General features: G+C 44.1%; 199 protein-coding genes and 15 pseudogenes (2 of these 214 cut by a window edge). 90 read left to right on the top strand and 124 right to left on the bottom strand.

The features are described from left to right. From ACT7WV_RS03500 to ACT7WV_RS03435, 14 genes and pseudogenes are all read right to left on the bottom strand, one after another. Window positions 1–1,323 carry the 5' portion of a restriction endonuclease subunit S gene (locus ACT7WV_RS03500; protein ID WP_445101563.1) on the bottom strand. The gene continues 126 nt to the left of window position 1, outside the view, so only the first 1,323 of its 1,449 coding nucleotides appear in the window; its start codon is at window positions 1,321–1,323; its stop codon lies beyond the left edge, outside the window. A gap of 128 nt (window positions 1,324–1,451) precedes the next feature. Then, window positions 1,452–1,846, bottom strand: a pseudogene (locus tag ACT7WV_RS03495) (PIN domain-containing protein). A 107-nt stretch (window positions 1,847–1,953) separates the two neighbouring features. Beyond that, window positions 1,954–2,187, bottom strand: a pseudogene (locus tag ACT7WV_RS03490) (type II toxin-antitoxin system ParD family antitoxin); the annotation flags it as partial. Between the two features lie 34 nt (window positions 2,188–2,221). Continuing rightward, on the bottom strand, window positions 2,222–3,673 hold the full coding sequence (locus ACT7WV_RS03485; protein WP_445101560.1) for a class I SAM-dependent DNA methyltransferase: 1,452 nt from the start codon (window positions 3,671–3,673) through the stop codon (window positions 2,222–2,224). Window positions 3,674–3,676: 3 nt separating this feature from the next. After that, entirely contained in the window at window positions 3,677–3,826 is a 150-nt protein-coding gene (locus tag ACT7WV_RS03480; protein ID WP_445101559.1) for a hypothetical protein, read from the bottom strand. A gap of 4 nt (window positions 3,827–3,830) precedes the next feature. Further along, on the bottom strand, window positions 3,831–3,986 hold the full coding sequence (locus ACT7WV_RS03475) for a hypothetical protein (protein WP_445101558.1): 156 nt from the start codon (window positions 3,984–3,986) through the stop codon (window positions 3,831–3,833). A gap of 4 nt (window positions 3,987–3,990) precedes the next feature. After that, a complete protein-coding gene (locus ACT7WV_RS03470) occupies window positions 3,991–4,146 on the bottom strand; it encodes a hypothetical protein (protein ID WP_445101558.1) in 156 nt (51 codons plus the stop codon). Between the two features lie 4 nt (window positions 4,147–4,150). Then, window positions 4,151–4,306 (bottom strand): hypothetical protein, encoded by a 156-nt coding sequence (locus ACT7WV_RS03465; RefSeq protein WP_445101558.1) that lies wholly within the window; start codon window positions 4,304–4,306, stop codon window positions 4,151–4,153. A 4-nt stretch (window positions 4,307–4,310) separates the two neighbouring features. Beyond that, the gene (locus ACT7WV_RS03460; protein ID WP_445101558.1) at window positions 4,311–4,466 is read right to left on the bottom strand and encodes a hypothetical protein; all 156 of its coding nucleotides are present in this window, start codon (window positions 4,464–4,466) and stop codon (window positions 4,311–4,313) included. A gap of 75 nt (window positions 4,467–4,541) precedes the next feature. Beyond that, window positions 4,542–7,901 carry a type I restriction-modification system endonuclease gene (gene hsdR, locus ACT7WV_RS03455; RefSeq protein WP_445101557.1) on the bottom strand — a complete coding sequence of 1,120 codons (3,360 nt, stop codon included), beginning with the start codon at window positions 7,899–7,901 and terminating at the stop codon, window positions 4,542–4,544. 155 nt (window positions 7,902–8,056) lie between these two features. Beyond that, entirely contained in the window at window positions 8,057–8,569 is a 513-nt protein-coding gene (locus ACT7WV_RS03450) for a universal stress protein (protein WP_445101556.1), read from the bottom strand. Window positions 8,570–8,777: 208 nt separating this feature from the next. Continuing rightward, window positions 8,778–12,023 (bottom strand): carbamoyl-phosphate synthase large subunit, encoded by a 3,246-nt coding sequence (carB, locus tag ACT7WV_RS03445; RefSeq protein WP_445101555.1) that lies wholly within the window; start codon window positions 12,021–12,023, stop codon window positions 8,778–8,780. 187 nt (window positions 12,024–12,210) lie between these two features. Continuing rightward, window positions 12,211–13,428 carry a (E)-4-hydroxy-3-methylbut-2-enyl-diphosphate synthase gene (ispG, locus tag ACT7WV_RS03440; protein ID WP_445101554.1) on the bottom strand — a complete coding sequence of 406 codons (1,218 nt, stop codon included), beginning with the start codon at window positions 13,426–13,428 and terminating at the stop codon, window positions 12,211–12,213. Between the two features lie 168 nt (window positions 13,429–13,596). Continuing rightward, window positions 13,597–13,806: a hypothetical protein gene (locus ACT7WV_RS03435; RefSeq protein WP_445101553.1), complete on the bottom strand. Its 210-nt coding sequence runs from the start codon at window positions 13,804–13,806 to the stop codon at window positions 13,597–13,599. Window positions 13,807–14,206: 400 nt separating this feature from the next. Between ACT7WV_RS03435 and ACT7WV_RS03430 the strand changes: the two genes are divergently transcribed. The 3 genes from ACT7WV_RS03430 to ACT7WV_RS03420 all read left to right on the top strand — a co-directional run bounded on the left by ACT7WV_RS03430 (window position 14,207) and on the right by ACT7WV_RS03420 (window position 15,552). Beyond that, window positions 14,207–14,365 carry a hypothetical protein gene (locus ACT7WV_RS03430; protein WP_445101552.1) on the top strand — a complete coding sequence of 53 codons (159 nt, stop codon included), beginning with the start codon at window positions 14,207–14,209 and terminating at the stop codon, window positions 14,363–14,365. Window positions 14,366–14,378: 13 nt separating this feature from the next. Continuing rightward, window positions 14,379–15,005: a TenA family protein gene (locus tag ACT7WV_RS03425; protein WP_445101551.1), complete on the top strand. Its 627-nt coding sequence runs from the start codon at window positions 14,379–14,381 to the stop codon at window positions 15,003–15,005. Between the two features lie 406 nt (window positions 15,006–15,411). Further along, the gene (locus ACT7WV_RS03420; protein WP_445101550.1) at window positions 15,412–15,552 is read left to right on the top strand and encodes an excalibur calcium-binding domain-containing protein; all 141 of its coding nucleotides are present in this window, start codon (window positions 15,412–15,414) and stop codon (window positions 15,550–15,552) included. A 771-nt stretch (window positions 15,553–16,323) separates the two neighbouring features. On the opposite strand, the gene ACT7WV_RS03415 is transcribed toward ACT7WV_RS03420, so the two are convergent. Beyond that, window positions 16,324–16,470 (bottom strand): isochorismate synthase, encoded by a 147-nt coding sequence (locus ACT7WV_RS03415; RefSeq protein ID WP_445101549.1) that lies wholly within the window; start codon window positions 16,468–16,470, stop codon window positions 16,324–16,326. Between the two features lie 257 nt (window positions 16,471–16,727). Here ACT7WV_RS03415 and ACT7WV_RS03410 point away from each other — a divergent pair, with 257 nt between their 5' ends. Next, window positions 16,728–18,038, top strand: a complete 1,311-nt coding sequence (locus ACT7WV_RS03410) for an HhoA/HhoB/HtrA family serine endopeptidase (protein ID WP_445101548.1) — start codon at window positions 16,728–16,730, stop codon at window positions 18,036–18,038. Window positions 18,039–18,150: 112 nt separating this feature from the next. On the opposite strand, the gene ACT7WV_RS03405 is transcribed toward ACT7WV_RS03410, so the two are convergent. The 4 genes from ACT7WV_RS03405 to rlmN form a co-directional block, all read right to left on the bottom strand. Beyond that, the gene (locus ACT7WV_RS03405) at window positions 18,151–19,077 is read right to left on the bottom strand and encodes an Npun_R2821/Npun_R2822 family protein (RefSeq protein ID WP_445101547.1); all 927 of its coding nucleotides are present in this window, start codon (window positions 19,075–19,077) and stop codon (window positions 18,151–18,153) included. After that, complete coding sequence (locus tag ACT7WV_RS03400; protein WP_445101546.1) at window positions 19,074–20,078, bottom strand: Npun_R2821/Npun_R2822 family protein; 1,005 nt, start codon at window positions 20,076–20,078, stop codon at window positions 19,074–19,076. Before ACT7WV_RS03400 ends, ACT7WV_RS03405 begins: the two co-directional genes overlap by 4 nt. Window positions 20,079–20,083: 5 nt before the next feature. Then, complete coding sequence (locus ACT7WV_RS03395) at window positions 20,084–21,061, bottom strand: glycosyltransferase family 10 domain-containing protein (RefSeq protein WP_445101545.1); 978 nt, start codon at window positions 21,059–21,061, stop codon at window positions 20,084–20,086. 121 nt (window positions 21,062–21,182) lie between these two features. Further along, window positions 21,183–22,289 (bottom strand): dual-specificity RNA methyltransferase RlmN, encoded by a 1,107-nt coding sequence (gene rlmN / locus ACT7WV_RS03390; protein WP_445101544.1) that lies wholly within the window; start codon window positions 22,287–22,289, stop codon window positions 21,183–21,185. Between the two features lie 246 nt (window positions 22,290–22,535). Between rlmN and ACT7WV_RS03385 the strand changes: the two genes are divergently transcribed. The 5 genes from ACT7WV_RS03385 (at window position 22,536) to ACT7WV_RS03365 (ending at window position 26,078) form a co-directional block, all read left to right on the top strand. After that, on the top strand, window positions 22,536–22,985 hold the full coding sequence (locus tag ACT7WV_RS03385) for a DUF4332 domain-containing protein (protein WP_445101543.1): 450 nt from the start codon (window positions 22,536–22,538) through the stop codon (window positions 22,983–22,985). Window positions 22,986–23,131: 146 nt separating this feature from the next. Then, entirely contained in the window at window positions 23,132–24,013 is an 882-nt protein-coding gene (gene lgt / locus ACT7WV_RS03380) for a prolipoprotein diacylglyceryl transferase (protein ID WP_445101542.1), read from the top strand. A 122-nt stretch (window positions 24,014–24,135) separates the two neighbouring features. Then, window positions 24,136–24,966 (top strand): precorrin-4 C(11)-methyltransferase, encoded by an 831-nt coding sequence (gene cobM, locus ACT7WV_RS03375; protein ID WP_445101541.1) that lies wholly within the window; start codon window positions 24,136–24,138, stop codon window positions 24,964–24,966. Window positions 24,967–25,123: 157 nt separating this feature from the next. Next, window positions 25,124–25,606 (top strand): flavin reductase family protein, encoded by a 483-nt coding sequence (locus ACT7WV_RS03370; RefSeq protein WP_445101540.1) that lies wholly within the window; start codon window positions 25,124–25,126, stop codon window positions 25,604–25,606. A gap of 118 nt (window positions 25,607–25,724) precedes the next feature. Next, window positions 25,725–26,078: a phenylpyruvate tautomerase MIF-related protein gene (locus tag ACT7WV_RS03365; protein ID WP_445101539.1), complete on the top strand. Its 354-nt coding sequence runs from the start codon at window positions 25,725–25,727 to the stop codon at window positions 26,076–26,078. 128 nt (window positions 26,079–26,206) lie between these two features. On the opposite strand, the gene ACT7WV_RS03360 is transcribed toward ACT7WV_RS03365, so the two are convergent. From ACT7WV_RS03360 to ACT7WV_RS03345, 4 genes are all read right to left on the bottom strand, one after another. Beyond that, window positions 26,207–27,004, bottom strand: coding sequence for an NYN domain-containing protein (locus tag ACT7WV_RS03360; RefSeq protein WP_445101538.1), 798 nt, complete (start codon window positions 27,002–27,004; stop codon window positions 26,207–26,209). A 596-nt stretch (window positions 27,005–27,600) separates the two neighbouring features. Next, window positions 27,601–28,056, bottom strand: a complete 456-nt coding sequence (locus ACT7WV_RS03355) for a hypothetical protein (protein WP_445101537.1) — start codon at window positions 28,054–28,056, stop codon at window positions 27,601–27,603. A 134-nt stretch (window positions 28,057–28,190) separates the two neighbouring features. Next, the gene (locus ACT7WV_RS03350) at window positions 28,191–28,493 is read right to left on the bottom strand and encodes a protealysin inhibitor emfourin (RefSeq protein ID WP_445101536.1); all 303 of its coding nucleotides are present in this window, start codon (window positions 28,491–28,493) and stop codon (window positions 28,191–28,193) included. A gap of 165 nt (window positions 28,494–28,658) precedes the next feature. After that, window positions 28,659–29,726, bottom strand: a complete 1,068-nt coding sequence (locus ACT7WV_RS03345; RefSeq protein WP_445101535.1) for a M4 family metallopeptidase — start codon at window positions 29,724–29,726, stop codon at window positions 28,659–28,661. Window positions 29,727–30,496: 770 nt separating this feature from the next. Here ACT7WV_RS03345 and egtB point away from each other — a divergent pair. Beyond that, a complete protein-coding gene (egtB, locus tag ACT7WV_RS03340) occupies window positions 30,497–31,777 on the top strand; it encodes an ergothioneine biosynthesis protein EgtB (RefSeq protein ID WP_463424141.1) in 1,281 nt (426 codons plus the stop codon). Window positions 31,778–31,892: 115 nt separating this feature from the next. Here egtB and ACT7WV_RS03335 read toward each other — a convergent pair whose 3' ends face one another. Next, window positions 31,893–32,636 carry a 4'-phosphopantetheinyl transferase family protein gene (locus tag ACT7WV_RS03335; RefSeq protein ID WP_445105568.1) on the bottom strand — a complete coding sequence of 248 codons (744 nt, stop codon included), beginning with the start codon at window positions 32,634–32,636 and terminating at the stop codon, window positions 31,893–31,895. Between the two features lie 81 nt (window positions 32,637–32,717). Here ACT7WV_RS03335 and egtC point away from each other — a divergent pair, with 81 nt between their 5' ends. Further along, entirely contained in the window at window positions 32,718–33,527 is an 810-nt protein-coding gene (gene egtC, locus ACT7WV_RS03330) for an ergothioneine biosynthesis protein EgtC (RefSeq protein ID WP_445101533.1), read from the top strand. A gap of 324 nt (window positions 33,528–33,851) precedes the next feature. Here egtC and ACT7WV_RS03325 read toward each other — a convergent pair whose 3' ends face one another. The 4 genes from ACT7WV_RS03325 to ACT7WV_RS03310 all read right to left on the bottom strand — a co-directional run bounded on the left by ACT7WV_RS03325 (window position 33,852) and on the right by ACT7WV_RS03310 (window position 36,969). Then, window positions 33,852–35,213: a 2Fe-2S iron-sulfur cluster-binding protein gene (locus ACT7WV_RS03325; RefSeq protein ID WP_445101532.1), complete on the bottom strand. Its 1,362-nt coding sequence runs from the start codon at window positions 35,211–35,213 to the stop codon at window positions 33,852–33,854. Between the two features lie 270 nt (window positions 35,214–35,483). Further along, window positions 35,484–35,984 carry a DM13 domain-containing protein gene (locus tag ACT7WV_RS03320; protein ID WP_445101531.1) on the bottom strand — a complete coding sequence of 167 codons (501 nt, stop codon included), beginning with the start codon at window positions 35,982–35,984 and terminating at the stop codon, window positions 35,484–35,486. 144 nt (window positions 35,985–36,128) lie between these two features. Beyond that, window positions 36,129–36,698 carry a Crp/Fnr family transcriptional regulator gene (locus ACT7WV_RS03315; RefSeq protein WP_445101530.1) on the bottom strand — a complete coding sequence of 190 codons (570 nt, stop codon included), beginning with the start codon at window positions 36,696–36,698 and terminating at the stop codon, window positions 36,129–36,131. Window positions 36,699–36,819: 121 nt separating this feature from the next. Beyond that, a complete protein-coding gene (locus tag ACT7WV_RS03310; RefSeq protein ID WP_445101529.1) occupies window positions 36,820–36,969 on the bottom strand; it encodes a hypothetical protein in 150 nt (49 codons plus the stop codon). Between the two features lie 123 nt (window positions 36,970–37,092). On the opposite strand from ACT7WV_RS03310, the gene ACT7WV_RS03305 reads away from it, so the two are divergent. Next, entirely contained in the window at window positions 37,093–38,007 is a 915-nt protein-coding gene (locus ACT7WV_RS03305; protein ID WP_445101528.1) for a LysR family transcriptional regulator, read from the top strand. A gap of 64 nt (window positions 38,008–38,071) precedes the next feature. Beyond that, window positions 38,072–38,267, top strand: a pseudogene (locus ACT7WV_RS03300) (DUF1822 family protein); the annotation flags it as partial. Between the two features lie 24 nt (window positions 38,268–38,291). Here ACT7WV_RS03300 and ACT7WV_RS03295 read toward each other — a convergent pair. Beyond that, window positions 38,292–38,657, bottom strand: coding sequence for a response regulator transcription factor (locus tag ACT7WV_RS03295; RefSeq protein WP_445101526.1), 366 nt, complete (start codon window positions 38,655–38,657; stop codon window positions 38,292–38,294). 1,795 nt (window positions 38,658–40,452) lie between these two features. On the opposite strand from ACT7WV_RS03295, the pseudogene cysC reads away from it, so the two are divergent. The 5 genes and pseudogenes from cysC to ACT7WV_RS03270 all read left to right on the top strand — a co-directional run. Then, window positions 40,453–41,049, top strand: a pseudogene (cysC, locus tag ACT7WV_RS03290) (adenylyl-sulfate kinase); the annotation flags it as partial. Window positions 41,050–41,088: 39 nt separating this feature from the next. Then, window positions 41,089–41,481 (top strand): VOC family protein, encoded by a 393-nt coding sequence (locus ACT7WV_RS03285; protein WP_445105567.1) that lies wholly within the window; start codon window positions 41,089–41,091, stop codon window positions 41,479–41,481. 139 nt (window positions 41,482–41,620) lie between these two features. Beyond that, a complete protein-coding gene (locus ACT7WV_RS03280) occupies window positions 41,621–42,400 on the top strand; it encodes a hypothetical protein (RefSeq protein WP_445101525.1) in 780 nt (259 codons plus the stop codon). Window positions 42,401–42,418: 18 nt separating this feature from the next. Continuing rightward, the gene (locus ACT7WV_RS03275) at window positions 42,419–42,985 is read left to right on the top strand and encodes a chromate transporter (RefSeq protein WP_445101524.1); all 567 of its coding nucleotides are present in this window, start codon (window positions 42,419–42,421) and stop codon (window positions 42,983–42,985) included. Beyond that, window positions 42,969–43,493, top strand: coding sequence for a chromate transporter (locus tag ACT7WV_RS03270; RefSeq protein WP_445101523.1), 525 nt, complete (start codon window positions 42,969–42,971; stop codon window positions 43,491–43,493). Before ACT7WV_RS03275 ends, ACT7WV_RS03270 begins: the two co-directional genes overlap by 17 nt. Before the next feature lie 421 nt (window positions 43,494–43,914). Here ACT7WV_RS03270 and ACT7WV_RS03265 read toward each other — a convergent pair whose 3' ends face one another. Continuing rightward, window positions 43,915–44,724 carry a class I SAM-dependent methyltransferase gene (locus ACT7WV_RS03265; protein WP_445101522.1) on the bottom strand — a complete coding sequence of 270 codons (810 nt, stop codon included), beginning with the start codon at window positions 44,722–44,724 and terminating at the stop codon, window positions 43,915–43,917. 690 nt (window positions 44,725–45,414) lie between these two features. On the opposite strand from ACT7WV_RS03265, the gene ACT7WV_RS03260 reads away from it, so the two are divergent. Then, complete coding sequence (locus ACT7WV_RS03260) at window positions 45,415–47,334, top strand: iron uptake porin (protein WP_445101521.1); 1,920 nt, start codon at window positions 45,415–45,417, stop codon at window positions 47,332–47,334. Window positions 47,335–47,505: 171 nt separating this feature from the next. Here the strand turns inward: ACT7WV_RS03260 and ACT7WV_RS03255 are convergent, their stop codons facing one another. The 13 genes from ACT7WV_RS03255 to ACT7WV_RS03195 all read right to left on the bottom strand — a co-directional run bounded on the left by ACT7WV_RS03255 (window position 47,506) and on the right by ACT7WV_RS03195 (window position 72,218). Next, window positions 47,506–50,940, bottom strand: a complete 3,435-nt coding sequence (locus ACT7WV_RS03255) for a hybrid sensor histidine kinase/response regulator (protein WP_445101520.1) — start codon at window positions 50,938–50,940, stop codon at window positions 47,506–47,508. A gap of 29 nt (window positions 50,941–50,969) precedes the next feature. Further along, the gene (locus ACT7WV_RS03250) at window positions 50,970–53,336 is read right to left on the bottom strand and encodes a methyl-accepting chemotaxis protein (RefSeq protein WP_445101519.1); all 2,367 of its coding nucleotides are present in this window, start codon (window positions 53,334–53,336) and stop codon (window positions 50,970–50,972) included. A gap of 221 nt (window positions 53,337–53,557) precedes the next feature. Continuing rightward, window positions 53,558–54,097 (bottom strand): chemotaxis protein CheW, encoded by a 540-nt coding sequence (locus tag ACT7WV_RS03245; RefSeq protein WP_445101518.1) that lies wholly within the window; start codon window positions 54,095–54,097, stop codon window positions 53,558–53,560. A gap of 8 nt (window positions 54,098–54,105) precedes the next feature. Continuing rightward, window positions 54,106–54,471 carry a response regulator transcription factor gene (locus ACT7WV_RS03240; RefSeq protein WP_445101517.1) on the bottom strand — a complete coding sequence of 122 codons (366 nt, stop codon included), beginning with the start codon at window positions 54,469–54,471 and terminating at the stop codon, window positions 54,106–54,108. A 120-nt stretch (window positions 54,472–54,591) separates the two neighbouring features. Then, window positions 54,592–55,806: a response regulator gene (locus ACT7WV_RS03235; RefSeq protein WP_445101516.1), complete on the bottom strand. Its 1,215-nt coding sequence runs from the start codon at window positions 55,804–55,806 to the stop codon at window positions 54,592–54,594. An 887-nt stretch (window positions 55,807–56,693) separates the two neighbouring features. After that, on the bottom strand, window positions 56,694–57,137 hold the full coding sequence (locus ACT7WV_RS03230; protein WP_445101515.1) for a chemotaxis protein CheW: 444 nt from the start codon (window positions 57,135–57,137) through the stop codon (window positions 56,694–56,696). A gap of 22 nt (window positions 57,138–57,159) precedes the next feature. After that, on the bottom strand, window positions 57,160–60,696 hold the full coding sequence (locus tag ACT7WV_RS03225; protein ID WP_445101514.1) for a hybrid sensor histidine kinase/response regulator: 3,537 nt from the start codon (window positions 60,694–60,696) through the stop codon (window positions 57,160–57,162). A 23-nt stretch (window positions 60,697–60,719) separates the two neighbouring features. Further along, window positions 60,720–63,194 carry a methyl-accepting chemotaxis protein gene (locus ACT7WV_RS03220; RefSeq protein WP_445101513.1) on the bottom strand — a complete coding sequence of 825 codons (2,475 nt, stop codon included), beginning with the start codon at window positions 63,192–63,194 and terminating at the stop codon, window positions 60,720–60,722. A gap of 172 nt (window positions 63,195–63,366) precedes the next feature. Further along, window positions 63,367–66,381, bottom strand: coding sequence for a methyl-accepting chemotaxis protein (locus ACT7WV_RS03215; protein WP_445101512.1), 3,015 nt, complete (start codon window positions 66,379–66,381; stop codon window positions 63,367–63,369). A 145-nt stretch (window positions 66,382–66,526) separates the two neighbouring features. After that, entirely contained in the window at window positions 66,527–69,361 is a 2,835-nt protein-coding gene (locus ACT7WV_RS03210) for a methyl-accepting chemotaxis protein (protein ID WP_445101511.1), read from the bottom strand. Between the two features lie 600 nt (window positions 69,362–69,961). Then, complete coding sequence (locus ACT7WV_RS03205) at window positions 69,962–70,513, bottom strand: chemotaxis protein CheW (protein WP_445101510.1); 552 nt, start codon at window positions 70,511–70,513, stop codon at window positions 69,962–69,964. A 16-nt stretch (window positions 70,514–70,529) separates the two neighbouring features. Then, a complete protein-coding gene (locus ACT7WV_RS03200) occupies window positions 70,530–70,895 on the bottom strand; it encodes a response regulator transcription factor (protein ID WP_445101509.1) in 366 nt (121 codons plus the stop codon). A 123-nt stretch (window positions 70,896–71,018) separates the two neighbouring features. Further along, window positions 71,019–72,218, bottom strand: a complete 1,200-nt coding sequence (locus tag ACT7WV_RS03195) for a response regulator (protein WP_445105566.1) — start codon at window positions 72,216–72,218, stop codon at window positions 71,019–71,021. Between the two features lie 671 nt (window positions 72,219–72,889). Here ACT7WV_RS03195 and egtD point away from each other — a divergent pair. From egtD to ACT7WV_RS03180, 3 genes are all read left to right on the top strand, one after another. Then, a complete protein-coding gene (gene egtD / locus ACT7WV_RS03190; protein WP_463424210.1) occupies window positions 72,890–73,900 on the top strand; it encodes an L-histidine N(alpha)-methyltransferase in 1,011 nt (336 codons plus the stop codon). Between the two features lie 418 nt (window positions 73,901–74,318). Next, a complete protein-coding gene (locus ACT7WV_RS03185; protein WP_445101508.1) occupies window positions 74,319–74,495 on the top strand; it encodes a hypothetical protein in 177 nt (58 codons plus the stop codon). 214 nt (window positions 74,496–74,709) lie between these two features. After that, window positions 74,710–74,997, top strand: coding sequence for a hypothetical protein (locus tag ACT7WV_RS03180; protein WP_445101507.1), 288 nt, complete (start codon window positions 74,710–74,712; stop codon window positions 74,995–74,997). Window positions 74,998–75,352: 355 nt separating this feature from the next. Here the strand turns inward: ACT7WV_RS03180 and msrB are convergent, their stop codons facing one another. Then, window positions 75,353–75,754: a peptide-methionine (R)-S-oxide reductase MsrB gene (gene msrB, locus ACT7WV_RS03175; protein ID WP_445101506.1), complete on the bottom strand. Its 402-nt coding sequence runs from the start codon at window positions 75,752–75,754 to the stop codon at window positions 75,353–75,355. A gap of 240 nt (window positions 75,755–75,994) precedes the next feature. Between msrB and ligA the strand changes: the two genes are divergently transcribed. Continuing rightward, window positions 75,995–78,061 (top strand): NAD-dependent DNA ligase LigA, encoded by a 2,067-nt coding sequence (gene ligA / locus ACT7WV_RS03170; RefSeq protein WP_445101505.1) that lies wholly within the window; start codon window positions 75,995–75,997, stop codon window positions 78,059–78,061. Window positions 78,062–78,217: 156 nt separating this feature from the next. On the opposite strand, the gene ACT7WV_RS03165 is transcribed toward ligA, so the two are convergent. Then, window positions 78,218–81,025, bottom strand: coding sequence for a PAS domain-containing sensor histidine kinase (locus ACT7WV_RS03165; RefSeq protein WP_445101504.1), 2,808 nt, complete (start codon window positions 81,023–81,025; stop codon window positions 78,218–78,220). 804 nt (window positions 81,026–81,829) lie between these two features. Between ACT7WV_RS03165 and ACT7WV_RS03160 the strand changes: the two genes are divergently transcribed. Then, entirely contained in the window at window positions 81,830–82,285 is a 456-nt protein-coding gene (locus ACT7WV_RS03160; RefSeq protein ID WP_463424140.1) for a DUF2358 domain-containing protein, read from the top strand. 42 nt (window positions 82,286–82,327) lie between these two features. On the opposite strand, the gene ACT7WV_RS03155 is transcribed toward ACT7WV_RS03160, so the two are convergent. The 4 genes from ACT7WV_RS03155 to ACT7WV_RS03140 all read right to left on the bottom strand — a co-directional run bounded on the left by ACT7WV_RS03155 (window position 82,328) and on the right by ACT7WV_RS03140 (window position 85,237). Beyond that, a complete protein-coding gene (locus ACT7WV_RS03155; RefSeq protein WP_445101503.1) occupies window positions 82,328–83,014 on the bottom strand; it encodes a rhomboid family intramembrane serine protease in 687 nt (228 codons plus the stop codon). Between the two features lie 61 nt (window positions 83,015–83,075). Further along, entirely contained in the window at window positions 83,076–83,843 is a 768-nt protein-coding gene (locus tag ACT7WV_RS03150; RefSeq protein ID WP_445101502.1) for a sulfite exporter TauE/SafE family protein, read from the bottom strand. A 79-nt stretch (window positions 83,844–83,922) separates the two neighbouring features. Then, the gene (locus tag ACT7WV_RS03145) at window positions 83,923–84,459 is read right to left on the bottom strand and encodes a rhodanese-like domain-containing protein (RefSeq protein ID WP_445101501.1); all 537 of its coding nucleotides are present in this window, start codon (window positions 84,457–84,459) and stop codon (window positions 83,923–83,925) included. 79 nt (window positions 84,460–84,538) lie between these two features. Further along, complete coding sequence (locus tag ACT7WV_RS03140; protein WP_445101500.1) at window positions 84,539–85,237, bottom strand: MBL fold metallo-hydrolase; 699 nt, start codon at window positions 85,235–85,237, stop codon at window positions 84,539–84,541. A gap of 421 nt (window positions 85,238–85,658) precedes the next feature. Here ACT7WV_RS03140 and ACT7WV_RS03135 point away from each other — a divergent pair, with 421 nt between their 5' ends. After that, window positions 85,659–86,966 (top strand): NAD(P)/FAD-dependent oxidoreductase, encoded by a 1,308-nt coding sequence (locus tag ACT7WV_RS03135; protein WP_445101499.1) that lies wholly within the window; start codon window positions 85,659–85,661, stop codon window positions 86,964–86,966. Between the two features lie 224 nt (window positions 86,967–87,190). Then, a complete protein-coding gene (locus ACT7WV_RS03130; RefSeq protein WP_463424209.1) occupies window positions 87,191–87,568 on the top strand; it encodes an ArsR/SmtB family transcription factor in 378 nt (125 codons plus the stop codon). On the opposite strand, the gene cbiE is transcribed toward ACT7WV_RS03130, so the two are convergent. The 3 genes from cbiE to ACT7WV_RS03115 all read right to left on the bottom strand — a co-directional run bounded on the left by cbiE (window position 87,565) and on the right by ACT7WV_RS03115 (window position 90,465). Next, complete coding sequence (gene cbiE / locus ACT7WV_RS03125; protein WP_445101497.1) at window positions 87,565–88,827, bottom strand: precorrin-6y C5,15-methyltransferase (decarboxylating) subunit CbiE; 1,263 nt, start codon at window positions 88,825–88,827, stop codon at window positions 87,565–87,567. The genes ACT7WV_RS03130 and cbiE overlap by 4 nt on opposite strands. 69 nt (window positions 88,828–88,896) lie before the next feature. Then, on the bottom strand, window positions 88,897–89,517 hold the full coding sequence (locus tag ACT7WV_RS03120; RefSeq protein WP_445101496.1) for a cobalt-precorrin-8X methylmutase: 621 nt from the start codon (window positions 89,515–89,517) through the stop codon (window positions 88,897–88,899). A 159-nt stretch (window positions 89,518–89,676) separates the two neighbouring features. Beyond that, a complete protein-coding gene (locus ACT7WV_RS03115; protein WP_445101495.1) occupies window positions 89,677–90,465 on the bottom strand; it encodes a DUF1868 domain-containing protein in 789 nt (262 codons plus the stop codon). A 123-nt stretch (window positions 90,466–90,588) separates the two neighbouring features. Here ACT7WV_RS03115 and holA point away from each other — a divergent pair, with 123 nt between their 5' ends. The 7 genes from holA to ACT7WV_RS03080 all read left to right on the top strand — a co-directional run bounded on the left by holA (window position 90,589) and on the right by ACT7WV_RS03080 (window position 97,216). After that, complete coding sequence (gene holA / locus ACT7WV_RS03110; RefSeq protein ID WP_445101494.1) at window positions 90,589–91,602, top strand: DNA polymerase III subunit delta; 1,014 nt, start codon at window positions 90,589–90,591, stop codon at window positions 91,600–91,602. 75 nt (window positions 91,603–91,677) lie between these two features. Beyond that, on the top strand, window positions 91,678–92,160 hold the full coding sequence (locus tag ACT7WV_RS03105; protein WP_445101493.1) for a DUF4168 domain-containing protein: 483 nt from the start codon (window positions 91,678–91,680) through the stop codon (window positions 92,158–92,160). Between the two features lie 355 nt (window positions 92,161–92,515). Then, a complete protein-coding gene (locus tag ACT7WV_RS03100; RefSeq protein ID WP_445101492.1) occupies window positions 92,516–93,079 on the top strand; it encodes a DUF4168 domain-containing protein in 564 nt (187 codons plus the stop codon). Window positions 93,080–93,105: 26 nt separating this feature from the next. Further along, complete coding sequence (ureE, locus tag ACT7WV_RS03095; RefSeq protein ID WP_445101491.1) at window positions 93,106–93,540, top strand: urease accessory protein UreE; 435 nt, start codon at window positions 93,106–93,108, stop codon at window positions 93,538–93,540. Window positions 93,541–93,583: 43 nt separating this feature from the next. Next, window positions 93,584–94,267, top strand: coding sequence for an urease accessory protein UreF (locus tag ACT7WV_RS03090; RefSeq protein WP_445101490.1), 684 nt, complete (start codon window positions 93,584–93,586; stop codon window positions 94,265–94,267). Window positions 94,268–94,876: 609 nt separating this feature from the next. Then, a complete protein-coding gene (locus ACT7WV_RS03085) occupies window positions 94,877–96,469 on the top strand; it encodes a pentapeptide repeat-containing protein (protein ID WP_445101489.1) in 1,593 nt (530 codons plus the stop codon). A gap of 300 nt (window positions 96,470–96,769) precedes the next feature. Further along, window positions 96,770–97,216, top strand: coding sequence for a nitrate reductase associated protein (locus ACT7WV_RS03080; protein WP_445101488.1), 447 nt, complete (start codon window positions 96,770–96,772; stop codon window positions 97,214–97,216). Between the two features lie 23 nt (window positions 97,217–97,239). Here the strand turns inward: ACT7WV_RS03080 and ureG are convergent, their stop codons facing one another. Beyond that, entirely contained in the window at window positions 97,240–97,836 is a 597-nt protein-coding gene (gene ureG, locus ACT7WV_RS03075; RefSeq protein ID WP_445101487.1) for an urease accessory protein UreG, read from the bottom strand. Between the two features lie 280 nt (window positions 97,837–98,116). Between ureG and ACT7WV_RS03070 the strand changes: the two genes are divergently transcribed. After that, on the top strand, window positions 98,117–100,807 hold the full coding sequence (locus ACT7WV_RS03070; RefSeq protein WP_445101486.1) for a CHAT domain-containing protein: 2,691 nt from the start codon (window positions 98,117–98,119) through the stop codon (window positions 100,805–100,807). A 128-nt stretch (window positions 100,808–100,935) separates the two neighbouring features. Here ACT7WV_RS03070 and ACT7WV_RS03065 read toward each other — a convergent pair whose 3' ends face one another. The 3 genes from ACT7WV_RS03065 to ACT7WV_RS03055 all read right to left on the bottom strand — a co-directional run bounded on the left by ACT7WV_RS03065 (window position 100,936) and on the right by ACT7WV_RS03055 (window position 104,659). After that, complete coding sequence (locus ACT7WV_RS03065; RefSeq protein ID WP_445101485.1) at window positions 100,936–101,760, bottom strand: DUF928 domain-containing protein; 825 nt, start codon at window positions 101,758–101,760, stop codon at window positions 100,936–100,938. 284 nt (window positions 101,761–102,044) lie between these two features. Further along, window positions 102,045–103,931, bottom strand: a complete 1,887-nt coding sequence (locus tag ACT7WV_RS03060; protein WP_445101484.1) for a sensor histidine kinase — start codon at window positions 103,929–103,931, stop codon at window positions 102,045–102,047. 56 nt (window positions 103,932–103,987) lie between these two features. Beyond that, window positions 103,988–104,659, bottom strand: a complete 672-nt coding sequence (locus ACT7WV_RS03055; protein ID WP_445101483.1) for a response regulator — start codon at window positions 104,657–104,659, stop codon at window positions 103,988–103,990. Between the two features lie 456 nt (window positions 104,660–105,115). On the opposite strand from ACT7WV_RS03055, the gene ACT7WV_RS03050 reads away from it, so the two are divergent. From ACT7WV_RS03050 to ACT7WV_RS03030, 5 genes and pseudogenes are all read left to right on the top strand, one after another. Continuing rightward, window positions 105,116–105,763 (top strand): bifunctional 4-hydroxy-2-oxoglutarate aldolase/2-dehydro-3-deoxy-phosphogluconate aldolase, encoded by a 648-nt coding sequence (locus ACT7WV_RS03050; RefSeq protein WP_445105563.1) that lies wholly within the window; start codon window positions 105,116–105,118, stop codon window positions 105,761–105,763. A 355-nt stretch (window positions 105,764–106,118) separates the two neighbouring features. Continuing rightward, the gene (locus ACT7WV_RS03045; RefSeq protein WP_445101482.1) at window positions 106,119–106,385 is read left to right on the top strand and encodes a Precorrin-3B methylase; all 267 of its coding nucleotides are present in this window, start codon (window positions 106,119–106,121) and stop codon (window positions 106,383–106,385) included. 130 nt (window positions 106,386–106,515) lie between these two features. Further along, on the top strand, window positions 106,516–106,725 hold the full coding sequence (locus ACT7WV_RS03040) for a 2-oxoisovalerate dehydrogenase (protein WP_445101481.1): 210 nt from the start codon (window positions 106,516–106,518) through the stop codon (window positions 106,723–106,725). Further along, window positions 106,697–106,915: pseudogene (locus tag ACT7WV_RS25795) on the top strand (type II toxin-antitoxin system HicA family toxin). Before ACT7WV_RS03040 ends, ACT7WV_RS25795 begins: the two are co-directional and overlap by 29 nt. Before the next feature lie 312 nt (window positions 106,916–107,227). Next, window positions 107,228–107,668 (top strand): L,D-transpeptidase, encoded by a 441-nt coding sequence (locus ACT7WV_RS03030; RefSeq protein WP_445105561.1) that lies wholly within the window; start codon window positions 107,228–107,230, stop codon window positions 107,666–107,668. 26 nt (window positions 107,669–107,694) lie between these two features. Here the strand turns inward: ACT7WV_RS03030 and ACT7WV_RS03025 are convergent, their stop codons facing one another. After that, the gene (locus tag ACT7WV_RS03025) at window positions 107,695–109,314 is read right to left on the bottom strand and encodes an Hsp70 family protein (RefSeq protein WP_445101480.1); all 1,620 of its coding nucleotides are present in this window, start codon (window positions 109,312–109,314) and stop codon (window positions 107,695–107,697) included. Window positions 109,315–109,349: 35 nt separating this feature from the next. Next, window positions 109,350–110,264 carry a hypothetical protein gene (locus tag ACT7WV_RS03020; protein ID WP_445101479.1) on the bottom strand — a complete coding sequence of 305 codons (915 nt, stop codon included), beginning with the start codon at window positions 110,262–110,264 and terminating at the stop codon, window positions 109,350–109,352. A gap of 438 nt (window positions 110,265–110,702) precedes the next feature. Between ACT7WV_RS03020 and ACT7WV_RS03015 the strand changes: the two genes are divergently transcribed. From ACT7WV_RS03015 to ACT7WV_RS02995, 5 genes are all read left to right on the top strand, one after another. Then, a complete protein-coding gene (locus tag ACT7WV_RS03015; protein WP_445101478.1) occupies window positions 110,703–111,038 on the top strand; it encodes a hypothetical protein in 336 nt (111 codons plus the stop codon). 75 nt (window positions 111,039–111,113) lie between these two features. Then, the gene (locus tag ACT7WV_RS03010; RefSeq protein WP_445101477.1) at window positions 111,114–111,422 is read left to right on the top strand and encodes a hypothetical protein; all 309 of its coding nucleotides are present in this window, start codon (window positions 111,114–111,116) and stop codon (window positions 111,420–111,422) included. 466 nt (window positions 111,423–111,888) lie between these two features. Further along, on the top strand, window positions 111,889–112,512 hold the full coding sequence (locus tag ACT7WV_RS03005; protein WP_445101476.1) for an alpha-ketoglutarate-dependent dioxygenase AlkB: 624 nt from the start codon (window positions 111,889–111,891) through the stop codon (window positions 112,510–112,512). 492 nt (window positions 112,513–113,004) lie between these two features. Beyond that, window positions 113,005–115,635 (top strand): chloride channel protein, encoded by a 2,631-nt coding sequence (locus ACT7WV_RS03000; protein ID WP_445101475.1) that lies wholly within the window; start codon window positions 113,005–113,007, stop codon window positions 115,633–115,635. A 185-nt stretch (window positions 115,636–115,820) separates the two neighbouring features. Further along, window positions 115,821–116,021: a hypothetical protein gene (locus ACT7WV_RS02995; protein WP_445101474.1), complete on the top strand. Its 201-nt coding sequence runs from the start codon at window positions 115,821–115,823 to the stop codon at window positions 116,019–116,021. Between the two features lie 11 nt (window positions 116,022–116,032). On the opposite strand, the gene ACT7WV_RS02990 is transcribed toward ACT7WV_RS02995, so the two are convergent. Genes ACT7WV_RS02990 through ACT7WV_RS02980 form a run of 3 tightly spaced genes read right to left on the bottom strand, consistent with a single transcriptional unit; the run spans window position 116,033 to window position 117,329 of the window. Then, window positions 116,033–116,473 carry an HNH endonuclease signature motif containing protein gene (locus ACT7WV_RS02990; RefSeq protein WP_445101473.1) on the bottom strand — a complete coding sequence of 147 codons (441 nt, stop codon included), beginning with the start codon at window positions 116,471–116,473 and terminating at the stop codon, window positions 116,033–116,035. A gap of 18 nt (window positions 116,474–116,491) precedes the next feature. After that, the gene (locus ACT7WV_RS02985; RefSeq protein ID WP_445101472.1) at window positions 116,492–116,893 is read right to left on the bottom strand and encodes a hypothetical protein; all 402 of its coding nucleotides are present in this window, start codon (window positions 116,891–116,893) and stop codon (window positions 116,492–116,494) included. Window positions 116,894–116,897: 4 nt separating this feature from the next. Next, on the bottom strand, window positions 116,898–117,329 hold the full coding sequence (locus ACT7WV_RS02980; protein ID WP_445101471.1) for a hypothetical protein: 432 nt from the start codon (window positions 117,327–117,329) through the stop codon (window positions 116,898–116,900). Between the two features lie 273 nt (window positions 117,330–117,602). Here ACT7WV_RS02980 and ACT7WV_RS02975 point away from each other — a divergent pair, with 273 nt between their 5' ends. The 5 genes from ACT7WV_RS02975 to ACT7WV_RS02955 all read left to right on the top strand — a co-directional run bounded on the left by ACT7WV_RS02975 (window position 117,603) and on the right by ACT7WV_RS02955 (window position 123,179). Then, window positions 117,603–118,271, top strand: a complete 669-nt coding sequence (locus ACT7WV_RS02975; protein ID WP_445101470.1) for a hypothetical protein — start codon at window positions 117,603–117,605, stop codon at window positions 118,269–118,271. Between the two features lie 405 nt (window positions 118,272–118,676). Next, complete coding sequence (locus ACT7WV_RS02970; protein WP_445101469.1) at window positions 118,677–119,765, top strand: histidine kinase; 1,089 nt, start codon at window positions 118,677–118,679, stop codon at window positions 119,763–119,765. Window positions 119,766–120,105: 340 nt separating this feature from the next. After that, window positions 120,106–120,948, top strand: coding sequence for a DUF2382 domain-containing protein (locus ACT7WV_RS02965; protein WP_445101468.1), 843 nt, complete (start codon window positions 120,106–120,108; stop codon window positions 120,946–120,948). A 414-nt stretch (window positions 120,949–121,362) separates the two neighbouring features. Beyond that, window positions 121,363–122,202: a YsnF/AvaK domain-containing protein gene (locus tag ACT7WV_RS02960; RefSeq protein WP_445101467.1), complete on the top strand. Its 840-nt coding sequence runs from the start codon at window positions 121,363–121,365 to the stop codon at window positions 122,200–122,202. A 194-nt stretch (window positions 122,203–122,396) separates the two neighbouring features. Continuing rightward, complete coding sequence (locus ACT7WV_RS02955) at window positions 122,397–123,179, top strand: histidine kinase (protein WP_445101466.1); 783 nt, start codon at window positions 122,397–122,399, stop codon at window positions 123,177–123,179. 184 nt (window positions 123,180–123,363) lie between these two features. Here ACT7WV_RS02955 and ACT7WV_RS02950 read toward each other — a convergent pair whose 3' ends face one another. Continuing rightward, window positions 123,364–123,555 carry a YqaE/Pmp3 family membrane protein gene (locus tag ACT7WV_RS02950; protein ID WP_445101465.1) on the bottom strand — a complete coding sequence of 64 codons (192 nt, stop codon included), beginning with the start codon at window positions 123,553–123,555 and terminating at the stop codon, window positions 123,364–123,366. A gap of 362 nt (window positions 123,556–123,917) precedes the next feature. On the opposite strand from ACT7WV_RS02950, the gene ACT7WV_RS02945 reads away from it, so the two are divergent. From ACT7WV_RS02945 to ACT7WV_RS02910, 8 genes are all read left to right on the top strand, one after another. Further along, window positions 123,918–124,313: a phage holin family protein gene (locus tag ACT7WV_RS02945; RefSeq protein WP_445101464.1), complete on the top strand. Its 396-nt coding sequence runs from the start codon at window positions 123,918–123,920 to the stop codon at window positions 124,311–124,313. 263 nt (window positions 124,314–124,576) lie between these two features. Beyond that, a complete protein-coding gene (locus tag ACT7WV_RS02940) occupies window positions 124,577–125,776 on the top strand; it encodes an alpha/beta hydrolase (RefSeq protein ID WP_445101463.1) in 1,200 nt (399 codons plus the stop codon). A gap of 124 nt (window positions 125,777–125,900) precedes the next feature. Further along, the gene (locus ACT7WV_RS02935; RefSeq protein ID WP_445101462.1) at window positions 125,901–126,119 is read left to right on the top strand and encodes a hypothetical protein; all 219 of its coding nucleotides are present in this window, start codon (window positions 125,901–125,903) and stop codon (window positions 126,117–126,119) included. A 492-nt stretch (window positions 126,120–126,611) separates the two neighbouring features. After that, window positions 126,612–127,406: a DUF1206 domain-containing protein gene (locus tag ACT7WV_RS02930; RefSeq protein ID WP_445101461.1), complete on the top strand. Its 795-nt coding sequence runs from the start codon at window positions 126,612–126,614 to the stop codon at window positions 127,404–127,406. Between the two features lie 44 nt (window positions 127,407–127,450). Next, entirely contained in the window at window positions 127,451–128,362 is a 912-nt protein-coding gene (locus ACT7WV_RS02925) for a metallophosphoesterase (protein ID WP_445101460.1), read from the top strand. A gap of 22 nt (window positions 128,363–128,384) precedes the next feature. After that, a complete protein-coding gene (locus ACT7WV_RS02920) occupies window positions 128,385–129,668 on the top strand; it encodes a DUF389 domain-containing protein (protein WP_445101459.1) in 1,284 nt (427 codons plus the stop codon). 43 nt (window positions 129,669–129,711) lie between these two features. After that, on the top strand, window positions 129,712–130,464 hold the full coding sequence (locus ACT7WV_RS02915; RefSeq protein WP_445101458.1) for a hypothetical protein: 753 nt from the start codon (window positions 129,712–129,714) through the stop codon (window positions 130,462–130,464). 65 nt (window positions 130,465–130,529) lie between these two features. Further along, on the top strand, window positions 130,530–131,105 hold the full coding sequence (locus tag ACT7WV_RS02910; RefSeq protein ID WP_445101457.1) for a DUF421 domain-containing protein: 576 nt from the start codon (window positions 130,530–130,532) through the stop codon (window positions 131,103–131,105). Between the two features lie 21 nt (window positions 131,106–131,126). On the opposite strand, the gene ACT7WV_RS02905 is transcribed toward ACT7WV_RS02910, so the two are convergent. From ACT7WV_RS02905 to ACT7WV_RS02885, 5 genes are all read right to left on the bottom strand, one after another. Then, window positions 131,127–131,495 (bottom strand): DUF2237 family protein, encoded by a 369-nt coding sequence (locus ACT7WV_RS02905; protein ID WP_445101456.1) that lies wholly within the window; start codon window positions 131,493–131,495, stop codon window positions 131,127–131,129. Window positions 131,496–131,736: 241 nt separating this feature from the next. Continuing rightward, window positions 131,737–132,558, bottom strand: a complete 822-nt coding sequence (locus ACT7WV_RS02900) for a DUF3153 domain-containing protein (protein ID WP_445101455.1) — start codon at window positions 132,556–132,558, stop codon at window positions 131,737–131,739. 554 nt (window positions 132,559–133,112) lie between these two features. Next, window positions 133,113–133,640 carry a hypothetical protein gene (locus ACT7WV_RS02895; protein ID WP_445101454.1) on the bottom strand — a complete coding sequence of 176 codons (528 nt, stop codon included), beginning with the start codon at window positions 133,638–133,640 and terminating at the stop codon, window positions 133,113–133,115. Window positions 133,641–133,713: 73 nt separating this feature from the next. Then, window positions 133,714–134,097, bottom strand: a complete 384-nt coding sequence (locus tag ACT7WV_RS02890; protein WP_445101453.1) for a hypothetical protein — start codon at window positions 134,095–134,097, stop codon at window positions 133,714–133,716. Window positions 134,098–134,523: 426 nt separating this feature from the next. Then, window positions 134,524–134,838 (bottom strand): urease subunit beta, encoded by a 315-nt coding sequence (locus tag ACT7WV_RS02885; RefSeq protein WP_445101452.1) that lies wholly within the window; start codon window positions 134,836–134,838, stop codon window positions 134,524–134,526. A 433-nt stretch (window positions 134,839–135,271) separates the two neighbouring features. On the opposite strand from ACT7WV_RS02885, the gene ACT7WV_RS02880 reads away from it, so the two are divergent. Beyond that, on the top strand, window positions 135,272–135,547 hold the full coding sequence (locus ACT7WV_RS02880) for a hypothetical protein (protein ID WP_445101451.1): 276 nt from the start codon (window positions 135,272–135,274) through the stop codon (window positions 135,545–135,547). A gap of 21 nt (window positions 135,548–135,568) precedes the next feature. Here ACT7WV_RS02880 and ureA read toward each other — a convergent pair whose 3' ends face one another. The 4 genes from ureA to urtA all read right to left on the bottom strand — a co-directional run bounded on the left by ureA (window position 135,569) and on the right by urtA (window position 139,626). Continuing rightward, window positions 135,569–135,871 (bottom strand): urease subunit gamma, encoded by a 303-nt coding sequence (gene ureA / locus ACT7WV_RS02875; RefSeq protein ID WP_445101450.1) that lies wholly within the window; start codon window positions 135,869–135,871, stop codon window positions 135,569–135,571. Window positions 135,872–135,953: 82 nt separating this feature from the next. Next, window positions 135,954–136,823: an urease accessory protein UreD gene (locus ACT7WV_RS02870; protein ID WP_445105560.1), complete on the bottom strand. Its 870-nt coding sequence runs from the start codon at window positions 136,821–136,823 to the stop codon at window positions 135,954–135,956. A gap of 219 nt (window positions 136,824–137,042) precedes the next feature. Next, window positions 137,043–137,648 carry a superoxide dismutase family protein gene (locus ACT7WV_RS02865; RefSeq protein WP_445101449.1) on the bottom strand — a complete coding sequence of 202 codons (606 nt, stop codon included), beginning with the start codon at window positions 137,646–137,648 and terminating at the stop codon, window positions 137,043–137,045. A 661-nt stretch (window positions 137,649–138,309) separates the two neighbouring features. After that, window positions 138,310–139,626 (bottom strand): urea ABC transporter substrate-binding protein, encoded by a 1,317-nt coding sequence (urtA, locus tag ACT7WV_RS02860; protein WP_445101448.1) that lies wholly within the window; start codon window positions 139,624–139,626, stop codon window positions 138,310–138,312. Between the two features lie 316 nt (window positions 139,627–139,942). On the opposite strand from urtA, the gene ACT7WV_RS02855 reads away from it, so the two are divergent. Continuing rightward, window positions 139,943–141,838, top strand: coding sequence for a sensor histidine kinase (locus ACT7WV_RS02855; RefSeq protein WP_445101447.1), 1,896 nt, complete (start codon window positions 139,943–139,945; stop codon window positions 141,836–141,838). Here the strand turns inward: ACT7WV_RS02855 and ACT7WV_RS02850 are convergent. From ACT7WV_RS02850 to ACT7WV_RS02840, 3 genes are all read right to left on the bottom strand, one after another. Further along, window positions 141,828–142,892 carry an anthranilate phosphoribosyltransferase family protein gene (locus ACT7WV_RS02850; RefSeq protein ID WP_445101446.1) on the bottom strand — a complete coding sequence of 355 codons (1,065 nt, stop codon included), beginning with the start codon at window positions 142,890–142,892 and terminating at the stop codon, window positions 141,828–141,830. The genes ACT7WV_RS02855 and ACT7WV_RS02850 overlap by 11 nt on opposite strands. Further along, the gene (locus ACT7WV_RS02845) at window positions 142,889–143,827 is read right to left on the bottom strand and encodes a LysR family transcriptional regulator (protein WP_445101445.1); all 939 of its coding nucleotides are present in this window, start codon (window positions 143,825–143,827) and stop codon (window positions 142,889–142,891) included. The genes ACT7WV_RS02850 and ACT7WV_RS02845 overlap by 4 nt, the downstream gene beginning before the upstream one ends. A gap of 239 nt (window positions 143,828–144,066) precedes the next feature. Continuing rightward, window positions 144,067–145,218 carry a HEAT repeat domain-containing protein gene (locus ACT7WV_RS02840; protein WP_445101444.1) on the bottom strand — a complete coding sequence of 384 codons (1,152 nt, stop codon included), beginning with the start codon at window positions 145,216–145,218 and terminating at the stop codon, window positions 144,067–144,069. A 223-nt stretch (window positions 145,219–145,441) separates the two neighbouring features. Between ACT7WV_RS02840 and ACT7WV_RS02835 the strand changes: the two genes are divergently transcribed. The 10 genes from ACT7WV_RS02835 to ACT7WV_RS02790 all read left to right on the top strand — a co-directional run bounded on the left by ACT7WV_RS02835 (window position 145,442) and on the right by ACT7WV_RS02790 (window position 160,165). Next, entirely contained in the window at window positions 145,442–146,992 is a 1,551-nt protein-coding gene (locus tag ACT7WV_RS02835; protein WP_445101443.1) for a ferredoxin--nitrite reductase, read from the top strand. Window positions 146,993–147,239: 247 nt separating this feature from the next. Next, window positions 147,240–148,772 (top strand): MFS transporter, encoded by a 1,533-nt coding sequence (locus ACT7WV_RS02830; protein ID WP_445101442.1) that lies wholly within the window; start codon window positions 147,240–147,242, stop codon window positions 148,770–148,772. A gap of 331 nt (window positions 148,773–149,103) precedes the next feature. After that, window positions 149,104–151,311, top strand: a complete 2,208-nt coding sequence (locus ACT7WV_RS02825; protein ID WP_445101441.1) for a molybdopterin oxidoreductase family protein — start codon at window positions 149,104–149,106, stop codon at window positions 151,309–151,311. Window positions 151,312–151,811: 500 nt separating this feature from the next. Further along, complete coding sequence (locus ACT7WV_RS02820) at window positions 151,812–152,159, top strand: hypothetical protein (protein ID WP_445101440.1); 348 nt, start codon at window positions 151,812–151,814, stop codon at window positions 152,157–152,159. Between the two features lie 489 nt (window positions 152,160–152,648). After that, window positions 152,649–153,476, top strand: a complete 828-nt coding sequence (locus ACT7WV_RS02815; protein ID WP_445101439.1) for a calcium-binding protein — start codon at window positions 152,649–152,651, stop codon at window positions 153,474–153,476. Window positions 153,477–153,565: 89 nt separating this feature from the next. Beyond that, window positions 153,566–154,306 carry a peptidylprolyl isomerase gene (locus ACT7WV_RS02810; RefSeq protein ID WP_445101438.1) on the top strand — a complete coding sequence of 247 codons (741 nt, stop codon included), beginning with the start codon at window positions 153,566–153,568 and terminating at the stop codon, window positions 154,304–154,306. A gap of 245 nt (window positions 154,307–154,551) precedes the next feature. Next, window positions 154,552–156,810, top strand: a complete 2,259-nt coding sequence (locus tag ACT7WV_RS02805; protein ID WP_445101437.1) for a two-partner secretion domain-containing protein — start codon at window positions 154,552–154,554, stop codon at window positions 156,808–156,810. Window positions 156,811–156,815: 5 nt separating this feature from the next. Further along, window positions 156,816–157,112, top strand: coding sequence for a hypothetical protein (locus ACT7WV_RS02800; RefSeq protein WP_445101436.1), 297 nt, complete (start codon window positions 156,816–156,818; stop codon window positions 157,110–157,112). Continuing rightward, window positions 157,070–158,176 carry a hypothetical protein gene (locus tag ACT7WV_RS02795; RefSeq protein WP_445101435.1) on the top strand — a complete coding sequence of 369 codons (1,107 nt, stop codon included), beginning with the start codon at window positions 157,070–157,072 and terminating at the stop codon, window positions 158,174–158,176. The genes ACT7WV_RS02800 and ACT7WV_RS02795 overlap by 43 nt, the downstream gene beginning before the upstream one ends. Before the next feature lie 228 nt (window positions 158,177–158,404). Then, window positions 158,405–160,165 (top strand): ShlB/FhaC/HecB family hemolysin secretion/activation protein, encoded by a 1,761-nt coding sequence (locus ACT7WV_RS02790; protein WP_445101434.1) that lies wholly within the window; start codon window positions 158,405–158,407, stop codon window positions 160,163–160,165. A gap of 209 nt (window positions 160,166–160,374) precedes the next feature. On the opposite strand, the gene ACT7WV_RS02785 is transcribed toward ACT7WV_RS02790, so the two are convergent. The 4 genes from ACT7WV_RS02785 to ACT7WV_RS02770 all read right to left on the bottom strand — a co-directional run bounded on the left by ACT7WV_RS02785 (window position 160,375) and on the right by ACT7WV_RS02770 (window position 164,385). Beyond that, a complete protein-coding gene (locus ACT7WV_RS02785) occupies window positions 160,375–161,172 on the bottom strand; it encodes a sulfite exporter TauE/SafE family protein (RefSeq protein ID WP_445101433.1) in 798 nt (265 codons plus the stop codon). Next, on the bottom strand, window positions 161,169–162,134 hold the full coding sequence (locus ACT7WV_RS02780) for an acetamidase/formamidase family protein (protein WP_445101432.1): 966 nt from the start codon (window positions 162,132–162,134) through the stop codon (window positions 161,169–161,171). Before ACT7WV_RS02780 ends, ACT7WV_RS02785 begins: the two co-directional genes overlap by 4 nt. Window positions 162,135–162,269: 135 nt before the next feature. Further along, window positions 162,270–163,436: an NAD(P)/FAD-dependent oxidoreductase gene (locus ACT7WV_RS02775; protein WP_445101431.1), complete on the bottom strand. Its 1,167-nt coding sequence runs from the start codon at window positions 163,434–163,436 to the stop codon at window positions 162,270–162,272. Between the two features lie 166 nt (window positions 163,437–163,602). Further along, entirely contained in the window at window positions 163,603–164,385 is a 783-nt protein-coding gene (locus ACT7WV_RS02770; protein ID WP_445101430.1) for a hypothetical protein, read from the bottom strand. Between the two features lie 433 nt (window positions 164,386–164,818). Between ACT7WV_RS02770 and ACT7WV_RS02765 the strand changes: the two genes are divergently transcribed. Together ACT7WV_RS02765 and ACT7WV_RS02760 are read left to right on the top strand one after the other, a co-directional pair. Next, the gene (locus ACT7WV_RS02765; protein WP_445101429.1) at window positions 164,819–165,328 is read left to right on the top strand and encodes a sterol desaturase; all 510 of its coding nucleotides are present in this window, start codon (window positions 164,819–164,821) and stop codon (window positions 165,326–165,328) included. A gap of 303 nt (window positions 165,329–165,631) precedes the next feature. After that, on the top strand, window positions 165,632–165,805 hold the full coding sequence (locus ACT7WV_RS02760) for a hypothetical protein (RefSeq protein ID WP_445101428.1): 174 nt from the start codon (window positions 165,632–165,634) through the stop codon (window positions 165,803–165,805). Window positions 165,806–165,822: 17 nt separating this feature from the next. Here the strand turns inward: ACT7WV_RS02760 and ACT7WV_RS02755 are convergent, their stop codons facing one another. The 6 genes and pseudogenes from ACT7WV_RS02755 to ACT7WV_RS02725 form a co-directional block, all read right to left on the bottom strand. Beyond that, the gene (locus ACT7WV_RS02755) at window positions 165,823–167,220 is read right to left on the bottom strand and encodes an AtzE family amidohydrolase (protein WP_463424139.1); all 1,398 of its coding nucleotides are present in this window, start codon (window positions 167,218–167,220) and stop codon (window positions 165,823–165,825) included. A 333-nt stretch (window positions 167,221–167,553) separates the two neighbouring features. Continuing rightward, the gene (locus tag ACT7WV_RS02750) at window positions 167,554–167,739 is read right to left on the bottom strand and encodes a DUF4089 domain-containing protein (RefSeq protein WP_445101427.1); all 186 of its coding nucleotides are present in this window, start codon (window positions 167,737–167,739) and stop codon (window positions 167,554–167,556) included. A 4-nt stretch (window positions 167,740–167,743) separates the two neighbouring features. Continuing rightward, complete coding sequence (locus tag ACT7WV_RS02745; protein ID WP_445101426.1) at window positions 167,744–169,318, bottom strand: metallophosphoesterase family protein; 1,575 nt, start codon at window positions 169,316–169,318, stop codon at window positions 167,744–167,746. 94 nt (window positions 169,319–169,412) lie between these two features. Continuing rightward, a complete protein-coding gene (locus ACT7WV_RS02740) occupies window positions 169,413–169,910 on the bottom strand; it encodes an ureidoglycolate lyase (protein WP_445101425.1) in 498 nt (165 codons plus the stop codon). A gap of 236 nt (window positions 169,911–170,146) precedes the next feature. Next, on the bottom strand, window positions 170,147–170,740 hold the full coding sequence (locus tag ACT7WV_RS02735; RefSeq protein WP_445101424.1) for a hypothetical protein: 594 nt from the start codon (window positions 170,738–170,740) through the stop codon (window positions 170,147–170,149). A 47-nt stretch (window positions 170,741–170,787) separates the two neighbouring features. After that, window positions 170,788–171,734, bottom strand: a pseudogene (locus tag ACT7WV_RS02725) (ABC transporter permease). Between the two features lie 377 nt (window positions 171,735–172,111). On the opposite strand from ACT7WV_RS02725, the gene ACT7WV_RS02720 reads away from it, so the two are divergent. From ACT7WV_RS02720 to ACT7WV_RS02705, 4 genes are all read left to right on the top strand, one after another. Continuing rightward, complete coding sequence (locus tag ACT7WV_RS02720; RefSeq protein ID WP_445101421.1) at window positions 172,112–172,495, top strand: response regulator transcription factor; 384 nt, start codon at window positions 172,112–172,114, stop codon at window positions 172,493–172,495. A 193-nt stretch (window positions 172,496–172,688) separates the two neighbouring features. Then, window positions 172,689–173,045 carry a late competence development ComFB family protein gene (locus tag ACT7WV_RS02715; protein ID WP_445101420.1) on the top strand — a complete coding sequence of 119 codons (357 nt, stop codon included), beginning with the start codon at window positions 172,689–172,691 and terminating at the stop codon, window positions 173,043–173,045. Between the two features lie 55 nt (window positions 173,046–173,100). Continuing rightward, entirely contained in the window at window positions 173,101–173,316 is a 216-nt protein-coding gene (locus ACT7WV_RS02710) for a hypothetical protein (protein WP_445101419.1), read from the top strand. 171 nt (window positions 173,317–173,487) lie between these two features. Then, a complete protein-coding gene (locus ACT7WV_RS02705) occupies window positions 173,488–173,793 on the top strand; it encodes a DUF1816 domain-containing protein (protein WP_445101418.1) in 306 nt (101 codons plus the stop codon). 75 nt (window positions 173,794–173,868) lie between these two features. Here ACT7WV_RS02705 and ACT7WV_RS02700 read toward each other — a convergent pair whose 3' ends face one another. Next, a complete protein-coding gene (locus tag ACT7WV_RS02700; protein ID WP_445101417.1) occupies window positions 173,869–174,021 on the bottom strand; it encodes a hypothetical protein in 153 nt (50 codons plus the stop codon). A gap of 75 nt (window positions 174,022–174,096) precedes the next feature. Here ACT7WV_RS02700 and ACT7WV_RS02695 point away from each other — a divergent pair, with 75 nt between their 5' ends. After that, entirely contained in the window at window positions 174,097–174,300 is a 204-nt protein-coding gene (locus ACT7WV_RS02695) for an RNA-binding S4 domain-containing protein (RefSeq protein WP_445101416.1), read from the top strand. Window positions 174,301–174,435: 135 nt separating this feature from the next. Here ACT7WV_RS02695 and ACT7WV_RS02690 read toward each other — a convergent pair whose 3' ends face one another. The 4 genes and pseudogenes from ACT7WV_RS02690 to ACT7WV_RS02675 all read right to left on the bottom strand — a co-directional run. After that, window positions 174,436–175,176, bottom strand: coding sequence for a dienelactone hydrolase family protein (locus ACT7WV_RS02690; RefSeq protein WP_445101415.1), 741 nt, complete (start codon window positions 175,174–175,176; stop codon window positions 174,436–174,438). A 249-nt stretch (window positions 175,177–175,425) separates the two neighbouring features. Further along, entirely contained in the window at window positions 175,426–175,596 is a 171-nt protein-coding gene (gene psb34 / locus ACT7WV_RS02685; RefSeq protein ID WP_445101414.1) for a photosystem II assembly protein Psb34, read from the bottom strand. A gap of 93 nt (window positions 175,597–175,689) precedes the next feature. Next, window positions 175,690–176,931, bottom strand: a complete 1,242-nt coding sequence (locus tag ACT7WV_RS02680; protein ID WP_445101212.1) for an IS701 family transposase — start codon at window positions 176,929–176,931, stop codon at window positions 175,690–175,692. 363 nt (window positions 176,932–177,294) lie between these two features. Beyond that, window positions 177,295–177,660: pseudogene (locus tag ACT7WV_RS02675) on the bottom strand (GMC oxidoreductase); the annotation flags it as partial. 127 nt (window positions 177,661–177,787) lie between these two features. Between ACT7WV_RS02675 and ACT7WV_RS02670 the strand changes: the two are divergent. Further along, window positions 177,788–179,029 carry an IS701 family transposase gene (locus tag ACT7WV_RS02670; RefSeq protein WP_445101212.1) on the top strand — a complete coding sequence of 414 codons (1,242 nt, stop codon included), beginning with the start codon at window positions 177,788–177,790 and terminating at the stop codon, window positions 179,027–179,029. A gap of 174 nt (window positions 179,030–179,203) precedes the next feature. Here the strand turns inward: ACT7WV_RS02670 and ACT7WV_RS02665 are convergent, their stop codons facing one another. The 18 genes and pseudogenes from ACT7WV_RS02665 to ACT7WV_RS02580 form a co-directional block, all read right to left on the bottom strand. Further along, window positions 179,204–179,581, bottom strand: a complete 378-nt coding sequence (locus ACT7WV_RS02665) for a hypothetical protein (protein WP_445101413.1) — start codon at window positions 179,579–179,581, stop codon at window positions 179,204–179,206. Window positions 179,582–179,760: 179 nt separating this feature from the next. Next, on the bottom strand, window positions 179,761–180,738 hold the full coding sequence (locus ACT7WV_RS02660; protein ID WP_445101412.1) for a quinone oxidoreductase family protein: 978 nt from the start codon (window positions 180,736–180,738) through the stop codon (window positions 179,761–179,763). Window positions 180,739–181,030: 292 nt separating this feature from the next. Beyond that, window positions 181,031–182,026: an alpha/beta hydrolase gene (locus ACT7WV_RS02655; RefSeq protein ID WP_445101411.1), complete on the bottom strand. Its 996-nt coding sequence runs from the start codon at window positions 182,024–182,026 to the stop codon at window positions 181,031–181,033. A 138-nt stretch (window positions 182,027–182,164) separates the two neighbouring features. Further along, window positions 182,165–182,446: pseudogene (locus ACT7WV_RS02650) on the bottom strand (alpha/beta fold hydrolase); the annotation flags it as partial. Between the two features lie 16 nt (window positions 182,447–182,462). Then, the gene (locus ACT7WV_RS02645; protein ID WP_445101212.1) at window positions 182,463–183,704 is read right to left on the bottom strand and encodes an IS701 family transposase; all 1,242 of its coding nucleotides are present in this window, start codon (window positions 183,702–183,704) and stop codon (window positions 182,463–182,465) included. 100 nt (window positions 183,705–183,804) lie between these two features. Beyond that, window positions 183,805–184,419, bottom strand: a pseudogene (locus tag ACT7WV_RS02640) (alpha/beta fold hydrolase); the annotation flags it as partial. 58 nt (window positions 184,420–184,477) lie between these two features. Further along, window positions 184,478–185,104: an MOSC domain-containing protein gene (locus ACT7WV_RS02635; RefSeq protein WP_445101408.1), complete on the bottom strand. Its 627-nt coding sequence runs from the start codon at window positions 185,102–185,104 to the stop codon at window positions 184,478–184,480. Between the two features lie 74 nt (window positions 185,105–185,178). After that, window positions 185,179–185,610, bottom strand: a complete 432-nt coding sequence (locus ACT7WV_RS02630; protein WP_445101407.1) for a DUF302 domain-containing protein — start codon at window positions 185,608–185,610, stop codon at window positions 185,179–185,181. A 172-nt stretch (window positions 185,611–185,782) separates the two neighbouring features. Further along, a complete protein-coding gene (locus ACT7WV_RS02625; protein ID WP_445101406.1) occupies window positions 185,783–186,298 on the bottom strand; it encodes a nuclear transport factor 2 family protein in 516 nt (171 codons plus the stop codon). A gap of 115 nt (window positions 186,299–186,413) precedes the next feature. Further along, a pseudogene (locus ACT7WV_RS25790) lies at window positions 186,414–186,545 on the bottom strand (SDR family NAD(P)-dependent oxidoreductase); the annotation flags it as partial. An 86-nt stretch (window positions 186,546–186,631) separates the two neighbouring features. Next, window positions 186,632–187,066, bottom strand: a pseudogene (locus ACT7WV_RS02615) (SDR family oxidoreductase); the annotation flags it as partial. 15 nt (window positions 187,067–187,081) lie between these two features. Then, window positions 187,082–188,293: an RNA-guided endonuclease InsQ/TnpB family protein gene (locus ACT7WV_RS02610; RefSeq protein WP_445101400.1), complete on the bottom strand. Its 1,212-nt coding sequence runs from the start codon at window positions 188,291–188,293 to the stop codon at window positions 187,082–187,084. 80 nt (window positions 188,294–188,373) lie between these two features. Further along, a pseudogene (locus ACT7WV_RS02605) lies at window positions 188,374–188,691 on the bottom strand (SDR family NAD(P)-dependent oxidoreductase); the annotation flags it as partial. A 65-nt stretch (window positions 188,692–188,756) separates the two neighbouring features. Continuing rightward, window positions 188,757–190,145 carry a mercuric reductase gene (locus ACT7WV_RS02600; protein WP_445101404.1) on the bottom strand — a complete coding sequence of 463 codons (1,389 nt, stop codon included), beginning with the start codon at window positions 190,143–190,145 and terminating at the stop codon, window positions 188,757–188,759. 24 nt (window positions 190,146–190,169) lie between these two features. After that, the gene (locus ACT7WV_RS02595; RefSeq protein WP_445101403.1) at window positions 190,170–190,685 is read right to left on the bottom strand and encodes an SgcJ/EcaC family oxidoreductase; all 516 of its coding nucleotides are present in this window, start codon (window positions 190,683–190,685) and stop codon (window positions 190,170–190,172) included. A 92-nt stretch (window positions 190,686–190,777) separates the two neighbouring features. After that, entirely contained in the window at window positions 190,778–192,376 is a 1,599-nt protein-coding gene (locus ACT7WV_RS02590) for a GMC family oxidoreductase (RefSeq protein WP_445101402.1), read from the bottom strand. A gap of 128 nt (window positions 192,377–192,504) precedes the next feature. Next, entirely contained in the window at window positions 192,505–193,062 is a 558-nt protein-coding gene (locus ACT7WV_RS02585; RefSeq protein ID WP_445101401.1) for a DsbA family protein, read from the bottom strand. A 265-nt stretch (window positions 193,063–193,327) separates the two neighbouring features. After that, window positions 193,328–193,957 (bottom strand): response regulator transcription factor, encoded by a 630-nt coding sequence (locus ACT7WV_RS02580; RefSeq protein WP_445105556.1) that lies wholly within the window; start codon window positions 193,955–193,957, stop codon window positions 193,328–193,330. Between the two features lie 106 nt (window positions 193,958–194,063). Here ACT7WV_RS02580 and ACT7WV_RS02575 point away from each other — a divergent pair, with 106 nt between their 5' ends. Beyond that, window positions 194,064–195,275 (top strand): RNA-guided endonuclease InsQ/TnpB family protein, encoded by a 1,212-nt coding sequence (locus ACT7WV_RS02575; protein WP_445101400.1) that lies wholly within the window; start codon window positions 194,064–194,066, stop codon window positions 195,273–195,275. On the opposite strand, the gene ACT7WV_RS02570 is transcribed toward ACT7WV_RS02575, so the two are convergent. Next, a complete protein-coding gene (locus ACT7WV_RS02570; protein ID WP_445101399.1) occupies window positions 195,270–201,287 on the bottom strand; it encodes an AAA family ATPase in 6,018 nt (2,005 codons plus the stop codon). The two genes, ACT7WV_RS02575 and ACT7WV_RS02570, sit on opposite strands and share 6 nt — an antisense overlap. A gap of 528 nt (window positions 201,288–201,815) precedes the next feature. Then, complete coding sequence (locus tag ACT7WV_RS02565; protein WP_445101398.1) at window positions 201,816–203,045, bottom strand: RNA-guided endonuclease InsQ/TnpB family protein; 1,230 nt, start codon at window positions 203,043–203,045, stop codon at window positions 201,816–201,818. 147 nt (window positions 203,046–203,192) lie between these two features. Between ACT7WV_RS02565 and ACT7WV_RS02560 the strand changes: the two genes are divergently transcribed. Both ACT7WV_RS02560 and ACT7WV_RS02555 read left to right on the top strand, forming a co-directional pair. Then, window positions 203,193–203,828, top strand: coding sequence for an antibiotic biosynthesis monooxygenase (locus ACT7WV_RS02560; RefSeq protein WP_445101397.1), 636 nt, complete (start codon window positions 203,193–203,195; stop codon window positions 203,826–203,828). A 112-nt stretch (window positions 203,829–203,940) separates the two neighbouring features. Next, window positions 203,941–204,879, top strand: coding sequence for a DUF5996 family protein (locus ACT7WV_RS02555; RefSeq protein WP_445101396.1), 939 nt, complete (start codon window positions 203,941–203,943; stop codon window positions 204,877–204,879). A 119-nt stretch (window positions 204,880–204,998) separates the two neighbouring features. On the opposite strand, the pseudogene ACT7WV_RS25785 reads toward ACT7WV_RS02555, so the two are convergent. The 7 genes and pseudogenes from ACT7WV_RS25785 to ACT7WV_RS02515 form a co-directional block, all read right to left on the bottom strand. Continuing rightward, window positions 204,999–205,811, bottom strand: a pseudogene (locus tag ACT7WV_RS25785) (ATP-binding cassette domain-containing protein); the annotation flags it as partial. Next, entirely contained in the window at window positions 205,802–205,963 is a 162-nt protein-coding gene (locus ACT7WV_RS02540; RefSeq protein ID WP_445101394.1) for an ATP-binding cassette domain-containing protein, read from the bottom strand. The pseudogene ACT7WV_RS25785 and the gene ACT7WV_RS02540, both read right to left, overlap by 10 nt. A gap of 130 nt (window positions 205,964–206,093) precedes the next feature. Further along, a complete protein-coding gene (locus ACT7WV_RS02535; protein WP_445101393.1) occupies window positions 206,094–206,744 on the bottom strand; it encodes a GIY-YIG nuclease family protein in 651 nt (216 codons plus the stop codon). A 277-nt stretch (window positions 206,745–207,021) separates the two neighbouring features. Then, the gene (locus ACT7WV_RS02530) at window positions 207,022–208,536 is read right to left on the bottom strand and encodes a TrkH family potassium uptake protein (RefSeq protein ID WP_445101392.1); all 1,515 of its coding nucleotides are present in this window, start codon (window positions 208,534–208,536) and stop codon (window positions 207,022–207,024) included. Then, entirely contained in the window at window positions 208,533–208,946 is a 414-nt protein-coding gene (locus ACT7WV_RS02525; RefSeq protein ID WP_445101391.1) for a potassium channel family protein, read from the bottom strand. The genes ACT7WV_RS02530 and ACT7WV_RS02525 overlap by 4 nt, the downstream gene beginning before the upstream one ends. Window positions 208,947–209,511: 565 nt before the next feature. Next, a complete protein-coding gene (locus tag ACT7WV_RS02520) occupies window positions 209,512–210,408 on the bottom strand; it encodes a metal ABC transporter permease (RefSeq protein ID WP_445101390.1) in 897 nt (298 codons plus the stop codon). A 150-nt stretch (window positions 210,409–210,558) separates the two neighbouring features. After that, window positions 210,559–211,293, bottom strand: a complete 735-nt coding sequence (locus ACT7WV_RS02515) for a metal ABC transporter ATP-binding protein (RefSeq protein ID WP_445105554.1) — start codon at window positions 211,291–211,293, stop codon at window positions 210,559–210,561. 163 nt (window positions 211,294–211,456) lie between these two features. Between ACT7WV_RS02515 and ACT7WV_RS02510 the strand changes: the two genes are divergently transcribed. From ACT7WV_RS02510 to ACT7WV_RS02485, 6 genes are all read left to right on the top strand, one after another. Further along, entirely contained in the window at window positions 211,457–212,464 is a 1,008-nt protein-coding gene (locus ACT7WV_RS02510; RefSeq protein ID WP_445101389.1) for a metal ABC transporter solute-binding protein, Zn/Mn family, read from the top strand. Window positions 212,465–212,557: 93 nt separating this feature from the next. After that, on the top strand, window positions 212,558–212,932 hold the full coding sequence (locus tag ACT7WV_RS02505; RefSeq protein ID WP_445101388.1) for a hypothetical protein: 375 nt from the start codon (window positions 212,558–212,560) through the stop codon (window positions 212,930–212,932). Between the two features lie 12 nt (window positions 212,933–212,944). Next, entirely contained in the window at window positions 212,945–214,261 is a 1,317-nt protein-coding gene (locus ACT7WV_RS02500) for a caspase family protein (RefSeq protein WP_445101387.1), read from the top strand. A 266-nt stretch (window positions 214,262–214,527) separates the two neighbouring features. Continuing rightward, window positions 214,528–215,175: a type I restriction endonuclease subunit R gene (locus ACT7WV_RS02495; protein WP_445101386.1), complete on the top strand. Its 648-nt coding sequence runs from the start codon at window positions 214,528–214,530 to the stop codon at window positions 215,173–215,175. Between the two features lie 312 nt (window positions 215,176–215,487). Then, window positions 215,488–215,865, top strand: coding sequence for a hypothetical protein (locus ACT7WV_RS02490; RefSeq protein ID WP_445101385.1), 378 nt, complete (start codon window positions 215,488–215,490; stop codon window positions 215,863–215,865). A gap of 187 nt (window positions 215,866–216,052) precedes the next feature. Continuing rightward, window positions 216,053–216,847 carry a helix-turn-helix domain-containing protein gene (locus tag ACT7WV_RS02485; RefSeq protein ID WP_445101384.1) on the top strand — a complete coding sequence of 265 codons (795 nt, stop codon included), beginning with the start codon at window positions 216,053–216,055 and terminating at the stop codon, window positions 216,845–216,847. Between the two features lie 100 nt (window positions 216,848–216,947). On the opposite strand, the gene ACT7WV_RS02480 is transcribed toward ACT7WV_RS02485, so the two are convergent. Next, entirely contained in the window at window positions 216,948–218,075 is a 1,128-nt protein-coding gene (locus tag ACT7WV_RS02480; RefSeq protein WP_445101383.1) for an ATP-dependent 6-phosphofructokinase, read from the bottom strand. Window positions 218,076–218,428: 353 nt separating this feature from the next. Between ACT7WV_RS02480 and ACT7WV_RS02475 the strand changes: the two genes are divergently transcribed. The 3 genes from ACT7WV_RS02475 (at window position 218,429) to ACT7WV_RS02465 (ending at window position 222,239) form a co-directional block, all read left to right on the top strand. Next, window positions 218,429–219,991 (top strand): protein kinase domain-containing protein, encoded by a 1,563-nt coding sequence (locus ACT7WV_RS02475; RefSeq protein WP_445101382.1) that lies wholly within the window; start codon window positions 218,429–218,431, stop codon window positions 219,989–219,991. A gap of 28 nt (window positions 219,992–220,019) precedes the next feature. Further along, on the top strand, window positions 220,020–221,750 hold the full coding sequence (locus ACT7WV_RS02470) for an ABC transporter substrate-binding protein (RefSeq protein WP_445101381.1): 1,731 nt from the start codon (window positions 220,020–220,022) through the stop codon (window positions 221,748–221,750). A gap of 279 nt (window positions 221,751–222,029) precedes the next feature. Continuing rightward, entirely contained in the window at window positions 222,030–222,239 is a 210-nt protein-coding gene (locus ACT7WV_RS02465; RefSeq protein ID WP_445101380.1) for a hypothetical protein, read from the top strand. Window positions 222,240–222,456: 217 nt separating this feature from the next. On the opposite strand, the gene ACT7WV_RS02460 is transcribed toward ACT7WV_RS02465, so the two are convergent. The 3 genes and pseudogenes from ACT7WV_RS02460 to ACT7WV_RS02450 all read right to left on the bottom strand — a co-directional run bounded on the left by ACT7WV_RS02460 (window position 222,457) and on the right by ACT7WV_RS02450 (window position 226,040). After that, complete coding sequence (locus ACT7WV_RS02460; RefSeq protein ID WP_445101379.1) at window positions 222,457–223,077, bottom strand: YHS domain-containing (seleno)protein; 621 nt, start codon at window positions 223,075–223,077, stop codon at window positions 222,457–222,459. A gap of 461 nt (window positions 223,078–223,538) precedes the next feature. Next, window positions 223,539–224,491 (bottom strand): annotated as a pseudogene (locus tag ACT7WV_RS02455) (transposase). Between the two features lie 313 nt (window positions 224,492–224,804). Next, window positions 224,805–226,040 (bottom strand): annotated as a pseudogene (locus tag ACT7WV_RS02450) (IS701 family transposase). Window positions 226,041–226,153: 113 nt separating this feature from the next. On the opposite strand from ACT7WV_RS02450, the gene ACT7WV_RS02445 reads away from it, so the two are divergent. Then, window positions 226,154–226,963, top strand: coding sequence for a glycosyltransferase family 4 protein (locus tag ACT7WV_RS02445; protein ID WP_445101377.1), 810 nt, complete (start codon window positions 226,154–226,156; stop codon window positions 226,961–226,963). Between the two features lie 32 nt (window positions 226,964–226,995). On the opposite strand, the gene ACT7WV_RS02440 is transcribed toward ACT7WV_RS02445, so the two are convergent. The 4 genes from ACT7WV_RS02440 to ACT7WV_RS02425 all read right to left on the bottom strand — a co-directional run. Beyond that, window positions 226,996–227,445 carry a hypothetical protein gene (locus tag ACT7WV_RS02440; protein ID WP_445101376.1) on the bottom strand — a complete coding sequence of 150 codons (450 nt, stop codon included), beginning with the start codon at window positions 227,443–227,445 and terminating at the stop codon, window positions 226,996–226,998. After that, window positions 227,442–229,742: an FHA domain-containing protein gene (locus ACT7WV_RS02435; RefSeq protein WP_445101375.1), complete on the bottom strand. Its 2,301-nt coding sequence runs from the start codon at window positions 229,740–229,742 to the stop codon at window positions 227,442–227,444. The genes ACT7WV_RS02440 and ACT7WV_RS02435 overlap by 4 nt, the downstream gene beginning before the upstream one ends. A gap of 22 nt (window positions 229,743–229,764) precedes the next feature. Continuing rightward, complete coding sequence (locus ACT7WV_RS02430) at window positions 229,765–230,289, bottom strand: FHA domain-containing protein (protein ID WP_445101374.1); 525 nt, start codon at window positions 230,287–230,289, stop codon at window positions 229,765–229,767. A gap of 93 nt (window positions 230,290–230,382) precedes the next feature. After that, a protein-coding gene (locus tag ACT7WV_RS02425) for a ShlB/FhaC/HecB family hemolysin secretion/activation protein (RefSeq protein WP_445101373.1) crosses the window boundary here: on the bottom strand, window positions 230,383–230,686 show its end. Its footprint extends 1,418 nt past the window's final position; 304 of the gene's 1,722 nt are visible here — the last part of the coding sequence; its start codon lies off the right edge, out of view — the gene reads right to left on this strand; the stop codon is at window positions 230,383–230,385.

The raw sequence follows: 230,686 nt of genomic DNA, 5'->3' as shown, positions 1-230,686 counted from the left end.
GACGGAGGCGGGTTCGTCGTTGTGGTTTTGGGGAACCAGTTCGCCTCGGAAGGCTTTGGCAAGGATGGATTGATTGAGTTTGTCTAGGCTGGCTTGAGCTTCTTGGTATTGCTGTTTAACTTTGTCTGCAATTTTGAATAGAGTTTGGACTCGATTAACTATTTCTCGTTGTTCAGCAATTGACGGAAACCACAACGGAAGAGCTAAGAACTTTTCTTGAGTGAGATTGACACCACTCTCGGATATGCCAGTTTTTAGTTCATCAATTAAGGAAATAGTCGAAGGGGAATTTAAGAAATATGCAAGATAGAGTGGGAGAACAGATGATTCTTTAGCACGAAACCTGTAAACTTTATCGCAGATCATTAATTTTGGGCGAACTGAAGTCACTAAACAGGTAACTCCTGCTCTAGCTCTTGGTCCAGCACGAGTTATTAGTAAATCTCCTTCAAAAAGCTCTAACTCAGGTCTAGGAGCTAGGTGTGACGGAAGCTGTTTATTCTCCCCTTCAACAAAACGAAGTGATTGAACGGCAGTTGTCTTAATTACTCCCCAAATATCATCAGAATGAGATGGGAAATTTTCACATTTAGGACTCCAGCCTTGTTTTAATCCCTCTACTACATCCCCTAATTGTCTTTTATTCCAAGTAGAAGGAAAATCGTAACTAAGAAATTCGTCATTATCCTGTATTCTCCAATCAGCGGTGAGCTCGCCACGGAAAGCGGCGGACAGGACTGATTGACGGAACTGGTTTAAGAGGGGGGCGATCGCCTCAAGTTCCTCCTTCACCCGCTGGCTGTGAGCCTTCAACGCCTCAATTTTGGCAACTATGCGGCGTTGTTCGTTGAGGGGTGGGAGGGGACAGGGATATTCCTTGAGAACAGTTTGACTAATATTTGGTTGTGCTCCACCTTGCCCAATGCTCTTTAAGTGTTCACGACGATTTAAAAAATAATAAAATACATAGGGAATAATTTCAGTCGTAAGACCTTTTGAAAGTAAAGCGGCACACGCTTGATTTGTTGCAGCAGATTCTTTGAGAATTCCAAGTTTTCCAATCGTCGCGCCGTACATTGCCACAATTAGGCTATTGTTTGGAAAAACTTTAGCTGAACTATTTGCTAACCCTTCCCAAGTAATACTTTCGTCAATTTCTTCGATTAAACCATCAGGTAAATTGCCTGTCTTAATCCAAGGAATATCGCCTCCATAGTATTCAGCATGGGAGCGTGAAGGTGTACCACCGCTCGACCATTCGCCTAACTGACCAAGAGTTATAAGCAACCAACCATGAGGAAGCTCAGTATTTTCATTGAACATTAAGTGATTTCCTCATCCTCCAACAACTCCGACAGCACCTCCATCTCCTCCATCACCGCCTGCAACCTCACACAATCAAGAGCCGCAATTTTAGAAGGCGATCGCATAACGGCAACAATTCCTATGACTCACCCCACCTCTTCCCAATCCTCAATTTGTAGCCCATTCACCCGACCGAATTCACCCGTATTGTGCGTGACCAATATTAAATTATTCACCAGAGCAATAGCAGCAATTTGTACATCATAGGGACCAATCGGCGTACCTAATGCCGCTAATTGGGCGCGAACTTGCCCTGCAACCCTAGCCGCTTGCTCGTCTAAAGGCAAACTAGAAAACTGACTAAAAAACCGTTCTAACAGCGCTAAATTTCGTTCCAGATTAGCACTGCGATACGCTCCATCTGCACAACAGTACACAGATAAATATTTTCTGGCTGTTGTGCCGTCAGCCGAGCTGTAACCGCTGGACTGGTATTATTTAACAATCGAATGCAAACATTAGTATCCAGCAGGAAAGTCAAAACATCTGCTCCCGCGTTTCATACTCTCCCTGCGGTTCTCGGACAAGCGGTTCTCCCACCCAACCCCCAATCACCTCTTCAAAAAAACCAGGCATCCAACCTTTGCTTTGTTGCAGTTGGCTGAAAACTATTTCACCATCAACAACTTCCCCCCGTTCAGACGCTTCAACACCAACCATAATTTCCTGCCTCAACTCCTCAAATCGCCCCTTGTAGATGCGTTCTTGCTCCTCAAACGCCCTAAGTGCCGCTAAGATAACTTCGTCAGGCGAGGCATACTTCCCGCTTTCTACTTGACTTTGAATGAACTGCTCAACTTCTGGAGTTAATGATACGTTCATTGATGCTTACTCTTTAGTCTTGTTAATCATCTTCCTATTCTAGAAGCGCAGTTTCAGTCTCTTCCTCATCCTCCAACAATTCCGACAGCGCCTCCATTTCCACCATCGCCGCCTGTAACCGCGTCATAATTTCTGCCGCAATTTCCCCCGGTTCTGGTAAATCCTCCCCAGATTGCAAACTCTCATCCCTTAACCAGGAAATATCTAAATTATTCCCCCGCTTGGTAATCTCCTCACGGCTAAAACAGCGCCATCGCCCCGTTTCCCCTTCATCTGTACGCGGACTCTTGCCATTGGGATCATCCCCATACGCCAACTCAAACTCCTTAAAATGCGATCGCGTCAGGGGTATCCGCTTCCCGAAACTGGGCATATTCGTCCGCAAATCATACACCCACACTTCCTTAGTATTGCCCTTCTCCGTCGTCCCCCGTTGGAAAAACAGCACATTCGTTTTCACCCCTTGGGCATAAAATATCCCCGTCGGTAAGCGCAAAATTGTATGTAAATTACACTTATCCATTAAATCAGCCCGAATACTATTCCCCTGTCCAGCTTCAAATAAGACATTATCAGGAAGCACAATCGCCCCTCGTCCTCCTGGTAACAAACCGCGATAAACATGCTGCAAAAATACCAACTGTTTATTAGAAGTGGGAAAAGTAAAATCATCTCGCGTCGGACTTCCCCCGCCCTTTTTCGTACCAAAAGGCGGATTAGTTAAAATGACATTCGCTTTCCCTAACCGCTGTCCATCCGGTGAGAGAGTATCTCCTAAAGTTACTTCCCCCTCAATACCGTGTAACATCATATTCATCAACAACAACCGATGGGCATCCTGCACCAACTCCATGCCATAAAACGCCTGCTGTCGTTGAAAAACTTGGTCAGCTTCTGGCAGGGTAAATAACTCATCAGTCTGTTTTTTAATATAACGGTCAGCCGCAATCAAAAACCCCCCGGTTCCCGCTGCTGGGTCTTGAATGAGTTCCCCTGGCTGGGGTTTAATCAGAGATACCATGCAATCAATCAGCGATCGCGGTGTAAAATACTGTCCCGCCCCTGATTTTTTCTCACTAGCATTCTTCTCTAATAAACCCTCGTATAAATCCCCTAATCCTTCCTCCCTAGCCGAATACCAGTCCAACTCATCAATACTAGTGACTAACTTACTCAAAATTCGGGGTTGTTTCAGCGCCGTTTGAGCATTAGCAAAGATTGCTTGTACTCTTGGTAATGCCGCTTTTGAACCTAATTCTAAAAGCAAAAAGCGATAAAATTTTAACTGTTCTATGCCCTCTTTTTCTGACAAATCACTCCAACGCATCCCTTGGGGTAATTTCTCTTCTACCCCCGTTTCCTGGGCCATTTTCAGAAACAGCAGGTAAGTCAGTTCGGTAACATATTGCAGGTAAGTAATGCCATCATCTCGCAGGACGTGGCACAGATTCCAGAGTTTTTGGACTATATCGGTCGTTGCATTCATACTTTAGAGATGCTGTGCGCTATCGCGCCCCGCTGCGCTAACGTTAACACTCAGCATGACATTCCTCCGCCATTGTGTCATTCTGAGTGCAGCAAAGCGGAAGGAAGAATCTCCCAGATGCTTCGTTTCCTCAGCATGACATTCCTCCGCCATTGTGTCATTCTGAGTGCAGCAAAGCGGAAGGAAGAATCTCCCAGATGCTTCGTTTCCTCAGCATGACATTCCTCCGCCATTGTGTCATTCTGAGTGCAGCAAAGCGGAAGGAAGAATCTCCCAGATGCTTCGTTTCCTCAGCATGACATTCCTCCGCCATTGTGTCATTCTGAGTGCAGCAAAGCGGAAGGAAGAATCTCCCAGATGCTTCGTTTCCTCAGCATGACATTCCTCCGCCATTGTGTCATTCTGAGTGCAGCAAAGCGGAAGGAAGAATCTCCCAGATGCTTCGTTTCCTCAGCATGACATTCCTCCGCCATTGTGTCATTCTGAGTGCAGCAAAGCGGAAGGAAGAATCTCCCAGATGCTTCGTTTCCTCAGCATGACATTCCTCCGCCATTGTGTCATTCTGAGTGCAGCAAAGCGGAAGGAAGAATCTCCCAGATGCTTCGTTTCCTCAGCATGACATTCCTCCGCCATTGTGTCATTCTGAGTGCAGCAAAGCGGAAGGAAGAATCTCCCAGATGCTTCGTTTCCTCAGCATGACATTCCTCCGCCATTGTGTCATTCTGAGTGCAGCAAAGCGGAAGGAAGAATCTCCCAGATGCTTCGTTTCCTCAGCATGACATTCCTCCGCCATTGTGTCATTCTGAGTGCAGCAAAGCGGAAGGAAGAATCTCCCAGATGCTTCCCTGCGTTCAGCATGACATTCTTTCTAACCCACATCCTGCCAAAGCGCCTGATTAATTTCCTCTAAAATCGCCTCTAACTTCCCATCAAACGCCTTATTAATCCTATTAAACCCACCTTGCGCCTTAAACTGACCCCTCTCAAACGCTTCCCGATCTACAATAACCTCAACCTTCAATTGCTGTCCTATCCTCTCCAACCACTTCCGCTGGGGTACAGTCCAACTGCGACTTGCCAAAATTCTCTTCATCGCCTTATCCACCCGTTCCCCATAAGGAACCAACCCATCCCCCAACGCCGCCTGACGAATAAAGCCAATAATTGACGCGGCGATATCCTCATTCGTCATCTCCCGCCACGCCACTTGCAACTTAGTTTCCGAGAACCCCGACGCATCTAATAACAACCGTAATTCCTTTAATTGCCCCCTTGTCAACTCACGGGGACGCTGAGTTACCACCAACAGCGCCGGAATTTTATTTAAATTCTCTCGCAAAAACTGATCAAAACTCTCTAAATAATCCTGGGGACGTTCCGCCTCTCCATATCCCCGTTCCACCCGCCTCAACATATCCGGATGGCGAGAAATCAGCACCCTTTGCATTCCTCCATCCCGCCTATCTAACATTTCGGCAATCTCTCGCCTTTCTTGCAACCACTGCGCCGCCTCACTAGGACTCAATTCGCGCAAATGTTTAACCATCTCTTCTACAGGCATTTGGGCTAGAGTTTCTATTGCTTCTTTGTTATCCTCAGAAAGCGATCGCTTTTTCGGCTGCAACTTCGCCACAAACTCATTGATAATACTCTCAACTGCTGCCGACTCCTGTACCTTCCCCAACTCCTCAACCAACTGGCTAAAGGAAATATTCGGCTGTTTAACCACAGGTTTCATCTCCGATACCTGGGAAATAGCACTATAAACATCCACCGCATCAAAAACCCGAAAGACTTCTTTGCCAATCTCATCACAAAGACGAGTTGCCCTTCCTAACATCTGTTCATACAATATCCGAGAATTGACCCGCCGCAGAAACACCAAATTACAAATTTGAGGCACATCAATCCCCGTCGTCAATAAATCCACCGTCACCGCCACCTTAGGATTTACCTCATTTTTAAAGCGGCGAATTAACTCCAAAGGTTTATCAGCATTCCCCGTAATTTTGGCTACCGCATCATCCTCAACGCTGCCATACTGGTTTTGCCAAGCTTGTTTCATTTGGTCAACGACAATATCGGCATGATCTGTATTAACGCAGAAAATTAGGGTTTTTCCTGGTAATTCTGGGTCAATATCCCTAGCTAATTGTTCACAAACCACCCGATTAAAAGGTTCTGTCATCACCCGCCGATTAAACTGTTCCACCTCAAAGCGCACAGTATCCGGCGCGTGAACTAAATCTAATTTCCCTGTTTTCGGGTCAAAAAACTCCATTTCCTCCCCAGCATTCCAAGTAATCCCCTCTGCTGATAATTCTGTAATAATCCGATAAGGGGGTTCATGGTCAACCAACCAGCCGTCAATTACTGCTTCGGGATAGCTGTAGGTGTAAACAGGTTCGCCAAATATCTGGGTGGTATGTAGTGCAGGAGTTGCAGTTAAGCCAATTTTCACGGCATCAAAATAATCCAACACCCGCCGATATTTAGAGATATAATCATTAAAATCCCGGAATGTTAGTTCCGTCTCACTCAATTCTCGATCCAGTAAATACCCCCGATGGCATTCATCTACAACAATGCAATCATACTGGTCAACAGTGGGGATAGTTGTTTCATCGGTGGGATATAACAACCGTTTGACAAAGCTTTGCACCGTGGCGATATGAACTTTCGTCTCTGTCTCAATCTCCCGTTCCCCTAATTCCTTAAGCTCAAAAATATCGGCAAACCTCTGAAGACTCTCCAGGCGAGTATCCTTAAAAGCATTCGCCGCCTGTTCCCCTAACGCTGTTCTATCTACCAAAAACAGCACCCGCCGAAACCGCTTCGTTTTTAGTAACCGATAAACTAAAGCAATACAGGTTTTAGTTTTCCCCGTCCCCGTCGCCATAGCCAGTAAAATTTCCCGTTGGTCTTTTGAAAGTGCTGCTTCTACCTTCTGAATCGCTTTAATTTGATAGTCCCGCAACTGCAAATTATAGTTAAAATCTTCCTGGGCTAACTTCCGATGTGCCGCCTCAATATCCTGACTCAGCAACTCGATCAACCCTTGAGGGGAATACCAAGCAGGTAAAGGACGGCGCAAATTATCCGGGCGGCGCAAATCGCAAAACCAAATCCCGCTTTTGGTGCGTAACTGCTGTAAAAACTCCCGTCCGTTGGTGGCAAAAACAAACGGCACTTTAAATTCACCCCAAGGACTACCCTTGGCTAAGCTTTGATTACCCTTAATTTGATAGCCGCGACTATACCGTTTTGCTTGGTCAATATCCCCAGAAACATCCTTACTTTGACGCTTCGCCTCTACTACCGCCACCACCTGCAACCCCACAAATAAGGCATAATCTGCCCTTCCGTTAGCGGTGGGATATTCGGCGATAGCTAAATTCTTTCCCTTTTGCGGACAAATTCCCTTATAATAATTAAGTTGCTCGGAGTCTGCCTCCCAGCCAGCCGCCCGTAACTGCACATCAATTAAACGGCGCGTTTCCCTCTCATCTAAAACAATTTCACTCCCTGCCTGCTGCACCCGACGGCGGGTTTCGGCAACAGTTTCGGAAGATTGATTAACAGCAACTGCTTGTAACTGTTCGAGGCGTTGTAATGCCTCCACTTCCCTAGCTTCTGCTTCTTGCAATAACTCTTCAGCCAACTGCCGCAATTGGGCCTCTTCTTGAGCAGCAGCTTGGGAAATTTCTATTGCCGAACGGCTTTCTTGGGCTTCTACTCGTAATTTATCTAACTCCTGTTTGAGAGTATCGGTTTCATCAACGGGGTTAGATGGTGGGATAAACGCACCTGCTTTAAAATTAGGGTCACGACCAAAACTTTTATGAAACCAAATCCCCAACTGTCGGGCATATTTGAGGTTACTCAATGCCGTGCGATGATTACCGGATAAGTCGTGGTTGGCATCATTGCCAGCAATGCGGAGTTCTTGAAAAAGTCGGTATACTTCACCGGGAAGATAGCCTCTATCTCGCAGACGGCGCAACAAATCAATTTGGCGTTCTGTTTCCTCTGCCTCGTAGAGTCCCCCAGAGGCGGCGACTAATTGCGCCAACAGTTCCCCAAACTGCCGTAATTTCATTAAACAAGTAATGGGGTCAGTGGCAAAATACTGTTCTGCCAGGGTTGCCAAACGGACTAACTGGGGTTCGTGAACAGCTAAAAAGGCAAAATTGGGTGATTTGAGTGAGTTGGCTTCTCGTGCTGTCATGCGTCTGGCTCCTCGCTGTGCTTGTCGAACGCCTGATGAACTAGATTCATCACATCATCTAGTTGTTCCAGAGAGGAAAAGCCAAACATCACAGACAAGGAATTTGGTTTTCGAGCTGTTTGCTCTCCTGTGTAAACTCTATAGCTTGATAAGGTTTAAAGGTTACGATACTGTTGGATTAACTGATTAACCCCTTGAATCACTAAAACCGAGCAAGGCGCGTGATGGACGACATAATTACTGACACTCCCCAGTAAAATTTCTGTTATACCCTCACGACCTCGACGACCAATAACAATTAAATCCGCGCCCCAGCTTTGGGCTACTTCACAAATCTTGACGCCTGGGTCATTCACCTGGCAATCTAATTCCGCAGCAACGCCCTGAGTTGTTGCCTGTTGGCAATAGGTTTGTAGCCAGTCTCTGCTTGCTTCAATTTCTTGTTGCAGTTGTTGTTGTTTTTGCTGCTGCAAACTGCCATACAAGTTGACGTCGCCTAGGGTGCCAATACCAAGAAAAGACCCGGTCGGCACCGGAGTTTCCTGAGTAACACAGTGAAGCAACCTGAGATTACTTTCTTGTTTTTGAGCAAGTTCTAAGGCTTGAGAAAAAACTGCTGCTGCTTGGGATGAGCGATCAATCGCTACCAAAATTTTGTTGAATACCATGATTTCTCCCTCCTTTGGGAGGCTCTGTTACCATGATATGCCTTTAAGGAGGCAGGGAGCAGGGGAAGTCCCCCCAAGCAGGGTTTTCTCCACAAAGGACTATTTTTCACTCCAACTGGATTGTCAATAATTGCGAAATCCTTTAGCGAGATTGTTCACTTACATTCACAATGACAATTCATACCCTGATTCAACAACGCCAAGAAGTCTAATAAATATAGTCTTGCAAAGCCTTCACACCCAGTGGTTCCGACTGCAAGGAACGAATTGCTGCTGCTGTCGCTTTAGCACCAGCAATGGTGGTAATGATGGGAATTTTGTAAGACAAAGCCGTGCGACGAATTAAACGACCATCGGCTTGGGCGTCTTCCCCAGAAGGTGTGTTGATAATTAGCTGAATTTGCTTATTCTTAATCGCATCCAAAACGTGGGGACGCCCTTCATGGAGTTTGAGTACTAACTCTACATCCAGTCCCTGGTCTTTGAGTGTCTGACGTGTACCCTCAGTGGCGATAACTTGGAAACCCAAATCTATTAAGTTTTTCACCACTGGTACTACACCGGGTTTATCGCGGTCACTCATCGAGACGAACACGGTGCCTGACAAGGGTAAATCCTGCTTGGCTGCTAATTCTGCTTTGGCAAACGCTTTACCAAATTCTGTGTCAATTCCCATCACCTCACCAGTAGAGCGCATTTCTGGGCCGAGGATGGTGTCTGTACCAGCAAATTTATCAAAAGGCAAAACGGCTTCTTTAACGGAAATGTGTTGGGGTTTTGCCTCTTCCGTGAAACCGAGACTTTCGAGAGTCTGCCCGGACATGACCCGAGAGGCTAAACCTGCTAGTGGTACACCTGTTGCCTTAGATACATAGGGAATTGTACGTGATGCCCGTGGATTGGCTTCCAGGATATAAACCGTCTCTCCCTGAACGGCAAACTGAATATTCATCAATCCCAAAACACCGAGGGATTGTGCTAGTTGGTGAGTCCAAGTGCGGATCTTTTCCACGGCTGCTGGAGCCAGGGAGGTGTAAGGTAAGGAACAGGCTGAGTCACCGGAGTGAATTCCGGCTTGTTCGATGTGTTCCATGATGCCGCCAATCACTACTTTGCCAGTGTGGTCAGCGATCGCATCTACATCCACTTCGATCGCATTCTCTAAAAACTTATCGATCAAAATGGGATGTTCTGGCTCTACTTGTACCGCAAACTTCATGTAGCGTTCCAAGTCAAAGTCAGAATAGACAATCTCCATTGCCCTTCCCCCTAGGACATAGGAAGGGCGCACCACTACGGGGTAGCTAATGCGCTGGGCTATTTCTAGGGCTTCTCCGTAACTCCTAGCAATACCATTGGCTGGTTGCTTGATGTCGAGTTTGCGTAAAATCTTGTCAAAGCGTTCCCGGTCTTCGGCGATATCAATCGAATCGGGAGAAGTGCCCCAAATTTTGGTGGGTATTGCTTGTTGGACTTCTGGACGGTTCAAGAATTCTTGTAAAGGAACCGCCAGTTTTAGGGGCGTCTGACCACCAAACTGAATAATGATGCCTTCCGGTTTTTCGGCTTCAATGATGTTGAGGACATCTTCTTTGGTCAGTGGTTCAAAATAAAGGCGATCGCTTGTGTCATAATCTGTCGAGACGGTTTCCGGGTTGGAGTTGACCATGATTGTCTCAAACCCGTCTTTGCTAAGGGCAAAAGCTGCGTGACAGCAGCAGTAGTCAAACTCAATCCCTTGCCCGATGCGGTTGGGGCCGCCGCCTAAAATCATCACCTTCCGCTTATCGGAAGGCATTACTTCTGACTCTTCCTCGTAAGTTGAGTAGTAGTAGGGTGTAAATGCCTCAAACTCTGCTGCACAGGTGTCCACTACTTTATAGACTGGTACAATACCCTTGGCTTGGCGATAGGCGCGCACCTTGTCTTCTGTCGTTTTGGTGGCAAAGGCAATTTGGTGGTCACTAAACCCTTGTCGCTTGATTTCCCACAACTGCTCTTTAGTTAGTTTCTCTAAGGAAGCGCGTTTGAGGAATTTTTCCGTTTCTAGTAATTCCTCTAACTTATCTAAAAACCAGGGGTCAATTCCGGTAAGTTCGTAAACTTCTTCTACCGTCATGCCCAGTTGCAAAGCGTGACGCACTGTAAAGATACGTTCTGGGTTAGGGGTTCTTAAACCTGAGCGTACTTGTTCTAAGGATGGTAATTTTTCTTGGCGATCGCAACCCCAACCAAAACGACCTGTTTCTAGGGAACGCAGGGCTTTTTGAAATGATTCGGCAAAGGTACGGCCAATCGCCATCGCTTCCCCGACTGACTTCATCTGCGTGGTTAGTACTGGTTCGGCACCGGGAAACTTCTCAAAGGCAAACCGGGGAACTTTGGTAACTACGTAGTCAATTGTCGGTTCAAAGGATGCTGGTGTTTTCTTGGTAATATCGTTGGGAATTTCATCTAGAGTAAAACCGACAGCCAACTTGGCGGCTATCTTGGCAATGGGGAAACCAGTCGCCTTCGATGCCAGGGCGGAACTACGAGAAACACGGGGGTTCATCTCAATCACAATCAGATCGCCAGTGAGGGGATTGATGGCAAACTGAATATTAGAACCGCCCGTTTCTACGCCAATTTCGCGGATAATTTTAATTGAGGCATCCCGCAGCCGCTGATATTCTTTATCTGTCAGGGTTTGAGCTGGGGCAACGGTGATTGAGTCTCCGGTATGGACACCCATCGGGTCAATGTTTTCAATGGAGCAGATAATTACTACGTTATCTGCCAAATCTCGCATTACTTCTAGCTCAAATTCTTTCCAGCCGAGGAGTGACTTTTCTACTAGAATTTGAGTTACTGGCGAGGCATCCAAGCCTACCTGTGCCATTTCTTCGTACTCTTCCTGGTTGTAGGCGATGCCACCACCAGAACCACCCATGGTAAAGGCGGGTCGAATAATTAAAGGATATTGCCCAATTTGTTCGGCGATCGCTCTTGCTTCATCTAGATTATTGACAATTCCAGAAGGGCAGACTCCTACGCCAATTTTTTCCATCGCTTCTTTGAACAGTTGGCGGTCTTCTGCCTTCTCAATTGCCGGCAGTTTTGCCCCAATCAGTTCAACGCCGTACTTTTCGAGTACCCCACTCTTGGCTAAGTCTACTGCCAGATTCAGGGCCGTCTGACCACCCATGGTCGGCAGTAGGGCGTCGGGTCGCTCTTTTTCGATGACCTTCTCCACAATTTCCGGTGTTAGTGGCTCAATGTAGGTACGGTCAGCGGTTTCTGGATCGGTCATGATACTGGCGGGATTGGAGTTCACCAGTACTACTTCGTATCCTTCTTCCCGGAGGGCTTTGCAAGCTTGGGTGCCGGAATAGTCAAACTCACAGGCCTGTCCGATGATGATCGGGCCAGAACCCAAGAGGAGAATTTTGTGGAGGTCGTCGCGGCGGGGCATATTCGTTTGTCTATTCGCTGACAGTTATTGAGACCAGATTATTTTAAAGGTTCTTCTTCAATGATTGCCGTCTAATTTGTTTTAGTTTTATGACTTTAGCTCCTGCTTCGGAAGAACCACTGTTTTTGTTTCTCCCTCGGCTAAACTTTTAATTATACCAAGGGAGGAACTCAATTGCCCAGAAGTTTTAAGGTTCTACCCAGCGATCATCCGCCTTAATTAAATTAATCAGTTCCTCAACTCCTTGGCTTTCCGGCACTTTTTTGATTTCTTCTCGACCACGATACAGGGAGATATAACCAGGCTGCTTACCTACATAACCGTAGTCTGCATCTGCCATTTCTCCTGGTCCGTTAACAATGCAACCCATAACCGCTATGTCTAATCCGGTTAAGTGTTTTGTTGCTTCCCGGACTTCGTGGAGCACTTCTTCTAAGTTAAACAGCGTACGACCACAGGAAGGACAGGCGACGTATTCCACCATAGTCTTCCGCAGTCCTAAAGCTTGCAGAATGCTGTAGCAGACAGGAATTTCCTTTTCTGGTGCTTCTGTGAGCGAGACCCGAATGGTATCGCCAATACCTTCCGCCAAAAGGGTGCCAATGCCAGCGGTGGACTTAATGCGACCATACTCGCCATCACCAGCTTCTGTGACACCTAAATGCAGGGGGTAATCCATCCCTAATTCATCCATGCGCTTAGCCATCAGGCGATAAGCCGCCAACATCACGGGAACTCGTGAGGCTTTTAGGGAAATTACAATGTTGCGGAAGCTTAAGGATTCACAAATGCGAATGAATTCCAGGGCAGATTCTACCATACCTTCTGGTGTGTCACCGTAGGTAAAGAGCATCCGTTCAGCAAGGGAACCGTGATTGACACCAATTCGCATTGCCTTTCCCTGATCTCGCAGCGAAATGACTAAAGGTTCCAAGGTTTCGCGGATTTTTTTCCCGATTTCCTCAAATTCGGCTTGGGTGTATTCGTTGCGGTCAGATTTTGGCTTTTCAAAGACATACAATCCGGGATTAATCCGCACTTTATCGACATGTTTGGCAACTTCCAGGGCAATTTTCATGCCGTTGTGGTGGACATCAGCCACCAGGGGTACGGTTTGGTAAGTTGCAGCTAATTTTTCTTTAATTTCTGCCAAAGCTTTGGCGTGAGCCATGCTAGGCACAGTAACACGGACAATCTCGCAGCCAATCTCATGCAAACGACGAATCCCGGCAACGGAGCCAGCGATATCTAAGGTGTCTTCATTAATCATTGACTGTACCACCACGGGATGACCACCGCCGATGGTAACGTTGCCAACCTTCACTGGACGAGTTTTGCGCCGATGGATGGTGGTGTCAATTTCTGGTGGTTTGGGCGCAGTTTGAGGGGTCGGAAGAGTTTGCATATATATTGCTTGCTGGCTGATGTCTGTCTGTATAGATATGTTTCCTCATTCTCTCAGATTGTTACAGTGATGAAAATTCTCCACTGCAACCTGCAATCTGCCAACGGATATTTGTCTAACTCTACTGTCTAAATGCGATCGCATCTGAGCAAACTAAAGTGATACTACTTATGTATCTTCAGGAAAGTCAGGAATAATCCACTTTGGTGGTTCCGTGAGTTTCTTCATTCGCGCTCTCTCGGCAATTTCCAGCATTTTATCCAGGGAAGTCTCTCCTATGAAGTTAGACGCTTCGGCAGCATATTCTTTGTGGGGGCATTTGTCACCCAGAATGCAGCCGTTGACGCAGGCTTCAGCGCAGTTCACGTTTGTCTCCACAGTGTCCTCTCTCCTCTAATGTTCTCCATGACAAGCCAAGTGCTTTTCTTTGATTTTTGACGGAAGGCACTGATTATTGAAATCTTTCTTTACAAATTGTAAGACTAGCTAGCTAATTAAGCAGTATTTCACTGCTTAAGCTGTCACGCATTTAAGTAAATTAGCTATAAGTAGCGACCAAGATAGTCGCACGACAAGGATTTAGCAATCTATTGACAATAAAGTTTAACAGCTCACTAGCAAAAGAAGAGCTTACCTGTCTATGAGCGATATCACTTAGCTTCTAGATAATTCTCACCAGTAATCATCAGCTTCTATCACCTGTCACTCGAAAGAAATGGGAGATATTGATAGTATCGGCTCTTAAGTATCAATTGAGTTGTGATTGGAGGAACGCGCGATGCTCGAAAAACTACTACTGGCCATCACCGTAACCTTCTCGGTCTATATCTCTGCCGGGGTTAGTGAGACTAACCCAAATCCGATGTCTTCAGCAGTGCAATCGCCAGTTATTCCTGCTCAGGCTGTGAGTTCAGTGGCGATAAAAAGCAATAATTAACTGCACAAAAATTATGACACTTAGCACAGACTTATGGAACTCTAATCAAGATCTAGCACAAGTCTGTTTGCAACATCCTTTTGTACAAGGCATCGCTACTGGTAATCTTGAGAGTGCCAAGTTTTCCTACTACGTTGGTCAAGATGCTTTTTTCCTAGAAGCCTTTGCTCGTGCCTACAGTATTACCGCAGCTAAGGCTCCCGACTGGGAAGCTTTTAAGACATTTCATACCCTAGCAGCAGGCGTTTTGCAAGAACTAAAACTCCACAAAAGTTATGCCGCTAAATGGGGAGTAGACTTGCATCAAATAGAACCAGCATCAGCAACGCGTCGTTACACAGATTTCTTAATGGCAACTGCTTGGGGTAGCGATGTTGGTTTAATCACTGTGGCGATGACACCATGTATGCGTCTTTATCGCTTTTTGGGTCAACAACTAGGTGAGAATGGCATTCCGGAACACCAATATGCAGAGTGGATTCGCACCTATAGCGATCAAGAATTTGAGCAGTTGACTCAGCAACTAGAGAGTTTAATAGACAAGTACACTAACCTTACTGCATCTGTAAAATCCAGCTATCGCTATGCCCTGTTGTGTGAGCGAGACTTCTTTGAGACGGCGTGGACAACTAAGTTTTAAGCAAAACTACATAGGTAAATAAGTGGACAAAAATCAACCTACTGTCAAATATTTATTCTCATATTTAAAAAAATAAATGTTTGCTAGCTTCTACCTAAAGCTAAAATAGAGGACAATCTAGTAATCCTCGATTAATTGTGAGAACTGCATATTTTAGCTCTATGCATCTCTTGTTAATCGGTGGTTAATTTTCTCATTAATTATTGAGATACGAATACTATTTCCTAGTCTTCCTTATTGGAAAATCACATAGAATTGCTATAGTCTTTAATTATTTACTTAATTCGGTGATCATGGGGGCGATATGAAACTCGATCAATCGATTATCTTTAGGATTATTCTTATTGGATGTCTAACAAGGATATTTGCTTTAAGATCTACACAGGCAAATAATTTCCCAGACTGTGTGAGTAGAGGCGATTGCAATTGCCAAGACTTTGCCACTCAAGAGGATGCCCAACGAGTATTAGATGCCTTTGAGGGCGATCGCTATGACTTAGATCGAGATAACGACGGTATCGCCTGTGAGTCGGGATTTCCTCAATAGACCTCTTGCAAAAGTCTAATAATTCTCAAGGTCATGCTGAGCGGAATGCAGTGGAGTGAAGCATCTCGCGAGATGTTTCGCGTTGCTCAACATGACATTTAAGCATTTATGCAAGAGGTCTAATCTACTAGTCCAGAGACACCACCGCCACCGATTGCTAGTCCAGAGACACCACCGCCACCAATTGCTAGTCCAGAGACACCACCGCCACCAATTGCTAGTCCAGAGACACCACCGCCACCAATTGCTAGTCCAGAGACACCACCGCCACCAATTGCTAGTCCAGAGACACCACCGCCACCAATTGCGGATAGTTCGCCAGTTAGTGAATCTGCTGACTCGATTAAGGCCTTTTGGTAATAGATCCAATATGATAATTATGAGTCTTGGCAAAGACGCAGAAAGCTTAGTTCTACCCTTGCTAATCTGACTGAGTGTGTAAGCCCTGCTTTTTTAGCTTCTGATTGGGTAAAATCTGGTATTTTGTGGTGACACGACGGACAAAACTAGTAAATTTTTTGTTGGTAGATGTGGCGCAACAATCGATTTGAGTAGCAACGACAATTATTGATGGTGTTCATGGCAATTAATTCTGTTATTACATCAGTAAGCCGTTGCTCAATCCTGCAATCTTGTCGCGCAGTTATACGGCTTGTGTGTTGCTAATAGTTTTGAATAACTTTTACTGTTCTTTATTGCTAATCTTTTGAAGAGGTTGCGCCGACCACGTGACTTCCTAAGTCAACGTGGTCATTGTTCTATGATTGAGGTTTACTTGTGTCGGCTCTCTTTCCAGGGTTCACCATCAAAAGGCTGGATACCTGTCAATGGATAAGTATCATGATTGGGACTAAACAGTTCTAAAGCAGCTTCGGCGATATATTCTAAGGTTTTTTCTAAACCAAAGTTAATAGACATCGCTATATTCCTCTGTTGTGAAAGATGTTGTTACTTTAGGCTCCCCTTGTGTCAGTCTTGTATCAGAGTTGTGATAATTGTGTGTCGATAAGTTTTTTCAATAGCTCTCTTTTTTCCTGAACGTGGCTCGATACCCCTTGGCGAAAAATCTTTATCAGATTGCCATCTCTCTGCAATATGAGTGACACAAGGAGTTACTAAATTAAATAGTGTCAGCTCTAAGTAAGACATAATTGCAACACGGTGAGGTGCTAACAATGAAAACTGAACCTCGTGAGTTCAACAACAATCAAGGGGAATCGAGCGATACTTTCTTCAGTGCTTGGAACTCCAAAGCTAATAAATCTAAGCGTTCTACTTGGCAAAAGCCTGCTAGTTATCTGTCGCTAGTGTTACTAGGCGCTGGTATTGCCACTACAGGAACCTACCTAGCCTGGAATCCACAGTCTCCGTTATCGGCTCAAGCTATTGCTCAAACTTCTCAAGGGTCAAGCAACTCAGTACAGCCAAGGCCATTCCTAGAAGCTTTAGCGACTCAAGACCCCAACTTTATCAGTAATGTGGTGCAACAAGTCGGCCCAGCAGTAGTCAGGATTGATGCTTCTCGCACGGTGACAAGTAAAGTCCCAGATGCTTTCAATGATCCTTTCTTCCGGCAATTTTTTGGCTCGCAGCTTCCCACACAGCCCAGAGAGGAGATTGTGCGGGGGGTAGGTTCTGGCTTTATTGTCGGTGCTGACGGCCGCATTATTACCAATGCTCACGTTGTAGATGGTGCTGATACTGTGAAAGTAACCCTCAAGGATGGTCGCACCTTTGATGGTAAGGTTTTAGGGAAAGACCCAGTAACCGATGTGGCAGTGGTCAAAATTGAAGCCAATAATCTGCCAACTGTTACCTTGAGTGATTCTAATCAAATCCAGCCTGGAGAATGGGCGATCGCAATTGGCAATCCTTTGGGTTTAGACAATACAGTAACCTCTGGTATTATCAGTGCAACAGGGCGCTCTAGCTCTCAAGTGGGTGTTCCCGATAAAAGGGTGGACTTCATTCAAACCGACGCAGCGATTAACCCTGGCAACTCTGGTGGTCCTCTGTTGAATGAACGCGGGGAAGTAATTGGTATGAATACTGCGATCATTCAAGGAGCTCAGGGACTCGGTTTTGCAATCCCGATCAATAGTGTTCAACGAATTGCCGACCAGATTGTGGCTAATGGTAAAGTAGAACACCCCTATCTCGGCATTCAAATGGTGAAGCTCACACCTGAGATAAAACAAAGCCTCAACAATAACCCCAACAGTGGCTTGAGTGTAGACGAAGATCAGGGTATTTTAGTTGTTAAGGTAATGCCCAATTCTCCCGCTGCTGAGGCTGGTTTGCGAGCTGGGGATGTGATCCATACAATCAATAATCAGTCGGTTACAGATGCCAATCAAGTACAGGAAGCAGTAGAAAACAGTCGCGTTGGTAGTGAATTAAATGTCGGAGTGCGACGCAATGGACAAGATTTAAATATGGTGGCGCGCTCAAGTGCATTTCCTACCCAAAATCAGCAAGAATCTTAAGAAGCCTAAATTTATAGCAGTTTTCCAGTTATCTACCAAGGAAACTTTAGGGGCAAAAGGCTGTTTTCCTCTAAGGTTACCTGTATTTCGCTAAAAGGCAAGCTGCTATCAATTACTCACTGCCGAGAGTACGCTTAACCTTAGCCCTAATTCTCTGCCAAAGTCTTTGATCTTGTTGAGTTAGTAATTTGTCAGAGGGTAAGGGTTCATTGAGGTAGCGATAATGTTTCCAGATATCCCAGTAAGGACACCCAGGCTGAATGCGAATGCCTGCCCAGTGTAGATATTCTAAGGGTTGATTAACCTTGGGATCGATAATTTGACTTCCTTGTCTTTGGAAATGTTTGCTACCTGCCCAACTTCCCGGTGCTCCACCTGCTCTTCTGACAAGATTAAAGCGACGTGGTATGTGTTTGAGAATTGTATAGTTGATAATGGGTTGGTCTGAAGTTTTTTGGGAAAAGTCAAAATATTCGGGGTGAGACGCACACTCAGCAAAACTTTTGTATAAAGTTTCTTCAGAAATAAGTTGTTTTTTAGAACCCCAAAAGCCTCCGTTGAATATATCTCCAAGTTCATCTAGAGTAAAGACATTATCTTCGATAACTCTAGAGGTAAAAACATTAGTAATTCCTCCTTTGTGTTGATAGTCATAACAAATAAAATCGTAATTATTGAGATAATTAATCGTTGCGGCGATGGCGATTTGGTTAAAAACAACAATATCAGTATCAATGTAGATAAACTGCTCAAAGGGGCCAAACCAGCAGGCTTGTTTGCGAAATTGATTTGGTCTAGCAAAAAAGCCCTCGCCAAAAATTTCATATAACTGATGAGAGAGACGGTCGATAAATTGTAAGTCTTGGTAGATTTCTACTCCATAATAAGTTGTTGATATCTGGGCTACTGCTTGATAGTTATCATCGTAAGGAATTAAAATAATCGGGGTATCAGCATCATAGAGGCGGATGCTCTTAAGCAGAGCGATTGCTTGGTCAATTACCCGGTCATTAGCAGTAATATAAATGCCGCGACTCATGACTGATGTAATCCTAATTTGTGTAATACTCTTGTGAGCAGGCTAGGAGGAGCATTGTAGGGTTTTGGCTTACCCTGGAACTTAGGTTGCTTCTCTGGTTCTCGTAGATAGCGATAGTGTAAGAAAAGGTCACGATAAGGGAAACCAATATTTCTGCCTTGGCAAACTTCCTGAAAAATCAAGGAGTTTAAACCGATATAATGCAAATAAGTTAAGCGGTTACCTTTATCAAATAAAACATGATTACGGTTCTCAAAATGTGGAGAGGTTACAGAATTTCCGGTTCTCTGGTTTTCAGGTAAATTTAAAGCAAAGTTATAGACAGGAATACCAGACCGCATAATTAGATAGTTGAGAACCGACTGATTGGGAGCAGACATATACAAAATATCTGCTTCCCCCTGGTTTAAATGAGAAATTAGCAGTTCTCTTTGTTTTTCTGGCAATAAGCCTCGCTTAGCCCCATAGAAGCCAGCACAAAAAATTTCTGACTGAAGACGCGACTGCTCAAATATATCATTTAATTTAGAAGATTGAAGATTATAAATATGGCTGGGGTCTTTAAACTGGAAGTCATAGACAACAAAATCACTATTGTTGAGTTGTTTAAAAATAAACTCAAGGGAATTGAAAACTAGTACATCAGCATCAAAGTAGATAAACTTTTCAAAAGGGCTATCGGGATCGAAGGCACAGTAACGGCGATTCATTCCTAGGCGATATACTCCTTGAATTCCCCGCGCTTGCCAAGTTGTTAAAGCCGTTGGATGGGTTTGCCAAATTTGAGCAGAAAACTTTTCCCAACGAGCAAAGATGGCTGAATCTTCTAGAAGGGTGACATTGCTTCTAGTTGCAATTTCTTGGCGTATTTTTTCTAATTTATCATCATAGGCAATTACGCAAACTGGAATATTTTCAGTATTAATTTCTATACTATTGAGCAATGCTACGAGTTGGTCATAAACAACATCGTTAGCTACTGTGTAAATACCATTTGTCATATAATTTATCCAATTTTATCAACTAAATTAGATAAGAAATTTAATAAATTTAGCTTGTGTAATATTATCTGACGTGCTTCTGCGATCGCACTTTTAGCTTCGTGCCAAGCATCAGGTGTGGCAATCACCTCTTTAATATAAGCTAAACCCTTTTCATCCTGGCTTGGTAGTCTAATAAAGCTTCCTGGCGGCAATAATTGATCAGCAGCAGCACCGCCATAGTAAATTGGCAAACACCAGGCTAATAAGGCATCCCAAAGTTTTTCAGTAACATACCAATCACTTTGATGATAATTCTCAATCGCTAGATTATAGTAATAAGGAGCCATCGCATGCCATTTACTAGTAACTTGCCCGTAGCCACCAGCCCAGTCAGGTAAACCACGTCCATAAAGGTCGAATTCTAAGTTACCCTCCCTTAACAGTTTCAGGAAAGCTAAACGCTGACGATGATTAGCAGTGCGAGCAATTCCTGAGGTAATCCAACTGCAAAACCTCTGCTTTTCTGGTGGTTGCATCTCCTGCAAATCTCGGAATGAATTAGCAAGATACCAGATAGCAGGCATATAGTCAGGAATTGGAGCAAATTCATCGGGCCCAGAAACATAGCCACAGTATGCCTTAGCCTGTTGATATTGCTCAATTCTTTGTTGTTGTTTTTCCTCAAAAGGTGGCTCCCGCACCAGAAAAATTATGCGTTCTTGAGGGACTCCCCGCAATCTAAGTTTTATATCTATTTCTCTATTATCTGGTTGTTTTATCAGCTTATCTAATAAGTTTGAGAAGCGACTTTCGGGAGATTTTAAGCTAGGAAATTCATGAAAATTGTATAGCAGTAAAAAATCTGGCTGCGGGTTTGGTGCTAGCATTTGGATGTTGTGCCAAACTCCAAATGCATCTGGTGTTTGCTTCCAAAGCCAATCTAGGGGACTGGGATTTAGTCCTCCATAGCTACTCACCATACCCACAGTCTTTTTGCTCATTTATTCACTTCCTTGAGCATTCCTCAATGATTGATCAGAAAAATTAACCACAGATGCACAAGAAATCAAACATTACAGTTTTCACAATTCATCTAAGATTGCTATTGCTGACTATTTACAGTTAAGAGATGGGAGTATTGTTTGATGCTCTCAGTTGTCCACAGGCGGCGTCTTTTTCTAAGCCACGAGAACGACGCACACTAACAGCAATGTGTTGCTTTTCTAGGACATCAACAAAGTCTTGTATCCTGCTAGAAGTGGGACGTTGATAATCAACTTCGTTAATCGGGTTATAGGGAATCAAATTAACATGACTTTGAAAACCTCGCAGGTGTTCTGCCAACTCAGCAGCATGTTCTGGAAGGTCATTAAGTTCGGCTAAAAGGATATACTCAAAACTGACGCGACGACCTGTTAAATTAACGTATTCCCGACAATCTTCTAATAAAGCTTCTAAGGAGTAGTGCTTGGCACTAGGAATCAGTTGTTCCCGCAGTTGCTGATTTGAGGCATGAAGACTGACAGCAAAGGTAGCTTGTAGTTGATATTGAGCCAATTCGCGGATACGCTGGGGAATGCCCACAGTTGAGATAGTTTGCGATCGCATACCAATCCCCACATCCTGATTAATTGATTTGACAGCAGCAACCACAGTATCCAAATTGAGCAATGGCTCTCCCATACCCATGAATACTACATTGCTGACTCGCTGACCAAAGTCTTCCTGAACGGTGAGAACCTGATCAACAATTTCGTGACGTGCTAAGTTGCGCGTGAATCCACCCTTACCAGTGGCACAAAAGTCACAAGCCATGGGACACCCTACTTGCGAGGAGACGCAAACCGTGAGGCGTTTAGCAGTGGGAATGCCAACGGTTTCGATAATTTGACCATCTGCTAGTTGCAAGAGATACTTGACAGTACCATCTGGGGCTTCGAGGCGATAGTCTAGGTTAGAGCGACCAATCGGGACATCTTCTAGGGCTTCTCGCCACTTTTTCGGGAAAACCGAAATTTCACCTAAGCATCGCGCCCCTTGTTGATAAATCCAGCCGTGTAACTGACGCCCCCGATAAGCTGGTTGTCCCTGCTGTTGCACCCACGTGGTTAACTCCGTTACAGAAGCGCCCAACAGGGGAGGTATTGGGATTATTGATGATTTAGTTGTCGCTGTTGAGGAATTTGGCTTGAAAGAGGTTCCCGAAGAAATACTCTGTATAGGGGACATAATCAATTATTTAGAGGATGCTCTATTTGAATCGTAGTGCGACTCGCCTTTCCCTGCGAAAATCATCAGTTAGGTATCATATTTTTGGCGTTGCCTAGTTGCGCGATGATTAGGGATTTTCGGTGATTCCTTTCCCCCTTGTTTCCCTTGTCCTTGATTCATCCGCTGATTGTGGAACGCTATTTTTTGATCAAACTGATGTTGTACCGTGATTAGCAAAATTGTCCTGCAAAAAAGAAATTAGTAATGGCACACTACATCAAAGAAATTGAAGGAATCGGCTCAACCTATGCTAGCAAGTTAGCAGAAGTTGGCATTACCACCGTTGAGGCGCTCCGGGAAAAGGGTGCATCTCCAGAAAGTATACAGGAGCTAGTACAAGCCACAGAAATCGATGAGGCAAGAATTATTAAGTGGATCAACATGGCTAATCTCTTCCAAATTAATGGTGTGGGAGAGGAATATTCTGAACTACTGCTAGCTGCGGGAATAGAGTCAGTTGAGCAACTAAGTAATAGTGTGTCTGAACTACTCTACGCCAAAATGGTGGCTCTTAATGAGAACAAGCATCTAGTGCGGCAAACTCCAGGATTAAGCCAAGTAGAAGATTGGATTAATCAGTCAAAGGCGATGCAGGAGAACCCTCAACAAGATCTCTCAAACGAGACAGAATGGTCTGTAGAGTGGTCTGATTAGCTTTCAATTAAAAATTCGTCCTCCCCTGTCTTCCCTGTCTCTTACCGCGAAACGTCCTAGACAAGGGGGGTACAAGGGCAACCTAAAATTAAACAGAAGCTCCAATCGCCCTCTATAAAGAGAAAGAGAATTCGATGCTGCACGCAATGTCCTCTCTCATCCTGGCGTTTCAATTCGCTTCTCCAGGACCAATTCTGTTCCAACTCGGGCCTGTTGCCATTCGCTGGTATGGCCTTTTAATTGCCTCGGCAGTGTTAATCGGAGTCAGTCTTTCTATGTACCTGGCAAGGCGGCGTAACGTCAACCCAGATTTCTTGGCTGATTTGGCAATCTGGCTGGTACTGGCGGCAATTCCCTGTGCCAGAATTTACTATGTTTTGTTTCAGTGGGAAGAATATGCCCAGCGCCCTGAAGACATTATCGCTATTTGGAAAGGTGGCATTGCCATTCATGGTGCCATCTTAGGAGGGGTTTTGGCTGCCATAGTTTTTGCTCGCCTGAAAAACATATCTGTCTGGCTACTGGCAGACTTGGTAGCTCCTTCTCTAATTTTAGGTCAGGCAATTGGACGCTGGGGTAATTTCTTCAACTCTGAAGCCTTTGGGCGTCCTAGCAATTTACCCTGGAAACTCTACATCCCTTTACGGCAGCGCCCTCTAGAATATATTAATTTTGAGTACTTCCATCCCACCTTTCTTTACGAATCCCTGTGGAACTTGTTGGTTTTTGGGTTACTCGTAACTTTGTTCTTCCGTGATTTACGAGGTAAACCGCGTCTGAAGGTAGGAACGTTGGCTTTAGTTTACATGGTGGGTTATAGTGCTGGCCGAGTCTGGATTGAAGGATTCCGCACTGATAGCCTAATGCTAGGGCCATTACGCATCGCTCAAGTTGTCAGTTTAGTGGAGATAACTTTGGGAGTTGCTGGTTTAGTTTGGCTATATCTAGCTAATCGCTCCTTGCCAGATGTAGTCCCGGCTGAAAATCAGCGGTGGGATCGTATCTCTGCTTCCCAGAGGAACAATTAAAGAAAAGAAAAAGCCCCAGAGTTAAACTCTAGGGTTGAACCAGGGTGCATCTACCATTTCTTTATTCCTTGAACGCTCAGCTAATCCGGAAAAGTTTCCTTAATTGCTCCCATTCTTTGTCTATGTCTCACTCAGCTGAACTTACCCAAGTGGAAAATTCGCTCTCTCCCTTAGCTCCAGCAGTCTACATTATCGGTGCTGGCCCTGGAGATCCAGATTTGTTAACCGTTAAGGCATTAAAAATTCTTCAACAGGCAGATGTCATTGTCTTAGCTGATTCCCTCGTACCCCAGCAGATCTTGCAAGATATCCGTCTTGAGGCAGAAGTTGTTTGCACCAGCAACAAAACCCTAGAAGAGATTCTGCCACTGATGATTGACAGAGTGCGATCGCATCAGTCTGTGGTTCGCCTACATTCCGGGGATTTGAGCCTATACAGTGCGATTCATGAGCAAATGCAGGCACTGGCAGCAGCCGGGGTTCCTTTTGAAGTCATCCCAGGAATCAGTGCCTTTCAAGCAGCAGCAGCCAAACTCAAGGTTGAGCTCACAGTGCCGGGATTAGTACAAACAATTATCCTCACTCGTGTCAGTGGCCGCGCTTCTGCGGTGCCACCCTCGGAAGAATTGGCATCTTTAGCAGCACATCAAGCTAGTCTTTGCCTCTACCTGAGTGCTCTTCATGTGAGAGCAGCGCAAGAAAAACTCTTAGAACATTACCCTGCTGATACACCCGTAGCAGTCTGCTTCCGCATTGGTTGGCCTGATGAAAAAATCTGCTTGGTTCCCTTAGAACAAATGGCAGCAGTAACTCAAGAGGAGCGTCTACTGAGGACAACCCTGTATTTGATTAGTCCGGCGCTGAAAACAGCTTTGGTAAATGAGAGTACTAGTGCAGCCCGTTCACAACTCTACCACCCTGAGCACTCCCATTTGTTTCGTCCTTCTCGCTAGAAGGGAGACAAGGGGGGATTTCGAGTTGGGGAACCCTGCAAGATAGGAATGCGGTTGTCCACTACGACTCTTTAAGCTTCTAACCTGGGGTGAATCAAAGATTTCCATAAACATTGGTAAACTGATGCGGTAGGTAAGGAATTAGGGAGAGGCACCTTTGCTAGACGAACAAGCAAAAAAAACAATGTTGCGCAAGATTCCCCACGGTCTTTATATTTGTGGGGTGAAAGACGGTGAAGAAATGAACGGCTTCACTGTTAGTTGGTTAATGCAATCTTCTTTCAAGCCCCCACTGGTAATAAATTGCGTTAATAAAGAATCTGGCTCCCACGAAATTATTAAAAAGAGTGGGGTGTTTGCCGTCAGCTTTCTGGATAGTGGGCAAAAAGATACGGCCGCTAAATTTTTTAAGCCTCAGAGTCGTGTGGGCAATAAGTTTGCCGATGTGGAGTTTTACCAGGGAGAAGCTACGGGTTGTCCGATTATTACCGATTCTCTAGGCTACATAGAATGCAAGGTTGTGGGCACAGTCGCAGAAGGTGACCACACGATCTATGTTGGTGAAGTTATTAGCTCAGGTGTTCACCGTGATGGTCAGCAACTGATTCTAGAAGACACAGGCTGGCAATACGGCGGCTAGAGAGGTGCACGATATGTGGCAGGATCTGGCTAATTGCCAACTCGATTGCCAATCCCTGGCACCTACTCCCTAAAACCAAAATCTTTTGCAGTCAGTGGTGAGATTTTAGACTATAACTATGCCTCTAATTAAAGTGCAAACTTCGGTTGATGCTCCAGAGTCGGCGGCGGTTGAAGGGATGCTCAAAACTCTTTCAGCTAAGCTAGCGCAGCACCTAGGTAAGCCGGAATCCTATGTGATGACTGCCTTTGAGCCAGGTGTTGCTATGACCTTTGCTGGCACGCTGGATCCCGTCTGCTACGTGGAAGTGAAAAGCATTGGCAGTATGAACTCAGGGCAAACTAAAGCCATGAGTCAAGACTTTTGCCAAGTGATTCAGGAAAAGTTGGGTGTACCCGTTAATCGGACTTACATTGAGTTTGCTGATGCTAAAGGTGCGATGTGGGGCTGGAACAGCTCGACGTTTGGCTGATACCTTACGGTTGCTCAAATAAAATAGACCTCTTGTCTTCGCAGCTTAATCAGAGATGTGCGTAAACACTAGCCCCGAAATGGGGTTCTCTTGTCTTGTTGCAAGAGGTCTATTGCTGAAGGCCTAAGTCAACGGGCTGACTTCAATTTAATGTGTAGTTCACGGGCAAGAGGATTATTTTTATGGGGTGTTTCTCTAACCTCAAATAGACCAACAGTTCTCATTAAATTTCCCAGTTTCGAGTATCCATAATTTCTGGTATCAAATGAGGGAGAAAGCTTTGTAAGTTGTGCGCCTAGTGTTCCCAAGCTAGCCCATCCATCCTCACCTGCGATCGCTTGATAAGCATTTTTAAGTAGCTTAACTAATTGTTTATTCTTTTGTAGAATTTTAGACTCATCGGCTTTTTTGTCATCTACTAGACGATTAGTAGATAGATTAATTTCCTCGTCTTCTGGTTCTTCTAAAATTTCTGTATAAATAAACTTATCGCAAGCAACTACAAAAGATTCAGGAGTTTTTTGCTCGCCAAAGCCATAGACAACTAAGCCATCTTCTCGAATTCGCGAGGCTAAACGAGTAAAGTCACTATCACTGGATACAATACAAAATCCATCGAAATTTTCTGTATACAGTAAATCCATCGCATCAATAATTAATGCACTATCCGTTGCATTTTTGCCAGTTGTGTAATTAAACTGTTGAATTGGTTGTATGGCTAATTTATTCAGTTTCTCTTTCCAGCAATTCAATTGGTTCTTTGTCCAGTCTCCATAAATGCGTTTGACGTTAGCAGTTCCGTATTTAGCTATCTCTCTCAGTAAAAGCTCAATTAAATTAGGATTAGCATTATCAGCATCAATTAAAATTGCTAATTTTGTCGATTTATTGTTAGTGTTTACTCCCATTCGTCTTCTCGCACTCATCTTGAGCGGTCTTGTTCACAAGAGCTAACCCAAAATCACTACATGGTAAAGTTTTCCCTAAAATATTTCTTCTTGCGGCATCAACTCTTACCTGAGAAAAAATCTCCTCCAATCCTCTTGATAGCTGTAGTCTCTCGCTGTCAATCCCAAGCTGTATGACTGCCATAAAGCATACTGTCATATTCAAGGGAGTAGGACGTTTAATATTCAGCTCAGCAACGAGCAGGGTAAAAGTGCTTCAAAAGACTAGCTCCACTGATTCTAACTAAACAAGCGCTGCCTAGTACACAGTGTACTTACGGATTTTGGAAAACTTGTGAAAAAAAAAGAGAGCCACGAACGCGACTCTCTCGATCATCAGGGTGCATCTACTAGTTAAATTATACACACCGGGGTGGGGGGTGTCACCCACTAACGCAAAAAAATATTTGTGCAGTTCTTTAAGTTGACGCTCTTTGCCGGAAAAGAGTCTGGTACTTAGATATCTGCCGTATTTAGCAGCTTAGCTTTTGCAAGATGCTAAATACGGCAGATAACAAAGCTGAACAGCCGATTGTCATCCCGTGAAGACAGAAAGCTGTTTGCCCTTACTCCTGCTAAATTTGGGAAACTGCTAAAGTAGCAATGTAGTGCAAAGTCTCTTTTGACTGAGTTGACATAGGGTAAGGCACCACATTAATTAACTGGATGGAATGCCCCTCAACGTTTGCCACTGCCAAATCTTCCTGTCCGGCTTTCAGAGTCAGAGGAAAAACACCTAGACTTTGACCATCACTGATTACACTAATGGTGGCTGTGACCTGACCTGCCCAAATGCATTGCACATCAGAAGGACACCTGGAATCTTCTATATTTAATAATTTAATTTCCAGACTTGCTGGTTCTAGAAAGAGTGATTCATCAACCCTCAGAGGGAACTGATTACCACCCGTAGTAACTGGGTGTCCTGATTGAGAACAGCCTTGAACTTGAGCTTTTGCCATTGACTGACTAACCAGAATAGTCAGTAAAACCACAAAAATTCCATAAAATATTCTTTTAACTGTCGTCATTCAATTTTTCTAGATAGAGGATTAATTAACAGGTATTTCTACTCGCCTAGATGAGGAACAGTATCAGCTTTAATCGATAAATCCTCCAAAACTACTAAGGTCTTGGAGAAGTTATCGGCAAGTTGAATTATCCTTTATTTTCGCTTTTCGTATTTAGCCAGTTGGGCAACACAATCAACTAACGCTTTAAGCTGACCAGGAACACTAGACCGACTCAGGTGAAGCTGATGCGAGCGCCCTTGCGATTCAACCGTGATCGAGTAGAGTTCTTGATCGGGCATGGTCTGACTAATCGGCTGAGGCACATCAAAGAATGAAGACTGATTCACCAACGATTTTAGCCGATCAGCTTCGTCAGTGGCGATTTGCTCAGTATCAATCTCGATGGACTTGGCTAGTCCTGCAAAACCACCAGTCTGTCGAAATTTAATTTTCATGCTACCTTGCTCCAGCCAGCTACTGAGGGCAAATAGACTTGGGAGAGTAATTAGCTATCTCCTCAGTACAACGATAGCGATAAATTACTCAGTTGTGAATGATTCCAACTAAAAACTGGGCTAAGTGGGAATCTAGTTGCTTTTTGTTGAAAAAAGTTTTCCTTGCTAGAGGACTTTTACCTCTTTCCAAGCTTTAGTAACTGCCTGTTCTTCCAAACTACCAGAGCCAAATACCTCACGGGAAACTTCAATAGTCGCTCGGGCTGCTCGTGAAAAGTTGGCATCTTGACGGAGTTTATCAGATAAAGTGCGATACCAAATTAAGCCGGCTTTTTCCCAGGCCTTGCCACCAAGTTCCAGCGCCGCTAGATAGAAGGCATAATTGGGAATTCCTGAGTTAATATGAACACCACCGCCATCTTCCCAAGGTGGTAAAGTGCGATAATCATCCATCGTTGCTGGCTGCGGATCATCGCCGATTATCGGGTGATTTTTATAGGCTGTACCTGGTGCTTTCATGGAGCGTAGCGCGTATTGCTCCCCAACCAAAACGTTGGCTCCAATCAGCCAGTCGGCTTCCTTGGCTTCCTGGTTGAGTTTTTTCTGCTTGACTAAGGAACCGAACACGTCTGAAAATGACTCGTTGAGCGCCCCACTTTGATAGGAATAAACTAGATTTGCTTCAAACTGAGTTACGCCGTGGGTGAGTTCGTGGGCAATAATATCTAGATCAATGGTGAATCGACTAAAAAGCTCTCCATCTCCGTCACCGTAGACCATCTGCTCGCCATTCCAAAAGGCGTTGTTGAAATTTTTGCCGTAATGTACGGTTTGATCGATGATCATTCCAGCATCATCGATGGAATTGCGCCCGTACTCCTCCATGTAAAAATCCCAGGTTGCTCCTGCCGCGTCGTAAGCTTCGTCAACAGTCACATCTCCTGTGGGCGGATCATCTTCACCGCGAACTAACACTCCCGGTAGTGTTTCTCCCTGTTTGGCATCATAAACGTGGCGAATTTTTTCAAAAGAATGAGCATCAGTACCAGTAGCTAATATTTCCCACAGATACTTGGGTCGCTGTTGGATGATCGTTCGTTGGCTTCGGAAATAATAAGATTGTTTGAGGATTCTATATGCTTGATTGCGGAGTTGCTCACTTCCATTTTCTACCACCTTTTCTAGCATGTAGGGTGGGACTATACACAGTATCGGATTATGTGTATTACACATGGCAATTATCTCCTAGTTGTCAGGTCAATAAGTAAACTCCTCGGCAAGTTACACTTTTTGCTAAATCTAGAGCTAATAACTCATCAAAATAACTTGCTGTTAAGAGTATTTTTCTGATTACTTCTCGGCGTGATTTTCTCCCTGATGACAATTAGATCAAGTAGGTAGGTAAAAAACAAAAATAATTTGTAGTGGCGGGTGAGAAGCACAAGATGTTGCTGCTGCTAGTTTCTCACTGCCAAGCAGACCTTACCGGGTGACATTTTTTGACGTCTACCTACTTACTACTCCATGGGATAATGGTAGGTCAACTTGGTGAAATTTTATGTCTTAACTTTGCCCAATATTATTATACAAGTGCAATTCCCCAGGATTTCAATAAAAAATGTTGCACGGTTTTAACGATAATCCCTCTTGAGCCAACCTCAAACATTAATAACAAATTGTTAGTTATAGTCTTGATGAAAACTTCTGGGTTCTGGAGAAATATCTGTAGTGATTATGACTTTTCTTTCAAAAAAGAAAATCAATCTTTAGTTCTATAATTGAACAGTTCAATTATACCGATGTGCGTACGAGAAAACATTGCCAGTCCTTAACCGTCTTCTTGTCAGTGACTCTGGTCATAGTATTTTAGTTCTCCCTATCTGTCTACTTAGGGATGACCTAACTGCCCAAACTCTGTAATTATTACTTCTGAACCTCTATTTACCAGAAACTGGAACCGTGTCCCGAACAGTAACATTTTCAGGGTGGGAAAAATCTTGAACTTGACATCAGTTACGTCAGTTACATCTTGTAGAAACTCAATACGTGATGCCCTGCATCAGTGCCGCACTGGCACCCTGGCTTTACTGCAAGGAATCGATGATGCTACCTTCCGTAGACAGGCTCATTCAGAATTTAGCCCCGTAGGCTGGCACCTTGGTCACATTGCCTTTATAGAAAGCTATTGGATACTAGAGCGCTGTGCTGGTTTCAAGCCAATGTTTCCCAAATATCAGCAGCTATTTGCTGCTGATGGCTTACCCAAGTCAGAACGCCAGAATTTACCAGCAATAGCAAAAATTTGTGATTATCTCGACATTATCAGAACCGAGGTGCTGAGCTATCTAGAAACTGCTCCCCTAGATAAGCAAGAGCGTTTGTGGCGCTGGTTAATTCAGCATGAGAGCCAGCATAGCGAAACAATCGCCCTTGTCTTGCAGTTACAACGCTCACAAGAGTCAAGGTTGGGAAGCTTAAAAGTTGACAAGTTGAAGGTTGAAAATTCCCATGAGACTTGTCAGGAACAACCGGCCAAGCCGAAGCTAGCAGAAATGCTCAATATCCCAGCTGGGGAGTTTGAGATGGGGAACGCATCGATTGACGCCTTAGATAATGAAAGACCCTGCCGCCGTGTATATTTGGATACCTACTGGATTGACCGCTATCCGGTTACTTGTAGAGATTATCGGGCATTTATCTACGCGGGTGGTTACCAAAATGACGCCTGGTGGTCAGTAGCGGGCTACCAGTGGCTTCGAGATAATCCCGTTGCTCACCCTCTGTACTGGTCGGCTGACTCAACCTGGGACGACTATCCAGTCTGTGGCGTTAGCTGGTATGAGGCCGAAGCCTATGCGAAATTTGTCGGCAAGCGACTACCTACAGAGGCAGAATGGGAAAAAGCTGCTAGTTGGAATCCTGCCACTGGAAATCGTTGTACCTATCCCTGGGGAGAAGCACCACCTAATCAACAACGCTGTAATCATGACAATGTTGTGGGACAAACAACCCCAGTAAATGCTCACCCGGCAGGTCAAAGTGCTTATGGCTGCTACGATTTGCTGGGTAATGTTTGGGAGTGGACATCAAGCTGGTTTGACGACCACAAGGGATTTGTCAGCTACCCTTACCGGGGCTACTCTCAAGCTTATTTTGACGGGCAGCACCGAGTGCTTAAAGGTGGCAGTTGGGCAACTCGCCCCTGGGCAATGCGTTCTAGCTTTCGTAACTGGTATTATCCGGATATTCGCCAAATTTTGGCAGGTTTTCGCTGCGCTAAGTAGGTTGCTTAGCTGCGCTAAGTAGGTTGCTTAGATGAAAGAGGAGTTGTTCTAATTAGGCTACGTTTCCCAATAGGGTCACGACATCTCGTGATCCTATACTATGGCGTAAGAAGAACTAGACCACACTCAAATAATGCAGATGCCAACCTTTTCCTTCTACCACTAAAGCGGCGGCGTAGTCAGGTGCTGGTGTTAGCTGATACATAGACCAGCAAGAGGCAGCCTCTGGGTTTCCTTGAATACTCAGCAGCGTTGCTGGTTCTGTCGGATTTAAAGAGACTTCTACCTGTTCGAGTCCTGCTAAGCCATCGCCTGTAGCTTTCAGGTAGGCTTCCTTACGAGTCCAACCGTTGAAAAATGCCTCCTGCTTGAGTTCTGGAGGAAGAGAATTAATGACGGCATATTCACTGGCACAAAAGAAGCGTTTTGCCAGTTTTTCGGCGTCAGGCATCGCACGGAGGTGTTCGAGGTCAATTCCCAAACGCTGCCCCCGTGTGACGGCATACAGCGCTAGTCCGTTGGAGTGAGATAAGTTAAAACAGAGTCCTCCACTGTTGTCGGTGTTAGCTAATGATGGCTTGCCACGGGAGCTATAGGAAAACTGTAGCTGAGTTGGTTCTAAGTTTAAATAGCGACTCAGAATAGCGCGCAAGAATCCGCGACCAGCGATAAAATGCTTTCTGTGCTGCTCAAAGCGAAATCTATTAGCTCTTTGCTGTTCGTCTGCTGAGAGGGTTTTTGTCAGTTGCTCAATCTGTCCTGCACTTAAATCGAGTTCAGCGCGCCAGATATGGACATCAGCATACGACAGCGCTAAGTCTGCTGGTGGAGGGTGCCATAGATTATCTGGTACTCTCATAAGTTCCAATCGGTTTCTCCTTAGTCTTGCTGATTTATTGTGCCTGTTTATTATTAATCATCTAGGAGCAAATCCCGTCCCATGTGTCGTTTACTTGGCTACCTTGGCCGGACTATTCAACTTGACCAACTGTTGTATAAGCCGGAACATTCGCTGATTGTCCAGAGTTACCAACCACGGGAAATGACTTCTGGAGTAGTTAACGCTGATGGCTTAGGCCTTGGCTGGTATCATCACGCCCAGCATACTGAACCTTTTATCTACAAAAATATACTGCCGATTTGGAATGATACGAATCTTCCTGAATTGAGCCGTTATGTCGAGTCAGGGTGTGTATTAGCCTACGTCCGCAGTGCTACTGTTGGTCAGGGGTTGGATTTGAGCAACTCTCAGCCATTTCGAGAGGGACGCCTTTTATTTATTCACAACGGTTTTATCAAAAATTTCCGCAAGACACTGTATCGACCCATACGCGATCGCCTTTGTGATCATGTCTATCAGTCCCTCCAGGGCACGACTGATTCTGAACACATCTTTGCTTTGCTAGTTAATCAGTTGCAGGCAGTTCCAGAGCAACCCATAGAAATAGCGTTACACCAAACATTGCTCACTGTAACTGAATTAGCTCAGTCCCATCAAGTCAGTTTTTCTGCCAACGTAATCATTAGTGATGGAAACCGTCTCATTGCCAGTCGCTATGCTCACGGCACTGCTACTCCTACACTTTACTGGCTCCGAGATGACCCAGCTTACCCGGAAGGGGTAATTATTGCTTCGGAACCCCTATTTGCGGGTAACTGGAATAGTGTGCCAAACGGTAGCATTCTTTGTGTTGAAAAGAACCTGGAAGTGCAAACTAACCAAGTTTTGCCTATAGCAATTTTAGACTAATTTTGACTTCTCCCCCCTTGCAAGCGGGGGAGAAGTCGCCAAGAGAAAATAGTTAATTTAAAATTGAGAATAAGATTCTGTAACTTCAATTTAAGCTTAGTGTTCCACTGCTTTTAAGCTCAACAGGTAGCTCTGCATTCTTGATTCAAAGGATATCCTCGATTAGCCAGCTTATCTGAGATAAATATTCTCTCACTACTGTTTGTTACAAGATATAGTGGTTCCCAATTAGATGAGATAAACTGTTGCTGCATTTAAGAAGATTTGCTCAAAGGGACAGGAAACAGATAATAAGTAAACGGTAAACTTCAACAATTAACTTGTTTAGAGATCGAGAACTATTTTTGAAGTTTTAGGTCGGGAAACACAGATTAGTACAGACCCAGGATCGGGAGTACCTGTCGGAGGTTCTTCGTAAACAACTTCTCCTTCTTTAATTTGGCACATACAGGTTAAACAAATACCCGCTCGGCAACTGAAATCAGGGTTAATACCATTAGCTTCAGCAAATTCCAAGATGGTGCCATCTTCAGGATGCCAGTTTAAGGTTTTACCAGACTGAGCGAAAACAACTTCTGCTACCCCAACCTTCCCATTGTTTAAAGAAACCGAAGTACTCTCAGATGTCGCTTTCTTACCATTGCCAAAGGATTCAAAAAAGACGCGATTATTCGGAACTTTACTTTCTTGAAGTCCTACTCGCAAAGATTCCAAAAAAGAGGGAGAACCGCACAGAAAATATTCTGCATCCGTAGAACCGTAAATTTTTTCTGGTTTAGGTGCAACTAATTCTTGAATGAGAGCAGCATCAACATAACCAGTACTGTGATAGTAACCTTCATCTTCTGCTTCGGGACGACTGTAGCGAAAATGAATGTGTAGATTAGGATTGTACTTTGCTAAGGCCATTACCTCATCTCGAAAGGCATGGTAAGGGCCATTTCTAGCACCATGTAAAAACCAGATGTGCTTATTTGGGTTGAGGCGACTACAAGCTTTTGCCATGGCAATCATGGGCGTAATGCCAACACCGTTACTGACAAGTACCGCAGGTAAAGGCTTGCTAAGTGTAATGAAAAACTTACCATTTGGAGGCTTAGCCGAAATTATCGACCCTTCTTGAACCTGGTCATGCATAAAGTTAGAAACAATACCAGGTGGAACATTTAACCCCTGAGGAGAACTTTCACGTTTAATAGAGAGACGATAGTATACACAAGGGGCTGTGTAGTCGGAAAGTGAGTAGGTGCGAATCACAGGTCTAGCCTGTCCGGGAATATTCAGTTTAATGGTTAAAAATTGACCCGGTTGAAAGTAAGGAAGTGTCTCCTGATCCTCTGGTTTAAGGTAAAAGGAGGTGATTTCTTGGCTTTCTTTGACCTTACGAACGATGACAAAATTGCGCCAATCTTGCCAAGCTTTGCCTTCATTAGCAGTCTGTTGACTACAATCTGGAGCAGATTCTTTTTTACTTTCTTTACTAGTACCGTAGATCACGCTTAGTAAGGCACCGCAAGCAGCACTGAGCAGTGAGCTATACACACCGAACTTATGTGCCGACTCATCTCTCGGCTTGGTAATTCCAATTGCCAGAGCGACAATTATTGTAACTATCGAAGATGCAGTTAGTGCTGCCGTAGTACTTCTGAGGAAAGGATTTTCAATTTTTCTCAGACTTGCAAACATGGGCAGTTTTTCACTCCCAAAGTCAATGTTTTTTAAGGATTAAAAATTTATCCGCAATCAATGTGTTGTAATCAATTTCTATTGTTATCGGCAGGCAAATTATTTAAGCTAAGTCAATTGTCTATTTTGTCCGTTTGGCGATAGAGAGTCGTCCTTTACAGTGCCCATGATTAGCATGAGCCGCTCCTGCACTGATGACTCATTCAGCTGACAAAAGGCAAACTAAATTAGAACCAGCCTTGGTTGATCTGTTACCAGAATTTCGCAAAACTAGAGACTGCCAGCAGGATTACCTTCTTGCAGCTTGGCATAGCCAATAGTTGCATTTGCCATCCGACACCAGATGACAACCGACTTAAAATTAGCCAGATTGATCGCATCAGGAATGGGATAGCGTTGTGCACCCTTAACTTTTTCTAGACGGCCTAAATTAACATAACCGCCAAAATTGGCATAAGTTTTCGGGGGCGTGGCATTTGGTTCGAGTAGGACGTGCAAATCAGGAGCCATATCTGTTGTGCTAAAGGCTGCATCGAGTTCTAAGTACCTTTGTCCGTCTTCAACAACAACACGAGCAACACCCGTTGTTGGTGCTTCTGCTGCGACAAACGTTCCTGACAGAAGAGCCGTGGGTTGCGCCGATACAACTGTTTTTTGAATGCCGTTTGAGTCAAAGATGGGAGCTGCAACCGCACTGATTACCCTACCTGAGATGGCGACCAAGCAGGCTGAAATGAGTCCGAGTTGGACTAACTGGTGATATTTCATCATTTCTTGATAAAGGAATATAGAGTTGGGGCGATGCAAGTTTTGTTTTTTTTGCACTTAATGAAGTGCCCAAGAATCTCGAAGCAATATTAAGGGATAATCACGAAACTTAAAGTGGCAAGCTTTACTAAACTCACTTGATTATAATCAAGCAGGTGATGAATCGTGCAAAGTAATGACTCCCTTGCAACGAGCAATTGTTCCCTCTTGTTCTAGTCGTGTTAAGGCTCGTGAGAGGGTTTCTGGTGTAAAACCTAACTCCGCGGCAATCTCTTTGAGGGGTCGATCAAAATTCACCATCTGAGAATTGTTGCTTTGGGTAAAGTAATGCAGATACTTAAGTAATCGCTGATCAGCAACCTGAATTTCCCGCAATTCCAGGTAAATTTTCAGGGATTTAATTTTTTTCCCTAGCATCATCAAAAACTTTTCTGTCAGCTCAGGATTATCCTGTAATGTTGATAGCAGAGAGGATTTTGGGTAAGCTATGACCTCTGAAGCCACTTCAGCAATCGCTGTACAGCCGTAAACCTCGTCAAGCAAAGCTGTTTCAGCAATACTTTCACCAGCTCTAGCCACCCCGAAGCTTACTAGTCGGCTGTTACTGGTGTAACGAACGATTTTCAATCTTCCAGTTTCAACAACGAAGATAGCCCGTGCTAAATCACCCTGATGAAAGAGTCGCTGTCCAGCTACAAGATTTCGTTTGGTAGTCACTTGGCTTAGGGTACAGGGAAGACTATCTAGTGTTGAAAAATCCATCCTCGTGTTCAACAATCCATCCATTTTCCCAAGTTCTGCTGCTGAAAATTTTGGAGGGCAGTGGCAGTGATACCCTCTAAAGTAAGACTAGATCAACACCTTCGTTGAGCAAGCGCTTCAGCTGCTGCCAGAGAGTAACGCTGGTATAACGTAATGTCCGGGTAGGTTGCTTTGCCAGTTGTCTGACCCTTTCCCAGACACGAGCTATGGCTACTTTTAAATCCATCGCTTTTGCTTCCAGTGTGGTGGCATGAGTTGTTCTATAAGTAATCGTTACTGATTTCCCAAAAACTGAGAAGACAGCAAAAAAGAATATAATTTATTCCAAATCAGAATAAATATAGCAACCATGGATCGCATTGCCTGCATGAAAAGTTTTGTGCGAACGGTTGAGACGGGTAGCTTTTCGGCTGTGGCAAGGGAACTGGAAACAACGCAACCAACGATAAGTAAGCAAATTGCTGCCTTAGAGGAATACCTAGACGTACAATTGCTCACTCGTTCAACAAGAAGCCTGAATCTGACTGATGACGGGGAACATTTCTATGATCACTGTCAACGAGTTCTGGAGGCTGTAGCCGAAGCAGAAGCTAGTGTGGGACGACGAAAAAGGCCTTCGGGTCTATTGCGTGTGAGCTGTCCTGTTTCTTTTGGACAGTTCCAAATTATGCCGCGTCTGAAGGCATTTATTGACGCTTACCCAGAGATCAAGATTGATTTGATGATGAAGGATTGCTTTGTTGATCTGGTGGAGGAGGGTGTGGATTTGGCGATTAGAATAGGTCAAGCGAAAGATACTTCCCTGATTTCCCACCAGATTGGCACAACTAGACGCGTGACTGTTGCCTCTAAAGCGTATTTTCAACAAGCTGGGGAACCCCAAAAACCCGAAGACCTTACTGAACAAAACTGCATTGTTTACACTCCCCTTTCAACTGGCAACGAATGGCACTTTCAAGCCCGAAATGGACTTGCGAAAATTAAGGTAACAGGAAATTTTAAAACAGATAGTTCTGTGGCTATCCGACAGGCGGTTTTGTCTGGTATAGGTATCGCGGTTGCACCAGTTTGGTTATTCAGTGATGAATTTCATCGGGGAACACTTCAGGTGGTTCTTCAAGAATATCAGCCAACACCTTTACCGATTTGTGCTGTTTATAAAAGAAGCCGCTTTCAGTCAGCCAAGGTTAGCTGCTTCATTGATTTTTTAGCTGACGAGTTTCGAGTCGATCCTTGGGTATCTGATTTTGGTCAATCTTGTTAATTGCTTGAAGTGGATCTAGATTTTTATTTACTTCACCAATTATCGCATATCTAGTGTTACCCCTGGTAGCCTTATACCAAGTGGATTTAAGCTTAAACTTTTGACCGAAGACTTACAAGAGTTTGAAAAAAAATCAAGATTTAGCTGTCACTGCTGTCGAGCTACTTTACGTCGAGGTATCCTTAGAAACTGGAGAAGGATTAGTCTGGAAAATTAAGCCAAATCCAGAAAACTACGACCGGGAAATTTTACGTTTTTAAACGGATTTTCTTTGATGGTTGCAATTAAGCTTTGAGCAGGTGTTTAACGGCGTCAATGAATTCTTCCTGATCAACAGGCTTACTCAGATAAGCATCAGCTCCCTGTGTCAGACCCCAAAATTTATCCATCTTTCCTCCTTTGGTAGAGCAAATAATTATAGGAATACTACTGGTGTGGGCCTGGGCCTTGAGTTCGCGGCAGATCTCAAAACCACTACGGTCTGGTAGTACAACGTCTAGGATTATTACATCTAGTTGATGGCGACTTACTGTTACCATAGCTTCTGTGGCACTGCTGGCAGTCAAGACCTGAAAACCTGCCTGCTGCAAATACTTGGCAAGGATTACTTGCTCAGTTAAAGAATCTTCTACGATAAGAACAGTGTTCACAATATTTTTTCCTTAACAGATAATTTAAATGAGTGTGGTTAATTGGTGAGGGATGCTCAATTTAAGAAATAATGAACACTCCAACCATAACAAAAAATAACAAACTCCTCTCGCTTTTCCCTGAGTCAGGCGTTGCAGAAATAAACCGCAATTCGCCGCAGAGTAAGCAGTTATTTATGAAGTAAAGATTAAGTTATGGGAGCAGTAGGGTAATTTAATGCGTAATGTTGCGGTCTATTACCAATTAGAGGATCTCTGCACAGTAACCCATCAGTTTTTACTGATGGGTTAGACTCAATTTAAGCAAAACTCTGCCGTAAAGCTGTCGATATAGTTGAGTTTTTCGGACGCGCTACGTGAACGACAACCCATAGCATCTCGAAAAGAAGGCTACACGCACCCTATCCGACTCAAGATTCACTCGATAAGTCAGCGTTTTCTGAAAGTGGAGTGTATGGGTTGCAGGGTGTGGTGTGCATGGTTATGCTTAGAACTCCCCGGCTAGCACTAGGTTGAGACTCTTCCCTCAAAAATCAGAAGGGAGTCAATTCCGGTGATTTTTTTTACAAAAAGTTATGCAGCCTACCTTCAGTCTCATTTAAATGGAAGACTAGCCACCGTAAATACACTGGTTTTTCGGTAAACTATTCTTTCTATATCAGTAGTTTCACTGTTGATTTACTGTTAAACTACGGTGATATTACCTCTTCCTTAGCTATTTTTGCCTCCAATGTCAGGATATGCTATGATTTTGAGCAACCTAGCCTAGCTAACTGACAAAAGCCTCAGGAAATTTACTGATTTTTGGAAATTTTGGTAAAGTTAGAGGTTTCCAATTTAAAGTTTCGGTAAAGTTAGCAGTTATAGCTAGACAAACACCCTGAAATTCGTGTTATTTTCTTAGGTAAGAGAAAATTTTGAATCAGGGTGCATTTGTATTAAGTTCAGAGACCAGACAAGAGTAAGATGTAGGGACAAAGTCTAGTAACCTACTGTAATTTATCTTGGATGAAGTTTCAATTCATAAAATGCTTCTCATTCAGATAACAGATCGAGACGCTACTTTTCTCTAGAAGCATTTTCTAAAATCAGGAGAATCGAATGATCAAACCCTATAGGCGACTCGAAGAGAGTTTTTTTTCTACGCAAATCTCTAGTCGTACAATCGGTTTAAATTGATATTAGCCATCTGCATAGCGTAAAGCACTAGCAATTTTTAGAGTTGGGCTGAAAATATGGAGCCACTACCCTTGAGAATTGCTCGATGATTAGTCCACAAGAAATGCGGTTAGTATTTCTCACCAAGGGCTACGGGCAGAAAGTTAACTCATTACACAGCGCAATTGTTGCAGTATTTGCCAACTAGTAATCATCCCTAACTGATTGCCAATAATTCATAGCAAGCTCATTACAGGCATCAAGACAAAAGCTGCCTCATGACAAAGCTTTACATAAGCCTCAACATTAGTATATTCTTTGTTGAGAGAATAAAAAACAGCTAGCCCTGAACTTGAGATTGTAGTAGTATCTCCTACTAAGTCTGAACTTGAGGTTGTAATGCGGTGCCCTAATTTATATGAGGCAAACCTACTTTTGGAAGAGCTGCCAAGGCGAAATAGAAAGCCCTTCCTCTGGGTGGCTATAACAACTTTGGTTGAAGTAGGCAGGTAATGTCAATTTCCTGGTCAAACAGTAAGCTGCGCAGGTGATTAACAAGCTAGAAAACAGCTTTCTTTGTTCTGCTTTCCCTTGTTGCTAACTACTTCTGGTAAACAGATTAGAGGATTGAATTTTAATGCCTACAGAAGCACAATTATTGCATGAAACTAGCTTTTCACGCAACCTAGACCTGATTAACCATGGGGAGCAAACAACTGGTGCGACTATCTGGTTAACTGGTCTGAGTGGGGGAGGTAAAACCACCATCAGTCGATTTGTCGAGCAGGAGTTGCGCTCGCAAGGATACCAAGTTGCCGTGCTCGACGGTGACGTGGTGCGTCAAAACCTAACTAAGGGTTTAGGTTTTAGTAAACAAGACCGGTACGAAAATATCCGTCGCATTGGCTTTGTTGCCGATCTCCTCAGCCGGAATGGTGTCGTTACAATAGTTTCAGCCATCTCACCCTACCGCGAACTTCGCGAAGAAATGCGACAGCGCATTGACAATTTTGTTGAAGTATACGTTAACGCACCACTAGAAGTTTGCGAGCAGCGAGACGTTAAGGGGCTATACAAAAAGGTACGATCTGGTGAGATTAGACACTTCACTGGTATAGATGACCCCTACGAACCGCCTCTTAACCCCGCAGTCGAATGCAGAACCGATCAGGAATCCATTTTTGAGAGTGCTAATAAAGTTTTAGCAAAGCTTAGGGAATTAGGCTATGTTCAAACTCAAAATAATTCCAGATGTCTTCCCTTCCATCTTTCGATGTGTGTCAACGATCTTGAGTCAACTAGACACTTTTATAAGAACATTATTGGTGTTGAAGAACGCCGAGCTTCCCAGTCATCAGTTCATTTCAATTTTTATGGTTGTCAACTTACCTTCCATGAAATGAAGGGATACAGCGCTAAGAGTGTTCAAAAAAAAGTTGAGGCTGAAGATGTGCCAGTTCCACACTTTGGAGCCGCCTTAACTTTTGGAGAATTTGAAAATACCAAAGAGCGCTTGATTGCTCATGGAATCAAGTTTATTAAACAACCGCACTTGCGATTTATTGGTAAGGGTCACGAACAATACGTAATGTTCATTAAAGATCCTTCAGGTCATGGAATAGAAATAAAGTCTTTTACCAAAGTATCTGTCGGAACCTGGGCTTGATTAAGACAAAATTTATCTAGCTCTGGCTTTCTCATCAATCCATTTACAAGACTACCTTAGAACATTACAAATGGCATTACCAACAATTAGATTGTTCATTTCTCCTTGTAGAAGTGGCAGTACAGCCTTTATGCAGTCCATGAATCAAAGCCCTCATGTACACTGCTTCTACCAACCAATGAAGGAAGGTATTCGGGAAGGAGAAAAAAAGCCAGACTACAGTATTTTTGATGGCTCTCATCCTGCTTTTACCAAACACTCAGCAGAAATCTTTTTCATCAAAGAAGTGCTGGGTCATGCCTACCAAGAAGAATGCTCCTTTGAATTATTTCCTAATCAAGAGGCAATTAAGTATTCCAGACCTCTCTTTCTTTTACGAGATCCCGTAGGAACCTGGAGTTCTTGGAAAAAATGTAAAGCTGCTGGTAAAGAGGGCTGGGAAGGTATCTGTGATTTGAACCTATTTAAGATTGCCTATCAGCATACTTACGATACTTTCATCAACGCTAAGCCTATTTCGGATCAAGTTACTTGTTTGACTAGAGAGCATTTACTTAAAGAGCCGCGACATGTATTTCAATTGATTTGTCGTCGTTGGGACATTCCTTTTACTGACAACATGATTAATTGGAGCAAGCCCTTTGATGTCAATAGTTTCAGTTGTGGAGAAAAGCAAAGAGAAACATCTAACGGCACGCAATACGACCATCGAGAAACCTTCAACAGAATACAACATCAGGATGTTAAACAGTCTATGGCTTTTTATGCTGTTGAAAACAATAAAGACAGATGGCAAGAATCATTGGTAACGCTGGAAGAACGGGAAGAAATTGAAGCTAGTTTAAGACCTTTGCATGACAAGTTTGCTGCCTGGAGTGAAGAGTATTATCCCCTAGAAACAAGTCTTCAGAGCGCTTAAAAGGTCAAAACACATTACATGAATTCACAGCAGAAAATAAGTTATTCTCCTCTGAGTGCTCTGATCATCATATTTGCCAAAGTGGGAGCAATGGCTTTTGGTGGAGCTGTATCTGCCTACCTTTTGCACCATCTGTTGAAGCATGGCATGTTAACAGAAAAGGAGTACCTGGAAGTCCTTAACTGGTGTCAGTCGTTGCCTGGTCCACTGGCAACCAATCTCTCAGCTTATTTGGGGTGGCACTTCAACGGAGCTTGGGGTGCATTCCTTGCTACGGTTGCTCTGCTGCTGCCGGGTGCTTCAGTAATAATGTTGGTATCTCAGGTCATCTCTGAGGCACCTGAGCAGCAAGTATTTCAAGGGATACTTTCTTCAGTAGCAGCAGCCGCAGTTGGACTCATTGCGGGGATGACATGGCTGTTGGCAAGGCGTTTAGATGATCGCAGTTGGTTACTAGTTGCAGCTATTATCTTTGTCCTGGTGGGTATTTTAAAGATAGCTGTACCTTTGGCTATTCTTTTCGTTGCGCCTCTCCTCTGGTGGTTGGTCAAAAAGAAAGGAGAAGACAATGAAAGTTCTACTTGATCTATTTTTTACCTTTGCTTACCTAGATCTGATTAGCATCGGTGGAGCACTAGCAATGGTTCCAGAGATGGAACGCCAAGTTGTTACTGTCCACGCTTGGATGAGTCATCAGGGGTTTGTTGACGCTATTGCCCTAGGTCTACTTGTACCAGGGCCAAATATGCTTCATGTACTTTACATCGGTAATCAGGTGGCTGGTTTCCTGGGAGCACTGGCTGCTGGTCTAGGCATGTTTGGCCCCACATCCTTTTTGCTCGCTGGTGTAGCGAGTTTTGCGGCAAGACCACGTCCTCCCCTGTGGATCAAACACTTTCATACTGCTTGTGGTCCTGTAACCATAGGTTTGATGACTGCTGCTGCTTGGAGTCTGGGACAGAACATGGCAGGGGATGTTTTTAGCATTGTTATCTGCTGTTTAGCGGCGCTATTAACTGCTCGGCGCTTACTTGACCCAGCTGGAGTGGTTTTGTTGGCGGCTGTGTTGGGCGCTATACGGACTATTTTTTAAGCTTGATTGTACTTAAGAGTTAAGCGCATTCCCAAACTAGACTCAGCTATGCCATTGAAGATTAATGCGATCGCAGCTAGTCTAGCATGTGATCTCACAAACCTAGCCGACAATTAAATTACGTTGAGCAGCAATTACTTTTATTCTAAGATTACTATGGAGTGTGTTTATCGAGTTGAACTGTCTTGCTCTTAAGCTACTACTATATATTTACAGACACATAAGTTACCACGAATATCCAAGATACTGCTGCATTTACAGATTCTCTTGTTGTCAGAATCTAACTTAGGAGAACACCTACAGGTGCAGTTATACATTATGAGATATGGATCAATTTAAAACCAAACTTAGATCTGCTTGATTTTCAATTGTAATTTGAGGGAGGCTGGTAATAGTCTCCCAGAAGTTTCTATAGATAGTATCAACTTTGCTCAGGGAGAACGTCAAAAGCCCAGTTACGTGCTACTGTGAGCTCAAATTTGGCATCGGCAGAAAGAGCTACCTCCTCTGATTTGTAGTACTGCAAAGCCCATTCTTTAAGTTCCTTGATGGCAACTGAGAAGATATCTTCAGGAATCTGCCAAGAAGAGCTATGCATTTTTTCTTCGTAGATGGTGAGCAATTCGCCAACAGTGCGCTCGCTCTGCCACTGAGCAGCAGTTACTGTTTCCAATATTGCTCCTTGCTCAATTAGTGCCTCCATGACTTTTTCTTTGGCCGCACCATACTCAGTAAGTTGAAATCCGTGTTTAGCAAGTATCATTTGCCATTCTCGGTCAAATTCCTTGTGATTACGGAGACCTGCATAGTTATAGCAATATAGAAAAACACCGTTTGGTTTCAACACTCGGTGTATTTCTGCAAGAGCCTCTCGCCAAGCAGGAATTAAATGTAGCAGATGTGCCGCCAGCGCCACATCAAAAGATTGACTACTAAAAGGAAGAGATGTCGCATCAGCCTGGAGCAGAGTAAGCTGGTTAGGTTCGCCTTGCAACTGCTGGCGAAGCTGATTCATCATCTTTTCAGAAATGTCAACACCTGTGTAAGAGTAACCCCTTAGCACGATTGGTATGGCAATTCGCCCCGTACCAATGCCCGGTTCAAAAAACTTAGTGTCTGGTGTAGCTGAGACAATACTAAGTATACAGTCTGCTATTTGCTCAGATACCTGTGGTGGCAGTCCTCTAGTAGCATCGTAGATGCCAGCTACTCGGTCAAAAGAAATACTCAAAACTATCTATCCATTAGTAGCTTCCTTGAAAGCTTACCATCTATATAAGAGTTTAGATAAAGGCTCGACAGAGCCAGACAAGATGATAAAGCTTTGCTATTCACAGAACTAAGTTTTGGTCAACCTAAGCGGATTAGAATACTTTGGAGAGTGACCAAAAAGCTCAGAGGCCAGAAAAAGCTACAAAGTTTAAACTTTGTAGCTTTTTCTGTACCTACTGGCGAGGAGTAAAGCAGAGCTTGTTGTTTATTTATCGCCATGGCCAACACTGTGACACCAGCATTTTAAACAACCTGGCTGTAGTCGAACCCAGTTGGCAGCCTGGGCAATGCTTAGGCTATGATGGATTGGCATATAAAGGGAAAAATCTGAATTGCCCTTGACCAACGAAACATCTCAGGGCATGCATCTGTCTACTATAGGAAAGCATCACCTAGAGTAGACAGTGGAAGTAAAAACCGCTACTGAGGCAGTTTTTTTTGACTAATTTGCGATAAATTAGTGGATTTGCTGTGAAAGCAACTCCCTCCCATCAAGTCTGACTGGCTGCCTCACAGATAAATCAGGATCTACCATCTCCTTTCGAGCAAAGGGGATTTATTCCGTTGCGTTTGTTGCTGACTCATCAAGCAACAGCACAGTTTTACCACCAAGAAATTATATCAATTAGTGTGAGGACGAATCAAGATAATGTCTAGAGTTTTGTGGAATTGTTTGCTAGCGATTCCAGCCATTTTAAGTGCTAATTTGCTTCTGTCCTGGGCGGCAAGCGCTACTGAAGTTCCACCGCAAATTGAGCATGAGCAGGCGCAATTAGAAGTGTTGGACGTTTCAGTTGTTATCCCAACTGCCGTAGCTAAAAACACTCAAGTTCAATGGGGTCAATCAGTGGCTCAAGCAGAAGCCCCTGCGGAACTAAGCAATCCAACTCCAGCATGGCCAGTGGCCGATGAAACAACGGCTGATGCCACTGAAGTTTTAGAACAAATCAATCACTACAGTCAAGTAGCTCAAGCAGAATCCCCTGCGGAACTAAGCAATCCAACTCCAGCATGGCCCGTGACCGGTGAGATAACTGCTGATGCCACTGAAGTTTTAGAACAAATCAACCGCTATGGTAACGAAGGCAACAGTAACTCTCTTGAGCAAGTCACTAGTGTCTCTCAACTAAAAGATGTTTCACCAGGAGATTGGGCTTATGAAGCACTACGTAGTTTAGTTGAACGTTACAACTGTATTGCTGGTTATCCCGACGGCACCTATCGCGGCAACAGTCCTTTGAGCCGTTTTGAATTTGCTGCTGGTTTAAATTCCTGCTTGAACCAGATTGAGCGCTTGATTGGAGACATGGATGCACAGGTCACCCGCGATGATCTAGAGACGTTACAGCGATTAGTCGCGGAATTTCAAACAGAATTGACCACGATTGGTGCGCGGGTCGATAAATTGGAAGGTCGGGTAGCTTCCTTAGAAGACAATCAGTTTTCTACCACTACCAAGTTAAGCGGGGAGGTTATCTGGGGTATCAGTGATTCCTTTGGCGGCGACAACTTGGTTGAAGACAATACTGTCTTTCAACATCGTACACGTCTCAATTTTGATACCAGCTTCACGGGTCGCGATCGCTTGCGTACCCGTCTTCAGATTAGCAATGCTCCGATACTAACCACTCCTGGGAGTGTTACTAACGAAGGTCGATTAGCTTTTAGCGGATCTACCAACAACAGTGTCGTTCTCCATGATTTGTCCTATCGCTTTCCTCTGAGTGACACAGCGAGAGCCACAATCTATGCTAATGCTGGTCTATTTAATACCTTGACTCCTACTCTTAACCCCCTTGACTCTGCCGGTGCTGGTTCGATATCCCGCTTTGGGCTACGTAACCCGATTTATAATATAGGCGGTTCGATAAACAATGCTGGAGCAGGAGTTTCCCTAGGTCACAACACTCCCCTGCGATTGGACGTTGGTTACTTAGCCAGTACACCTGCTGATTCTGGTGAGGATGCTGGATTGTTCAATGGTAGTTACAGTGCCATTGGTCAGGTCACTTTCCAACCAAGCAAAGAATTTGCCCTAGCGGCCACTTATATCCATGCCTACAACACCAATCCTCTCGGTGAGGGTGGTAGCCTTGGCCACAATACAGGTAGTTTGGCTTCTCAGATACGCACGAACCGTCCCGTTGTTTCTAACTCCTACGGTCTTGAAGCTTCCTTAGCCTTCAGCCCCCAAGTAGTTCTGAGTGGCTGGGCTGGTTACACGGATGCCACTGTAATTGGGCGTGGTCAAGCTGATGTCTGGAATTATGCGGCGACGCTGGCCATCAATGATTTTGGTAAGGAAGGAAACACTCTGGGTTTCGTGGTGGGTATGGAACCAAGACTGACAGGTACTACTAACGCCAATGTGGCTAGTCTGATCGGTGGTCTTGAAGCTGGTCGTCGCCGTGATCCTGACATCGGCCTACACATCGAAGGCTTCTACAAGTTTGCCCTGAACAATAATATTTCCATCACTCCTGGTGTTATCTGGCTAACCGCACCTGGTCACAATGAGAATAACGACGACATCTTTATTGGTACACTTAGAACCACTTTTACTTTTTAATTTACTTTAGACTATTAAGGCAAGGCAAGGACAGTATTAAACTTGCCTTGCCTTATTTTTTAATACTTAAAATTAACTCAAAAATTTTTCAATTCTGACTCGTGACTCCTTGTCTCCAACTCAGGTTCAAAATTCGTTTAGACTGACGATAGTACAATTAGTTAATACCCCTTAACTATTGATGATAATAATATCTTGAATTGCCTTTAAAAACCCTTGTTCAATATAGGGTTTAGTGAAGTAATCCGTAGCGCCCAAATGCATCGCCAGCCGTCGATGCTTGTCGTTACTACGGGAGGTAAGCATGACCACAGGAATTTGCTGCAGTTTAGGGTCTCGGCGACGGTGGTTCATAAAATCAAAGCCATTCATATTGGGCATTTCAATATCGCAAATCACTAACTTCACGTCAGAACTGTGCTGCAACTGTTTGAGCGCCTCCCAGCCATCTCCTGCCTGCAAAACTCGATAACCAGCCCTTTCCAAGCTCAAAGCAAGGGTACGTCGTAAAGAAACAGCATCATCGACGATTAGAACCTTTGTCGGGGCACGTTTAGCGACATTAATCGTCCGAAAGATTGAGTCACGGTCAATTAAACTCCCTCCTACAGCCGTAGTGCTTAAAGCCGTGACCTTGCTGATTGGCCAATTATTGTTGGCTATAGTAGCACTATCGGATCCCAGATTGAAGTATAGTTCTGGCTCTGACTCAGTGGTAGTTGTAATTGCCGTTGAATCTTTAGTCAGCAAACGGTCTAGCAGAGCAGCACCATCAATCACAGGAATTAGGCTGCCATCTCCCAAAATGGTACAACCATAAGTATAAGGAGGAGGTGCGATCGCTGCTCCAAAAGGCTTGATGACCAGTTTTTGCTCAGTAACTAGATGATCTATTTCTAGAGCAAAAACTTGCTGTCCCCGCTCAAGTATGAGTAGTGGTGGAATCAAATCACTAGGAGAGGATTCTGCGCCCAAGGCTCTACTAAGAGGATTTTCTGGTACAGGGCAAGCATACTCCAACAGCTCAGCTAGTCGATAAATGGGGACAATTTGTCCTCGCCACCTTAAAAACCTTTGTGCTCCAGTTTTTTTAATCTGGTCAGCTTTAGGAACAACGATTTCTTCAAGGCTATCAGAAGGCAAAGCTATAGTTGTAGATTCAACCAAACCCACGAGCAATTTAGCGCTCGTCAGCGTTAATGGCAAATGCAAGGTAAAAGTTGTGCCAACTCCTGGTTTGGAAGTGACAGTGATGTTGCCTTTGAGGGTACGCAGTTGGGAGCGCACTACGTCTAAGCCAACACCCCGTCCAGATAGTTCGCTAACTTGCTCAGCGGTGGAAAATCCTGGCTCAAAAATTAAATCTAACAGGCGATGTTCAGGAACACTAGCTAATTGTTCGGCAGTTAACCAGCCTAAATCTAGTACTCGACGACTAATACGTTCTAAGTTAACACCTTGACCATCATCTTTAACTTCGATGATGGTTTGCCCTCCTTGGTGATAGGCTTTTATTTCAATTTGACCTTGCTCTGGTTTCCCCTGTTGAAGTCTGATGTTCGGGAACTCGATACCATGATCAAAAGCATTCCGGAGCAAGTGCAATAAAGGATCATAAATTTTTTCGAGGACAGCTTTGTCAACCAGCACCCCTTTGCCACTCAGCTTCAAACCGACACGTTTGTGATAGATGCTGGATAAGTCGCGCAAAATTCGGGGAAAGCGGTTAAGTACTTCACCCAGAGGTAACATGCGAGCCCACATGAGTTCATCTTGCAAGTGGGTCAGCATTTTGCGTAGCTGTTCCAGATTCCGGTCAGATTGCTTAGCGAACAGAGCAATATCATCTACCGATTCTTTGAGCTGCACCATGTCCTCGACAAACCTTTGGAGTAAGGTATGCAAAGCTCCGTAGTTATCCATTTCTAGGGAGTCAAAATCGGCTTGACTAGTCGCGATTTCTCCCATCTGACTTACTGAGGTGGGAAGGGTTCCATAGGTGCGGCTCAGTTCAGGAACGAGCGTTTGGTCTGATACCTTTCGCAACTGATCGACCACTTGCTCAACCGCAGTAAATCGACTCAGCAGCTCTCGAACAGATCCCTGCAATTGTCTATTTTCGAGGAAAAGACCACTACGGTTGATCGCAGCTTCACCCACTAAATTATTCATCCGTTCCAGTCGGTCTGAGTCAACCCGCACCGAAACTTTAGGAGTAAAAGCGGCTTCCTGTTGTTCAGTTGTCGTCGAGACCTCCTGTGGTCGCTTGGTAGATGGTAATAATTGAGGTGCTGATGGAGAAATTTCCTGGAAGAAAGATGCCGGCTCCAAATTTTCAACCGATTGAATCTCACTGGTTGAAGTTTCGGATGTATCTGTAGATTCGACTATAGCCCAATCTCCTTGCTGCAAACCCTTGAGCGCGGAGGTAATTTGGAATAGTGAGCTGTTTTGAGCCGCTTCTGTTTCAGCATTGCTTACAGCACCGCTAAAAATATCTTCTAAGGAGGAGAGTTCTTTTTCTACTTCCTGAGTAGTAAATATCTCCTCATCAGCAAATTCTCCATCGATGATTAGGGGGAAGTTTGTCTCCTCAGTATCTACTTGCTCAGCAGATGACATACTGGCAAAAATATCTTCAGGAGACTCAGCAGAAAACGCCAAAGTTTCCTGCTCTAAATGGGGGTTTTCAGGGATAGGGAACTGAAATTGCTGCTCCTCCAGAAGAGAATTTTCCTGTTGATTAACTTGGGCGAACAAATCCTCACTAAAGTTTTGACCCCAATGCTCTTGCTCAGTGGAAAACTCGAATGCTTGCTCCTCAGCTAGTGCTAATAAGCCAGCAGAGGGAGTACCAGCTTGGCTCTCGTTACCTGCAAGCAAAGCTTCTCGGTATACCTGAAAATCAACGAGAGCCAGTTGTGTAATTGTTAATTCCTGTTGGGGATTAGTATTGAGTGCGGCAAGAACAGCTTCTGCGATCGCACCCAATCCTGGCTTACTGAGGATTTCCGCTAGCTCGGCAAACATCTCTGCTTGGCCACGTAGTTCTTCTGCTACTTGGTACTCTTCAGGGCTTGCCAAAACCTTGGTCAGGTGCTCGAGTCCTTCGGGTACATCCACTTCAAAAATGGACAAGGTCATATCGACCCCCAATTCAGCAGAGCTGGGTACATCGTAATATTCCGCCTGGGTCAGAGCATCCCCTAATTGTTCTTCAATTTGAGCAAAGACTGGCTCAGCTGAGCTAATTGCTTGTTCTGGATCAAATTGACCCGTGGTAATCTGCTCTGTCAGGGGCAGACGCAGACAGTCGTAAGCTTGCAGCAGTTGACTTTCTAAGTCGTTATCAATTTCTAAGGCTTCGTTGTAAAGTGCCTTGAAGATAGTTTCTAAACGGTGGGCCAGAGTAGCGATCGCTTCTAGACCTACACCTGCTGCTCCTCCCTTAATTGAATGAGAGGTGCGCATCAAATCGTGAACTTTACGATTACTGCGCTCCTCCCTCAGTGTCAATAAGCCTGTTTCTAGCACCTGCAACAACTCAGGAGCCTCTTCACTGAAAAACTTATAAGCTTGGTCGCGGATATCAGGGTTAACTGCCATACGAAAGGTTGAAGGTTAAAAGGAGTATACTAAATAACTTTAAATTGCCCCACATCGTCTTGTAGTGCTTGGGCTACTGTTCGTAATTCTCCAAAAGAAGACGATACAATGCTTGCCTCTCTTGAAGTTTGGGAAGCAATATTTGCCACATTCGCCATAGTTTTAGTAACCGTTTCAGAAGTGGCTGATTGCTCAATTGTTGCCTGGGTAATTGCTGTAACTAATTGATTAATTTCGGCAGAAGCTTCTGTAATTTTGTTGAGACTTTGACGTGTTTCTTCTATAAGTTTTGTTCCCATTACTACTTGTTCAGTACCTGATTCCATCGCGGTAATTACTTCGTTAGTTTCCCCTTGAATGGCTGCAACTAATTTTTCAATTTCTGTACTAGCTTCTGCCGATTGCTGAGCTAGTGTTCGCACTTCGTCGGCAACAATAGCAAAGCCTCGACCCTCTTCCCCAGCACGAGCAGCTTCAATTGAGGCATTAAACGCCAGTAATTTAGTTTGAGCGGCAAAAGAACTAATCAAGTTGACTACTGTAGAAATCTTTTGGGAAGACTCCCCAAGATATTTCACTTTTTGACGTGTTTGGGCCACTGTTTCCCGAATCGCCAGAATTCCGTCTACTGTTCGGTTCATCGCAGCATCGCCTTCTACCACTGTCTGATTAGCTCGTTGTACAACTGCTGCCGCCTTCTCAGCGTTAGCAGCAACCACTCGCACCGATTCAGCCATCTCTTGCACCTGCTTCAGAGTTACCCCAATTTCCTCGGCTTGATGCAATGCTTCTACTGAGAGTGCTTGGACAGACTCTTCACTGCTTCTAGTGGTTTCGGCTACATTACTAGCTGCTGCTTGCACTTTGGTAACAATTTGCCGCAAGTTACCAACCATGACGTTGTAAGAGTCAGCAATTGTACCAACGTCATCTGCTGTCACCCTCGCCCGGATGGTGAGGTCTCCATCGTTAATCGGTTCTACTTCTTCTAGTAGTTCCAAAATTCGATTTTGCAGCGTTTCTGTCAATTGACGCTGTTCTTCTTTGAGTCGTCGTTGTTCCTCTGCCGCAAGTGCTTGTTCTTCCAGAAGTGTGGTAATCTGACCAGCCATTTGGTTAATGTTGGTTCCCAACAGAGCAAGTTCATCTTCCCCTTGCACTTCCAAACGGGTATCTAGTTCTCCCTTACCAATTTTTTCCACCGCGCCTGTAGCATCTATAATCGGACGTGTCGCCCGGTTAGCAACGATAGCTGCAATCACGGCCACCAGCAAAGCAAAAATTGCCGTACCAACTAATAGTGTTAAGAGCAATTGTCTTTGAGGAGCAAAAGCCACCTCTGTAGGACGGGAGAGTAGTAAACCCCAGTTAACGTTATACGCTTTACTGAGTTCCGCATTGGGAAGGTAAGTAAAGATTTGCTGCTCTCCATTTTCAGTCTCAATCTCTGTCAGACTTTGCTGACCGTTTTGCTTGATTTGGGAGGAAACTTTAGGGAATAATTCCTCTACTGGTTTCCGAAGGGCTTCTTGTTGGCTAGAAGTTGTAATTTGACCCTGAGAATCCGTAATATAAAATTCTTGACGCCGTAGAGGATCGAACCTAAACACGTCGTTAATAACACTCATTAGTACACGGGTACGAAGAATTGCAATTGTTTTGTCCGTCTCTTGGTCTTTGACTGGAGCAGCAATAAAAGTACTAAAAACATTGTTGTTTAAGGCTGGTCGCGGATCTACAATGACTGGGCGATCCGTTTTCAAAACTGCCTCGAACCAGTCAACACCATTTGCATCAGTAGCAACATCATCCTTAGATGTGTAGATCAAGTTACCTTTGAGGTCAAAAACGGCAATATTCTCATAAATTGGGAAGGTCTCGACATAGCGCTTGAGGGTTGCATTTTTTTCCTCCGTGGTGAATGAGTCCCCAAGTTTGGAGTTAGTGAGGATATCAAGCCTACTCATCGATATAGTGTTTTCGTAGACTTGTCTGAGAAAGATATTTAACTTATCTTCTAAGTCACCAGCATTAGTTTCCTCGTTTTGAACAATTTGCGTCCTAATTCCTTGGTTAGCAGCAAAATAGGCGGTTGCCCCAACCAAAACCACAGGAACTGTACCGATCGCTAGTGCCAGTATCGTGGCTTTAGTTCGCAAACTTGCAAAGCGTAGATTAGCGAAGTCCCACCAAGGAACTTGCCTGCGTTGACGAATCAGGCTGTGAGTCTGGAAAGTCGATGTTGTCTCTTGTGGCTCAGACAGTCTGACCAATTTTCTTGCGGATGAAGACTCATCAATGGCAGGAGTTTGACCCCCAACTTGAAAACCGTTTGAGGTCGAATTGACGCCATTAGTGTTCTTTTCAGAAGTATTTTTGCGAGGAGTCGGAGTCATAGAAGAAAGTCTATATAAAAACTAAATAACTGGTTACAAATTTTCCAAAACGGTAGGGAAAGTCAGGATCGTCTCGAAGTTATTGAGGCTGGCATCAAAAGATGTAGAAGGTATTGCCATACCCCCTACACAGTTAGCTGTAGCCGTAGGTGAATTGTGCGCAGTCTGAGCAGGGTGGATTGGTGTGACCTAAGCTGGACAAGGCTCAAGTGAATTTTTATTTAAACATCTGGTTTGGGCATAGCAGCAATAATCGCCTCGCCATCAAGAACTGCTAACAAGTCGTCATCTGATTTCAACCAATAGCCACGTAAAAATGGCAATAGGCCATGAGCGACGTTCGATGATGGCGGAGATTGAATCAAGTCGGGATTGCACCATTCAATATCTTCTATCCGGTTGACAATAACTCCTAGCATCTGGCTTTTAAGATTATTGGCAGCAGCCTGTAGGACAATTGTTGTGTAAGTCGAACTTACTCCTTGTTGATAACAGGGGGTAAGCTCGACTAGATGGCCCAAATCCACTATCCATAAGATTTCGCCCCGCCAGTTGTATACCCCCATAATCCAAGCTGGCATGTGGGCGATTGGTACAATCTGACCAATAGGAATGTTGAGTACCTCAGACAATTGCAAAATCGGCAAAAGTGCTGTTGTTTCAGGCTGAAGATGAAACCGCAGAAACTGTTGCCTAATATTTGAATTATCTGAATCAGTTGGTGGTGAGGGAGAACCTGGGAGGGATAAAGGATTGGACATTTTCCAGCTTAGTTTTTGAGCAGATTTCTAACGGTTTGCACGAGTTCTTCCTGATCAATTGGCTTGACTAAATAGGCATTTGCTCCATGTTTCATGCCCCAGCGTTTATTTAGTTCACCGCCTTTAGTCGAGCAAATAATAATAGGAATGTTGCTGGTTTCTGCTTTGGCCTTGAGTTCGCGACAGATTTCAAATCCACTGCGGTCAGGTAGCACTACATCAAGGATAATTACATCCAGTTTATGACTGCCAATTTTTACTAAAGCTTCTTCAGCATTGTGAGCAGTCAAGACATTAAGACCCCCCTGCTGTAGACAACCAGAGAGTAGTTCTTTATCAGTCAAGGAATCTTCAACAATTAAGGCAGTGCTCATGGAATTAATTGGATGGAATAAAAACGAAAGTAATCAGATTTGAGCTTTATTAGCTTGAAGGCAGATTTTTTCCAGCACAGTCTACGGCAAGCCCCTGGTGTGCCGACAAAATTTTGCTCTTCAGTCAAAACCTCGTGGACTAACTGCGTGCTGTGGTAAATGCTTAGAGATCGTGCTTAGTACTTTGCCTGCATCTACTGGTTTGCTCAAAAAATCTGATGCTCCGACTAGCTTAGCCCGAACTTGGTCAACGATGCCATCATTTCCTGTCAAGATGACAATTGGGGTATTTTTAAAAGAGGGAGCTTTACGCAACTGAGTGCAAATTTCATACCCGTTAGTATTAGGCATTACTAGATCTAGAAAAATCAAATCTGGTTTACGGGCTAAGAGAATTGTTAGTGCTCGTAGACCTTCATTAATGCTAATAAATCGATACCCTGCCGCACTCAGAAGCTTTTCCATGGTCTGGCAAATCGAAGGAGAATCATCTACACAAGCAATGAGTGGTATGGTGTGATGTGCTTTTGCCGAAGGTTGGCGAGAAACTCTTTGGCAAACTGGAGCCGGTAAATCGGGGATACTAATTAGTTGTACTAGTCCCAATTTAATGTAGGGCAATAGTGAGCGAGTTACTTGCACAACATCACGTTTCATTTGTACAGCGATGTCACGCAGAGTCTTTTCTCCATCTAAGAGTTGGTTTAAGACTTGGTAAACCTGCTCTGATGTACTTTGTTGCAATTGTCTGGGTTGTTTGATTATTGGTGCTTTATCGAGACTATAGTCAGTAATTTTAGCCTTCCATAAAGCTTGCCAAAGTTGCTGAACTAGATTAATTGCCTCCTTCTCATCAATTAAGACAAGTTGCTCAGATATAGTGCGGTCTTCCTTAATTTGATGAGTCAAACCTGGTGCTTCTGATAACTCAAACAGTACTTCCGATAAGATTGATTGAATTACTTGTTCTGCTTGTTTGTGATGAATTTTCTGTTGCTTTACCCATAAACAAAGTAGCTGGTATTCCCAACTGATAGTGAAAGTAGTAGGCTCAAGTTGACAGATATCTTGTTGGAGTAGTGTAAAGTCAACCCGCATTTGGGGACAGTAAATAGCTAAGTTTCTTGCCCATCGCCTTACTGGATGATTCCCTCCTGTAGCATACATGATACGACCCAAGCAGAAGTAAAATATCCATTGGTTGCCACTTTTTGGAGCTGTCCATGCCAGTTGGCCGCTAAACCGAATCTTCTTGAGAGTTTCGATAAATTGAGCTATTTTTGAATCTACAAACCTTGATGCTTGCAGAGGAGGAAAAGCTGTGTAGTTAGTCATCTACAACTATCTGTGTAACCAATTAATAAAAAACAAGCTTCAATTTGTGTAGATCCCTGAAAACATTCTAGCCTTGATTAAGTAGCTAAGCTGAAAAACAAAATTATTTTTACTAGCAAATCCCTGTTCCTAGGTTTGTAAATAATTTCGTTGGTTGCGAAGATAATTAACGTCCCTGAGATCTTTTTAGCTAGTGTTACAATTGATCTTGATCAAAAATTATTCGGAGTAGTCAGACAAGCTGTTTTTAGTCCAGTTATAGCTAAACTGGCAAAAGAAAGGGAAATGTCTGCTAGGTGATTACCGACTAATTAGCAACTTTTGGGTTAACTTCTCGAAATTTACCTTGATGGCACCCCTAAAAAATCTTTTGAGGTAGAGCAATAACTTGCTAGTAAATTAAGCTCTGTGGAGACGCACTAAAATCTAATTATTTTAGCTTTTTTCGCTCTCGAAGAGGATTAGATACAGAACACTTCAGCAGTATTAACGGCTAGTTATGCCTGTAAGGAGTGGCTTTGAGTCTACGATATCAAATTTTCCCTAATTAATTAAAGTATTTTTTCGAGTCATCGTCAATATAGATAAATTAGTTAATTCCCCCATATATCAAGCTCAGAAATTTCCTATGTCAATATAAAAAAAGTACAGATAAAGTTTTTATAAAATAAACCAATATTCGGTAGCTTAGTTATCACAATTTAGTAATTTTTAGTTGCGATTAGATCAAAATTGGGGTCTTATAAAGTAATTGTGAATTCTTAGAAATTTTTTATAAAGCAAAATTCAAAATGCTCAAGCTACAAAAATCGAAACTTGACTAATGGATTTACAAACATTTGTTGACCTCTAGATTCTAGCTTTCACTAAGCTACAGTAATTTATGGTCATATTGGTAGTAGCAAATCGACATCCAGTAAAAAAACTGTGATTGAGCCGCTTTCCTGGGGAATAACAACAACATGACTAGCAAGATCTAAAGTATCAACACGACGGTAAGATTCTGGTAAAACACGAATGCTGGACAACAGCACATCCATTAATACTGGAGTATCTGTAACCGCAATGCCATAAAGTTCACCTTGAGAATTTTGAACAGTCACTAGATAACCATCAGCAAAAACTACGTTAGTTTGACTTTGTTTAAAAACTCGTCGATATAGATCTACAACTGTAACTTGCTGCTCACCAACGTGAGTAACTCCAAACTGATTAACTCCACTACTGTTAATAGACGGCTGATTAAAAACTTTGTAGACAGACTCAATCGGCACAGCCAACTTGAGACTACCCATGCTAAAGACAATTAACTTAAGAACTGGTTTGCTCATTGATCACTCGGCAGACAAAGGGCTATTGATGGTTGATAATAATGTCTTTGATTGCCTTTAAAAATCCTTGTTCAATGTAGGGCTTAGTGAAGTAAGCTGTGGCACCCAAATGTGTTGCCAGCCATTGATGCTTATTGTTACTACGGGAGGTGAGCATAACTACGGGAATTTTTTGTAGTTGAGGATCCTGACGACGGTGGCTTAAAAAATCAAAGCCATTCATATTTGGCATTTCGATATCACAAATGACAAGCTTCACATCAGAACTGTGCTGTAGCTGTTTGAGCGCTTCCCACCCATCTCTTGCTTGTAAAACTCGATAACCGTGCTTTTCTAGAGAAAGAGCGAGGGTTCGTCGCAGGGCAACGGCATCATCAACAATCAGAATTTTGGTGGAGGTGGATGGGGTTCTATGAGTAACTCGATTCACTTGAGCAGAATCTGAACCCTCTAACAACTTTGTGGTGGCGCTAGACTTGCTTTCTTCCACCAAAAAGTTGTTGTTTTTAGCGCTTTGAGAATCAGCCCCAATCCTGATACCTTTTTCTAGTGTATGGCCTGTACTTAGACTATGGCCACCGGCTTCTTGATCTAAGAACTGATCTAGCAGAATAGAACCATTAATTACGGGAATTAAACTGCCATCCCCCAAAATTGTACACCCGTAACTATAGCTAGGAGCTGTAAGTAAGGCTCCAAAAGGTTTGATGACCAATTCTTGCTCAGTAACCAAACGCTCAATTTCTAGAGCAAAAGTTTGCTGCCCCCGACGCAATACTAGCAGTGGTGGTACCCAATGAGTAGGAGAAGGTACGGCCACCAGCGCTTTCCCCGGAGAGCTTTCTGCCATGGGGTAGGTATAGTCCAAAAGATCGGCCAATCGATAGGTGGGAACAATTTCTCCTCGCCAGGTTAAAAACCGATGAGAACCGGTTTTTTTGATTTGGTCGGCTTTAGGAATAACAATTTCTTCAATACTATCAGAAGGTAAAGCTACAGCCGTGGAGCCAACCAAACAAACTAGTAATTTAGTAATAGTCAGCGTCAAAGGTAAACGCAAGATAAAAGTGGTGCCAACTCCTAGTTTGGAGGTAATGGTGACGCTTCCTTTGAGTAATTGTAACTGTGAGCGCACCACATCCAGACCAATCCCCCGTCCCGAAAGTTGGCTAACTTGCTTGGCGGTAGAAAAGCCTGGCTCGAAAATTAAGTCCAACAAGCGACTATCGTCCGCTTTAGCCAGTTGTTCCTCTGATAGCCATTCTAATTCCCGCGCCCGACTACGAATATTTTCCGGGTCAATTCCTTGACCATCATCCTTAACTTCAAGGATAGTTTGGCTTCCTTGATGGTAAGCTTTTATTTCAATTTGACCTTGTTCAGGTTTCCCTTGCTGACGCCTGATCTGGGGAGACTCGATGCCGTGATCAAAAGCATTGCGCAGCAAGTGTAGCAAAGGATCATAAATTTTGTCCAGGATGGCTCTGTCAACCAGAACTCCTTTACCAATAAGTTTTAGATCTACAGATTTGTGGTGGCTAGTAGATAAATCGTGCAGTACCCGGGGGAAGCGATTGAGTACTTCACCCAAGGGTAACATACGTGCCCACATCAGCTCATTCCGGAGATCAGTGAGCATTTGACGCTGTTGTTCGATAATCTCGTCAGATTGACTAGCAAATAAACCAATATCACCAACTGATTCTTCTAATTGCACCATTTCTTCGAGGAATCCTTGCAGCAGCGAGTGCAGGGTTCCGTAGTTATCCATTTCCAAGGAATCAAAGTTAGCTTGACTTAAAGAAGATAACTCTTGTAACTTGACACCCATCTCCGCCAATTGCTCCCCCGAAGAGGGAACTGTACTATAGCTATAGCTTTGGTCAGAAACTAACATCCTGTCCGATAATTCTTGTAAGTTACCCACCATTTTTCGCAATTGGCTAAATCGATTAATTAGCCCTCGAACTGCTCCTTGGAGTTGCTCATTTTGCAGAGAAAGACCACTACGATTAATGGCAAGCTCGCCCACCAAATTATTCATCCTTTCTAATCGATTAGAGTTAACTCGAACCGAAAGGTTAGGACTTACAGATGCTTTATTTTGATGAGTTTGGGTCGATACTTGCTTGAGTTGCTCTGTAGATGGGGATAAATCAAAGGTCGCTGTCCCAACTTCCTGGATGGGTGGCAAGCTCTCGAAAATATCAACAATTGACTGTATTGCTAATTCTAGGTTTTCTGGTGTATCCGTACTCTCAATTTCATCTGCCCGCTGTGCTTGCAGTTCACTAGAATTACTGATAATTGGCACTAAGGAGCTTGAGCTAAAAACTTCTGTTTCGGCAGGAGAAAAGTCACTGCCAAAAACTGACTCTAATGAGGGATTTTCTTCTGTTTGTTCTTCAGTTAAATAATGAGTATTGTTAACTAATTGATTATCTATAGTGAACTGATGATTAAGTTCCTCTAAGGTAAGGTTGTTAACCTGATCATCGTCATCAGACGCGGCAATCTCAAGCTTTTCATTAGCAAATTCCCACTCTAAATCTACCGGGGAAAATTCTCCATCGATTAACTGTATTTCCTCTACTGAAGTAGCAGCGTTCTCCTCCATGTCTAGAGAAGCAAACTCTGGTATTTGTAGAGCCTCGCCAAAGACATCCTCAAACAAGGGTATAGTGGTTTCTGATTCTTCAGTAGACAGAGATGCCAGTTCTTCGAGTTCTGCGATGGAAATGTTGCTTAACTCTGGTGTTTCGGTAGCAGTTGAACTGGCTGAGGCTAATGCTATTAAAGCAGCCGAAGGACTTCCTCCCTCGCTATCACCAGCTAGCACCGCTTCTCGGCCTGCCTGAAAATCAGTAAGAGCTAGTTGTGCAATCTGTAACACTTGGTCAGGGTGAGTATTAATTGCTGCTAGAGTAGTTGCAGCGATCGCAGCAAATCCTGACTTATTGAGTAACTCAGCAAATCCGGCAAATACTTCTGCTTGAGCAATTAATTCTCCCGTTACTTGGTAATCCTGAGGATTAGCCACAATTAGAGCAAGGCGTTCTAGACCATCAGCCACATCAACTTCAAAGATTTGCCAAGCCATATCAATGCCTAACTCAGAGGAACTAGGAATATAGTTCTCTGCTTGCTTGATGTAGTCTGCCAATTGTTCTTCAATCTGGGCAAAGATTGGCTCAGCCGAGGTTAATGCTTGCTCTTGGTCAAAGCCACCTTCTGTAAGCTGCTGGATCAAAGGTAAGCGCAGACAATCATAGGCTTGCAGTAGCTGAGCTTCTAGTTCAGAATCAATTTCTAGGCTTTCTGGGTAGAGTGCTTTGAAAATAGTTTCCAGGTGATGAGCTAGGGTAGAAATCGCATCTAGCTCAACACTAGCAGCTCCACCCTTAATCGAGTGAGCCGCTCGCATCAGTTCGTGAATTCGACCAACGCTGCGATCATACCTCAGCGTCAATAAGCACCCTTCGATTATTTGCAACAGTTCCGGAGCTTCTTCACAAAAAAATTGATAAGCTTGGTCGCGGATATCAGGGTTCATTGCCATACGATACCAAAGGTTTGAGAGTACTAACTAGCTTTAAATTGACCAACGTTTTCTTGCAGTGTTTGGGCTACCATTTGTAGTTCCTCAAAAGAGGAGGAGACCACGCCGGCTGCTTGTGAGGTTTGGGAAGCAATCTCTGCTACATCGGTGATAGTTTTGCTAACTGCATCTGAGGCCACTGACTGCACGATTGTTGCTTTGGTAATCAACTCAACTAGTTGATTGATCTGCGTACTAGCTGCTGTAATTTTGTTGAGGCTCTGGCGGGTTTCATCTACCAATTGAGTTCCCCTGACTACCTGTTCACTACCAGTTTCCATCGCGATCACTACTTCTTTAGTTTCCTTTTGGATTTCTGCTACTAACTGTTCAATTTCATCAGTGGCTGTTGCTGCTTCTTGGGCTAAAGATCTCACCTGGTCAGCAACTACAGCAAAACCCCGGCCTTCCTCTCCAGCTCTAGCCGCCTCCAGAGAGGCATTGAAGGCTAGTAGGTTGGTCTGAGCGGCAATATTACTAATCAGGTTGGTCACTGTGGAAATCTTTTCGGAAGACTCTCCGAGGCGTTTTACTTTCTCCCGTGCTCCGGTTACCGTTTCTCGAATCTCCAGAATGCCATCTACTGTTCGGTTCATCGCAGCCTCCCCTTCAATCACCGTTTGAGTCGCTTGTTTTACAGCCTCTTTAGTTTGCTTTGCGTTGACAGCTACTTCCTGAACTGAATCAGCCATTAATTGATTTCGGTCTAACGCCGCCATCACTGCTTCCGAACTCCGTAAGGCTTCTGCTGATAGCGCTTGGACAGAAGCCTGAGAGTTGCTGGTATTTACGACCACTCTCTGGGCTACTGTTTGTACCTGAATGACAATTTTTCGTAAACTACTGACAGTGGTGTTGTAGGCATCAGCAATTGTGCCAATTTCATCTGCTGTTACCCTGGCCCGGATCGTGAGATCTCCTCTACTAATCGGGTCAATTTCCCTGAGTAGTTCCAACACACGCTGTTGTAACCTCTCGTTCAAATGACTCTGCTCTTGGGCAAGTTCTTCGGCTGCTTGGCGTGTAATTTTTAATTGCTCTGTCTCTTGACGGAGTAATCGCTCTGTTTGGTTAATTTCTGTAATACTACTCTCGATATTATCAGCCATTTCATTGAAGGTGTGAGCTAACTGACCACACTCATCGTTGGCAAAAATTTCTGCTCGTACTTGCCGATTGCCTTGGGAGAATTCCTGTGCTGTCTGTTGTAGCTGCCGTAGTGGTAAAACAATTGCTCTTCCCAGAAAAATAATCAAAAAAACATTTACTGTCACTGCCAATGCAGAGACAATTAGCTGTAACAAGAGACTGTTATTAAGTAGTGCATTAAGTGCTGTTTCTGGAGTTCCTCGCAGCAAAACTGCTATTGGCATTCCAGCCGCGTTAGTCAGAGATTTGGCTGCCATGGTGTAGATTTGTTCTCCCAAAACCATCCGACTGGTAACTGGCTCTCCCTGAGCCGCCACGGCTGCTTCTAGTAAAGAGTTGTCGGGCAATTTTAGATTAGATTGTGTTTGATCTAAATTACTAGCTTCACCTTGATTTAAAGCTGTTGCTAAAGCAAATTCTCCACTAGGTTTACGTAAATAAACAGCACTATAACCTCCACCGAAAGCGTCTATGGTTTGCTGGACAATGGATAACTTACCATTGACAATATCTCCAGCAACTAGCGCACCAATTATTGCTTTAGTTTCTGGGTCTTTAACGGGTGTTACTACATAACGAATTAGATTGTCTTGACTAGTTAGTTCAGAGGAGGGAAATTCTTTGGCAAATTCAGCCTTACTAATAATTTCACTAGCTTTAATTTGAGTTTGATTTGTTAAAGCTTGAGTTACCAAGTTATTCGGATTAAAAAGTTCACCTGCCCGGTCGGAGTTGGCGTTAACAATAATTTCTAAGTCTTTGCCAACCAGAGTAGCGTATTCAATATTTCTGGCTTTTGTTTCATTTTGGAGAATCTGTTTGACTCGCTTTTTTATTTCCGGGCTTAAGGTCTCACCTTGGACATCAATTTTAGCAGCATCAATAATGGCAGCATTGTCCGATTGACCACGGAAACCAAACTGCATGTGATCAATTGTTTTGTTGTAGTTAACCTCCTCAATAACTAACTCAGATTTGGCTTGGTTAAGCAGTTGAGTACGACCGCCTGAAATAATCAACCAGGCTCCTATACCTACTAATCCCAACACTGATATTACTTCAGAAGTAAACAAACTAACGAGCTGTTTTCGTCCGATTGGCAAGTCATAAAAACCCTGTAAAATTTTGGACTTACCTCTCAATTTAGATGATATTGCTGGTGATTCTGATTTTTTTTTCTCCTTGTTAGGTTTCCAGGAATTGTTCTGGAGATAACTATCAGTTTGATTGTAGTTTAGCCAGTTGGTTTGGTCATAACTGTTTTTTTTGAGTTTATCAAGCTTGGAGTCATCAGATTGATAGTTGGTCATTTTTATGAGTAATTGTCCGTGTTTAACTGGTCATTGTGCCTTGTTTAAGAGGCAGGGGACAGAAGATAAGAGGTAAATTTAAGACCGAAAATAAGCTAAGAACTCCATATTTTATCTGTGGCTATCTGTAGTTAATTTTGCTGTTGAATTAAACAGGAGTGCTATAGTGACGCTATTTCACTTTAAATTGACTCACATTCTCTTGTAATACTTGTGCCACTGTTTGTAGTTGCTCCAGGGAAGATGATACCTGCTTGGCTTTGTTCGAGGTATGAGAAGCAATCTCTACTACATCTGTCATAGTTAAAGTGACTGCCTCAGAAGCAGCCGACTGTATCACTGTGGCTTGGCTGATTTCTGCTACTAACTGATTAATCTGAGTACTGGCGACCGTAATCTTATTGAGGCTCTGACGAGTTTCATCCACTAGTTGAGTTCCCTTGACTACCTGCTCTGTACCCGCTTCCATTGCTACCATCACCTCACCAGTTTCTGTCTGGATAGCGGCTACTAACTTTTCAATTTCTTTAGTAGCAGCAGTTGATTGCCGTGCTAGCGATCGCACTTGTTCGGCAACAACGGCAAAGCCGCGACCTTCTTCCCCTGCTCTGGCCGCCTCAATTGAAGCATTAAGTGCTAGTAGGTTACTTTGCTCGGCAAAGTTACTAATCAAGTTGACCACGGTGGAAATCTTTTGTGAAGACTCTCCGAGGCGCTTCACTTTTTGACGAGTCCCAGCTACAGTTTCCCGAATGGTGAGAATTCCCTCAACGGTGCGGCTCATCACAGCATCACCTTCGGTTACGGTTTGAGCAGCTTGCTCTACAGCCGCCTCTGCTTGCTCTGCCTTAGTGGCCACTTCTTTAACCGAACGAGCCATTTCTTGAGTTCGCTCTAGAGCCTGGGCAATTTGCTGAACGCTGCGCAAAGCCTCTGCTGATAACGCCTGCACAGAGACTTGATTACTACTAGTCGTTTGGGCTACTTGACTAGCTGCAGCTTGCACTTGGGTAACAATCTTTTGTAAATTGCCAACTGTAGCATTGTAGGCATCAGCAATGGTGCCAATTTCATCTGGAGTAACTTTGGCTCGAATGGTGAGATTCCCTTGGGAGATCGGTTCTACTTCTTCGAGTAGTTCCAAGATCCGTTTTTCCAATTTTTCTACAACTAGTTTTTGTTGTTGAGCAGCAATTCTTTGCCGTTCGATGTTGCCTCGGTCTAAAGCTAAACCAACTTGTGCTGCTAACTGTGCGAATAAATCAATTTCCGGTGGCTGCCAACTCCGGGGACCGGAACATTGATGGGCAATCAGTAAGCCTAGGAGTTGATCACCCAAGACAATCGGTGCTACCAAATTGGCCCTGACACCAAAAGGTTCGAGTTGTTTGAGGTAACACTCGGTCAATCCCGCTTGATAGATGTCTGGGGTAGGCTGAACCCGACCTTTTTTGTACCTTTCCACATACCCCTGGGCAAAACAAGGGTCATCGATTTTGGCCCCTAGAGCACGCGGCCAACCGTAGCCGACGGATTCGGCAATGACCGTTCCTTGCCAATTTTCGTTGAAGCTATAGACAACTACCCGGTCTGTTTTCAGAGACTCTCGGATATCTGCAACTGCTCTATCAAAGATCTCTTCCTGTTCTAGAGATTGAAACAGGTGAAGGGTAATTTCTTTAAGTAGCCGTGTTCGCTGATTTTCAAATTGTTGTTCCTGCACAAAACCTTTGAGTTGGGCTATTAGATGATTAAAGGTTTGAGCCAACTTTTGGGTTTCTTGAGTGCCACGGGGTTCAACTGCAATATCTAAATCACCAGCCGACACCCGTTCTGCTAGATTAGATAACTCATTAATCGGTTGAGAAAGTTGGCGGGCAGAAAATACAGCCACTAATGCCGCTGCCGCTCCCACACCCAAAGCAGTTAGACTAAAAATCAAGGCCAACTCCCCCCCAGTAGCATTGATTGCTCCCGTGTTTATAGAAGCAACGGCTACCCAATCGATGTTAGGGAGGTTTACTAAGCTATACTGCTTGCCTTGATAAGCGAAGGAGACACGCCAGCTAGAGTTTCCCCTTGCGTAGTTGCGGGTAGTAATCTCTAGTTTCTGGAGCGAATACTTGGTTTTAAGGGAACTTAAGACTTGCTCAGGATTAAGATTTTGCTCTTGCCCTACTTTGACCAACTCCTTAATTACTTGAGCAATTGTTTCTCCCCCGATAATTTCCCGCGTATCGACAGCACCTTGAGGGGTGATTGTCTTGACGGCGGTACTGGAACTAGCATCAATTAACTGAATTTGTTGAGAATTGGGCACAGAAGAATTTTCGAGAATTTCTGCCAATTGCTCGAATTTTTGGGAGGGTACAACCATTTTTATTGCGCCCAGGAATTCCCCTGAATCGGCATCCAGAATCGACTGAACTAATTCAATGCCAAAAGTATTCGTTGAATTATCAATTATCGGATCGGAAATCCACAGGTTTTTTCCTGTAGTACTTGGCCACCATTCATCATCTCTTTGTACAAAATCAGTGTTGATCTCGCTGTAAGCAATCATTAAACCATTGCGCTCACTGATATGTATCTCAGCCAGACCTTCATTCTTAATAGTGGTCAGTAGGTAATTATTTAGAGTGGGTTTAAGTTCCAGAATTCTTGTTTTAGCAAAGCGATTTTCTAGCTGTTCAATTGAAAGTTCATCGAGTCCGTCATTTTCAGCTTTTCGACTAGCGTCGCGCACGGCGTCAATAATCAAAGGATTGCTCGCTATACCGAGGGGAATTTTTACGACATCTTCTACTATTCGACCAGCTACCTCACTAGCCAGTTGAGCTTGCTCCGTCAAGTTTTGCCGCATTTGTTGCTTGGCTCTTTGTTGAACAAAGCCGTAATAAGCTGCGCTTGCAATAACCAGAGGGATTAAGGTGGCTGGCAAAATAGTCAGCAACAAGCGACGACTCAGAGACGGGAGCTGATTTGGCTGAGATTTTTCTTCCGATAGTCCCGGCAATCTATTGACTGGAGTTTCTGCTGTCGATACTTCTTGAGAGTAAGGTAAAGCCGAAGAGGTTGCAGAATCATTAGTTCCAGAAATTTGACTGCCACCTGAAACTTTTTTTGAATTTAAATAAGAACTATTAGCAGCAGTTTTTTCAGTATCTTTGGGTGAAGTTTGAGTCACAAAAAAAGCCTCGTTAATTCTTAGCTGGTCATTGTTAGCTTGGTAATTTTCGATAAGTCTTGATTGCTTATCAATCCGTGGCTATTTTTTATTAATGGCTTAGGAAATTTATCAATAAAAAATAGAATAGCAAATGCAAATACCGCTATTTGACTTTAAATTGACCAATATTTTTTTGTAGCAATTGCGCTACTGCTTGCAGTTGTTCAAAAGAAGATGAAACCAGCTTGGTTTCCTGTGAAGTTTTATCGGACATCGCTGCTACATTTGTCAGAGTTTGAGTGACTGCCTCAGAAGCCATCTTATGAGTAATTGTTGTTTGGGCGATTGCTTCAAATAAAGTATTGATCTCGGCACTAGCTGCTTTGATTTTGTTAAGACTCTGGCGGGTTTTATCTACCAGTTGAGTTCCCTTTACCACTTCATTTGTACCAGCTTCCATTGCCAAAGTGACCTCTTGGGTTTCCGCCTGAATGTCAGCCACTAGCTTCTCAATTTCGCTAGTAGCTTGGGCTGATTGCTGTGCTAGCGATCGCACTTCCTCGGCAACGACGGCAAAGCCTTGGCCTTTTTCTCCTGCTCTGGCCGCTTCGATTGAGGCATTGAGTGCTAACAAGTTGCTTTGCTTGGCAAATTTACTAATCAAATTCACCACGGTGGAAATCTTTTGAGAAGACTCCCCAAGGAGTTTAACTTTTTGAGCTGTTTGCTCCACTGTTTCCTGAATGGAGAGCATGCCCTCCACGGTTTGGCTCATATCTGCGTCCCCTTCTTCCACTATCTGGGCTGCTTGTTGCACAAAAGCCTCGGCTTGCTCTGCTTGGGTAGCAACAGCTTTAACTGATTGGGTCATTTCTTGAGCAAGTATCAGGGCAGACTCAATTTCCATCGCTTGCTCAATAGCTTCATCTGAGAGTACTTGGATAGAGAGTTGATGGTTGCTAGTTGTGGCTACTACTTGTTCTGCGGCAATTTGTACTTGGGTAACAATTTTCAGCAAGCTACCAACTGTGGCATTGTAGGCGTCAGCAATTGTACCCATTTCGTCCGTTGTCACCTTTGCCCGGATTGTCAGGTCTCCTTGGGAAATAGGATATACTTCCTTCAATAGTTCCAGCGCTCTTTGCTGCAGTTCCTCTTTGGCAGTTCTTTGTTCAGCCGCCCCGATTTTTTCCTGTTCTAGGTTGGCTCTATCTAAAGCCAGTCCTACTTGTACGGCTAACTGAGCAAACAAATCGATTTCAGGTGGCAGCCAATTCCGGGGGCCAGAGCATTGATGGGCAATCAATAAGCCTAGGAGTTGTCCAGCCATGACAATTGGTGCCACTAAATTGGCTCTGACACCGAAGGGCTCGAGTTGTTGGAGGTAACACTCGGTTAAGCCTGCTTGGTAAATATCTGGGGTTGGTTGAACTCGACCTTGGATGTACTTTTCCACATAATCCTGGGCAAAACAAGGGTCATCGATTGTGGCACCGAGAGCCTGCGGCCAGTCCTCGCCTACAGATTCGGCAATGATTGTTCCCTGCCAGTTTTCGTTGAAGGTATAGACAATCACCCGGTCAGTTTTGAGGAATTCTCGAATATCTGCAACTGCTATCTCGAAGATCTCTTTCCGGTCAAGAGATTGAAATAGGTGAAGGGTGATATCTTTGAGTAGTTTTGTTCGTTCACTTTCAAATTGTTGCGCTTCGATAAAATTTTTGATCTGACCGGCCATGCGGTTGATATTGAACCCCAGCGCCGCAATTTCGTCTTCTCCTGTGACTTCCAGGCGAGTATCCAATTCTCCCTGGCCAATTTTTTTCAATGCCTGCACAGCAGCTACAATCGGGTTGGTAAGTCGGTAAGCCAAGATGGCAGCGATCGCTGTCACTAGCAGGGCTGCTGTTATTGTCCCTAGTAAAATAATGCCCAGCAATTGCCTCTGGGGAGCAAAGGCGATATCGGCGTTAATCGTGATCAGTGTCCCTGCATTCACCTTGGGCAATCTGTCTATGGAGTCAACAGGAGCATAGGTGACTAGTGATTTCTGGTTATCTTGTAGTAAATTGCGGTACACTCCAGTCTCAGACTGCTTTGCTGGTGGCAGTTGAGCCCACTGAGGTAACATCTGGCCCACGCTTTTGTCGGCATGTTCCTGGTTGGCTGAGGCGATGATGGTGCCTTCGGAATTGAGCAAGTGCCAGACACTATTGCCGTCATCAAAATTTCTCAAGATAGTCTCGATGTTTTGTATCGGTATGCGAGTTCGCACGATACCAACCAACTTGCCGTTTTGTTGAACTGGTGCAGCAAACTCAATACTAAGTCTTCCAGAGGATTGAGCAGTCTGAAAGTCATTGAGGGTAATTTGCTGGGTTTGAAGCGCTTGCTGATAGTATGTCCGGTCACTATAGTTGTCTTGGATCGGTCGGCTGGAGTCAGATTGAAACAGGGTATTGCCCTTTAAGTCGAAAAAAGCAATACTGTCATAGGAGCCGATTTTGGACTGAAAGCGATCAAGTACTGCCTTCTTTTGTTCCAGCGTCGCACGTTCCCATAGTTGTGGGTCTGAGAACATCGGTTCAGCAGTGAGTAACTCAACTTCTCTGTAGCGCTCCTCTAAAAACTGACTAAACTGATTAGCCAGAGCTTTGGTGCGAGCTACTTGAACTCGGCTAATTTGAGCCGTAACTGAACGGTTGGCAACTTGGTAAGCAATTCCCCCGATGGTCAATACGGGAATTGTACCCATGGCAACTGCCAACATCGTTACCTTGAGCCGCAGATTTAGCGATCGCCACCACCGGAAAAAATTTTGAGGGGAAGTCTTGGGAGTTTCTTTTCTTACTATTTTTTGTTGCTCTGAAAATAATTTAGCTGAATCCTGAGAATAGTTTGTTGCTGGAACTGGCTTCCCAACTGTACTATCGGTAACTGATGGGATTTGACTATTATTACCGTTATCAGAAGTATTTTTGGGAGAAGTCCGAGTCATTTAATCAACCTAATTATTAAACTGTGAGTAATCAAAAAGCATTCACTAGAACTGAAGTGATAATAGCTAACAGTGTTGTGATCATGGGTAAGCAAGACTTGTGGCTTACTAATTGCTTGTCTATTTCCGTGAGAAGCTAGTTCCTGCTCTAAGCAATTTCAGTAATTTTGCGGATGGCAATGCAACCCAAGCAAGCGAAATTAAAGAAGAAAGCAAACGCACTTTTTTTACGAACAAATTCCTGGCTCTAGGCAATCGCACTAGCTTTTTTTTCGGGTGTTCTTCATCAAGCTGATTGCCTGATTCAATACTAAAACTATGTCAGGAATAGTTCTAGATAATTACTTAATTAAGCCGCCATACCAAAACAACAGTTGTGATGTCTTAATTAGTAATGAGCTATAGCGATTCTCAAGTAATTGTGAAACATGACTATTTTATTGATTGTGCATCTCTTGTCAATCTATGGTTAATTTTTCTCATAAATCATTGAAGACAGCGATATGCAATTTATAATAGTTAATTGTGCCTATTCAGTAGAATATATAGCCTGCTTTTTGTGTGATCTACTCAGTTTAAGCTTGCCTGGAAAAAGCTTAATTAAGCATCGACCATTAAAGAAATCATTGCCTCGCCATTGAGAATCACCAGCATCTCGCCGTTAGATTTTAACCAGTAACCTCGCAAAAATGGCACCAACTCAGGAGTAACGCTAGATGATGGCGGAGACTGAATCAAATCTGGATTACACCACTCAATATCTTCTACTCGGTTGACCACTAAGCCTAGCATCTGGCTTTTAACTCTAGCAGATGTTGCTTGCTGACTATCAGCCTGGAGTACAATCGCCCGATAAACAGAAGTATTAATTTCTTGTTGGTACAAAGGAGTAAGCCCAACTAGTTTACCTAAATCCACCATCCAGAGGATTTCTCCGCGCCAGTTATAGACGCCCATCACCCAGTTTGGCATGTGAGCAATAGGCACAATCTGACCCATGGGAATGCTCAGTACTTCAGTAATTTGCAGAATGGGTAAGAGTGCTGTTGTATCAGGTACAAGATGAAACCGTAAAAACTGTTCATTGGTACTCAAAGAAGCTGAATCAGAAGACACAGACAATGATTCTGAAATTGATAAAGAGTCGGACATTGAGCTTACTGTTGGCTTATTGTTTGAGTAACTGCTTAACAACGCGTACCAATTCTTCCTGATCAACGGGTTTAGTTAGGTAGACATCTGCTCCCTGTTTCAAGCCCCAAAATTCATCCATTTTGCCCCCTTTAGTAGAACAAAGAATGATGGGAATATCTTTCGTCCGCGCTTCAGATTTAAGGTCACGACAGACTTCAAATCCACTGCAACCTGGTAGTACAATATCGAGGATAATCACATCAGGTTGATGAGAATCGATTTTGGCTAGGGCTTCTTCTCCGCTTTGAGCCGTTAAGACATTCAAGCCACCTTGTTGCAGATATATAGTAAAGACCGTCATATCAGTCAAGCAGTCTTCAATAACTAGGGCAGTACTCATGGCATTTACCTCATTGAGCAAAAGTAACTAAAGTAACAAATAGATGATCTGGGCGAGGTCTACCTAGCTGCTCAACGATGGATGCAGACAGTCAGACAATTTAAGCAAAGGGTGATGAGTAACTTAATTAACATCATCCGGTTCTAGATACTTATTCATCACCCTCAGCACCTTTTCAGCATCAATTGGTTTGCTCAAGAAATCGGTCGCTCCAACTAGTCTGGCTCTTACTTGGTCAACAATACCGTCCTGACCAGTTAAAATCACAATCGGTGTATCCCGAAACACAGAAAGCTTGCGTAACTGGGTGCAAATTTCGTAGCCGTTGGTGTTGGGCATCACTAGATCTAAAAAGATCAAATTGGGCTTACAGGCCAGTAGAGTGGCGATCGCTCGCAAAGGATCGCTGATGCCAACAAACTGATAACCTGTTTTTGTGAGCAGCTTTTTCATTGTCTGACAGATTAAGAGACTGTCATCAATACAGGCAATCAGAGGTTCGCTACTCTTTACCGGAGTAAGAGGCTCATCTGGAGAAGGCGCATCAAAGGGAGTTGGTAGATCAGGAATTGCAATCAGTTCTACAAGCCCTGATTCAATATAGGGTAGTAGTGAACGAGTCACTTGTACAATATCCCGCTTTGTTTGCGTTGCTAAGTCATACAGAGTGTTGCGGCCGTTGAGTAGTTTGCTTAGACTCTGGTAAACCTGTTCTGAAGTGTGTTTTTTGAGGTATTCCGGTTGCTTGATGACGGGTGCGCTAGTAGGAGAATAAGCGGCTAACTGAGCATTTGACCAAACTTGGCAGAACTGCTGAGCTTCTGTAACAGCTTGTGCTACATCAATCAAGATCATTGGCGTCGCTAGTGATTTATCTGGTTTGATTTGATGAGTAACACACTTGGCTGGCGTTAAATCAAACAATACCTCAGTAACCACAGCCCGAATCATGTTAGCTGCTTGTTCATGAGTAATTTTTCCTTGTGCCACCCACAAACGCAACACTTGATATTCCCAGCAGCTATTTGAATCTTCGGGATTGATGCCGGGAAGTGTACTCTTGCAGGCGAAGGTTTGAGCATGCATCTGACGACAGTGAACTGCTAAGTGTCTTTGCCACCGCCTTACTGGATGAGTGCCTCCTGTGGCATAAATAATGTGACCCATGTATAGCAAAAAGATCCATTGCTTTTTATTCGGGTCTGTCAAAGTTAGTTGGCCATTAAACCGCAGCCGCTTCAAAGTTTGAAGCAATTGAGCTTTCTTCGAGTCAGTAAACTGCATCGCGTTAAGCGTAGGCGAAGTTTGTTGAGGAGAGTGCATCTCAGTCACATAGAGTAAGTTGGTTGACCATCCGTAGGTTTACGGTTTATTTTGTTGGTATCGCTGTATCCCTGAGATCGCAAGCTAAATCGCTCGGACAGCTATCGATGTGCTAAATTATTTCCGTAGTTATTTGGCTGGCAACAGACGGAATCTTAATATTGATAAGCATTTAGATTAGCTTACTTATTTATCTTTTGCAGCTAAATATCTGACAGATATATCGGGGAATATTTGCCAGATATTATTTTTAGATAGATGTTACTTATTATGTACTATCATTATTGGCATATTTTTTGAAGCATGTCCATAATCCAGATCACTAACTCAACTTTTTATTCTCTATTTATATACTTTTTAATATCTTTAAATTATGAACTTTTGCTTTGGAAAATTTGTCTATTTTAGTAGTAGATAACTCTACGATAATTTTTTTTTAGCAAATGTTATTAGAGACGAACTAACTAGTGTGCTGGAGCAATCAGCCTTGTTTCGTGGCGGTTAACTTGGTTTATACCCCATCGTAGTATGCTTGGCAAAGAGGCAATAAATTATCAGTCTCAGCCTGAAGCATCTTGATTTATCAGTGTGTTTCAGGCAATTTTGTTGCGTAACTGTACGGAAGAATTAATGTGAGACATTTAACTCAGATTGCATCTGGTGTTAGCAAACTGTCCCCTAAGCCTTACTCTAGGCAAGAGGGAAGCTTACAAATCAAGCTGTTGATTGATTTATGTGCAACTTCAGAATCGGAAACTAGCGCGGGTAGCGACGTGATTTGGGGGTTAACTCAGACTCCCAAATCTTTACCACCCAAATATTTCTATGATGACCTTGGTTCGGCGCTGTTCGAGAAAATCTGTGATTTGCCCGAATATTATCCCACACGGACAGAAGCGGAGATTTTGCATCAGTATGCTGGGGAAATTGCCAGGATTACTGGTGCCTGCGAACTAGCAGAACTTGGTAGCGGCAGTTCGACAAAAACCCGCCTATTGCTCGATGCCTATGATGCCTTAGGCTATCCTTTACACTATCTACCGATTGATGTTAGTGCGGGAATTTTAGAAAGCAGTGCGCAGCAGTTACTGGCAGAATATCCTTCAATTCAGGTTCAAGGTTTAGTAAGCACTTATGAGTTGGCACTCAAGCAGTTAACCCCAACTCAACTACCCACCCGGATGATTTGTTTTCTGGGTAGTACCCTCGGCAATCTCAATTCCCAAGAGTGTGATCTCTTTTTCTCGCAAATCACAGGGGCGCTAGCTGTTGGTGAGTATTTTTTGCTCGGAGTTGATTTGCAAAAGCCGAAAGAGTTGTTGGAAGCTGCCTACAACGACAGTCAGGGGGTGACGGCTCAATTTAATCTCAATGTTCTGGAGCATTTGAATCAGCGTTTTCAGGGCAACTTTAACCCTCTTCTGTTTGAGCATTGGGCCTTTTATAATCAGCAAAAGCATCAAATCGAGATGCATTTGCGATGTTTGCACTCCCATACAGTCCGCTTAGAGGCTCTTGATCTCACCGTTAAACTGGAAAGCGGCGAAACTATCATGACGGAAATTTCCCGCAAATTTGATCCAAGTATCATACAACAAGAACTCCAGGCTCAAGGCTTAAAACCACTCCAATTTTGGACTGATCCGCAACAGTGGTTTGGCTTGATTCTTTGTCAAGTTTAACTACTAAAAGCCATTAAGCTTTGCCATTAGTTGACCATTGTGGTTAGTATTCTCCAGCTACTCCCGCTTCCTGTTTAAAGAGGCGGGATTTTTATAGCGTTTTTGAAGAGACTTTTTCTTTAACAATTCTGGATCAACTTTGAAAACTGAAGATTTTATCTCTTGTGCATCTCTGGTTAATTTTTATTAGGGATCATCGAGGAGTGCGATATATGCGTAAGATTACTCCTAGCTAAATCTGAGTTATCTGCTTACCTGCGTTCATTTATACCTATATATTTAAATTATCTTTATCAAATTTACCTTTTTTATGAAGTTTTCATGAAAGAAATTGTTTTAATATACGTAAAACCACTCTTCACTAAATCCGTGGAATTACCCTAGCAAAACTACTATAAATAGTGCGATAACTGTCTTAATGCTGCTATTAGCAGATCTTGGCAATGGATTTTTCAGCATCAAGTCCAGAGATAGTGCCATTGACCAGGTGTTAAATGCTCCTTGCAGAGCCAGTCAGAAGGTCAATCGACTATACGCTATTACTCTACTCAGGCTTGACTGGATTGATGTTCAAGAAATTCATCCATCCCCTTGAAAAGATTCTTGGGTGAGTGGCTTAGAAATTTATTCCAGGTTTACTGGTGTAAAAAAATCGACAGAAAAGATTAAGAAATGCTCCAAGACGTAACATTAACGGGGTTTATTTCCACTTCCGAAAGGAACTATCTACTCCATCAACTGAAAGGACTTGATTGCTACTAGAAATCAAGCAGTTAACTAACCTAATTCTCCAGACATAGCAAATCATCATGAACAAATCTTCCTCCAGAGAAGCCCGACTAGTTGCCCAAGAAGCTAGCGCTATCCGAGCCGCACTCAAACAAAGCGGCTATGAAACTCGTAAACAATCTAGACAGCCTGCTTGGAAAATCTTTGTTGAACCAGAAAAACACTACAAGCTGACTTATAAGACAGCTCCTGTAAGCACCTGGGTACTGCATCCTGATAGCAACGATCCTAATCGCCAAAGCCTCTTAGACATCATTCAAAATACCTTGGCTACGGAACCAGCAGGGGTTGCCAGGGAAATTTCTTGACATACTTAACGGGTGGAAATCACATTGAGTTCTCCCCCGCCTTTCAAGCGAGGGAGAACTCGCAAATAGAAAATGGTTAATTGAAAATTGAGAATAAGATTCCATTTTCCATGCTAAATTTAGTAGGAATTTTGGCTAAAACTGCCCAGAAACATCAGTAATAGTAGCAGTGGCCGAGCAAAAAGAGAGCATCTCACTCTTAGAAAAACACTGAATCAGTACAAGATAAAAGCCCAATTCTCATGTTGCCCCAAAGGGTATATCTACAAAAGTGAGATGCTCTTATCAAAGGGGTATCGCGTTCAGCTTCTTATTGATTATTTATTTTGATCAATTTTACCCTTCGCCTTTGCCGCTACTCGGATTTTTTAGTAAAATCAAGGGCAGCAGAATTCATGCAGTAGCGTAGACCTGTTGGCTGTGGCCCATCATTAAAGACGTGTCCCAGGTGTGCATCACAAGCAGCGCACAACACTTCCGTTCTCCGCATGAATAAGCTATTATCTGATTCTTCTGCGACGTTTTCTTCCTTAATTGGAGCCCAAAAACTTGGCCAACCTGTGCCAGAATCATACTTGTTTTCTGAACTGAATAGTTCATTACCACAACACACACATTTGTAGATTCCTTGCTCTTTATTGTTGTGGGTTTCTCCCGTGAAAGCTCTTTCAGTACCCTTTTTTCTAGTTACTTTGAATTGTTCCGGCGTTAGCTGCTGTTTCCATTCTTCGTCAGTCTTTTGAACTTTATTAATCATCTTATAGTAATGTCCTTGATTCACTGCAATATTAGGTTGCTAGCTCAGCAAAAATGCACTGTGCATCTTGGCCAACCAACCAACAATACTGATCTTAAAGTTACACCGAAGTCCCTACAGGTGTGGATTACCGCAATGGGATATTGATCAATTTGCCAGTGCTGTTGAGCTAAGCCTCCTCTGAAAGCTCCGCTTACCGCTAAACTAGATTGCGGATACGCGTTGAGGTTAAGGGACGCTGTGCCACAAGCAACACCTGAAGTTAAACAGCGAATTGAAGAACTACGGCAGCTCTTGCAAAGAGCTAGCTATGCTTACTACGTCCTCGATAATCCGGTGATGGAGGATGCTGTTTATGACCAACTTTATCGGGAACTGCAAGAATTAGAAACACAGTACCCCGAATTGGTAACTCCTGAGAGTCCCACCCAACGCGTGGGAGAGCAACCCGCCTCCCAGTTTTCTTCAGTGCGGCACAATATCCCCCTCTACAGCCTGGAGAACGCTTTCAATATTGAAGAGTTTGCCAAGTGGCAAGAACGATGGCAGCGTTATGCACCATCCCAAAAGGAATTTGCCTATGTCTGCGAACTGAAAATTGATGGCAACGCTTTGGCGCTGACTTACGAAAACGGTGTCTTGGTGCGAGGAGTGACGCGGGGTGATGGTGTTACAGGGGAAGAAATTACTCAGAATGTCCGTACCATTCGCTCGATTCCCTTGCGGCTGCATGTTGATCAGCCGCCAGATGTGGTGGAAGTGCGCGGGGAAGCATTTCTGGCTTTAGATGTATTTGAGCAAATCAATCAAGAACGCGAACAAGCAGGGGAACAGTTATTTGCCAATCCTCGTAACTCCGCAGCAGGAACTTTGCGCCAATTAGACTCCCGTGTTGTGGCAAGTCGAAGGTTAGATTTCTTTGCCTACACCTTGCATCTGGGGAGTCAGCAGTTAGAGGTTGCTCCTCCCCAATCCCAGTGGGAAGCGCTGGAATTACTGCAAAAGTTGGGTTTTCCGGTGAATCCCCACCGTCAAGTCTGTGCCTCATTACAGGAAGTTCAGCAGTATTATGAGTCTTGGGATCTGCAACGCCGTAGCTTGCCCTACATGACTGATGGGGTAGTGGTCAAGCTTAACTCGTTGACGCTTCAGGAACAACTAGGATCTACTCAAAAGTTTCCTCGTTGGGCGATTGCCTTAAAATACCCTGCCGAAGAAGCACCCACTCGTGTGGAAAAGATTACCATCAATGTGGGACGCACCGGGGCGCTAACACCCCTAGCTCATTTACAGCCAGTGCAACTAGCCGGGACAACGGTACAAAGAGCCACATTACACAATAGCGATTTTATTGCCCAGTTAGATGTGCGGGTTGGCGATACGGTGATTGTCCGCAAAGCTGGTGAGATTATCCCGGAAGTAGTGCGAGTGCTACCAGAACTCCGTCCCTATGGTACTCAACCGTTCCAAATGCCGAGGGATTGTCCTGTTTGCCATCAGCCAGTCGTGCGTCCTCACGGGGAAGCCGTGACTCGTTGCCTTAACACCTCTTGTCCTGCGATTCTCAAAGGGGCGCTGACGCACTGGGCAAGCCGCAATGCCCTGGATATTAATGGCTTAGGGGAAAAGATTGTGGAACAATTAGTAGATAAACGAGTAGTCTCCTCAGTTGCTGACCTTTACGATTTAACTCTAGAGCAACTGGCATCCCTAGAACGCCTAGGTAAGAAGTCAGCCCAGAATTTATTAGTAGCGATCGCTAATTCCCAAAACCAACCTTGGTCACGAGTTCTCTACGGTTTGGGTATTCGTCACATCGGTAGTGTCAATGCAGACATTCTCGCCCAAAAGTTTCCTACAGTTGAACTGCTGGCTGGGGCATCACTAGCCCAGATCGAAGGTGTTTACGGTATTGGGCCAGAAATTGCTCAATCCGTCTGTTCCTGGTTCCAAGTTCCCAGCAACCAGACTTTAATTGCCAGACTCAAACAGGCAAGAGTGCAACTATCGGCTCAAAACTTGACTACAACCGAACCTAGCAGTCAATCATTGAGCAGTAAAACTTTTGTAATTACTGGTACTTTGCCGACACTGAAGCGAGATGAGGCAAAGCAATTAATTCAAAAAGCTGGTGGCAAAGTAACTAATACCGTTAGTAGTAAAACTGACTATCTAGTAGTTGGAGAAGATGCAGGTTCAAAACTAGAAAAAGCTCAATCATTAGGTATCTCCCAACTCAACCAAGCCCAGTTGTTAAAGTTACTAGCGCCGCGTCAAGGAAATAACTATCCAGTTGAAAAAGGTTAAAAAAACTTACTCTACAAGCTTTCTTGTCCTCTTGTCGCCCTTAATAATTAATAAGCATGCCCTTGAGCACAGCGAAGGGTAATAAGCATGCCCTTGAGCACAATTGAAGGCAATATATTCTTGTCCCCCCTGTCCCCCTCCTCCTGCCTATTTGCCCTAGAAGGCTAAAGAATGAGATAAAGCTATAGGCCGACGACAAGACTGTAGAATCGGAATCTCAACAATAAATTCTGTGCCTTGTCCAGGTATAGACACACAGCGTAATTCTCCCCCGTGTTTTCCTACCACTATTTGATAGCTAATGGACAAACCGAGGCCAGTACCCTTACCCACGGGTTTAGTAGTAAAGAAGGGGTCAAATAACCTCTGTCGTACCTGTTCCGTGATACCTACTCCGTTGTCAGCAATCCGGATGACCACTTTCTTCGTATGTAAAGCCAAGTTACCACTATCTATAATTGCGGTGCTAACCTGGATCCGAGGTGCGATCGGGACAGTCAATTGATCTCCCTCTACCAGTTCAGGGTTCACTCTTTGGGGTTCCAGAGCATCGATGGCATTAGTCAGGACATTCATAAACACCTGGTTAAGCTGCCCAGGGTAACACTCGACTGGAGGCAACGTGCCGTAGTTTTTAATTACCTCAATGGCAGGGCGTTCTGGTCTTTGTTTGAGTCGGTGCTGCAAAATCAGTAGAGTACTCTCCAGACCTTCGTGGATATCAATTCGTTTGATGTCTCCTTCATCCACTCGCGAGAAAGTCCGCAGTGACACTATAATATCCCGAATCCGCTCGGCTCCCAGTTTCATCGACTCCAATAAATTGGGCAAATCTTCCATCAAGAAGTCCAAATCAATGGTTTCTTGATATTCATTAATTGCTGGTGCAGGCTCAAGATGGTGCTGTTGGTAGAGACTAATTAACCCTAGCAGGTCTTTGATGTATTCTTGGGCTGGGGCGATATTGCCATAGACGAAACTGACTGGATTATTAATCTCGTGGGCAATACCAGCTACCATTAATCCCAAGCTCGACATTTTTTCGCTCTGTACTAGCTGGGCCTGGGTTTGCTTGAGTTTACCTAGAGTCATCTCTAGTTGAGCAGCTTTTTCTCGCAAAGCGGCTTCTGATTGGCGCAAAGCGGCTTCTGTCTTAGAGCGCTCTTGATTGAGAGAGAGTGCCGCTGCTGCTGCTCTGAGCAAGTCTACTGCTGATGCTGACCATAACTGTGCTTGTCTACGCTTGTCAAAGACTAGAAACCCGAACAGCTGATCTTTAATTAGTAAGGGCAGAACCAACAGAGACAAAATCCCCTGCGATTGCAAAACTAAACGCTCTGAGTCCGGCAATTGGCTAACTAGCGCCATAACGACCTCACCCCTTGCCAACTCTGGAATCCAGAGAGATAAACATTGGTGGTAGGGCAAAGCCTCAGGAGGCTGGTCCTCCCTTTGGCTGTCGCTATTTGGGGCGTACCATTGGTCACTGAGGGTAGTCATTGGTTGACCGTAAATGTCGCGGTAGTTCTCAAATAAATAGACATTACTGGCTTGAGCCGCTTGTCCCAGCAGTTCGAGGATCGAGGTGTGATAATTTGCCTCACTTCCCTGACTCAACAACTGGCGCTGAACTCTGACTAAGGCTGACAAGTAGCGTTGGCGTTCTGCCAGGGCCGATTGTGCCCGGTAACGTTCGGTAATATCAATGGCGACAGCAATCAACCCGATCACTTGGTAATTTTGATCTTGCAAAGGTCTGGCGCGGTTTTCGTACACAGAATCACCTAACTTGATCGTCCAGGCTCTCTCGGCACCCTGAAGTACATCCTGGAAATGTCCCAAAACCTCTGGTTGGCTACAGTACAAATCAAAGACCGAGATGCCCACCAACTCACCCACTTGAGAACCCAGCCGCTCTAGTCCTTTGCCCTCCGAAAGGGTAATCGTACCTTTGATATCCGTAGCGTAGAGGATGATCGGTGCTTTAGTAACCACCGTCTGTAGACGTCTCTGGCTCTCCTGTAATGCTAACTCTGCTAACAGACGTTCGTTGATTTCCCCTTGCAGAACTTCGTTGGCTCTTGCCAGTTGTTGGGTACGCTCCTCGACTCTGTGTTCTAAATCTTCGTAGGCTTTGTGTAAGGCTTCCTCGGCTTGCTTGCGTTGGGTAATGTCCTGTACCAGAGAAGTGATACCAATCAAAGTGCCATTTGGCTCAATTAGAGAAACGTTGTACCACTGACAAAATATGGTTCTGCCATCGGGTGTCTGGTATTTTTTAGTGCAGCAGTCTTCTCCCTGACGAATCAAGAAGTTCTGACAAACTGCTTCTGGCCGCTCTGCTGCCAAATTAGACCCAATCAATTCGGTGGCGTGACGCCCGATGGCTTGGCTCTTGTCGTAGCCAAAAATCCTCTGAGCGGCAGGATTCCACTCCCTCACTTCACCATCGAGGTTCCATTCAATGACGGCTAGCGGCGTTTGCTGTACCATGAGGGACAATCTTTGTTGTGACTGTCTAAGAGCCTCGACAGTTTGCTGATGGTTAGCAATTTCTTTGAGTAAGGCAAGGTTGAGCGCTTCTAGTTCCGCTGGACTGGCCAAGCTTAGTGCCTTTGGTATCAGCGGCACCATTTCGGAAACTGTATAAAGGGAAACTATCGCGGTAATCGCTTTCATCAAACCCGATAGCCAATAATCTGGATGCCAAATAGTCCAGATTTCTAATAAGTGACCAGTGCCACAGGATAAAATAAAGGCACTAAACAGTAGGAAGATTCCTTGGAATGGCACGTCTTGACGCCGACGCACGAAGTGGATCAGTAGTAAGGGAATCGAGTAATAGGACAGAAAAATGAAGAAGTCTGACCCAGCATGAAGCAAGACTAACTCTGGCTTCCAGAGATAGCAACTGCCGTGGGCCATAAAAGTTCCTAAGAATAGGTTTTTTAAATGCTCTACCATAGGAGAATGAGAGGTTAATAATAAAAAAACTACTGATTTTCTTAGTTCATCAACAAGGCTTAGTTTGAATTGATTTTCATTCCTTGAGTTAATCTCTAACCGGAGACAGATTTCAGGTAGTCGTTATTAAACTTTTACAGTAACTGGAATTGGAATCAGTTCAATTGTCCAATTCTTCAAACTATTCTTAGCGATCGCACTACTATTTGAACTCAGAGGAAACACTGAAATTTTTAAATCTTGGAAGATCCTGCCCTAGAATCGAAGGGTGATGCCAACAGGATATTCACGGTGCAACTTGAGGAAGAGAAAAGGTGATCTCACCAGTTAAAAGATAGGCAAAAGAGCCTCTGGTAGTGCTTTTTGGTTAGAAAAGTAACAGCACAAAAAAAGGGAGCATCTCCTTTTGATAAATATATTTTTCTTTGGAGAGAGTCGCATCAACAACATGCTGCCTGACCCCTGACGTTTCTTGCCAAGCAGGAGCCTTGCCAGGATGACTCTTATTGCTTTTAAGAAGTAACAAAATACCTCACCTTAGTTACCCCAGTTATTCTGGAAAGGGAGATCCTAACATATACTTTACCATTTAGTTCGCACGATCTTTGGTAAATCAATGATTAATCAGTCTACGCTCATACACCTCTAGTGCAGATTTAGAGAATTCTTGCCAGTTAAGATTCAGGGACAGCTCAGTCCGGGGGCGATGCTTTTGGCGGTATACTAAAATTTTGTGTGATCTGGCACGAAACCCAGACAATTACCCAAAAAAAAGCCAAGGCACTCAATAAGTTAATAAATTCTGTGACTACTTCAGGTGACTTAAACCCTAACAAATATCAATGGCATTTGGCAAGGGTGATCAACACCCTGCAACAAGATTTACCTACACTTTTTGAGAAAGATATTTCATACGAAATTTACACCTCAGATATTTATTTTCAAGATCCAGTTAATCGCTTTAAGGGAAAATTTAACTATCGCATTATCTTTTGGACGCTAAGATTCCATGCCCGCTTATTCTTTACAGAAATCTACTTCGATTTGCATGATGTCCAACAGACAGAGCAAGACACGATTAAGGCAGATTGGACGGTGCGCGGTATCTTGCGTGTTCCTTGGAAAGCTCATATTTTCTTCAATGGCGACTCTACCTATAAACTCACCAAAGATGGTTTAATTTACAATCATCTTGATACTTGGGATCGTCAACCCAGCGAGATTTTAAAGCAGTTCTGGGTCAAAGGAAACGAAGACTAATATCAAGTTTAAACTAGACAACTCTAGCTAAACCAAAGCCGCTTACAACTCCGGAAAAATTGCCTTAAAAACCTCGAAAAAGCCCAACTCATCGAGAAAGCGTGCAGCTAAAATGCCTCCGATAAGACCAAATAAATGTCCCTCCCAAGATATTCCCTCTTGCAAAGGCAAGATACCTTTAATTAATCTGCCGTAAATTACAGCAACAATAAATGAGGGCAACATCAGCCGCCAATCTTGTGTAAAGTAGCCGCGCATGAGCAGAAAACCTAAGTAACCAAAAATTACGCCTGAAGCACCAATGTGACTGCTGTTAGCTCTGCCAAAAAGCCAAATACCAGCGCCACTCACAAGGGCAGTAAAAACCGTGACGACATAAAATTCGCTGGTTCCTTGGAGCAAAACTAACCAACCGAGAATGAGAAAAGGCAATGTGTTGAACATCAAGTGTTCTCCATTGCCGTGAAGAAAAGGTGCAAAGAAAATACCCAATAGCCCAAAAGTAGTGCGTGGGCGAACACCGAATCGGTTGAGTGTTCCTCCCAGGTAGATAAGATTAACAAACCCTAAGAGCCACGTAAATACAACCAAATCCCGTAAGATGGTGGCTTGAGCTCTCCACTCAAAAGTAATACCGCCTGCCAGCGCTAAGCTAACGCAAACTACGTAAAGAAAAATCTCCCGTTGATTCACCAGTATTAGTCCAACCTTGTTAACTGTCTCCGTCACAATTTTGCCAGGGTTGGCGCAGGCAAATCAGATAAAAACTCAAGGTTTCAGAGAAATTTAATCATCTCTTAATTAGGACAAATACCGCCACAGCAAGAACAAAGTAGCCAAAACCTTTTTCTAACTGTTTGGCATTAATCAATTTTGTTAAGTAAGCACCGCCGACTGTACCCAAACTAGCAGCAAAGGTAAAGGAAATTATTAAATGCCAATCTAAATTTACCTGGGAAAGGTAGCCCAGAAATCCTGCAGCAGAATTAAAAACAATGATCATCAAGGAAGTGCCAATAGCTTCTTTCATGGGAATGCCACGAAGAAGCACCAGTGCTGGGACAATTAAAAAACCACCACCCACACCAACGAAGCCAGTGATCATTCCTACTCCTAACCCTTCAATTGGTAGAGCAAACCAGTAATCTTGGCGCTTGGCTGTTGTCTGAGTATCTTGCGGTTTGGACTTTGTACTCCCCTTGCGAATCATCAGGATACTTGTTAGTAACATCACTAGGCCAAAGCAAACTAGCTGTAAGGTATCTGTGATTAAGGGGAGTGAGGTGAGAAGAGCACCTAGGTAAGCACCTAGCATTGCCAGGGGAGTAAACACAGCCACCGTTTTCAGATTGACGTTACCTTGCAGCCAGTGAGGAATTAAGCCAATTACACTGACTGAGCCAACAATCAGTAGACTCATCGCGATCGCTACTTTTGGACTGAGTCCCATCACATATACTAAGATAGGCACAGCCAAAACAGAACCACCACCACCCATCAATCCCAAACTCAGACCAATACCAACTGCCAATACATGACCAATAATCGCCGTAAACATGCTGCTAGTTGACCATCTAAGTTACTGATGTTGGCAAAACTTTCAGGTGAAGTATTGAAGATTTGAGACGATTTTGCTCTTAAACTTGCTGATTGTAAGGGAGTTTGGCTAAAAGCATCGCCAACAGACAAGTATTGGTAATGCCAGCAAAAGCTAAACCAGCCCCGACAAATCCGCTGAGAATGAGAAACCCAGGAGAAACCAAAACACCAAGCAAGGTTCCAGCTACAACTAGGGAACCAGCTACAATTTGTACCTGACGCATCATGCTAATCGGAGCATTTTTATTGATAATGGTGGTATAACCCAACTGTTTCCAGGCGTTGAGTCCCCCCTGGAGGTGGCTAACTTCTGCTAAGTCTGCGGCCAACAACTGCTGCGCAGCTTGGCGGGAGCGATTACTAGTTTGACAGTAGAGAACCAATTGCTTATTGCTATCATTGGGGATTTTCTTCGGGTCAAAACTAGACAGAGGGACTAGTGTCGCTTCAGGGATATGTTCGCCAGCGTATTCAGAGGGTTCTCGAACATCAATTAAGGTAACGTCTTGTTGCTCGAGCAATTGTTTTAGAGTAGCAGCATCAATGAGTTGGAGTTTATCGCTGTTAGTAATCATTTTTTGGTAATTTGTCAAAGGATTTTTGGCGTTGCAGATTTACCACTGATTGGCTTTAATAACTCATAGTTCCCAGACATTAGATAGTTGCTGAAACTTTGCCGCACTGCTGATTAGCGGGGACGGCTTCAGCGATTTTTTTGGGGTTTGCTAAATCGAGAGAAGCCATTAACTGGATAAAGCTTGAGCGATCGCTTCCGGTAAAGCGGGGGTTAAATTGCTTTTCTTCCTTAATGGTGGAGACGGTTTGTCCCCGATAGTCGTGAGCGGGATACACTAAGGTGTCGTCTGTTAGGGTAAACAGCCGTTGAGTTACTGAGTCGTATAAAATACCAGCATCCCCACCTTGGAAGTCTGTGCGACCACAACCTCGGATTAACAGAGAATCTCCTGTTAAGATTTGCTTGCCGTTGACTAGATACGCCATATGGCTATCGGTATGGCCAGGAGTAGCGATCGCTTCGATGGGAATTTCTCCGAGTTGCAAGACTTCCCCATCCTTCAGAAAGCGGTCAGCACAAGCCGCCTGAGCATTTTGTGGGACAATTCCCTGGCAGCCAGTTATTTCCCTTAGTTTGCCTGTTCCTGTAATATGATCGGCATGGATGTGGGTCTCTAGGCAGTAGCGCAGGTTTAAGCCCAGTTCATTGAGCAGTTTGAGGTCACGCTCTACTTGTTCTAAGACTGGATCAATCAGAATAGCTTCTTTGTCACTGGTGTCAGCAATCAGATAAGTGTAAGTACTTGTTTCTGGGTCAAATAGTTGGCGAAAAAGCATAGATTTATCCCTATGAATAGAAAGTCTTGCACACGCTGACAGGATATAGCCTCAAGTTTTGTCGTATCTAGCCAATGGCTATCAACGGCTTGCTAGTCCCCAGTGTTGAGACTGGATTTATTGCCTTAGATTGGCAATAGTATTCTTGTATAGTAATATGATACTTAATTCAACACAGGAAAACCGCTAACTTTAACAAAAAGTTGACAAGGGAGTAACAAACACCTCTGAGAGTCTGTTTGTAAAGAAAAAATAAAGGGATTTCCAGAACAAACCGGACAGAAGCTAAGATTTTGCAACTAACTTTTTTATGGCAAACTTCTGTAATTGATTGAACATTCAGATTGGGTACACCTGGCCTATTTATTTACAAGCAGCTTCTTCAGCTAATAGATAACAATTTGTAAAAGAAACAAATATCATGTCAAATTTAACTACTCCTAAGTCTCCCGCAATTGCTAACACGACAGAAGCTAATTTAGATAGTAATACTCTTAAGTACCAAATTGTCATTGTGGGAGGTGGTGCTGCTGGTATTACTACCGCTAATCAGCTTTTGAGCAAAGATAAGTCTTTAGATATTGCTATTATTGAGCCTGCTGCTCAGCACTACTATCAACCTGGCTGGACAATGGTAGGAGGTGGCGTATTCAAGCTAGAAGATACCGCCAGAAATGAGCAAGACTTGATTCCTCAGGGAGCAACCTGGATTAAGGACTATGTGACCCAGTTAGACCCAGATCACAATGTTTTGCTCACTCAAACAGGTAAACGAGTAGAGTATGAATATTTGGTGTTATGCCCCGGTATTCAAATTGACTGGCATCTGATTAAAGGGCTTAAAGACGCGATCGGGAAGGATGGCGTCACAAGCAATTATTCTAAGGATTACGCTTCTTATACCTGGGAAGTAATTAATAATTTTTCCGGTGGTACTGCCCTATTTACTTATCCTAATACTCCCATTAAATGCGGTGGTGCACCTCAAAAAATTATGTACATGGCGGATGATATTTTTAGGAGTAAAAGTCAGGTAAGCCAGCGGACAAAAGTAATGTTTTGCACAGCTACTGCCAAAATGTTTGCTGTGCCAGAATATTGCGAGTCTCTAGAAAAAGTAGTGGCGCGGAGAAATATTCAGGTAAACTTCAAGTACAACCTCAAAGAAATTAAAGCAGAGACTAAAGAGGCAATTTTTGATTTTACTACCGATCAGGGAGTAGAAGAAGTCAGCATTAACTACGATATTATTCATGTGACACCGCCGATGAGTGCTCCTGACTTTATTAAAGAAAGTCCCCTAGCAGTTAAATCTGGGACGAGTCAAGGTTGGGTTGATGTGAACAAAGATACGCTGCAACATAACGTGTACCCTAATGTTTTTAGTTTGGGTGATGCTTCTTCTTTGCCTACATCGAAAACCGCAGCCGCCATTCGTAAACAAGCACCAGTTTTGGTGAGTAACTTACTGGCTGTTCGGGCATCAAGCTCCCTAACAGGTAAGTATAATGGCTATACTTGCTGCCCCTTAATCACTGGTTATGGCAAAGTAGTCATGGCGGAGTTTGATTATGACAACAAACCTGTATCTAGCTTCCCCTTCGATCCCAGTAAAGAGCGATATAGTATGTGGTTATTAAAAAAGTACGTCTTTCCTTGGCTTTACTGGAACCGGATGTTGAAAGGAAAGCTGTTTGAGGGTGATCGGTTAAAGTTTTTGAGGGGATAAAATTGAAGCAGGTAATTACTTTTCTGGCTATCTATCACCAGATAATCGTTTAATTTTTTATTTTTGTACCACACCTAATCTGCCGTTCCTGACAGAGGGCAGGTTTTTTCAGTCCCAGAAATTAGCACTCTTACTACTATCTAGTAATATAATAAGTTAGACGTAAATTGTAATATTCTCTCACCAATTTAATTGTGTCTAGAAATTCTTGGCAAGAAACCTCTCTGAGTACAGAGTCATCTCAAGACTGTGGCATATCTGAGTTATCTACTGAGGCATTAGCTCTAGTAGCTGATTTTTTTAAAGCTTTATCAGAAGTTAGTCGTTTACAGATTATTTGTTGTCTCAAGTCAGGGCAAAAAAACGTTACACAAATTATTGAAGAAACCGGACTGGGACAAGCTAATGTATCTAAGCATTTGAAGCTATTAGCCCAAGCAGGCATTGTCACCCGCGAGCAACAGGGAGCAAGTGTGTTTTACCAAATAGCTAATGCTTATTTGTTTGAACTATGTGAGCTGGTGTGTGATTCCCTTCTAGCCCAAATGCATCAGCAAAATCAGCACTTAGAGCAACTCAAAGCACTTCAGCAATCTTTTTAGCTCTTAACTGGACGAGTAGCCGTGACAATTGTCACAGGATTTAGGGGACTCAAGCGAGTCAACTCTCCCACAGGCACAGAGCGCGATAGCTGGACTTGTAACAGGCGATAATGCCAATTATGGGAGTTGAGCCAACTCAGAACTTGATTAAGATGCTCCAAGGTAGCTAATGCTAGTACGATCACTCCATCCTTAGCCAAGCGTTCCTGGCAACTATCCAGAATTGAGTTCAATTTGCCGCCACTACCGCCAATAAAGATACGATCAGGTGTGGGAAGTTCCGACAGCATCTTTGGCGCACTTCCGTGAATTGAGCTCACATTTTTTACCTGAAAGCGTCGGCAATTTTGCTCAATCAAGACACTCCCTATAGCCGTTTTCTCAATCGCATATATCTGAGAATTTTGAGACAAACGAGCAATTTCAATGGCAACGGAACCAGTTCCGGCACCAATATCCCAGATTATTTGACCAGGTTGTAGTGCCAGTTCTCCTAAGACGAGAATTCGCACTTCTCTTTTAGTCATTAAACCAGGGCGATCGCTAAAACTAGCAAATGTCCGATCTGGTAATCCCAGTAAAGGTAAGGAGTCAAGATCCAGGTGTTGCTCAGCTAAATTAGACTGACGGAGTAATACTACCAAATTGAGAGGTGCAAAGGTTTGCCCCAAGACGGCATTCACGGCAAAAGAGCGCACCTGCTCGTCATCACCTCCCAAGTTTTCACCAACCCAAAACTCATAGCTGCTAGCCAAATCCAAAGACAGCAACAGACGAGCGATCGCCTGCGGCGTGTTTGTCCCATCTGTGAGTACCGCAACCTGCTCAACTCCCTGCTGTAGTGCCTGTGTCAACTGTTCTAAAGAACGTCCATGAGCACTGATGACACCTGCATTTTGCCAAGGAACTTTAATCCGACTAAAAGCCAGTTGAACCGAACTTAGATGGGGGTGAAAGGTTAACTGTTCCTGGGGCAATTGTTGGAGTAAGAGGCGTCCCAAACCGAAAAAGAGAGGATCACCACTGACCAAAACTACAACGTACTGATTTTCTTCCAGATTATCTAGCTGTTGGCTAATGGCTTCAACTACCTGTTGAAAATCTCCCAATACGAGGCGTGGAGACTGGTGATTAGGGAAATAGCTCAAATGGCGATCGCTTCCTACCAATAAACTGGCTCCCTCCACCATTTGGCGCGCCGTAGCAGTCAGTCCCCCTGAACCCTCTAAACCAATGCCAATAACCTGTACTGGTGTCATCACCTACTTTACCTATTTCTCCTTATCTCCCTTGTCTCCTGGATGTGTAACGCCACAACCGCACAACCGCTACAGCTCCTCTGGGGACTCCCAAGCTAAAACTAACAGAGCATTAAGGATAGCTGCTGCCACTGGTGAACCACCCTTGCGACTCTCCACACGAATTTGGGGTACTTTTGTCTGTGCCAGAGCCTCTTTCGATTCTAGAACTGAGATGAACCCAACTGGCGCGCCAATCACCAAAGCTGGTTGAACTGGCGATACTGGCAACTGAGAACATAATGCCAGTAAGGCAGTAGGCGCATTGCCAATGACAAAAACAGCACCGGGAAATTGCTCAAAACAGTGCATTAAGCCTGTTTCTGTGAGTGTTTTTCCCGGCATTGGGGCTGATACTTGTTCTACTGCTGCGATTAGGGGGTTGCCGAAGGTTTTTGCCACCATGCCAGCTACCCCCTGTTTCACCATGCCAACATCCGTAATAATTGGTGTTTGCTTCTGGATGGCTGCGATGCCAGATGCGATCGCTTCCTGACTAAATCGGATCAGTTGGGCAAATTCAAAATCAGCGGTGCTATGGATCACCCGCCGCACAATTGCGTATTCGGCTGGACTAAAGTTGTGTTTGCCAATTTCTTGGTCAATGACGGCAAAGCTGTGCTCCATAATCGGATGGATTGGTAATCTCATAGACAACCCAGATTAAAATTTGACCAATAACCGAGATTCTGGTCGCTTTTAGAAGAGAATTCCAGCGGTTGAGAGTCAAGAAACAATTGATAGTTGAAACTTGGAAAAATACATCTCATCTAATAATAGTAAAGTCTTGACTGTTAACCGCTGGCAACTCTAAAGTTCTAAAACCGGCCAATCAGGTTCCCGGTAGTAGTGCATCATATCGTCAAACTTCCGCAATTGAGCCTGCTTAACAGAGATAGCAATCGGTTCATCTGGTAAAGCTTGCTGATTTAAGCTCACTAGGGTTTCCCGTAAGTTACTGCGCTCTAGTTCAGGCAGAACTTCACCAAAATATCCCAGGGTAATATGGGCAGTAAAATGATACTGCTGTTCTAGGCCTAAAGCTATTAAACCAGGATTTTGATAAATAAATCGGCGCAATTGCAAAGTTTCCTGATAGGATTTTTCATCCTTGGGTGCCAAACACACGCCCAGGGAGCGGGGCATTACCATGAGACTAATCAGCTCCCAGACAATAGGATGATCATGATTAGAAGATTGCTGATACTTCTGGAAGCTCTCGGTGATGCGCTCTCGCAATTGTGCTTCAAAGTCGGGATTTTTAAGCTCTGCATCACGGTAGGCGCTATCCCAGATTAAATCCGCCAAAGTCAAGTGAAAACTTTCGGGCGGTACTGGCACCATTAAATCTTTATCTAGTTGCTGCAGTAGCTGTTGCTGGAGTTCCTTCACAATAGAGTAGAATTGCTCATTCTCTTGATCGTCACTCCAAGGTGGCGTCAGCACTGTGTAGCCGGGAAAGGGAGTTGCCTGGAAGCTACCATCTGGCAGACGCTCATACTTAGGCGACTCTTGAATGTGCTGCAACTGAGAGCTATAGCTTTCTGGAAGCGTTTGTCGCGCCACCCGATTTAGATAGGTTTGATAAGTATCGTCCAATCTTACTCCTCTCCTGCTGGTAAATGTAGTTTAAAGATCATGACAACTAAAGTACTATGATGCCAAAAGCCAAGGGCGGTGGGTGTGAGATAACTATCAGGTTCAACGATAGCTGAAACACCAATGGAACAGGGACAAGTTCAACTCTACTGGGGAGAAGATGACTTTGCCATGGCAAAAGCCGTGGAGGAACTGCGCCAAGCAGTTCTTGACCCGAATTGGGTCAGTTTTAACTATGACAAAATTCCTTCCGAAGAATCCGACGCGGCTATTAGGGGACTCAATCAAGTAATGACTTCTCCCTTTGGCATGGGTGGGCGTCTAGTTTGGTTAGCAGATACAACCCTTTGCCAGCAATGCTCAGAAAATTTGTTAGCCGAATTAGAGCGTACTCTACCATCGATTCCCCAACAGTGTGTTTTGTTACTAACAACTCGCAATCGACCAGATGGGCGTCTTAAATCGACTAAGTTACTGCAAAAGTACGCCCAAATTCGGGAGTTTTCTCTGATTCCTCCTTGGAAAACCGAACAATTGGTACAGCAAGTACGTACCTATGCTCAAGAATTTGGCGTCAAGCTGAATTCTGCTGGGGCTGAACTTTTGGCCCTTTCCGTCGGAAACGATACCAGACAGTTGTTCAACGAACTAGAAAAATTGCGACTCTATGGGGGTGATGCGAGTAAACCCCTAGACGAAAATACGGTTGCAGCCTTAGTAATTTCAAATACTCAAAACAGTTTGCAACTAGCAGCAGCAATTCTGCACGGGGAACAGGAAAAAGCCTTAGAATTAGTCACCGACTTGATCAACAAAAATGAACCCCCTTTAAGGATTGTTGCTACTTTGGTTGGGCAGTTTCGCACCTGGTTATGGGTGAAGCTAATGGTGAGTGAAGGGGAGCGTGACTCCAAAATAATCGCTGCGGCGGCTCAAGTGAGCAATCCCAAACGAATTTATTTTCTCAAACAAGAAATCCAATCCATATCCCTGCTGCAACTGCAAAGCGTCTTACCGATGCTTTTAGAGTTGGAGTTTTGCCTCAAGCAAGGAAGCGAAACGATGTCAACCTTGCAAACTAAAGCCATTCAATTGTGCCAAATCTGTGCAGGGTTCCCTGGAACTTCTTCTCTATAAAAAAGATCAAAATATAAGAGTGCTCTAAGACTCTAGTTTAGTTTCCTAATTTTAATTTTTCGGTAGTAAACGCTCATGCTCAATCCCTTTCCTATTCCGTCCCAACCTTACCTGAGACGAATTTTGCCTCAATCTCTTCTTGTCGGTGCAATTACTGCCTTTAGTCTCTTATCTGGATTGACACCAGACCTCTTGGGACGCTCTCCTACTCTAATTTTTAGCTCTTCAGCCTACGCTCAGGCAATAGATGATCCAGAATTGACAAACTATGTCTTAGCTTCTTTAGAAATTGAACGACTACGCCGGGAAGTCTACGAGAAAATCAAAGGCCGTAACCAGGGTAATGTACCTCAAATTTCTTGCAATGCTCTAGATACACTTCCTAGTAATATTATCGAGCTAGGGCGCAATTTCTGCGAGGAGTCTGAGCGCATTGTCCAGAAGTACGGTTTTTCTAATAGTCGCTACAACGTTATTATGAGAAACCAGGCATCCGATGCAGATTTAAGTGGGCGGATTAGAAAAAAAGTTGAGCAAATCTTGGGTACAGGTGGCTAGGCTCTCAGCTAGATAATTAATACAGGGTCTCTTCAACCTTATCTATTTTACTGTTTAATTTCACCTTGGTTAGAAGTGTTAAACATCCCTGGCATGAGACGAAGGTTTCTGCGGTTAATCAACTGTATCAATCAGTTTCGAGGTTGGGCAAGCTTCGAGTCGATTTCAAGCTGATTACCTCAAGGCGATGGCTCTAGATACACTGCTAGTAGAACCAATCGGTTGTTCAGCTTAACCTGATTTCCCTAAGTGACAAAAGAGGGATAGATGAAAAGCAATACTTAGCTGCCTCACTTTGGGAACCGCTTGTGCTATTAGTTAATGGTTAAGCCATTTCCTGTGCTACCTGAGATCCATGACTAATCCTCTCTCTGCGCTATGTCAATCTGACTCAAGCCGCGCAACCCCCCGCAAAGCTTTGACCGTGGTGTCAGTGTTGACCAAGAATGGTGCGCTAGTAGCTAAACTATCCCTTGGGGAATCACGAATTATCCAAATTGTTTCTAAGTTGGGTTTGCTTGCTGGACTGACTGCCCTTGCTGCTGGATGTGCCTCTAGTCCAGCCTCGGATCCTACTACTTCTATTTCTCCATTGCCATCGGTTAGCCCCGAAGAAGTGCAAAAGTATGCAAAAGCGGTTTGGGAAATTGAGCAACTACGCCAAACTGCCGAAAACGATATTTTGCAAATTAGCGAAGACGGACAAGTGCCGGAGATTAATTGTACCCAAGCAGACACGATCAGTAATCTCCAAAAAGATGTCCAAAAAATTGCTGTTAATTATTGCAATAAATCGAAAACCATTGGTGAAAGTTACGAATTGACTATGGCTACATTTAATGGGATTACTGTTACTGCCCAAGAAAATACTGACTTAAAAAGACAAATTCAAAATGAATTAATTCGTCTTCAAAGATAAGATATTGCTACTCATATTTCTTGCTGATGCTGACTTTTACACAACGCCTCAAAACTGGTGCCCAGCTCACAGTCAGTTTTACCCTTTCACTCACCGCCGAAGAGCGCACGAGGGCACGCCACCGCTACCAGACAGCCAATGGTCAGGGTTTATATCTGCGTTTACCCAGAGGGACGATCTTAAGTGAAGGGGACTTACTACAATCTGAGACGGGAGAAGTTGTTTGCATTACCGCTCAACCAGAACCAGTGCTGACAGTAACCTCGAAGAGACCCATTGATTTGCTACGAGCAGCCTATCATTTGGGCAATCGTCATGTACCTTTAGAAGTTGCTCCTGGCCATTTGAGGTTATCTCCCGACCTCGTTTTGCAGGCAATGCTGGAACAGTTGGGAGTGGAAGTAAAAGAGGAAGTAGTACCTTTTACCCCAGAACTCGGAGCTTACAAGCATAATCACTGAAAATTGAAAGTTGAAAATAATCTATTAACTATTTTACCTATCAATGTTTACTGATTTCGCTCTTTTACGTTTGTTGCAATTGGCTAGCCCAGCTTTGCCAGTGGGTGCTTATAGCTATTCTGATGGTCTAGAAAACTTGGTTGAAACCGATGTGATTAACAACCAAAAAAGCTTGTGTATGTGGCTAGAACAAGAACTACAATGCGGGGCAATTCGCCTGGAGGCGGCGATAATGTTGCGAGCTTATGATTGTACAAACAGCAACAATTGTGAAGGCCTGAGTTACTGGAATTCTTGGCTAACAGCTATCAAGGAAACCACAGAATTGCGAGAGCAGAGTTGGCAGATGGGTGGTTCTTTGATAGGACTGCTGCGGGATTTGCAGCCGCAACAAAAGATGCAAAATTTAGTATCTGCTGTAGGTAAACCTTGCAATTATGCGATCGCTTTTGGTCTTGGTGCTGCTTATTGGCAGATTGATTTAAAGGCAGCAGTCTTAGGCTATTTGCATAGTTGGGCTTCTAATCTGATTGGCGCTGGCGTTAAATTAATACCTCTAGGTCAAACTACTGGTCAAAAGTTATTGCTGCAATTAGATACTAGGATTGCTTTGACAACTCAAGAAATTTTAACCTTAGAGGATGAAGACTTAAGTAGTTGTGGCTGGGGATTATCTTTGGCAAGTATGGCTCACGAAACTCAGTACACACGATTATTTCGTAGTTAGTTTGGGGTATTGCAGTGCGATCATCTTTGCCGATGCGCGTAGTGCAATCACAATCTTCTCTCGATACGGTGCTTGCTCAAAGTTGACTTAAATTTTGATGGATGTTCCCCTAACTTAGCCCACATCCGACGCACGCAGATCAACTGGGGACGATTCATTTTTAAGGCAGTAATTGTTGCTCGATCAATGGGTTAACTCGTCGATTATCGCCTTGCAAATCTAACAAAACACCAACTTACTCCCCCTAGTCGTTGGTAATATAACGCACTTGCTCAGATATAGATTTTCTCTGTTTCAGTCTTTGGGTTCATCGCAGCTTACGGGAGCGATCGCATTTCGTATTGCTTCAGCTTTGGGGGAGTGAAGTTCGAGGGGGATTATGCGATCATAACCCCTGCCAAAGTTACGTATCGGTAAAAGCAAGTTCTCTAGCTTCAGAGGGAACCTCAGAAACTAATCCTATTTTTAGTCTGGCAGTTCTTCACGAGAACAGACGCACCTTTGTTTACATTCGACCTTAGAATGCCGCAAAAAAACACCACAGCACCTCCTACCAGCAAAGAAAAAGTTGAGCTATGGTATTTACTGGGACTATCAGGCTGGTTCTAGATGGAAAAACAGGAATTTCTCGACCTGCTAGAGCAGGGTGTAGATAGCTGGAACTTTTGGCGAGAGAAAAATCTTGATGTAGAGATAGATCTCAGTGAGATTGATTTGAGCGAGTCGGATCTAAGTGGAGTTGACTTCAGTGGGGTCAACCTCAGTGGCTCTAACTTCAGTGAGGCTAATCTCCAAGGAGCTAACCTTAGAGGAGCTGACTTACAAGGAGCTGACTTTAGTGAGGCTGAACTCATGGATGCCGACCTCAGCGAAGCAGACCTTGATAAAGCTAATCTTAGCAAGGCTCACCTTGCCGATACTAACCTTTGTGGTGCTAGTCTCGTGGGAGCTAATCTCAGTGAAGCATACCTTCTTGGAACTGACCTTAGTGGAGCTGATCTTAGAAAAGTTAACCTCTCATATGCAGAGGTAATTGAGACCAATCTTAGTCAAACTGACCTCAAAGAGGCTTATCTCAATGGAGCTAATTTCAGCAGAACTGATCTTAGTAGCGCTAGTCTTCGCAAAGCTAACCTTGGATACGCTGATATTTTAGGCAGAGATAATACTAGTTTGACTGAAGGTAACCTTAGTAAAGCTGACCTACAGGGGGCTAACCTCAGTGGCGCTAATCTTAGTAGAGCTGAATTCTATGGGGCTAATCTTACTAGGGCTAATCTTGCAAATAGCCAAGCAGCAGATGCTCAATTCGCTTTTGCCAAGTTTACGGGAGCAGTTATAGAAGACTGGCAGTATAACGAAGTTACAAACTTCAATGGTGTAACTTGCGATTTTGTTTACTTAGATTCTAGTAGGCGAAAACCTTATCCTGTTGGGAGAAGATTTGCTCCAGGGGAATTCACAAAAGTATTTCAGAAATCTTTTGAAAATATTGATGTAGTTATTAGCAATCCTATTGACTTTGGAGCTTTCGTCTACTCCTTCAAAGCTATACAAGCTAAATATGAAAATGCTCATCTAGATATTCAGAGCAAAGAGGAAAAAGGAGAGAATATTTTTGTCGTTAAGGTTGGCATATCTCCTGATGTAGACCAGAAGGAAACTCATGCCGACTTCATGGAACTTTATGAATCAATACGTAAAGAACTAGAGCAGAAATATAAAACAGATATTAATTCTCAAATTGTCCAGTATCAACAGGAAACTGACAATTTAAGAGATTATATAAATAATTTACATAATATACTTCAACAACAAACTGAGGTGCAAAAGCTGATGGCAGAAACTCCTAAGTATGATCTTCGTGGTTCAAAATTTGGTGGTGGCTTCGCTGGGGATGGAGGAACACAGATAGGTGGAACTTTAAATGATTACTCATCTAAGCAAAGTCTAGATGAAGCAGCCGCAGAAATTCAGCAACTTTTGCAGCAACTAGAGGAAACTAATCCTACTACAACTGAAACAGAAAAAATGATAGTTGCAGCTAAAGCGGCTGATGAAATAAAGAATAATCCCACACTGAAAGGGCGAGTGATTGGTGCTCTTCAATCAGGAGGTACTGAAGCGTTTAAGGAAGCAGTCGATAACCCAGTCGTGAATATTTTGGTAGCAATTATCGAGGGATGGATGCAAGCCGAGTAGAAGCTTATCCTAGGTGCTGCAAAATCCCCATCACTTTACGTTGGATTTAGATGAATTGATGGGGTAAGCATTTGGTGAAACAAGTAACTCTTGGAACTTTCCCATCGAGTTAGATAGGTTGTAACCTAGAGATAGAGAACTTAGTTTCAGATACTCTGGCACAACCAAAGAGCGATCGCCTGCCAGCATTACAATACAGCTTAGTTTGCCCATCATCCGAATGATGCCTGAAATGCGATCGCACCCATCAAAAAAATATAGAATTGAGTCAATTGGGAAAAGGCATTTATCTTAATCTCCATGACTAATTTCTTTCAATTCGAGGCAGATTTCGTCGATTCACTCCGTTGTATTCCCATGCAGGTGCGCTTCAAACTGGATACTTGCGGCATTAAACTGAAATTGCACCAATGGCATAAATTCAATCCAGAGGAGCATCAGGCGCTGGTGTTAATGCCCTGTATCACTGAAGCGCAAGTCCAAGCATACCGGGAATTTTTGCGTTGTCTAGTGGAGAAAAATACAGGTGAAACTGCTACTGATCTCGCTGTGGAAACTAACCCAGCCTGGATGTTACCAGATACAATCCCTGATAGTGTTCAAGAAAAAACCAAGGAAGTAGGAGCAACTTTGTCACCAGAGCAATGGGCAGCTTTGACTCCACTCCAACGTTTTGCCCTAATTAAGCTTAGCCGTTCTAGCCATGAAAACAAAAACTTCCTACCAGCGCTCCAGGAATTTGCTTGAGTGGAAGGTAATGCACAGATAAGCTAACCCATGTAAAATCTGACAAATTCTATTACTTGCGGCAATCCTTCCTGAGTTTTTAAGTTGGTAAAGACAAAAGGTTTATCGCCTCGCATCTTTTTTGCGTCCCGTTCCATCACACTCAAATCAGCTCCTACCATGGGTGCCAAATCAATTTTATTAATTACCAATAGGTCAGATTTAGTGATTCCTGGGCCGCCTTTGCGAGGAATTTTATCGCCAGCAGCTACATCAATTACGTAGATAGTTAAATCCACTAATTCTGGACTGAAAGTTGCCGCTAAATTATCACCGCCGCTTTCTAAAAATACCAGGTCTAAATTGCTGAATTTTTCTTCTAACTGTTCGATTGCTGCTAGGTTAATTGAAGCATCTTCCCGGATGGCAGTATGAGGACACCCGCCAGTTTCCACACCCAAAATGCGATCGCTTTCTAGTGCCTGAGAACGGACTAAAAACTGAGCATCTTCTTGGGTGTAAATATCATTGGTGACTACAGCAATATGCACAGAGGCACGCATTGCTTTACACAAAGCATCCAAAAGAGCCGTTTTCCCCGAACCCACAGGGCCAGCAATACCGACGCGAAAAGCACTCATCAATTATCTCCTAAGAAGTCTAAGAACATTTTCGCCGTTTAATCTCAGCAATGGCTAATAACAATGTATCCTCAATCCCTGCCTTCCGATTTAGGTAACTGATACGGCTGGTTCTGATTCATTGGGGTACTTATTCTCTAATTAATAATTTAGACTTTACCAACTTGATTGCCAAGTCAAGAAAAGTAAATTGCACAATTAGGCAACTAATCTTGCAGAAATATGCCAAGCAAATAAAGATAAAATTTGATTAATATTTAACCAACACTAGAGTTCTTCTATGCATCGCCGACACCATAGATATACTACCCGTCGTCTGCTCGCGGTTCTCTTTTTCAGTGCCCTTACTTTTTGTATCTGGCTAAGTCAAATTACTTTAAGCACTCGGCAAGTGGGATATGCCCAAATAGCAACTACTCGGTCAAATGATGCCAAGCAACTAGTGCAGCAAGGTGTTGAACTTTATCAGCTAGAAGATTTTCAAGGTGCCATTGAGCATTGGCAAACTGCTTTAAGTACCTATCAAAGCAGCAAAGATGCTGCTAACACTGCAATTGTTCTAGAAAACTTGGCGAGAGCTTATCAGCAAATCGGTCAAATCAACCAAGCTATTAATTACTGGGAGCAAGTCGTCACTAACTACCGCCAGTTAGGGAACCTAGAACAGGCAGGACGCATGCTCACAGAACAAGCTCAAACTTATAATAATCTAGGACAACATAATAAAGCGATCGGTCTTTTGTGTGGTGCCTTTCAAGAAGTATCTGAAGCGGAACCAACTTGTCTTGAAGAAACCGCTTTACCGATTGCTCGTGCTTATAACGACCAAAGCGGTGAAGTCGCTGCACTAGGAAGCTTGGGGGAAGCCTATCGTCTCCGGGGTGATTATCAACCAGCAATTCAATATTTAGAGAAGGCAAAAAAAATAGGGCATCCAGTTCATCAATTCTGGGTACTTAATAGTCTCGGTAATAGCTATGCTAGTCAAGCTCAACTCTGGAATAGTCGTGCTGAATCTGCCCAGCAAAGAGGTGCTAGTCAAAAGGTGATTGAATTTCAACAAAACGTCGCTGATGACCATCAACAAGCTCTAGAACATTTTCACAACAGTCTTTTGATTGCCCAAGAGCAAAACGACAAACTGGGACAAATGCGAGTACTGCTTAATCTGATTCGACTTGATGAGCAATCTACACAAGTAGACGAACAGAGGAAGACAATAGTTGATGACGTCAATAAGTATGTACAACAAGCTCTAGACCTTCTCCAAGATTTACCAGATTCTCGATATAAAGTCTATGCAGCTATCGATTTAGCTAACTTAAAAGAACAATCTTCTGCTGTTAATTTCACTGCAACTAAGAGTCAATGTCGGAAGAGAAAACTAGAAGGACAAGCAGAAGAATTACTTAAAGAAGCTGTCTCCATTGCTAAACGTATTCAACATTCGCGCTCTGAATCTTTTGCCCTAGGTGAATTGGGTCATATCTATGAATGCCGCCAAGACTATGAGCAAGCCTTAGAAAAAACCCAACAGGCACAGTTGGCCGCTGACCAAGAACTGCTTGCCAAAGATAGCCTTTATTTATGGGAGTGGCAAGCAGGACGCATTTTTAATGCGCAAGGCAAGAAGCCAGAAGCAGTGGCGGCTTATGAACAAGCACTGGCTATTTTGGATGATATCCGAGGAGACTTATTGATTGCTGAGCGAGACTTACAATTTGACTTTCGGGATGACATTAATCCCCTCTACCGACAGTTTGCTCAGTTAAGGTTAGAGCGCGCTTCGTTACCTTCCGTTTTACCTGAACAATTGGATAATGAGCTTAACTCTGCTCTGGATACTATTGATTCTTTAAAATTAGCAGAACTGCAAAATTATTTCGGCAATGATTGTGTTTTGACGCTGATTAGTGAGGAAAGGGTTGATGAGTTAATAGGGAAAGAAACTGCTGTCTTTAGTTCAATTATCTTAGAAGACCGCACCGCTATTCTACTGACTCTCCCGAACGGCACAAAGAGGTTTAAATGGATAGATGTCGATGGTCAGACTCTTAGAGAAGAAATCAAACAATTTCGCCAAGGACTTGAAGACTTCAGTACATTTATTTACGATCCTACGCAGGCGCAGCATCTCTATAGCTGGCTGATTAAGCCTTTCGCCTCCGATTTAGATCCAGCACAGATAAAAACTCTGGTTTTCGTCCAAGACGGCATCTTGCGTAGCATTCCCATGGCTGCACTCCAAGACGGAAAGCAATTTCTGGTAGAAAAGTACGCCATTGCAACAACTCCCAGTCTACGCCTGACAGTCCCTGCAACACTGAACCGTCAAGAGCTGCGGGCCCTCATCTTGGGAGTTACTAAACAGACCACAGTTGATGAGCAAACATTTGGAGCTTTATATAATGTCCCCTCAGAAATCAGTAACGTCGAGACTCAATTACCCGGTAGTAAAAAGCTTGTGGATGACGACTTCAACCGTGAGAGCTTAAAAACAGAACTTGATCAAACTGCTTACCCAGTGATTCACATTGCGACTCACGGCCAGTTCGGCACAATTCCAGAAGATACCTTTCTCGTTACGGGAAAAAATGAGAAGCTGACGATCACTGAGTTAGAAACCGCGATTCGCAGTGCTAGCCGTGGTAAATCGGTAGAGTTACTAGCACTTACGGCTTGCCAAACTGCTGTAGGGGATGACCGTGCGGCTCTGGGTTTAGCTGGCCTGGCTGTGCAGGCTGGTGCCAAAAGTGCCTTAGCTTCCCTATGGTTCGTCCCAGATGCTTCTACGAAAATCTTAGTAACTGAGTTTTACAAAAACTGGCTTACACCGGGAACAAGCAAAGCCGAGGCCCTGAGCGCAGCTCAGCGTAAACTACTTCAGGCGGAGGACATGGAGGAAATTAACGACCAATACGCTCACCCAGCCTTTTGGGCTCCGTTTATCCTGATTGGTAACTGGCTGTGAAGGTTGATAGCGGCTGCTGGATTAGTTAGGAGATAAATGGCATTGATTGAAGGAGAAAATAGTCGTTTGTTGTGAAGAACCCTGCTCGGGGGGATTTCCCCCCAAACCCCTCGTTGGGGTCGAACTAACTATCTTTGATTGTTGGCAATCTGCCTCAAGTTTTCAACTCGTACGTGCTCTTCTGGTGTTGCTTCGGCTGCTTCTAAGGTGACGAGTTCTTCTAACAAAATTGAACCTATTGCTCCTAATTTTGTATTCTCACGGAACCCTAGAGCCTCCCCTAGAGCGTTGTACCATAAACCTGCTTCAGCATAAATAGCAACTCTCCTAGAATTTTCCTTTGTATTAGAGAGTTTTTCTTGTAGATTTGGTGGCATCTCTACAACTTGAATATCGGCTCTCGCCAGGGGATTGAGTGATGGGCTGTCTGAGTCACAAATGATTTTGACTTGCCACAAATAGGTTTTGCCTACAGCAAGTTCTGGCTGGTCTTTTGGTAGAGATAACTGCATAATTCCTGGTGAACTGTGCAACGAAATTGGCTCACCGATTGGTCTGGGTTTTCCGTTTGGCTCGTACTCATAAAGCCTGAATTCAATGGGCAAAGTTGCAGATTCTGGTACAAACCAAGCGAAAGTGGGATGGGTAGAAACTGTTTGCCCAATATGTTTTTGAGGGGCAAGGGCTGTTAAGGGTATCCCTGCTATTGCCGCGCACTTTCCTCTGGGACCTGAACCTGATGACCTGGTATAGTCACTGGGAGGTTGCTGGTCAGAAGGAGGTACATATCTTGGTCCTCTCGAAATTGTACTTCCACTGGGGGGTTTTTGAGTGGGATCTGGCACATAATCAGCTAAAGCTGCCGGAGTTACAACTACCGATAAGCTCAGTACACAAATAGTCACTAGTCTGCTGTCGAGGCATTTTTTCAGAAATCGCAGGATTTGAGTCATGGTAATATTGCTCCGGCAGACATTTATTTAATTCTTAAAATACCAATAATAATATCAAAATTACTTTGACAATTTGCTCAAAGTTAGTCGCTGTTTTGAGTAAAGCTACAGACACAACTCTGTCATTGCTATTGCAGAAAACTACATAGGTAGTTTGAAATAAGTAATAAGCATGCCCTTGAGCCGAAGCCCAGGGAAAAGCGCAGGGTAATGAGACTCTGTTATAAGAAAATAAAATTATAAAATTAACTAAATATTTGTCAGCGACTGTGGGTCACTCTTGCTCAGGATTTAACTGATTTAAGAAAAATGGTTTTTAATCTATTTCCAAGTTGTACTTTTCTCTGGGGACTAGCTACTAAAGACCAGGTTAACTCGCACAGAGTACCTCGGGGAGAAATTGGCTCTCGCTTAAATTCACCTTTGAGGTGTTTGGCTAAATTTCTACAGTGCTTGGTGCCTTGTCCTTCCGAAGATGAGCAGACACCTGACCCATTATCTTTGATACTAAGAGTATAGCAACCGTCATTTTGTGTGCCAGTGACGCTGAGACGGGTTGCTGCTTTGGCATGTTTTCCTACATTACACAAAGCTTCTTCCAAAAATTGGCAAAGTTCTCGCTTTTCCTCAATACTCAAGGGGTGAGGCTCGATAGGCTCAAAATTTATAGCTTTTACTTTGATGGTTTCAAAGCCGGGAAAATCTCGCTCCACGGCATCTCTATAGACTGCATATAAAAGCTCATGCAGGGGAGGTTCTAAGTCTAATTTGAGACCACTACCGAGACGGAGAAACCTTTCTTTAGTGAGAGCTTCTAGTTTTAAATATTCACCAACTTCTCTAATTTCCTGGTTAATATTTTCTAGTTTGGCTAGTAATTGCTCTTGGGATAAATCCTCGTCTCGAACACCCCTCATTACATAAGCCAGTGTTTGCAATGGACCATTATGAATAACATTAAATGTGTGTTCAATAGTGCGCTGGCTTACTTCAATCTGGGACTTCAATGCTTGGTCGTATTGATAGAAAGCACCGAGTGCTACACCATTGATAATTAAAACAATTAAAACTGGTGCTACGGGAATCCACCAACCATTAATTAGGAAGACATAAGCAACTAGCAATAAGCCAGCGCTGGCAATACCAACCAACAAAAAGTTTTTGCTCGGTGATTGACTAAATTGACCGAGATTAATTGCTAAAAAACCCCAACCTAAAATCCATAAATATTCCCATCCATCTGACCATACATTTAAAAGTACTCGTCCATCTTTAACTGCACTAATAATCTGACTGGTGGCATGAGCTTGAAATTCTACGCCGTAAATTTGCCCAGGAGGGTTGAGATTGGCAATTGCCGAGGTTTTTACGATGTCATTAACACCAGGGGAAGTTATGCCAATTAGAATAACGCGATCGCGAATCCAACTAGGATTAAAATTCCCGTTCTTGATATTATTAAGAGACAAAGTACGAAATCTTTCTCGACCATTGCGGAAATTCAGGAGTACCTGAACCCCACCCGCATCTGGAAGCACATAGCCCCCATAATTGGGAGACAGGCGAGGTAATTCCGTGGAGCCAAACCTCATAGCATGATGGTCGTGAATGCCATTTTTGAGGGTAATATCTTCAGCAGCTAAATAACTTTGTGCCAGTTTTAAGGGTAGGGAAAACTTGTACCCTTGCTCAGTATGTGTTCCTAACAAAGAGCGTCTGATGTTGCCATCTGCATCAAGAATGGTATCGGAAAAACCTAATTGTTCAGAGGGTAATGTTGGTGGTGGATTAATTGTAGTAGGTAATACTTTTTCAATAGCAATGATATTTTTGATATTCTTAAAAGCGGCAACAAGTTCAGCATGACCTGGTTCAACAGGTAAGTCTCTAACAATATCAAGACCGATAGCTCTGGGATTGTAACTCTGCAATTTTCTCAGTAGCTTTGCTATCTCTTGATCTGGGATAGGATAAGCTCCTACAGTCCGGATATCTGCTTCATCAATACCAATAATGACAATCCGTTCGTCTACAGTTTCTACTGGCCGCAGCCGTAGCAAAGTATCAAAAGTGAGCCACTCTAGAAATTGCAGCGATCCAGTTAAACGAGCTGTAATTACCAGCCCAAGAACGACAATTCCTGGCCGTGATCCTGCACGCCAGATCGCCATTTCTTTGCTTAGTTTTCTCCAGATACCGCTTGACAATTGCTTTTTCCTCAAATTAATTAATCAATAAATCCTTCTTCTCTAGCTCGCATCTCAGTTTGAATTCGTAGGCTCTTACCGTCTTCGGGATAAACGCCTAAAACGTCTTGGACTTTTGTCCAGTAGTGACGAACTGTCCGTTCAGCTACCCGCATCCGCTCAGCAATTGTTTTATCTGTCAATCCTTCTTGAAAGGCTAAATTAATTACCGTCAACCATTCTGGTTTAACTTCCCCCAGAGGCATCTTTAAATCTTTGGTGTGGGTTACTCCTTGCAATGCCAAATCAACTCTAGTTAACATATCCTTGCTGGAGAGAGCTTTATCCACTACTGTAAAACCCCCCTGATGGGTATCAATCTCCGGTTTAATCCGCACTAATGCTTTGACATAAGTGCTGAGTACCACAAGATTCAGGTTGGGATATTTACTCATTAAATTCCGCAAGTATGAGATACCTATTTCAGTTCGAGCCGTTTCTCCAGGGGTTTCTGGAATAGAAAGATCCATAACCACGAGTTCAGGCTGAAACCTTTCTACCTGATGGAGAGCGCTTTCTCCCGTTTGAGCAGTGAAGATTTCTGCCTCTGAGTACTGCCGCCGTAGAACATCAGTTGTACCACCAAGCATCAATTCGTGGTCATCAACTACTAGAATTTTTAACTTTGCTTGTTCAGGTAAGTTTTGACTCATCTTCAATCCCTCAAACTCTACTATTTAGCATTGCCAGCGATCTTTCTGTTGGCAAGATTACCAACGGCAGTATTATGTCACTCTTAGAGTCTTTCTCCGCTAAGGAGTACTTTCATTACGTTAAGGGAGTTTAATTAATGAGCTTACCCATAGGATAAGGGCAGAGCTTAGCTAAGTGCATTTACCTTGCCTGCCAAGTTGATTGCCTAATTGTGCCACCATCTTTGCAGAAAACTGCAAGGTCTGTCGGGATTCTTGAGAATCTGCTCTCAACTGCTTACTTAAACTTTCGGCATTGCTGATTTGGAGTAGGATTTTGCTTTTGTCATGCTGAATGGAGCGTTAGCGAAGTGTGGCATCTAGCGAGATTATTCACTTACGTTCACAATGACAATTCATACCCTGATTCAGCAACAGCAAATTTTCCATCTTCTACGCAGACATCGGAGCATGACAATATCTAATCAGTCTTGGTTAACTCTCTTGCAACAATATCGAGCAATTGCCGTGATTCGCGCACCTGAGCAGTCATTAGGGCGTCACATGGCTCAGGCGATGGCTGATGGTGGAATGTCATTAATTGAGATTACCTGGAATAGCGAAAGCGCCCCTAAGTTAATTAGTCAGTTGCGCTCAGAATTACCCAACTGTATGATTGGCACTGGCACAATCCTCAATCTCCAGCAGTTGCAGCAGGCCATTGATGCTGGTGCTCAATTTCTCTTTAGTCCCCACGTAGACACAGCCTTAATCGAGGCGGCGGTGGCTGCCGATGTACCCATAGTGCCAGGTGCACTTTCTCCCACAGAAATCGTTACCGCTTGGCAAGCTGGGGCTAGTGCTGTCAAGGTTTTCCCGATTCAAGCCGTGGGTGGAGCAAGTTACATTAAAGCATTACAAGGGCCACTGGGTCAGATTCCCTTGATTCCTACTGGCGGTGTAACTCTGGCCAACGCCCAGGAATTTATCATCGCAGGAGCGATCGCAGTTGGCTTGGCGGGGGATTTATTTCCTCAGCAGCTAGTGGCTACAGGAGACTGGAATGCGATCGCTAAACGGGCAAAAACTCTCAAGCAAAAGCTAGGAGGTGTCATCAATTACTGAAGATTATTAGACTAGTTCGCGTGTATTAATCACGAACTTAGCTAAGTTTTGAGCCATGATTACTTTTTCGCTATTAGTGTTACTAACAACGCTTCAAAAAATTGCCCGTGTAATAAGCTACGATCGCACTAGTAGAACTCGGCTTTAATCTGTTAACCATTCGTAGTGTGAGCGTCTCGCTCACGCGGGTAAGATGCCCGCACTATAGTCTCGCTCATGCGGGTAAGATGCCCGCACTATAGTCTCGCTCACGCGGGTAAGATGCCCGCACTATAGTCTCGCTCACGCGGGCAAGATGCCCGCACTATAGTTGCTAAACTTCCGCCATCTTGTACTATTAAGCTTTTATTGAAGTATGTCAAAGCAGGAAAATCCCCTTACGGGAGAAGCGTTAATTAAGGAAGTCTGTCGGCGGATTCGGGTTGCTCGTAGTTACTGGGATGCTCATAATAATGCTGCTTGTCGGGGAGAACGAGAGCGTGCATTAGCCCTTTACAACACGCTGACAAAGGAACAAAAAGACAAAATTCCGCAGCAGTTGCGGGTGTGGCTGCGCTACCGCAGTGAGAAATATTTTGGGGCACACCGAACGCCGCCTAAGTCGAAACGCAAGTCGAAGTAAGATTGTGGGGGAAATGCGATCGCTGGTGTTGCTGCCAAGCAGATCGCGCTGGCAATTGTAATACTATGGAGGAATTAGATCAACCAATTGAGTACAACTTGATGGCCCAGCATCCGTAGGAGAAAGTAGCATGACAGAAATTATTTTTTTGGTTGAAGATAATCCTAAAAGAGGCTATGTAGCTAGAGCGCTCAGCCAATCTATTTTAACCCAACCTGACAGCATTCAAGAACTTCGAGAACTAGTTAAAGATGCTGTTCATTGTCATTATCCTGATAAAGTGACCCGTCTGAAGATGAGGTCATTGCTTCATAAAGCTGCCCAGAGATTTGTCTGGTGAAGTGTTGGCAAAAGCTCTGGAAAAGTTGGGTTACACGGTGGATCGCTAAACCGGAAGTCATATTCGATTAACCACCCAAGAGAATGGAGAACATCATATTACTATTTCCAACCATAGCCCAATTAAAATTGGCACTCTCAGCGCAATTTTACGCGACATTGAAAATTACTTTAATGTAACTCTTGAATAACTTCTTGCTCAAGTTTTCTCTTAGCATTGATCACTATAGCTTCTGTTTTAACACCTTGGGGGAAGCTTTGCTGTAAGCGTCACCCAATGAGCGATTACCTCTGGCGTAACATACCGTTGATAAATAAATTCCCGGAATGCTGTGCACTTGGCAGTAATCTAAGCAATCTACACATTTAGGAAAGTAGGTTAAGGCTAATATAGATACATATAGCTGTTGATGCCGTGAGGTGGTCAGTCCTTGAAAAGCATCATTTCTTCTCACTGGTTACGTCGCTCTGGAACATTTTTGGCTGGCATTGCGCTAGCTCTAATGCCTTTGGGCGTTTTAGCACAACCAGCTTCAACAACTCCTCTGCGAGACCTAATCGCGACGAGAATGATGGAGTTGCAAGGTTCTGAAAAACGCTGGATTCAAATTGATATCACCAATCAACGTTTGATTGCTTGGCAAGGTGCCAATCAAGTTTACGCGGTAGTGATTTCTACTGGCAAAGGTGCTACCCCCACCCGTGCTGGTACTTTCACGATTCAAACAAAGCTTCGCACTGACAGAATGCGCGGCCCTGGTTATGATGTCCCCGATGTTCCTTTCACGATGTACTATCATGGGGGCTACGCTATTCACGGGGCTTACTGGCATCAGCGCTTTGGCACACCCGTCAGCCATGGTTGCGTCAATGTGGCTGTAAATCATGCCAAGTGGTTATTTAATTGGGCGTCGGTGGGAACGCCAGTAGTGATTCACGAGTAAGTAGAGGTATGGGAAATAGCTTGTTGCTAACTCAACTGAGCAACTGACCGATTTTCTAGTAATGTCTGATTAGTCAGCAAGTCTTCCACCGTGATACGCAAAGAACGCTCACTATCTACCCAAAAGAGTACCTTAATGCGATCGCTTCCCGGATTGCCAGGAGGTGTCAATTGAGCAATGCTTCTGGCCCCGTCACGGTCATTGAGAGGTTGGGCGACAACTTTATCACTACCTAACTGACGAGTAATTAAGCGATCGCCTTCAAAATAAACTTCCGTACTACCCGTATCAGCACCCAATTCACCGATAATTAACTCAATACTCGGTTGGTTTTCTAAAGATGCCCCTAAAAGCAACTCTACAGGCTCATTCATCGGGTAAGCCTGTCCCGCTTTAATAATAGAATGCCAGTTGTGGCATTTATTGCGTTTATCCCAATAGCGAATGCCGTAGCTGTGATACAGAAAATCCTTAACTTCGATGCCTTGAGCAAGCTGAAGCGCTCCTTGTGCGATCGCTTCAAAGGGCTTATCGCAGCGAATTTTACCTGAGTCGAAGTATTGCTCTACCCAGCTTTGCACTGCTGGAATTTTTACCGTGCCGCCCACTAGTAAGACAGCATCAATATCTGAGGCTTCTATACCGTTACGCCGCCCTTGTTGCAGCAAGCGCCCTATCATACTATCTAGTATATCAAAAAACTGGTGTTCTTTGAGGATACTTTCCAAAATGCTGCGGTCGAGATTTAGTTCATAACTCTCAAAAGTTTCGTCATTAAAGTAAACCTCTTGAGCAGACTGCTTTTGAGAAAGCTGAATTTTTAATCTTTCTGCCAACCTAGTAGTCAGGGACGAGCGCGTCAATCCTTGGTTTTCGGCAAAGTAATCTACTAACCAATTATCTATATCTGAACCGCCCAGATTTTGCCCAACTTTTGCCAGCACACGGGCAATTTTCACCTTCTGCCCTGAGCTTTCCCCCAGGGATTTTTGACCCCACTTGAGGATAAAACCGAGAGGCTTTTTACCAGCTTTGACTTCCTGATTTAGCTGCACTATAGACAAATCCAAAGTGCCGCCACCAAAGTCAATAACTAATAAAGTATCTCCATCTACCACTCCATAGCCCAAAGCCGCTGCGGTAGGTTCATCTAACATTCTTACCTGCTCAACAGGCAAAGATTGACATACTCCACTCAGCCAATGCCGATAGGTTTCAAAACTATCTACAGGCACAGTCAAAATGAGAGATTCAATGGCACTTTCCTCAGAGTGTTCGAGTTTCTCAATAATCTGACTCAGGAACCATTGTCCTACTTGTTCAAAAGAGATAATTTGACCATCTAGTTCCGGTAAAAATCCCTGAATATCTGCACCAATTCCCCGCTTGAAGCCGCGAAAAAACCGTGGTTCACTGGTCAAATCAAGACCGCGATCGCGTACTGCTTGCCCGATAATAATTTTGCCTTGGCTGGCATCTTCCACATAAACCAAGCTAGGAATTAAAGGAGGATTTTCAGCCAACTGAAGTGACACTCCCGAAAGATTGATAGCTTCTGGCTGTTGGCTAACCGAATTCCAGCGAGTGATCACAGTGTTGCTGGTGCCAAAATCAATGGCGTAGGATACAGTTCTAGTCGAAGACATCTCCATTTTTTAATAGTAAGAGATAATTCCTTGGTTTAGGATTGGGCAACTTTTAGATACTTCCTTAAAACATCAGAAATTGCTTTGACTCGTCGCAGTTGGTCATTGTAAACACATTGCCACTCGGTTATTCCACGACGCTCTCTAGCACAGATGCCCAGGAGTCCGCTAGCTTGATTTTCACCTCGTTCTAAGTCGAGTTCTTGATTCTGGTTGAGGTAAAAGGAAGCGGTTCTTGCCCAAGCTAAGGCATCCACTCCGGTTAAACCTCCTTTGCGTGCGATGACTAAGGCTTGCGGCAGTTTGCGGGAGTGAATCGGACTTGCTTGGTTGTAAAGATCCGCCGTGTTGAGCAAAGCTTCCAAGTCAACTATCGGATTAATCCCCACAGCATCTAAATCAGCCAAATGAGCCGGGAGTCTAGACAGAGCTCTTTGTAAGCACAGTTGTTCGGCAAGAGCAATATTGCCTCCACTACGTCCTTGGTCACTACAGGGGCCATAATTAGTTACGACATCACCCCAAGATAAGTTTCCCGGATCAGTGTGCCCGAAGTAGAGGGCAGTCTGCTCGACGTAGAGAGTGCCCTGTTCGATGGAAACTCGATAATTACCCTCTGCCGTACCAATTGCCACCATTCCCAAGGACACAGGTGTGGCAAAAATGGGAGAAAGAGCAACTAAGCCTTGATTGAGATCAAAAGATGGCACAGGGGCTTGTTGCTCACCCTCCACTTTTTGTTCTGGAGGGCTTAAACTCACAGGAGATTCTAAGGAGGGTAGTGCCAACTCCAGGACTTCGGTATCCTCTGGAGTTATGGTAATGACTTGTCTCGATTCACTGTTGTGCGATTCTGATTTAGATGAGAAGGGAGAGAGCAAGGTAGTCAAAGCTGCTGTTCCCACCACACCCAGTAATGCTATTCTCGATAGCCAGACCCAATCAAACATGAATAAGTGACAATGTACAGAGTACAGATCATAGATTAATTCCCGACTCAATATTCTAGCTTCTGATAGATGTATTCAGGAAATTTTGCCCCTGAAGAATTTTAACTGGTGAACATCAGGGGCGATTCTACCTTGTACACGCGCCGCCGCATCACGAGTTGTCGCGTCGAAATAGATATGAGCGTGACAACCAGCAATCGCGGTTGTATTTTCTTTCATTGCCCTGAGTTTCACTTTTTCATCTCAATGCTACGCACCACCACAGTAATCTTGTCCCTAGCCACAGCGTCTAACTGTGTTATTCAAGCCAGATTTTTTGCCAATTCTTGATTAATCCTTCACAATGAAGCGACAGTATAATAAGGCGGCAACTACTTTATTCAATGGGAAAAGCAGCTCTAAACTATCAAGACATCAGCGATTTGAGGCTAATTGAGCATGAGTGAAGTAAGAAAACAAATTTGTATCAATGTTCCTCCAGAATACGAACTTAAGCTACTCACTGCTCTGGCTTACTTCCTAGGAAGAAAGGTATCGGCTCAAGCACTGGCGTGTTTGAGTATGTACTTGAGGCAAAGTGAACCTCGAATTATGGCTCAACTTGGCTATTACGCTCATAAAGCCAGTCAGGTGAAAGGCACTACGATTTCTGAGTATGAACTACTCGATCTGATTTATGAGTCCCCTGAAACAGCAGATCAACTCCTCAAAAATACAGGTAAGGTGCATTACCTAGATGAATCTAAAGATGTATTTGAGCCAGAGGAAAGGTAAACAGGAAAGGAGATAATTCTTACGGCACTCGGTAATTAGGTAAGTTGAGCAAAATTATTAACCTACGTTTATCCCATGATTTATCAATCGAAAAAACAAAGCTTGTTCAGTTTTATAAAAGTTATATCCACAGTTCTGATAGCAAGCGCAATAGCCCTAGAATTAGGGAATATTTATGCAACAATAACTAATATTAAAGTTCCCCTAAGCCTTGAGCCATGTTTTTTGATTGGGCGCTTTGCCATGGCGATTCATTTTGTTGAGGGAGTTATTGCCGCCTTTAATTCCCCTTCGAGAAAACAGACGCCGATAAAATACGGTGTTTATACTTTTTTTGTGGGTACAGTCGGTTTATTAGAATTATTTAATCAGGATGATAACTAACTACACCTGCTAGGCGAAACTTTACTATAGCTTTGCATAAGTTGACAGCCTAATTACTCTATTTTTATCTACATAAGTTATTTGTATAAGTCTGCTTATAAGAATTTATTTTTTTATTGATATCCGAAATATTGCCAAACACGATCAAAAAAAACCATGCTGTTAAAGCTCAGTTAAAGATTAAAGCAGTACTTCGGCAAATTTTGTCCGGAGAGACTCAGTTTTTGCTGAAAATCGGAAGAAATTGGCTGTGTAATCGCAATTTAATAAGGGAAGAAATATAGCCGGAAAAACCAGCAGTTTCTTGGGATAAGCAACTAGAGCCATCTTGCCATCCATCTCGATACGTTAGTTGAGTGGATGAAATGGTCTATCAAGTGCTATAAAGTATTAAGTTTACAAAACTTAGTACTTTATTTTAAACTCAGCCCCTAAACAGCACTTTTGACCAAGGCCATTCCGAAGAATGACGTTCCCTGCTAACAAAAAACAGTGGGATTTGGGAATCGATCTTGAATCTGACGCCCAAACCATCCCAGGATTGACATATATCCCTCAGTATCTCAATGCTGATCAACAAATCAGATTTATCAACATTGTGAATCAACAAGAATGGTCGATTAAAGCCGAGAGGAGGATTCAAAATTACGGCTACAGATATGATTATGAGCAAGGAGTATTTGTTTCATCAAGTTATTTGGGTACTTTGCCAGATTGGGCAGAAGAACTTGCTAATAAACTAGTTAGCGATCGCTTAATGCCCGTAGTTCCTGACCAAGTAATTGTCAACGAATACCAACCCGGCCAAGGTATCCCCCGTCATCGTGACTGCATTCCTTGTTTTGGGGCAACAGTAAGCTTCCTCAGCCTAGAAAGCCCTTGCATCATGGAGTTCACTCATATTCAAACCCAACAAAAGGCAGAAATAATGTTGGTTCCAGGCAGTTTGGTTCTCTTGGAAAAAGAGGCTAGATATGATTGGCAGCACGGCATTATTGCCAGGAAGATAGATATTTACAAGGGTAGGAAGTTAGCCAGAAAAAAAAGACTGTCTCTAACTTTTAGAGAAGTTTTATTTCCTCACAAATAACCTTCTCTTGCTCATTTTTTATTGGGTGCAACTACAAATGAACCAATATAACTCAGGGCGCGGTGATCAAGTGGCAGCAGGGCGTAAATTCATATAACCTGTGGCCTAGTTTAATTTATCTATTTTTCTCTGCGTAACTTAATATATAAGACTCGATTGAATATAATTTTTTTTATACCGTCAGAGTAAATATAACCTCCTCAAGATATTATTTTTGCCTCCAAATATTAATTCACTGAGACTTTCTCAAAAAAGACCCATCGGTTAAGAACTCTCATGTTTGGACAGAACACCATACCCCCTGGTACTCTGTCAAGGTAGATTTGATTGACGAAGTTGGGATAGAGAAAACTAGTAAGCCAGAAGAACAGAAGGGAAATTGTTGGAGATTTATCCCTCAATTCAGCCTGGAGACTCTGTTAGAGATAGCTCTTGTTTTCTTTTGACCTAAAAGAATTACCATGAAATTCTACTAACAGGGTTCTACTCATAATGAGGCGTGTTTTTTGGTCCCGACTAGTCCAACAACTTTTACAACCTAAACGACTCGCAATTTTTGAAGCCTGTTTTATCGGTTTAGTCGCGGCTTTGGCAGCAGTCTTACTGAAAACTGGTATTAGCTGGCTGGGTTCCTGGCGCATCTTAGCCTCTCAGGTACTACCTGCCTGGTTGGTGCTGCCAGGAATTGGTTTAGGTGGTGGATTAATTGCTGGTATCTTGGTAGAACGTCTGGCACCGGAAACTGCTGGCAGTGGCATTCCTCAAGTAAAAGCCGTTCTCTCGCGAGTACCAATTCCCCTAGATTTGCGGGTTGCTGTCATTAAGCTCATCGGTGGAATTATCACCTTGGCCTCTGGTCTTACCTTAGGCAGAGAAGGGCCAACAGTACAAGTAGGGGCCGCTCTTGCCGATCAACTCAGTCGCTGGATTCCCACCTCACCAGAATACCGCAGGCAGTTGATTGCCGCTGGTGCGGGTGCTGGTTTAGCGGCGGCTTTCAATGCACCAATTGCTGGAGTTTTGTTTGTGGTTGAAGAACTGCTCCAGGATATGTCAGAGTTAACCTTGGGAACGGCAATTCTCGCCTCCTTCATTGGTGCTGTTGTTTCTAAGGCTTTGGGTGGCCACAGCCTAGATATCCACTTTCAGGAAGTCTCGCTCCAGACTAGCTTTTCTGTAGAGGATATCCCTTTTTATATTGCCTTAGGGGTGCTGGCTGGCTTGCTGGGTGCTTTGTTTAATCGTGGGATTATCGCCAGTCTGACTTTTAATCGCCGTGTGTTACGCCTGGGTTTGCCTGCTCAAATTGGCTTGGCGGGGTTTATTAGTGGTCTAGTAATTGCCATGCTACCCATAGACTTTCGCGATAGCGCTGGGTTGCGGGAAATCTTGATTACTGGTCAAACAAGTTGGCAAATTCCCGCGATCGCTTTTGTTGTTCAGTTTATTCTAACCCTGGTTGCCTATGGCTCCGGCGCTCCTGGAGGTTTATTTGCACCTACTCTGAGTTTGGGAGCAGCACTTGGTTACTTTGTTGGTCTATGGGAGCAGAATTTGCTGGGAATAGGTTTGCCAACTACCTATGCTTTGGCAGGGATGGGAGCCTTTTTTTGTGCGGTTGCCAGAGTACCCATTACCTCGATTGTCATTGTCTTCGAGATGACCACAGACTTTAATGTGGTGCTGCCTTTAATGATTTGCTGTATTATCGCCTATCTGGTGGCTCAAAAAGCGGCACCAGGCTCAATCTACGATCTACTTCTAGAGTGGAGTGGCATTCACTTAGAAGCAGAAACTACCAGAAAAGGAGAGTTGGCGGCTTTGAGTGCGGCAGATGTCATGCAGCGACGAGTAGAAACCCTCTCTAGTCAAATGAGTCTAGAGGAAGCGGTTGAAGCTTTCTCTCGCTCCCAACACCGTGGTTTTCCGGTTGTTGACCAGGGTAAGCTTATTGGCATTATTACCCAAAAGGACTTGACCCACATTGGCCAAGGTCAATTGTCCGGCGATACTCAGATCAGCAATGTGATGACAGCACCACCGTTAACAGTGCAATACAGCGATACGCTCACTCATGTTCTGTATCTGCTCAATCGTCATAATATTAGCCGTTTACCAGTTACTGAAGGTCGGAGGCTGGTGGGGATTATTACTCGTAGCGATATTATTAGAGCACAATCAGACCAATTTAAGGATAAAACAGCGACAGTTAAACCTCAAGCAGAGCCCTCCTATGTGGTTTATCAAACCCATGGGCCCGCTGTAGGACAAGGAAGATTGCTATTGCCTTTGGCTAATCCTCAAACAGCAGCATCACTAATCCAAATGGCAGCAGCAATTGCACGCGATCGCTCTTTGGAACTAGAATGCCTACAAGTAATTGTCGTTCCCCGCAAACTGCATCCGGCTGAAACAGAGGTTACGACAACCGCCAGCCGTCGCCTGTTGCAGGGTGCTGTACGTTTGGCAGATCAGTTGCAAATCCCGGTTCACACTCAAGTACGAGTAGCACATGATGTCGCGCAGGCAATTTTAGAAACTATCAAAGAGCGAAATATTGACCTGGTATTGATGGGATGGAAAGGCAGCACTACCACTCCTGGGCGAGTATTTGGCAGTATCTATGACACAATAATTCGGCAAGCCGCTTGCGAAGTTGTGCTGGTGAAATTGGGCACGCCAGAAGATGAATTAACGGGTTTGCCAGTTGTTAATTCCCAGCTACCAACTCTCAACCGTTGGCTAGTGCCAATGGCAGGTGGCCCTAATGCTCAAGAGGCAGTTCGACTCTTACCTGGTCTAGTTTCTCTAAGTAATCAGCCAGAAATTCGTTTATGTCAGGTATTTTCTAACTCTGAAGATGTTTTTGAAACAACGGTGTTAGAGCAAACAGCTAGCATGTTAAGCCGTCGCCTCCGCGCTGAGGTAGTAATTGCTCCAGTTTGTGCCAATTCTGTACCAGAGGCAGTACTCGACTTAGCCCAGAAAAACCAGTGTGATGTCATTATTTTAGGAGCCAGTCGAGAGAAATTGCTTCAGCAGGTAATTAAGGGGAATATTCCAGAAGTTATTGCTCGCCAGAGTGGTTGCACGGTTATTGTGGTGCGCGGTGCTAGTGTTTAGGACTGGAAAACAACAGGACTTTCTTTTAGTGGTTCAACCGCAATATCATAGTAGTAGGGATGCCGAAAAAGTAAACGACTCAGTGGGTGCAGTTCCATCAAAGCCAGTGACTAAATCTTTGAGTTCCCTGCTCGAAGGATTGAGCAAAGACTGAAATTATTGTAATTTCGCGGGGGGAATGAACTATGGAATTGGGATTGCTGATTTGGATGACAGAAGCTGTACTGCTTTTGTCAGTAGCCGGAATTCCGATAGCTGCGTTTGCTATTTATTGGATAATTAAAGCTGCTCAAGCTGACAAAGGCTTAAACCAGCCAGAGGATGCTTTAGCACACACAGCAGACCAACTCTTGCCATCTGGTGAGCTCTCAGAAGATATTCCGTAAAGGGTTCACTGCTATTTTCTAGCTAGTTTAGCAGGGGGAGCCTGTTTGAGGATGCGGTTAACTGCGGCTTGTCCCCGATAAAGCTGGACAGCGCTGAGATATTCTTGCCACTTTTTATCACCTTTGTTCTGGTTGCATTCTTTGCAGAGTACCCAAAGATTATCAATATCCCAAGCTAGCCAAGGATAATGGCGGCGAGGGTGTTTGTGGTCAATATCAGAATTATTCTCATTAATCGGCTTGCGGCACTCAGGACAATAGCGATCGCATTCAGCTAATTTTTGCTGTTTCCAAGTTCTCCCCAAATCGCTGTTACGGAATGCGTCGTACTTAGGATCGGCATAATTTTTTCTGGCAAATTGATAGGCTTCTCTGGCAATCTGATGAAACTTCTGATTAGTGCGGGTTGCTTCGCGGGCGATCGCCTCTATTTCGTCAAAAGCAGCAGACATTTTCAATACCTTCTGGGGTTATTTTTTAAAAGCTACAATGTTATTTCTGGGACTAAAAATAGAGTCGCTTTTTCTTTTGTAAGTCTGAAAGTTTTGAGCAATTTTTTTTGCTTGTCCTGCTGTTTGTTCAAACCGAGAATTTGCTTCACCCGCCAGCAGTATTGCTTCTAGCAGACGCTTATCAGAGATAGTATTTTCTACTCTACTACTAATTTTGGTTTTCAACTGAGTGAGTATTGCTCTGGTTCTTTTGCGCATTCTTGCTGTATCTATTAGGTAATAAATAGAGTCTAATACCTGCTTAGTTTCATACTCGTAGGCATTTCTTTGCTTACCGATTGGTTGCAGAGATTGAGTAAGTTGTTTAACTAAGTAATCAGTTGCCCCTAAACCATTTAGTTGTTTACGAGTGATGCCCATTTTTTTATTTAATCCAGGATTTAATATGATCACCAATCAGCTTGACCGCTTGGCGTAGTTCACTTTTTTCGTAATTAGTTAGGAGGCTAACCATGGAGTGAATCTGCTGCAGTAGCTCATTTTTTTGTTGTTCTAGTAAAGCGTTCATCTTGGTCAAATTGTCAGCAACGCGCTCATGTTTAGCAGCAGATTGGTTCAGTCCAAAATTCTTGCGGTTAAGGCGAGAATTAGTTTGCCTAGTTTCTTGTAGTTGTTTAACTAGATTTGTTAAGCCAGCTTTGGCATCATCATTATCTTTAATAGCTTCTTGCAGTGCTCTCAACTGATCTACAGGAATTTGTTTCCAGTAGCTAGCGACTCCGCCGATTTCTTGAGTTAATTGATTAACTAACCTCTCCTTAGTAATCTTGGGCTTATTTAGTTTAACAAGTTCCACCCTAATCTCTCTCCTGTTTGAGGGCTATGATTACTCTCTCTACAAAGAGTTTTCCTGACTACCGGGAAAGTTCGCCTAAAAATTACACTCTGGCTACCTATGTCAAGATTTGAGTAAACTTGCTAACTCAAATGCGATCGCACTGCGAGACTCCAGCCTTACGATCCTGGATTAAGTTGGGAAACCTTGCTCCTGTGGTTGTGTCTATATATTAAAGATAAAGGTTGCCTCTAGCACCACAAAACATATTAATTGTCAATTAAGGGAAAGGGTATGGTGAGCAAAACCTTGTCAAACAAGTATAAGCTGCTATTTACGTCAGTATTGCTGGTCAATCTATTTGCCTGCACCGCACCCAACCAGATGGCAGACTCTTCTCCCCCCCCATCACCAGACAACAAAGCCTCAACCGGACAAAATAATTCCCTTGAGCAATATAAGATTTCAGTAAACGGTATGGGCCCGATTAAGATGGGAATGAGTGTTGCTCAAGCGTCAGCAGCAGCGGGGGTTAAGTTGATTGGTTACGGCAGTGGCGAACCAGCACCAAACAGTAGCTGTAGTTATGTCAGGCCTGAAAATGGACTACCAGAGCTAGATTTTATGGTAAATAATGATCAGATTGTGAGGATTGACGTTCGCAACAGGGTTAATCAAGAGGCTGATGGTCGTCCGGTTTGGATTGATATTGGAGATAAGAGCCGCATTACTACCCAACTAGGGGCAAAACTTGGGGATACTGAAGCTCAAATTAAGACTCTCTACCCTAATGCTGAAGTAACCGGACACAAGTACATCCCTGGAGGGCATTACCTGATTGTTACACCACAAGAACCAGAATTAGCAAATTATCGCCTAATATTTGAGACGGATGGCAATCAAGTCACTTCTATCCGCAGTGGTAGGTTGCCAGAAGTTGAGTTAGTGGAACGGTGTGGTTAATTGCAAGATTTAAATGATGGAGGATTTCCCTAAAGTACAAGGGTAGTTATTAATAATTCCTCCATCTAGCCTAATTAGCCTTGCGTGGCGATTCTACTAAAACCCTAGCTAACTAATCTTCAATCTAGTATTAAAACCGAATAATAATTTTAAAATTGCCAACTATTGAATACTTCCCCAGAAATAATTCCTTATGGGGATGATTTCTGTTGACCAAAATTGGTAAAAGTTAGTAGTTCGCACAAATATGGCAGTTCTTAACTGAGTGAGATACAAAATTCTTGGTTTTAGGGAGCAAGCAAGAAAACTTATATGTACCTCTGTTATTCAAGAATCGCTGTAGTTAATTGCTTACTATTTATGCTGTTTTAAGCATAATTAACCAACCAATAAAAGAGGTAAAAAATGGCTTTAAGAAATCATAAAAGGGCTGTAGGTATTTTTCCAAAATACCATGATGCAGAACTAGCTCTTAAGGAACTCAAAGATTCTAACTTCCCGATGGAAAGAGTTTCTGTTATCGTGCGGGATCCAGCTCGTCAAGACAAGATTGGCGGTGTCCAAACTGAAGATACGGTAGGTAATAAGGCGGAGGAAGGCGCGGCTGCTGGTGCAGTTACTGGTGGTACATTAGGCGGTATTACCGGCTTATTGGTGGGTTTAGGAGCCTTAGCAATTCCCGGTATTGGACCGATTTTGTTAGCAGGTGCCGAAGCAACCGCGATCGCGACTACTCTAGCCGGTGGTGCAATTGGGGCCGCCGCTGGTGGTCTTCTGGGAGCACTCATTGGTTTGGGAATCCCGGAAAAGCAAGCTATGGTCTACAATGAGCGAGTTTCTCATGGTGACTATTTGGTGATGGTAGAAGGTACGGAAAAGGAAATCCGCCATGCCGAGTCAGTTTTGAGCCGTAGAGGAATTCAAGAGTGGGGTATCTATGATATACCAGAACATGAGCAGCGTCGTAACAATCGGGTAGCCGACGTACCGGAGGACGAGCAGCTTCCTAGAGAATCCCATCACGTTACTGCGACCACCACAACCCACTCAAACCCCACTAACAACAGGAACGGTGGACGCCATTATGATAAGTATGCGGTCGGTGCTTTTCCTAGTCGTCAAGAGGCAGAACGCACAATTACTGAACTAGTTGATTCGGGTATTCCTGCTAATCAATTTTCTGTATTTGCTAAAGACGCAGATCATATCGGCCACCTCGCTGGGGTTGAAATGAAGAGGCGCGTAGATAATTATGCTGATTTGGGAATTTTTGAAGAGAGGTCTAGAGTTTACAGCCAGCGCGTTGATAGGGGGGACTATCTAGTCGTAGTCGGGGGTACAGATAGCGAAGTGCGTCGAGCCGAAATCGTTATGAACCGCTGGGGGACTAAGGAGTTTGCTATCTACGATCCATGGAGTGTTAAGACAACTCATAGCAAACAAGAAAAAGTTACTAGTGTTCCTGAAGTCATCGTCATCGATAATCGTAGCTAGGCTGTGCAACTTGCTGCGAAAAGAGGTTGACCAGGTTAGTCTAGCTGTTAGCAGATCTAAAGGTTAAAAGAAGAATTTACCAAATAGCCAGGGCAGGAATTAACAGTTCCATCCTGGCTTTGCCATCCACCTCAAAAAGCTCAAAAAGAGGATTATTTGTCTAGGAATTTACCTAACCCAAGCAATTAATAAGCTCAGCCAAAAAGCATCTACTGATTTGAGTATATTGCTTTTTGAAGAAAAGTTTATAAGTAAGCCGTTAGGAAGATGATTATCAAACTCCAATTTCTTTAAAGTTAGGACAGAAACAAACTAAACTCAAAAGTTAGGAAAATATATTATGGCTCTTGTAAAAATTGCTGATCTTTACCCAAACTATAAACAAGACATCTTCGGTGGCGATGATATCAAAAACTACACAGTCTACACTGAAGCAGATCAGAAAATTGGTGAAGTTCATGACGCTCTGCTCGATGACTCAGGTCGCTTCCGTTACCTGGTAATCGATACAGGCTTCTGGGTCTTTGGTAAGAATGTCCTGCTGCCCGTGGGTTACGCCAGAATGGACTATGATCAACATCGTGTCTACCTCACTGGTTTGACAAAAGAGCAAGCAGAGAGCTTGCCTGAGTACAAAGACAACATGACCGTTGACTACGATTACGAAGAAAGAGTTAGAAACATCTACCGAGGAAAAACTGCTTCTGCGGCTGCTCGTCCTAGCTACGACCGTAACAGCTACAGATATGATTACGACCAAGAAATGTATGGCATGAATGAGCAGAATCAGAAAGTGCTCAAGCTGTACGAAGAACGTCTGATTGCCAATAAAGACCGTTACAAAGCTGGTGAAGTTGCCGTAGGCAAGCGAGTCGAAACTGAGACAGCAAGAGTGTCAGTTCCCGTGGAAAAAGAGCGGGTAATCATTGAGCGTCATAATGCTACTGAAGCCAGAGAAGTAGCACCTGGTGAAGCTAATTTTCATGAAGGAGAAGTTGCCCGCATGGAAGTTTACGAAGAATCAGCTGACATCCAGAAGAAAGCATTTGTGCGCGAAGAAGTCGGTGTTAAAAAAGAAGTCGAGCGTGACACCGTCGAAGCAACAGAAAAAGTTCGTCATGAAGAGTTGGAAGTTAAAACCAACGGTGAGCCAATTATCGACAAGAACCGCAAAAACCGCTAATGTGTTCCAACCTATGGACTAAACCTAGTTACAGCGGTGGGTTGGGGAACTGTAAGTTGACTCAGCAGAACAGTCAAAAAATCTAGATTGCCTGAGCAGCATTTTCAGTAGAAATCAAGGGTTACTTGAGGGGTTTCAAGACAGTGAATAACTGCAAACTTAGCCAGGGCAACATCTAGTACTTACTGAGAATGCTGCATGGTCAGGCAGTCGGCTAACCCGCGTGGCGGCTATTTCCAGAAATCCTCAATAAATTAAGCAGGTAGAGTGATGAATATAAATTGCTCTACCTGCTATTTCAAAACTTTGCTCTACCTTGAAAAATATTTATTTTTAAAAGTGCCTGCAAATTTGACCGAAATAAAAAAGCGTAAAGCAAAAATAAATTACTTATTGAATAAGATCAGAAAACAGATGAAATCATTTAAGCTCGTCAATCTTCAAGGAGAAATATTAGGATATACCAGAGACTTTTACCTTGACAGTAATCGTCAACTAAATTTGGTTATATCTAAAGCAGAGACTCCAGATAATAATCACCTCTTTTCTTTAAATGGCAAGTACATTCAGACAGTCGATACCGAAAACAAGTTGCTTTTAGTCAGGCTATCTTCGGAGGAGTTCAATAACTTGTCAGAGTACCAATCTTCTAAAGATAAGGTGACAGCTATCTCTGAGCCATCTTCAGTTGCAGCAGCTCTTACTACTTCTCAAGAGCAGCAGAATCATCGAAAAACTCAAAATTCAAACACTCAGTCGGGAGCAGTTTATAATTTAAGTGAACTAGATAACCAAAGTTCTAGAGAGTCTGAGAAAACTACCGAAATCGCGGAAGAAGAAGTAATTCGCTTGCTAGAAGAAAGATTGGTTGTTAATCGCAGCAAGCAGAAAATCGGCGAAGTGGTAGTTCGCAAAGAAATTGAAACTAGGATGATAGAGGTTCCTGTTAGACGGGAAAAATTAATTGTTGAGCAAATCGAAATCGGTTCAGAAGCCAAACAACTGGCAGAAATTGATTTAGGAGAAGGGGAAGTGACGGGTGTGGAACACCATAAAGTTGCTAGTGTTGACCCTCGTCCTACTCTCGCTGGCGAATTTATCTCTCCCAAAGCAGCTAGTGAAATTTTACAAGCGATCGCTCTGCAAAAACCCCACGGGTGTGTCAAGGTGCGCCTGGAAATTGTTGTGGAAAACCAAAGGTTTCTTGAAACTTACCAAGAACTGTTCAATCGCTTTTCTAAGAGTTACTCATGAAGAATTATTAAAGGCAGCAGCTAGTTAAACAGATTATTTTCTGTCTTTGGGAAGAACTGAGATCCGAAAGATTACGTCAATATGTATGTAGATAGGAATGTGGATCAGCCATGTCGGTTCTCTGACATGGCATTTTTGCTCTCTACAAGCCAGTTATCAAATCTGTAAATACTAAAATAAGCCAGAAATTAACAATGTCTGACCCTCTCAAAGATAAAATTACAACCGATCTTCAAAAAGCTAAAGAAGAAGGTCAATTAAGAGCCGAGCGCATCCGAGAAATTGTTCGGGATGCTGTACAAGCCTCTAGCTCAGAACTAAAAGAAGGTTCCTCAGAGATTCGTACAGTCGTCAAAAATGCTGTATCAATAGTTATTGATAACCTTAAAGATAAAGGAGGAGAAATTAAGGAAGAGATCACCGCCTCCTTGGAAGGAGCTATTGACGCTATTAGTCGAGCTAGACGTCAAGCTATTGCTAAAAGCCATCAAGAAGTTAAACAACTACAAGCTCAGATAGATTCTGACGAGAAAGAACTGCAAGAGCAAATTGATGGCGTGCTTGCTGAAGTAGAGAAAACTGAGAAAGAAAGACCTTCTTCTCGCACTCAACAAGCAGTTCAATCTGCTATCGACGGGCTTAAAGATACTGAAGAGGTAGCTTTGATGCGTAAACGTTACGCTCAACTGCAAGCTCAATTAGCAGTTTTGCAAGCTAACCTGTCAGCACGTTACGGAGAGCGCTATGAAGAAGTGAAAAAGTATCTAGATGATGCTAAGACTTGGTATGAGCAAGCTCAGCCTCAAGCTGAAGCCACAGCTGACCAAGTAAAACAAAAACGAGCTGAATTTGAAACTAAATTAGGTGAAGCTGGCACAGCTTTAGCTAAGAAAGAAAGACAAGTAAAACAACTCTTAAGAGAATTGTGGAAATCAATTACTGATACCGATACTGATGTTTCTGATACTCGTCGGTAACTCTCTCGTCTGCTAACCTTCCAGTCTAGAAGGTTAGCGGATTGCTTCTTTAGTTAAGAAACTTTAAGCGGGTTGATCCACGACCCTGCTCTATCGCGCATTTTATGTAGCACTAATGGAAGTACTCCTGATCAGGTGATCAGGAGTATGATCAGGAGCACTTCTATTAGTGCTAGCTTTGCTGTTAGTATGCGCTTCCCTCTCTGGCTTCTTTCTCTTCATGTTTGAGAATAACCCAAACTGCATGGATGGAACCGGGGAGCCAGCCGAGGAGAGTTAGCAAAATATTAATTAGCAAAGCACTTCCTACCCCCATTGTCATAAAAACACCTACGGGTGGCAAAATAATACCTAGGGCAATTCGCAGTAGCTTCATATTGTTACTCTTAAACTTTTTCTTCGTTTGTATCTAACTCTATTCTCTGCAAACAGTTGCTTGCCAACATCCATCTTAAGGATTATTAGCTGCTAATATTGGGTTTAATTAAAGAGGAATACTTACTCATCGATTACCCAACACCACGATGGAGTATAACTAGTAGTTTTTGTCTGGGATGCTTACTCCCTTGAAAGCCAGCAGGTTGTAGTAATTAGCACGATTAGCGATATCAATTAATTGCTATTGCCGAAAATCTATCTATGTAGAGATGCTAGGAATTAGCTGATCACAGAACATTAAGCTAGTGAAAGTTGAGACAAATACAAATTTTTGTAAATCCATCCAGAGGAAAAACTATTATGATCGCAGCCTTTTTTACTTTACTGGCGACTGCCCTCAGTCTACTCGTGGTTGACCTAGCTGTTCCCGGCGTTGACCTAGCAACCTTCCCTGCTGCTTTAATTGCAGCTGCTTCAATTGGTCTGGTTAATGCCACTATCAAGCCAGTTATCTCAGCACTCTCTTTACCAATCAACTTTCTAAGCTTGGGAGCATTTTCCCTAGTAGTTAATGGTATATGTTTCTGGCTAGCTTCTGCTTTCGTGCCTGGATTTAGAGTCAGCGGATTACTAGCTCTAATTCTCGGTCCAATTGTCTTATCCTTGGTTAATACTTTCTTGAGCAAGTACTTTGCTGAAAGGCATCCCGACCTCAAGCTAGAAACTGCTGAAGGGAATGCGCAATCCAACTCTTGAAAAGATAAAATATCAGCTAATCCTCACCTTAAGATAGTGAGCTCTAGCTGAGTCAGCGGAGCCGCCGCACCCATAAAATCTTAGGAGCAAGTACGTAAACTTGCTCCTTTTGCCTATTTAGGGTATCTAACTAGAGAAACACTCCCAGAGAAGATTATTTTCTACTTGCAGTAACTCAAAAGTAGTAGTCTCAGGTAATATAGATCTTTCAGCGTCAGGGTAGCATCACACAAAGCCGTTGTGTCCAACTAAAAACCTTTGAGATGAAGTTATTCTTCTTCAAGAGTCTGCTAGGACTCTTTGCTACCTCTGTGGGTATTGTGCAGCCATTTAGCACTAGCGTTGCTAAGTCTGCGACGATTAACCCTGTTAATAGCTGCTCTAACGTGCAACTTCCTGTCTCACTGGCACCTGGGCAATCTAAACAGTACCAAGTCTTTGGTGAATTGTGTGGTCAATCCCCCTCTGGGGACAAGACTGTTCAGGTTCTAGTTGCAGGAACCACCTACAGCCATATCTACTGGGACTTGCCCTACCAAAGAGAACGTTACTCGTATGTAGACGCTCTCACCCAGGCTGGATATGCAACATTGAACATCGATAGAATTGGAATTGGTAATAGTTCCCGACCGCCTGCTGACCAAGTTACAGTAGCATCCAACGCTTATGTACTTGAGCAAGTTATTCAAGGTCTGCGAGAAGGCAAAGTCGCAGGAGTACCCCAAGAAAAGATCATGCTGGTGGGATACTCTTCCGGGTCTTTTGGTGCTGTTGTCGGTGCTGCAAGTCAGGATGAAGATTTAGCCGGGGTAATTCTCAGCGGATTCCTGCACAACCAAAATCCAGACTTTCTCACAGCGTTTATCGATTCTTTCTATCCGGCACAGCTTGATCCGCGTTTTAGTCAGCAAAACTTGCCAGATGGCTACCTAACGACTCAACCAGGAACGCGAAGTGATCTCTTCTATTATCAGCCCAGTACTGATCCGCAAGTCATTGCCCTGGATGAGGCGACTAAGGAGACAGTCACCACTGGTGAGGCGGCGACGAATGTAGATGCTATTTTCTCAGAAACCACTAAACAGATTCGTGTTCCCGTCTTTCTAGCCTTGGGACAATACGATAATAGTTTTTGTACTGGCAACATCTGCGACAGTGCCCAAAGTGTGGCGGATTTTGAAGCACCTTTCTTTTCACCGGAAGCAAATTTGCAGGTGTACGTCCTGCCAAATGCCGGACATAGCATCAATCTGCATCAAAATGCAGCTGAGTGGTATGAAGCGGCCCGTCAATGGTCTGACCTCTATGTAGGCGCGACAGTAACAGCGTCCCAGCCTGTACCAGAGCCAGATTATCAGTTGGGTTTATTAGCTATGGCTGCTTTTGGTGCTGTTGCTGTCAGGAAGAGGCAACTTAAACCAGTAAAAAGCAAAGCGCCGGAATCAACTAAAGCTACTACCTAGAACTTAGGTATGATTTTTACCCAAATCTGTGATCCCTCAATTACTAGAGGTGATCTGGAAAACACTTTCTTAAGATGATCGACACATCATCAATGGCAACCGATCAACCAACCTAAAGCAGATCATGTTTACCTTTCTCAAAGAATTAACTGAGTACATCTTTAAACCAAAACCCGTAGACAAAGCCGAACTCAAACAACAAGCATCAGGGGTTAAAACTCTCTCCCTTCACTCGATCATCAACGCGGAGCAGGAAAAGATCGTCACAGAAAGAAGAAAAAAACAGGAAAGCTTAGCCGCCAAAGATCAAACCCCACCACTGAATTCCAACGAATTGCTGTAAATCTGGCGTGTCAGTAAAGGCTTTGAGAATATCCTGAAATCTTACCAAGTTTTTTACTTTTTCTGATTAAGCTATACATAGTCAGTTAAGCAAGACAGTGGACAGACAGAGACAAATCACATAAGATAGCCAACTCCTCACACACAGAAAGCCCGCCTCCAGTTGGAGAGCGGGTTTTTTTTTGAGTAAATCGGGAAATGCGGTGGTTAATTTGATTTCCTCGCTAAGAGATTACTAAGGATTAGGACTAGCTACTCGACTGCTGGAAAATAGCCGGATAGTAAGCAATTCCATCTACAGGTTGAGAAAAAACTATTTCGCTTTATCTCCAAAGAGCGATGAGTTTTTGTTGCCAAATAGTTATCCTCTAGTGAATGAAAAAGCCAAATGCTAATGCACCGCATAGGATTTCTATATTTATGACCCGTCAATAAAACTTATTCGTAAGTTGAAGCAACTATTTAACTAAATGCAATGGAAAATAATGGGACAATGAAAAAATCTAAGTGGGTCGAAAGACTAGCGCGGTTCGGCTACACAGTAAAGGGCATAGTATACGCGCTCATCGGAGTTTTAGCTTTACAGGCAGCATTTAGTAGTGGAGGAAAGACAACAGACTCTAAGGGAGCTCTTCGCACAATTGCTGCCCAACCTTTTGGTTCATTTTTATTAGCTGTAATTGGCGTTGGTCTCTTGGGATACGTCCTGTGGCGCTTCGTGCAAGCTATAACAGACCCCGAAAACAAAGGCACGGATGCCAAAGGAATTGCCACACGTTTGGGATATGCACTTAGCGGTTTCATTTACGCAAGTTTAGCTTTTGAAGCTTTGCGTCTGGCGACGAGTACAGGAGGCGGTGGTGGAAAATCCACCCAAGACTGGACAGCACTGGTACTCCAGCAGCCCTTTGGCAGATGGTTAGTGGGAATAGTTGGCGCACTGGTTATTGGTGTGGGCTTCTATAGACTTTACAAAGCCTACAAAATTAAATTCCGTAAAAAACTAAATTTGAGTGAGCTAGACCAAACACAAGAAACCTGGGCTGTACGCATCAGCCGCTTGGGTATAGCAGCAAGAGGGGTTGTGTTTGTCATGATTGGTTTTTTCCTGATTCAAGCAGCAAAACAGTTTGACGCCAGTGAAGCCCGAGGACTTGACGGAGCCTTACAAACCCTGGCGCGGCAACCTTATGGTAAGTTTCTCCTCGGTTTTGTGGCGTTGGGACTGGTGGCTTATGCCATTTACCTGTGGATCCAAGCGCGATATCGCCGCATTAGACCGACTTAGTCAAGACAGCTTCTGATCATTGATTGATAACAAATCGATATTAAATGAAAAAAATCAAACGCATAATATTCGGCTTGCTAGTAGCGCTGGCAATATTAGTCATCTGGGGTTTGCTCGAACCCTACATTATTGATCTAGAAGAAGAAGTTGCCACAATTCCCAATCTGCCTCCAGCCTGGGAAGGAAAAAAAGTGGGACTGCTTTCAGACTTTCAACTGGGCATGTGGCTGGATAATACTAATACAGTAGAGCGCAGCGTAGATTTACTCATAGAGAAACGCCCTGCCCTAGTATTAATTAGTGGCGACTTTATTTACCATGCTTTCTCAGGGACAACAGAAGAGATCACTAAGGTAGTTGATTTGGTTCGCCCCCTCCCAGAAGCAGGTATTCCCAGCTATGCAGTACTAGGCAACCATGACTATGGCATGATCAGCCTCGATACTCCACCCAAAGATAAGTTAGCTGCCAAATTAGAGACAGCCTTAGAAGAAGCGGGAGTTGAGGTTCTTCATAACGAAGCTGTAAGGTTGAACCTACCGAAAAATGCAGCTAACAACTTCAGCCCAGACAACGCTGAAGCTTTTTACTTGGTAGGCATTAGTTCCCATCTAGCCAAACGGGATCAACCGAAAGTAGCTATAGCTCAGGTGTCATCTGACAACCCCAGAATAGTGATGATGCACAATCCTCGCTCATTTCTTGCCTTACCTGCCCAGACAGCACCAGTGGCTGTGGCAGGACATACCCACGGTGGACAAATTCGCATCCCCGGAACCCCCCAATGGTCTTGGTTAACGGTGACCAAGGATATGAAACACGTGGATGGCTGGAGTCAAGGGTATGGGGCGTCAGGCAATCACCTTTATGTCAATCGAGGGATTGGTTTTAGCGATGTTCCGATACGGTTCAATTGTCCTCCAGAGGTCACTTTGTTCACGCTTCGTGCTCAGTAGCTTCTGGAGGGAGAGAGTTTAGGTGCGGCAACTACTGATTCAAGTTCCACGGGGACAAGGCAAAGAGGTTCTGGAAATTGCCAAGACTTATCAAGGGTCAAACTTGGCAAAGCTGGAAGCTAGCGATGGCAAAGAAGCGGTGGACTTGGTAATTATTCACATCTCTAATGGCAAGGTAGAAGATTTACTGAAGGCTTTGGAACCGATCCCCCAACTGCATGTTACCTTAAACCCGCGCGGGGTTATGCCCTTGCAGCCACCGGCTGATCAAGCACCGCAACAAGTTACAGATGTGGCGGTACGCAGTCCAATTGAGGTGTTCCTCAGTGGTTTGCAAAGCGTCGGTTCCTGGAAAGGTTTTCTTGGCTATGCAGCTACCGCCGGTGTCGTTGTCTGGATCGGTCTATTTACCAATACCAGTTATCTGCTGACGGCTGCGATGTTGATTGCACCCTTTGCCGGCCCAGCGATGAACGCAGCAATTGCCACCGCACGGGGTGACCAGCAATTGCTCCAGCGCAGTCTGATCCGCTACTTTGCTGCCTTGGCGGTAACTATGGTCGTCACGGGGATACTCAGCCTGATACTGCGGCAAGAGAGTGCCACCACTCAAATGGTTGCCACGAGTACAGTGTCATCTGTGGCGGTGTTGCTGCCCTTGGCAGCGGGGGCGGCAGGTGCTCTGAATCTGGTTCAATCGGAAAGAAGTAGCCTAGTTTCCGGTGCCGCTACTGGGGCGCTGATTGCTGCCTCGCTGGCACCACCTGCGGGACTAATCGGCATGGCAAGTGCCATTGGCAGATGGGATATGACCGTTAGTGCTATTTTATTACTCTTGCTGCAACTAGCTGGTATCAACGTGTCGGCTGCTCTCGTTTTCCGTTTTTTTGGCATGTCTGCTCGTGGGGCTCGTTATCAGCGGGGTCAAAAGCAAATCTTTCCCATTGCCCTAACAGCAAGTATCATAGCCCTAGTAGGCTTACTAAGCTGGCAGTTTTCCGACTCTCCAGAACTACAGCGCGGCAGTATTGACCAACGTGCTGCTGCTGAAATTCAAAAAGTAGTCAAAGAGAGTACCCTGGCAGAACCAGTAGAGGTCAATGTTCGCTTTACTGGGGCAAACATCAAAGGACAAAATAGTTTGCTAGGCACTGTCTACGTGCAGCGACAAGCAGGTGTCACCCAATCTTCTCAGGAAATTCGCGATCGCCTGACTCGCCAGATCCAAAACCACTTACTACAAGAGGGATTTGAGGCGACACCATTAATTGATGTCAGTGTGCTGGAGGCACCGAACAATAAATAACGGTGTTGCACAATCAGGGGACAAGGGAGACAAGGGGGACGAAATGTTAGCGCCAGATTCTGTTACTTCCTTGCTGAGCTTAATTTTGGCAATTGGGCTGGCAATGGTTCATATATTTGCCAGTAGGCTGGGCTTTCTAGAGGCAATTCCCCGTAGCCGCTGGCTATCGATTGCTGGTGGTGCTTCTGTGGCTTATGTTTTCATCCATGTTTTTCCTGAGCTCAGCAGTGGGCAAGCAGTAATTGAGCAAGCTAACAATCCGTTGGTGGATTTTCTGGAACACCATGTCTATCTGTTAGCTCTTTTTGGCTTTGCGGTGTTCTATGGCCTAGAGCGAATGGCTAAGATATCGCGCCAAAAAAATCGTCAGACAGGCGAGGGAGATGTCACCAGCAAGGAGGTTTTTTGGCTACATATTGGCTCGTTTGCCCTGTACAATATCCTCATCGGTTACCTACTCCTCCACCGGGAGGAACCAGGATTGGTCAGTCTCTGGTTCTTTTTCGTGGCAATGGCTCTGCATTTTATGGTGAATGACCACGGACTGCGTGAACATCATAAAAGTACCTATAAGCATATGGGGCGCTGGATACTAGCGGCAGCAGTGTTGGTTGGTTGGGCAATTGGACAAGCGACGGAAATTCACGAGGCGGCGATCGCTTTACTTTTTGCTTTCTTAGCAGGAGGTCTGATCCTTAATGTTCTTAAAGAAGAGCTACCTGAAGAGCGTGAGAGCCGCTTTTGGGCGTTTGCTGGAGGTGCAGGAGCCTACACTACTCTACTGTTGGTAGGTTAGAGGTGAGATTCGTCCCAACAAGTTTTGCCTAATTTGAATTAATTTGTAAAACGCAAGAGAGTCTAATGATCGAGGAAGTAGGGGATTTGCTCAGCTGGTTACTAGCACTAGATGCTCAGCAACCTAACCTATGGCAAATGGGATTGCGGGCGGCGATCATCTACGTGACTGCTGTGGCGATGGTACGCTTGGTAGGTGACCGACGCTTCATCGGTAAGTATGCCGCGCTGGATGTGCTCTTGGGTGTGATTTTGGGGTCTACTTTAAGCAGAGCCATCAATGGTTCTGCGCCTTTTTTTGCCACACTAGGAGCGGCTTTGGTGCTGGTATTGATGCATTGGCTATTTGCAGCAGTTGCTTGCCAGTATGACCGCTTTGACACTTTGATTAAAGGCCACTCCAGAGTACTAGTTAGGGATGGTCAAATCAACGATCACGCCTTGCGAAAAAGTCACATCACCTACAAAGATTTAGAGGCAACACTGCGCTCTGTGGGCAAACTTACCGAACTGACTCAAGTAAAAATTGCCCGTTTAGAAAGGAGTGGTCAGATTAGTATTATCCCCCAAAATCCGTCACCCCAGGTGATTGAAGTTGTCGTAGAAGCTGGTGTCCAGACAGTGAAAATTGAACTTAGTTAAGGTCACTCGATATGGAAGGGGTCAATTGTTGAGGGCATGTTGCTTGAGTTCATCAAAGGAGACATATTCTAATGCTGCTGGATGAGTTGCTGATAAAACTACAGGCGGTGCAACTCCAGCATCCAAAGCTTCCTTCCAGCGAGGAGCACATAAACACCAGCAATCGCCTGGTTTTAAACCAGGAAAATCAAACGCTGGGACGGGTGTACTCAAATCATTTCCCCTCGACTTACTAAATTCCAAAAACTCTCGGGTTACTTGAGCACAAACGACATGGGCCCCCATATCGCCAGCCCCTGTTCTACACACTCCATCCCGATAAAATCCAGTCATGGGGGAAGTGCAGCAAGTTTCGAGTTCTCCGCCAAGGACGTTCCTAGCCTGTGTCATGAGAGTACCTTTTTTCTAATAGCCTCTTTCATTTGCAGATTACAAAGATCTGCTACTTTTGGGCAAGATATGTTTTTCATGATGGCAGAAGACCAAGAATTTTGTCAGTTAAAAGGTTAGGCAGAGCTGGAGAAGTCGTAAGTGGTGTGGTAGAACGAGGAATCCCTGGCAACAATGTGGGGAATCCCCGTCTGAATTAAAGAGGTAGTTTAGACCGATTTTCTTTTAGGCGGGGAGGATGTCAATTAACCACAGTTGCAACTTGTTGAGTTGGCATTCCAGGAAAAGTTTTGTATTTCCCATAAAAACCCGCCAATACCAATACGATAATCACTGCTGTGCCAATACCCAGAGGACTAGGAAGCCAAAAGATTGCCTCCAAATGATTTAACTCACCCGGTTGAGGTGTCCAGACTAGTTTATGCCCGCCATAGTAAACTTTAGGATTGATAGTCTCAGCTCCTTGGGTTAAACCTTTGGCTCCCCAAGGCGTCTCTAGGCTAAACTGCAAATCTAATAGTGCCCCCGGACTGACAATCACGTTACCATTGGCTGAGAGTACGCTTAGCGATCGTAAATCTAGGTCATAGCTTAAGTGATTGCGCTGCACGAAGAAAAAGTTGTTCTGCATCAGGCTTAACTTGGAGCTGATACTGGGTAATTGCTCAGCCTTGACTGCCTGAGAACGGGAATCTTGTTTCTTAGCAACAGGGTTAAAAAATCGGTTAAACTTAGATGTTAATTCCTGCCCACTGCTAAAAGGAATCCTGACAGTAATTTCCTGCTCAGACAGGCGTTGGGTTCTACCACCAAGCTGCTTAGCTCGGCGCTGGAGGCTGGATAACCATTGTTGTGCCTCATCATTACTCAAGCTGGTTAGCTGCTTTCCTAGCCTAATATTTTGCACAATTGCGCCGTGGTGTTCACCTTGGAAGTTTACGCCGACATCGTATTTTACACAGCCAGAAAGTAGCATTGATGCCAGTACAATCACCCAAAGAAACCGACTGCGGCGCAGCCGGTGACGCACCGACTTAAATAAATCAATAACAACGGATTTCACTGATTGCTTCCTCCTTGTGTTCCTCAGTTTGCTCCACATGGGTGTGGTTCCTCTCCCACAATAAACTGGGCAGATAGGCAGGGCAATATAGAGTTTCTCTGATGGAATTGTGAGAACTGCCTATTTTGTCTCTGATCTATCAATAGGCTTAGTGATGATTACTAATCCAGAACATACATACAGATGAGAATACACTTTGGATTGGATTAATGCGAACTATCTTGAGATTTTAGATTACCCTATTAATAAGTAATTATTGTCAACGGCGTAGATCATAACGCCTTAGAATCTTCTTCCTCTACAGCCTATTTTCAAGCCAGTATTATCCCCGTGCTTAACCGACCTCAAGGAAGAGATTTTAGATAGAGGTTACTCCTCCTCTAGTTTAGCAGTATGGGAGGAATCGAAGACCAAACTGTTGCAAGTGCAGGGCAAAGAGTTACCGAAAAAAATGCTGTAAGTGTAGGTAAATAAGCATAAGAAAATGCAGAGGATTTATTACTGGTATGTAAGTGGTTTCAGTCGTTAAATCTGTCCTATTTACTCACCACGGCTTAAGCAGGAAAACCAAACAAAACTAAGCCACCGATCACTAGACCAATGGCAATTAAACTTACCCAAACAAATTGATTATCTTTGACATTTATTTCACTAGGATCAATGGGTTTTGGTTCTAGTTTTTTACGAGAGTTGCTGGAGTTTGGAGTCGTACTACCGCGACGATCTTTCGGTTCACTTTCTGCGATCGCACCTAAGTCGGGAATTTTGACCATCCATTCTTCTGGTCTTTTCAGCTGAGGTGCTTGTAGAATGTAGAGTAAGCCTCTACCCTGCTTGCGGGTTTCTAGATCAGGATGTTTACTTAGCTGCTGACAAAGTGCGATCGCCTCTTCTTTTTGTCCGGCTGCCTCATAAGCTGTTACTAACCACATTTGCACTTCTCCACCAATGGCGGAGTTACGATTTACCAGAGAAATAGCTGCTAACAAGTGTTGGATGGAAGCGCTGTACTCACCCCGTTCAAATGCTGCTTTTCCTGCCTGGTAATCAATGCGGAATTTTTCTTTATTGTCTGAACTCACTTGACTAATATATTGGTATACTTAATCTTTGCCTAATAGTAATCAATCAATAATAACTAACTCTGTCAAGTTTTTACTCTCCCTTCTGCCATCTCTCAAGAGTGGCAATCCCCAAACTAGTATAGGGGTGATCAAGGAACTCCTGGATCATTTCCTGCCAACCCGCTTGTAAAGCATTGAGAAACCTTTCTCTACGATTTGCCGAAATTGCAGAGGTGATTAAATTCTGTTTTTCTGCTTCCGTGGCGGTGGGGTTATGCTCCTCGATTTGTCTTAGTAGTAGCTGAATTTCCTGTGCTGCTTCGGCAAGAGTTCGCTTTTGCCAGTTTAACGCCGATCGCAGTTCTGTCAAAAATGTCTCTGTCAAGCCTTGGGTTTCAGTTTCTGGAAGAATTTCCGGAGTTTGTTGGCTAGCTTGGGATATTTGATTAAGATACTTGGGATTGTTAAACTTCATGGTATCGAAGTCCCTAAAAACTATAGATCACGGTCATTAATTAATTGTTGTGAGATTAAACGAACAGGACAAGTCGTTGTAGATTTAGTCTACAGGTCTAACCTCTTTTACTGTCCCTAATTGGAATGTAGACTACTAGCAAAATTGGTTATTGCTACCTCAGCCAGCTTGGCTGACTGCCACTGTCTGACGTCGAACATTGCCCAGTTATTGACTAACCATGTCTACTGCCGCCAACCTTTCTTTTCCCTCCACTCTAGCGATTTTTATTCCTCTCAACTCCCAAGCTGTCTAGAGCCTATTTGATAGGACAATTCGTGAACTGTGGAGCTGATCATTGACAAAAAAATAAAGATGTGATCAAAGTTTAATTACCCTCACATCTATAGCCCGAAATCCCTAGCAAGTCCTGCTGAAATTATTGCTTCACTCTTGCGATAGTTGACCATTAATTAGACCGTTGAAGCCATAAACTTGGCGAGTGCCAGTAAACGGGACTAAAGTTACCTCCCTCTCGTCTCCAGGTTCAAAGCGGACTGCCGTACCAGCAGGGATATCTAACCGCATACCTTTGGTCTGCTCTCGGTCAAAGTTGAGAGCTTGATTAGTTTCATAGAAATGAAAGTGAGAACCAACTTGAATGGGGCGATCACCTGTGTTCGCTACTAGCAGCCGCATCGTTGGACGACCAGTATTTAGTTCAATTTCTCCTACTGATGTAATTATTTCTCCTGGAAGCATATAAAACGTTCTTTTTTTTCCTGTGATACTACTTGATAATCTTTTTCATTTCTTTCTTCTTTTTTATATCACTATCAGTCACTTGGCACAAATATCTGATGTAGATAAGGACTAGTAATATAACATCGATTGCATTATTTAATGCTCAACTACAGTCTGCCGGATAATCTTTATTATATCTTTACAATTGAGTATCTGGTTAGTTGGTTCCAGCAAGAATAAGTAAATGTAGCGGTTCTCGATTGGATAAAGTGCAAACTCCTAGGTTTTAGGAACATGTCAGAAGTTAGCTATGCTTTCAGGCTGAAAAATCTAGGATTAAAACTATAAAGTTTGGTGCCTCTTACTACGCATCTCCATACAATTTTTTTTAGGTAAATTGAGTTTAATTTACCTAAACCAGAATGTCTGTAGTAGTTAATTAATAAAATAGATGACCATGGGCATTCGCTCAATTTCACAGCGTTTACAGGCAATTAAATTAATCAATCAAGGAGATGTTCATCTTGATAATTCGGCTATTCAAGAACAAGTAGATTGTATTGATCAAATTCTGACTCAACACCTTCGTCTTCTGCAAGAATCTCTGCAAACTCTGGAAGAGATCAGAGACAAGGAAGTAGCAGCACCAAAATTACAAGACAATCAAATTAACCATCCCATCAATAAGCTGCGCCAAATTATCTATGGCAATCAGGATGCACAATAATAATTTTCTTGGTTGCTACTGCTAATGAATTGGGTCATGAACTGTAACAAGTTTAGTGCCATCAGGAAAGGTTGCTTCTACCTGAACTTCATGAAGCATTTCCGGTATGCCTTCCATGACCTCATCCTTTTTGAGTAGGGTTGCCCCGTAACTCATCAAATCTGCCACGGTACGGCCTTCTCTTGCCCCTTCTAAAATTGCGGCAGAAATATAAGCCACGGCTTCCGGGTAGTTGAGTTTTATGCCTCGTTCTTTGCGTCTTTCTGCTAACAAAGCGGCAGTGAAAATTAGCAGCTTATCTTTTTCTTGGGGCGATAGTTGCATGTTAGTTGTTAGTAGTTATTCCTCTATGTCTGTGGACATTATCTGGCAAAAAGCTACAAATGTGATAAACTAAAGGTATATGTCATGATAGCCATACCCTTGGCTTTTGAGGAGATTGCCTGGAACAAGAGAGGCGTAGCAACTGCCAAACATCCATAAACCAGCTTCTTACCTCAGAGGTGGAAGCGCCGCGATAGCGGCACAATAAACCACAAACCAACTTAGTGACACCAGCTTCTCCTCTACGTTCCTGGGCCATCCAGAGTTTTCTGGCTTGCTCAACAATTTCTGGAGAAACTGGCTGCCCTACCCAAGTAAGAGTAGCAACTATCGGTTTTCCAGCCAAACCGTGAGGCCCTTCGATAATTTCTTTTTTGGCAGGTAGCCACTGGCGATCAATCCATAATGGGCGTCCTTGTTGCCAGATAGCGATGTGCGATCGCCACTGTCCTTCTAAGAATTTTTCTCCTCTGGCAGAGCGACCAAAGCGGCTAATTTCCCAGCCAAGCCAAGTAGCTCCTGGTGCTAATTCTACTCGTAATTGTTGCTGGTAAAAAGCACCATTAAAGACAATTATTTCCTGGGGTAACCACTCCAAACAAGCGTTAGCGTCTACTCGCATGTGAATATTTTGTCTGGCTTGGAGTCCGTTACTGCGATAAATTTTAGCAGCAGCAGCAGTGGTGATTAAGGCTTGGGCATGGGGTTGGAGGTGGATATTTTGAGAAAGGATATCGCCTCCCACTACTCCCCCAGCAGTGTGTAAAATCACGCTATGGCAAACTGCTGGCCCTTCTGGGTAAAATGGTCGCTGTACCTTGAGGGGCGATTGCCCGTGGGAGTGAATTAGCTGGGTGATGCCATCGTGATAGGCATACCCTAGTTCTAAGCTACCGTGCCACCCCGTTGCAGCAGAGGGGGCTGGTGCTGGTGAGTCCGAGAGTTGAGCCACAAAAGTGCCAGTTATAGCGGTGAATAGGTGGTAATAGGTAATAGGCAAGAAAGCCCGTAAAATAGGTAAGTGGTGGCCAATATAGAGCCTTGGTCTAAAAAACCGCTAAAAAGCACTTATTACCCTTCGCTTCGCTCGTTTGCCCTTCGGTCATGCTCCACAAACGCGTAGCGTCTCCTTTGAGGAGAGGGCATGCTTATTACTTATTACATGTTGTCCCTAAGAACCAGTTATTTGAATTACTCCACAACCAATGCGTCCGCCAGCATTACCTGTAGGTTGACCGAAATCATCCGGATTTTCGTGGATAATCATCGCTCGATTAGCAACCGCATACTTGCCCTCCTCAAAGGTGAGTCCCGGAAGAGCTTCAGCCTTGGTTGCAGTAAGATCTGGGGAAACAGAGATATTCCCTAAGTCTCCCGCATGAGCGTTGGCAAAACCATCCTTGACTAATAACCCATGTTTAACGCCGTCTGGGTTAAAATGACCACCAGCTGCTTGACCTGCATCAGCACAACTACCTGACTCATGGATATGAAAGCCATGTTCTCCAGGGGGTGCATTATTAATCATAGCTGTCATTTGTAACCCTTCCGGCGTTTGAGAAAAGTTAACTTCTCCCATGGCTTGAGAAGGTTCTGAAGTGCTTGTAATTATCGCTTGAGCTGTTTGAGGTTGTTGCTCTGCTACATTGTCTGTTTGAGGCTGTTGTTCTGCTACATTGTCTGTTTGCTCACAGCCATACATCAAGACTACTACACTCAAAAGGAGGGAGATTACTGTGACTCTAAAGGCTTTCGTGAGCTTATTAAGGAGTTTCATAAAGACTCTTGGCTGAGGTTATGAGAATCATTTCAGCAAGACCGCTATCTACGGACTAACTCGACCTGATCCTATCATTCCTGTCGGTCTTATACTGTCTGGTTTTTATTAACAGTCATCGCTTCGCTAAAATTACGTAGTCATCAACAGCATAATTTGAGACAAACTTTTGCCCCAAGTACTGATGTTTTAAGGTATTAATGTATTTTTGTTCAGGCAAGTGTTCTCTAGCGAACTTACTAAATTCAGCCCTAGCTGAAGGAGTTCTTTTTCCTGTTGAGCATTGTTGGTGTATACATTGGCGCCGCCAAATTTCTCTCGAACTAGAACTGTGACTTGCTCTGTGCAATATCCTTCATACTGCGGTTTTAACATTACTAAACCCACTATTCTGTAGACACTGCTGGTAATCGCAGATTAACATGAGATCATCAACGGTTACCTGCGTAAATCTACGGTTTTCCAGTCTATACAGTTGTAAATTAGATTGGCTTTTGACCAAGGGATCACACCTAAAAAAAAGTTAGTAAACTTCAAAAGGTACCGACAGATTAAATTGAAACTGCCGTTTAATTAAACAAGAGCAATCATCTCAACAGCTACCTTTAAAATGCCTTAACTAATAATGAACAATTGCAGTTAAATAGTACCCAACAACTATTTAACTATTGGGCAGATTGGCATCTTGGTCAGGTTCAGACCAATCACAAGTAATTTTTTTGTCATTTACTATAAATTGACTCCAAGGAACTGGCATAACTGCTTGATCACTCGAATAAACTATTTTAACTAAACCATCTTCCTGGACTTCACCAATCCGCACAAATTTCGAGATATGATTGTTACTCTCCATGGTTATCTTACCTTCGGGAGCCTCAAAAGTCTGACCATAAGCTGCCTTACGAACTTTTTCTAAGTCATCAACAGTTCCTGCTTTTTCCACTGCTTGCTTCCACAGATAAACTGCAATATAGGCAGCTTCCATAGAGTCATTAGTAACACTATTTTCGCCATACTTCTCCTTAACTGCTTTAACAAACTTATGATTAGCTGGTGTGTCCAGTGTTTGGAAGTAATTCCCCGCAGCATAATGACCCTTAAGATACTTAGAACCAATTGCTTGGACTTCAGCTTCGCCAATGCTTAACGACATTACGGGGTGCTGCTCTGGCTCAAAACCAGCACTCTGTAGCTCTTGGAAGAACGCTACATTACTATCACCATTAAGGGTGTTAAAAATGACGCCACCACTTGGCAAAGTAGTACGAATTTTGGTAAGAAGAGAGCTGATTTCTTGATTACCTAGAGGTAGATATTCTTCTCCAACAGCTTTGCCACCTCTATTCTCTAGCTGCGCTTTAATAATGCTGTTGGCAGTGCGGGGAAATACATAATCAGAGCCAACCAGGAAAAACTCCTTCCCTTTGTTATCTAACAACCAATCAACCGCAGGTTCTAGTTGCTGATTTGGTGTAGCACCCGTATAGAAAATATTTTTAGAACATTCTTGACCCTCATATTGTATGGGATACCAGAGCATATGTTCTCTCTCTTCAAAAATCGGCTTTACTGCTTTACGACTAGCGGAAGTCCAGCAGCCAAACACAACGGAAACTTGATCGTCCTCAATCAGCTTGATTGCTTTCTCGGCAAAAGTAGGCCACTCAGAAGCACCATCTTCGGTAACTGTGACAATCTGCTTGCCCAGAACTCCACCAGCAGCATTGATTTCTTCTATCGCCAATTGCACAGCCTTAACAACACTCTTTTCGCTAATCGCCATTGTGCCGCTTAGGGAGTGAAGAATTCCTACTTTGACGTCACTGGTACTATTAGTAGATGTAGCCAAAGACCCAGAAACTGTTGTATTTTCTAAAGTAGTTCTTGGTGGAGAATTAGTACAAGCTCTGAGGAGAATACTGCCGCAGGTTACACAACTGTAGCTGAGAAATTTACGCCGATGCCATCGTCTACTCATGCCTCAAGATCTCTCTGTTAATTCAAACATTTGGTATAAAAAAATACTAATCTTTGCACTAATTATCAACTAGAGGGGTTATCAATAAATGTATTTATTTTCTATAATGAATATATTTATTTCCTATAATACGATGGTCATAGTTTTACAACAAAACGTCAAACAGCTAAGATAGCTTAGAAAATAACAGCTAGGATTCACTGCCAATCACTAATTAAATTAGCTCGTGAAATTATTAAAATAACCAACTATTTTGTAACAAAACTTATTCTTGCCTCAACTGTGTTGTTTATGCTGGCTATAAATGCAGGAATTAATGCTATGGCTAAAGCGCTTAGTATTGCTAAATTCGAGTGGGCATTCTTACTTAGCTACCTGTAAGCGTTTGCTCAAGGTAGATCTCTTAGATAATGGAGTTGTGTCAGCTAAACAAGAGAGGAAAAATCAAAATAGTGCTACGGCTGCCTTGCTCAGCTCATTTAAAGGATGGCTAGCCAGAGCCAGTATCCGGACAAAAATTGGCGCTGGGTACGCACTCTCTATTGGTATTGCGATTTTAGGAACAACAGCCGGACTAGAAATTGGGGATTATTACCAACAACAAGCCTTCGACTTGCAAGATTGTGCCCATACGCAACAGCATCTCCTCAGAGAGTTACAGACGGCGATTGTCGAATCACAAGTACACGCCTCCCGATTTGCTTTTGTTCTGGGTAATCCAGTCTGGCTAAGATACGAACAAGAGCGCTTCTTTCGTAGTATTGACCAAGCTCAAGAGTTACACAAGAAGCAACAAGGCTTACTCAGCCAAGGAAGCTGCCGAACCGCACGACAAAAAGCTCAGTGGCAGGACTTATCGAAAACTTATGCTAGAACGGTGGATGCCTACAAGCGCCTCACTAGCTCACTATTGCAGGAGATTGAACCCTCTTCCTTGAAACCGGAGGATATTCTACCAGCCCAACAACAGATATTAAGGAATAACAGTGGCGAAGTAGCCATTACCTTGGATAATCTCTCTGAACAGTTAAACACACAAATTGAGAAGACCAAGGATCAAGAACTCTATGCTAGCACCAAATTTCGGCGAGCCAACCAATTACGAGAAAGAATAATTCTTGCCAGCATTCTGCTATCGGTGTCTTTAGCAGTAGCACTTGCTCTGTTTATCAGTCGTGCGATCGCTGAACCCATCTTGGGCGTTACTAAAGTTGCCCAACAAGTAACCCAAGAGTCTAACTTTGCCCTAAGAGTACCCGTAACTACCAGAGATGAAGTAGGTTCCTTAGCGATCTCTCTCAATCAACTAATTCGCAGAATTGCTGCTTACACCCAGGAACTCAAGCAAGCTCAAGCGCAGCTAATTCATACCGAAAAAATGTCTAGCTTGGGAGGAATTGTTGCTGGTGTTGCCCATGAAATCAACAACCCCGTCAACTTTATTTACGGGAACTTGCACCATACAGATGAATATATCCAGGATTTGCTCTCGTTGCTACATCTCTATCAACAGGAGTATCCTCACCCTAGCACAGCAATTCAAGACAAACTAGAAGCAATCGATTTCGACTTTCTCATCGAAGATTTACCAAAAATTCTCTTCTCCATGAGAGCAGGTACTGAACGTATTCGTGAGATTGTCCTGTCACTGAGAAATTTTTCCCGCCTAGACGAAGCTGAAATTAAGCAAGTCAACCTCCACGAAGGCATTGAGAACACCCTCATCCTGCTCAAAAGCCGTTTCCAGGGAAAAATTGAGATCATTAAACAGTACGGCGAACTGCCGCAGGTAGAGTGTTCTCCAGCACAACTCAATCAGGTATTTATGAATATCCTGTGCAATGCGATAGATGCTCTCGAAGGCTTGGGAGTTGAGTATGGGGACTGGGGATTTACAAATCAAGATACCTCCGCACCTCTGATCAGAATTAGCACAGATATCAAGGAATTGGGCAGTAGACAGAGCACCCCAGAAGTTATAGTTCGCATCGCCGACAATGGCCCAGGTGTTCCCGTTGCCATTCAACAGAGAATCTTTGACCCCTTCTTTACTACGAAAGAGCCTGGTAAAGGCACTGGTTTGGGTCTAGCAATTAGCTGCCAAATTATTAGACAACATCAAGGTCTCATCCAGTTAATTTCAGGGCCAAGTCAAGGAGCTGAGTTCGTGATTACTTTACCAGTGCGGGGAATTATCAGCCTCAAAGCTTAACGCAACAAGGGCTAATTTCCCGGAGTTGTTGCAGCTTTTGCCAAACTTGCCCTTCACTTAAGAGTACTTTGGCTTTAGCGATCGCCTTTTCCAGATCAGGACAAACCCCACAGCGCCAGAGATAAAATCCACTATTCCAAACAACAGCCTGCATTAAGGAAGATGGCTTGCCTTGGAGTACAGCTTGCATGTTTTCCGTCAGTTGCTCTGTGGCTTCTAGTGGAACACTCTGAGCAGCAAAACCATAGGCACGGGGCGCTAGGCAAAGGCGCTCAAACTGAGGTTCCTCTTCCCCTGGGCTAGTTATGCCAATAATCGCGGTGCGGTCGCTCGGTAAGTCACAACTGCCTTCTAGTCCCTTAACCGTGATTAACCAAGGCGTTCCCCTGAGGGCAAATGCCGAGCGGATCATCTCTTCAGTAGGGGGATGAACAAACCCTGCCACCACCTGAGACTCACCCCGGTAAGGTGACCAAATTAACTCCAGCGTTGCCAGAGGTGGGCGTTTGCCAATCTGCTCCCGGTAGGGAACTAAACCCTGAGCTAAAGGGAAATGAGTCGGCAAGTAGACAAAGCCCAAACCAGCGGTTTCTAAAACTTGCTGAACTTCCTTGAGTGTTAACTGCGTCCAGTCAACTCCTAAGCCACGCCACAGATCAATTAACGGCACGCCCTCTTTGGTAGGCATCCGCTCACCTCCGTGCATCACCACTGGACAACCTGCGGCTGAGAGCACCAGAGCCGTTAGGGGGCTAAGGGGAGCCGTGCGCGATCGCCCATCGTAAGGAGAACTCAAAACCGTGACTCTGCCAAATGTGGTAATTGGTTGTAAAGCTGGCCCAAGTTGATCATAAGTATCGAGCATCCCCGCCAGTTCTTCTCCAGTGGGGCGCTTAATACGATGGGCAATCAGAAACGCACCAATCTGCGCCGGGGTTGCCTCTTGCAGTAGCATCATCCGGGCTGCCTCTGCTGCCTCGGCACGACTTAAGCTTTTCCCCGTGTGGGTGCCACTGCCAATTTTGCGTAAAAGTTCTCTAAATTCATTGCTCATGATGCTACCCTAGGCGAGATGCCTACTCGACAATGATTCGCGGTCGGTTTGACTAATTCACCCACCAGTTTACGAAAGTGTTGAATCGGGGGTATCTGGAGTCTGTCTTGCGTCGTCACCAAGACTACCCGACGCATCCAAGTTGGTTCCTCCAAGGAACGGATCGCCAAAGTGGGGTCACCATAGGCATCCTGTAAAGCTGATTGAGGTAGAAGTGCTACCCACCCTCCTTGACGGATTGTCCCTCGGAAAGCATCAAGGGTATTTAATTCTAAAACTGTGTTGAGTACCGCTCCCTGCTGATTAAACTTTTCTTGCACGAGGCGCTGCATCCCGTAGCCGTCTTTAAACATTACCTGAGGAAATCCTATCAATTCTGACCAAGGAACAGGATTGTAAGCAGCCAGAGGGTGATTTGCCGCGACTAAGACTGCGATTGGCTCTTCATAGAGGTGGTCAACCACCATCTCAGAGCTAGCCGCAAGAAAGCGATTGTCCATGACAATTGCCAAATCAACTAACCCATCTCGGAGGACTTTCAAAGAGCGATCGCTTCCCAAAGCAGTTACCCGCAATTGCACATCCGGGTAGTTGTGAGTGAAGCGTTGCAACACTGGAGGCAGATAGTAGGCGCAGACAGAATGGATTGCTGCCACGCAAAGCTCCGGCTGCTTCCCTGCCAACAGTTCGGCAATTTCTTGAGTAGCACCTTCCCACTCTTGACAAATTTTATGGGCACGGGGGAAGAAGCTCTCACCGGCCAACGTCAACTTTACTTGGGCTGTTCTATGGAGCAGGGGCATGCCTAGGTCAGCTTCTAGGGCTTGTACCTGGCGAGAAATAGTAGATTGAGTCACCCCGCATTTGCGAGCCGCCTGCTGAAAGCTCCCCATTTCAGCAACAGCCAAAAAGGCCTTTAGCTGCTCTAAGCGCATATTGACCCAACTATGACTGTTTATTTATTAATAGTTGCTAGATACTAGCAAATTCTCTTTAGATTTTAGTATTTTTTGATACAGAAACTGAAGTTTTGCTCAATTTGATTACTTGAGTTTAAAAGAAGTTACGCGCTAAAAGCTTTAACTACGAGATTTTGTATATTCAAATACTAAATTTGGCTGCAATCTTTGCTGAAGCACTCGTATGGCTCTTCTCAAAACTACCCGTAGCTGGTTTACGGTTTAGCTTGCAGTTGCTTCAAACCTACTTGTGCATGGAGTCTAACCTTGGCATCTGAATCAACCAGCAATTGAGTCAAAACGTCAAAGGCCTGCATACCCCCCAGTCGGCCTAATCCTAGAGCTATAGCCTGTCTAATTGACCGCTGTTGAGCAGCAGGATGCCCTGAGAGGATGAGATTGCTCAAAATAGCGCTGGCCGTTGGCTGGAGGTGTGGTTTTTCCATCTGCCCTAAGGCAAGGACAACTTCTTGAGACACCGCAAGAGAAACAGACTCCAGTGTCATTAACTGCTGTAAATAATGGAGCGCCAGTGAGGTCTCCATCCAGCTCAACACTCGGACAATCGTTAATTGTAGAGCAACTGGTGTATTAGATAACCGCAGTACTTCAAACAAAGCAACTGCTGCCCCATCAGTGCCACAACGGCCCAGAGCAACTGCTGCCTGCTGTCTCACCGCCAAATCCTCGTCCTCTAGCCGCTGCTGCAACAGCTCCACCAAACGCTTATCCTCAAATTGGTCTGAGCTTCTCCCCAGCCCAATGATGGCTTCCAGGCGCACTGAGGCTGCTGGGTCATCTAGTGCCTGTACCAAGAGCGGCAGTCCTTTATGATTATGATCCGGAAAATGACCGAGGGCTGCCAGGGCAGTAGCTCTAGTAACTGGTTGTGGATCGTTGACGATACTCAGTAATGGCTCGATAGTATCCGGGTGGTAAATTTGGCTTAGGGACTGTACTGCCAAGAGCCGCTGCTGGGGTTGTTTGAGCAAATGACTCAAGGGGGCAATTGCCTTAGTTCCTAGACTGGCAAGTGCTGTGGCCGCCATTGCCTTGACATCTTCACTCTCACTGGTTGTCAGTAATTTGACTAATGTAGCGATCGCATTTGGGTCGTCAAATTGCCCAAGAATCCTCGCGACAAACCAGCATAATTCCAGGTCAGCCTGTTCGCTCTCAAGTAGCTCAACTAGAGGGGTAATTACCGCAACTCCCAGCTTAGTAAACAACTTCTGGGCTTCCCAACGCTCTTGGAAATCTCCTGCTGCCAACATTTCCAAAGCTGATGCTAAGGAAGTTTCCACCCCAGAAATGTTTGGTGTTTGCGGCTCTGTTGTATTAGCGGAATTAATATCTTTAGAAATCACGGTTTTTAGTGTTTGGCTGAGAATACTAGCTCTAGGTTTTTTTCACCCAATAACTTTAGCTTGAAGCATTTTCCACTCTATACAGTATGCTAGCAATCGGTCTTTTATTCTTAAATTGCATCGCTGCTATGCATTTATTGCCAAAATCAAAATTTTTTGTAGCGAAATATACGTAATAACCTGAAGTAGTTTCATAACCTGTGGGTGAATCACCAATAAAGTTATGAATAACTCAACCGATTCCCCCATCAGTGGCAATAAATTTGAGCGGCTGAAAGCTGAAAAAGACGGACTTGCCCTTCAAGGTGAGTTAGAAAATTTTGCCCGCCTTGGCTGGGAAGCGATGGATACCACAGACCGCGATCATCGGCTCAAATGGCTGGGTTTATTCTTCCGACCCGTAACTCCCGGCAAATTTATGCTGCGGATGCGGATCCCCAACGGTATTCTCACCAGTGAGCAAATGCGAGTGTTGGCGGCGATAGTACAGCGCTATGGCGAAGACGGGAATGCTGATATTACTACTAGGCAGAATCTGCAATTGCGAGGCATTCGCCTTGAAGATGTTCCTGATATTTTCCAACGTCTAGAGCAAGTAGGCTTGACCAGTGTGCAGTCAGGGATGGATAACGTCCGCAATATCACTGGGTCACCTGTCGCTGGAATTGACGCCGAAGAGTTGATTGACACCAGGGATCTAGTCTGCCAAGTCCAAGACATGATCACCAATTACGGTCAAGGTAATCCGGCTTTTACCAACTTGCCTCGGAAATTCAATATTGCGATCGCAGGTGGCCGCGACAACTCCGTCCATGCCGAAATTAACGACATTGCCTTTGTCCCGGCTTACAAAGACGGCAATCTCGGTTTTAACATCTTAGTTGGTGGTTTCTTCTCTGCTAAGCGTTGCGCTGCCGCTATTCCCCTGAATGCTTGGGTTGCGCCAGACTATGTTGTGCAGTTATGCGAGGCAATCTTGGTCATTTACCGCGACCATGGTTTAAGAGCCAACCGGCAAAAGTCTCGTTTAATGTGGCTGATTGAGCAATGGGGGATAGAGGAATTCCGAACGGCAGTAGAAAAACAACTAGGCTATACCCTACATTCGGCAGCTCTCAAAGATGAGTTTATCTGGGAAAAACGCCACCATATCGGTGTTTATCCGCAAAAGCAATCCGAGCTCAACTACGTAGGGCTACATATCCCTGTCGGTCGCCTCTGGGCAAATGATATGTTTGAACTGGCCCGTTGCGCTGAGGTTTACGGCAACGAAGAAATACGCCTCACGGTGGAACAAAATGTCATCATCCCCAATATTTCCGACTCTCATCTAGAGCTGTTTTTAGAAGAACCTTTACTGGAGAGGTTTTCGAGCAATCCTCAACCCCTAGTCCGGGATTTGGTGTCTTGCACAGGTGCACAGTTTTGCAACTTTGCCTTAGTGGAAACCAAAAACCGTGCTTTAGCCATGGCCAAGGAATTGACAACCGAGTTATCCATATCGCAACCAGTGCGCATTCACTGGACAGGTTGCCCCAACTCCTGCGGTCAACCACAAGTTGCCGATATTGGTTTGATGGGAACCAAGGCTCGTAAAGATGGCAAAACAGTTGAAGCTGTGGACATCTATATGGGTGGCAAAGTCGGGAAAGATGCCCAACTTGGTAGCTGCGTCCACAAAGGAGTTCCTTGTGAAGAACTCAAGCCAGTTTTGCGAGATTTGTTAATCAAACACTTTGGTGCGAAACCACTGCTGAAAACCGCACTCTGTTGATTGATGTTGGTCAATAGTCGATTAACCTAGCTTCTTGGCATTGGGTTTTAAGCCTAGTTAATTTTTTGATGCTGACAGAATTAGACGACATCTTGGGCCTCTACCACCTCTAAACGGCTGCTTTCAGAACTCTCTAAGCCAGGGGACAATCAAAAGGAATTTGAGACGAACCCAATTAAGGCGAGGTTGAACCTCGCTGCTAGATTTCCCTATTCAATTTTTCCGTTACTTAAAAAGAAGGTGTTACATGCTCACGGAATTATGGTCATTTCACGGTCGTTACCGTATCCTACACATGACCTGGTTTGCTTTCTTTTTATCGTTCGTTGTCTGGTTTAACTTTGCTCCTTTGGCAACGACGATACAAGAAGATTTAGGTCTAGAAACAGGTCAAATTAGAACACTCGCTATTTGCAACGTTGCTCTAACAGTGCCAGCACGGATCATCATTGGCATGTTGCTAGATAAATATGGCCCCCGCATCACTTACTCCTTACTACTGATTTTCGCTGCTATTCCTTGCACCATGTTTGCTTTGGCGCAAGACTTCAACACCCTAGTGATCAGTCGCTTGCTGTTGAGCATTGTCGGTGCTGGGTTTGTTATTGGGATTCGCATGGTAGCCGAATGGTTTCCCCCCAAAGAGATTGGTCTAGCTGAAGGAATCTATGGTGGCTGGGGTAACTTTGGCTCTGCGGCGGCTGCTTTCACCATGCCCTCAGTGGCTTTGGGGTTAGCTGTTATTTCTGGTGGTCAATCTAACTGGCGCTTAGCGATCGCAACTACAGGTATCGCTGCTGCGGTCTACGGCATTATTTACTTCTTCAATGTCCAAGATACGCCTTCTGGTAAGGTCTACCAGCGACCGACTCGCCACGGCGGTATGGAAGTAACTACCAAGCGGGACTTCTGGTTCCTAATGCTGATGAATCTTCCCCTGTCCGGAGTACTAGCGATACTGGCTTGGCGCTTGAGCAAAGTTGGTTTCCTTGGTCAGCCACAACTTTATCTTGCTTGGGCATTTTTAGTTGGTCTGTACCTCTTCCAAGCTTACAAGTGCTGGGATGTTAATCAAGAGTTGATGCTTGGTAAGAAGCGCTATCCAGCTTCCGACCGTTACAACTTCAACCAAGTGGCCATGTTGGAGTTAACTTACTTTGTCAACTTTGGTTCGGAATTAGCCGTTGTCTCGATGCTACCCGCCTTCTTTGAGGGTACTTTTCCCTTGAATAAAGCCCAAGCCGGGATGATTGCTGCTAGCTATGCCTTCATGAACTTGATGTCTCGCCCCGGCGGTGGTTTCATCTCTGATAAACTGGGTAGCCGTCGTTGGACGATGACGGCGCTGACCGCTTGTATGGGGATTAGTTACCTAATGATGGGTGGGGTTAACAGCAATTGGTGGCTGCCGATCGCAATTGTGTTAACCATGGCTTGTTCTTTCTTCGTCCAAGCTGGAGAAGGTTCCACCTTTGCGATTGTGCCGCTAATTAAGCGACGGGTTACGGGTCAGGTTGCTGGCAACGTCGGCGCTTATGGTAACGTCGGTGCCGTGTGCTACTTAACTCTCTTCAGTTTGCTACCGGAGGGTGCAGTAGGCAACCAAATTTTCTTCCAAACTCTGGGTGTTGTTGGTCTGATTGTTGCTTTCTTATGTGGATTCTTCCTCAAAGAACCTCAAGGTTCTTTTGCCGAACACCATGAGGGCGACGGTCAACTAGAACTATCGACAGAAACTGTTTTTGTACCATCAGACAGGCAAGAACGTAGCCGTATCTAATACCAATTTCAAAAAAGAATGCTACCAGTAGTCTGGTTGAAAGCAATAAGTAATAAGTTTAATTTACTGTTGGTTGCTGAATTCGACTGAGTTTTGTGCCTGTCAATTGGATTTTGACTTATTACCCTTCGCTGGGTTCAAGGCTTCGGCTCAAGGGCATGCTTTTTGCTTAACACTTATTGCTTCTAAGAAGATGCGTAGCCACTGTCAATGAAATTGATCTAACTTCCTCAAAGTTTGCTGCAAGTTAGCACATTACTTTCTACTCCTCCAGGAAAGGCTGTGCTAACAAACCTTCTCACTCACAAAGCACCATCATCAGGGAGTGATTATGACTGAACCAACCAAAACCCTCTGCCCTTACTGTGGGGTAGGCTGCGGCTTAGAAGTTTCGCCACCGGCTGTGGTTGGTAAAGCCACCAATCGAGATAGGCAGGGCAATCCCATCTGGCGGGTGCGGGGCGATCGCCACCATCCTTCAAGTCTTGGTCAAGTCTGCGTCAAAGGTGCCACGGTCAGTGAATCTCTAGATAAAGACCGCCTCAAGTATCCCCTAGTTAGGGACTCTCTCGACGAACCTTTCCAGCGTGCTAGTTGGGATGAAGCTTTGGATCGCATTGTCAACCGCATTCAAACTGTGCGTTTTACTCAAGGGCCAGAAGCTATTTGTATGTATGGTTCTGGGCAGTTCCAGACAGAGGACTACTACATTGCCCAGAAATTGATTAAAGGCTGTCTTGGCACTAATAACTTTGATGCCAACTCCCGCTTGTGTATGTCTTCGGCCGTGTCTGGGTATATCCAGAGTTTTGGCTCTGATGGCCCCCCCTGTTGCTACGAAGATCTGGAACTAACAGACTGTGCTTTTTTGATTGGCACTAATGCCGCAGAGTGTCACCCGATAGTCTTTAATCGTCTACGCAAGCACCACAAAAAGAACCGCCACGTCAAAATGATTGTGGTTGACCCCCGTCGTACGCAAACTGCCGAAGCTGCGGACTTACATCTGGCAATTCGACCAGGTACTGATATTGACCTACTTAACGGCATCGCCCATCTACTGATGCGTTGGGGTTTGATGGACACTCTGTTTATTGATGAATGTACGGCGGGTTTTCCTGCTTATGCTGAGGTGATTCGCCACTATTCACCGGAATTAGTAGCACGCAAGTGCGACATCAGCTTAGAGCAACTAGAGACGGCTGCCCGTTACTGGGGAAAATCTGGGCGAGTCCTTTCCTTATGGTCGATGGGCATTAACCAGTCCTCAGAAGGTACAGCTAAGGTAAGAACTCTAATTAACCTGCATCTGATGACCGGGAACCTCGGTAAACCAGGGGCTGGCCCTTTCTCTCTTACTGGCCAACCTAACGCGATGGGAGGGCGAGAAGCTGGAGGACTGGCTCACATCTTACCTGGTTATCGGTTGGTGAAGAATTCCCAAGATCGTCGAGAAGTGGAGGAGTTCTGGGGACTAAAACCGGGACAAATCTCAGCATTTCCTGGTCGCAGTGCTTGGGAGATGATCACAGGTTTAGAGGAGGGAGGAGTCGGTTTGTTGTGGATTGCTGCGACTAACCCTGCGGTCAGTATGCCTGACTTGGAGCGTACTAAGGCGGCGCTTAAGCAGTCTCCCTTTACTGTTTATCAGGATGCTTACTATCCCACGGAAACCGCAGCTTATGCTCATGTTCTACTGCCTGCGGCTCAGTGGAGCGAGAAAACGGGTACGATGACTAACTCAGAGCGAGTCGTTACTCTTTGCCCTAGTTTCCGCAACCCACCGGGGGAAGCTAAGGCGGATTGGGAAATCTTTGCTGAAGTGGGGCGACGCTTGGGTTTTACGGAACAGTTCAATTTTGCTAATGCGGCTCAGGTGTATGCTGAGTTTGTCCAGTTGACTCGTGGTCGTGTTTGCGAGATGACTGGTATTAGTCATCAACATTTACAGCAGCAAGGGCCAATTCAGTGGCCATGTTCTGAGGCAGGTGGTAGTAGTGAGCAGCGCCTCTATACTGACCTCCGTTTCCCTACTGCTGATGGCAGGGCGCAGTTTGGGGCTGATCATTCACGGGGATTGGCAGAGCCATCCGATGAAGAGTATCCTTTTGTGTTGACCTCTGGCAGACTCTACGGCCATTGGCACACCCAAACCCGTACGGGGCGAATTGAGAAAACTTCGCAGATGCACCCGGCTCCCTTTATAGAAATTCACCCCCGTGATGCTCAACGGCTGGGCATTCAAGACGCTGAGTTGGTAGAAGTGCGATCGCGTCGAGGCAAAGCTAAATTTCCCGCTAAAGTTACCAAAGCGATCGCGCCAGGGACGGTATTTGTGCCGATGCATTGGGGGGCGCTTTGGGCAGACGATGCTGAAGCTAATGCTCTTACTCACCCAGAAGCTTGCCCAGATTCTGGACAACCGGAACTTAAAGCTTGTGCTGTGCAGTTAATGCCTTATTCAGTGGAAGCTACGCACACTCAGGAGGTGCAAGAGTTAGCTTCTTTGCCTTCAATCAGCAATATATTGGCTTTTTGACACTCCCCAGCCCAAAGGCACGAGGATTCTTTGATCATTCAGTCGGCTTGCCCGTTGATGTTACCACCCGCGAGTAATAGATGAATATTGCCAAGAGTATCAATCGATTTCCTGGAGCTATTCCAGACCGATTTCCACTTTTCCTCTGCCTAGAGTGACAAAAGAGCAATATGTTAGCGCTTCAGAACCCCGACTTCTTAGATAAATCGGGGTTCTCACCTTAAGTATAAAAAAAAGGAATAGGAATTGACGAGAGACTCAGAAATAGAGCCTCTTTTTTATTGATTATTTTTTCCCTTGCAGTTTTCTGCAACAGCAGCAGCTTAATTGTGCAATAGGTTTATCCAAGCTTGGCAAGAGATTGTGCAGGAAGGGTGAATGCATTACCCAGATTTTTTATTTATTGTATTAATTAATCGGACGGTTACAGAGTCCAAGCGACAAGAACACATCACTAGTTTCTGAAAAATCAAACTAATTAAAACAAGGAGCCACGAATCATGTCAACCAATTATATTGGTGTTAATTCCACCGTTTCAGATCAATTGGGCGGGTATGGCGACATCTACGACCCGACCACAGGCCATTACTATGATTTTTACCAAATAACTAATGTAGCTCCTGGTTATGAACTCAACATTAGCCTGAATTCCAATAATTTTGATACCTCTTTGTACATCTACAACGCAAGTACGAATGAGTTTGTCGGCTATGACGATAATGGAGGTGGTGCTACAAACTCACAGCTTTCATTCACTCCTGTTTTTGGTGACCAAGATTCCTATTATGCCATAGTCACTAGTGCTGGTCCTAGTTCAACTGGCTACTACGATATCAGCGTTTACTAATGTCTAAAAATGTTGGACAAATAACTTTCCTTGAGATGACTTCAAATACTAATAGACATCTGTAGGTTGCTTCTACGTAGAGATAGAGCGATGGAGCCTCTGGTACTTACCGGAGGCTTTCTTGTTTATTTTGCAGTACAGCAGTTCTTGAAGTAGCTGTGTTATTTAAACATAAGCTAAAAAATCCGCAGAGTAGTATAGCGGTTCTCTCTCATGTGAGGTAGAGTGAGACCCCCTAAATCTCCCTTATCAAGGGGGACTTGAAGCTTAAGAACGTACCTCACGAGACTAGGAAACGCTATATCTTGCATAATTCTGTCATCAAAATGGCAGAGTTATGCAACCGAGTTATCTGAAATTACCAAACAAATTGGCAGCCAAGGTCAATGCAATAACAATTCTGTTCTTTTATTCTGTAACTCAAAGGAACAGCAACCAAGTTCCTAAACGTAAAAGTGATTCGCCATACTGTTAATTTGAGGTAAACCAATGGCTAAATATATTATAGTTTCGGAAATAGATTATCTAAATTTGCCTCCATTTCCCTTTCCTTGGTCTGAAACTGTAGAATCAGAAACCACTAGAAATACGATATTTCCTCTGCAACTTCAGGGTAGTGATGACAACGACTCTTTAGTTGGAGGTAGTAGCAATGACTCTTTATCTGGAGGTGGTGGGGATGACTCTTTAGTTGGAGGTAGGGGTAATGACTTTTTGTCTGGAGGTAGGGGTAATGACTCTTTATCGGGAGATAGTGGTAATGACTCTCTTACTGGTGACAATGGCAATGACTTTCTTAGCGGTGGCAACAGCAACGACTCTTTAGTTGGAGGTAATGATAACGACTACCTGTTTGGTGGTAATGGCTACGATTCTCTGGATGGCGGTAGCGGTGATGACTTTTTAGATGGTGCCTATTCGAGCAATTCCAGTTATCCCTATGACCAATTTGTTTCCCCCCAAATAGATACACTCACGGGTGGAGAGGGACAAGATACTTTCGCTTTGGGATTGGCGACTGACTACCGCAATAATACAGCATCGAGCTTTCCAGGTAATCTAAATAGTCAGGCTTACTATGACAGTTTTGGCAATAGTGACTATGCCTTAATTACTGATTTTAATGCTGACCAAGACACGATCCAATTGGTAGGTTCACCAGATGACTATATCTTAGGTGCATCTCCTTTCGGTTCACCAAATGGCATGGGCATATTTCTTGAACAGCCTTTTGGACAACCAGATGAACTGATTGCCATTGTGCGAACTACTTCGGATTTGAGTCTTGATGGTGGCTATTTCACCTTTATTCAGTAGCCTCAGACCTAGCTAGTAAGTTCGACTGACATTAAGTATTCTCTGATGAGACAACACCCATAAACTTTAACAAATCGGAGGTTTTAGATATGTCCGTAGCTTTAGAAACTGATAACCAAACTTTTTCTGAATCGGGAATTATTCCCCTCTTAGCAAGTTACCAAATGCTACCTCAATTCTGGCGTGAGCGGATTATTGACCAGGCTATCGAGCGGATTCAATGCACCTCTGAGGAAACTGCCAATGCTTATCAGCAGTTTTACATACAACATCAGTTGACTTCAGAAGTTGCTCGTCAAAACTGGCTGAAATGTCATGGGATGAATCAAGAAAGTTTGGAACAGATGATCACGCGATCGCTTAAAGTTGAGAAGTTTAAGCAAGTAACTTGGGGACATAAACTGAAGTCTTACTTTCTTAGTCGTAAGAAACAATTAGATCAGGTGATCTATTCCCTAATTCGGGTTAAAGATATGGGTGTTGCTCAAGAACTCTATTTCCGGATTGAGGAAAGGGAGCAATCTTTTACCGAGGTGGCTAGTGAGTATTCTCAGGGACCGGAGGCAATAACGGGTGGGTTGACTGGTCCGGTTGAATTAAGCCGTCCTCCTGTACCTTTGGCTGAAATGCTCAGTATTAGCAAACCAGGTCAACTTTGGCCGCCTATTCCCTTCGGAGAATGGCTAATAATTTTGCGACTAGAAAAGTTTATTCCAGCGCAGTTAGATGAACCAATGCGACAGCGTCTGCTGAATGAATTGTTTGAAACTTGGGTGCAAAAGCAGCTTAAGGAGTATGTCAAGTTAATTAGTGATGTTAGCTTTTTCTAAGTGTTAAATTTTGGTACATCTAGAGTGGTTTGCTTGGGAATAAAGTACTATGCTCTTGGTTTGAACTGAGATTTTCACTCATGCTCAGTAAGTTTGATGACCCGCCAAGGGTTTAAACCCTTGGCAGGTTTTGGGGCTTACTAAGAATGGCACAAGGCTGTCGGTTTGGAGTAAGAAGAAAGAGGGCAGCAGTTAGAGACAATCTACTTAAGTGAAAACCGCTCTAATTTCTAAGAAACCTGGTGATGAAAAGTAACTATATTAGTCTGTATTGGCAGTGGGGCTTAGCAATTTCTTTGGCTAGTGCGTTAATTTCATTTCCTAAACATCCCTCCCTTGCTCAAATTACGCCAGATAATACCTTAGGTGCTGAAAGTTCTGTAGTTACTCCTGTTGACCAACTTAATGACCGCATTGATGGTGGTGCGGCTCGTGGAGCTAATCTATTTCACAGTTTTGAAGAATTTAATATCGGTGAAGGTAGAGGGGTAGATTTTGCTAATCCTGATGGGATAGAAAATATTCTTTCTCGCGTTACAGGTGGGAATCCTTCTAATATCTTTGGTCGGTTGGGGGTGTTGGGTGAGGCGAATTTGTTTTTGATTAATCCTAATGGGATTATTTTTGGCCCTAATTCCAGTTTGGATGTCGGTGGTTCCTTTTTGGGGACTACTGCGGATGCAGTCAGGTTGGGTGATGGGGGATTATTTAGTGCTTCACAACCAGCTTCAAGTAATTTACTGACAATTAGTCCCTCAGTGTTTTGGTTTAGGGAGATGATTGCTCAACCAATTATCAATCAATCCCAGGCAGTAAGTTCAATTGGTCAGCCAAATTCACTGGGTGGCCCTCCAGGATTACAAGTACCAGCAGGTGAAACTCTAGGACTGGTGGGAGGAGATGTGGTGCTAGAGGGAGGGAATCTGACAGCAGCAGGGGGACGCATTGAACTTGGCAGTGTGGCGGGTGGTGGGGAAGTGAGTATAACTCAGACAGGGAACCGCTTGGTACTGGGGTATGACTCGGTTAGTGAGTTGGGGAATATTTTGTTGTCGGAGGGGGCGTTTGTCGATGCTAGTGGAGAGGGAGGTGGAGATATTCAGATTCGGGGTGCGCGGTTGGAGGTGATAGAAGATTCGGACATTTTCGCTAATACCTTGGGGGAACAAGATGGTGGAGAGGTGGTGGTAGGCACTACAGAAGAGGTGGTTGTGAGTGATGGTTCGCAGCTAAGAACTGCTGTCTTGGGTTCAGGAACCGGAGGAAGTTTAACGATTGAGACAGGGCGCTTGCTAGTGCGCGATGGGGCAAGAGTCTCTGCTACCACTACCAATGAAGGTGCAGCAGGCAATTTGAGAGTCTTGGCTTCTGATAGGGTAGAAGTCACAGGTACTAATGATGAACTTCCCAGCAGCCTGGGCTCTATATCTGACGGCAAAGGAGATGCCGGAGAGGTAACTATTGAGACAGGGCAGTTACTCGTTAGCGATGGTGCAGTAGTGACTACTAGCGCTGTCAATGAAGGTGCAGGAGGTAATTTGAGAGTCTTGGCTTCTGACAGGGTAGAAGTCACAGGTATTAATAATGGGTCTTCTAGCTTACTGGGTTCTATATCTGGAGGCAAAGGAGATGCCGGAGAAGTAACCATTGAGACGGGGCAGTTACTCGTTAGCGATGGGGCATTCGTCTCTACTAGCACTCTTGATGAAGGTGCAGGAGGCAATTTGAGAGTCTTGGCCTCTGATAAGGTAGAAGTCACAGGCACTGTAGAAGTCACAGGCACTAATGATAGATTTAGCAGTTTTCTAGGTTCTGAATCTTACGGCAAAGGGGATGCCGGAGAGGTAACTATTGAGACAGGGCAGTTACTTGTCAGCGATGGCGCACAAGTCTCTACTAACACTTTCAATGAGGGTGCAGGAGGCAATTTGAGAGTCTTAGCCTCTGAGAGGGTAGAAGTCACAGGCACTGAAGTCACAGGCACTAATGATGAACTTCGCAGCTTTCTGGGTTCTCAATCTCAAGGCACAGGAGATACCGGAGAGGTAATTATTGAGACGGGACACTTACTTGTCAGCGATGGGGCGCAAGTCTCTACTAGCGCTTTTGATGAAGGTGCAGGAGGCAATTTGAAAGTCTTAGTCTCTGATAGGGTAGAAGTCACAGGCACTAATGATGGACTTCGCAGCGTCCTGGGTTCTGAATCTTCAGGCAAAGGAGATGCCGGAGAGGTAACCATTGAGACGGGACACTTACTCGTCAGCGATGGGGCAGTAGTCTCTACTAGCACTGCCAATGAAGGTGCAGGAGGCAATTTGAGAGTCTTGGTCTCTGATAAGGTAGAAGTCACAGGTACTAATGATGTGTCTCCCAGCTTTTTGGGTTCTGAATCTGGAGGCAAAGGAGATGCCGGAGAGGTAACCATTGAGACGGGACACTTACTCGTCAGCGATGGGGACAAGTTTCTACTAGCAGTGCCAATGAGGGTGCAGGAGGCAATTTGAGAGTCTTGGCTTCTGACAGGGTAGAAGTCACAGGTATTAATAATGGACTTCGCAGCAGCCTGGGTTCTGAATCTGGAGGCAAAGGAGATGCCGGAGAAGTAACCATTGAGACGGGGCAGTTACTTGTCAGTGATGGGGCATTTGTCTCTACTAGCAGTGCCAATGAAGGTGCAGGAGGTAATTTGAGAGTTTTTGCCTCTGACAGAGTAGAAGTCATAGGTACCAATGATGAACTTCCCAGCGTACTGGTTCCCAGCGTATGGGTTCTATATCCAACGGCAAAGGAGATGCCGGAGAGGTAACCATTGAGACGGGTCAGTTACTTGTCAGCGATGGGGCATTTGTCTCTACTAGCACTACCAATGAAGGTGCGGGAGGCAATTTGAGAGTCTTGGTTTCTGATAGCGTAGAAGTCACAGGTACTAATGATGGACTTCCCAGCTTTTTGGGTTCTATATCCGACGGCAAAGGAGATGCCGGAGAGGTAACCATTGAGACGGGTCAGTTACTTGTCAGCGATGGTGCATTAGTCTCTACTGGTACTGTCAATGAAGGTGCAGGAGGCAATTTGAAAGTCTTAGCATCAGACAGGGTGTTACTTAATAACCAGAGTTCTTTAGCTGCTGCAAGTCTAGGAACAGGCAACACGGGTAACATCATCATTACTGTTAACGGACTCTTAAGCGCTACTGACAGTAACATCGATACCTCTTCCTCTCTATCCGCCGGAGGTGCTATCACCATTGAAGCAGAAAATATCCGTCTCTACGGTGACTCCGACATCGCTACCAGTGTCTTCAGTGGCGTTGGTGGAGGCGGTAATATTACCGTAACTGCTGACTCAGTTATTGCCTTCGATGATAGCGATATCCTTGCCTTTGCCCAAGATGGCAGAGGAGGAGATATTACCCTCAATACTCCCGCATTCTTCGGTGAGAACTTCCAACCAGCACCCCCAGGAACTAACCCCTTTACCCTCGATGACAATGATCGCGTTGATGTTAATGCCAGTGGTGGGGTAGAGGGAAACATTGATTTACCTGACGTGAGTGCCATCCAAAATGGTATTACTCCAGTAAGAGATAATCTGATTGACTCCGATGAGTTAATCGCCTCTAGCTGTATTGCCCGCACTGAACAACCAGAGAGCGCCTTCTATATCACGGGTACTGGCGGCTTTGCAGAACGTCCTGGAGATGCCCAAACTTCCATTTTCCCTCTGGGGACAATACGCAACATACCCTCAGAATCCGGCACTCCACCATCTCGCACATGGCAGGAAGGTGACCCGATTATTGAACCCCAAGGAGTTTACCGACTGCCTAATGGAGAGTTAGTGCTCAGTCGAGAATGTCCTGAGCATTAACATATAATACCAATTGAGTTTCAGTTTGGCACATATTCTTTAATCGCTCCCCGTTCGATCAAGAGGAACTGAGGAGGGTAAACGAAAATTGAGAACATCAGCCTATTTTCAGTTTTGTGCAATCGGCTTGTCTACTTTAAGTAATCAACTTGGCAGAAAGAGTAAGTGATTTATTTTTGTTTAGCCAATATTATCTTTACTGAAGATGTTATACAGGCGTATCCCCCATTGAAAATAATAACAATTTCCGTCTTTAATATTGCTACAGTTAGCCTAGCTTCCAGTGCGCTATCTCAATCACCACCAGACACTCCACTTCCTACAAACTTACCTGAAACGATTGAACAAACGATTCCCAACCCCCCTGATACCTTTCCTCCTATTGTCCCAGAATCTCTTCAAGTACCACCGGAACTCAATCTGCCAACCCCTTCCCCACCAGCAGAGATTGAGAATCCCACTAGCGATAGCGAAGGGCTGCAGCATTTGCGTAAGCATGGTGCGGAGCAGCAAAGCACAGATCGCTTTTTAATTAAACAAGTGGAAGTGCTAGGTAATACTGTTTTGCAAGCAGAAATTGCCGAATTAATAGCACCAATCGAGAATAGTGAGGCAACTTTTGAAGAGTTAATAGAACTCCGTTCTAAAATTACTCAGCTTTACTTTGACAACGGCTATGTTACCTCTGGAGCATTTTTACTCAATAATCAACCTCTTAACTCTGGTTTAGTACAAATAAAAGTAGTTGAGGGTAAAGTAGAACAAATTAATATTAGTGGTCTAGAACACTTACAACCAGGCTATGTGCGCCAGCGAATTGCGATCGCAACGAAGACTCCTTTAAATCGGCAAAAATTAGAAGAAGCACTGCAACTATTGCAACTTGACCCTCTAATCGAGCAACTCAATGCCGAATTGACTGCTAGTGCTACTCCTGGTAGTAATATTTTACAGATAAAACTCATCGAAGCCCCAGCCTTTCACAGTGGCGTCGGTGTGGCTAATAGCCAATCTCCCAGCATTGGTTCGGCACAAGTTAGCCTGGGAGCAACTCACGAAAACTTGCTAGGTTTTGGCGATCGCCTCAGTGCTGAGTACGGTATTACTGATGGACTCGATATTTATGGTATTAACTACACTATCCCTGTTAATGGCCTTAACGGCACTTTTAATCTAAGCTATAGTGAAGGAGATAGTACCGTTATCGAAAAACGATTCCGAGATTTAGATATTGAAAGCAAAACCAGTACTTTTTCCCTCGGTTTCCGTCAGCCTCTCACCAGATCACCAGAAAAGGAATTTGCCCTTGGCTTAGCCTTAGAGTTACGACGCCGACAAACCTTTCTCGAAGGGGATCCTTTTACCTTTCAACAAGGTGCCCCAGAAGATGGTGAGTCTAACGCAACAATTATCCGGTTTTATCAAGACTGGCTAGATCGTAACGCTCAACGAGTATTCGCCGCCCGTTCTCAGTTCAGTCTAGGCATAGATGCTTTTGGTGCCACAATTACCGACTCTGATACTGATGGGCAATTTTTCTCTTGGATTGGACAATTTCAGTGGGTGCAGCGATTATCACCTAGAAACACAATATTAGCACGAATCGGTACTCAATTAACACCCGATTCTTTGCTCTCCATAGAAAAGTTTGGTATTGGCGGGGTAGATACTGTCAGAGGTTATCGACAAAATCAGCTAGTTGGTGATAACGGCATTATCAGTTCAGTGGAAGTTCGTCTTCCCTTAACCTCAAATCCAGAAAGATTGCAACTAGTGCCTTTTTTCGATCTTGGTATTGTCTGGAATAATCGAGATCCTGACCCCGATCCAGGTACAATTGCTGGTGTGGGAGTAGCCTTAAACTGGCTGATTGGTTCTGATTGGAATCTGCGTCTCGACTATGGCATCCCCTTGGTTAATGCAGATAGACGGGGCAATTCACTGCAAGATAATGGCTTGTACTTTTCGCTACGCTACCAGCCATTTTGAAGGAAATAACTCAAACAGTAGTTGTTTATAGCAATTTCATTTAGAGTTGCTACCAATATTTTTTCTAAGTAATAATCATTAAGTCAAAATTCAAGTAATAGACACATTACTTATTACCCTTCGCTCCGCTCAAGGGCATGCTTATTACCCTTCACTCCGCTCAAGGGCATGCTTATTACTCCTTACAACCTACTTTTAGCAAATTAATATTATCTCCCCGCACCTTGATAATTTTGCCACGCTTGCCAGAAAACATAAACTGACAGAATTGCTAAGAGCATACGAAAAGCAAAACTCACGAATTTATCAGGTAATTTTGGCAAAAATCTGGTACTAATTTGTACGCCAAAAAGACCACCAAACCCCAACAGCAATCCCTCAACCCATAAAACATTACCACGCAAAGCATGACCTAAACAAGCGGAAATTGAAGTAATCACAATTACACCTAAACTTGTCTGAATTGCTACTTTAATCTTTTCTCCTAGCAGCAGCATTTGTAGTGGCACCATAATCACACCTCCACCCACACCAAATAAACCTGCTAGTAAACCGGCGGCACTGCCAGTGGCGATTCTGGCAACATTAGCTTTAACTCCCGATTCTTGAGTTTGTTTGCTACTTTCTTCCTCTCTCGCTTTCAGGCGCTTGCGTAGTTGAACTAGGTAGATATTAACTAATAAAAGAATACCAAATGCGACTAGTAACCAGTAATCAGTAAATAACTCTGCTAAATAAGCTCCAATTTGCGCTGTAATTAAAGCAGGAAAGCCGATAGTTGCCACATTGCGGAAGTTAATATACCCCATCCGCCAGTTCTGAATACTGCCGGAAGTCGCTGTAATTAGAATTGAGAGAGTGCTAGTAGCAACAGCTTGCACAGGCTGATATCCTAACGCCACCAATAAAGGTACAAGAACCGTGCCGCCGCCAATACCCAAAAAACCGGCAAGAATACCTGCAAATAAGCCAGCACTGGCAAAAATCAACAAGCTGGTAGACTTCATAACTCGATTACCCTTGGCAGTACTGACTTAGGTAGCATACCGTGAACACCTTTGTGAGGACGATTGACTACCTGGGTAATATGAAAATTGACAGTGAGAGAACATAAGACATAGGCATCTTCCGCCGTTAAACCGACAAACTTTTCTAAAAAAGAAATCATCTGCTTAAGGGCAAATTCAAAAGCCTGATCCAGAGTTTCTCCAAATCCCATAGTAATGATGTGAGTTGGTGTTTCTGCCAGAGGAGATGTCAAGGGCAAATCCTGACGAAGATTTACCTGCACAGTGCCATTCATCGAAGTTTCTATTGCCGTAACATCAATCTCACCATCTCCTTGAGCAGAATGTCCGTCTCCTATAGAGAGTAAACCACCGGGGACAAAAACTGGCAAGAAAATTCTGGAACCCGCTTGTAGTTCTCGATTGTCAATATTGCCGCCATAATTACCAGGAGGAACCGAAGAACGGCCAGTTTCGGCTGTAGCAGTGCCGAGGATACCAAAAAATGGCCGCAGAGGAATCTCAATACCACTGCCATTAGGAAATTCGGCAACGCCTTTTTCTAAATCTAAGGGGATAAAACGCAGCCTTGGTTCGGTAAACTGTTGAGGTAAAGCGCCCCATCCTGGACGAATCGCATTAAAACCTACAGGTAAACGGGGTGAGATAGCTTCTAACTTCACTTCCAGTACGTCTCCCGGTGCAGCATTTTCCACGTAGATTGGCCCGGTGAGTAAATGTGGCCCTGGCCCAACTTTACGTTGTGGGGGTAAATGCTGGCAAATCTCCAAAAACTCAGGCGTTAAAAAATCCGGCGGTGCTTGCTTATAAAGATAGAAACCCGTGTAAGTTTCTACTTCAATTACATCACCTGAAGTAATAATTAATGCAGGTTCCAACTGATGAGAAAAACCACCTAAATGAACCGTTTGACAACTAGCCTTAAGAACGTGATGAGTCATTTAGTACCCTGAAAAAAGAACAAAAGCACCTACTATGCAGTAATCTTTAATAAATATCGACTTCGTAGAATTCCTCCAGGAAAATCAAAAGAATGTCGATGTCGGAAATCTGTGCCGTTCTCCAGTCTGGTTTGATTAACTTACAGGCGATAATTGAGCAATAATCTGATCTTCCTGCCCAGTAGCCCAGTTAGCAAAGTGCTTGGCTAAAGGTGGCACAAATACTAACGGATTAGTAAATCCAGAGAAAACATAAACACCTTCCAGGTTACTGATAGCCCCAACCACAGGAAGAGAATTATTACTAAAAGCCACTAGGCAATTGTGCCAACTTCCCGGAACTTTTTCTACAGCAGGTAAAACCTTCTGCACCGCTGCACGAATTGCTGCTTCACTATTAGCAGATGCTACTTTAGCATCAGGGTCAGTAATTACACGACTGATTTGACCAATTCGCAAACTACCGTCAATAAATTGAACTATGCTAGCATCTAAAATTGGTGGTACTGGTTCATGACCTGACTCATTCCATAAAGGCTCTATTTCTGGTGTACTAGCTTTAGCTTCCAGTTGAAATCTTTTAGTATCAGCTGGCATTACTATAGTCTGCAATCTAAAGTTTACACTGGGAATTTCAATCATTTCGGCATGAGTAAAATACAAGCGGATATCAATCCCAGCTGCTTTGAGTAAACCACGGCTGAGTCCACCAGCACAGACAACAGTGTTAGCCGCGTGATAGATTGAATCGGGAGTTTTCACTCCCTGGATTTGGTCACCAACGCGAAGCAATTCCGTGACTGGGGCAATTTGCACCTCACCCCCAGCGCGACGGAAGGCTTCAATATAGCCTTGGGCAGTTTTTTCGGGATTAATATGTCCATGGGGGACAGTGAGGGCTGCTGCGATCGCATTTCGATTTAGCAAGGGTTCGATTTCGCAGGCTTCCTCAATACTCAGAAGTCTTGGAGGATTAGCAAATCGGCTGTACTGATCTGCCATTACCTGGGGACTGTCATTAGGGTCAATTGTTAATAGTAAATCTAGTTCCCGAAACTGAGTATCAGTGTCTAATTCTTCTGATAAACTCTGATGAATTGCTTTCCCCTCTTGACACAGCAGTCGTGTTAATTCCGAAGTACCTGACCAATAAGCTAGCCCACCGTAGCTATAACGAGTAGCATTATCAGGAGTCGCTGTTTTTTCCAAGAGTAAAACTTGGAAACCCTTAATTGCCAGTTCGTAACTCAGTGCTGCACCCGTAATGCCGCCACCCACTACAATCCAATCGTAATTTTTCATCAACAACTATTTCCAGCACCCAATTACTACAAAAAACCTGGCAAATACTAATTACAAAAGATTTTAACTCCCTGAGATACAAGTGTTAGGGGTTTACCACACCTACGACCAAATACTTATAACTTAACACCTTGATCCTTTGAACAATGACCCAATCTCTAGGTCACTAATTTTTCTCCTGAAAGACCTTAAGGCATTCTTGCATATTAGCAGTGGACAATTGGGGAGCTTTAGCAAAATCTATTTGATGTAGTCCACTTATTGGTATAGGTTGCTCTTGCTCGAAGTACCATTTTAATCCTTCTTTAGATGGTTCAAAGTAAGCGATTTCCACGTTATCAATCGTAGTCGCTTCAGCTATTCCTTGAAAGCAAATACTATCATCAGTTTGAAATAAGTACTTCTGCCCTGCAATAAGGTTACCAGTTTTTCTAAAAATTAAATACTTCTTGCCCGGTTCATCTGATTGGGGAGATTCACCATAAAAATAATTACCGTCCGGCAAGTTTGTGATACTAAAATTCTGCGTTTTATTCACTTTTTCGTTACTATTAAGTTGGGAACTAGCTAAGGGATTAGTTAAAGGGTTCCCTACAGTAGTTGAGTCAGTCTCTAAACGCTGATTTTCCCTGACTACTTGAGGATTTGCCGCCTGATTTGTCGGTGCAATGGGAGTAGTTGGAGTTAGTGGTGCAATGGGAGTAACTGGAGTTAGTGGTGCAGTTGGAGTAACTGGAGTTGCGGATCTAGTTGGAGTGACTGGAGTTACTGGTAAAGTTGCATCTACTTGACTCTCTGGTTCAGTTGGGCTTGTTTGAGAGTTTGGTAGAGTTGAAATTGTCTGATTTTCTTGTACATCCTTTGAAGAATTCTTACAGCCAAAGGAACTAATCACTACAGATGCTAAAATCACCGTTAAGCTAATTAGCTTTTTGCTACTATAATGCATTTTTACTAGCCACATCTTACTTTGGCGAATATATTCTCATATCTACTGAATAATATGCTACCGTCTGGAAAATGGGTTAGGTACAATTTACTAACTTTTTTCAAATTTTCTGGTTGGCCTAGACGGCATATCCTTTTTATCCTTTGCCCTCTCCCAGTTCAGAAATTAATAATTTCATCAATTCCTTACAGTAACTTCATCATAGCAACACCTAAAAGCACTGTCAGTAATCCACAATGTTATTAGTTATTTCATGGTTAACATTCTGGTAACTGCCCTCGGCTCCTTGCTGAGGGTTTCTGTTTAATAGGCAATAGAAATTAAACACTATTGTTAATCATAAATAAAAGTATCAAAAATACAACTTAACCAATACCTAAATAATACTTAACCTTGCCCTGGTAAGCTTGCACCCTAGTGTGAGGATTTTGTTGTGGAAACTATTGCTATTGCTCTAGTAGCTTTACTATTGCTACTGCTAGGAGACTTACTTTCTACTTTCCTATATCACGTACCTGAACATGTTTTCGGCAAATTTCATTCATTAGTACACCATAGCCAAAATCGCAGCTTTATTCACTATGCTGTATTAACAAAGAACCCTCTGGTGCTACTTGATGGATTGCTTGGTGCTCTTCCCTACTTTGTTTTTGTTCCTTGGTTTTGGACTATATCTCCTGGAGGAACTGTTCTTGGTCTTTTGTTAGGTGAGTTTCACGTAGTGTGGCGACACGTTTCTATTATTAAGTGGCAAACCCCTGATGCCATTAAGCGTCTCTGCAACCTATTGTGTATTACAACTCCTGAACAACATTGGCTTCATCATCAGGACGCCTACATCGCTTACGGGGACATTTTTACTTTTTATGACAAACCGGCACAAGCTTGGTTGAGATTTCTACTGTTGGTCAAGAAAAAGTTTAAAAAGGCAAAACCGATCTAACAAAATCAATTGCACGGTAACTGGAGTCTTGTTAACCTCTCCCAAGCTTGGGAGAGGTGCTAGAGGTGAGGTGAAATTGACATTTTCCTGCAAATTAGATTAGTTGATTTTATGGTTAATAATTAACTTTATCTCCACTTATTGAAACAAGCAGATATATGTAGTTTTGCTTATAAAACAATTCAATAAGAGATGTAATGTTCCTTTAAATTAAGGTAGCATTGATCCTGAGAAAAGATAAACTTTAGTTAGTTTTGATGCATTGCAACTTAACGCTGAAAACTAGCTGGATGGAGTTAGGCCGTGAAGACAACTCGATCGCGTATAGAAAGATCTACTCTCAAGGCAGACGAGTTACGCACAGAGGCAATTGTACGTTACCTGTCTTTGAAAGCGAAGAGTAGATCGGATTTAGGTATAGAAGAGAAGCGCTTTCTTAGCAACTACCAGTTTTACCTAGAAATTCTTTCCCCCTAAAATCAGGTTACTTAAGATTAACTACCGTCATTACTGCTTGACGCAACAGGAGCTGAAACTATACCCTGAGCTTCAAGTAGAGCAGCAACCCGTAGAATCATCCTTTCTTGATAAGGGGCGGCAACTATTTGTACCCCAATAGGTAAAGCATTTAGACTATGAATTGGCACCGATAAAACTGGCAAGCCAATAAATGACAAAGGTTGGGTAAACAATCCTAAATTGGGACGTACTAACACCTGTTCCCCGGCGATTACCATTCTTTCCTGACCTAGTTTTGGTGCAGTGCAGGGGGTAGTTGGGGCAAGAATAACATCTACCTTCTCAAAGATTTCTTGAAAGCGATCGCGATACCATTGCCGAAACCTTTGCGCCTGAATGTACCAATTAGCAGGAATTAAAGCCCCGGCCAAAAAGCGATCGCGTGTTGCTGGGTCAAAATCTTGGGGACGCGATCGCAAATTTTCTAGGTGTAAATTTGCCCCCTCAGAGGCAGTAATCAGATACGCTGCTGCCCTAGCTCGTTGGGTTTCTGGTATACTAACAGAACTCGTCACATTTAAAGCCTGAGCCACCTTAGTCACAGCTTCCCAGACTTCCGGTGCTACTCCTTGGGCAAAATAACCATCAGCAACCGCAATCCGCAAACCCTCAACACCTTGATTTAATTGAGGTAAACAGAATTCCGGGGGACGGCTTGTGCAGACCGGATCACCATCATCTGCTCCCTGAAGCAGATCAAAGGCGAGGGCAATATCCCGCACAGAGCGACCAAAATGGCCAATATGATCCAAACTACTAGAAAACAAAAAAGCACCTGAACGAGATAAACGCCCGTAGGTAGGCTTCAAGCCAAAGACACCACATAAAGCAGCTGGAACACGGATCGAACCATTAGTATCAGAACCCAAACTCAGAGGGACTAATCCAGAAGCCACCGCCGCCGCTGAACCACCAGAAGAACCACCAGCAATGCGAGTAAGATCGTGAGGATTTTTGGTAGCACCATAATGGCTATTTTCCGTAACAAAGCCATAGGCGTACTCATCCATATTTAGCGCCCCAACGAGAATAGCACCAGCCTGCTTAAGTCGTTGAACAGCAGTAGCATCCCGCGTAGCTGGAGCATTTTCAGCATTAATTTTTGACCCCGCCAAGGTAGTCAAGCCAGCAATATCAAATAAATTCTTAACTGCAAAAGGAACACCCGCCAAACAACCAGGATCTTCACCTTGAGCAATTACTTGATCAATACGCTCTGCCTCTGCCAGCGCCTGATCATAAATAATATCAGTAAAACAATTAAACGCCCGATTCCGGTCAGTAACCTGTTCCAGACACTTACCAACTACCGCCGCAGCACTTACTCGACCCTCTCGAACAGCAGCAGCAATCCCCACAGCATCAATCTTCAACCCTCAACCCTCAAAAGACAGCTTGCATAAATAGAATACAGAAATTCTGGCTGGGATAAAGAAGACAAGAGCGTATTGTACTCAACAGAGGAGAACTGCTACATCTGTATCCACCTCTGGTCATGAACCTTATACAAACGGCACCGAGAACGAAACTGATTCAAAAACATTCATCTCAACCGATCAAACCTTGTGCAGGGGGTTTGGGGGAGGCACTCGTCCCCCAATGGGGGGTTTGGAGGGAAGCCCCCCAAGCAGGGTTTTTCATAACAAACAACTATGTTCCACTACAGCCAGCACCATTCACCTAATCTCCCCTTGCTTGACCGATATTTAAGGTTCAAAAACAGGAGCAGCTTCAACATCCTCCGGCAAAGGAAACTCCATCACCAAAGATGCGATCGCACTCATCCTCCTCAGATTATCCACCACGCCAGGTAAGTTTTCTGGCTCCAGTGACAAATCTAGCAACTGCGACATTTGAGCAACATACACCGCCAAATCAAGTGTTTTTTCCATAAAGCTAGATAATAAACGGTTCAATATCACGATTAATCCACTTTCGCTGATATCGTTCAGCAATAAAAGTGCGGACTTGAAACTTGGGAAGCTGACCACCCTCGACATCAACCCGCAAAAACGAGTAAGGTCTTCGCTTCTTCGACCCGTGACCACTGCGACCGACAAAAAGTTGAGATTTCGCTACCAAACGACTAGGGCCATTTTGGGCAAATCCATAGGACTCCATCAATTCCGGTCCCTCAGACTTTTGGCGGCGCAGGCTGTGACCACTGCCACCGCAGACAATCCAATGCATATGGGAATCAGCATGTCCGGTGTCAACGGTGTATAAATATTCCATGCAGTGAGCATGACCAGAAAACACCACATCGGCGATGGGACGCTCTCCCCTAAGGGAACCAAGTTCCTCAGAGACAGCATCAAACACCTGGCGGAGGCGACGGCGAATGGCTAAAGTTTGCGCCTGATTCCATTTCGTCGCCTCGGTTACATAAGGAGGATGGTGCAGATAAATTACCCGTCCCCGCACTTCCTCAGTATGCCAAGAGTCAATTAGCCTTTGGCGCAGCCAATCTAGTTGCTCAAAGTCGATCACAGTTTGTTCGTCAGAGGCCAGTTGCTTATCGATATCAACCGTAATTTCTTCGATTTGCTCTAACTTAGTATTAAGGTCATCAAGCTGTTCTGCTTCTTCCGGATTATTCGCGTTGAGACCAGCAGAGGTTTCCATCAGGTGCATTTTTTGTTGATTTAGTTGCTCCCGACGCTGTTCTAGAAGTCGGCGAAACGCTTCTCCCTCTGGCGTTGCAGGAATTGGTGCTGGTTCGTTAAAAGTATTGGAGTCTAGAGCAAAAAAGTCAATGCCACCACTGCGGAAGGTGTAATAACGATTAGGTAAGCGAGTAAAGCGTCCCGGTTCGTAAGACAGACAACGACCTGTATCTGTCTTAGCAGTATAATGACTGTCTAGGTGCTGCTCTAACTGCCCAGGTATCTTGAACCTGCTCAGGTAGTCCAGAAATGCCTTGGCATAAGCTTTGCCCTGCTCTGAACCATGCCAACCAACGTTAAGATCTATTTGCGAGCGGATTAGGTGGCGCAGCGGCCAGGTAATTTGTGCCAATAGTCCGTAGACAAACGGCAGGTCATAATAATCATGATTACCGGGCACGGTGAGGAAGGGCAGCTTAAACACCATTTGATCATAGGCAATACGGTGATGCTCTTCCCCCCCAACAAGAAACTCTCGGTAAGGCTTGATAAAGTTACGTTGGTAATATTCGCTTGAACCAACTTGATAAACTAAATCCCCTGTGTGCAAAATAAAGCGGCAGTTGTTGCTGTTGGGCAGCATAGTTTCTGCTAATTTTCTTTGGGGATGGTGCCGTCGATGAGAGGACAAACCACTATCACCGATCACAAAAAAGGAGAACTCTGGATTGTCTGAAATTTCCTCATTTAAAACTAGCCGAGTTTGATCAATTCCTCGCTCAATCAGTGGTGATTCTTGCCATCGCACCCTTTGCTTCATTTTACGGATTTTGTCGGCAACCGACGGATCCGAGACGAATTCCATAACTGCTCACTCTAAGATTTCTGATCCTTCCGAGGCTAGCATTCTCTTTAGAGCGTTTCATCTATCAAAATGGTGGTCTTTTAATCTATACTCTTTAGCCAATAATTTCCAACTCTAGTTGATGGCTATGGAGCAAGTCGTGAGTGAAGTGATCAACCACATTAGTATCGCTTAGTTCTAGGTTGTAGAAATCCACTAAATCATCTTCAAAATATGGCCCGGCGTGCCAAGTTCCCACTGCCAACTTGATAAAGCAATTTCCTGGTATGCGGAAAGCAACAATGTCTGCTAAAGTTGGTTGCTCACAGGCATTATTAGGAGGAGCAACGGCAATTAACCAGTCTTTGCCTCCGAGGGAACCTAAACACTGAGTACACTGCCCATGGCGCGTGATTTTATGAAACTTACGCCCCCTTTTGTGCAGGCGCATGATGTAAAACCGAGGAGTACCATTGTTGAGATTCAATTGAGCATCCTCAGCATCGTAAGCCTTGCCATCTTCACTGGGAAAAATGACTTGACCATAATGCTGGAAGTTTTCTGGCGTGATTAACTCTGCCTGTAATTTCTGAGTTGTTGTTGAGGTACTCATTGACTCTACATCTACTAAAAGTACTTGGAGAAAAGCGGCAGTCGGGGAAAAATTTGCTTAGCTAGCTTAACAAGTTTTCCTCATAGGGATTTTAAATGATTATCAGAAAAATTAACCACAAATACACAGAGATTAAATAGGCAATCTTTCTAATTAATCTAGGATTTTTCTAGGACTTATTTGCTAATATAAAAGAATATTTTATCCTAGTTGTTTAGATAAAGAACAGGGATATTTTACTCATTTTTAGGGGTTTTTGATGCCTTTCTAGTGGCTGGCTTCTCAGTCTCATCAGGCAGTATATTCTCTTCTGTGGCAGCATTGGGTAGTGCTGGCGCGAGAACATCCCATGCCTCTTGAGCAACGGGAAGAAATTTGTCATGAGCAGCTTTGGCTTCAGCAAATTTAATTAAACTCTTGGAGAAATTCTTGTCAGTTGCCTGTTGCATTTGTTCGGCTGTTAGTGGTTCATGGGAAAATAGAGCTTCGATTAAAGGGCGTAACTGCACTGCCTGCTGATTCGCTTCTTCTAAGGTGACTCTTAAACTAGCTAAAGTCGCGATCGCTTTTACCGCATAAATAATCTCTGGTTCATTATCTTCTGATGCTTCAGTTGGTGGCGGCTCAACTACAAGTAAATCTTCAGCACTCAACCCATCGGCAAAACTTTCTGAGTTGAGGCTGGTATCTTCAGGGTCATCCATACGACGCTGAATCTCTTCTAAAGCCTTTTTTCTAGTTCTTTCGCTATCTGTGCGTCCCGGAACTTCAACAAATAAGCCGAGTTCTTTTAAATCTCTAGTTGTGTACTTTATTGCAGATTTTGACATATTTTTCGGTGTAGACTCTTCAAGTACTAGCGGACGTTTGAGATGAATTAATTATGATCAATAATCAGCTTAAAAAACCGTTTGCTACATTTATTATCATGGATTTCTTGGTCATAAAAACCCCCCAGTGCGGCAGGACGCGTAAATTTACCGGCTAATCCTACTAAAGCTAAAAGTGCGATCGCATAAGGCAACATCAGCAAAAGCGGTTGCAACGCCTCTGTTGCCCCAAACAGCAATCAAGCCAAAACTGTACCAATGGGATGCCACCGACCAAAAATCAGGGCAGCCAAGGCAATAAAACCCTTGCCGGCGCTCATGCCCTCCGTAAAAATTTTACATGTACTAGGACAAGATAAGTACCACCCAAACCCGCAAGAGAGCTACAGAAAATCACACTAGCGTATCGCACTAAAGTAACTGATACCCCCGCCGTCTCAGCCACTTTGGGATATTCACCAACAGCCCTGATAGCTAAACGCAAACTCCTATGAAACAGCAGGTAGTAACTCAAAGGGACTATAAGAAACATAAAATAGACAAGAGGATCTTGATTAAACAAAACTGGACCAATGAGGGAAATTGCTTTGAGTCCCGGAATGCCAAGGGGTGAGATGCCCTCAATCTGTAGCGCTGAAGTTCGATCAAAAATTATCCTTGCCCCAAAAGCAGTTAATCCTGCTGTTGCCAGGTTAATGGCTAAACCAGATACGAGTTGGTCAACACCCAAGGTAACAGACAAATAAGCATGAAGTAGACCAACCAATCCCGCGATAACCAAGGCGGCGAAAATTCCCACCCAGGCATTGCCCGACCAGAAAACTCCGGCAAAGCTGACAAATGAGCCTACGAATAACATACCCTCCAAAGCTATATTTAGTACCCCTGAGCGTTCTGAAAAGAGTCCACCCAAAGCCGCAAACGCCAGGGGCACAGATAGACGCACACTAGTAACTAAGTAATCAGATAAAAAATTAAGGCTGTCATTAGTCATTAGTTACTTAAGGGTTATTTGTTGTTAGTTATTTGAGAATATTCAAATGTAAAAATATCCCAGGACTAGTTATATATTGGAGGGCAATCCACTATCAATAGAGTTATTTTCGACTGGTTGGCAGCCAGTTATTGTGTGATGTGTCTCTAAATCACAACATCCTCACATTTATATTTTAATTTAAAGGTGGGATAGTTAAAGGCAGTTAAGCAAGGATATCGTGCAACTAATGAATTGGAGTCTAAGGCTACAATTCATTAGTTTGCCCAAAGAAAGCTTTGCTGCCACAAAAAATACTACCTTATTTTTATTAGCCAATTAGGAAATTAATCAGCTTGCTGGTTAGGGCAATCTAGAAAATCACTAGAATTACGGCAATGACCAAGACAATTTTGATAATTGAAGACGATGAACTATTTCGCTCAATGCTCTTCGGTTTACTAGAAATGGAAGATTTTAATGTCATCAGTGCTGCGGATGGTTCAAATGGCTTAATTTTAGCCAAACAATTACAGCCTGACTTAGTAATTTCTGATATTAACCTGCCTTATTTAAATGGCTTGGGTGTGCTGAATAAATTACGCAATGACTTAACTACAGCCCACCTGCCTTTTATGTTCCTAACGTCTAAATCAGATCAAGAAACTCGGTCTTTGGCTATGAAGCTAGGGGCAAATGCTTACCTGACAAAACCTGTACATTTAAGTAATTTATTGGAGGCAATCAATAATCACCTAAAAACAAGACAATTGACTCAATAAAAACTATCAAAATGTCGAGTAATAGTCAAAAGTGCGCTATACTGTACGGAGATAAACAGAAGAGTGAAAACCATTGCTGGCGATTTATAAGCTATTTGATAGTCAAGCTTATCAGCCAGATATCGAAAAGTTTCTAGGCAGATGAATTGCTTCAATTAGACAAATTAGTTTTCAATTGGAGTCCCACAGAAGTATGTGCAAAAAGCTCGTTAACTTAACCTTGCCGCTGGTCAGTGAAGAAATTGAAAATATTCTCCAAAGCTATCCAGAATATCCTCACCAGCACATCTTTGCCAATCCTGACTTGCGTCAGGAATTAATAGCTTATGTTCTAAGCCACATCCCGAACAGTTACGTAACCATAGAAGAATCAGAAGAGATATCAATTAACCGAACATTCACTTTCATCCCTTCAGAGCAACAGTTGAATCTAGAAAAGTGGATTCACTTAGGTATAGATGATGTCATGGTCAAAAATAACAGCATCAATCAACCCCAACCACTTCGAGATTTAATGTCAATTCCCCTGCTAACTAATTGTCTTTACTAATTTTCCTAGTTTTTTTAGTATTGATTTAAGTCCTAGGTTCATGGAAAGCAATTTTATGCTACTACTCAATTGCCCTTGCTGTTCTGATAGTTTACTACGCCATGCAAGTTCTCAAGGCGTTTACTGGTTTTGCCCTAGCTGTTATCAATCGATGCCTTCCTATTTCAAGGCTTTGAACAAGCATCGTAAGTTAGCAGAATTAGCTTTGCCTCAGGAAGAAACTTCTGTTGAAGTAGCCTTACCGAGATTCATTAATCCCCAGCTTGTCTAATTTTTGCTGCTGTTTTAGTAAACTAGCCTGAAAAAATCGATAAAGTGTACTTTCTGGAAATACCTACAGCCAGGAAGAAAGCAGATATAAACAAAGGTTAATATAGGAAAAATCATTGCTCAGAGTGAGAGGCAATAAGTTACCTATACTAACCTCAGATCAACTTAAAAAATGATTGTTGACCACTGCTGGGAAAAAGTAGTGAATCCTGCCAATAATTATCGACGCTTAATTAAAAACAAAAGGATTAACATGCCTTCCTTAAAAGAGATGGAAGAAGATTTATCCTTTGCAGATTGGATAGAGGTCATCACGGAAGAACCCCGCTGCATCTATTACTTTGGCCCTTTTTTTGGAGTTAAAGAAGCTCAAAGGAGTCTACCGGGGTATATTGAAGATTTGGAGCAAGAAGGAGCAAAAGTCGTCGGTTTTACCATTAAAATGTGTCAGCCGAGAGAACTAACCATTGGTGATTGACTAATCGTGTTTGTACCACAATTGCCTATTAGTTTCTCTGGCGAAACTAATAGCAATAAATAGCACGATCAAGCCTTAAAATAAGGCGGTATAGGCGGCGATTGGGTTTTTCCCCGCCACCAGAATTAAGATAGCAGCCACTAACAAAGCAGATGCGATCGCAATTAGCGGTGAGAGAATCGGCAATACAATAGGCGGAATGCGATTAATATTCCTCATGGGCGTCATTATTCAAACTTTTGCAGAGCTGCGCAATCTTAAGTAAGCGAGAATTAATAAGTAGATGTCACGTCCTACTACCTGATGACCGACGATCACAAGACTATTAAACTCGACCAATTTCTTAAATGGATTGGTGTTGCTCAAACTGGCGGTGAAGCTAAATTAATCATTCAAGGAGGCGAAGTGAAAGTCAATGGTGAAACTGAAATGCGACGCGCACGGAAGTTAGTGATAGGGGACTATGTAACAGTGCAAGGAATAAGCTATGAGGTTGAATTAACCTGAGATATAGCGGTTCTCACCCTTGATCAGATACAGAGATTTTGCTGGGAGACAAGGGTGTATAAAACTCAACCGAGAACCGCTATGTCTGAATCACCTGTTAGAGACTTCTACCATATCAGACAGAAAATCCCTTCCTTAGTCAGCAAATATATGTTCTAAAAAAGGTACTATTTCAGACCAAGCCGAGGTTGTAGCCGCAGCATCATAGCGGTAACCATCATCACGCATGAAAGTGTGCTCTGCTTCGTATAAGAAAACTTGGTGAGGTACACTAGCCTGAGCCAGAGCTTCAATTAAGATGTTGCGGTCATTCTCCGGTATATGAGGGTCAAGAGTACCTAACACGATGAGCATCTCGCCTTTAATTTCACTCACCCGCTTGATGGTATCAGCTACCCCTTTACCCAGCTTGCCACTGGGAATGCCCGTAGGGTAACAGCAGACTGCTGCTTTAATCTCACTTTGGAAAGCTGCCCGGAAAGCTAAGTGTCCACCAATACAAAAGCCCAGAGTAGCTATCTTACCCGGAGAAACCGAACTCTCTTTTTTAAGGAATTCAATCACAGCTAGGCAATCAGCGTCATAATCAGCCACCGGGATGCGACGAGCATCGTCATTACCCCGCATTCTACCAAGATCATCGGGCTCAATAACTAGACCAACCGGCTCAATTCGATGGAAAATTTCCGGGGCTGCCACTACGTAGCCATATCCTGCTAAGTAGTTAGCCAGACGAATCATTGGACTACCCAACTGATAAATATCGCTGTAAAACAGAATACCTGGGTAATTTCCTGCTGCTTTGGGAGCTGCAACATAAACTCGCATTAAACTGTCATTTACTCTCAAATCAACGTTGCGTTTAGTTATTTGCACTGTTTAGTCTCCACGTAATGCTTGCTTTCACTAGCTTCCACACCAGTAGATTAGTAGTTAAAACAACTTAGTGCCGTGGCGAAAAGGACAACTTTTAGATAATTTAGTCCCCCCGGAGCAACGCCAGGAAATCTTCCTATAAGTAAAGCTCTGGTGACTGACAATTATCACCAGAGCCTAAGAATGGAGGAGAAATCCAATCTTGAGATATTCCGCTTTGACCTAAACTCTAAACTTTGATGACAACCATTAACTTACAGACAAAGAAATGAGTACCAAGAAACTGACTAAAAGTGATGCTACTGCTGCCTGGAATAAGTACTGCTGCTGCTGCTCTTGAGACGGATATTCTGCGCAGTAGACAGCGACTTGGGGAGCATAGTTATTTAAGAGACCTTCTTGGTTAACGGTAGTACGCATTTCTTTTCTTTGTTTGTTAACTTATGTTAACTAATGTAACAGGTAATTCATAAATAAGCAAGCCCTGCCCTACTAATGGGACTTAGACAGATTTCAAGCCCAAACAAAGCCCAAAGCAGCTTTGTGAGCAAAGAATACGTCCCGATTGTGGTTCAACCACTCCATAAAACGGAAAGACATCGCTGTCCGAAACGCCTCTAATGCTTCAGTAAAGGTGTTTAAAGGTTTCGATGCCCAACGCCGTCTTAATCCTCCGGTTAAAGTGTGCCATAAAATAAATGTATAGGCACAAAACACAAGCATGAAATGTCTTATCAGGCTTCTATAATCTCTGACTTGATATTCAGATAAACCCAACCAGCCTTTGGCTTCCCGATAGAAAACTTCTACCCAATTTCTTTGAGAGTAGGTAGTTACTATCCAATCGGCTGTGGCTTTTGTTGATTCAACATTGGTAATAAAATAGTCAACATCACTAGCTTGGTCGAAGGTTGAGGCATTCATGACGATAGCAATTGTTCTCTTTCCTTCAAGCTGTGAGAGTTCAACTTCTACAGGAGCCACCCAAACGGTTTTCAGTTTATCTAGATTGATTTGAACAGGGGTAAAATCTTTTGGCGACAAGGATTCGGCTAACTTATCTAGGCGAATCTCTTCTCGTTGACTTATCCCTATTTCAATTATCACCTTACGGTTTTTGGCTAATCCTCCTATATACTTGAGTTTCCTTTTTTCCAGTTCCAGCAAAAACGTTGTGTTATTTCCATACCCAGCATCAATTAATACGATACCCGGTCGATATCCTCTGTTCATGCTGCGGTCAATTAATGCTAAGCCTAACTCCGGCTTTTTCTGGAATTCAATATCTTTTTTTCCTTCAGCTAAAGAACTAGCGTGTTGAGATAACTCTATATCTAACGGTAGGCTTTTTTTCCCATCATATAGATGAGTTGTTACCACTACTATTCCGTTGTCTGTCTTCCCGATTTCTCCAATGTACTGTCGTCCTACTCCCGCCGTGAAATTGCCACTTTTCCTATGTCCTGAGTCATCTACAATTAACGTGAATCCTCTACTTATTCGGGTTGGGCTACACTGATTCATCACCAGTAGACGCCGCTCATTTACCTGTTGAGCATTCCAGGGGGCTTCCGTTAAAAAATGATGTAATCGGTGGTAAGTCACTCCCACCGCGTTATCCGCCATTTGAGACAGGTTTTTTCCTTCACTTTCCCCTAATAATCCCCCAATATAGTTCCTAAACTCCCTTTTTTGCGCTTGATGTCTCCAGACATCATCAAAGCGTTTGCACCATCTATCGAAGCAAGGAGGCATGGCGGCGGGGGTTGTCTCTTTCCTGTCTTACACTCTAATGTCAAATGGCTGCCATGCCTAAATTATACCTTTATTAACTCTTTATTTTCGTTTAAGTCCCGTTAGTCTTTGCTTTGCTCTACCTCCGATAAGCTCTCTATTGTTTGCCATCGATTGAGTAAGTGAGCCTAATTAGTTGTAGGATTGGTTAGGCTTGGCTAACTCATGCTGGTGTTTTGCTGCGCCAACCTAACCCACAGGCATCTTCAAATTAATTGTTCCATCTACTTAATTGAGTCCGTTCGGTTTTTTTCTAAAACAAAGCGATCGCTATTCCAGATCCAGGCGATCTTAGAAGCCGCTCTGCATCAACACGCGAACTAGTTAGTTGGCAATTGCTTTCTGTTTTTGCTGTAGAGTGCCACCTGCAGCTTTAATTAAATCGGCTGCTTTTTCGCCGATCATGATGGTGGGCGCATTCGTATGTCCTGTGATCAGAGTTGGCATGATAGATGCATCGACGACACGCAACCCTTGAACTCCATATACCCGGAGTTCGGCGTCTACCACCGCCATCGGGTCAGTTCCCATTTTGCAGGTGCCAACCGGATGAAACACAGTACCGCATGTTTCCCGGATATAGGCAACGAGTGCTTCATCGCTAGTCACGTCAGCACCAGGAGCGACTTCTCTACCTCGAAACTCATCAAAGGCACTAGTATGAAACAACTTGCGGACTAATTGAACTCCGATACTTTTTCGCTAACATTTGCTAACGGGACTTAAACGAAAATAAAGAGTTAATAAAGGTATAATTTAGGCATGGCAGCCATTTGACATTAGAGTGTAAGACAGGAAAGAGACAACCCCCGCCGCCATGCCTCCTTGCTTCGATAGATGGTGCAAACGCTTTGATGATGTCTGGAGACATCAAGCGCAAAAAAGGGAGTTTAGGAACTATATTGGGGGATTATTAGGGGAAAGTGAAGGAAAAAACCTGTCTCAAATGGCGGATAACGCGGTGGGAGTGACTTACCACCGATTACATCATTTTTTAACGGAAGCCCCCTGGAATGCTCAACAGGTAAATGAGCGGCGTCTACTGGTGATGAATCAGTGTAGCCCAACCCGAATAAGTAGAGGATTCACGTTAATTGTAGATGACTCAGGACATAGGAAAAGTGGCAATTTCACGGCGGGAGTAGGACGACAGTACATTGGAGAAATCGGGAAGACAGACAACGGAATAGTAGTGGTAACAACTCATCTATATGATGGGAAAAAAAGCCTACCGTTAGATATAGAGTTATCTCAACACGCTAGTTCTTTAGCTGAAGGAAAAAAAGATATTGAATTCCAGAAAAAGCCGGAGTTAGGCTTAGCATTAATTGACCGCAGCATGAACAGAGGATATCGACCGGGTATCGTATTAATTGATGCTGGGTATGGAAATAACACAACGTTTTTGCTGGAACTGGAAAAAAGGAAACTCAAGTATATAGGAGGATTAGCCAAAAACCGTAAGGTGATAATTGAAATAGGGATAAGTCAACGAGAAGAGATTCGCCTAGATAAGTTAGCCGAATCCTTGTCGCCAAAAGATTTTACCCCTGTTCAAATCAATCTAGATAAACTGAAAACCGTTTGGGTGGCTCCTGTAGAAGTTGAACTCTCACAGCTTGAAGGAAAGAGAACAATTGCTATCGTCATGAATGCCTCAACCTTCGACCAAGCTAGTGATGTTGACTATTTTATTACCAATGTTGAATCAACAAAAGCCACAGCCGATTGGATAGTAACTACCTACTCTCAAAGAAATTGGGTAGAAGTTTTCTATCGGGAAGCCAAAGGCTGGTTGGGTTTATCTGAATATCAAGTCAGAGATTATAGAAGCCTGATAAGACATTTCATGCTTGTGTTTTGTGCCTATACATTTATTTTATGGCACACTTTAACCGGAGGATTAAGACGGCGTTGGGCATCGAAACCTTTAAACACCTTTACTGAAGCATTAGAGGCGTTTCGGACAGCGATGTCTTTCCGTTTTATGGAGTGGTTGAACCACAATCGGGACGTATTCTTTGCTCACAAAGCTGCTTTGGGCTTTGTTTGGGCTTGAAATCTGTCTAAGTCCCATTAGTAGGGTTTCAACCGAGAGAAAACAATGGCTTCAAAGTCAACTTTCCACAGCACTACCGCCAGTATTGCCCGCCGCGACTACTGTCCCTGTAACCAGAGTCGGGGATGGTGTGCTGGGCGGAGCGAAAGCCCCAAACATTCTGTTCTGTAGGATTCAACTCTTCTTACAAGCTTGCCGCATCAAGATACGGTTGTTTTTATACACCTCTAAAGTTCCAGACTGTGGGTCATCTAACGTGCCATCCCACACCCAATATTGATAATTTCCATTCTGAAACTTATACACTCGAACCCCTTCCGTCGCTTGGCTAGTTCCTCCGCCCAAACTTAAATTACCGTTGGGACTGGTCGCACGATAGAGCAGTTCACCGGAAGTATAATTCTGCCAAATATTGATTTTGTAGCCACCCTGGCAATTTGTACTCAAGATGATGCCAGCAGTAGAATCAGCAGAGGCTCTTAAGGAAAAATTAGCTACAATACTGGTTGGTAAAATAAGGAGTAACGCAGCTCTTTTCAGTAGTGTTTTCATTGTTTTCAAGAGTGTTGTAAAACTAATTAGACTGAAATTGTTCACATCTAATTGCTTCAAAATTAAAGCCGGATTGACCAAGTATTCTGACTTGGAAGACAGAGGCAAGAGGGCTACTATGCTGAAGGGTTTCTTTTCTACTGGTGACCTTGACAACGACACCTAAAACCCTGACTGATTTAGGACTGCGGAGTGAGCAATACTCGCCCAGAAAAACTGTGGTTGAGTACTTGCTCATAGGCCATAATGGCTGCTTGAAGTGGATAGGGATGAATTTTACTAATAGGATGTAGTGCCTTTGTCTCGAAACCAGGCGTGAGGGTGGTTAAAATCTGAGCACACGCGGAGGCGTCGAGGGATCGGCTATCCACGCCAATCAGGTGCGCCTCGCGGTGATAAAAGTCAACTAAGTCGAAGCTGACGCGCCGCTCTTTTGCCGGAGCACTAATTTCCGTCAACCGCCCTTGATGGCTGAGAACCTTGAGACACGGTTCAACCATCGGGCCGCCAACCGTATCCACAATGACATTTGCGCCTTTGCCATCCGTGGCGGCAAAAACGGCCGCTTCTAATCCTGCTTCTGCCAAATTGAGAATGACATCCGGGTGAGACTGCTGAGCCAACGAGCGATCGCTTTCTCGGCGCACCGTTCCCAGAACTTGCGCTCCTTGCCACTTAGCAATTTGGATCGCAGCACTGCCCACCCCACCTGTTGCCCCAATCACAAGCACGGTTTCACCAGCAACAAGCTGAGCAGCATTTAAGCATAGCCAGGCAGTGACGTAGATGACTCCAATCGAGCCTGCCTGCTCAATCGATAGATGACTGGGCTTAAGGGAAACTGCGGTTTGAGGGAGAACAATATACTCGGCATGAGTGCCATCGCGAGTGAAGCCAATATCTCCGCCGGTACCCCAGACTTCTTGACCTACCAGAGAATCTACACCTTCGACCACCACCCCAGCAAAGTCCCTTCCTGGCGTTCGCGGTAAGGTAGTGTGCAGCATATTCCCAGAGACGTTTTTCACATCGCTAGGATTGATGCCTGCGGCTTGAACTTGTACCAAAACTTCGCCAGTTACCAACGGTGGCTTCAATTGGTCTTCAAGTTGTAGAACTGAAGGTGAACCAAACTGATTAATGCGAACTGCTAACATACCTACGCTCCCGCAATGATGCACTCTTGAAATGAACTGCTTTAGGGTTTGAAGACTAATTTGAGGAGCAGCTCATAGCAAAAGCAATTCCTACAATCCAGCCCCCGCTAATGCCATTCCAGCGTCTGTCTTTTGTCACTTAGGGTGATTTTGACGAATTTGCGTTATTTCAGCTCACGAAAAATTAAGCTTAGACCTCAAAGTGACAAAAGAGAGATAATTGGTAGACTCCGCCAAAACCTGACAAGAACGAGGATTAATTGCAACTGGCGGTAAAAGAAATGATCGCTTTCTATTGCAGATACTTCTTCAGTTCAGCGGCTGCTTGGACAAAAAGAGAACGAACTGCCGGAACCTCGGCTAAACCATTCAGCAGCCCGAAGTCATGAATCATGCCGTTGTAACGCACGGTTGTCACTGTTACCCCAGCTTCGTCCAGCTTACGTCCATAAGCTTCACCTTCATCACGCAGAATATCGCTTTCTGCCACTTGAATTAACGCCGGAGGCAATCCTTTCAGTTGCTCAATAGTAGCCTGCAAAGGAGAAGCATAGATTTCTTTGCGTTGTTCTAAGTCAGTTGTGTAAAGGTCATACATCCACTTCATCAAAGATGTCGTCAGGAAACGTTTCTCGCCAAACTGTTGATAAGAATCCGTTTCAAAATCAGCGTCTACGATCGGCCACATCAGGATTTGCAACTTAATATGCGGACTCCCTTTCGCTTTCGCCATCAACGTGGTGACGGCCGTCATGTTACCGCCGACACTATTTCCGACTACTGCCAGATTTTTGCCATCAACATTAATCTCTTCACCATGCTCAGCTACCCATTTAGTAGCAGCATAGATCTCATTGATAGCTTGAGGATACTGAGCATCCGGAGTTCGAGTATAGTTGACGAAGACCGCCGCAAAACCTGAAAGCACAACGAGATCGCGAACCATGCGCTTGTGCGTGGGATAATCGCCCAGCACCCAACCGCCGCCATGAATGAAGATGAAAACAGGCAATGTACCTTTGACACCTTCAGGTCGCACGATGTTTAGCTTGATTGAATACCCGTCAGAGGTAATCGTCTTCTCAGACTCGTCAATGCCTGAAAGATCGACTTTAACGGAAGCCTGTGCATCTACTCGCAATTGACGTGCTTCAAGTGGGGGTAATGTTTCTAAAGGCACACCACCTGAATTCAGTAATTTCAAAAATGCCTTCACTTCCCTAGAAAGACGCGGATCTTCTACGACTTCCAAAACCTTCACCGCTTGCGACTTGGCTTGACTAATCATAAGTCCTCTTTGGATTGATAGATGGTGGATAATCCGCTGAAGTGGCACTGCCAAGCTAACTGGCTTGATAGTGTTAATTGATGAGCAATGATCGTGGAATGACAATTACCTACTATCGACATCGCTTTCCAGGCGAGATTATGTACTACTGGGGGCTAGCATGATGTCCTCCTTCACAACGTGAGTTGTCATAAAGCGACGGATATGGTCTGCGATCGCATCGCCTTCCTCTTCTAGGGCAAAGTGTCCAGTATCGAGTAGATGAAGCTCAACGTCTTTCAGGTCGCGTTGGTAGGGATAAGCCCCTTCAGCAGGGAAGATGTAGTCGTTCTTGCCCCAAACAATCAGGGTGGGGGGTTGATATTTGCGGAAATACTCTTGCCACTGTGGATACAATGGTGGATTCGTACCATAGCTATTGGGACTTAGACAGATTTCAAGCCCAAACAAAGCCCAAAGCAGCTTTGTGAGCAAAGAATACGTCCCGATTGTGGTTCAACCACTCCATAAAACGGAAAGACATCGCTGTCCGAAACGCCTCTAATGCTTCAGTAAAGGTGTTTAAAGGTTTCGATGCCCAACGCCGTCTTAATCCTCCGGTTAAAGTGTGCCATAAAATAAATGTATAGGCACAAAACACAAGCATGAAATGTCTTATCAGGCTTCTATAATCTCTGACTTGATATTCAGATAAACCCAACCAGCCTTTGGCTTCCCGATAGAAAACTTCTACCCAATTTCTTTGAGAGTAGGTAGTTACTATCCAATCGGCTGTGGCTTTTGTTGATTCAACATTGGTAATAAAATAGTCAACATCACTAGCTTGGTCGAAGGTTGAGGCATTCATGACGATAGCAATTGTTCTCTTTCCTTCAAGCTGTGAGAGTTCAACTTCTACAGGAGCCACCCAAACGGTTTTCAGTTTATCTAGATTGATTTGAACAGGGGTAAAATCTTTTGGCGACAAGGATTCGGCTAACTTATCTAGGCGAATCTCTTCTCGTTGACTTATCCCTATTTCAATTATCACCTTACGGTTTTTGGCTAATCCTCCTATATACTTGAGTTTCCTTTTTTCCAGTTCCAGCAAAAACGTTGTGTTATTTCCATACCCAGCATCAATTAATACGATACCCGGTCGATATCCTCTGTTCATGCTGCGGTCAATTAATGCTAAGCCTAACTCCGGCTTTTTCTGGAATTCAATATCTTTTTTTCCTTCAGCTAAAGAACTAGCGTGTTGAGATAACTCTATATCTAACGGTAGGCTTTTTTTCCCATCATATAGATGAGTTGTTACCACTACTATTCCGTTGTCTGTCTTCCCGATTTCTCCAATGTACTGTCGTCCTACTCCCGCCGTGAAATTGCCACTTTTCCTATGTCCTGAGTCATCTACAATTAACGTGAATCCTCTACTTATTCGGGTTGGGCTACACTGATTCATCACCAGTAGACGCCGCTCATTTACCTGTTGAGCATTCCAGGGGGCTTCCGTTAAAAAATGATGTAATCGGTGGTAAGTCACTCCCACCGCGTTATCCGCCATTTGAGACAGGTTTTTTCCTTCACTTTCCCCTAATAATCCCCCAATATAGTTCCTAAACTCCCTTTTTTGCGCTTGATGTCTCCAGACATCATCAAAGCGTTTGCACCATCTATCGAAGCAAGGAGGCATGGCGGCGGGGGTTGTCTCTTTCCTGTCTTACACTCTAATGTCAAATGGCTGCCATGCCTAAATTATACCTTTATTAACTCTTTATTTTCGTTTAAGTCCCGCTATACAGCAGCGCTAGTTGAATCTCACCATTTCCGGGGCGATCGAGGAATAGTTGATCCATGTTCCAGGTGTCAGGGCTGATCGCTTCAGGATTGCGAACGCCGTTGGTATATTGCCACTTCGTTGCTTCTAAGGTGACAAGATATTTGAGCTTGTCAACATTCTCAGGAGAACGCTCTTGCCAGTATGCCTTGATTGAGTCCCAAAATTCCCGCAGTCCTTCCTCGTAGGCATTCCCGTTTTGGACGATTAGGGCTTCCACTCGCTCTGGATATTTAGCCGCAATCCGATAGCCAATGGGAGCACCATAATCCATCACGTAAAGGCTATATCGTTTGAGGTCGATCGCGGTAATGAATTTCTCCACGATCTCAGCTAGGTGATCAAATGTATAATCAAACTCATTCACGGTTGGCATCGAACTGTTGCCGTAGCCAGGATAATCGAGTGCAACTAGATGGAAGCGATCGGCAAGCGCAGGCATCAGATTGCGGAACATGTGAGATGAGGTCGGGAAGCCGTGCAGCAGCAGAATAGTTGGATTACTGCGAGAGCCAGCTTCTCGATAGAAGATATCTAAACCATCGATTGCGATCGTGCGATATGTGGTCATGACTTTACTTTTTGTAAGTTTATCGGTGGTGAAATTGTGGCGTTTGCCAGACATCCTTTTACCGATGGAAATAGTCGCGCCAACTTTTGGGTAACGCTTCAAGTTGAGCAGCACGGCGAAGTAACTCTGGATTGTCTTCTGCACGCACATAAAGTTGAGTGATATCGGCAACCGTGATTTTGTTGTCATCTCGGCTTACCAACTCTAGAGTGTCTCCGGCTCCGACTTCGCCTTCTTGCAAAACACGGAAGTAAAATCCGGTTCGACGACTCGCAAGAAATCGTTTAACCATATCCGGTCGTCCAAACCGAATCCCCATTTTGTAGCAGGGCATACGAGGTTGTGTCACCATCAGTTTTACCGTGCCGATCTCGAAGCGATCGCCAATGTTTACTTCCTCTTCTTTGAGTCCAGTCGTCGTGAAATTTTCACCAAAGATGCCTGGTGTCAACTCTGTGTCAGGCAATTCACCCCGCCAGTAATCATAATGCTCAAAAGGATAGACATATACCGCTTTGTCAACTCCGCCATGAACGGTGAGATCGGCTTGTCCATCTCCGTCTAAATTAAGCGATCGCACCATCACCCGTTTACTAACTGGCTCTTTGAAAATTCCAGTGCTAACGGTTTTCCCTTTCCAGGTCACTTCACGCGGAAGTCCTACATTGACAGAGATAAGTTTCATCTTTAGCTCCAAAGTTTTGGATTGCATTCAATTACGGTAGTCAACATGGGGTATCGACAAAATAAATGAGTTGTTTATTGGAGTGCTTGATTGATTAAAGGTGCAATGACTGCGATGTTTTTGACCAACTCATCGGAGAGAGAGAACCGCTGTTTTAAGTAATCAGGATCGTTGTAACTCAACCATATCTTGCCATCAGCCGCTTTCCATGCTAGTACTTTCAAAGGTAAATCCAGGGCTGTTGTTGGTTCTGCTACCATCAGCGGCGTTCCGGCTTTCGGGTTGCCAAACAGTAACAACTGCGTCGGACGTAGACTTAGCCCAACTTTTTCGGCTTCAGCCTGTTGATCAATGCGGGCAAAAATAGTGATACCTTTTGCCTGAAGGATGGCTTCTAAGCGATCGATGGTTTCAGGCACTGCATACTGGCTGGGCTGACTGATGATGCCGTTGGTTGCATTCATAGCAGTCGATTCCTCAATGGTTTTGGTGATGGGTATAACCATGACTATGATAGGAACTGCAAAACTCGTCGGTTAAACTTTTCTGGATTCTCAAGGTGACTGTCCTTCCACCTTCAGCTAATTCAAAAATTTTTAACTCAGAGTCAGAAGTGCTTTGACTGATCTAGACTTGCTTGGTTATCCTCTAGCTGCATTGATGCAATGCTCCGACTTCTCAAAGATTGAAGTCAGACAATCCGGGATGATCATCGGGACGACGACCAAGCATCCAATGGTATTTGCGTTCGCTCTCCTTAATTGGCAGGTCGTTGATGCTAGCAATACCCCATCGCATGAATCCGCGTTCGTCGAACTCCCAATTTTCATTGCCGTAGGAACGGAACCAGTTGCCGGAATCGTCATGCCATTCGTAAGCAAACCGGACAGCAATCCGGTTGTCTCGAAAAGCCCAAAGCTCTTTGATCAGTCGGTAGTCCAATTCTTTAAGCCACTTACGGGTCAAGAACTCTACGATCGCCTCACGACCAGATAGAAATTCTGAGCGGTTGCGCCAAATGCTATCCGACGTGTAAGCGAGTGCTACTCGTTCTGGGTTACGTGTGTTCCAAGCATCTTCTGCGATTCGGACTTTTTGGATGGCGGATTCATTATCGAAAGGCGGCAGGGGTATTCGAGGATTTTCGGGGTTGTTCATAGTCTGGAAGTAATAAAATGCTGATCGTCTCAGCATGATTGGATTGGAATTAAGTCCGTTCTGACCGAATTACCTCAAAAGCAGTCTGATACAAATCAGCGAATACCACCCGCGATGTGCCGCGTTTCCCCAGTGATCCAGGCTGAGTCGGAGGTAGATATTCATAAATTCCGGCATTATTCACCAAGATATCGAGCTTGCCAAATGCCTGCTCCATCTTGGCAAAAAGACGTTCGACCTCTGCTTTTTTGGTAACATTTACCTGTACTGCGATCGCCTTCCCACTCCTCGGTGAAGCTAATCATTCCTAAGGGAAAAGTGAACGATACACAGCCCGCCGGGAAAATTACCAACCGTTTTTAGGGCGCTTCAAACCTGTGCCATACCACCATCAACAAACAGCTCGATACCGTTGACAAAGCTGCTGTCGTCTGACGCAAGAAAGACAACGGCTTTGGCAATCTCATCAGGTGTGCCGACTCGTCCTAACGGGATGGTGAGCGCTTGGCTATCTATAAATTCCTTTACCTGCTCATCACTCAGTCCCAAGTGATCGTACCCAGGAGTCGGAACCACGCCAGGACTAATGGCGTTAACCCGGATGTGGCGATCTTTGAGATCGAGGGTCCAATTACGGGCAAACGATCGCACGGCGGCTTTGGTGGCGCTGTACACACTGAAGGCGGGGGTACCCACAGTAGAAGCAGTCGAGGCGTTCAGAATGATAGCAGCACCCTCTGGCATTAGAGGCAGAGCTTTTTGCACGGTGAAAAGTAGACCTTTGACATTTGTGTTGAACGTTTTTTGACACTCTCCGTCCTATAAGTGCGGAGATTCTTTGTTCATAGACCCAACTTGCTTTAACAGGATTTCTCCAATCAAAGTAGAGGTCGAATCTCCCAAAGCGTTCGGGTTGATGACCCAAGTTCCCACATGCCCTGTGGTACTCAAGGCTGATTTCAGGATGTTGATAGCGGCGTTCCAGTCTCTATCTAACACGAACCCACACTGACAAATATGGGTTCTCATCGATAGGGACTTTTTGACAAGAGTGCCACAACTAGAGCATTTTTGCGAAGTGTAGGAAGGATTAACCGCAATAGTTATCTTGCCAAACTTAACCCCGAAATACTCTAGCCACTTCCTGAATTGATACCAACCTGCATCATTAATAGATTTGGCAAGACAATGATTTTTAACTAAGTTTCTAATCCTCAAATCTTCATAGGCTACCAAATCGTTAGATTGGATTACGCAACGCGCCAGTCTTTTGGCGTGTTCTTCACGTTGCCTACTTATTCTGAGGTGTACTCGTCCTAGTCGATTAATGGCTTTTTTACGGTTGGCTGAGCCTTTTTTCTTGCGAGAAACACGGCGTTGTCTAAACCTCAGCCGCTTCTCGCCTGTTCGATAAAACCTAGGATTAGCTTCAGTGTGTCCATTGCTATCGGTGTAGAACTCTTTGAGTCCAACATCTAATCCAATAGTTTTACCTGTTGGGTTAATGTCTACTTTGTTCTCGGCACTTACCAAGAACTGAACATAGTACCCATCGGCACGACGCACTAACCTAACTCGTTTTATCTGTTCTAACTGGTAGTAGTTTAAATCCCACGTCCCTTTGAGTTTAAGCTTGCCAATCCCTTTCTTATCCGTGAAAGTGATTTGTTTTCGGGTGGCAGAAAGCGACCATCCTGAAGTTTTGTACTCGAGTGATCGACAATTTTTCTTAAACGTTGGATAGCCTTTCTTCCCTGGAATAGCCTTCTTACAATTGCTGTAGAACCGAGCAATAGCGCTATAGGCTCTTTCAACTGCAACCTGACAAGCATGAGAGTTCAAGGCTTTCACGAATTGAAACTCAGCTCTGAGCTTAGTGTTGTAGCGATACAGCTCTTTTTGTCCTACACCTCGATTATCCATCCAGTGACGGATAACTTTGTTGCGGACGAATTGAGCGGTTCTAATCGCCTCATCTATAGCAGCGTATTGAGTTGTTTTTCCCTTAGCCTTGAACTCTAAGACAATCATTTGACGTGGAAAAACCTACATCAAAAACATATCATAAACAAAGTCCCCCTGGAAGGGGGGAGGCTTGAATCCCATTATTTTCGGTCAAAGTGTTCTTCAGTGATCGATCCGAGTGGGGCGAGTTCTCCACCGCCAGCATTGGCGAAGAGTACATCGAGATGTCCTTGCTTTTGCTGAATCGTGGCAAACAGGCGATCGAGGTCTGCTAGGTTGGAAACATCACTTTGAACGCCCGTGACATTTTTGCCGGTCGCGTCTACGCCAGCATCCAGTTCAGCCTGACGGCGACCCGTGATGAAGACATAGGCACCTTCGGCGACAAAGTGCTTGGCGGTGGCAAGACCAATACCGCTAGTACCGCCAGTGACAAGAGCGACTTTTCCTTCTAGTTTTTTCATCGGATTAAACCTGATCGGAATTCTGAGTTTGTGTGAATCATTGAAGTGTTATCGGTTCTGTTGCATCACAGCTTTGAGAACAGCAGATTTAACCCTTCAGTCATTGTTGGATGAGTTAAAACGCCATCGCGCAAAACGGTATAGGGCATCTGAGCTTGCATTACCATCTGCACCGTCGAAATCATTTCACCTGCTGCATGACATAAAAGAGAACAACCGAGAATATGTCCTGTCTTACTATCCACGATCGCCTTCAACAGTCCATCAGTTTGACCCAAAGTTCTCGCTCTGGGAATAGCTGAGGCATCTAGCTTTGCGACACGGATAGCATAACCTTGTTGCTGTGCTGCGGTTTCGGTCAGACCCAGTTGCGCCAGTTCTGGATCAATGAACAGACAGGAAGGAACTAAGCGATCGTTCCTGCTGCGGTTACCTCCATCAATCAAATTCGCCTTGACAATGCGATAATCATCAAGCGAGATATGGGTATATTGCGGTCCACCATTGATATCGCCTAGCGCCCAAATTCCCGGTATATTTGTTTCCAGGCGATCGTTGACTGGAATAAATCCACTTGAATCCATGACCACATCCGCAGCAGCTAAATTCAGGGAATCGGTAGTTGGCACACGACCCACAGCGACAAGCAAATGCGAACATTGAAGTTCTATTGCTCGATCAGCAATTTGTATCTGAAGTTTAGTCGCATTGCCAACGCGATCAACACTCAACACCTTTGCCTTGAGCAGAAATTCAATACCCTCTCGTTCTAGCAGTGTTTGAACGGCGATCGCAATATCTGGATCTTGCTGCGACAGAATTTGTTCACTCTGCCCAATCACGGTAACGCAAGAGCCAAAGCGCCGAAACATCTGGGCAAACTCCAAGCCAATGTAACCACTGCCGAGTACGATCAGATGCTCAGGTAGCTGTTCTAGCTCCATAATCGACTCATTTGTTAAAAACCCAGTTTCCTTGAGTCCGGATACGGGCGGGATTAACGGTCGTGTACCTGTGTTGATGAACAGCCGTTCTGCACTAAGTAGCCGAGTGTTGCCTTCCGTTGTCACAACTTCGAGCGCTTTAGAATCGACAAATCCTGCTGTGCCAATGATCAAATTTTCACCTAGAGCTGCTTCCAAATTGTGCAAATTCATTTCACGCGCAGCTAGCACAACTGATCGCTTTCGTTGAATCACCTCTGCTAAATCAACGGTAGGTTCATTGGTCTTCACGCCATAAGCCGCGCTGTTTTGCACTGTATGGACAACCTCCGCACTTGCAACCATTGTTTTGGTAGGAATGCAAGCAATGTTGATGCACCCGCCCCCAATCATGGTTAAGCTACGTTCTACCAGAGCGGTTTTTCGTCCCTTCGCAGCTAATGCAGGTGCCAGTGTTTTACCCGCTTTGCCACCACCGATAATAATGTCGTCGTAGTATTCAATGTTCACTTACATCTCTTTTGATTGATCTGCTTAATGACGCTGCTTGAGACCTGCGACGAGGTCGGTCACTTGACATTGAGCCTCTGCGCTCAGTGAGTCAAAGTCGTCTAAGAAGAATTGACGTTCTAGCGTTAACTTCCGGGTATTGAGTAACCCTTCGATCTGCCAACCTTCGTCGCCTTTCGTTACGACGTATAGCGGCAACGAATCTCGTGACGGTGAAGTTTCAGTTTGTCCGGGGAGTATTACCCTGATAACTACGAGCATGAGCGCGAGTTGCGAGTTCACTAAGCGGACAAAATTCACCTCACCCTCCAAGCGTGTTCCTTTGACAATCGTGTCGAACGCTTGCTGATGAAATGCAGCGATTTCTTTTCGACCTTTGAGATGCGTGCCCTCGAACGTGATGAAATCGGCAGTTTCGCTGAACGGGGCAGCGAAGCCTTCGCCGCTACCTTGATTCCAAGCATCAATCATCTGGCGATGGAAAGCACGGATTGCCGACTCGTCAGCAGTAGTGGTGGTTTGATCTGTTTGTGAATTCATAGTTTTGAGTTTTCCTTTTAAGTGATAGACCAGTTCTCAAGCGGCATAGAGGGAGATCTCCAGGTACACCTAGGATCTCGTCGCCAATTTCGCTAGAGATGCGATTGAACTTGGAGATTAAGTTTATTGGCAATGCTTTGTGAGGTACGCCCCGCTTTAATTAAATCTGCTGCTTTTTCGCCAATCATGATGGTCGGTGCGTTTGTATTTCCTGTGGTGATCGTGGGCATGATCGAGGCATCCGCGACCCGCAACCCCTCAATTCCATGTACTCGTAGTTCAGGATCGACCACCGCCATTGGGTCAGTACCCATTTTGCAAGTGCCGACCGGATGATATACTGTATCGCAAACTTCTCGGACGTAAGCAACGAGTGCTGCATTGCTTTGCTTGTCCGCACCGGGAGCGATTTCCTCACCGCGAAATTCATCAAAAGCACTAGCATGGAACAAGTTACGGAGTAATTTAATCCCGACAACCAGTTTTTGCACATCGGCATCACTTTGGAGATAGTTCAGCCGAATTATTGGTGCGTCTTGGGAGTCGGGTGAACGCAAACTGACACTGCCAATGTTTTGGGGATGGGTCAAACAGACTAGACTGGTGAATCCTAAATCCGAGTGGGCATAACCAGGCGGTGCCAGCACAATGGGACCGAAGAGAAACTGTAAATCTGGCGCAGCATCCAGATTATCCTGAGTATGCAAAAACAAGCCAGCTTCAGCAATACTACTGGTGCTTGCCGTGTGTAAATCTTGAGTTGCCTGGTATACCACATGCACGACAGGGTGGTCTTGCAGGTTTTGACCGACACCCGGCAAATCAGCCACTACTGGAATTCCCAAGGCTTGCAGGTGTTTTGCATCCCCAATGCCGGAAAGCATCAGCAGCTTGGGCGAATCGAACGCGCCAGCACTTAAAATCACTTCTGAGTTGACCCTGACCTGATGCAGTCTGCCCTCGTGCAGGTATTCTACCCCAACGGTGCGGGTGCCTTCAAACAACAATCGAGTTACCAATGCTCCTGTTGTTGTGGTTAAATTGGGACGCTGGAGAATAGGCAGCAGGAAGGCAGCAGCAGCACTGTGCCGCTTACCATCCTTGATGGTCAACTGATAGAGTCCTGCCCCTTCCTGCTGCATCGCATTGGCATCAGGATTGTGGTCATAGCCTAGTGCCACCGCCGCATCTACAAAGCGTTGGGATACTACAGCAGGGGCAATGAGATCGGTCACGCTCAACTCTCCATCGACCCCGTGAAATTCGGATGCGCCTCGTGAGGAGTGTTCCGATTTCTTGAAGTATGGCAAAACATCTTGGTAACTCCAACCGGGATTCCCCAATGATTGCCAGTGGTCATAATCGAGAGGATTACCCCGCATATAAATCATGAAATTAATCGAACTGCTGCCGCCCAAAACTTTGCCACGGGGACAAAAGATTTTGCGATAGCCCTTGGCGGACGCGATAGCGTCATCGCTGAGGTAGGGTTCTGGTTCAGAGAAATATGCCCAATCCACCTCAGAGCCCAGTAAACTGAGGCATTGGGCCGGGATGTGAATTTCTGGTTTCGTATCTGGGTTACCCGCTTCGAGGAGTAACACGGTTGTTTCACTATCTTCTGTCAAACGGTTGGCGACCACGCAGCCTGCTGAACCTGCACCAATCACAATGTAGTCATAGTGAGTCATGACATTCTCCTTCTCGATTATCTGCAATGGATGAATATCGTCAGGAATGAGCGGGTAATTGATAGATTTAATGAAACACTACTGAGCCATTCGCTCATAGTGCTGACAGAGATTCAAGTGGATGGAACTCAATGACTTGACGTGACAATGGCTGCCATCAACTGCTCAAGGTTCCAGCGATCGCTATACCGAATTCCATTAATAAACAGTGCTGGGGCAGCCGTTACTCTACTTTGTATTCCACTTTCAATATCTTGATTAATGCGCTCAATGTGCACTTGTTTAGATATATCTTGCAGAAATTGGGAGATATCAAGTCCTAGATTATTGGCATACTCCACTAGATAGCCGTTTCCCAATTCTTGATAGGTTAATAGAATGTCATGCATCTGCCAAAACTGACCTTGGGCGGCAGCCGCTTGGGCTGCTTCAGCCGCGCGTTGAGCATGAGAATGAATCTGGATTTGTGGAAAATGACGGAAGATAAAACATAGATAATTCTCCCCAAAAGAAACTCTAAGCTGCTGCTGAATGACTTTAATCAATCGATAAACGTCCGCACTCTGAGAATTTTGATAATCTCCATACATCACTAGCACCACGGTGGCACTGAGTACACCTTGAATGTGATCCTGGGCTGAAGGTGGGACGAATAACGAACGGTAGCCACGCTCATCGCTGCTCACTAATACCTCCGAGGGAAAGTATGCTTATCGCAAGCAATCGCTAACAACCCTCTTTTTGCGATCTGTATAAAGTAAACTTGAATCTTTCAACTCAATTGCTGTAGGTGTTTACATGAATTGAATATAGACAATTGACTATAACTTGTCGTCCACTCAGAGTTGACACTTTTACCCAATCCAGTGATTGATAAATCAGTCCATCTCACAATGGAAGGTTGGCTCCAACTAAAGTTGGAATCCCAATTCAACCGAAAGCACAACTTACTTACAAACTGACAATCCCACGTTTAACGGCAACAATCACGGCTTGAGTGCGATCGCTAGCTCCCAGTTTGCTTAAAATTCGATTTACATGAGATTTGACAGTGCTTTCACCAATACTCATGGCAATCGCAATATTTTGATTATTCATCCCCTGTGCCATCAAACGCAGCGCTTCTAACTCTCGCGTACTTAGTTCTGGATTGCTCATCCGCTGCACTAGCTTTGCACCCACTTCTGCTGGAATATATTGTTGACCGCGATGAACGGTGCGAATTGCATTCAGCAACTCATTGAGCTTAGCATCCTTAAGCAGATAGCCCTGAGCACCAGCCTGTAAGCCACGATAAATATCTTCATCGCCATCGTAGGTCGTCAGCACAATAATCCGAGCAGGTTTAAATTCAGCACAAATAGCACTAATGGCTTCAACCCCTCCAACTTGCGGCATTCGTAAATCCATCAGTGTGACATCAGGTTGGTGTTCTCGAAATAGCGCGATCGCCTGCTGTCCATCTTCTGCTTGAGCAATCACTGTCATTTCTGGATCGCGGTTAATGATGGTTGCTAACCCTTGTCTGACAATAGAATGATCGTCAGCAATCAGAACTCGAATGGTCATGGATTGGCTCATCATAATTCTTACTCTCGATTGACCGAAAATAATGGGATTCAAGCCTCCCCCCTTCCAGGGGGACTTTGTTTATGATATGTTTTTGATGTAGGTTTTTCCACGTCAAATGATTGTCTTAGAGTTCAAGGCTAAGGGAAAAACAACTCAATACGCTGCTATAGATGAGGCGATTAGAACCGCTCAATTCGTCCGCAACAAAGTTATCCGTCACTGGATGGATAATCGAGGTGTAGGACAAAAAGAGCTGTATCGCTACAACACTAAGCTCAGAGCTGAGTTTCAATTCGTGAAAGCCTTGAACTCTCATGCTTGTCAGGTTGCAGTTGAAAGAGCCTATAGCGCTATTGCTCGGTTCTACAGCAATTGTAAGAAGGCTATTCCAGGGAAGAAAGGCTATCCAACGTTTAAGAAAAATTGTCGATCACTCGAGTACAAAACTTCAGGATGGTCGCTTTCTGCCACCCGAAAACAAATCACTTTCACGGATAAGAAAGGGATTGGCAAGCTTAAACTCAAAGGGACGTGGGATTTAAACTACTACCAGTTAGAACAGATAAAACGAGTTAGGTTAGTGCGTCGTGCCGATGGGTACTATGTTCAGTTCTTGGTAAGTGCCGAGAACAAAGTAGACATTAACCCAACAGGTAAAACTATTGGATTAGATGTTGGACTCAAAGAGTTCTACACCGATAGCAATGGACACACTGAAGCTAATCCTAGGTTTTATCGAACAGGCGAGAAGCGGCTGAGGTTTAGACAACGCCGTGTTTCTCGCAAGAAAAAAGGCTCAGCCAACCGTAAAAAAGCCATTAATCGACTAGGACGAGTACACCTCAGAATAAGTAGGCAACGTGAAGAACACGCCAAAAGACTGGCGCGTTGCGTAATCCAATCTAACGATTTGGTAGCCTATGAAGATTTGAGGATTAGAAACTTAGTTAAAAATCATTGTCTTGCCAAATCTATTAATGATGCAGGTTGGTATCAATTCAGGAAGTGGCTAGAGTATTTCGGGGTTAAGTTTGGCAAGATAACTATTGCGGTTAATCCTTCCTACACTTCGCAAAAATGCTCTAGTTGTGGCACTCTTGTCAAAAAGTCCCTATCGATGAGAACCCATATTTGTCAGTGTGGGTTCGTGTTAGATAGAGACTGGAACGCCGCTATCAACATCCTGAAATCAGCCTTGAGTACCACAGGGCATGTGGGAACTTGGGTCATCAACCCGAACGCTTTGGGAGATTCGACCTCTACTTTGATTGGAGAAATCCTGTTAAAGCAAGTTGGGTCTATGAACAAAGAATCTCCGCACTTATAGGACGGAGAGTGTCAAAATCACAACAATTTCTGTTCCCTGTCCAGGTTGGCTTTGAATCGTCAGTTGTGCGCCAATGCGATCTGCTCGCTCACTCATTCCCAGCAAGCCAAATCCACCAACAGATGAAATGCTACCAATTCCAAAACCTTGTCCATTGTCTTTAATACACAAGACACACTGTTCATCTTGATACTCCAACTCAACACGAATTTCGCCAGCATCAGCATATTTGATGGCATTCGTTAATGCTTCCTGTCCGATCCGCAGCAAATTATTTTCAACCTCGGTGGGTAGGGGATAGGCTGTGCCTTTAATTTCGTAGATCAACACAGTATCGATAGTAGCTCTCATTTGAGTTACCAAACGATGCAGTGCACTTTGTAAATTGCCATTTTCTAATAGGTGAGGACGAAGGGCTGTCACTGATCGACGCGCTTCGGTAAGCCCTATTCGTGCTAGTTCCTCAATCATTTCCAGATGTCGTTGGGTGGCATCTAAATCGTCAGCTAGCACCTGTGTTGCCGCCCCAACTTGGAGCAGAATGCCTGTGAAAGACTGTGCTAGCGTATCGTGAATTTCTCGTGCCATGCGGTTGCGCTCTTCTAGGATCGACGCTTGCTCGGCGCGTTTGCGTTCACGCAGTGCAGCATTTCGCTGTTCGCTAATATCAAGAATTACTCCTAGCATTCGCACAGGCTGTCCAGCTTTGTTATAGATGCCTCGACCTCGACTCACTAACCAATGAGTACTACCATCTGGGTAAACCACTCGATATTCGGCTTCATAGTCTGTACGGACTGCCAGAGCTGCCTCAATAGTTTGCTCAACCCGATCTATATCTTCTAGATGAACCCGATCGCGCCACGCCTGATAGCTACTCTCAACTTCACCAGGGGCAAACCCCAGCAGTCGGAAGTGGTTGTCATCCCAGTCCACAGTATCTTCTAGGATATTCCAGTTCCAACTGCCGATGTGAGAGAAGTCCATTTTCAGCCGGCGTTGCTCTTCACTCTGTCGCAGGGCGTTTTCAACTTGCTGGCGCTCTTCAATCTCTTGAGAAAGCAGTAAAGTTCGCTCGGTGACTTGTTGTTCTAAGGTTTGGTTGTAGTCGGCTAGCAGTTTCTCTGATTGTTTACGCTCGGTGATGTCCTGAAAGGCTACGATCGCGTAAACTACCTTGCCCTGTTCGTCAAAGACTGGAGTGCCCCAGACCTCAACGGGAATGTTTGCATTGGTTTGGCGAATTTCTACGTCATCAATAGTGGTGCGTTCGCCACTCAACGCCCGGATGACTGGCAATCTTTCAGTCGGATAGATTTGATCCGTTCCCGTCACATAAAATTGATATACCTCTGCAATTTGATCGGGCGGTATGGCAGGATCAATCCCTTTGCCCATGAGCTGAATGCCCTGTTGATTGGCGTAATAAGGGCGACCCATCGCATCGATGATGCCAATGCCCACCGGAATTGCTTCGAGAAATTGAGCCATCTGACTTTCGCTGGCGCGTAGCTTTGAGTAAAGTTTGGCATTTGTGATCGCGATCGCTGCCTGAGTGGATAACAAATGCAATACCTGCGATCGCTCCGGTGTAAACGCTCCAGTTGCTAATTGATTTTCCAGATACAATACACCGACAAGCTTACTTTGATTCAGCAGAGGCAAACAAAAGATCGATTGAGTTTGGTGATGTTGAATGTATGACTCATTGATGAAATGACCTTCACGAGTTGCATCATTTAAGAGAACAGATTCATGAGTCCGAATTACATATTGAATAATTGATTCAGGCAAGCGATTTGTAATTGGAATCGATCGCAGCACTTGCATAGAACAGACATTCTCACCATCATTGAGTTCACAAGCAGCTTCGATCGTCCATTCGCCTGTATTCTCCAGAATCAGGCATCCAGTTTGTGCCCCAGCATTCTCAATTAAGATCTGCATCAAAGAACGGAGCAACTGCTCCAGTTCAATCTCACGAGAAATTGCCTGGGATGCTTTCATCACCGTCGCTAAATCGAAAGCGATGTCTGAGGGATTAGATGTGGTTCCAGAAGTTTTTTGGATTGGTGTGGGAGCCATGCCCGACAACTGAGAAAATAGCTGAGGATAGCGAGTTTCTAAATCCTTGACTTTTGCAGATGCTCCCCACCGTTCATAGCAGTAATGAGCTTCTTTCATGTAAGTTTGGGCGATTTTTTCTCTACCTCTTGCCAGATAATGTTTAGCAGCTAATTCATAAGCTAATGCTTCTTCTTGGATATATTCATTTTCCCTAGCTCCCTGAATTGCCTGTTCGTAGAATTCTTCTGCCTCAAGTAATTGACCTAAAGCTCGTGCCGTTTCTGCTTGTACCAGATGATATTTATGTAAATAATTCATTGGTGCATAATGTGCCCATTGCTTCATTTTCTCCTGGCTAATTGCAACTTTTACAAGGATTTCTCCTTGCGTTTGAGCGTTGCTTTCGAGATAGGTTGCAAGCCTTGTCAGAGAGTCATAGAAGCAGTACAAAGGAACGTGAGGTGTTGCAATGACGCGGATTACATAACTTTCCGCGATGGCTAAGTTCTCAGATGCCTGATCATACTCAGAAAAAAGATAGCAGAGGATAAGTTTGTTGAGGTGGAGCAGAAATAGTATGACGCCATCTGTTTGATGATGCGGCAGTCTATTTTCTTCGTTGTAGGATTCACCAACGAGAAGGGATGAATGGCTTGAACATCCCATCAAATTCAAGACAGTCTGTCGAAATATTTGAGTCCATGTGAGTGATGGCGTTTGTTTAATTTGGCAGATTGCTTCACAGTACGTTGCCATCTCGTGTTCCACCTTCACAAGTTCTTTTCCAACGATAAAAAGTTGGAGACAATAGGTGAAAGCACTATAGGCAGCAAACTCTAAATCTCCAGTTTCTAGTCCACTTTGATAGGCTTCTAGGAATGGTTTCGATGTTTCCCTAATATGCCCTTTCCAGTGGGTGATGAAGTTAGTCACCATGAACAATGTTCTAGCTTTAAATGAATGGATGCCCAGATGAGGTAACAGCCTTAATGCAAGTTGTCCAAACTCATAGCCAACTTCAATGTTTCTGACCATCCCACAAAGAATTAACCCAAAGTTGGCATATGCAAAGGGAGACACCAACGTATTGCCATACTCGATTGAAAGGTTAACTTGTTTAAATACCAGTAGAAGTACCAACTCAGGAGCCGCATGATAAGCAACGAGCGTTATAGCAGATAAAATTTGCATTGCTGCTAGATTCTCTGATTTAACCATTTCTGGCAAGTGACTCAAGTCTTGGATCGACTTTTCACCAAAGCGGGATGTGATTGTGTCGAGTTCAAGCTGAACCTCTGATTGACTTGGCGTTTCAGGAAAACTGATTGCCATTTGCTGCAAAACTCGCAATCCAGTATTAATTGCTTCTAATAGTTGGTTCTGTGCAATGCTAGTTTGAATTCTAATTTCGTAAGCTTTCACAGCGTCGAGAACTGTTTTAGCTTCTTGTAGAACAATCGCTGCCCAAGATTCTACCTGCTCAAAATCGCCGCACAGGTAAGCGACTTCTGTGGTTTCTAGATATAACTCTAAGGTCAGATCATAGTTGGTTTGCCAACTAGAGACTGCCAGCAATTTTCTGCCCGTGGCTAAATAGTTTTGAGCTACACTGTAGGCGATCGCAACTTTTGCTTTCTGAGCCGCCATCAAATTCAATTTGGCAATTTCATCTCGTTCAGGCTGATCAGTAACTAGTTCAATCCCATGATTGAGATGATCAACGATTTCAAATAGTCGCTGTGATAGAAGTTCTGGTAAAGCTTTTTCAAGTAGATTGTGACCGATTTGGAGATGAACTACTTGTTTTTGTGACTCATCAATGAGAGCATACGCAGCTTGCTGTACGCGATCGTGCAAGAACTTATAGTCTTGAACTAATAAGTCTTCATCTAATTCAGAGATAGGTTGAATGAATCCGGCTTGTACCGCTGTTAATAAATTCTGAAAAACTGTCTTAAGCGATTGCTTACAAACGATTGCTAACGTTTCCAAATCAAATTCAGCCCCAATACAAGCAGCTAAGCGGAGAATTTGCTGGGTGTTCTCTGGCAGTTTCCACAACTTGAGGAGCATCAACTCCACCACATTATCGGTAATGTTCTGGGCTTGAATTTGAGCGATCTTCCACTCCCAGCTTCGTTGCTGGGCATCAAAGATCAACCAATTTTCGCTGTACAGCGTCCGCAAAAATTCGTTAACAAAGAAAGGATTGCCCTCCGTTTTATGCAGCACTAACTGGGCTAAGGAACGAACGGAGCTAACATCCCGATGTAGCGTCTCGGCAATCAACTGACTCAATGGCTCAAGCGTTAACGGTGCCAAGACAATCTCCTGAAGCACTGCTCCGCCTTTTCGCAGTCTCTCCAACGTTAATACTAGTGGATGCGTTGGCTGCACTTCATTATCTCGATACGCTCCAATCAAAAATAGAAATTGGGCTTGCTCATCGAGCAGCATCAGTTCGATTAACTTCAGCGTGGCGGAGTCGATCCACTGCAAATCATCTAAGAAAATCGCCAGAGGATGTTCTTCTGAACAAAACACCCGCACAAACGATTGAAAAATTCGATGAAACCGATTTTGAGTTTCCGTTGCCCCAACTTCCGGTACGGGTGGCTGCTTGCCAATGATTAGTTCTATTTCGGGAATCACATCAACGATAAGTTGCCCGTTGCTTCCCAATACTGTGAGCAGGTGCGATCGCCATTTTTGCAACTGCTCATTAGGCTCGCTCAGCAGTTGCTGCACCAATTTTTTTAGGGCCTGGGCAATCGCACTGTAGGGAATATTGCGTTGTAATTGGTCAAACTTACCAGAAATGAAATAGCCACGCTTGGCAGTGATGGGTTTGTAGAGTTCCTGCACTAACGCTGATTTGCCAATACCAGCGTAGCCAGATATCAACATCATTTCGACTTTGAATGTTGAGTTGCTCGTTTGTTCCCTCTCGGAAGTCGTTTTTGAATTGTTTTGTGAAGAAGCAGCGCGATTAAAAGCTGCCAATAATATGGCAACTTCCCTGTCCCGTCCATACAGTTTTTGGGGGATTTGAAACTGACTAGAAACATCTTGGAGAGCCAGTTTAATGCTGTGATTTTGACCAATTTCCTCTAATTGGTGAGCGCAAATTTCTAAATCAGCTTTGATTCCCCAAGCACTTTGATAGCGATCCTCTGCATTTTTCGCCATCAGTTTCAAAATAATATCTGAAACGGGTTTGGGAATCGTTGCATTCAGTTCATGAGGTGGAACAGGTTGTTTGGCAATATGACAATGAACTAACTCTAGTATGTCCGTTGTTGCAAACGGCAGGTGTCCAGTTAGCAGTTCGTAGAATGTCACACCGAGCGAGTAAAAATCGGTGCGGTAATCGAGCAAACGGTTCATGCGCCCTGTTTGCTCTGGAGACAGGTAGGCGAGGGTTCCTTCTAAAACATATGGGCTTTTGAACGTCGGATTCGTGCGGTTAAATTGGGTGGCAATTCCGAAGTCAATAATTTTAACAACGCCAGTATCCAGATTAAGAACAATATTTCCAGGGTTTATATCCTTATGAATGACATTGGCGGTATGAATTCTGCCCAAAATGTCTGTGACTTCTATGGCAAGATGTAAGAAAGTGGATAAAGGCATGGGGCAGAATGCTTCTGGACACTTGTATATCCATTGCTCCAGGGACTCTCCGCCAAAGTCTTCTAAGAAAATAACGAGAGTGCGTTGATAGTCCTGCTGGCTGTATGCCTTGACTACCCCTTCTAAATTGAGGGAACTGGTAATTTCATATTCCTGTTTGTAGCGGGTAAGTTCTTGGGGAGAGGGATAATCTTGCTTGAGCATTTTTACGACGAGCGATCGCTCATCTTGCACTCTGATGCCCCGATATACTAAAGATGCTGAACTCTCATAGATTTTGCCTTGGATGGCAATTCCAGATAGGGCAATCATAGAACTCTTTCCTGATGAGTGTCATGAGCTGAGTTAACTTTGTCAGACAGGCACACTCAATGAATATACATCTTCAGACATAGAGCCTGATACCAACTTCGGTCAGAAAACCCCTTTATTTTTGATACGCTGGGGAGCTGGGGAGAAAAAGATGGAATCTAGAAAGGAGGGCTATCAATGGGGATTTGGTATGAAAGCGCTACTTGCGATTGTCCTGAAACTGACAGAAACTCATATCTTCAGGCTAAATTCTGGAAGTCTTTCTATGTAAGGGTTTCATACTTTGCTCTAGCTAGAGTGACAGAAGAGCGCTAATCTGATGACCTAAGAATCCCTCGCGGGATGCGATGGGAGTGTCAACTGTCTAACTGCCCAGAACTTTCAGTCTAAATATGAGTTAGCAATATATGAGTTAGCAATTCAGTATCAACATTGAAGGAGTTTGCCGTGAAACTCAGTTTTTGAGCTAGTGAACTGACAAAACGTTTTGACATCCTCCTCGACCTTTAGGTACGAGGATTCCAAAGATCACTCTTTGGGTTTCCTCTTTCCACGACTCGGCTTACATTGAGGAGTTTCCCCACCAATGCAGAGGTCGATGTCTCCAGAGGCGTTTAACCCTTCGACAAAGCTCAGGGCTGGCGTTCCCGTGTGCCCCACGGTACGTAGTGCTAGTTCCAAAATGTTCCGGGATGCATTCCAGTCTCGGTCTAAAACAAACCCACAATGGTGACAGCGATGTGTTCTTTGACTCAAAGACTTTTTGACGACTTTCCGACAGTTAGAGCAATTTTGGCTGGTGTAGTAAGGTGGCACAGCCACCGTAGCTACACCAAACACCTTGCCGAAATATTCCAACCAGTTACGGAAAGTCGACCAAGCAGCATCCGATATCGACTTAGAGAGCTTTCTATTCTTGACCATATTTCGTACCATCAAGTCTTCATAAGCAACCAAGTCGTTAGACTGGACTACGCATCTTGCCAACTTCACGGCAAAATCTTGACGCTGCCTACTTACCTTGAGGTGTTTTCTGCTCAAACGGTTTCGAGCTTTGGCTCTATTTTTCGAGCCTTTTTGGGTGCGAGAAAGCTTCTTACTCAATCGCTTAAGAGCTTTCTCGGACTTCCTCAGATGTCTGGGATTCTCAACAGTCTGTCCATCGGAATCGGTATAAAAGTGAGTCAAGCCAACATCTAACCCAATGGTCTTACCAGTCGGTTCTCGTTTCTCAACCCGCTCAACATCAAGACAAAACTGAACGTAGTACCCATCAGCACGACGAACAACTCGAACCCGCTTGATTTGACTCAACTGATAGAAATGCAAGTCACGGGTTCCCCACAGCTTGAAGCTTCCAGCTTTGAAACCATCGGTGAAGGTGATGGTTCTTCTATCTTCCGACAGCTTCCATCCCGTTGTTTTGTACTCAACAGAACCGTGAGTTTGGTGCTTTTTGAAGCGTGGAAAACCCTTTTTTCCTGGCTTGCCTTTTTGGCAATTGTTGTAGAAGCGGGTGATAGCAGACCAAGCTCTTTGAGCGGAGGCTTGTCTAGCTTGAGAGTTGAGCTGAAAAGCGAAGGGAAACTCTTTGGCGAGAACAGCGCAATAAGCACTCAACTCGTATTTCCCAATTCCCTTGTTGTCCATCCAGTATCTGAGGCAACTGTTACCAACAAACCTAGCAGTACGAATGGCTTGATTAAGCCGCTCATACTGCCCGTTTGTTCCCTGAAGTTTTGCTTCAAATACCCACATGATTACGCTGACTTACTTAGGGTAAGTATAGCGCAGTTAAACAAAGCCGCGCTAAAAGCACGGGGCTTTAGACCCATTATTTTGGTAAGTTGTTCGTCATTGGCAGCAAGAAGAGGAATTTTATGAACACCTCTAGGCGGAGTAGTTATGGAGCAAGGTAAATCTGTCGCTTTCATCATTACCCATACCATCAAAGCGGGTCAAGAGGAAAGATACGAAGCTTGGCTCATGGATATTTTGAGCGTAGTCAGTCGCACTTCCGGTTATATTGGACGGGAAATTTTTCGTCCGTCTCCAGGAACAGAGACTTATACATCCATCCTGCGCTTCGATTCCTACGAAAACCTTAATGCTTGGGCCGAATCGGATACACGTAACGCATTAGTTAGCTGTGTCAGCGACCTGCTGACAAAAGGTGATGTGCATGAAATTAGGACAGGAATTGATTTTTGGTTTACGCCGGAGCACGTCAAACCGCCCAAACCTTGGAAACAGTTCCTGCTGGTTCTATCGGCAATTTACCCGCTGAGCCAGATTATTCCCTATCTGTTGACACCACTGCTCAACGCCTTGCCACCTTTGAATCATCCCCTGATTAGGGGGCTGCTAATCGCTACTGTCGTTGTCGGATTGATGACCTTTTTGGTCATGCCACGCTACACAAAGCTTGTAAAGCGGTGGCTTTATGAAGAAGTAGAAGAAGTAGAAAGTCTAATTCAATTGTCGCATCAACCTAAATCATTTCGCTCACGCTTTTATTCTTCTAAGAAGAAAAGGCGTTGAGGTGACGTGCTGTAATAAACCACGTCTAACAAATACAATGAATAGCGATTCTGATTCCCTTTAAGACTCTCTTCTCATTTCTGCATATATTTTTCTCAAATGGAGATTTCTGATGACAGTTTCTGTTCAAGCTACTCCCCCTGACAACGTTTGGCCCAGTTTGCCGCTAGCAGACTGGCAGGATACCTATGCAACCCTCCATCTATGGACGCAAATCATTGGTAAAATTCGGTTGGCACTAGCTCCTCAACTCAATCACTGGTGGCAGTCTACTCTCTATGTAACGCCACGTGGACTGACAACTGCTTCAATTCCTTACGAAACTCGCAACTTTCAAATTAGCTTTGATTTTCTCGATCATCAATTACAAATTGACGGCAGCGACGGCATTACTCAAAGAATTGCCCTGGCTCCTCGCTCTGTTGCGGATTTTTACCAAACTGTGATGGCCACACTGAGGGAAATTGGTATCGAAGTCCGAATCTGGACGATGCCGCAAGAAGTGGCAGAACCACTCCCGTTCGAGCAGGATTATCAACATGCAGCTTATGATCCAGAATATGCACAACGGTTCTGGCGAATTCTCGTGCAAGTAGACCGGGTAATGACTGTGTTCCGTTCGCGATTTATTGGTAAATCTAGTCCTGTACATTTCTTTTGGGGCAGCTTTGACCTTGCTGTGACACGTTTCTCTGGTCGTCGTGCGCCAGAACATCCCGGTGGAGTTCCCAATATGGCAGATTGGGTAACGCGAGAAGCCTATTCGCATGAAGTCAGTAGTTGCGGCTTTTGGCCAGGGGGTGGGTCAGTTGTGGAGCCTGTTTTTTACGCTTATGCTTACCCTATACCGGAAGGGTTTCGAGATTACCCTATCCAACCCAGAGAGGCATTTTACAGTTCAGAGATGCAAGAATTTATTCTACCCTATGAAGCAGTGAGACAAGCTGACGATCCAGATGGAGTACTCCTGGCTTTTCTGCAAAGCACCTATAAAGCAGCGGCAAATTTAGGGCATTGGGATCGAGCAGCACTGGAGCGCACTCCAGCCTGACAAGGCTAACCAATCGTTGGAACAGTGGACAGGGAACAAAGAATTACAGCCATTTTACCTGTCTGAGTGCGTAAGTCCTATATGATTAGACTGAGAATCTCTGCCTAGAAAAGCTTAGTCTATTTACCACCTGCCATCAAATAACCAACTTGCTCCACAGTGGCAGTGCTAGCCTCAATAATATCGACAAATTGACCTTCATACATTACAGCCAAGCGATCGCTCATTGCCAATACTTCTTCTAATTCAGTGGAAATATAGAGAATTGCTGCTCCTCGTGCCCTTTATGCTGACAAGCACTGCTGCACATATTCCGTCGCGCCAACATCTAATCCTCTGGTAGGTTGCATGGCAATAATTAGCATTGGTTCCCCAGAGATTTCTCTGGCTAGCACTACCTTTTGTTGATTACCTCCCGATAGCTGGCTAACTTTGATCTCACTATTTTCTGCCCGAATATCAAACTTCTCAATAGCTGCCCTAGCATTACTGTTAATTGCCTGATCTTGCAAGAACCCGTGACGGCAAAAAGGCAAGTATTTAAACAGTTTAAGAATCAGATTTTTAGCCAGAGAAAAGCTCAGAACCAAGCCCATTTTTTGCCGATCTTCAGGAATATAACCAACTCTGAGGTATTTAACTCGCTGTGGCAATGACCATTTAGTAATATCTTCCCCTGCCAGTTTAATTTAACCCTGAATAACTGGACGCACCCCAGCAATGGCATCAGCTAATTCACGCTGTCCATTACCATCAACTCCCGCCATGCCTAAAATTTCACCGGCGTGCAGTTGAAAAGAAAGATGCTGCACAGCTAGCAATTGGCGTTCATCTTTTACTTGCAAATGCTTCACTTCCAGAACTGCTTCACCCTTAGTAGTTGCTGGTTTATCTAATTTAAATAAAACCTTTCTGCCTACCATTAATTCCGACCCGACAAAATATTCATCAACGTGGTTTTACCCGCCCCATTCTCTCCTAGTATGGCGTGGATCTTGCTTGCTTCGATACTGAGGTTAATCTGGTCATTGGCAGTAAAATTGTCAAAGTGCTTGGTTATTCCTTCCAGACGTAGATAAGTCATAAAATTACAAGCAGAGAAGATTGCCAATCCCAAACACCAAATAAGCAATAAACAGTAAATTGTACTTATTACCCTTCGCTCCGCTCAAGGGCATGCTTATTACCCTTCGCTCCGCTCAAGGGCATGCTTATTACTTACTTTCACTATCAATGATGGCACTCCAGTCATCGTTATTCACGGCAGCATCAAGCTTCTGACGCCGCTCAACCTCACTAGCATCCTTTGCCTCTGACTCTGTAGCTAAGGTTGTATCGGCCATGGCTTTGCGGAGTTTGAGCTTTTTCTCTTCATAGGCGTTGCGCTCTGCATCTGTCATTACCGCTCTTGCTGCTTGGTTAATCGTGCTGGCCCATTTCTGACTCTCGTCGCTATTACCAGGGGGAACAGTGTCGAGTTCTTGGAGCCACTCATCCCGCAAAGCTTCCATTTCGGTGCGCTTCGGGTACTTAAACAGTTGCACGCGCACCCCAGCACAGGTTTCTGAGCCATTTTGAGTAACATGACTCTCCAGGGATTTGAGGACATTGCGCGAGTAACCGACGTACTGAATGTGCTGCTGACTATCCAAGACAGCATAGACACCAGCGACTCTGGCATGTTCTGGTTGAGCGCACCACATCTCCAGGGGTAGTACCTGATTACTATTACTTTCGCTCTCAGGAACTGCATTCACCTCAGCAGCGGTGTGTTCATCCTCAGAATTATACAAAAAGCCGTGCAGTCCCAGATGAGCTTCAGGTACATTTTGGTGCTCAATGGGTACATCCTTGCTGGTTTCCATTTCTTCCCTAATCTCCCTAGCGAGTTAAGCAGTCCCTTCTTAGTACCATTAACACGTCCTTTGTTCCTAGTCCATGATTTGCGCCAAGCGGCTCATACCAATTTCCTAGATACTGGCTACAAAAGCCAAGGGTAATCAGGGAGGAGGCTGAAAATATAGACAAGCTAACGATAGCGTAGCTAAAAGCTACCTATTACTTATTACCCTTCGCTCCGCTCAAGGGCATGCTTATTACTTCAAGCCAAAGTATTTGTAGCACTACTTAAAAAAACTGGTATCACTTAGGCCAGTCAGAACGTCGTGGTCTAGTTGTGCAGGCTCTCAAGGTAGAGGAGAGTAAAAGTAAGACGGGAATAATCTCTAGTCGCCCCATCCACATCATAATAATTAAGGTAAGTTTGCCTATCCAGGGTAGGTTAGGATGGCTAATGCCAGTAGATAAACCGACACTACCCAAAGCTGAAGCTGCCTCAAAGATTATGTCACTCAAGGTGTATTTAGGTAAGCTAATTTGAAGTAAGACAAAGACTCCCAGCAGCAACATACCCAACCACAGGAGTGCCAAAACGGCTGCTGCTTCAATGCGGCGATTTGCTTCCGCCTCGGTTACGACTTCACCATTTAGCTCGTAGCGCATCATTTGGTGAGGTTTGAGGGATAAACGCTGGAAGCGCCATAATACAGCTTTGTAGAGAGAGACAACTCGATTTAGCTTCAGTCCACCGACAGTAGAACCGGCTGTTCCCCCGACAATCATCGCTAGAGTTAAAAGTAACTTGGCACTGGCATTCCATCGGCTCAAGTCAACAACTCCAAAACCACAAGTTCCTAGAGCCGAAGCCCATTGAAAAGCACTCTCAAGCCAGAGAAAGGACTCTTTGAAAGAATAATTGGCGAGTAACAGCAGCAGTGTACCCAGTACTAATAAAATCCATAAGGCTCGATGTTGAGAGTCTCCCCAAAGAGATCTGAGGCGACCATGGCGCAACAGTTGATAATGAATAGGAAAACTAATCGCACCAGCAATCATAATCACGATAACTGCTATTTGAATCGAGGGAGCATAAGCACCAATGCTGTCGTCTCGGATGCTGAACCCACCAGTAGAAATGCCCGTAAGACCATGGTTGATCGCCTCCCACCAAGGCATGCCCACCACGCGCAACAGGATAATACTAGCAACAGTGTAGAGTAAGTAAATCCACCAAATTCTGCGTACTGTAGCTGTCACAGTTAGGGCAATCTTTTGATCTCTGCCTTCAGCACTATAGAGTTGCTCAGGGTCTGTACTAGGCTGGAGCAAGGAGAGAACTAGAACAATGACACCAACCCCGCCAATCCATTCCATAAACGAGCGCCACCACTGTAAACTATGGGGCAGTTCCGAAGCATGGAGTGCCATAGATAATCCGGTGCTAGTGAACCCAGAAAATGATTCAAACAGAGCATTCCATGAGTTTTGAAATTCCAGTACACTCACGGGAGTTACCGGATCCATTGCTAAATCTGAAGCAATGAGCATAAAAGGCATCGCTCCCACAATAGGAATGATGGCCCAAGCAAGGGCGACAGTAAACATTGAGTAGCGCGTACGTGCCATACTCGCGCCTCTCCACTTACTGTAGAGTAACTGACCTGCACCCAAAGAAGTGAGCGCTGTCAAGACAAAAGGCCGGATAGCGTAATACTCACCCCACCACAAACATACCGGAAGCGATACTAGTGCCATTAAACCAGGCACATGTAGAAATAAACCGAGGTCACGGAGGATAGTTTTGATATAAGGTTTCACTGCTGGGCATTATCCTGCTCTAAAAAACTAAAAAGCCTCTGGGCAATAATTGCCTCTGGGTTGACCAGAACCTGGACACCCAAACTTTCAAACATCTCTTGATGCTGGTTATTGTTAACCATTGAGACTAAGTTTTTAATACCGTACTTCTTACCCAGAAACATCGCCATCAGATTGGCGGAGTCATCAGTAGTAGTTGCCACTATGGCATCAGCTTTGTCAACCCCAGCTTCTTCCAGAATCCCACCCTCGGCAATATCAGCCTGGAAAAGCTGTACATCGTATTTTTGCAAAATATTGCGGGCGCGTTCGGCATTTTCTTCGATTACAGCCACTCGATAACCATTTTCTATAGCCAGTGAGGTCAGGCTACATGCCGTTACTCCCCCGCCGACGACAATCAGATACATAACAAATTACTTAATTGAATAAAATTCATCTTATTACCTGTCTTGATGCGGAAGAATCGACCGTACGAAGGAATTTTAGGATAATTCCCGTGTCTGAGGGTCAATTTAATCGGCCTCCTGCACGAATTAAAATCGACTCCCATAACTACTCACCTGATCGTCAAAGATGAAGGTGGGGGAAGGAGTGCCTCCTCCAAACCCCCTGCACAAAGATTGCTCGGTTGAGATAATTTTTCTTCAATCAGTGCTGTTCAACTAAAGTCTTTCTTGATGTCTCTTTTCTTGGAGTACTAGTGTCTCCTGCTTTTTTTGTAATACCAGTTTCCTTAAGTAGTGCTACAAATAGTTGGGCTTGAAGTAATAAGCATGCCCTTGAGCGGAGCGAAGGGTAATGAGTAATAAGTAATAGGTTGCTTTTAGCGACGCTATTGTTAGCTTATCTATATTTTCAGCCTCCTCCCTGATTACCCTTGGCTAAACGTTTGCCCTTGGATCATGCTCCACAAAAGCGTAGCGTCTCCTTTGAGGAGAGGGCATGCTTATAACTTTTTACTCAGAAAAACATTTATTTATATCGGAACAATCCCTTAATTTCCCGAAAAACCTGAGGCTGAACGGAGGATTTAGAACTAGGATGAGTAAAAATTCCCTGACTGGGACTAAACAGAAATGCCAGCATGAAAAAGCAAAAAGCAACTAAGACAATTGCTGGCCCAGAAGGTAGATTGAACCAGTAGCTGAGGTACATGCCGCTAATGCTAGCAGCAACGCCAACAACTGAACCTAAAATCATCATCTGGTGCAATCGAGTAACTAACAAGTATGCTGTTGCACCAGGGGTGATCAGCATGGCAATTACTAAAACAAGACCCACTGATTTAAGGCTAGCAACAATTGTCAAGGCAATGAGAATCATTAGACCAAAATCTAACAAATTGGTTGGTAAACCAGCCGCTTGCGCTCCTATGGGGTCAAAGGTGTAAAACATTAATTCCTTATACAGCAAGACAATAATTACCAAAATAATTACTGCAATCACTGCTGTATTGATGACATCTTCGCCAGTTACGCTGAGAATATTACCGAAGAGAAAGTGATTGAGGTCAATTTTATTGTCTTTCTGCACAATGGTGATTAAAGTAATGCCGAGGGCGAAAAAGGCAGAATAGACAATACCCATGGCTGCATCTTCTTTAATCTGCGATCGCGTTCTAATCCAGGTAATCACCATGGTGCTGAGTACACCAGCAATAAAGGCACCGATAAAAATATCAGCACCAATAATAAATGCGATCGCAAGTCCTGGTAATACAGAGTGACTAATTGCTTCTCCTAACAAAGCCAGTCGCTGCACCATTAAGTAGCTACCTACTGAAGCACAAACAATGCCTACCAAAACTGCAGTTATCAGAGAGCGCTGCATGAAGCTGTATTGCAGCGGTTCAATTAAAATTTCGAGCATACTTTTGTTACGGTAGTAATCCTATTTGATTTTTAAACAAGGGGGACTAGGGGGACTGGGGATAGTGTTCGCATCTTAATTTAGGATTACTATGAGACGATAATTAAGTCTTACCTTTCAATTTTCAATTTTCAATTTTCCCAGGACAAATTATGCTGCCTTTTCTGAAAAGAACATAACTTTACCACCATAAGCACGTTTGAGATTCTCTCCACTGAGTACTTCTTGACGTGGGCCACTAGCGATTAACTCTCGATTGAGTAAAATCAGATCATCAAAGTTAGTGATCGCTTCTCCTAAGTCGTGGTGAACCACCAGCACGGTTTTGCCTGCATTGGCTAGTTCGTGAAGGATTTGAAAAATTATCGCTTCAGTTTTTTTGTCAATACCAGCCAAGGGCTCATCAAAGAAGAAAATCTCGGCTTCTTCTGATAGTGCTTTGGCGATAAATACTCGCTGCTGTTGTCCTCCGGATAACTGTCCAATGGGGCGATTGCGATATTCACTCATGCCAACTCGCTCTAAAGCTTCTGTGGCTAAACGTCGTGATACCGTGGAAAAGCGGCGAAACCAGCCAGTTTTGCGCACTCTACCCATGAGTACTACATCCCAAACAGTGGCTGGGTAAGTCCAGTCAATTTGCGATCGCTGAGGTACGTAAGCCACCTCTTCCAACTGTTCCATCAAGGGTTTTTCCTGGTACATTGCAGTACCTACCGTTGCAGGAATTAAACCCAACATTGCTTTGATCAAGGTACTTTTGCCAGCACCATTGGGCCCAATAATGCCTGTGAGTCGCCCCGGCTTAATCTCGCAGTTGATGTCTTTGAGGGCTTCTACTAAACGATATCGTACACCTAGCTGCTTAACGTTAATAGTTTCCATCGGAGATAAATAATTATTTTTGCTGAAATGCTCTGTATAAAAAGGGTTAGATCTAGTGAACGTTTTCATGGTCAAGTCTTCCTGGCAGCCAAAAAATGAAAGGAATATGAAAATACTGTACTGTAAAAAATGAGAACAATATGAAAATTAATGTATCAATTACATGTTAGTAAGTACTCAGTCGCAAGGTAGAAAGCCGGGATTACTGGCGACGGCTGTAATTATTGTTGGACTGTGGATCGGTGGGTGCGATGCAACCAGCACCAACCAGACTGGTTCTGGTATAGACGACAAGCCTAACGTAGTTGCTACCAGCACAATTTTGACGGACTTGACAGCAAAAATTGGCGGAGATGAGATTGATTTAACGGGTATTCTGCAACCGGGAGCAGATCCTCATGTTTATGAGCCAGTACCAACCGATTCTCAGGCGTTGGAGAAAGCGGATCTGATTCTTTACAACGGCTATAACTTAGAGCCAGGGATAATTAAGTTGATGAATGCTGCTGGTGTTAACGCTAAGCAGTTTGCTGTTGGGGAAGTAATAACGCCCTTAGATTTTGACTACCAAGGTAGAAGAGAACCTGACCCTCATGTTTGGGGGGATGCTGGCAATGGGATTATCATGATTGAGGCAATTCGAGACCAGTTGATTGAACTCTCACCAGAAGACGTAGAGGAATTTAGAGAGAATGCACAGAGGCTGATTCAAGAATTGCAGCAGCTAGATGGCTGGATTACTGAGCAAATAGAAACGATTCCCTCTAATCAGCGCAGATTAGTTACTACCCATGATGCCTTTCAATATTATGCCCGGGCCTATGGATTGCAGATTACTGGTACTTTGATTGGCATCAGCACCGAGGAGCAACCTAGTGCTCAAACGGTGAAAAATTTGGCAGATGCTATTAAAGGAGCAGGTGTTCCAGCGATTTTTGCGGAAACTACAATTAATCCAGCTTTAATCAAAACTGTAGCTCAGGAAGCGGGGGTGAAGTTAGCACCAGAAGAACTCTATTCTGACTCGATTGGTGCGGTAGGTAGTGAGGGGGATAGTTATGTCAAGATGCTGGTAGCAAATACTAAGTCCATTGTGGAATCTTTGGGGGGGAAATATACGGCTTTTGAGGTAACTCCGCAAGTGCAAGAAACTTCTCTTTTGAAGCGTTGAGGAATTCTTGTTACGCAGTAGCTGGTATATCTTCTGCTTTGCTAGGATTAAGTCTCAAATTTCCGTCTACATCTGATATTGAACTCACTCGCTATGCCAGAAACCTCTATTCAGGTAACTATTTCCCTAGAAGATTCGCAGTTGAATGAGGAACAACTGCAAGAAGCTACTGAAAATCTCCGCGATGAGGTCAAGGAAGTTGCAGGAGTTCAGAAAGCTGATTTAGTGCCAGTAGAAACAGCACCACCCGACTCTAAAGGTGTGGGAGGATTTCTCGTGGGAATTCTCACTGCTGAAATTAATGCCAAAAACATCAAAACTTTAGTCCGTGTCTTAGGCGATCGCCTTTTCGGTAAGACGATCAAAATCAAAGTAGAAGGCAAGGGCAAAAAGTTAGAGTTAGAAATCCGCCGTCCTGAAGACCTAGAAGCGATTATGCCCAAAATAGACGACTTTATTAATGGCTAGGGGTAATCATTCATGGCAAAATTTGCTCTACTAGTTGGTGTGAGTGAATATCAACCAGGACTGAAACCCCTAGCTAGTGCAGTGCAGGATGTGCTGGCGATGCAACGGGTTTTAGAGAATTCAGAAATGGGTGGGTTTGATGAGGTGAAGATTTTAACAAATCCAGCTACCAAGGAATTGGAAATTGACATTTATGATCTTTTTGCTGAACGCCACTCAGAAGACGTGGTGTTATTTTATTTTTCTGGTCACGGAGTCAAAGACGAATACCGTAACCTCTACCTAACTACTCCAGAAACTCGCAAAAGTGCAACAGGAGTAGTAGTAACACCTACAGCTGTTGCTGCGAGTTACCTGCAAACCCAGATGAATCGCAGCCTCTGTCAGCGGGAGGTAATTATTCTTGACTGTTGCTACAGTGGTGCGATCGCAAAAGGACTGACAGCCAAAGATGAGGGTGAGATTGACATACTTGCTGAGTTAGGAGGTCAAGGAAGGGCAATTCTTACCTCTTCAACCTCAGTTCAATCTTCTTTTCAACAGGAGAAGGGACTCTCAATTTATACCCAATATATAGTTGAAGGCATCGAAACTGGAGCGGCAGACCTTGATAGTGATGGCAGGATTTCTGCCGATGAGTTGCACCGATATGCTACTCATAAAGTACAAGAAGCTTCCCCGGCGATGAACCCGCAGTTTTATCCGGTGGAAGAAGGTTACAGAATTTACCTGGCGCGATCGCCTCAAGATGACCCCAAACTCAAATATCGTAAGGCGGTTGAGGAGGTAGTTAGTGAAGATAGAGAGGATATTGATTTTATTACAGGAGAAATAGATTTAGTAAACCGCTGCTATTTGGATGAATTGCAAACTAAGTTGGACTTATCTTCAGAGGATGCAGCAGTAATTGAAGGTGAGGTGATGGAACCTTACCGTCAGCGTTTTGAAAAACTCCAACGCTACGGAGAGGCTTTTAAGATAGTTTGGCAAAAGCGAAATTCTTTATCAGAGAAAGACAAACGCAAACTCAGGCGCTTTCAAGAGGTTTTGGGACTTAGGGATGAGGATGTCTCTGTTATAGAGACATCGGAAGTTGGTCTTAATCGCTTATATCGCTTCCGAGCAGAGTGCCAAGCAGATGTTGACCAACTAAGTCAGATTCTTGACAAGAGGGTTAAGAAGATCACTATACTAAGAGACTTACGGTTCCCCGATGTAGAAATGGTAGAGATCGAGGTGGATCTATCTCTCAAAGAGCTTCGGGATGTAATGCGCCAGATTGTAGATAGTCACGTTATGGTACAAAGAGTTGCACAGACTCACAAGTAAGTATACAGGTGAAAGAAATTACGACCTCTAGTCGAACCAACCTACTCATTTGACAAATCTGCAAACATGACTTGCTTCCGTTTTATTCGACCAGGCGATGACTTTTGAAGCTTGCCCTTGATAACTATCGCCATAAGCTGTCACGCATTTAAATGGAGTATAAGTAGCGACCAAGATGGTCGCACTACAAGGATTTTGCCATCATTGACGATAAGGTTTAAATGACGAACAGCTTAGCAACAGAAACTTAAACGACTAGGATAAAAATGGTTCAAACTAAGCCAATCTCCAAAACCATCACCAGTTTATTTGACCTACGGGAAAGATTCAATCTTAGTCCTACAAATAACGACCAATTCTCCCCAGAATTTACCCAAGATTTACCAAAACTCACTGACTCAGAAACAGCCACATTAGACCAAATCAGAAACCGATTTATTCGCCATAGAGAACGCGGTTCCTTAGCTGAAGGAACCATCAATCACTTAGTTATTTCTCCCTTATTAACCCTTGCTGGTTTATACGACGAACCCTTCTTTATCACCACAGAACCCGAAGTCGAACTCCTGCTAGAAGACAAAGACGAATTACTCCGAGGACGCATTGACACCCTAATTATTCAACAGCAACTCTGGGTATTAGTTGTTGAATCAAAATCAACCATCGCTTTCTCTGTTGCCCTCCCCCAAGCACTCACCTATTTGATGGCAAACCCTAACCCAGAACGCCCAGTCTACGGATTAATTACAAATGGCGACGAATTCCAATTTATTAAACTTTTAATTCAAGATAATCCTCAATATGATTTATCCAATATTTTTTCCCTACTTGTCCCCCACCGCAATCAACTTTATGACATCATGCGTGTCTTGAAACAAATTAGACAAATAATGCTGCAAAACTTAGCTGAATAATCTTAAAATAAGATTCAAAAATGAAGAGTTAGCCAAACTTTGCAGAGGAATCGCTTCCACTACACAAGCGATCACATCTGACACGCCCCAAAAGGCGATCGCGTATCTAATTTAACGAACCGTTAGTCGATGCGAACCTATTCTTCATGACCGTCACCGAACTTTAAATTGTAGCCAAGCGCTAGTAAGACCCCATCTGATTATCCGGATGAGGTTAACTTTTGACAGTAGGTGTTGTTATCGGATCGCCAATCCTATCACAAGCGTCTACCAACTTCCCATAGTGTCTGGTGTCACAAAAACTAGATGGTTGTGGTTCTGCCTCAACCAGGTAAAACGCTTGAAATCCCAGTATCAATTATGTCAAACGAGCAACAACCGCAAAAAACTTTGTCTACTAAGCTAAGGCAACATGCTCAAAGCTTAGAAACAAGCGACCCTGAACTTGCTCTTGCTATTAACATGGCTGCTGATAACTTGGAATACGAGGAACGCTTCCGTCGTAACCTTTCTGGCATGTCTAATGAACAATTTAGTTTACTACGAGACTATATAAACCTACTTCAAGAAAAACACGAGAACTTAAATAGAAAAATTAATCTCAATACAAATATTTTGCAACGCACAGATAAAATTTTGAGAATAAAAATACAGCGGCTTGAACAAGAAGTAGAAAGGCTCAAAAGCTAACTTTTGGTCAATAAGCCTAGGTTAACTGCCGCAAGCTGGCACTATAGTAATCCTAGATAAACTGATTACCCGATGCCCAACGCAACAGTTAAAACTTAGGCTAAACTAGCTGATCGCGCTGTAAAAGGTTAATGCTTTGCTTTAAAGTCTAAGAAGTTGTTAATTTAAGAGGTAGACAGGCAGAAAAATGATGGACGACCCGATCCTCTTTTGGTCTAGTTGCCTGCTGTGGTTGATCGTGGTGGGGTTAGTTTTCGGTGTTGTTAATTCTGATGCTTACCTAGAGTCAAAAACTGGTCTCAAGTGTGACTCTTTATTGCAAGAGCGCCTGCAACAATTAAGCATCGCTGACTGGAAGACTTTACGCCAAAAATCTGGCTTAACTACCCGGCAAGTAATGCAAGTACGCCGTGGTAAGATTGAACAATTACCGCTTCACCAATTGCAAATGCTGGCAGTGGCTTTGAATTGGAGTATAGAAGATTTAACCTACAAATTAGGTATCTTGTCAAGCCCAGAAGAAACGTCTTCTGTAAATCCTGAGGTAACTCCTGAGTCTCTAGAAATTGAGCAATTGCACCAACAATGTCAGCAACTGCAACAGGAATTGCAGCAGCTAAAAACTCAGGAGCGGCACTCTACTTTTTCTCAATTGCAAACATTACTAACAAATTATCCCACTCTGCGCCGCATAGTCGAAGTCAAACCAGATTTGCCTGCCAAGAATCTGTTGCCGATGTTGACGCCATTAGAAAATTTGCTCAACAATTGGGGTTATCAATCAATTGGTTCTGCTTGGCAGCAGGTAAGTTATAGCCCCCAATTGCATCAGCCGGATACCGTTGATATTCAGCCAGGGGAGTTAGTTTACATCCGTCTAGTGGGATATCAGGATGGAGAACGCATTCTTTGTCCTGCCAAAGTCAGTCGCACCCTACCGGGGGGGAAGAAAGATGGGGTGGCAGAATCAGGGAATGAATAAAGGACAAGGGGGATGAGGGGGACGAGGGGGACGAGGAATTGCTAAAAATCTTTAATCGCCAGGTTTGGAGAGCAACTTGTTATCAAGTTTTCTCGACTTTCTACTGTTGACTCTCGGCACAAGTTAAGATGGCTGTTGATTGTTCGTCAGGCTTTAAATTGCCAAGATAAATGCCTAAAGATCGAGCCGTCTGCACTACAAAACCCTTGGGATCCACAGACACCGGACTTTTGGCAATTACCTCATTTAAGGGAACGCTCACTACCTGCCCATTTTGCCAAGCAACCATCTGAGAGTAATTTTCTTGAGCAATTAAATCCACTGCTGCTTTACCAAAAACTGTCGCCATAAAGCGGTCTAAAGCAGAGGGAAGTCCTCCCCGCTGTACGTGACCCAGTACAGTGACGCGCACCTCTACCTCAGAGCCAACAAAGTTAGTAATTTGATCAGCAATATATTCACCAATACCCCGTAGGCGCACCTGACCGCAGGAATCAGTGTAATATCTGGATTCTCCATTTAAGGTTTTGGCACCTTCTGCCACGACGACAATCGCAAACTTGCGTTTCCATTTATCTCGCAATTCGCTAATTTTGTGACAAACTTGGTCAATCGAGTAAGGAATTTCGGGAATTAGAATCACATCTGCCCCACCGACAATTCCTGAGTGAAGGGCTAAATGTCCCGCTTCCCTTCCCATTACCTCCACCACCATCACTCGGTCATGACTAGCAGCGGTGAAGGTGAGGCGATACAGGGCATCGGCAATAGTATTGATCGCAGTATCAAAACCTACTGATAGTGTCGTTAAGGCAACGTCATTATCAATTGTTTTGGGTACGGCAACAAGCTTCCATGAGCCTCGTTGAGCCAACTGGTGGAGAAGACTCAGGCTACCGTCTCCTCCGACAGCAATCAGGGCATCTAGACCTAATTCTTGATAACCACTAATAATTTCCTCCGCTTGAGCAAGAGTATCCCCTTTATTCATCGCTCCGAGGATGGTTCCACCCGTACTCAGTAGGGGATCGATACCGTGCAAATCTAGCCCATGTACATTTAAGACCATGGTACGGCGCTGGAGCAGCCCTTGGGTTGCATAGGGAATACCCAGAACTTCCCAGTTATAAGTAAGGGTTGCATGACTGACGACGGCACGAATCACAGTATTGAGACCAGGGCAATCTCCGCCACTAGTGAGGATGCCAAGCCGTTTTTGCTTTCCCATAAATCTACGTCCGTAAGTGTGCCATTGCGGTTGTTTAGATTGCGGTGGGACGGTCTTTGATGCTTGCTGTGTTGCTCTCCAGTGGGTATCTTGGGAGACAAACAGATATCTAGAAGCTGAATTGAGGAACTTAGCAGGTCTATTTAGTACTAGCTTGTAGTAATATAAGCCAGTTTACTCTACCTGAGTTTGAGCCTTAATTAATTTAAATAGATGGGAGAAAGTTTTGCTCAAACGATGCCAGCTTACGCTAGAGAATCTCCAACTACTGAGAAAGAAAATGGAATTGGTCTGGTTTCGAGGCAATGTAAGAGTTTGAAACAGGTCTATTTCTGCCAAGTTTGTGGTGATTTATGGAGATTTACTGTACCCGCCCTACCTGCCGAAACCCTGTCAACTCCCTTCCCCATCTAGATGACAAGGCAACACTCAAGATTGTGCAGCAAGAGTATTGCCGCGCTTGTGGAATGCCGTTGATTTTAAATAGTAATTATCTGCCTACCCAGCCGTTAGCCCGTGGAGCCTTGGGAGCTACCTTTCTGGCATTAGACCGCACTAGTGAGAGTAGGAGGCTGGTTGTGGTCAAACAATTACGCCCCAGAGCAGAACTTACTCCACCCCAAATGGCAACAGCCAACAGGCTATTTAAGCGCGAGGCACAGGTTCTGGCGCAACTAGGTGAAAACCACCCCCAGATTCCCACTCTCTACGCTTATTTCGAGTTGTTAGTTCCTGAGGGCAAATCAAATCATCAGCAAGAATTTTTTTACTTGGTACAGCAATATATCAATGGTCAGGATTTGAATATGGAGTTGGCTTCCCTAGGACGCTTCACGGAAGTCAAGGTGGTGGAAGTTCTGCAACAAATCCTCCCAGTGCTACAGTTTGTCCATGAGCGTGGTGCTATTCATCGGGACATTAAGCCGGCTAATATTGTGCGCCAGAAAAATACTGTTCCTGAAACTGATGTTCTGTCCACTGGTGTGCCTCCAGCAGGCAATAATGGTAGGCTCTATTTGATCGATTTTGGAGCGGTCAAGCAGGTGATTCAAGGAGGAACACAAGCTTTAACAGGCGCTGCCAGGTCACCTCTAACCATAGTTGGCACGCCAGGATTTGCGCCACAGGAGCAGATCTCTGTTGGTGCGGTTTCTCCATCCGCAGACCTCTATTCTTTAGCAGTTACCTGCCTCTGCTTGCTCACTGGTCAAGCCGAACCAAACAGTCTTTACGATGCAGACAACAATGCTTGGGACTGGAGAAGCCATGTAGAAGTCAGCGATGAGCTTGCCGCAGTTTTAGATCGCATGCTTTTACCCAAGCCGAGTGCTCGCTTTCGGTCTGCTGATGGGGTGATTGCTCATCTTTTTGGGGATACCAAAACCCAGCCAAGCTTAACATATTCACCAGATAATAGCACCCCAGAGATGGCTCACGGTCAAGAACTGGTCACACTCATGTCGGCAGCAGAACCAGAGAGCAGTAGTAAGGAGACTGGCAACAATGTCAGGAGACATCAAGTTGACCAATTACTATCACAACTATGGAGCCTAGAAATATGGCGTCAGGCAGTACTCAAAGGAGCTTTTGCTTACTTATTAGCCATCACCATTATCAGTTTTTTAGGCACTTTTTGGATTAGCACTGGATTTTGGCTGCTAATTTTCGGTGCTTCGGTTTTCGCCCAATATCGACCATTAGTGGAGAAGGTTTATTTCTTTACAATCACTGTTACTCCTACTCTATTAGTTTCTCTCTTCTTTCCTTATTTGCTCAAAATAAATTTGTTGCAGTCGGGGATGCTAGGATTATTGGTCATCTTGTTAATGACTTGTGTTTCTGGATTGTTGGTGTTTATTTTAATGGCTTTGTCTCAACTAATTTACAGGTTAATTTCCGCTTTTTTTGATTACTAATAAATTTTTATTTATCAGGTTAATAGCCATGCGAAAGCACAGAGAAATTATATTGCTTTTTACTTCAATTTTTATGGCAAGTTTGCTGGTAACCGGAGTTTTATGGCTAGTAGGAAGATTTATGCCATTAGTGGAAACTACTGAGAAAACTGCCGAAAAAAAATCCGAGCAATTCTGGGCAAATAAATCTACTATTCCCATGTCTGAGCGTATTAGTTCTGGCAATAAAATTCTGTTAAAAAATGAGAATGGTAGTAATGAAGCTCAGGGATTTATTGCCGCCAAACAGAGTGGAGTAGAAGCAATAGCAGCGGGAAACTATGAGCAAGCTGCTAAGTATTTTGCAGAGGCTCTACGACAGTACAGCAATGCACCTGAGACCCTAATTTATTTTAATAACGCTCGCATTGGTTCAAGACAAGCTTACACCATTGCCGTAGTAGCACCAACAGCGACTGAACCCCATTCAGCTTCGGAGATTTTACGCGGCGTTGCTCAAACCCAAAATGAAGTGAATCAAGCTGGTGGGATTAATGGCGTACCCCTTAAAGTTGTCATTGCTAACGATGATGATCAGCCAGAAATTGCCCAACAAATTGCTGTGGAGCTGGTGAAAAATCCTGATATTTTAGGTGTAGTAGGTCACGATACCAGTACTGCTACCTTGGCTGCGATACCTGTTTATGATGCGGGAAAGTTACCAGTAATTTCTGGTACTAGTGTCTCTATTAAACCCAATGACTTTAGCCACTACTTTTTCCGTACTGTTCCTACTACTTATGTCGGCGGAAGAGCTTTAGCTGATTACATGCTAACCAAGCTAAAGTTACAAAACGCAGCAGTGTTTTTCGATGCTCGGAGTGCCATTAGCCAGTCCCTCAAATCTGAATTTGTTGCAGCGGTTTCTTTAGGAGGAGGACAAGTTGTCGCCGAATTTGACATGTCTGACCCCAGTTTAAGACCTGCCAAGAGCATTGAACAGGCAATTGATCGCGGAGCCAAGGTATTAATGTTAACTCCCGATTACGATTCTTTCGATAAAGCTTTGCAGGTGTTGACGGTCAACCGAAAAAGATTATTTGTACTCGGTGATATGGGCAAAATGTATGATATCAAAACTTTGGAAGTAGGTGGCTCAGCAGCAGTCGATATGGTTATGGCCGTTCCTTGGCATATTGACGGTAGTGCAGCTTCCGAATTTACCCGTCGGTCGAGAAAGCTTTGGAATGCAGATGTAGGTTGGGTTACAGCGATGGTCTATGACGCAACGCAAGCAATGACCGCAGCTCTAAAACGCAGTCAGACGCGCCAGGGGATCCAGCAGGCGCTCTCTGCACCAGATTTTGTTGCCACTGGAGCCTCTGGTTCAATTCGCTTTTTGCCATCAGGCTTACGCAATAGCCCAGTTCAACTAGTCAAGGTTAGTGCGCGTCAACCCTCTCGTTCTGGTACTGGCTATGATTTTGTGCCAATGCCTTCGGAAAGTAAGCCATCTACTAAAGAGGAATTGCCTGTCACTGAGGAGAAGACGCCTACTAGCGAAGATAAATCAACCGCTGGTGACGAGAAAGCAGGTATCACTGAACAAAAAGCGCCTACTACCGAAGAAAAGGCAGGTGTCACTGAGCAAAAAGCGCCTACTAACGAAGAAAAAGCAACCAGCACTGAAGAGAAAGCAAGTATCACTGAACAAAAAGCGCCTACTAGCGAAGAGAAAGCACCCGTCACTGAAGAGAAGATACCTCAAAATGAACAATAAGGCAACAGTCGGTAGTGCTACAGGGGTCGGCAATTAGCTTTTCTCTGCTTTGCTGGCTAGGTTTTTTCCGCATTTTTTCCACAAAAAGAATAACTATAAGTCCTGAAGAAATATTACGGTTTGATTGACATAGTTGACATCTCGATGAGGCTTTTGATTTACTCTTAATGAAACTACAAAAAAAGCTGTTAAGTTACCTACTGAATAAGAAATATTGGTAGGTTAATTCAGTTAAGTAGTTTTCCAGATTTATCAGAAAGCAAATTTTGAGGATGCCTCATGAAAAACTTATTTCACAAGCTCTCCATTGCTACCGCTAGCGCGGCCTTGGCTGCTACAGGAACCATAACCTATACAATCCCCGCATCTGCCTCTGTAGGAACTGCTCACAGCAACACTTATTCTAGTGTTGTGAAAGGTACAGTAGAAACCGCAGGATATTATAAGACCTGCTATTGCCCACAACAGAACCTCTACTATCCTTGTTAGGAGCTAAAATCGAGCTTTGTCCTTAAGGGTTTTCAGCTACTTGCAGAACAACCTTTAGGTAACGTCTCAGTAGCACACATCTCTGATCTCAAAATATTTAACTCGGTGAGTTTTTATCTTAACTTCACCGAGTTTTTAAATTCATCTAAGCAAGTGCATGCTCAACTATACGTTTGCAGCATGAAAATTTGAACTCCAAAAGTTGACTAATTAGTAATTAGCGTTTGAGATTATTAAGGATACCAGGCCAGTTCTGGTTGGCTCTGGCAATATTACCAGGAATGTCTTTCTCCCAGGTACTTTGCACGCCTTTGGTAGCATTAAGATAGAGTTTATCGTTGACGATTGTCCAGGCATTGGGGTCAGTACCAGCAGTGTAGTTTTGACTTACTGCCCATGCACAAAAGCCGCCATATTGAGGTGCGTATTTTTCAGGATTACTAGCAAACAAATCGCGATTTTGAGTACTGGAAAATTGCCAGGTAATATTTGCCCACTGGTAAGTATATTGAGGCTTTCCTTGAACAGGTTTACCTTGCTGAAAGTAGGCAACTGGATCAGTTCCCCTAATAGCTATTCCACCTTCTTCATAAAAAACTCCCTGATTACCAGCTTCGGGATTGGCAGCAGTAGTATTAGCTTTAGTGTTACTCTCGTTACTAGCAGCAGTAGGACTAGCTTGAGTTTTATTCTCTTGGTTAGGAATAGTAGAACTTGCTTGCTCAGTATTCTCAGTAGTGGGATTTGTTGTTTGAGTACTAGATTGAGTACAGCCAGCAGTCAGTGCTAGACTGAGAAGTGAGGCGGTAGTCAAGGTAGCGAAGTAGTTTACTTTCATGAAATTGAGTTTTTAAATTTTCCATTCAACTTAATAAATTATACGAATAGATAATTTAAACTTCGATTAAAAGTAAAAAAAAATAAAATGTCCTGTTATCATGCTGATTGCTGAGCAAAGTGTTCGCAAAACTTTCCCATTAGACATCTCCAGAAAAGCAAAAGCACCTCCCTGAAGGTTTCTAGCCCTTAAACTGACAGGGAAAGATTCAGCTCTATTCAACGGCTAATCAGCATTAGAAACATTTGTTGTTAGTTTAGAGTGCCAACTATGAAGGTTAACAAGTTCATTTATTTTTAGGTATGGAGGAATTTTCCTGCTGGAAAAGTTAAGCGGCCGATTCTCAATCTTACTAAACCACAAATTGTGAGTATGACCGATTCATACTTCTTTAGGCATCTCCAGAAAGCTAAGAGTGTCTCCCTGACTTACTTTGAAGCCTTAAACTAACTTCCACAGATTTAGCTCGATTCAACGGCTCCATAAGCATCAGGGGCTTTTGTTGTTAATTTAACTGCCAAACTATCAAGGTTAATAATCTCATTTCTCTTTGAGTATTCAGGGGTTTTCACTGCCGAGAAAACTAACCGCTCAATTCTCAGTCTTACTAAACCACAAATGGTTAGGATAACTGACTCATATTTACTGGCTTCCAGACGAAATCTTTCTTGTGCTATTTTAAATATCTTGATTAAACGAATCACGTGTTCTACAAAAGTGCGGTTAGAAGATAGCTTTTTATTGGCTTCTTTTTGCTGTGAGGTTAGTTCTCCATTTTTCGGTTTTTTCTGAGGAGTGCGAATTTGAAGTTCTCCTAGATAGGCTTGATCAGCACTAAATAGTTGATTTTTATCAAATTGTTTCAGACGTTCCCGCATCAGACTTATGTCACTTTTGGTTCCTGGTTTTCCTGCTACTACATCGATAATATCTTTACCTTTGGGCAAGACAATAAACTGATTTTTAAAAGTGTGATTTTTCTTCTTACCTGAGTAGAATGATTTTTGCTCTTGATAGTCTGATGGTCTTTCCCTCTCTTGCTCGGTGCTGTCTATTATTAACTCGTAATCTGCCAAAATCTCAAGGATTTCCTCTTCTTCTTCGCACTTTTTTACTTGTTCTAGTAAGCTAGCAGGCAGGGACTTTCGCAACAAAGATTGCCAATAATTAAAAATGTTATTGGCTGTAGATTCACTTACTTGAAACAATAGACCCAGAATCTGAAAGCTAAGATGATGACGTAACTAGATTAAAGTTAAGATGATTTGTTTTTCAGGAGCAAGAAGAGAACTCTTGCCACCGCCAGCGCTAATCAGCCGAGTTTTCTTTTTTCAATTTCTGCCTGTCTCTGTTCGTGTAAAAGTTTAGCTTGCTCAATTAGTTGAATTAATTGCTCATAGCTAATTCCTAACAAACGCTTGGTTTCTTGATGATTACGTTACAAGTATTCCCAGCTATAGCTCACAGCTTCTGCATCCTAAACCTCAATCATTTATTTCTTAACTATCTCACAATTTATATTTTGGAGATGTCTATTGGGTCATAATGTTCGCGGTATCCGTCGTCGCCAACTTGCTATCCTTAAGGACGCATTACCTTATCTCGCTACACCCCTAGGATTACTTGCTAGAGAGTTACGACGCGAAAACTGCCAAGCAATTTTATGCCAGGAGTATGAATACGCTCGCTTCGACACTTGCATGTTGTTAGTGGGACTTAGACAGATTTCAAGCCCAAACAAAGCCCAAAGCAGCTTTGTGAGCAAAGAATACGTCCCGATTGTGGTTCAACCACTCCATAAAACGAAAAGACATCGCTGTCCGAAACGCCTCTAATGCTTCAGTAAAGGTGTTTAAAGGTTTCGATGCCCAACGCCGTCTTAATCCTCCGGTTAAAGTGTGCCATAAAATAAATGTATAGGCACAAAACACAAGCATGAAATGTCTTATCAGGCTTCTATAATCTCTGACTTGATATTCAGATAAACCCAACCAGCCTTTGGCTTCCCGATAGAAAACTTCTACCCAATTTCTTTGAGAGTAGGTAGTTACTATCCAATCGGCTGTGGCTTTTGTTGATTCAACATTGGTAATAAAATAGTCAACATCACTAGCTTGGTCGAAGGTTGAGGCATTCATGACGATAGCAATTGTTCTCTTTCCTTCAAGCTGTGAGAGTTCAACTTCTACAGGAGCCACCCAAACGGTTTTCAGTTTATCTAGATTGATTTGAACAGGGGTAAAATCTTTTGGCGACAAGGATTCGGCTAACTTATCTAGGCGAATCTCTTCTCGTTGACTTATCCCTATTTCAATTATCACCTTACGGTTTTTGGCTAATCCTCCTATATACTTGAGTTTCCTTTTTTCCAGTTCCAGCAAAAACGTTGTGTTATTTCCATACCCAGCATCAATTAATACGATACCCGGTCGATATCCTCTGTTCATGCTGCGGTCAATTAATGCTAAGCCTAACTCCGGCTTTTTCTGGAATTCAATATCTTTTTTCCTTCAGCTAAAGAACTAGCGTGTTGAGATAACTCTATATCTAACGGTAGGCTTTTTTCCCATCATATAGATGAGTTGTTACCACTACTATTCCGTTGTCTGTCTTCCCGATTTCTCCAATGTACTGTCGTCCTACTCCCGCCGTGAAATTGCCACTTTTCCTATGTCCTGAGTCATCTACAATTAACGTGAATCCTCTACTTATTCGGGTTGGGCTACACTGATTCATCACCAGTAGACGCCGCTCATTTACCTGTTGAGCATTCCAGGGGGCTTCCGTTAAAGATGTAATCGGTGGTAAGTCACTCCCACCGCGTTATCCGCCATTTGAGACAGGTTTTTTCCTTCACTTTCCCCTAATAATCCCCCAATATAGTTCCTAAACTCCCTTTTTTGCGCTTGATGTCTCCAGACATCATCAAAGCGTTTGCACCATCTATCGAAGCAAGGAGGCATGGCGGCGGGGGTTGTCTCTTTCCTGTCTTACACTCTAATGTCAAATGGCTGCCATGCCTAAATTATACCTTTATTAACTCTTTATTTTCGTTTAAGTCCCGTTAGGACAGTTAATGCGCTTGCCCGTATTTGCAACCTTTCAAGGTGGTGATTTCCAGTTAAGCCGCTGGGAACGTCCTTTACGTCCTCTATCAATGCGAGCTTGTGCAGGTTTAATCGTCGCTACTCAAACCGAGGCTCAGCGAGTGCAGAAACGCTATGGCCTACATCCTAGCAAATTGGCAGGGATTTTTAATCCCATGGATGTAGCAAACTGGCGTGCCATGGATCGCAGCGAAGCACGGGCGGAACTTAAGATTCCCCTTGAGGCTCAGGTGGTAGTATGCCACGGACGCATTGAGATACAGCGTAAGGGATTGGATATCTTAACCGATGCTTGGCAGCAGATATGCCGTAGTCGCCCTGACAAAGAGTTGCGCCTATTGCTGGTGGGGACAGGTAGCGATGCGGATAAATTGCGCGATCGCATCGATCAAATGCAACTGCCTGGTGTAATCTGGGTCAATGAATACGTGCGCGATCGCACTGCTATTCGCCGTTACCTGTCTGCGGCTGATGTGTATACTCTTTCATCGCGTCATGAAGGCTTTCCCGTCGCGCCAATTGAGGCAATGGCTTGTAGCTTACCAGTAGTCGCGGCAGATGCACCCGGAATTCCTGATATTCTAGACAAAGGTGAGGCTTCTGGTGGCTTAGTAGTACCCCGTGGCGATGCTCAGGCACTAGCAGAGGCACTAGGGCGCGTTCTCGATAACCCTACTTGGAGTCGAGAGTTAGGTAAGCTGGCTCGAAGTCGTGCCGAGGAGGGCTTTTCCCTAGAAGCAATTGGCAAGCAATTGCACGGCTTTTTGTTGAGAGCATAAATTTTATAGCAGTTGGCAGATCAGTTAAGGCATCAATTACTTCTTGGCCATTTACCAATCCATTCACCACCCCGGAACCGCCATCGAGGAAACAACAGTCGCATGATTATCCAAGAAGAAAGGTAAACAGCAACCCAAACCAGACTGTAGTGCAGCGCAAATGAAGTCAAGTCGAAATCTGTTCTAGGGATGTGGGGTAAACCAAATAATTTGATCAGCGCGGCGAGAAATACCCCCTCAGCGATCGCAGCAAACAATTGCAAAACTCCTGGCCAATCATGATCCCAGAGGAACTTCTGGAGAAAATTATACAGCACATCCCAGCCCAATCCTAGAAGACCGACGTAGAGCAAAACCCAAAAATATACCAGATTGTCTTTAACTCCCCAATAACCCAAGTAAAAAGGTAAAGTAGCCAGAGAGCCAACTGTAGCCAACAAGAAGATCCGAGTTTGCCAACGTCCAAATAGTTTCGGTGTCATGGTGCTAAATTAGTTGCCCATTTGAGCCACTGACAGAGAGAGCGCAAACCTTCAAGATATCGCACTCTTGAGGCTCTCAGGCGCGCCAAACTCTCGACCGAACGGTGAGCACAGTACTGTAGACCCAAAAAAGTATCCACTGGCGCATAGGGGCCACCTAAGGTGATAATACCTGCGGCATAAATGCGACCAGGATGATTGCGCATTTCCCGCATCTCAAAATCATTGGCTACCTGTAGCCGACCAAAAGGGTTGAGGGGCAGACTATAGTGAGTAACTAAATCATCTAGCAGGGGATTATATTTTGGTTTGGCTTCTAGTCCTGTAGAGTCGATGATGAAAGCTGCCTGTATTTTTTCTAGACCTTGGTAATTACCACTTTTAATACAGGCTACTACCTTATTCTCCCCTTTGGATTTAACTGTTTCTACTGTGCCAAATTTAATCGTATACCATCCCTCTTGCATCCCTTGATGAACGATTTGACGCCATTTTTGGCGGTTGGCTGTGGTTGTACCTCCCCAATCTGTGAGCAGTTCGCGCCGATGGGCCGGATCCGCCGCTTCTAAGATTGCCCGCATATCACCACCCCAAGTACCCTTAGGCCAGTTGTAAGGTTGAAATTCCCACTGATTTTCTACATGGCGTTGAGCTAAACCAAATCTATTACCTTGGGGTTTAGGCGATCGCATTAAATGGATAATCTTAATTTGGCACTCTTGGTGGCGCAGTTCGTAAAGCCTTTGAATAATCCGCGAGGCGACAATACCCCGACCGCGAACAATCACTGTACCGCCCTGCTGAGCTAGACTTTGATAAACATGCTCGTGGTTTTCATAGGCATTAACCACAGATTTAAAATCTCCGGTTTTAGCGCGGTAATCCTGCAAATCTGGCAAGAATCTCACAGCCGGATAACCTGTAGCAATGTGAACATACTCTGCTAACAAAAATCTATGTTCACGCTGCTCTTCTCTAGGTACAGAATAGGCAATCACATAACGGCCATCTTCGGTTTTGCGAATGCTGCGCACACGACCATAAACCAGCATCTTATCCCAACCAATACGTCTGGTCTCTCTATCCAGAGAGGCAAAAACATCCGCCGAACGGGGAGTATAAGTATCGGCAAATACTGGTTCAGCAAACACCTGCCACAAGCATTTTAAGGCAGCACCAAATCGACCCAAGAGCAGCTCTCGAACCGCTTCCCGCAAAGCGTAACCCGGCCAACCCCAAATATTATCTGGACAGGAGTCAGAACCGGAGCGGAGCCTTTCATGATCAGGTATTTGAGAATTTTGGCAAAGGCGCTGATAACGCCCGTAAGGCTGTTTTTCAACACTCAAAATTACAATTTGCCCAGGCTTGACCCCATAAATTCTCAGGGTATCTACCCAAGCAAAACTTCCCATCCCACCACCAATAGCTACATAATTGGTTTCCTCAACTGCCTTACCCGTAGCCTGAAGCGCTTCTATTGATACTTGCTCTGCGGCAAAAATATCTGGTGGAGGAAAGACTTCTTGGGGAGTAGTCGCTGCTAAGGGTTCGGTAATTTGGGGTTCGAGGAGGTCAGTATCTGGGTTGAAAAAAATCGTTGATGCTGAATTAGTTTGTTCTTGTTCTTCAGTGGCTGTGGTTTCAGTTTCTTCTAAAGAGTCTTCAGCATTGTCTGTGGGAGTATCAGCTACTTCCTCTTCCTCTTCTGGTGCTGGGCAAGAAGTCGCTTCTGGGACTGGCTGACTGGGAAGTTCGCTAGCTGCTTCTGGTGCTGGGTAATCGGGTAACTGGGTAGCGGGGCCAGATTCTGCAACTGTTGAGTCTAGCTCAGCCGTTTCTTCCCCCCCAATCTTCGTATCTCCGTTTTCCTGTAGCGGAGGTTCCTCAACGCCTTCGGTTTCCTCCGGGTCAATAATAATTGTTGAATTGGCGCTGCTGGTTTCTGCTGCTAGCTGAGAGTCAACCTGGGCCAATAAAGTGGCGGTAATATTGTAGGGACCAATTTGTAAAGTGTCCCCATTACCTAGGGAGCGGCGCGAGTGATAAAAATGCTCGCCGTTAAGTAAACTACCATGACTGCTACAGTCTTCGATGAATAGTTGTTCATCTTCTAAGATAATCAGAACATGCCAACGAGAAACTTGCTCACTCCGAAAGACTGCATGGTGAACTTGTTGACTATTGAGGTTGCTTGGCATCTCACTAAGTTCCCTACCCAGAGCGACTGGAAGACGAAAAGCCAACTGCCTCTCTTCTCCGGTAACTGGCTCTTCCCAACGGAGTTGAACTTGCATAAACTCGGCAAATCCCAGTTTTCTACGATGTTTCAGGCATAGACAATATTACCGTTTGACCGGATTGTAAAGCGACGCCGCAGTAAGGACAGGTACTCTCTAAGTAGTTGTAAGGTAAGACATGTTCGTTAATACATTTAATGCCGTAGACTTGCTGCTCTAGGAGTTGCTCTAACTGCTTAGGCATTTCAATTGCTTGTACACTCAGAGCCATCTTGCCTAACTTAATCTGGTTGCCTGCTTTAAGGGGTACTTCTTGGTGAATGATTTTTTGGCAATCAACCATCACCGGATTGGGCTTTTGGGGCGGCAGGCGATCTCTGGTAAGATTGCGCAGATAGAAGCAGTTGGTGCGAGGGCCGAAGAAAATCTCTACATGTAAACCAGATACGGTTCTTTCTATCTCTGAATCTCTATGTTTCAAGACTAGATCACAGTGCGCGTGATCTCGACCAATGCGAATGGGAAATTTCGGTACTTGTTCTGAAGAAATCGTCTGCGAAATTGTGCGATCGCCTTGTGACCATTCCAGCGTCAATCTGTACATAAGTTTGTCAAAAATTTAGTAACGAATGACACTCATTGCTAATTTATATTAATATCAACTAATTTTATGACAAATGCCGCCGATGAAACGCTATTAAAAAGGTTGGTATTCGATCGTGAAGTAAATACCTTGTTCTTGTAAGCTATCTCCCCTAGAATCTAGGTTGACTAAGGGTATACCCCAATCAATTCGAGCAGTAAACTTATTAGCTACTGGCAATCTTAAACCCAGTCCTAGAGATGAGACAGAATGGGTTTCCATCTCCCTGCTAGAGTCAGAACTATTCCACACAGTACCAAAGTCAACAAAGGGAACCAATTGCACTACAGTCTGCAATTGGGGGATGCGGAGGATGGGGACACGCAGTTCCGCTGAAACCAAAAAGCCATTATCTGCT

The organism is Symploca atlantica LB2515 (assembly GCF_052546295.1).
This window is presented reverse-complemented; position numbering and strand designations above follow the sequence as displayed.

What these genes read in the sequence shown, in the direction of transcription:
- ACT7WV_RS03305 (WP_445101528.1), top strand. Translation starts at nt 37,093, where the DNA reads ATGGATCGCATTGCCTGCATGAAAAGTTTTGTGCGAACGGTTGAGACG.
- ACT7WV_RS03145 (WP_445101501.1), bottom strand. Translation starts at nt 84,459, where the DNA reads ATGATTACTAACAGCGATAAACTCCAACTCATTGATGCTGCTACTCTA.
- ureA (WP_445101450.1), bottom strand. Translation starts at nt 135,871, where the DNA reads ATGCAACTATCGCCCCAAGAAAAAGATAAGCTGCTAATTTTCACTGCC.
- ACT7WV_RS03080 (WP_445101488.1), top strand. Translation starts at nt 96,770, where the DNA reads ATGACTAATTTCTTTCAATTCGAGGCAGATTTCGTCGATTCACTCCGT.
- ACT7WV_RS03120 (WP_445101496.1), bottom strand. Translation starts at nt 89,517, where the DNA reads ATGAGATTACCAATCCATCCGATTATGGAGCACAGCTTTGCCGTCATT.
- ACT7WV_RS03040 (WP_445101481.1), top strand. Translation starts at nt 106,516, where the DNA reads ATGACAGAAATTATTTTTTTGGTTGAAGATAATCCTAAAAGAGGCTAT.
- ACT7WV_RS02660 (WP_445101412.1), bottom strand. Translation starts at nt 180,738, where the DNA reads ATGTTAGCAGTTCGCATTAATCAGTTTGGTTCACCTTCAGTTCTACAA.
- ACT7WV_RS03250 (WP_445101519.1), bottom strand. Translation starts at nt 53,336, where the DNA reads ATGACTCCGACTCCTCGCAAAAATACTTCTGAAAAGAACACTAATGGC.
- egtC (WP_445101533.1), top strand. Translation starts at nt 32,718, where the DNA reads ATGTGTCGTTTACTTGGCTACCTTGGCCGGACTATTCAACTTGACCAA.
- ACT7WV_RS02855 (WP_445101447.1), top strand. Translation starts at nt 139,943, where the DNA reads ATGCTATGGCTAAAGCGCTTAGTATTGCTAAATTCGAGTGGGCATTCT.
- ACT7WV_RS02805 (WP_445101437.1), top strand. Translation starts at nt 154,552, where the DNA reads ATGAAAAGTAACTATATTAGTCTGTATTGGCAGTGGGGCTTAGCAATT.
- ACT7WV_RS02905 (WP_445101456.1), bottom strand. Translation starts at nt 131,495, where the DNA reads ATGACACAGGCTAGGAACGTCCTTGGCGGAGAACTCGAAACTTGCTGC.
- ACT7WV_RS03045 (WP_445101482.1), top strand. Translation starts at nt 106,119, where the DNA reads ATGTCAAAGCAGGAAAATCCCCTTACGGGAGAAGCGTTAATTAAGGAA.
- ACT7WV_RS02990 (WP_445101473.1), bottom strand. Translation starts at nt 116,473, where the DNA reads ATGTCTGCTGCTTTTGACGAAATAGAGGCGATCGCCCGCGAAGCAACC.
- ACT7WV_RS02645 (WP_445101212.1), bottom strand. Translation starts at nt 183,704, where the DNA reads ATGCCTCCTTGCTTCGATAGATGGTGCAAACGCTTTGATGATGTCTGG.
- ACT7WV_RS03320 (WP_445101531.1), bottom strand. Translation starts at nt 35,984, where the DNA reads ATGATGAAATATCACCAGTTAGTCCAACTCGGACTCATTTCAGCCTGC.
- ACT7WV_RS02925 (WP_445101460.1), top strand. Translation starts at nt 127,451, where the DNA reads ATGAAAAAAATCAAACGCATAATATTCGGCTTGCTAGTAGCGCTGGCA.
- ACT7WV_RS02540 (WP_445101394.1), bottom strand. Translation starts at nt 205,963, where the DNA reads ATGACTTATCTACGTCTGGAAGGAATAACCAAGCACTTTGACAATTTT.
- ACT7WV_RS03280 (WP_445101525.1), top strand. Translation starts at nt 41,621, where the DNA reads ATGAATCAAAGCCCTCATGTACACTGCTTCTACCAACCAATGAAGGAA.
- ACT7WV_RS03010 (WP_445101477.1), top strand. Translation starts at nt 111,114, where the DNA reads ATGATTTATCAATCGAAAAAACAAAGCTTGTTCAGTTTTATAAAAGTT.
- ACT7WV_RS02910 (WP_445101457.1), top strand. Translation starts at nt 130,530, where the DNA reads ATGATCGAGGAAGTAGGGGATTTGCTCAGCTGGTTACTAGCACTAGAT.
- ACT7WV_RS03200 (WP_445101509.1), bottom strand. Translation starts at nt 70,895, where the DNA reads ATGAGTACTGCCCTAGTTATTGAAGACTGCTTGACTGATATGACGGTC.
- ACT7WV_RS02625 (WP_445101406.1), bottom strand. Translation starts at nt 186,298, where the DNA reads ATGCTGAGACGATCAGCATTTTATTACTTCCAGACTATGAACAACCCC.
- ACT7WV_RS02535 (WP_445101393.1), bottom strand. Translation starts at nt 206,744, where the DNA reads ATGGAAACCAGCAAGGATGTACCCATTGAGCACCAAAATGTACCTGAA.
- ACT7WV_RS02815 (WP_445101439.1), top strand. Translation starts at nt 152,649, where the DNA reads ATGGCTAAATATATTATAGTTTCGGAAATAGATTATCTAAATTTGCCT.
- ACT7WV_RS02955 (WP_445101466.1), top strand. Translation starts at nt 122,397, where the DNA reads ATGTCTGACCCTCTCAAAGATAAAATTACAACCGATCTTCAAAAAGCT.
- ACT7WV_RS03015 (WP_445101478.1), top strand. Translation starts at nt 110,703, where the DNA reads ATGAGTGAAGTAAGAAAACAAATTTGTATCAATGTTCCTCCAGAATAC.
- ACT7WV_RS02975 (WP_445101470.1), top strand. Translation starts at nt 117,603, where the DNA reads ATGGTGAGCAAAACCTTGTCAAACAAGTATAAGCTGCTATTTACGTCA.
- ACT7WV_RS03395 (WP_445101545.1), bottom strand. Translation starts at nt 21,061, where the DNA reads ATGAGCAAAAAGACTGTGGGTATGGTGAGTAGCTATGGAGGACTAAAT.
- ACT7WV_RS02810 (WP_445101438.1), top strand. Translation starts at nt 153,566, where the DNA reads ATGTCCGTAGCTTTAGAAACTGATAACCAAACTTTTTCTGAATCGGGA.
- ACT7WV_RS02460 (WP_445101379.1), bottom strand. Translation starts at nt 223,077, where the DNA reads ATGAAAGTAAACTACTTCGCTACCTTGACTACCGCCTCACTTCTCAGT.
- ACT7WV_RS03105 (WP_445101493.1), top strand. Translation starts at nt 91,678, where the DNA reads ATGCTCAATCCCTTTCCTATTCCGTCCCAACCTTACCTGAGACGAATT.
- ACT7WV_RS02970 (WP_445101469.1), top strand. Translation starts at nt 118,677, where the DNA reads ATGGCTTTAAGAAATCATAAAAGGGCTGTAGGTATTTTTCCAAAATAC.
- ACT7WV_RS02515 (WP_445105554.1), bottom strand. Translation starts at nt 211,293, where the DNA reads ATGGAAACTATTAACGTTAAGCAGCTAGGTGTACGATATCGTTTAGTA.
- ACT7WV_RS02500 (WP_445101387.1), top strand. Translation starts at nt 212,945, where the DNA reads ATGGCAAAATTTGCTCTACTAGTTGGTGTGAGTGAATATCAACCAGGA.
- ACT7WV_RS03335 (WP_445105568.1), bottom strand. Translation starts at nt 32,636, where the DNA reads ATGAGAGTACCAGATAATCTATGGCACCCTCCACCAGCAGACTTAGCG.
- ACT7WV_RS02590 (WP_445101402.1), bottom strand. Translation starts at nt 192,376, where the DNA reads ATGACTCACTATGACTACATTGTGATTGGTGCAGGTTCAGCAGGCTGC.
- ACT7WV_RS03030 (WP_445105561.1), top strand. Translation starts at nt 107,228, where the DNA reads ATGCCTTTGGGCGTTTTAGCACAACCAGCTTCAACAACTCCTCTGCGA.
- ACT7WV_RS02820 (WP_445101440.1), top strand. Translation starts at nt 151,812, where the DNA reads ATGTCAACCAATTATATTGGTGTTAATTCCACCGTTTCAGATCAATTG.
- ACT7WV_RS03310 (WP_445101529.1), bottom strand. Translation starts at nt 36,969, where the DNA reads ATGGATTTAAAAGTAGCCATAGCTCGTGTCTGGGAAAGGGTCAGACAA.
- ACT7WV_RS03385 (WP_445101543.1), top strand. Translation starts at nt 22,536, where the DNA reads ATGGCACACTACATCAAAGAAATTGAAGGAATCGGCTCAACCTATGCT.
- ACT7WV_RS02630 (WP_445101407.1), bottom strand. Translation starts at nt 185,610, where the DNA reads ATGGTTATACCCATCACCAAAACCATTGAGGAATCGACTGCTATGAAT.
- ACT7WV_RS03270 (WP_445101523.1), top strand. Translation starts at nt 42,969, where the DNA reads ATGAAAGTTCTACTTGATCTATTTTTTACCTTTGCTTACCTAGATCTG.
- ACT7WV_RS02570 (WP_445101399.1), bottom strand. Translation starts at nt 201,287, where the DNA reads ATGATTGCCCTATCTGGAATTGCCATCCAAGGCAAAATCTATGAGAGT.
- ACT7WV_RS02430 (WP_445101374.1), bottom strand. Translation starts at nt 230,289, where the DNA reads ATGTACAGATTGACGCTGGAATGGTCACAAGGCGATCGCACAATTTCG.
- ACT7WV_RS02595 (WP_445101403.1), bottom strand. Translation starts at nt 190,685, where the DNA reads ATGAATTCACAAACAGATCAAACCACCACTACTGCTGACGAGTCGGCA.
- ACT7WV_RS03480 (WP_445101559.1), bottom strand. Translation starts at nt 3,826, where the DNA reads ATGGCGGAGGAATGTCATGCTGAGGAAACGAAGCATCTGGGAGATTCT.
- rlmN (WP_445101544.1), bottom strand. Translation starts at nt 22,289, where the DNA reads ATGTCCCCTATACAGAGTATTTCTTCGGGAACCTCTTTCAAGCCAAAT.
- ACT7WV_RS02485 (WP_445101384.1), top strand. Translation starts at nt 216,053, where the DNA reads ATGATGGACGACCCGATCCTCTTTTGGTCTAGTTGCCTGCTGTGGTTG.
- ACT7WV_RS02785 (WP_445101433.1), bottom strand. Translation starts at nt 161,172, where the DNA reads ATGAAGTCTACCAGCTTGTTGATTTTTGCCAGTGCTGGCTTATTTGCA.
- ACT7WV_RS02670 (WP_445101212.1), top strand. Translation starts at nt 177,788, where the DNA reads ATGCCTCCTTGCTTCGATAGATGGTGCAAACGCTTTGATGATGTCTGG.
- ACT7WV_RS03235 (WP_445101516.1), bottom strand. Translation starts at nt 55,806, where the DNA reads ATGACTAACTACACAGCTTTTCCTCCTCTGCAAGCATCAAGGTTTGTA.
- ACT7WV_RS03165 (WP_445101504.1), bottom strand. Translation starts at nt 81,025, where the DNA reads ATGGTAGAGCATTTAAAAAACCTATTCTTAGGAACTTTTATGGCCCAC.
- ACT7WV_RS02635 (WP_445101408.1), bottom strand. Translation starts at nt 185,104, where the DNA reads ATGAAACTTATCTCTGTCAATGTAGGACTTCCGCGTGAAGTGACCTGG.
- ACT7WV_RS02995 (WP_445101474.1), top strand. Translation starts at nt 115,821, where the DNA reads ATGGAATTGGGATTGCTGATTTGGATGACAGAAGCTGTACTGCTTTTG.
- ACT7WV_RS02445 (WP_445101377.1), top strand. Translation starts at nt 226,154, where the DNA reads ATGCGCTTGCCCGTATTTGCAACCTTTCAAGGTGGTGATTTCCAGTTA.
- ACT7WV_RS02470 (WP_445101381.1), top strand. Translation starts at nt 220,020, where the DNA reads ATGCGAAAGCACAGAGAAATTATATTGCTTTTTACTTCAATTTTTATG.
- ACT7WV_RS03245 (WP_445101518.1), bottom strand. Translation starts at nt 54,097, where the DNA reads ATGTCCAATCCTTTATCCCTCCCAGGTTCTCCCTCACCACCAACTGAT.
- ACT7WV_RS03430 (WP_445101552.1), top strand. Translation starts at nt 14,207, where the DNA reads ATGCTCGAAAAACTACTACTGGCCATCACCGTAACCTTCTCGGTCTAT.
- ACT7WV_RS03085 (WP_445101489.1), top strand. Translation starts at nt 94,877, where the DNA reads ATGGAAAAACAGGAATTTCTCGACCTGCTAGAGCAGGGTGTAGATAGC.
- ACT7WV_RS02830 (WP_445101442.1), top strand. Translation starts at nt 147,240, where the DNA reads ATGCTCACGGAATTATGGTCATTTCACGGTCGTTACCGTATCCTACAC.
- ACT7WV_RS02930 (WP_445101461.1), top strand. Translation starts at nt 126,612, where the DNA reads ATGAAAAAATCTAAGTGGGTCGAAAGACTAGCGCGGTTCGGCTACACA.
- ACT7WV_RS03210 (WP_445101511.1), bottom strand. Translation starts at nt 69,361, where the DNA reads ATGACTCGGACTTCTCCCAAAAATACTTCTGATAACGGTAATAATAGT.
- ACT7WV_RS02480 (WP_445101383.1), bottom strand. Translation starts at nt 218,075, where the DNA reads ATGGGAAAGCAAAAACGGCTTGGCATCCTCACTAGTGGCGGAGATTGC.
- ACT7WV_RS02495 (WP_445101386.1), top strand. Translation starts at nt 214,528, where the DNA reads ATGGTTCAAACTAAGCCAATCTCCAAAACCATCACCAGTTTATTTGAC.
- ACT7WV_RS02835 (WP_445101443.1), top strand. Translation starts at nt 145,442, where the DNA reads ATGAATAACTCAACCGATTCCCCCATCAGTGGCAATAAATTTGAGCGG.
- ACT7WV_RS02555 (WP_445101396.1), top strand. Translation starts at nt 203,941, where the DNA reads ATGACAGTTTCTGTTCAAGCTACTCCCCCTGACAACGTTTGGCCCAGT.
- ACT7WV_RS02710 (WP_445101419.1), top strand. Translation starts at nt 173,101, where the DNA reads ATGCTACTACTCAATTGCCCTTGCTGTTCTGATAGTTTACTACGCCAT.
- ACT7WV_RS02520 (WP_445101390.1), bottom strand. Translation starts at nt 210,408, where the DNA reads ATGCTCGAAATTTTAATTGAACCGCTGCAATACAGCTTCATGCAGCGC.
- ACT7WV_RS03140 (WP_445101500.1), bottom strand. Translation starts at nt 85,237, where the DNA reads ATGCTTTTTCGCCAACTATTTGACCCAGAAACAAGTACTTACACTTAT.
- ACT7WV_RS03410 (WP_445101548.1), top strand. Translation starts at nt 16,728, where the DNA reads ATGAAAACTGAACCTCGTGAGTTCAACAACAATCAAGGGGAATCGAGC.
- ACT7WV_RS03255 (WP_445101520.1), bottom strand. Translation starts at nt 50,940, where the DNA reads ATGGCAGTTAACCCTGATATCCGCGACCAAGCTTATAAGTTTTTCAGT.
- ACT7WV_RS02890 (WP_445101453.1), bottom strand. Translation starts at nt 134,097, where the DNA reads ATGAAGTTTAACAATCCCAAGTATCTTAATCAAATATCCCAAGCTAGC.
- ACT7WV_RS03090 (WP_445101490.1), top strand. Translation starts at nt 93,584, where the DNA reads ATGTTTACTGATTTCGCTCTTTTACGTTTGTTGCAATTGGCTAGCCCA.
- ACT7WV_RS03230 (WP_445101515.1), bottom strand. Translation starts at nt 57,137, where the DNA reads ATGAGCAAACCAGTTCTTAAGTTAATTGTCTTTAGCATGGGTAGTCTC.
- ACT7WV_RS02440 (WP_445101376.1), bottom strand. Translation starts at nt 227,445, where the DNA reads ATGACACCGAAACTATTTGGACGTTGGCAAACTCGGATCTTCTTGTTG.
- ACT7WV_RS03405 (WP_445101547.1), bottom strand. Translation starts at nt 19,077, where the DNA reads ATGAGTCGCGGCATTTATATTACTGCTAATGACCGGGTAATTGACCAA.
- ureG (WP_445101487.1), bottom strand. Translation starts at nt 97,836, where the DNA reads ATGAGTGCTTTTCGCGTCGGTATTGCTGGCCCTGTGGGTTCGGGGAAA.
- urtA (WP_445101448.1), bottom strand. Translation starts at nt 139,626, where the DNA reads ATGAGTAGACGATGGCATCGGCGTAAATTTCTCAGCTACAGTTGTGTA.
- ACT7WV_RS03475 (WP_445101558.1), bottom strand. Translation starts at nt 3,986, where the DNA reads ATGGCGGAGGAATGTCATGCTGAGGAAACGAAGCATCTGGGAGATTCT.
- ACT7WV_RS02435 (WP_445101375.1), bottom strand. Translation starts at nt 229,742, where the DNA reads ATGCAAGTTCAACTCCGTTGGGAAGAGCCAGTTACCGGAGAAGAGAGG.
- ACT7WV_RS02940 (WP_445101463.1), top strand. Translation starts at nt 124,577, where the DNA reads ATGAAGTTATTCTTCTTCAAGAGTCTGCTAGGACTCTTTGCTACCTCT.
- ACT7WV_RS02475 (WP_445101382.1), top strand. Translation starts at nt 218,429, where the DNA reads ATGGAGATTTACTGTACCCGCCCTACCTGCCGAAACCCTGTCAACTCC.
- ACT7WV_RS03065 (WP_445101485.1), bottom strand. Translation starts at nt 101,760, where the DNA reads ATGACTCAAATCCTGCGATTTCTGAAAAAATGCCTCGACAGCAGACTA.
- ureE (WP_445101491.1), top strand. Translation starts at nt 93,106, where the DNA reads ATGCTGACTTTTACACAACGCCTCAAAACTGGTGCCCAGCTCACAGTC.
- ACT7WV_RS03135 (WP_445101499.1), top strand. Translation starts at nt 85,659, where the DNA reads ATGTCAAATTTAACTACTCCTAAGTCTCCCGCAATTGCTAACACGACA.
- ACT7WV_RS02705 (WP_445101418.1), top strand. Translation starts at nt 173,488, where the DNA reads ATGATTGTTGACCACTGCTGGGAAAAAGTAGTGAATCCTGCCAATAAT.
- ACT7WV_RS03005 (WP_445101476.1), top strand. Translation starts at nt 111,889, where the DNA reads ATGACGTTCCCTGCTAACAAAAAACAGTGGGATTTGGGAATCGATCTT.
- carB (WP_445101555.1), bottom strand. Translation starts at nt 12,023, where the DNA reads ATGCCCCGCCGCGACGACCTCCACAAAATTCTCCTCTTGGGTTCTGGC.
- ACT7WV_RS03205 (WP_445101510.1), bottom strand. Translation starts at nt 70,513, where the DNA reads ATGTCCGACTCTTTATCAATTTCAGAATCATTGTCTGTGTCTTCTGAT.
- ACT7WV_RS02715 (WP_445101420.1), top strand. Translation starts at nt 172,689, where the DNA reads ATGTGCAAAAAGCTCGTTAACTTAACCTTGCCGCTGGTCAGTGAAGAA.
- ACT7WV_RS03055 (WP_445101483.1), bottom strand. Translation starts at nt 104,659, where the DNA reads ATGAGTCAAAACTTACCTGAACAAGCAAAGTTAAAAATTCTAGTAGTT.
- ACT7WV_RS02935 (WP_445101462.1), top strand. Translation starts at nt 125,901, where the DNA reads ATGTTTACCTTTCTCAAAGAATTAACTGAGTACATCTTTAAACCAAAA.
- ACT7WV_RS02965 (WP_445101468.1), top strand. Translation starts at nt 120,106, where the DNA reads ATGGCTCTTGTAAAAATTGCTGATCTTTACCCAAACTATAAACAAGAC.
- ACT7WV_RS03195 (WP_445105566.1), bottom strand. Translation starts at nt 72,218, where the DNA reads ATGCACTCTCCTCAACAAACTTCGCCTACGCTTAACGCGATGCAGTTT.
- ACT7WV_RS02885 (WP_445101452.1), bottom strand. Translation starts at nt 134,838, where the DNA reads ATGCTTCCAGGAGAAATAATTACATCAGTAGGAGAAATTGAACTAAAT.
- ACT7WV_RS02750 (WP_445101427.1), bottom strand. Translation starts at nt 167,739, where the DNA reads ATGGAAAAAACACTTGATTTGGCGGTGTATGTTGCTCAAATGTCGCAG.
- ACT7WV_RS03150 (WP_445101502.1), bottom strand. Translation starts at nt 83,843, where the DNA reads ATGTTTACGGCGATTATTGGTCATGTATTGGCAGTTGGTATTGGTCTG.
- ACT7WV_RS03060 (WP_445101484.1), bottom strand. Translation starts at nt 103,931, where the DNA reads ATGGCGATCTGGCGTGCAGGATCACGGCCAGGAATTGTCGTTCTTGGG.
- ACT7WV_RS02580 (WP_445105556.1), bottom strand. Translation starts at nt 193,957, where the DNA reads ATGAGCCAATCCATGACCATTCGAGTTCTGATTGCTGACGATCATTCT.
- ACT7WV_RS02985 (WP_445101472.1), bottom strand. Translation starts at nt 116,893, where the DNA reads ATGGGCATCACTCGTAAACAACTAAATGGTTTAGGGGCAACTGATTAC.
- ACT7WV_RS03000 (WP_445101475.1), top strand. Translation starts at nt 113,005, where the DNA reads ATGAGGCGTGTTTTTTGGTCCCGACTAGTCCAACAACTTTTACAACCT.
- ACT7WV_RS03020 (WP_445101479.1), bottom strand. Translation starts at nt 110,264, where the DNA reads ATGTTTGATTGGGTCTGGCTATCGAGAATAGCATTACTGGGTGTGGTG.
- ACT7WV_RS03450 (WP_445101556.1), bottom strand. Translation starts at nt 8,569, where the DNA reads ATGGTATTCAACAAAATTTTGGTAGCGATTGATCGCTCATCCCAAGCA.
- ACT7WV_RS02865 (WP_445101449.1), bottom strand. Translation starts at nt 137,648, where the DNA reads ATGAAACTCCTTAATAAGCTCACGAAAGCCTTTAGAGTCACAGTAATC.
- ACT7WV_RS02525 (WP_445101391.1), bottom strand. Translation starts at nt 208,946, where the DNA reads ATGTATCTGATTGTCGTCGGCGGGGGAGTAACGGCATGTAGCCTGACC.
- ispG (WP_445101554.1), bottom strand. Translation starts at nt 13,428, where the DNA reads ATGCAAACTCTTCCGACCCCTCAAACTGCGCCCAAACCACCAGAAATT.
- msrB (WP_445101506.1), bottom strand. Translation starts at nt 75,754, where the DNA reads ATGATTAATAAAGTTCAAAAGACTGACGAAGAATGGAAACAGCAGCTA.
- ACT7WV_RS02560 (WP_445101397.1), top strand. Translation starts at nt 203,193, where the DNA reads ATGGAGCAAGGTAAATCTGTCGCTTTCATCATTACCCATACCATCAAA.
- cobM (WP_445101541.1), top strand. Translation starts at nt 24,136, where the DNA reads ATGTCTCACTCAGCTGAACTTACCCAAGTGGAAAATTCGCTCTCTCCC.
- ACT7WV_RS02770 (WP_445101430.1), bottom strand. Translation starts at nt 164,385, where the DNA reads ATGCATTATAGTAGCAAAAAGCTAATTAGCTTAACGGTGATTTTAGCA.
- cbiE (WP_445101497.1), bottom strand. Translation starts at nt 88,827, where the DNA reads ATGACACCAGTACAGGTTATTGGCATTGGTTTAGAGGGTTCAGGGGGA.
- ACT7WV_RS02465 (WP_445101380.1), top strand. Translation starts at nt 222,030, where the DNA reads ATGAAAAACTTATTTCACAAGCTCTCCATTGCTACCGCTAGCGCGGCC.
- ACT7WV_RS02510 (WP_445101389.1), top strand. Translation starts at nt 211,457, where the DNA reads ATGTTAGTAAGTACTCAGTCGCAAGGTAGAAAGCCGGGATTACTGGCG.
- ACT7WV_RS03325 (WP_445101532.1), bottom strand. Translation starts at nt 35,213, where the DNA reads ATGTTTGCAAGTCTGAGAAAAATTGAAAATCCTTTCCTCAGAAGTACT.
- ACT7WV_RS02745 (WP_445101426.1), bottom strand. Translation starts at nt 169,318, where the DNA reads ATGGAATTCGTCTCGGATCCGTCGGTTGCCGACAAAATCCGTAAAATG.
- ACT7WV_RS03220 (WP_445101513.1), bottom strand. Translation starts at nt 63,194, where the DNA reads ATGACCAACTATCAATCTGATGACTCCAAGCTTGATAAACTCAAAAAA.
- hsdR (WP_445101557.1), bottom strand. Translation starts at nt 7,901, where the DNA reads ATGACAGCACGAGAAGCCAACTCACTCAAATCACCCAATTTTGCCTTT.
- ACT7WV_RS03415 (WP_445101549.1), bottom strand. Translation starts at nt 16,470, where the DNA reads ATGTCTATTAACTTTGGTTTAGAAAAAACCTTAGAATATATCGCCGAA.
- ACT7WV_RS02880 (WP_445101451.1), top strand. Translation starts at nt 135,272, where the DNA reads ATGACCATGGGCATTCGCTCAATTTCACAGCGTTTACAGGCAATTAAA.
- holA (WP_445101494.1), top strand. Translation starts at nt 90,589, where the DNA reads ATGGAACAGGGACAAGTTCAACTCTACTGGGGAGAAGATGACTTTGCC.
- ACT7WV_RS02775 (WP_445101431.1), bottom strand. Translation starts at nt 163,436, where the DNA reads ATGAAAAATTACGATTGGATTGTAGTGGGTGGCGGCATTACGGGTGCA.
- ACT7WV_RS03355 (WP_445101537.1), bottom strand. Translation starts at nt 28,056, where the DNA reads ATGACGACAGTTAAAAGAATATTTTATGGAATTTTTGTGGTTTTACTG.
- lgt (WP_445101542.1), top strand. Translation starts at nt 23,132, where the DNA reads ATGTCCTCTCTCATCCTGGCGTTTCAATTCGCTTCTCCAGGACCAATT.
- ACT7WV_RS03350 (WP_445101536.1), bottom strand. Translation starts at nt 28,493, where the DNA reads ATGAAAATTAAATTTCGACAGACTGGTGGTTTTGCAGGACTAGCCAAG.
- ACT7WV_RS03025 (WP_445101480.1), bottom strand. Translation starts at nt 109,314, where the DNA reads ATGTCTTCGACTAGAACTGTATCCTACGCCATTGATTTTGGCACCAGC.
- ACT7WV_RS02610 (WP_445101400.1), bottom strand. Translation starts at nt 188,293, where the DNA reads ATGATTGTCTTAGAGTTCAAGGCTAAGGGAAAAACAACTCAATACGCT.
- ACT7WV_RS03460 (WP_445101558.1), bottom strand. Translation starts at nt 4,466, where the DNA reads ATGGCGGAGGAATGTCATGCTGAGGAAACGAAGCATCTGGGAGATTCT.
- ACT7WV_RS03225 (WP_445101514.1), bottom strand. Translation starts at nt 60,696, where the DNA reads ATGGCAATGAACCCTGATATCCGCGACCAAGCTTATCAATTTTTTTGT.
- ACT7WV_RS02960 (WP_445101467.1), top strand. Translation starts at nt 121,363, where the DNA reads ATGAAATCATTTAAGCTCGTCAATCTTCAAGGAGAAATATTAGGATAT.
- ACT7WV_RS02945 (WP_445101464.1), top strand. Translation starts at nt 123,918, where the DNA reads ATGATCGCAGCCTTTTTTACTTTACTGGCGACTGCCCTCAGTCTACTC.
- ACT7WV_RS02665 (WP_445101413.1), bottom strand. Translation starts at nt 179,581, where the DNA reads ATGAAAACACTACTGAAAAGAGCTGCGTTACTCCTTATTTTACCAACC.
- ACT7WV_RS02505 (WP_445101388.1), top strand. Translation starts at nt 212,558, where the DNA reads ATGCCAGAAACCTCTATTCAGGTAACTATTTCCCTAGAAGATTCGCAG.
- ACT7WV_RS03275 (WP_445101524.1), top strand. Translation starts at nt 42,419, where the DNA reads ATGAATTCACAGCAGAAAATAAGTTATTCTCCTCTGAGTGCTCTGATC.
- ACT7WV_RS02700 (WP_445101417.1), bottom strand. Translation starts at nt 174,021, where the DNA reads ATGACGCCCATGAGGAATATTAATCGCATTCCGCCTATTGTATTGCCG.
- ACT7WV_RS02575 (WP_445101400.1), top strand. Translation starts at nt 194,064, where the DNA reads ATGATTGTCTTAGAGTTCAAGGCTAAGGGAAAAACAACTCAATACGCT.
- ACT7WV_RS02565 (WP_445101398.1), bottom strand. Translation starts at nt 203,045, where the DNA reads ATGTGGGTATTTGAAGCAAAACTTCAGGGAACAAACGGGCAGTATGAG.
- ACT7WV_RS03100 (WP_445101492.1), top strand. Translation starts at nt 92,516, where the DNA reads ATGACTAATCCTCTCTCTGCGCTATGTCAATCTGACTCAAGCCGCGCA.
- ACT7WV_RS03465 (WP_445101558.1), bottom strand. Translation starts at nt 4,306, where the DNA reads ATGGCGGAGGAATGTCATGCTGAGGAAACGAAGCATCTGGGAGATTCT.
- psb34 (WP_445101414.1), bottom strand. Translation starts at nt 175,596, where the DNA reads ATGCGTACTACCGTTAACCAAGAAGGTCTCTTAAATAACTATGCTCCC.
- ACT7WV_RS02850 (WP_445101446.1), bottom strand. Translation starts at nt 142,892, where the DNA reads ATGAGCAATGAATTTAGAGAACTTTTACGCAAAATTGGCAGTGGCACC.
- ACT7WV_RS02695 (WP_445101416.1), top strand. Translation starts at nt 174,097, where the DNA reads ATGACCGACGATCACAAGACTATTAAACTCGACCAATTTCTTAAATGG.
- ACT7WV_RS02735 (WP_445101424.1), bottom strand. Translation starts at nt 170,740, where the DNA reads ATGTCAAAATCTGCAATAAAGTACACAACTAGAGATTTAAAAGAACTC.
- ACT7WV_RS03345 (WP_445101535.1), bottom strand. Translation starts at nt 29,726, where the DNA reads ATGTGTAATACACATAATCCGATACTGTGTATAGTCCCACCCTACATG.
- ACT7WV_RS02720 (WP_445101421.1), top strand. Translation starts at nt 172,112, where the DNA reads ATGACCAAGACAATTTTGATAATTGAAGACGATGAACTATTTCGCTCA.
- ACT7WV_RS03425 (WP_445101551.1), top strand. Translation starts at nt 14,379, where the DNA reads ATGACACTTAGCACAGACTTATGGAACTCTAATCAAGATCTAGCACAA.
- ACT7WV_RS03400 (WP_445101546.1), bottom strand. Translation starts at nt 20,078, where the DNA reads ATGACAAATGGTATTTACACAGTAGCTAACGATGTTGTTTATGACCAA.
- ACT7WV_RS03470 (WP_445101558.1), bottom strand. Translation starts at nt 4,146, where the DNA reads ATGGCGGAGGAATGTCATGCTGAGGAAACGAAGCATCTGGGAGATTCT.
- ACT7WV_RS02915 (WP_445101458.1), top strand. Translation starts at nt 129,712, where the DNA reads ATGTTAGCGCCAGATTCTGTTACTTCCTTGCTGAGCTTAATTTTGGCA.
- ACT7WV_RS03070 (WP_445101486.1), top strand. Translation starts at nt 98,117, where the DNA reads ATGCATCGCCGACACCATAGATATACTACCCGTCGTCTGCTCGCGGTT.
- ACT7WV_RS03365 (WP_445101539.1), top strand. Translation starts at nt 25,725, where the DNA reads ATGCCTCTAATTAAAGTGCAAACTTCGGTTGATGCTCCAGAGTCGGCG.
- ACT7WV_RS03485 (WP_445101560.1), bottom strand. Translation starts at nt 3,673, where the DNA reads ATGAATGCAACGACCGATATAGTCCAAAAACTCTGGAATCTGTGCCAC.
- ACT7WV_RS03285 (WP_445105567.1), top strand. Translation starts at nt 41,089, where the DNA reads ATGTGTGTCAACGATCTTGAGTCAACTAGACACTTTTATAAGAACATT.
- ACT7WV_RS03240 (WP_445101517.1), bottom strand. Translation starts at nt 54,471, where the DNA reads ATGAGCACTGCCTTAATTGTTGAAGATTCCTTGACTGATAAAGAACTA.
- ACT7WV_RS02780 (WP_445101432.1), bottom strand. Translation starts at nt 162,134, where the DNA reads ATGACTCATCACGTTCTTAAGGCTAGTTGTCAAACGGTTCATTTAGGT.
- ACT7WV_RS02950 (WP_445101465.1), bottom strand. Translation starts at nt 123,555, where the DNA reads ATGAAGCTACTGCGAATTGCCCTAGGTATTATTTTGCCACCCGTAGGT.
- ACT7WV_RS02655 (WP_445101411.1), bottom strand. Translation starts at nt 182,026, where the DNA reads ATGATTAGTCAAGCCAAGTCGCAAGCGGTGAAGGTTTTGGAAGTCGTA.
- ACT7WV_RS03260 (WP_445101521.1), top strand. Translation starts at nt 45,415, where the DNA reads ATGTCTAGAGTTTTGTGGAATTGTTTGCTAGCGATTCCAGCCATTTTA.
- ACT7WV_RS03180 (WP_445101507.1), top strand. Translation starts at nt 74,710, where the DNA reads ATGAACAAATCTTCCTCCAGAGAAGCCCGACTAGTTGCCCAAGAAGCT.
- ACT7WV_RS02845 (WP_445101445.1), bottom strand. Translation starts at nt 143,827, where the DNA reads ATGCGCTTAGAGCAGCTAAAGGCCTTTTTGGCTGTTGCTGAAATGGGG.
- ACT7WV_RS02680 (WP_445101212.1), bottom strand. Translation starts at nt 176,931, where the DNA reads ATGCCTCCTTGCTTCGATAGATGGTGCAAACGCTTTGATGATGTCTGG.
- ACT7WV_RS02740 (WP_445101425.1), bottom strand. Translation starts at nt 169,910, where the DNA reads ATGAGTACCTCAACAACAACTCAGAAATTACAGGCAGAGTTAATCACG.
- ACT7WV_RS02795 (WP_445101435.1), top strand. Translation starts at nt 157,070, where the DNA reads ATGGGTTCTATATCCAACGGCAAAGGAGATGCCGGAGAGGTAACCATT.
- ACT7WV_RS03185 (WP_445101508.1), top strand. Translation starts at nt 74,319, where the DNA reads ATGCTGCTATTAGCAGATCTTGGCAATGGATTTTTCAGCATCAAGTCC.
- ACT7WV_RS02825 (WP_445101441.1), top strand. Translation starts at nt 149,104, where the DNA reads ATGACTGAACCAACCAAAACCCTCTGCCCTTACTGTGGGGTAGGCTGC.
- ACT7WV_RS03360 (WP_445101538.1), bottom strand. Translation starts at nt 27,004, where the DNA reads ATGAGTGCGAGAAGACGAATGGGAGTAAACACTAACAATAAATCGACA.